Genomic DNA, 230,686 nt, shown 5'->3' with positions numbered 1-230,686 from the left:
ATGCCCTTAAAAAACTATAGGCGCATAGTACAAGAAAACTCCTCAATAACCAAGTTCCATATTGATGATGAGGGCGAGTTTACACTACAAAAACTGAATGCAAGGTAATCTTGATTTAACCACCTTAGGTAGCTTAGACATCTAAGAAGTTTGATCCGTTTCCACATCTTAGACATCTTAGCACTTTGCGGTTTTTGTGTAATACTTGGCGGTCTTTGCGTTATTTTATTAACCATATAAGACCTATAAGAAAATCAGTCTTTTTTCACCATCTTAGGCATCTTAGAAACATCTTAGTGCTTTGTGTTCTTTGCGTAATACATGGCGATCTCTGCGTTATTTAATTAGCCATATAAGACCTATAAGAGAAGCATAGTCTTTTTTCACCATCTTGGCATCTTAGAAACATCTTAGTGCTTTGTGTTCTTTGCGTAATACTTGGCGATCTCTGCGTTATTTAATTAGCCATATAAGACCTATAAGAGAAGCATAGTCTTTTTTCACCATCTTTGGCATCTTAGAAACATCTTAGTGCTTTGCGTTCTTTGCGTAATACTTGGCGATCTCTGCGTTATTTAATTGGCCATATAAGACCTATAAGAGAAGCATAGTCTTTTTTCACCATCTTGGCATCTTAGAAACATCTTAGTGCTTTGTGTTCTTTGCTTAATACTTGGCGATCTCTGCGTTATTTAATTGGCCATATAAGACCTATAAGAGAAGCATAGTCTTTTTTCACCATCTTGGCATCTTAGAAACATCTTAGTGCTTTGCGTTCTCTGCGTAATACTTGCGATCTCTGCGTTATTTTATCAACCAATAATAAGACATATTAGAGAATATAAGTCTTTGCGGTTATTTCCACCATTCGATATACATTTCACCACCTAACATTACATTTAAGGGATATGCTCACCGGCAAACCCTCTACTCCTAACCCTTTTCGCTATGCTCCAACCGCTTAACCCTATTCGCTCAAACGCCAAACGCTCTACGCTCTACGCTCTTTTTGGAGCAAATGCTAAAAACTTTTATCTTTAAATAACGTTATTGGATGGGATAATTAACCAATCTGCCATTTTAAACGCACCTTATCTCAATGTCTGAAAATAAAATGAAACATGATTCGGTACTGCCTTTTCTGGCTGGTGGTGGCGAAATGGGCCAATTAATCCGCGATATAGATTGGTCTAACAATCCCCTCGGAAACCCTTCTGAATGGCCTGTAGTGTTAAAAAATGCTGTTTCAATGATTCTCAACAATTCTTTTCCGATGTTGCTCTGTTGGGGAGAGAATTATATTCAATTATATAATGATGCTTTTAGACCCATTAATGGGAGGGACAAGCATCCTGCTGCTCTGGGCGGTAGCGCTAAAGATACCTATAAAGAAATTTGGGACCAGATAGGGGGGATGTTTGCCGGGGTAATGGCTGGAGAGAAATTTGGGTTTCCTGATTTTATGGTGCCGCTTGAGCGGAGCGGTGAGGCCGAGGAATGCTATTTTGATTTTTCATATAGCCCAATCAAAGACGAAAATGGAAATGTAGGCGGAATATTGGTTATCTGTATTGAGACCACGGATAAGGTTAAAGCAATCATGGCGCAGGAAATCCAAGAACAAAACCTTCGTAATACGGTTAAACAAGCCCCAGTTGGAATGTGTATCGTAAAGGGAAGCCCCTTGATGGTAGAAGAGATTAACGATCGGTTTTTGGAAATCATAGGGAAGGAGCGAGAACCATTTAATACTTTGCCTTATTGGGATGTTATTTCTGAAGCAAGACTCTATTACGAGCCTATCACTACACGGGTACTTACCACTGGAGAAACCTTTCATGCAGATGAGCATGAAATCTTATTGATCAGGAAGGGTATTCCCGAAGCCGTATATGTAGATTTTGTTTATCAACCAATCTTAGATTCAGAGGGCGTGCCCGAAGCGATTATGATTGTTGCTATTGAAGTTACGGATAAGGTAATAGCAAGACGTAAAGTTGAAGAAGCGGGCGAGGAAATCCATGCTATAAATGAAGAGATGACTGCCGCGAACGAAGATCTTGCTGCGGCAAATGAAGAATTGGCCACTATAAATGAAGAATTGGCACAAACCAACGACGAACTTATGGTTAGCGAAGTACGGTTCAAAAATTTGATTAGGCAAGCGCCTTTTGCGATTTGTGTTATTCGTGCACACGATCTGATGGTAACCGAAGTAAATGATGGCTATTTGGAACTTGTAGGAAAAGGAAGGGGCGAGCTTGAAAGGCAAACGATCTGGGATGCGGTGCCCGAAGCCGCAGAAAGTTATGCTCCAATTCTGCAAAAGGTGATAGATACTGGAGTGCCTTTTATTGCCGATGAACACGAATTGATATTGGTGCGAAATGGTGTTCCTGAGAATGTATTTTTGGATTTTGTTTATGAGCCTGTTAGGGAAATAAGTGGGCAGGTGAGCGCAATAATGGTGGTTGTTATAGACGTAACGGATAAAGTAAAGGCGAGGAGAAGTATTGAAGATGTAGAAGAACGGATCCGTTTAGCGGTTAATGCTGCAGAAATAGGTACTTATGATTATGACTACCTCACCAATACTACCATTGCATCTGAACGTTTCTACCAAATTTTTGGTTTTGATCGTGTAGTAAGCAGGGAAGAAATACTAGCCACTTTCCATCCATCAGACACCCATATCAGTGCCCAAGCACAAGAAAGTGCTAAAACTTCCGGAAAACTAATTTACGAGACTAGACTACTCCTTGCCGATGGAGAACATTGGATAAGGGTTCAGGGCAATGTATATTATGATAAAGATGGGAATAGGAAAAGATTGCTTGGAACTGTACTTGATATTACAGAGTATAAAAGACTGCAACAACAAAAAGACGATTTTATCTCCATTGCGAGCCACGAATTAAAGACGCCTATCACCAGCCTAAAAGCATCACTACAGCTTTTAGAAAGGATGAAAAGCACTCCCAACGATAAACTTCCTAAACTTATTGAACAATCTACACGGAGCATGGAAAAAATTTCAAGTTTGGTAGAGGATCTGTTAAATGTGAGCAAAATGAATCAAGGGCACGTAGCCTTGAACAAAACGAAGTTCAGTGTAGCCAAAATGCTTGCTGATTGTTGTACCCACATCCGTGAAGACGGGAGGTACGAGCTCATTTTTGAGGGCGATCATGAACTTGAGATTATGGCAGATGAACATAGAATTGAACAGGTGGTGGTTAATTTCGTGAACAATGCCGTTAAATATGCTCCTAATTCACGGCAAATTATTTTACGAGTAGAGCGGGAGGGGGAAAAAGCCAGAATCTCAGTGTCTGATAAAGGGCCCGGAATCCCTACTGATAAATTACCACATTTGTTTGATCGTTATTTTAGGGCCGATGATAGCGGAAGCCAGGTGTCGGGACTTGGCCTTGGACTGTATATCTGTGCAGAAATTGTAGAAAAACATGGTGGATTAATTGGGGTAGAGAGTGCCGAAGGCCGAGGAAGCACATTCTGGTTCGAAATACCAATCGGTATTTAATAACATGTATAAATGCTTCAAAATCGTGTAGACCCTTTCGGGAACCTGATCAGCACCGATGCCCGTGGCCAATGGTTGGGCAATCGAGGTCAATTACATGGTAATGGCAAAACTATTTTAAGACCATTTAAGCATAAAGCGTGGATCATCTGTCTATTAAAATTTAAAGATAGGCGAAGAACCATAATGGGACCTAATTTGTGGACAGAGCTTTTCTTTTTTGATGAAGCTACGGCATTGGCTGCTGGGCACAGGCCTTGTTTCGAATGTCGCAGGGCGGATGCTGTTCGTTTTAAGGAAGCGTGGATAAAGGGCAATCCCAACTACGGATTTGACATGAAAACTCCGATCGGGAAAATAGATGATGTGCTACAGCAAGAACGAATTGGGCTTAATCATGAGAAAATAACTTTTGAAGCTGAGTTGAAAACCTTGCCGGATGGGACTTTTATAACAATTGACAAGGAAGCTTACCTAGTTGCCCACAAGATGATTTCTCAATGGAGCCCCTTTGGATACAGATCCGATGCGAAAGTGGAATTACATAAAGTCCAGGTTTTAACCCCGAAATCAATGGTAAATGCATTCAGATGCGGATACGCCCCACAAACAGGCTTGCATTAGAAGTTTCATGTCCGTATTTTAGTGTATGGGTTCGATACGACAGGCTAAGGAAAATGATATTTCAATGCTCGTAGAAATGGCTGCGGATCTTTGGCCCGACTATGAGCGCAACGATTTGGCTAAAACTTTTAGCGAGCTTATTCCATCAGAAAAATTCAAGGTGCTTATCTATCAGCAAGCCAGGGAACTCCTTGGTTTCATTTATTTGGGTATACGTACAGAGTACGTAGAAGGTTCAGATTATACACCAACAGGGTATGTTGAGGGAATTTATGTGAAGCCGATATACCGCAAAACTGGCATTGCGGGCAGTCTCTTGAAAGAAGGTGAAGAATGGCTACGACAAGCTGGATGTAAACAAATCGGATCTGATATTTATCTCGAAAACCACATGAGCTATAGTTTTCATCTGCATAGCGGCTTTAAAGAAGCAGGAAGGCTAATTGCTTTTATAAAGGATTTATAGGTAATTTATGCAGCATTGTTTAGAACTACCATCCATCTTCAAAACACAATTAAGTAGGTGATTTTTTAATTTCATCCCAAAGGAAACCTAGTTGCAACTGCAAATTGGGCACCGCAAACTGAAAATCTTCCAAGCTGGCACAAATGTCGTAAAAAAGTCGTAAGCAAGACGCAAGTAAAGCAAGAATGACAAAATACCTTTGGAGATAATAAAATATAGAAACCATGATAAATTTAGAACTTGCGAAAAAAATTAAAGAACTCCGTACCAAAAAAGGACTTAGCCAGGAAGAACTAGCAAACGAAACAGGGCTTAGTCTAAGAACAGTGCAACGCATTGAGGGTGGCGAAACCGAGCCCAGAGGGGATACCTTAAAGAGATTGGCTAACGCATTAGACGTTACACCAAATGATTTAATTGATTGGACAGAACGTGAAGATAGAGGATATTTGGCATTATTAAATCTATCAGCACTTAGTTTTATTGCTTTCCCTTTGTTGGGTATAATTGTGCCGCTTGCACTTTGGGTACTTAAAAGGAATAAAGTTAAAAACCTTGAAGAAATTGGAAAGCGATTGATCAATTTCCAAATTACATGGTGTATTGCGCTTTTCTTGTTTTACACTTATATAGTATGTTCGCAATTTATCGGACTTTCCATGGAGAATATAGGTAGGTTGGGAATGCCAGAAACCTATTTATTGTGTTTTATGCTATCTTATGGTTACAACTTTGCATTTATAATGCTTAATGCCATCCGCTGTTATAATCAACAACGACCTTTATATCAACCAGCAATTCGGTTTTTGAAATAAGTTTTGATCGGTTAATTGCTGCAAATTGATAACTGAAAAACTAGCTTTCGGCCAGCTCCTTTATTTTATCCAGGGCCTTAGGCCAGGTTTTTTCGAAATAAGCAATCATCTTTTCATCATCAGACATGTCCATATCAATTACTAATGCGGTTTTGCCTCCTAAATCTGTCAAAGTGTAGTTTTCTTTAGCTCCTGCCCATTTTTTAACTTCTTCACTTTCTAGATCTTCCTTGCCATTATCGTACATGCCCAAGTGTTCTATAGACATGTATTCGTTTGGCACATTTTCAGCAATTTTAGAAACCATACCTTTTCCACTTCCATCTGTAAAAAATGCTTTGCTTCCTTTTTTCCAATCTGTTTCTGCTCTCGAACCTTCTGCAAATACCGCAGTCCACATCGGATAGGTTTTTTCGCCAAAAAGAATTTCCCAAACTCTTTCTCTCGATGCATTGATCTCAATTTTAAAATTCATCATAGCTATGTAGATTAGTTAATTTATTTCCTTTTTGCTCGTGGGAGCCATGTAAGGGCCAATAGCCTTGCAAATGAAAGTTGAAAATTTTTTAATGAAAGACAAAGGTGTTTTTAAGACAAAGTTAAGGTGCAGATAAGACAGTCTGAAGTGGGAGATAACATGCGAAATTGTATTTATTAGCCATTTAACATGTTGTCCGTACCTTCTTAGCCTCTATAAACCCTCCACCAACAAGCTGAAAGGTAAAGTGCCAATGTTCAGGTTTATCTTCAAACTTAATATCTTCTACTTCACCGAAAGTCCCAAGGCCGTTACTGATCGAATCGCCAACTTTTATTGCAGTGATTTCACTCGTGGATGTTTGATCGTTAATGATTTTCATAGGTTAAACAGACTAATGAGTATATATTTAAGATTAAATAGCATAGGGCCTGGGTATGGAGCTTCAAAACCCGATGCGATATGCCATGCGCTAACCAAGCGCATTATAACACGCCCTGCATCTCGGCTCATAGCTATCTTTTTCGCCTAATAGAATTTTATTTTCATTGGCTACCGTTCGGTAAGAGTACACCGCCGGGCTTCCGCATTGCATGCAAACTGCATTAACTTTGGTAACATGTTCGGCTATTGCCAAAAGAGCGGGCATCGGCCCAAATGGTTTGCCCAAAAAATCCATATCAAGTCCTGCAATAATTACCCTGATCCCTTTAAGTGCTAATTTATTACAAACGTCGGGTAAATTTTCATCAAAAAATTGGGCTTCATCAATGCCAACAACTTGAGTATTTGTGCCCAATAATAAGATAGAAGATGAGTTATCCACTGGGGTAGACTGGATTGAATTTAGATCGTGAGAAACTACAGCGGTCTCATCGTAGCGCGTATCAGTTTTGGGCTTAAAAATTTCCACGTTTAATTTTGCAATCTGTGCTCTTTTTAATCTCCTGATCAGCTCTTCGGTCTTACCAGAGAACATGGAACCACAAATTACTTCTATGCTTCCATAAAATTCTCCTCTTCTATAATTTTGCTCGCTAAATAACATCTTCAAACCTACCGAAAATTGCTATAATTTACAATCTCAGATTTGAGATAGAGAATGGGAAATAGGGAATGGACAAATCATAAAAGCATCCAATCTATTTCCTATTCCTATTCTATATTTCCCACTCCCAATTTCTTAATAAACACCATAACTAACAGATTTTTATCTTATTTTTGAATGCTCAATTAACATAAATAATATATTTTTTCGTTTGATTGCTATTATGAACCAAGAAGACCTTTTTAAGAAATTAGGATTGATATTAAGCGAGTTAAATGAACAATATCAGTTTCTGGCCCAAAACCCTCAGCAGCTCAGTCAACTAGAACTGGAGCTCTTTCAAGCAAATGCAAATTTCTTAGCAGATCATGTTCAGATCATCAAAAAAATCAATGCTAACCAATCTTGGCCATCTAATTCGGTAAATCCTGATGAAAAAGTAGAGTCGCCTGTAATCGATAGCAATTTTGTGGATGAAGACCTACAGGATGAAGCTCAGCTAGAAGAAATCACTTTTGCGGATCAAGCCGAGGAAGAAACCTTTCAAGATAATCCCAATCCGGCAGTTAAAGAATATAAAGAGCCAAATTCTCAAATGATTGAAGAAGAGGTTTTCAAATTGGATCAGTCGCCCTCAACATTCGAATTTATTTTAAATGATCACGCCGAACATGAAAATCCTAAAGCGATTCCTTCGGAACTTATCGGCCATGAAAATAAATTAAATACCGATGAAACCATCGAGGGCATGCCTCAATCAGATGATGATCAATATGCCCGAGATAGCTTCATTACCCATGAAGACAGCCAAAAACGCAATGAAAAATTTGAATTTGAAGGAAAAAGTGTGGACGAGCTTTTTAACAGAGCACTAAGCGAGGAGGAAGAACAGATTCTGGCGCAGAAAAGGAAACTTAGAGAACAACCATTAGTTGATTTGACCGATGCAGAAGCTGAAGAAGATGAAATAGGACCAGAACCCTTTTTGGTACAAATTCCTTCAGAATCACCTATAGAAAAGGATGACCTAGGCTTAAAAGAAGATCCCCAATCCGATCAAGTTATAAACACAGTGGAGCCTGTTGAAGACCCAACCTATAAGCCAACATTGAATGATCTATTGGCTAAAACAGCAAGTACTAATATTAACTCCAATGCCGGCGCAGGCATTACCGACCTAAAACAAGCCATTAACCTAAACGACAAATTACTGTATATCAAGGATCTATTTAATGGCTATAATCTAGCTTATTCTGAAGCAATTGACCTTGCCAATAAACTGCCCAACTTTGAAGCGGCAGATAATTTCTTTAAAAAGAATTACGCCGTTAAAAATAACTGGGCCAGCAAACAGGCTACCGTAGATAAGTTCTATCAGTTACTTAACGCAAGATTTAAATGATTCGGTTCATGTAAGATGTAAAAGGTAAAATGGAATATGTGTGCAGGATGCCTAGCCACATTGCCCATCTTCCATCTTCCGTCTTCCATCTTCCATCTTCCATCTTCCATCTTCCATCTTCCTTTATATAAATCCCATCCGGTTCGAATCGAGCTTCAGAAAAATAAACAGCAGGATGGTGAAGCTCCATAAAGACGAGCCTCCATAACTGATAAATGGCAACGGAATTCCTATTACCGGCATCAACCCAACGGCCATTCCGATATTGATGAATACGTGAAAGAAAATAATACAGGCAATGCAATACCCATAAACCCTAGAGAACGCGGATCGCTGGCGCTCTGCGATATTCACAACTCTTAACAGAAGAAAAATATATAGTCCGATTACTACGAAACAACCTACAAAACCCCATTCTTCACCTACGGTCGAGAAGATGAAGTCTGTACTTTTTGCAGGCACGTAGCCAAATTTAGCTTGTGTACCCTCTAAATACCCTCGGCCACTAAATTGCCCAGAACCAATCGCTATTTTAGATTGAATAACATTATATCCCACTCCTTTATTATCTGTTGTTAAGCCTAAAATCAGCTCGATCCGGGTACGTTGATGCTTTTCTAGCACATGGGTGAAAATGAATTTAGCTACAAAGAGATAACCAATAGCTAGTACCGTAATTAAAGCAGTGCGGATAATTTTTTGCTGTTTTTTCTGATTGCTGTAAATCACCAATGCTCCTACCGCTAAAATACAAGAGATTAACACTACAGGGCTTAAAAATAAGTTGAGGATAAATAAAACAACCATTCCCCAAAAAAGAATAAGCAGATTACCGGGCAGGCCCTCTCGATACAGAGGAAACATAAACGATAAAAAAACCAACATGGAGCCCGCATCAGGCTGGAGCATGATGAGGCACATTGGCAGTACAATAATTGCTCCGCAGATTAAAATGGGCTTAAGGGAATTAAGCTTAACATTAAAGGAACTGATGTACCTCGCCAGTAGCAAAGCGGTTCCAAATTTTGCAAATTCTGAGGGCTGAAGACGAAACGACCCGATTGCGATCCAAGCCTGGTTACCACCCACATTTCTTCCTATCACTAACACCAATAGTAAAAGAAAAATAGTTAACCCATAGATAATTGGAGCAAATACACTGAAAAATTTAGCTTCTAACAGCAAGATCAAAAGACCTAGACCTAAGCCGCTAAGTATGAAGATGAGTTGCTTACCATAATTGGCAGCAAAATTAAATGCAGCTTTTTTATCCGGATTAAACTCTGTAGAATAAATATTCAAAAAGCCAATTGCACATAAAGCCACATAAATTAATATGGTTATCCAGTCAACATTAAAGAAGAATCTATTGCTTTGCTGTTGCATTTGTTTGTGCGTTTGGCGTTTGGCGTTTGGCGTTTGGCGAAGTGGTATGACTTAAACTTACATTAGATAAGGTCGATTTTTTCTTCAGACTATCCGTCTTTTTTAAACTATCTGTTTTGGTTAAGGGTTTAGTCAAGGGTTTAGTTTTTAAGGCTGGTAATAAATTGGCAGCTTTATACAAGTCGATGGTTGCACCATTAATGGAGCGACCAGATAGCGAATCTGTGAGGTATTTTTCGGTTATGTAACTAGCGATCGGTGCAGCATAAGCACCACCATAACCCCCATTTTCTACAATTACGGCAATGGCAATTCTTGGATTATCCCGTGGAGCAAAGCCTATAAACACAGAGTGATTTTTACCGCGGTTGTTTTGTACTGTTCCTGTTTTACCGCACATAATGATATTGGGCAATCTCGATTCGATGGCAGTACCGATGCTGGTATTCACAGCGTCCTGCATCCCGTCAATTACTGGATCGAAATACCTAGCATCAATGCCAACGTCGTGTTTTACCTTATATTTTGGGTCTATTGCTTTGCCGTTTCCAATCGCTTTAACCACGTGTGGCTTGATGTAGTAACCCCGATTTGCAATGATGGCCATGATATTGGCCATTTGTAACGGCGTGGTATTAATTTCGCCCTGCCCAATGGCTACAGACATAATAGTAGTGTTGCCCCAGTATTTACTGTAAATTTTGTTGTAATCTGCCATTCTGAAAAGTTTGTAAGCTTTTTCTCCTGGAAAATCAATTCCCAACGTATCGCCTATTCCAAATTTTCTGACCATACTTTGCCAATCTTCATAGGTGCGTTGTTGCTTAGCATAGGCCCCGCCGTTTTTAGTCATCAGCCTTGCGAAGATATTATAAAAATAAGTATTGCAAGAACGGGCAATTCCTCTTCTCAAGGCAATGGTACCATCAACGTGCTCACATTTAAATTTTCGGTTTCCTGCAATGTAGTATCCAGGGCAATTAAATGTCGTATTTGGATCTATTACCCCTTGGCTCAAGGCAATTAGTGCATCTAATGGCTTAAAGGCCGAACCCGGACTATATCCGCCTTGAATTGGCCTAACCACAAATGGCCTATTTGGATTGGAAAATATCTCCTTATAGTTAGGACTAAAATTATTGCCCACCAATTTGTTTGGGTCATATCCTGGGCTGCTTACAAATGCTAAAACTTCTCCGGTGCTAGGTTCTATGGCTACAATGCTTCCTACTTTATTGGCAAGCAGTTCTTCTCCCAGCTTCTGGATTCTACTGTCTATAGTAGAGGTTAATTGCTCGCCAGCAATGGCTACCGAATCTAATTTTCCATTGGCATAGCTTCCCTGCGCCACATTTCGAGCATTATATAGCATGTGAATTACACCTTTTGTTCCCCTTAAATAAGGCTCATATTCCTTTTCGATCCCCGCCTTTCCGATGTAGTCTCCAGAACTGTAGTATCCCGCATGTTTTTCGAGATCTGTTGGCGTAACTTCTCGCATGTAACCTAAAAACTGTGCTGCCAAACTATCGGGATAATATCTGATCGTCCTTTTTCTTACACTAAAACCGCTGTAGTTATACATTCGTTCTTGAAGAGATGCATAGGTTTCTACAGAGATCAGTTTCTGAAAAATGGATTCTTGGTATCTGGATTGCGTTACGGCTTTGTTGAATTTTTTCCTAAACTCTACCATATCAATCCCTAAAATAGTGCAGAGCGATAGGGTATCAAATGGTTTTACAAGATTGGGGGTAACCAATAAATCATAAGTAGGCTGATTTTGGGCCAAAACCTTATTATTACGATCAAAAATAATCCCTCTGGCGGGGTAGATGGCAATCTTACGTAATGCATTATTGTTGGCACTCAGAAAATATTTTTCGCTAAGTACCTGCATGTAAAAAAGCTTGCCCAAAAGAATAAGGGCAATGAGAACGAATAAACCTTGGATAATATATTTTCTATTAAACAGTTGATCCATTAAGTAGATTTTCTATTGTGGAAGATTGCCTCAACCAATAATACAGTAAACATGGTAAACACTACACTTAACAAGGTCCTTCCCATGGTATAGGCAAACTCAACAAGCTTAAAGGCCTCTAGAAAGAAAACTACTAAGTGATGAACAAAAATACACAATACTGCATAGATAGAAAACCATTTAAAGCCCATATTGCCCAACGAGGGTTCAGGATCATCGATCGCATCGCGGTTTAAACTCACAGAAATAAATAGGATTCTCACAAATGCCACAGCTACACAGGCGGTAGTGTGGACACCCAGCGTATCATAAAAAGCATCTATTGTTAATCCGGTACCAAAAGCGATAAGAAAAAGTAACAGATTTGGGATCCTAAAAGGAAGAACTAGAATAAACAGGACATACACAAAAGGGGTGGAGAGGTTATAGAAGCTAAGATTTCGCAGTAAGAAGATCTGCACAAATAAAAGTACAATCCATCTAAATAAATTAATTAAAATGGTTTTGCTGTTCATTGTGAGATAGTTTCTAAAGCTTTTTGTTCTGTTGCCAATTTATCCTTAATTACATACACATATTGAAGCGTACTAAAATCATTAAAAAGAACAACCTCTATATCCCCATTGGCTTCTGGCTTTTTGCTCACTATACCAACAGCTATGCCCTTAGGGAAACCTCCTGAGCCAGAAGTGATGACCGTATCCCTTACGTTTATTTGAAAATGGTTCGGAATTTCTTTCACAAAAGCCTTTCTATAATCGAAATTCCCATCGCCCCACACCAATGAACCTAATGCGTTATTTTTTTTGATCCTCACACTTATTGGGGTATTTTCGTGCAATAAACTTCTAATGGTTGCTAAGTGGTCTGAAACGTTTAAAATAAATCCAACCACGCCCTTTTGAGGCGAGATCACAGCCATGTCTTTTTCAATCCCGTCAAGGCTTCCTCTATTTATCGTGATTACGTTATTCCGTTGACTGATCGAATTTTTAATCACTTTAGCAGACAGATAGGTGTATTGGATCTTGTTAACCGTGTCGGTTACCACCACTGTTTTACTGCTATCAATTTCTTTCAGCGCCAGCAGTTCGGTTTTTAATTTGGCATTTTCGTTTGCCAAACTATCATTAACCTGCCCAAGGTTTAAATATCTTTTTAGCACATTTAAACGTTCATACGCCGCTCCAACCACTTCATTGGTAGAGTTTAACGTAATGCTGTGTTGATAGGTATTGTTTTTGATGGTAAGCACAATACCGATAGAGAAGAAAATAATGAAAAGGAAAAATGCGTTATATCTACTGATGAAAATCCAAAGGTTACGCATATCTTGAGGTAAGATGGAAGATGGAAGATGTAAAATGGGTGGTTACATCTTCCATTTTACATCTTCCATTTTCCTTGTTAATTATTGCATAAGAAATTTAAAATTACCAATGTTTTTTAGGGCAATACCAGTTCCCCTTACAACGGCACGAAGTGGATCCTCTGCCACGTGTACAGGCAACTTTGTTTTGGCTGCCACACGTTTATCCAAACCACGCAACAGTGCACCACCTCCGGTTAAGTAAATTCCAGTCTGATAAATATCAGCTGAAAGTTCTGGTGGTGTAATTTCTAGGGCTTTTAAAATTGCCTCTTCAATTTTTGAGATTGATTTATCTAGGCAATGTGCAATTTCTGTATACGAAACGGTAATCTGTTTCGGAACTCCCGTCATCAAATCTCTTCCCTGTACAGCAAAATCTGCAGGTGGATCTGAAAGTTCGGGCAAAGCCGCACCTACTTCGATCTTTATTTTTTCGGCAGTACGATCTCCAATCATGATATTGTGCTGTCTACGGATATAATTTACAATATCCGAATCGAAATTATCTCCCGCAACTCGGATAGATTGATCGCAAACAATCCCAGATAAGGCGATTACTGCGATTTCGGTAGTACCTCCACCGATATCGATAATCATATTTCCCATCGGTTCTTCCACATCAATCCCTATCCCAACTGCAGCGGCCATTGGCTCGTGGATAAGGTAAACCTCTTTTGCACCGGCAATTTCGGCGCTATCCCTTACTGCACGTTTTTCTACTTCGGTAATGCCCGAAGGAATACAGATCACCATCCTTAACGACGGGAACATCCATCCTTTACCGCCATTTAACATGCGGATCATTCCCTTGATCATAGCTTCTGCGGCGTTAAAATCAGCAATTACCCCGTCCTTAAGCGGTCTAACCGTCCTAATGTTATCATGGGTTTTACCTTCCATCTGCATCGCCTGCCGGCCAATGGCGATGATTTTGTTCGTTTGTCTATCAAAGGCAACAATAGATGGTTCGTCTACTACTACTTTGTCGTTATGTATGATAAGGGTGTTCGCAGTACCTAAGTCAATAGCTACTTCTTGTGTAAACCAATTAAATAAACCCATTTATATTTTTTATTTTTTATTCCTGTAATGTATACTATTCAAATGTAAAAATAGTCTTTTTATTATATTTTCAGTATGATTTCACCGATTAAAGATGATTTCACGATCGTTAATATAACTGAACTGCACACTCCCAACTTAAAACTGGAAACTCTCTTAGTGCTTAAAATGCCTAACTCCTGTGGTAACCATTGCTATTCCTTTTTGGTTGGCCATATCGATAGAATCTTTATCCTTGATTGAGCCTCCAGGTTGGAGCACAGCAACAATCCCTGCATCCGCTGCCAATTCAACACAATCAGGGAAAGGGAAAAATGCATCAGATGCCATCACGGCCCCAATTAAGCTAAAATTAAAGGAATGAGCCTTTACGATCGCCTGTTTCAGCGCATCAACCCTTGATGTTTGTCCAACCCCACTTGCCAATAACACATTATCCTTTACAAAAACAATCGTGTTGGATTTGGTATGTTTTACAATTTTATTAGCAAAGATGAGGTCTTTAATCGATTCATCGTTAGGTTTTTTATCGGTAACCACTGTCATTTGATCAGCGGCCTCTAAACTAAGGTCTTTATCTTGTTCAATCACACCGTTCAACAACGTTTTAAACTGCTTATTGCTTAATGTTACCTCATTGCGTTGCAAGATTACCCTATTTTTCTTGCCTTTAAACAACTCTACTGCCTCGGGCTGGTAGGAAGGTGCGATTAACACTTCAAAAAATAGGTTGTTAATCTCTGTTGCAGTTGCAAGATCAACTTCCACGTTAGTAATTAAAACACCGCCAAATGCAGAAACTGGGTCACAGGCCAATGCTACTTTCCAAGCTTCGAGCACATTATCTCTGGATGCTATTCCACAAGCATTGGTATGTTTTAGGATAGCAAAAGTTGGTTCGGTAAACTCGTCAATTAAACTAACTGCAGCATCTACATCCACCAAATTATTATAGCTCAGTTCTTTGCCGTTTAATTTGGTAAACATCTCATCTAAGTTACCGTAAAATGTACCTTGCTGATGAGGATTTTCTCCATATCTTAACGCTTGCGACTGTGTTAAGCTCTGCTTAAAAATAGCCAAAGGTTCTTCTGTATTGAAATAGTTAAAAATGGCCGTATCGTAATGAGAAGAGGTGTGGAAAGCGTTTTTAGCAAAAGCTTTACGCTGAGATAAGGTAGTATTGCCGTTTTGTGTTTCTAATTGCTGTAATAAAGTACCATAATCGTTCTTAGAGGCAATAATAACCACGTCATTGAAATTTTTTGCGGCAGCGCGGATTAAAGAAATCCCACCGATGTCTATTTTCTCAATAATCTCTTCATCCGTTCCCCCAGCTTTTACAGTTTCTTCAAATGGGTAAAGGTCAACAATAACCAGATCAATTTCTGGAATTTGATATTCAGCGATCTGTTCTTTATCGCCTGCTAAATTTCTTCGGTTTAAAATACCTCCAAAAACTTTAGGATGGAGGGTTTTTACGCGCCCGCCTAAAATAGAAGGGTATCCCGTCAAATCCTCCACTGCCGTAACTGGGAGGCCTAAATCTTTGATAAATTGTTCCGTTCCGCCTGTAGAAAATAAGGTAACTCCCTGTTGGGCCAAATATTGAACCAGGGGCGCTAAACCATCTTTATAATAAACTGAAATTAAGGCATTTTTGATTTGAACGGACTGGCTCATGAAGGGCAATTATTTTAAGCCGCAAAGGTAGGAAATGAGATGGTTTTTTTATTACAAATATTTAAATAAATCTAAGAATTGCTCAATTGCTATATTGTTTGATTGTTGGCACAATGCAATAGCAATTCAACAATATAACAATTGGTATGATTTAATGGGTGTCCCCACCTAAAACCTCGCATACCCCAAACTTTTGATGTCGGCTATAGAATGGGTTAAATATGTTTTTCCGTCCTTTAAAAACATAGGTGTTATCACTAATATCAACGATGGCCTCATACATGTGGTCGGTAATAAAAAAACCTTTGTTTACCTTCTCTTTGGTAAGCAAAGTTTTTATTTTTTCGAGGTGTATGGGCATGAGGTGTGAAAATGGCTCATCCAAAATCGTAAATTTCGATCTGGTTTTTATCATTAGATAAACTTCTACCAATCTGCGCTCGCCTCCGATAAATTTTTGATTTTTGTAGCTATGCGGCCTTCAAATTCTGCAGAAATAGTTCGAAAGAGGAAAAGGGAAGGTCGAAATCTTTAAATATTCTTTTTAAACTGAGTGAGGGAGGAATAAAACTAAATTGCGGGAGAATTACTCCATCCTGGGATTGCGAAAAAAATAAGGGTTTACCTCATAGGTTCTATTAATTTTCGAAAAGATATAGGCTTCAAATCCGTAGCCGTCCAATACTAATCGTTGCGTACCATCTTTATTCAGCGTTCTTGATTTGATAAGATCTTCAACCCCACTTTTAGGTGTTTCTGAAATCATATTCATTACGTTCCCGATGTACTTCTTTCGGTATGGGTCTACCTGATTTAGGGTGGCGTATTCAATTTTATTGAGTGATTTAAAATCCGTCAAAAAACGATCGGCATTCTTCACATAAATGGTGTCTGTTTTAGTCCAAATCAAAGTACCGCCAGGCCTAATGGACAAAATGTACAGCATTTGAGCGGTGTCAAGATTTATGCGGTATTTTTTATTGTAATCCAAAAAGACCCTTTTTAAAAGTTTATATTCATTTTTTGCAGCAGACGCAATTAAGTTATTCCACCTAGTAGCACCCTCAATCTGCGATTTGGTGTTGTTTGGTGGAACAGTTTTTTTCTTAAGTGCTTTCCAATATTCTTGTCGATGTAGAAAATAGGTGTCGGAAATTTTTTGTGCATTAACAACTGAGACCTGTAGGATAAATAAAAGTATCAGCCCAACTCTGCTCACTTTTTTATCTTTTTTATAATGCTTTCAACAATCCTAGGATAATGCAAATGCTCTAACTGCTGACCTTTAAACTTAATCATTTCGAGATTGTCTCCTTTTTCGATCCGGTACTTAGCCTGATAGATCATTTCGCCCTCATCATAATTATCATTCACATAGTGGATAGTAATTCCTCCCTCAGGTTCTTTTGCGTCCAAAACGGCTTTGTGCACGAAATCTCCATACATGCCCTTACCGCCAAACTTGGGTAAGATTGCAGGGTGGATATTGATGATTCTGCCGGGATACTCCTTTAAGAGATTTTTCGGGATCAGCCATAGAAAACCCGCCAGAACGATCAGGTCTATATCGAGGTTTTTTAACAGATCGATAACGTTGTCTGTCTTGTAAAATTCGTGCTTGTCAAAAATGTGCGAAGGTATTTCGAAACTATCCGCCCGTTGCAAAACATAAGCATCTGGGTTATTGGTTAATACCAAAGCAACCTCTACTTCTATGTTGCGCTTAAAATGCTCCATTAATTTTTGGGCGTTTGATCCTGATCCTGAAGCAAAAATTGCGATGCGTTTTTTCAAAATATCGTTGTGAGGGGCTTTTTTTTCCAAAAATAACATTTTTAGACACTTAAAGGCAAAAAAATGAATTCAATAATGAACAATGTAAACTATTTTAGGTGTTCCTTTGTTAATGGAGAAAAATATAATGGTTAAAAACTACCCTTTCTACATCAAAGCTCCGGTTATATTGCTTGGATTAGTGGCTGCAATATTCATTTTGAGCGTTTTAAAAGATGTTCTTGTGCCTTTGGCATTTGCTGTGCTCATTTCTATTCTGTTAAACCCCCTAACCACTAGGCTTGAAAGAAAGATGCCTCAAATCCCCTCTATAATCTTGTCTATGCTGTTTGCCATAGCCGTATTAATTGGTCTTATGTATTTCCTCTCTTCACAAGTGGCACACTTTTTTGATGATTTAGATTCCATAAAACTTAAATTATCACAAATAGCAGACGAGATCCAGATTTGGGTAGAACGTTCGCTCGGAATGTCTACGCAAAAACAAACCCAAATTATTAAAGACGCCGAAAATAACAGCAAGGCTATAATTGGACAAACCCTAACGGGAATTTTAGGGGTCTTAAGTGTTGTTTTTCTAATTCCGGTATATACATTTTTGATGTTGCTCTATAAAAAGCTAATTCTAAATTTTTTATATGAAGTGTTTTCTGAAGAGAACCAAAAAAAAGTAGGAGAAATTTTAAGCGAGACCAAATCAGCCATCCAAAGCTATATTGTTGGACTTTTGATCGAAACAAGCATTGTAGCTGTACTTAATTCTGCGGCATTACTAATATTAGGAGTCCAGAATGCCATTTTAATAGGGGTAATTGGGGCTATTTTAAACCTACTACCCTACATAGGGGGTTTGGTTGCTATCGCTTTGCCCGTGCTTATGGTAACGCTTACAAAGGATGGGTTCTCTACACAATTGTTGGTTATTGGCGCCTATGCGTTTATTCAATTTATAGACAATAATATTTTGGTTCCGAGAATAGTTTCAAGTAAAGTTCAAATTAATGCGCTGATCTCTATTGTAATTGTTTTGCTAGGGGCAGCACTTTGGGGCATACCTGGAATGTTTCTTTCCATTCCCTTTATCGCCGTTCTTAAAATAATTTTCGATAGAATTGAAGGCCTAAAACCTTGGGGCAAACTGCTTGGAGATAACATTCCTACAGAACACATGGGACAATTAAAGAGATTTAGGCGAAAAAAACCCGCACTATCCGAAAAGATATAAAATATTTGTAAATCGTTTTGCATTTTAAAAACATAAACTCTATATTTGTGCCTCCAAAAGAAAAGGGTACTCCTCGCGGAGCAGTCCGAAATATAGTTAACAGAAGATAAAAAGGCTACACAAGAATGGCAAATCATAAATCGTCTTTAAAAAGAATTAGAGCAAACGCGACAAAACGTCTACGTAACAGATATCAAGCAAAAACTACTCGTACTTTCATTAAGAGATTACGTGCTGCTGAAGATAAGAAAACTGGTGCCGAACTATTACCGAAAATAATTTCGATGTTAGATCGTTTAGCTAAGAAAAACGTAATTCATAAAAACAAAGCAGCAAACAATAAATCTAAATTAACGAAATTCGTTAATGGTTTAAAGTAATCGCTTTTAAAATATAGGAAACGGTATAGTTCAGCACTATACCGTTTTTTTATGCCTATATTTTTTTAATTCTTAAATGATAATATTAGCCCTAAGTTGTTGTTTTATTTTTTATTAAGGCTTTTCCCGGCAAATTTTATACCATTACAATTAGATCATAAAGCTCAAAAATTGATCGCATACAAATGGATAAACTAGAGCCTAAATTAGAAATAAAAAACTGGGCAGAGGCCGATAGACCACGAGAGAAATTGCTCTTACAGGGCCGAAGGCAATTAACTAATGCCGAGTTGATCGCCATTTTAATTAGAACGGGTAACCTTACAGAGAATGTGGTTGAAGTAAGTAAACGCATTCTCAGTTTCTACAATAACGATTTAACGAAACTCTCTAAACTTGACGTTAAAGATCTCTCTAAATTTAAAGGGATCGGACTGGCAAAAGCCATTACCATCGTTGCGGCCCTTGAACTTGGTAGGAGGAGAAAGGAATCAATTCATGATAAGCTTCAAAAAATCAGTTCTTCCAAAGATGTAGACCTGGTGTTACGGCCCGAACTAGCAGATTTGCCCCATGAAGAATTTTGGATTCTATTGCTTAACCGGGCAAATTTTGTAATCGGCAAACAATTTATCAGTAAAGGCGGACAGTCAGCTACCGTAGTCGACCCTAAAATCATCTTTAAAATTGCCATAGATCAGCATGCCGCAGCGATCATCCTTGCACATAATCATCCCTCCGGTAATTTAAAACCCAGCAAAGCTGATTTAAACATTACCAAGAAACTGGTAGAATCCGGTCTTTTATTAGACCTTCCAGTGCTAGATCACCTTATTATTACCGACCAATCTTTTTTTAGCCTTGCTGATGAAGGATTGATGAAAGGCGGAGTAGGGTGTTGGGAGGGGGGAGTGTGAAGTTGGAGTTTGGAGTTTGGCGTCTTAAGTCGGAAAAACTTGAACCAGTAAGTTGTAATACAAATCGCTGTAATCCTAAAATCAGTGTAATCAACCGCGAAGCGAAAAGCAGGCGAAAAGTACGAAGTCGGAAAAACTTGAATCAGTAAGTCGTAATAGAAATCGGTGTAATCTTCTTCCTCGGTGTAATCATCTTAAATCTGTGTAATCATCTTAAATCAATTTTGTAGATTTGAGTATATGAAAAAATCTCTCTTACTTTTAATTGTATGCTTATCGATAGGGTCGATAGCTTTTGGTCAGAAAAACCAACCTATAAATGTAATTAGTTATAACATTAGATATTACAATAATACTGATGGCGTAAATATCTGGGAAAACAGACGGGAAAATGTGAAAGCATTGCTCAAGTTTTACGATGCTGATATTGTGGGGGTCCAAGAAGCGATGGCCAACCAGTTTGATTATATAAAAGAAAACTCAGACTATGATGCTGTTGGTGTTGGGCGCGAGGATGGGATCAGAAGAAATGAATTTTCTGGTATTTATTTTAATAAAAACAGATTTATTAAAAAAGAAACGGGCAATTTTTGGCTTTCAACAACTCCTGAAGTACCAAGCAAAGGTTGGGACGCCGCACTAAATCGCGTTTGTACATGGGTAAAACTATATGATAAAATAAATAAGAGAGAATTTATCTTTTTCAATACCCATTTTGATCATGTGGGTGTACAGGCACGAATCGAGTCAGCAAAATTAATCAAAGAGAAAATCCAACAGATTGCCCCCAAATTACCCGTTGTTTTTACTGGCGATTTAAATGTAACCCCAGAAACAGACGCCATCGCCACCATTAAATCTTTTTTAACTGACGCTAAAGAAATAACATTAGAGCCTCCTTATGGTCCGAATGGTACATTTAATGATTTTGATTTTAATAGTCCACTCAAAAGAAAAATCGATTACATTTTCGTAAATAAAGGCTTTAGAGTACAGAAATTCGCTGTTTTATCAGACAGTAAGGATTTACATTATTACTCGGATCACCTCCCCGTGTTTGCAAGGTTGTTTTTTAATTAAGGTTCAACTATCTTTAAACAACAAAAGTTGGTTATGAAAAAAATCTATTTCTTATTGCTCTTGGTCTTGCCGTTCATTTCATGTAAAAAGCCCTGTGGATGTGTAAACATTGATGCAGACTTTAGGCTTGCTTATACAAATGCAGCTGGTGCAGATCTTTTGAACGCTGCTACCTCCAATGCGATAAAAGCAGAGGATATTGAAGCTTTTATTTTAAAAAATGGAGTTAAAACCCGCCTTTATCAAGGCAACTTGGATGCGCCAAAGTTTTTTAAAATTGTAAAAGAAAATGCAGATGGCAAATACAAGATGATTGTTTATTTCGACGTTATTCCTGAAAATTTTAATGGCAATCGAATTACTCAGTACCTGAGATACAAGGATGGGACCGAAGATGAATTTATTGGTGAATTCTTAAATACGAAAAACAACAAGGCACTATTAAAACTATGGATCAACGGAGTATTGCAACAGGAGCCAAGTTCAACTCGCCAAAATCCAATAGTGATGGTTAAGTAAATTAATTAAAACCAAACCGTTTTTCGAATAATGCTAGGGCGTGCATGCTAAAATTTCCGGTCCAATTTGAGATTAATGGACATTTGTACCATTATCATTATATAATCGAAACCTTAGCGTTTATAATTGGCATACGTACCTATTATTTTTTAAGAAAAGGAGTTAAGGATCCTATTTCAGACGAGAATAGGTTATGGATTTTATTAGGGGCCATGCTTGGCGCTTTAGTGGGTTCACGGTTAATCGCTGTGTTAGAAGATCCCCAGGAATTAAAAAACCTTACCTTTTTAACCTTATATTCAAGTAAAACTATTGCTGGTGGTTTAATAGGCGGTTTAATAGGGGTAGAAAGCATAAAAAAAATTATCGGGGTAAAAATTGCTTCAGGAGACCTGTATGTGCTCCCTTTACTAATCGCGATATTTATCGGTAGAATTGGGTGCTTTTTGATGGGTATCGCCGAACCCACTTTTGGCATTCGCACAAGTTTTTTTATGGGGATGGATTTAGGTGACGGTACGCTCAGACATCCTATTGCCTTATACGAAATGTTCTACCTTTTATTGGTGATTTTTTTGTTCCGACTAATAAAGAACGTAGACTTAATCAATGGCGATCGATTTAAATTGTTTATGGTACTATACTTTCTTTATCGTTTTTTAGTCGAATTCATAAAGCCATATCATCCCATATTTTTGAATTTGAGCATTATTCATTTATGCTCCTTATGCATTTTTATGTATTATTACAAATTCTTTAACAGGATGATATCCTTAACTTTAAAACAATCAGATGGCAAACACACGTGATTATATCTACTATGATTATACCAAAAGTCTGTGCCCAGAATGCCTTCAGCTTTGCGATGCGAAGATTGTTTTTCAGGATGAGAAAGTTTTCATGCTTAAAAACTGCCATACCCATGGAGATAGCAAGGTAATGATCGCTGATGATGTAGAATATTATAAACAGATCAGAAACTATAATAAGCAATCTGAAATGCCCTTAAAATTCAACACTAAAGTGCATTTTGGTTGTCCATATGATTGTGGTCTTTGTACCGATCACGAACAGCATTCTTGTTTAACGGTAATCGAGGTAACCGATAGGTGTAATTTAAGTTGCCCAACGTGTTATGCAATGTCCTCTCCGCATTATGGAAGGCACCGAACATTGGATGAAATTGAAATGATGATGGATGTTGTTGTAGCCAATGAAGGGGAGCCCGATGTAGTACAGCTTTCTGGTGGCGAGCCAACGGTACACCCTGATTTTTTTAAAATTTTAGATTTAGCGAAAACAAAGCCCATTAAACATTTAATGGTTAATACCAATGGAATACGAATCGCAAAAGATATCCATTTTGTAGAAAAACTGGCTAATTATATGCCCGACTTCGAGATTTACCTACAATTTGATAGTTTTAGTGCCGATGTTTTAACGAAATTAAGGGGTGAAGACCTAACAGATACAAGAATGAAAGCAATTGAACACCTCAATCTTTTTAATGTATCAACCACCTTAGTGGTTACCTTACAAAACGGATTAAACGATCATGAAATTGGTTCAATTCTCGAATATGCCCTAAAACAAAAATGTGTACGTGGGGTTACTTTTCAGCCAACCCAGGTTGCTGGACGAAATGATAATTATAATGATCAAGCAGGAAGGATTACCCTTACTGAAGTGCGGAGAAAAATTTATGAGCAATGCCCAATTTTTACGCCACAGGATTTAATTCCCGTACCTTGTAATCCGGATGCCTTATGCATGGCATATGCCTTAAAAATCGATGGTGAAGTGATACCAATGACGAATCTCATTAATCCTGAAGACTTATTGAATAATTCTAAGAATACCATTGTTTTTGAACATGATGAAAAATTAAAAGAACATATGCTAAACTTATTTAGTACAGGTGTTTCGGTTGATTGTGCAGAAAATACCTTCGGCGAATTAATGTGTTGTTTACCACGAGTGCAATCTCAGAACCTTAGCTATAACAATCTCTTTCGCATCATCATCATGAATTTTATGGACGCATTAGACTTTGACGTAAGGGCAGTAAAAAAATCATGTGTGCATATTGTGAGCGATAAATACAAGATCATTCCTTTCGAAACCATGAATATATTTTATCGTGACCATAAAATTGATCTCATAAGAGAAAAACTGAACTTAAATTAACTGAAACGGAATGGGAGCATTAATTATTTTTTCGATTTTATATTGGATTGCCGTAGGGGTTCTTTTTGTGCTGGGCATAATTAGGATGGTCTCACTATCCAGTAAGGACCTACCAGTTAAGCCTGGGCTAAATTTGTTAATTATTTCTGTTGTGATGCTCGTTATTGGGGTGGGTGCCTGTGCAGCAATTTTAGGCGGATTATAACTGAGTAGAACAGCCCCGTTAGGCTCATCCTGCTAACGAATCTACCAACTACATCTTTTATTTATTCTTCGGCTTTTCTTTTTTCTTTACAAATGTTATGGTATTCCGTCGATTTTCTGGAAGCCAAATCGCTTGCTTATCATTTACACTCTGTATTTTTAACGTATCCGTGCCAACCAGTCGGATTAAGTGATAACTCATTTGGGTACGTGTACTGTTCCCGTTGTCCACAATCATTAATTTAAGCCGATCAAGTCCTCCCTTTTTATCGAATTCGTATGAACCATCAGTTTTCACCTCATTTTCATTACGTTCAGTTATGCTTGTAAATTTTTTGTCGACATCAAATCTATAGCTCAACTTACTTTTCTTTTTGGGGCTTTGATACTCCCAAGTGCCTAATACGGCTTCGTAATTCAGTTCTTGTGCATTGGCAATCGAACTTGCAATGCAAAGAAGGAAGGCAAATAAAATGCCAATGGATTTCATCATTTGAATTTATGCTTGATTATAGTACTATATACAAAACAAGGGCCACTTTGTTTGATTTGTGGCTTTGCCTTTCAGCTATAAATAATATCTTTGCCATTCAATAAACAAGCGCATGGCGTTTGGCGTCTCTCGATCGCCCAATGCTTAACGCCAAACGCAACACGCATAAGATGAAAATATCATATAGTTGGCTTAAACAATTTATACAAACCGACCCGTCTATCGGACAGGTTGGGAAATCACCTCAAGAAATATCCCTCATTTTAACAGATATCGGATTAGAAGTAGAAAGCTTAGAAAAAGTACAGCCCATTGTGGGGGGATTGGAAGGTTTGGTAATTGGGCATGTGGTATCCTGTACCCAACATCCAAATGCTGATCGTTTACGGGTAACAAAAGTTGATGTAGGAGCCGGAGAGTTATTGCAGATTGTATGTGGCGCTTCAAACGTAGCTGTGGGTCAGAAAGTAGTGGTTGCAACTGTAGGTACAACAGTGTTTCCGAATGAAGGCGAGCCCTTTACAATCAATAAATCTAAAATTAGGGGAGAAGTATCCGAAGGGATGATCTGTGCAGAAGATGAAATTGGATTAGGAACATCCCATGAAGGCATTATGGAACTGCCATCTGCAACTGAAATTGGTATAGCTGCAAAATCCCACTTCAAAATGGAGGACGATTTTGTATTTGAAATTGGCTTAACCCCAAATAGGGCCGACGCTGCTTCGCACCTGGGTGTGGCCAGAGATTTAGCCGCATATTTACGCACAAGCTATCAGATGCCGGATATTTCCGCCTTCAAAGTAGACAACGAAAATCTTAAGATTGATGTTCAGGTTGATGATACAGAAGCCTGCCCACGATACAGTAGTTTGACCCTTAGTGGCGTAACGGTTAAACCGTCTCCAGATTGGTTAAAAGATAAACTAAAGGTAATTGGCATTCGCCCGATTAATAATATCGTAGATGTAACCAATTATGTGCTGCACGAACTCGGTCAGCCATTACATGCTTTTGATGCCGACCAAATTAAAGGAAAAAAAGTAATAGTTAAAAAATGTGCCGAGGGAACGCCGTTTGTAACTCTCGATGATGTAGAGCGGAAACTTTCTTCGGCAGACCTTATGATCTGTAATGCGGAGGAACCCATGTGTATTGCAGGGGTCTTTGGTGGAAAAACCTCTGGTGTAAGTGATCAAACTACAACCATTTTCTTAGAGAGCGCCTATTTTAACGCAGTTTCGGTACGTAAAACGTCTAAAAGACATAATTTAAAAACGGATGCCTCTTTTAGGTTTGAACGTGGTACCGATCCAGAAATTACGGTTGTAGCCTTAAAAAGGGCCGCTCTGCTGATTAAAGAAGTTGCTGGGGGCGAAATTTCTTCATCCATATCTGATATCTACCCAGTAAAATCACAGCCTTTTGATGTAGAAGTAAGCTATGCTAACATTGTTAAGCTAATCGGACAAGATATCCCATCAGCAGAAATTAGGGAAATTATTTTGGCACTGGGCATTTCAATTGCTAATGAAACAGCCGATGGCCTAAGCTTAAAGGTGCCTGCTTACAAAGTTGATGTTACCCGCGAATGTGATATTGTTGAAGAAGTATTAAGGATTTATGGCTACAACAATATCCTTATCCCCACTAAAGTGAATGCTTCATTGGCCTATACGGCAAAGCCGAATAAGGAAAATGTTCAAAATCTAATTGCCGATATGCTTACAGCTAATGGCTTTCTAGAAATTTGGTGCAACTCATTAACGCGGGCCACCTTTTCGAAAAATCCAGGAGAAGCTGTACAAATTTTAAATCCGCTGAGTTCTGATCTAAATGTTATGCGTCAAAGCCTGTTGCAACCGGCGTTAGAAAGCGTGGCCTATAATCAGAACCGAAAAAATACCGATCTAAAATTCTATGAATTTGGTAAAACATACCACCTCATTGGAGATCAGTACATAGAACGTCCTCGTTTATTAGTGCTCTTAAGTGGTGCCAAACAAAGCGAACAATGGAACCATACTTCTACACCTTCAACATTCTATAACTTAAAAGCAACTGTTGACTCAGTTATTGGCAGATTGGGTTTGAGCAATTACCAGACCGAAGAGGTAAAGGATGAGAATTTTGCATTTGGTATAAAATATTTTAGGGGAGATAAAGTTTTGGTTTCTTTTGGCGCAGCAACAGCCGCAGATAAAAAGCAAACTGGAGTAGATAAAGAGGTGTACTATGCAGATTTTGACTGGGCGGCATTGTTGGATGCAGTTCGCAAAAATAAGATCATAAATAAAGAAGTGCCTAAATATCCAGCGGTGAGGAGAGACCTTTCTATGTTAGTTGATAAGGAGGTAACCTTTGACCAACTGAGAACAATTGCATTTAAAACGGAGAAAAAATTGGTTAAGCACGTACAGGTATTTGATGTTTACGAGGGAGATAAATTACCTGAGGGGAAAAAATCTTACGCACTTAATTTTACCTTACAGGATGAAGAGCAAACTTTAACTGATAAGCAAATTGATGCGATTATGCAAAAGATTATCGCTAACTTGGCCCAAACTGCGAAAGCAGAAATAAGAAAATAATTAACACGCCCGGCGCTTAGCGCTAAGCGAAAGAATAGAAATCATGTCTTCGGTTGCCGATCAATTAAATAGTGTATTACAAAAAACAGCTCGATTAATTGAGCTTTGTAATGCATTACAAGAAGAAAATGATTTACTTAAATTAGAAGCACAACAAACAAAAGCGGCCTTAGATGCTGCAAAAATAAAGCATACCGATCTCGATGAAAAGTTAAGGGTTCTTAAATTAGCAAAGAGTATTGAAGGAACAAGTGAGAAGTCACTTGATATAAAGCAAAAAATTAACGAATTTGTGCGGGAGATTGATAAGTGTGTAGTGTTGCTTAAAAAGTAAGCAGCATAAAATTGAAACAAAAGCTAGAAAATGGGAGAAATCTCGATTAAAATAACTATTTCTGACCGTATATATCCCTTAAAGGTAAATATGGAAGAGGAAGAGATTGTAAGACGGGCAGCTAAGATTATTAATGAGCGCATAAAAGACTACCAAGAAAATTATGCGGTTAGAGATAAACAGGATTTGCTTTCAATGGCGGTATTGCATTACGCAACGGCTGTATTGAGATCAGAAAATAAAGCACAAAACCAAGATACTGCAGTTGCCGAACAAGTTGAAGAATTAGATAGTTTATTAAACGGTTTTTTCGCTAAATAAAACGTTCTTTATAAGGGTTGATAAGTAATCTAACCTCATTAGCTAATAAAATTTGGCCGTTGCTGAGTTTTTATGTTTCAATATTTCTTGGTTTAGCCCATCATCAGCTTTGCTGGATTGGTTAAAAATCAAGTGCATACGACATAATAATTTAGTAACGGTTTTTTATTTAAACAAAGATGGACATAATAGATATTACGGGTATTATTGGAGGTGTACTTGCCAGTTTGGCACTCGGCATAGTTATAGGAAGATACCTATTGCGTAACCTGTTGAAACAACAAGAAGTTGCCGCACAGAATAAAGCAAAAAAGATATTAAGAGATGCAGAAAGTAATGCAGAAATCTTAAAAAAAGACAGACTGTTAGAAGCCAAAGAAAAGTTCTTGCAAATGAAAACTGAGCACGAACAACAGGTGAATAGCAGAAACAACGAAGTTAACCAACGTGAAAATAGCATTAAGCAAAAAGAACAGTCGCTTAATTCTAAGTTGGAAAACATGGATCGCAAGGAAAAAGAATTAGATACACATAAAGCTAACCTAGAGAAGCAAACCGCTTTGGCCCTTAAAAAGCAGGAAGAGGTAGATGTGTTAAAAAACCAACATGTGCAACAATTGGAAACCATTGCTGGCCTCAGTGCCGAAGAAGCAAAAAATCAATTGGTAGAGAACATGAAAAGCGAAGCGCGCTCTCAAGCTATGATGCAGGTTAAGGATATTGTAGACGAGGCCAAATTAACGGCTAGTAAAGAGGCAAAGAAAGTGGTGATCCAAACCATTCAACGTACAGCCGCAGAAGCTGCAATAGAAAATTCAGTATCTATCTTCCATATTGAGAACGACGAAATCAAAGGTCGGGTAATTGGTAGGGAAGGAAGAAATATCCGTGCCCTAGAAGCGGCAACGGGAATTGAGATCATTGTTGATGATACACCGGAAGCCATCATTTTATCTGGTTTCGACCCGGTAAGGAGAGAGATTGCCCGTTTGGCTTTACATCGTTTGGTAACAGATGGTCGGATCCACCCCGCTCGTATTGAAGAGGTAGTGGCCAAAACAAAAAAACAGATCGAAGATGAAATCGTAGAAATTGGGGAGCGTACGGTAATTGATTTAGGAATCCATGGCTTGCATCCAGAATTGATCAGAATGGTTGGTCGCATGCGATACCGCTCCTCTTACGGACAGAATTTGTTGCATCACTCTCGTGAAGTGGCCAATTTCTGTGCTACAATGGCTGCAGAGTTAGGCTTAAATGCAAAAATGGCTAAACGTGCAGGTTTATTACATGATATTGGTAAGGTACCAGACGACAATCCAGAATTGCCTCACGCAATTTTAGGAATGCAATTGGCCGAAAAATATAAGGAACATCCTGAAGTGTGTAATGCTATTGGTGCCCACCACGACGAGATCGAGATGACCTCAATGATCTCCCCAATTGTACAGGCTTGTGATTCGATCTCTGGTGCCAGACCAGGTGCCCGAAGAGAAGTGGTTGAAAGTTACATCAAGCGTTTAAAAGAACTTGAGGAATTGGCATTATCTTACCCAGGAGTAGAAAAAACCTTTGCGATCCAAGCGGGAAGAGAATTACGCGTAGTGGTAGAAAGCGAAAGAGTAACCGACCAACAAGCCGAATTACTCGCAGCAGATATTTCCAATCGTATCCAAACGGAAATGACCTATCCAGGCCAGATTAAGGTTACGGTAATTAGAGAAACCAGATCTGTAGCGTTTGCAAAATAAACAATGATTACACAGATTAGATAGATTACACAGATTTAAAAGTGATGGATAAAATTTTCATCACTTTTTTTATTTTTATGTAATTTAGTCTAACCTTAAATACCAACTACGTTGTGCCTTCGTGGTAAAAAGCTAACCAAATGGAAAAAATTGAAAAACGTCAGGTAGATATTTATTTCGATAAATATGCTGAGAGCCATCAAGATCATACCAATGAAACCATTCATTGGATTTGTGTACCATTAATTGTTTTTAGTCTATTGGGCCTGGTTTGGTCCATTCCATTTCCCCATTTGGATTTTTTAGGCAAATACAATGGCTTCGTTAATTGGGCATCCTTTTTAATCGCATTCTCTGTCTATTACTACTTCACACTCTCCCCAGTATTATCTTTCTTAATGCTTTGGGTGATAGGATTAATGGCATTCTGCATTGTTCAGTTAGAAGCATGGGCGGCAAACGGGGGACCAGCAGTTTGGATGTCATGTTTAGTTATTTTTGTTGTTGCCTGGATCGGACAGTTTATTGGTCATAAAATCGAAGGTAAAAAGCCCTCGTTTTTAGATGATGTTAAGTTTTTATTAATAGGACCCATTTGGCTGTTGCATTTTATCTGTAAGAAAGTAGGAATTCGGTATTGATAATTTAAAATGTGAGATGGAGGATGGAAGATGTTCAAAAGACATTCTCCCTTAGAGCGGTTAGTTTCACCACCTAAGAATGCTTAGAAACCTCAGTTGAAATTTGAATCCATCTTTGCGTTCTTTGCGAAATTCCCTGGGTTCTTTGTTTTTAAATTTCCACCATCTTAGACATCTAAGAACAGCTAAGTGTGTTTGCGCTCTGTTCTCTCAACCCCAAACGCTTATCCCCAAACGCTTATCGCCCAGCGCCCACCGCCACACGCCCAGCGCCCACCGCTTAACAATTTTTTAACCTTCGCATCATCGAATGGTAATTTACCTCTAACATCAACCTAACATTGAGTTAATAGGTTTGCTTAAACAAAATTATAAGCAAATTGAAATCACAATTAACTTTTAAGAAAGGAATTTTCACAATTGTATGTGTAATTGGTAGCCTCGCTGCTTTCGCCCAAGGAACAGGAAGAATTTCGGGTACGGTAGCAGATAAAAAAACAGGAGAGACGCTAATAGGGGTTTCTGTTAAACTTTCTGGCACGGCTAAAGCAGTAGGAACAGATGTTGATGGTAAGTATGCTATTGCAGGGTTAGCCGATGGAAAATATACATTGGAAATCTCCTATGTTGGCTATGCTCCAAAAAAGGTTACTGATATTGAGGTAAAAACCGGTGAAACTACTTCATTGAATATAATCTTAGAGGAATCAGGAACTTTATTAAACCAAGTAACCGTTACAGCTTCTTATAAGCAGGAATCGGTAAACTCTCTTTATGCAAAGCAAAAAAACAGTGCTGTAATCTCTGATGGTGTTTCAAGCGATCAAATTAAAAAATCACCAGACAAGAATACTTCAGATGTTTTAAAACGGATCAGTGGTGCCACCGTTCAGGACAATAAATTCGTAGTGATTAGAGGCTTAAGTGATAGATATAATACCGCTACGCTTGATGGGGCCGCCTTGCCAAGTACAGAACCAAACCGGAAAGCATTTTCATTCGATATCGTGCCCTCCAACCTTGTCGATAATATTATTGTAAGTAAAACTGCTACGCCAGATCTTCCAGCCGATTTTACGGGAGGTGCCATCCAGATCGTAACTAAGGACATACCAGACCATAATTTTTTTAGCCTTGGTCTCGGACAAGGTTATAACAGCGCTTCTACCTTCAACGATTTTAAAAGTGGGGTTCGAAATCCTACAGACTATGTTGGATTTGAAAACGGAGATAAAGCATTGTCGTCTAGTTTTCCCTCTACAAATAAAATCGTGAACAGATTGCTCGTGCCTGGCCAAAGTATTGCGGCAATGAAAAATTTGCCACAAAACTTTAACATCTACACCAACATGGCCCTGCCTGCGCAAAACTTGCTGTTTACCTTAGGAAGAGTTAAAAATTTTAAAGGGAGCAACAATAAACTAGGGGCATTATTTTCTGTAACCTATCGCAATTCTCAAAATATAAGCAATGATGTTATGCGTGATTATGTTGATGTGGACTATAGAGACAATGTTTATAAATTTTCTACTAACGTTGGTGCTATTGCCAATTTTGCCTATAGTTTTGGGAAAAGTAAGATCACTTTTAAAAACATCTATAATAGAGGATATGATGATGTTTTCTTGTCGCGATCAGGCCTGAATTCTAGTGTGGGCGGGGGAGCTGATGTTAAATTCTTCGCTTTCGATTTGATGGAAAAAGCCCTGCTTAAATCCACTCTCGAAGGTAGTCATCCCCTTGGGCAAAAAAATGCAAAGATCAATTGGTCGTTAAGTTATAGCAATACCTTAAATGATCAACCAGATCAGAAAAAAGTATCTTACTACAGAAACCAAGCCGATATAGGTACTCCAAATTATGCCTACTTTGCGAACGTAACCACACTAGGGAAAGAAAATACAAGATTATATTCAAAGCTAAACGAAGATGATTTCTCTGGGGGGGTTAACTATGTTTTGCCCATAAAAATGTTCGGACAAACTTCTTCCTTCAAAGCCGGCGCAAGTTCCTTGTACCGCGACCGTACATTTAATGCTCGATTTTTAGGACTTCAATTAAACACCGGTACACCAGATGCAAATTTGATTAGACAAAGGCCCCTAAATACTTTATTTGCCAATGATGTATTAAGTAATGGCACCTATACCCTTGATGAAATTCCTGGTGACGCAGACAGCTATACAGCCAATTCGATCACCAATGCGGGCTATTTGATGTTAGACAATAAGTTTGGCACAAAATCAAGACTTGTTTGGGGTGTAAGGGTTGAACAGTTTCATGTTGCCCTTGATGCGAAAGTGAAAACTCCCCAAACTTCGGTGGATGAAAACTATATAGATGTTCTCCCATCCGCAAATTATACCTATAGCTTAACACCAAAGATAAACTTAAGGGCTTCTTATTATCGTACGTTGGCCCGTCCAGAATTTAGAGAATTATCTTCAGGATCCTTTTACGATTATGAACTTTTGGCCATACAGCAAGGAGATCCTAATCTAAAGGAGGCGAGGATAGATAATGGTGATATTAGATTTGAGTTTTATCCGCAAGCAGGTCAGGTAATCTCTATATCTGCCTTTTATAAAAAATTCCATAATGCTATTGAGTCTTTCAATAGCGATGTGAACTCGTCTAGGACAATTACTTACCTCAATACTGATAATGTTAACGTATATGGAGTGGAGTTCGAGTTCAGAAAAACACTCGATTTTATAATGCAAACAGATTTTTTAAAGAAAACCACATTCTATACTAACCTCTCTTTCATGAAATCAAAGGTTGAAACGAATGATACGGGGATCGATCTGTTAGAACCAAATAGGCCAATGGTAGGCCAGGCCCCTTATGTCATAAATGCAGGGTTACAACATAGTTTCTTTAATGATAAGTTAAATTTCAATGCGCTGTACAATAGGGTAGGTCGTAAACTCAACATTGCCGGTGGTCGCCTATTTCACGGAGTGTGGGAAAATCCTCGAGATGTTATCGATCTACAATTGGCCTTAAAAGTGTTAAAAACTAAAGGAGAGTTGAAATTTAATGCAGGGGATATCTTAAACCAACGTAATACTTTTTATTTTGATAATGATCAGGATAAGAAATATAGCATAGCAAATGGAGATTATACGCTAAGTAGTTATAAACCTGGAAGCAATTACTCATTATCATTTACCTATTCATTCTAATGTTAACTAATCTACCTATCCAAAGGGAGAGATTTAACAATAATTTAAAATCCTTTTAATGAAGGAATTATATCTGAAGTCCATTTTTGTACAAATAAAAAATTTATAAAAAGATGAAAAAACAATTATTACTTTGTGCCCTTAGCATTGTGTTTCTTTTGGCAAGTTGTTCAAAAAATGAAGGTGATGACGGAGAGGTAAATCCACCAATAGATGGAAATACCGTTGAGATTTCAGGTGATGTAACTGCAAATGCTACTTGGTCTGCTAATAAAATCTATTTATTAAAAGGCAATGTTTTCGTAACTAAAAACGCCACATTAACCATTGAAGCGGGTACGATAATTAAAGGTGATAAAGGAACCAAAGGAGCCTTAATAATTACGAGAGGCGCTAAGATTATGGCCGTTGGTACTCAGGATAAACCAATCGTATTTACATCGAGCATCGCAGCCGGTGCACGTTCGCAAGGAGATTGGGGCGGAATCATTTTATTAGGTAAAGCTCAAAATAATCTAGGTACCTCGGTGCCTATCGAAGGTATTTCTGACGCCACGGATAAAGGAAAACATGGCGGTACCGATAATGCAGATAATTCTGGTACAATGAAATATGTGCGGATCGAATATGCAGGGATCCCACTTAGTCCAGATAATGAGATTAACGGTTTAACCTTTGGTTCAGTAGGCTCTGGTACTACAATTGATTATATCGAGGTTTACCGTTCTGGCGACGATGCCTTTGAATGGTTTGGTGGTGCAGTTAATTGCACCCACTTATTAGCAATCGATACTTGGGATGATGATTTCGATACAGACAATGGTTTCTCGGGTAAAGTTCAATTTGGGCTAGCTCAGCGCTTATCTGTAACTGCCGATGTATCTGGGTCTAATGGTTTTGAATCTGATAACAACGCAGCAGGTGATAATACCACTCCACAAACGGCTGCAGTATTCTCTAACATGACAATTTTAGGTCCCGTTGGACAAGGCACGGTGAATGCTAACTTTCAACATGGTGCACAAATCCGCCGAAATTCAGCAATAAGTATCTTCAACTCTGTGTTTGCGAACTATACCGAAGGGATCTTTATTGACGATGCACTTCCGGCTTCTCCTTCAACCGCTAATTCACAAGCTAACCTGGTTGCTGGTAGAACGGTAATTGCCAATAATTTAATTTACGGATCGAACAGTAAATCAAATCAGATCAAGGCATCAAATGCAACTGCGTTAGGTGTAATTACGCCATTGTTAACCGCATCTAATATATTTGACGGTTCGCTGAATACCACAACAATATTAACCGACCCTTACAAATATGCGGCTGATTTAACGGCAGCTTCTACAGGCAGAGTAGGCACGCCCAATTTCACTGTAATTGCAGGTTCGGCAGCAGCAAGCGGAGCCTCATTTACCAATGCTAAGGTTTCTACTGGTTTCACAACGGTAGCTTATAAAGGTGCTTTTGGAACCGATAACTGGACAACAGGTTGGGCTAGTTTCGACCCACAATCTCTTCCTTATACTACTCCTGGAGCCGTAAAATAGTTTGCAGCTTATCCCAAAGGGATGCCTTTGGCACAGTTCACAGTTTATAGTTAGTAAAACTAAGGCCATGCTGATTTTTCAGGATGGCTTTAGTTCTTCCGGGGATCGTACTGATATACTACTTCGAAAGGCTTGTCCTTTAAACTGGCAGAAAGTTCGCCTATCCTTAAGTTTTGCTTTTGAGGGGTAGGCTCGCAAACCGAATAGGATTTTCCATTATAAATTATGGCATTGCCGATGGGTTTATCAAATGCAACTGCCATTGTAATGTGTGTAGGGTAAAGCATGGCTATCATTGGTAAATTGTAGATTTCTTTTACCAAATAAAAGAATAGGGCAGCCCGGTCATCACAATCACTATATTTAGTTAATAAAGTTTGCTCTGGCGATAGCCTTTTTTCTCTTCCAAAATTATCCTCATCATTCTCATATAAGAAAGCATATCGCGTAAAACGCATCAAGTAATCTACACCATTCTTTTTAGTCATGTTTTTTATATTTTCCTTAAGCAATGGAATAAGCGATTGATACGTTTCGTGACTTAAAGGGATATTAAAATAAGTCTCGAAATCTACACCGGGATAATTGGCGAAAATAGCATCTACTTCTGTGTTTAGCTTTATTTGGAAGTGGTACTGCTTATGCTTATAGCTAAAATCAATGGTTCTTTCTGTATAATCCTGAGGCTTAAAATCTGGCATCCTGGTTACTTTATAACTAAATGGATGTTGAGCTTCTGGTATTAAAATATCAACAGGCACATAGGTGTTTTCACTTTGAAACAGTTTACCATAATCATGATAGTTTAAACACATGTATTTTTTTTGGTCCACTATAAAAAAGGGAATATCAGCTATATCTTCATCGTTATTTACATAAAAGATAAGCTGATTATTGCCGATCGCTATTTTGGCATTATAGCCCGATTTTGCAAGCAAAAACCATTTATACAGGGTATATCTGTTATAGTTCTCGTTTTTAGGACTCATCTGTTGTGCAGTTTTTCTTATCAGCTGATAATAGAGCCAATCATTTAGCTTATACCTCTCTTTATAACTAACTAGGGATTGAACAAGATTTTGATAATCTCCTGCAATTAATTTATCATAAAAAGTTCTAACGCTTTGTTGCGTCAGGGTGTCATTAAAATCAATCAATATCGATGGATTTACCTCGAAATTAAATGTGCCTTCGTAAAAATCAAGAGCATAATTTTGCGCTTTCGCTCCCTGAAAGGTGAAGCAAAACGCAACAACGAGAAGCGCTTTGCAGCAAAGTTTATGGACATTTTTCAAAGCCTAAGAATTTTTGGTATATTAAATCTAAGTACAATAAATCAAACTCTACTAGAAAATTGACTGATTTTTTCAATCTGCTGTAGCGAAATCCCGTGCATTAACGTATAAGATTAAAAATAACATGTCATGAAACCTAAAAATGTACTTTTCAGAACTAGCGTAATCGCTTATATTTTGGTATTATTCACTATCTCATCCTGTAAAAAGGATAACACAAGTGAGATAGAAGCCAGAGAAAGTGAATACCGACAAATTGCTTGGAATTACTTAACCCCAAATGGGCAAGCAACGGTAACTACTAAAGTAGAGGATGCACCAATTACATATTTGGTGTACAAAGATCAACAGGCAGTATCCGTTAGATTTAATACTACACAGGATTCTCTTTTGGGACCTATTGTTATTTACATTTCGGTAGAAACAAAAGCTGTGCTCGGAATTGCTCCCAGATTTTAAAAACGCTTTCCGCCTATCGCTTTCCGCCTATCGCTCAACGCTAATCGCCTATCGCCATGCGCAACCACAAAGGTTACCTTCATTTTATACATACTTAACCTTAGCTGCCTACTTTTGCAATGTTAAAAAGCTGGTTACTTTTTAATGAAAGTTTAGGTTAGTTAATTAAAAAAGCCTCGATGGATGTCGAGGCTTTTCTTTTGGTCATCTGATGACTGCAGTCATCGGATGACTACTAAAAGTTCTTCCCTATCTTCTCTAGCATTTCCGTAGGGATTTGCTGCGCATCTACTACTAAAAAACCATCTAAACAATCAGAGAATTTAGGATCGATGTTAAAACAGATAATTTTTGCATTCAAATTCATATACTGTCTCAACAAAACTGGAATTTTGATATGGGAGTTTTCAATATCGCCTATCAGGCCGTCCAGATCTTTTAAAGAATCACTGCTCTCTACAAGCAGGTCGGTATCAATAGGCGTTAAATCAGCTTTAAATTTATTCTTTGGCTTTACATACGAGGCAAGTTCATAATCAAAGTGGTTTTTAGTAATGTAATCAACAATCAAAGACTTGGATAATTTCGAAAAATTATTGCTTATACTTACTGGACCAAACATGTACCGGTAGTGAGGATTATCTACCAAATACTTTAAGATCCCTTTCCATAGTAAAAATAGGGGTAAGGGTTTTTGTTGGTATTCTTTTCTGATCCACGAGCGGCCAAGCTCAATACCTCTTCTTAAAATGGGATAAAAAGGCTCTTTAATTTTAAACAATTCGGATAAATAAAAGCCCCTTCTTCCCATGGTATCTAAAATTTCATCGCCCTTGCCAATTCTGTACGCGCCAACAATATTTTCAAGATCTTTATCCCAGATAAATAAATGGTTATAATAAATGTCGTAATTGTCTAGGTCAATTTTTTTATTGGTGCCTTCGCCTACTTCCCTAAATGTAATTTCCCTCAATCTTCCGATTTCTCTTAAAATATTGGGGATACTGGCAGTTGGAACAATATAAACGTCATAATTTTTTTCCTCCCATACACGATAGTCGCCCAGTTTAGCTACTTCTTTAACAATTAGGTTTCGGTCTGTCTCTTCAACAACTTTAGCTGGAATCTTCTTTCGTTTGAAAAGATTGATCGGATTAAACAATTTCTTTTCTTCGGCCAAACTAGTGCCCAATGCATACGTTCTAGCTCTTAAAAAATCAAGCAGCTTATTGGTATCTTTTTTATAAGAAACATCTTCAATCTTTATGGGCTTGCCAATTCTAACTTTAATCTTTAACCCTTGTTTATTTAAAAATTCTGAGGGTAATTTTGCAGTGCGGAGGGTAGGATGAATGAAACTTAAAATATTGAATAGTACCCCATTATTACCATGGAAATAAATGGGTACAACCGGTACCTTTGATCTGGCTATTAATTTGCCCACCACTGGATGCCAGATGCGATCGGTAACTTCTTGGGTTTCCAAATTAAATGTGGATACTTCCCCAGCAGGGAAAATACCGATGGGTGTTCCGCTCTGTAATAAATCGAATGTAGCTTTTAAACCGCTTATGCTCGATGAATGCTGTACATTCTCAAAAGGATTAACAGCAACAAAGAATTCGCTTAGATTAGGGATCTTCTTTAAAATAAAGTTAACCATTACCTTTGCTTCGGGCCTTACGGTACACAATAGCTTTACTAAAGCTAGACCTTCTACACCCCCATAGGGATGATTTGCGATCGCAATAAAGCCACCTGTTTTAGGGATGTTCTTTAGGTCATCTTCATCAAAATCTATGGTAACGCCTATCGTTTCTAAAATCTTATCAACAAACTCTAATCCGGCAAAATGCTCATTTTTAGAGAAGACTTTATTGATATCGTTCAGCTTCATCACCTCCATTAATAAAGCGGCTAAGCCCGGTACGCCTAACTTGTCTATTTTGGTGGCTTTGGCAAACTCTTGTTTGGTAATAATCTTCATTTAGAAAACGGTGTTTTTTTAGTAAAGCAATATCAAAAATAAGATTTATATTTAGAGTACCTACGCTATCTATGAAAACATCTTGATTTTACCATTTTTTTTGACACAACTCATATAAAATCCAGATGTATCATCGCCGTAAAAAAATTAAACAAGGAGATGAAAAATTGGTTAAATAAATACTTTGGCTTCTCAAAGCGAGAGTACAATGGATTATTGGTCTTGATGGCCATTTTGCTGCTATTAAGTGTGTTACCGCACTTTTATACTGCTTATGTTGAAAAACCGGATTTGCCCACTTCACCTGAATTGGCTGCGGTACAGAAACTGATTTTAGTAAGTCGTGAGCGACCTATATATTACACAGCGAGCCACAATGCGATTGAAGATGATGAAGTTCAGGCCCGAACCAGTCTATTTAAGTTTGATCCCAATAAAATTGAAGTCGCACGATGGCAAACCCTAGGGCTTTCAGTAAAGCAGGCACAGGCCATCGTAAACTATAGAAACAAAGGGGGTAAATTTTTTAAGCCCGAAGATTTACGGAAAATGTACACCATATCGCCACAAAAATACGAGCAGTTGGCACCCTATATTACCATTGAAGGCAAGGATTTGAAGAACAAATTTCCCCATCTGGGCTATCCCGATAAGATCCCTTTTGCAAAAAAAGAGTTGCTCACTGTAGAAATTAATAGCGCAGATACTCTACAATTAGATGAAATTAAAGGTATAGGAGCAGCCTTTGCTAGAAGGATAGTTAAATACCGCGAAAGACTAGGTGGGTTTTATAAAAAAGAACAGTTAATTGAAGTATTTGGATTGGATAGTGCAAAATTTGAAGAGATAAAAGATCAAATTAGTATAGATGTTGATCTTATAAAGAAAATAAACATCAACACTGCCGAATTTGAAGATCTTAAAAACCATCCTTATTTAAAGTACAAACAAATTAACGCCATTATTCAATTCAGAAAACAACATGGTAGATTTAATGGCGTGGATGATTTAAAGAAAGTAGCTATCTTAACGCCGCAAAATTTGCAGACATTAATCCCTTATCTCACATTTTAAAATGATCGAAGACAAAATTAAACAGACCCTGCGGGATGTAATCGACTTTCCAAAACCAGGTATTGTTTTTAAGGATATAACACCAATACTAAAAGACCCGGCACTGTGCGCCGAAATTACCCAAGCCTTAGCCAAACAGTTAAGCACAATTAAAATTGATGTGGTGGCTGGAATTGAAAGTAGAGGTTTTCTGTTCGGACTGGCGTTGGCTCAAGTACTAAATGTGCCTTTCGTGCCTATACGTAAAGCTGGGAAACTGCCCTATAAAACCATTCAGCAATCCTACGCCCTCGAATATGGCAATGCAACACTGGAAGTTCATGAAGATGCTTTTAGTGCTGGCCAGCAAGTACTGATACACGATGATCTGTTGGCTACGGGAGGAACGGTTGTAGCGGCTTCTAAATTAGTAAATCAGCTAGGCGCACATGTTTCAGCGTATTCCTTTTTGATTAGCTTGGATTTTTTAAACGGGAAAGACAGATTAGATGTGTTTAGCGGAAATACATTTTCGCTGGCGAAGTTTTAATTTTTATTGATATACTCGACCAATTGTCAGTCTGAGCGTAGTCGAAGACAAGTTAGGCCCTTCGACTACGCTTAGGTTGACAAGCAAAGATTATTAATTCTAACTTACTGCAAACTGTAATTGCTTAGCATAGCTTAGCTCTTTGTGTCTTTGTGGTCAACTTCTATTGAAAGTTTCAAAATGGAATAATTCTCTATTGAAATAAATATTTTTTCAAAAATTTTTAGTAAAAAATTAACATCATTTTCCTCCAAAGAATTTAATGCAATGGGTTATTGAACCAAATACCAAAACATACTACCAATTAGGATATAAAAAACCCTTGTTTGTATTATATTATTTGCTTATCATTGTTCCAAACCAAATATAAATCTTAGAAACTGTTTAAATCCGAAGGCTATTATTTAGCCGAGAGTTTAAACAGTTTCTTTTTTTAATCCCTACCTATATGCACGCAGGTTTCAACTTTGAAGTTGCCGAAAATCAAGAATTAGTAAAAAAAATGGTCAGCGTTTTCGCCGAAAAACACATTCGGCCAAACGTAATGGACTGGGATGAAACCCAATATTTTCCCGTAGACGTATTTAAACAACTTGGAGAGCTTGGCTTGATGGGTGTTTTAGTGCCCGAAATATATGGTGGTTCGGGCTTTGGCTATCAAGAATATGTGGATGTAATTGTGGAGATCTCAAAGGTTTGTGGTTCTATCGGACTTTCTGTAGCGGCCCACAACTCTTTATGTACCGGCCATATTTTGGCTTTTGGAAGTGAAGAGCAAAAACACAGATGGCTACCAAAATTGGCTTCTGCAGAGTGGATTGGCGCTTGGGGACTAACTGAAGCCAATACAGGCTCAGATGCCCTACGCATGACAACAACTGCCGTTTTGGAAGGTGATGAGTATGTAATTAATGGCGCAAAAAACTGGATTACTCACGGGAAATCGGGAGATATAGCAGTAGTAATGATACGTACAGGTGAGGCAGGAAGCTCAAAAGGAATTTCGGCCATAGTGGTTGAAAGAGGAACCCCAGGGTTTACAGCCGGCAAAAAAGAAAATAAACTTGGGATGAGAGCGTCGGAAACCACTGAAATGATTTTCGATAATTGCCGTGTTCCGAAAGAAAATTTACTAGGCGTTGAGGGAGAGGGCTTTAAACAAGCGATGAAGGTGCTTGATGGGGGCCGGATCTCTATTGCAGCATTATCTTTAGGGATTGCAAAAGGAGCGTACATTGCCGCTTTAGCGTATGCACAAGAACGTCAGCAGTTTGGTGTACCCATATCAAGCTTTCAGGCTATTAGCTTTAAATTGGCTGATATGGCTACGGAAATAGAAGCATCAGAATTATTGATCAGGCAAGCCGCAGACCTTAAGAACAGGCATCAGCCCGTTAGCAAGGAATCCGCAATGGCAAAATACTATGCATCAGAAGTTGCGGTAAGGTGTGCAACAGAAGCAGTCCAAATTTTTGGTGGCTATGGATATACCAAAGATTTTCCTGTAGAGAAATTTTATCGGGATAGTAAATTGTGCACCATAGGTGAAGGTACATCAGAGATCCAGAAGATTGTGATTGCTAGGGAGATTATGAAGTAGGAAAGTCATCGGATGACTTTAAGTCATCCGATGACTCGTTTACCCCACGCTCATCGCCTACCGCATCGTTACGATCGTATCCACTACATATACGCTAAACCCTCGCCAAGGCAGGGCTCCCTTATATTCTCGGTAATGCAGTTCGAAAGTTTTACCGCTATTTAGCATCATTTTTTTTGCGGTTTCCTCATTATCTACAGAAAATTCAAATTCGTTGGATTGAACGCTGCCCACTTGTTTGGATTTAATACCTGATTGGATAAGTTTCCCTTCGTAGGTTTTAAATAGGTAGCCCTTTTTAACAATGAAGTTAAGTTCGCCAGCTTTTACACCTTCACCGAAAACAAAATAATAATGGTAATAAATAATAAATCCTATTAGTAGGATCAGTACTGCTGAGATGATAGAGACTACTTTTTTCCCCTTTGTCATAGTGTTTTAGTTAAATTTATTTAATTAAATACCGCTTATTACTAAACTCCTTCCTGGATATAAATGTTTTAATATAAATTATTGATAGAGTAACTCATCTATCGCTTCACCCTCCACGCGCCCGCGCTCCCCGCTGTACTCATTTTTTTACGAAAAAACTTTCTCTGTTTCAATATTTTACCTACATTTGCATCCCCTAGTAAAACAAGGGATTAAAAACAACGAGAGGAGGTATTTCAACGTTATGATCATTATTAACATTAAAGACGGCGAATCATTAGATAAGGCGCTTAAACGTTTCAAGAAGAAATTTGAAAAAACTGGTGTATTGAGAGAACTACGTAGCCGTCAGGCCTATGAAAAGAAATCAGTAGCTCGTCGTACAGAGATTAAACACGCTGTCTACATTCAGAATATGAACCAAGAGGGAACTTTATAGTTTCTGATTGTTTAAATATAATTAAAACCTTGAAACTTTGTTTCAAGGTTTTTTTTTGCTTAATAAATTAGCTAATTTGTGCAATGTTATCACTTTCGAGATAAATTATTTTCCTGATACTGTGGGGAAGCTAATTATTTGTATATTCACAATCACGAACAACCATAAGGCCTATGCTTATCAGCAGTTTTTTAACCTATCTGCAACATGAGAAGCGCTATTCTCCCCACACTATCAAATCCTATCAAACAGATTTACTGCAGTTTGAAGATTTTGTGCAAAATGAAATAGATTTAAAGGTAATTGATGTCCAGGCTACGCACATCCGAAGTTTCATGGTTGCTCTTTTAGATCGCCAGGTTAAAGAGAATGCCATTGGGCGAAAGATTTCTACGCTTCGAAGCTTCTATAAGTTCTTACTTCGGGAGGGGGTGATAAAGATGAGCCCAACAACCTTGATCAGGGCACCAAAAGTCCCGAAGCGTTTGCCCAATTTTGTAGAAGATATAAAGATAGACCGATTGCTTGATGGTTTTACAGACGAAATGGGGAATAAAATAGACTATTTTGATGAGAGCTTTAACAGTCAGCGGGATAAAGTGGTGATCGAGCTCCTTTTTGGAACGGGGGTTCGTTTAGCAGAATTGTTACGCACCAAAGAAAGTGATATCAATTTTTACGAATGCACAATTAAAGTGCTGGGTAAGAGAAATAAAGAACGGATCATTCCGATTCATAAGCCATTGATAGAGCAATTAAATAAATATATCTTACTAAAATCACTTCAAAAATTTAACAACAAAAGCACTGCGTTAATCGTTACAGATAAAGGGGCTGATGCTTACGAAAAATTTATTTACAGGATTGTAACTAAATACTTAGGCTATATATCAACACAAGATAAAAAGAGTCCACATGTGTTAAGGCATTCGTTTGCGAGCAGCTTGCTAAATAGTGGTGCTGATCTCAATGCGATAAAGGAATTACTTGGACATTCCAGTTTGGCTGCTACCCAGGTTTATACACATAATTCAGTAGAACGCTTAAAATCTATATATAAACAAGCCCATCCAAAGGCATAAAAAAGGAGGAAAAATGAAAATTAGAGTACAGTCGATCCATTTCAATGCAGACCAGAAATTACTGGATTTCATACAAAAGAAAGTAGATAAGTTAGATTTATTCTTTGACCAAATTATAGGTGGCGAGGTGTATTTAAAGTTAGAAAACGTAGAAGACGAAGAAAATAAGATATCAGAAATAAAATTAATGGTTCCCGGAATTACGTTGTTTGCCAAAGAGCAATGTAAATCTTTCGAAGAAGCAACTGATTTGGCCATAGAATCCCTGAAAAAGCAAATTACCAAACATAAAGATAAAACCCGTGCGAAGCTAAGCGAGCACAAGGCCTTGTTAAATGCAGATGAAGTGTCTGATTACTAAGGAAATATTTTTTTATCGAATAAATTGAATTTGGCGGGTTTTCTTCCGCCAAATTTTTTTTTCAAATATATTTTTTTCAAAGATTAATTTTTGTAGATTTGCATTCCATTTCGGAAGGGGCATTAGCCTAAAAGAAATCGGAAGTTCTATGAAAGATTAATTTATTATCAAAAACGTTGATTTTAACGAATTAACGAAAGATAAAAGCCTCCCTAGCTCAGCTGGTAGAGTCCCGCAGGTGCGGGATAATCAGTAGGTCATTTGATCGACTACGGAGGTGATATCAAGATAAAAGCCTCCTTAGCTCAGCTGGTAGAGCAACTGACTTGTAATCAGTAGGTCATTGGTTCGATCCCGATAGGAGGCTCTTTTTATGTTAGTCCGGATTTAAAATCCGGATCGGCAAGTCCAGATTGCACATCTGGACAAACGGGGGGAGATTCCAGAGCGGCCAAATGGGACAGACTGTAACTCTGTTATCGCAAGATTTCGAAGGTTCGAATCCTTCTCTCCCCACTGTGGTCGACGAAGCTTAGCGAAGTTGACCCAATGAAAATCATCCTTCGCCACGGCTTCGGATGATGAAAGCGGAAGTAGCTCAGTTGGTAGAGCGATAGCCTTCCAAGCTATAGGTCGCGAGTTCGAACCTCGTCTTCCGCTCCAATGAAAGTTGAGTTAGCTCCCGATAGCTATCGGGATGACAGTTTGCGGTTAGTGAAAACTGGAAACTGAAAACTGAAAAAAGCCGACTTAGCTCAGCGGTAGAGCACTTCCTTGGTAAGGAAGAGGTCATGGGTTCAATTCCCATAGTTGGCTCAAAAAGAATAAACAAATGCTTTGTTAAATCTGCGGATGGGCAGAATGAGCAAGGTTTTTTGTATTGAATTGTATCAAACAATAAATAAATAAAAAAAGTTAACCTACTAATAAGTATAAAAACATGGCAAAAGAAAAGTTTGACCGCAGCAAGCCGCACTTAAATATCGGCACTATCGGTCACGTTGACCACGGTAAAACAACCTTAACAGCAGCTATCACTAAAGTGTTATCTGATGCTGGTTTATCTGAGGCGCGTTCATTTGAATCGATTGACTCTGCTCCAGAGGAAAAAGAAAGAGGTATCACTATCAATACAGCTCACGTTGAGTATTCAACAGCTAACCGTCACTATGCACACGTAGACTGTCCAGGTCACGCGGATTATGTAAAGAACATGGTTACTGGTGCTGCTCAAATGGATGGTGCAATTATTGTTGTTGCAGCTACAGATGGTCCAATGCCACAAACACGTGAACACATTCTATTGGCTCGCCAGGTAGGTGTACCAACACTTGTTGTGTTCATGAACAAAGTTGATATGGTGGATGATCCAGAATTGCTTGAATTAGTAGAAATGGAAATTCGTGAACTATTATCATTCTATGATTTCCCTGGTGATGATATTCCTGTAATTCAAGGTTCAGCACTTGGTGGTTTAAACGGCGATCCTAAATGGGTAGCAAAAATCATGGAATTAATGGATGCTGTAGATAGCTACATTCCAATTCCTCCACGTTTAACTGAACTTCCATTCTTAATGCCTGTTGAAGATGTATTCTCGATCACTGGTCGTGGTACTGTTGCAACTGGTCGTATCGAGCGTGGTGTAATCAACTCAGGAGATCCAGTTGAGATCTTGGGTATGGGTGCTGAAAATCTTAAATCAACTGTAACAGGTGTTGAGATGTTCCGTAAGATCCTTGATTATGGTGAAGCTGGTGATAACGTAGGTCTATTGTTACGTGGTATTGAGAAAACTGATATCCGTCGTGGTATGGTAATCTGTAAACCAGGTTCAGTAACTCCTCACACTGATTTCAAAGCTGAGATCTATGTATTGTCAAAAGCAGAGGGTGGTCGTCATACTCCATTCTTTAACAAATACCGTCCACAATTCTATTTCCGTACAACAGATGTTACAGGTGAAATCACTTTAGCTGAAGGTACTGAAATGGTAATGCCAGGTGATAACGTTACCATTACTGTGAAGTTAATTAACGCAATCGCAATGGAAAAAGGTCTACGTTTCGCTATCCGTGAAGGTGGTAGAACAGTAGGTGCTGGTCAGGTAACTGAGATTTTAAAATAAGGTATAATACCTAATTAATACCAATTAGCTAATTAGTGCAAATGCATCCCTCGCGGGACAGATTTGCTGATTAGCTAATTGCGCATACGGGAATAGTTCAATGGTAGAATAGAGGTCTCCAAAACCTTTGATCAGGGTTCGAATCCTTGTTCCCGTGCTAAAACAATGTGAGAATTAGCTTATTAGCTAATTAGCTAATTTTAATTTTATATCAATATGGCTGGTGTAGTTCAATTTATTAAAGAATCATACGAAGAAATGACCCAGAAGGTAACTTGGCCTACATGGGGAGAGTTGCAAAATTCTGCTGTATTGGTTCTGGTAGCATCGTTAATTATTGCACTTATTGTATTTGCAATGGATAAGGGTGCCAACTATATTTTAGAAACTTTTTATAATTCACTTTCATAATTAGACTAGATGAGCGATCAGTTAAAGTGGTACGTAGTTAGAGCGGTAAGTGGTAAAGAGAAAAAGGTAAAACAATATATTGATTCTGAAATCAGTCGTTTAGGCTTTTCTCATCTTGTACCTCAAGTATTAATTCCTATGGAAAAATACTACCAGATGAAAGAGGGTAAGAAGATTGCTAAAGAACGTAATTTTTATCCTGGTTATGTGCTAATCGAAGCTATTTTAGACGGAGAATTGGAACATATTATAAAAGGTGTGAACAGTGTGATCGGATTTTTGGGCGATAAAGCCGGCAATCCTATCCCAATGCGCCAAGCAGAAGTTAACCGTATTTTAGGTAAGGTTGACGAAATGAGCCAACAAACTGAAACTATGAATATCGCTTATTATGTGGGCGAAAACGTTAAAGTTATGGATGGTCCATTTAATGGCTTTACCGGAGTAATTGAAGAAGTTAACGAAGAAAAGAAAAAATTGAAAGTTATGGTTAAGATTTTTGGTCGTAAAACACCACTTGAACTTAACTATATGCAAGTAGAGAAAGAATAGCAGAGGGCATGGGGTAATGGGCTATTTAATGCCTAAGGCCATAACCGAACTAGAAAATATAAATAGCAAAAAGAGGGGAAGAGGTGGTTTTGTACTCACAAGCTCCAGGCCCCATTCTCTTAGCTAAAGACCTTAAATGTTACATGCTTCCAATATTTAACATTGAGTATTACAATTAACAAATCAGAAAATGGCAAAAGAAGTCGGTGCACTTGTTAAATTACAAATCAAAGGCGGAGCTGCAAACCCATCACCACCAGTAGGACCTGCATTAGGTGCTAAAGGTGTTAATATCATGGAATTTTGCAAACAATTTAATGCTCGTACCCAAGATAAGCCAGGTAAAGTATTACCCGTTGTAATTACTGTATATGTCGACAAGTCTTTCGAATTTATCATCAAAACCCCTCCAGTGGCTATTCAATTATTGGATGCTACAAAATTACAGAGTGGTTCTGCTGAGCCCAACCGTAAAAAAGTTGGTTCGGTGACTTGGGATCAAGTTAAGTCAATTGCTGAAGATAAGATGACTGATTTAAATGCTTTCACTATCGAATCTGCTATGAAAATGGTAGCAGGTACAGCACGCAGTATGGGAATTACCGTTAACGGTGATGCGCCCTGGACAAATTAATTAACAATAAACAGTTTACAACAGTGGCTAAATTAACAAAAAATCAAAAACAGGCACAAGCTAAACTAGAAATCGGTAAATCGTATTCTTTACAGGATGCGGCTGCGCTGGTAAAAGAGATCACTACAACTAAATTTGATGCATCGGTTGATATCGATGTGAGTTTAGGTGTAGATCCACGTAAAGCCAATCAAATGGTACGTGGTATTGCTACTTTACCTCACGGCACTGGTAAAACTGTTCGCGTTTTAGTTCTTTGTACTCCTGATAAGGAGGATGAAGCTAAAGCTGCTGGAGCAGATTTCGTAGGTTTAGACGAGTATGTGTCTAAGATTGAAGGTGGTTGGACAGATGTTGACATTATTATCACTACTCCTGCTTGTATGGCAAAAGTAGGTAAATTGGGCCGAGTTTTAGGACCAAGAAACCTAATGCCAAACCCAAAATCAGGTACAGTAACCAACGAAGTTGGTAAAGCTGTAACTGACGTAAAAGGCGGTAAAATTGATTTTAAAGTTGACAAAACTGGTATCATTCACGCTTCGATAGGAAAAGTATCATTCTCAGCAGAGAAAATATATGAGAACGCGTTAGAAGTACTTCAAACGATTTCAAAATTAAAACCTTCTGCTGCAAAAGGAACTTATTTTAAGAGCATTCATGTCTCTTCAACAATGAGTCCTGGAATTGCAATCGAAACTAAATCAGTAGCGGGGATCTAATTATGAACAGAGAAGAAAAACAAGAAGTAGTTTTAGCTCTTCAAGAGAAAATGCAAGAGTATGGCAATTTTTATATTGCTGATACCTCAGGCCTTTCTGTTGAGAAAGTAAATAACATCCGTCGCAAATGTTTCGAAAGCGGAATCGAAATGAAAGTTGCAAAAAATACGTTGATCAAAATTGCGATCGATGGATTAGAAGGCGACTCATCTGAGATATTCCCAGCGTTAAAAGGTCAATCGGCTTTATTATTTTCAAAAGTAGGTAATGGTCCAGCAAAGCTGATCAGAGCCCTTAGAAAAGGAAAAGAAGAGAAACCTGTGCTGAAAGCTGCTTATATCGATTCGGCAATATTTGTTGGTGATAACCACCTAGATTCATTAGTAAGTCTTAAATCAAGAGAAGAACTTATTGGCGACATCATTGGTCTATTACAATCACCAGCTAAAAATGTTGTTTCGGCATTACAGTCTAGCGGAGGAAAACTTGCAGGTATAGTTAAAACACTACAAGAGAGAGGTTAACGAACCCTAAGTTCGTATTAAATTAAATTATTTTACGTAAAAATTTTAAAATCTATAAAAATGGCAGATTTAAAAGCGTTTGCTGAGCAATTGGTAAACTTAACAGTTAAAGAAGTAAACGAATTAGCTCAAATCTTAAAAGACGAGTATGGTATCGAACCAGCTGCTGCGGCAGTTGCTGTTGCAGGTCCTGCTGCTGGTGGTGATGCTCCTGCAGCTGAAGAAAAAACAACTTTCGATGTAATCTTGAAAGAAGCTGGTGGTGCTAAACTAGCAGTTGTTAAATTGGTAAAAGACCTAACTGGCTTAGGTTTGAAAGAAGCTAAAGATCTAGTTGATGGTGCACCTAAAGAATTAAAAACTGGTGTTGCTAAAGACGAAGCAGAAGCTTTGAAAAAACAATTAGAAGAAGCTGGAGCTGTAGTTGAGATTAAGTAATCACTTAATTTTAACGAAACTTTAAGAATAAGACTCCGACTATTAAGTCGGAGTCTATTCCCGTTTATATACATTTCATCTTGTTTGGTTGATGATCTGTTTAAAGGCAAACCAAGCAAATAGTTTATTCTTAAACTAAATTAAATTTAGTCCCTTGGCAAATAAAGTCGTAGACCAAAGAGTAAATTTTGCACGTAGTAAGCATATCATAGATTATCCAGATTTTCTGGATGTGCAGTTGCAATCATTTAGAGAATTTTTTCAGATCGAAACCACTTCAGATAACCGTCATACCGAAGGTTTATTTAAAGTATTCGCTGAAAATTTCCCAATCACTGATTCAAGAAACATATTTGTTCTAGAATTTTTAGATTATTTTATTGACCCACCTCGTTATGACATTCCTGAATGTATAGATCGTGGGTTAACTTACAGTGTTCCATTAAAAGCAAAGCTGAAACTTTCTTGTAATGATGCAGAACACGAGGATTTTGAAACCATCATTCAAGATGTATACTTAGGAACCATACCTTATATGACTCCAAAAGGTACATTTGTGATCAACGGTGCAGAACGTGTAATTGTTTCTCAATTGCACAGGTCTCCAGGTGTATTCTTCGGCCAAAGCCGTCACACAAATGGAACCAAATTGTACTCTGCTCGTGTGATTCCTTTTAAAGGTTCTTGGATCGAATTTGCAACAGACGTTAATAACGTAATGTATGCCTATATCGACCGTAAGAAAAAATTCCCGGTAACCACCTTATTGCGTGCAATCGGTTACGATTCTGATAAAGATATCTTGGAACTGTTTGATCTTGCTGACGAAGTAAAGGTTAGCAAATCTGGGTTGAAGAAATTTATCGGCCGTAAACTGGCTGCCAGAGTTTTAAGAAAATGGGTTGAAGATTTTGTAGATGAAGATACAGGTGAAGTTGTTTCTATAGATCGTAACGAAGTTATCTTAGATAGGGATACCGTTCTAGAAGACGACCATATCGATATGATCATTGATGCTGGTGTGAAAACAATCATCCTTTCTAAAGATGATGGTGCATCGCAAGCTGATTATACCATTATATACAATACTTTACAAAAAGATACTTCAAACTCTGAAAAAGAGGCCGTTGAAAACATCTATCGCGCTTTGCGTAATGCAGAACCACCTGATGAAGAAACCGCAAGAGGTATTATCGAACGTTTGTTCTTCTCGGATAAACGTTACGACTTAGGAGATGTAGGTAGATACCGCATTAACCGTAAGTTAAAAATGGATACCCCTGATCATGTAAAAGTTTTAACGAAAGCTGATATTATCGCTATTGTTAAATACTTGATCAAATTGATCAACTCTAAAGAAGAAGTGGATGATATTGATCACTTGTCTAATCGTCGTGTACGTACAGTAGGTGAGCAATTATATGCGCAATTCGGTGTTGGTTTAGCCCGTATGGCTAGAACAATCCGTGAGCGTATGAATATCCGCGACAATGAGGTGTTTACACCAACAGATCTGATTAATGCCCGTACCTTATCGTCGGTTATTAACTCTTTCTTTGGTACCAACCAGTTGTCGCAGTTCATGGATCAAACCAATCCTTTGGCAGAGATCACACACAAACGCCGTTTATCGGCCCTAGGCCCAGGTGGTTTATCACGTGAGCGTGCAGGTTTCGAGGTTCGTGATGTTCACTACACCCACTATGGTCGTTTATGTACTATCGAGACACCTGAGGGACCAAACATCGGTTTGATTTCTTCACTTTGTGTACATGCTAAAATTAACAATTTAGGTTTCATCGAAACCCCTTATAAAATTGTTGAGAATGGTATCGTAGCCATGGATAAAGATGTTATCTATCTTTCTGCAGAAGATGAGGATGGTAAAACCATCGCTCAGGCAAATGCAGAGTACGATGATAAAGGTAACTTTACTACTCCTCGTGTTAAAGCACGTTACGAGGGTGACTTCCCGATTATTGAGCCTGAGAAATTAGACTTAATGGATATTGCTCCTAACCAGATTACATCAATCGCTGCATCTTTGATCCCTTTCTTAGAGCATGATGATGCGAACAGGGCATTGATGGGATCTAACATGCAACGTCAGGCTGTACCTTTGTTACGTCCCGAAGCTCCAATTGTTGGTACAGGTTTAGAAGGTCGCGTTGCTCGCGATTCAAGAACATTGATCAACGCAGAAGGTGATGGCGTAGTAGAATATGTTGATGCAAACGAAATTACCATCAAATATGTACGTAACGATGGAGATCGTTTAGTTTCATTTGAAGGTGATAGCAAAACTTACCAATTAATTAAGTTCAAAAAAACCAATCAAAATACCTGTATCAACTTAAAACCAATCGTTAAGAAAGGTCAAAAAGTGGTTAAAGGTCAGGTGCTTTGCGAAGGTTATGCAACTGAAAATGGTGAGTTGGCATTAGGAAGAAACCTAAAAGTGGCTTTCATGCCTTGGCAAGGATATAACTTTGAGGATGCGATCGTAATTAACGAACGTATTGTTAGAGAAGATATCTTTACCTCTTTGCATATCGAAGAATTTGAATTGGAAGTACGTGATACAAAACGTGGAGAAGAGGAATTAACACCAGATATCCCTAACGTTTCTGAAGAAGCTACTAAAGATTTGGACGAAAACGGTATCATCCGTATCGGTGCTGAAGTAAAAGAAGGCGATATCCTTATCGGTAAGATTACACCAAAAGGAGAGTCTGATCCTTCGCCAGAAGAGAAATTATTGCGTGCAATTTTCGGCGATAAAGCTGGTGATGTGAAAGATGCGTCATTAAAAACTCCACCTTCTATTAAAGGTGTGGTAATTGATACCAAATTATTCTCAAGAGCTAAGAAAACTACCAAAGCGGAAGAAAAATCAGCTATCGAGAAATTAGATAAAAGATATAATTTAGCTACAGAGAACCTTAAAAACGAATTGGTTGATAAGTTATTCACCATTGTAAACGGCAAAACATCTCAAGGTGTATTCAATGTTTACAAAGAATTATTGATCGCCAAAGGAGCTAAGTTTACACAGAAAATATTGGCAGACCTAGAGTATGCACATATTAACCCATACAAATGGACAACTGACGAGGACAAAAATGACCAGATCAAATTGTTATTGCATAACTATGGTATCCGTGTTAACGAAGAATTAGGTGCTTACAAACGCGATAAATTCGCAATTAGTGTTGGTGACGAGTTACCATCAGGGATTGTTCAAATGGCGAAAGTATATGTGGCCAAGAAACGTAAATTAAAAGTAGGGGATAAGATGGCTGGTCGTCACGGTAATAAGGGTATTGTTGCCCGTATCGTACGTGATGAAGATATGCCTTTCTTAGAAGATGGAACACCTGTTGATATTGTGTTGAACCCATTGGGTGTACCTTCACGTATGAACTTAGGTCAGATCTATGAAACTGTATTGGCATGGGCCGGAAAAGAATTGGGCGTTAAATTTGCAACTCCAATTTTTGATGGCGCTAGCTCTGATGAAGTAGAGGAATGGATTGCTAAGGCAGGAGTTCCGGCATCAGGCAGAACTTACTTACATAATGGTTTAACAGGCGAGAAATTTGATCAGCCAACTACAGTGGGTATTATTTATATGCTTAAACTGGGTCACATGGTTGATGATAAGATGCACGCCCGTTCTATCGGACCATACTCATTAATTACACAACAACCATTGGGCGGTAAAGCACAATTCGGTGGTCAGCGTTTTGGTGAGATGGAGGTTTGGGCATTAGAAGCATTTGGTGCTGCTAATATCCTTCAAGAAATATTAACCGTTAAATCGGATGATGTAATCGGAAGAGCCAAAACCTACGAAGCCATTGTTAAAGGCGAAAACCTACCAACTCCAGGTGTACCAGAATCATTTAATGTATTGGTACATGAGCTACGCGGTTTAGGTTTAGATATTACGTTAGACTAATAATGATGTAAAATGTAAGATGGAAAATGGCGTATATGTCCCTTCCATCTTCCATCTTACCTCTTACATTTTAACCTTAAAGAAGTATGTCTTACAAAAAGGATAATAAATTAAAAAGCAATTTCACCTCGATTACCATTAGCTTGGCATCGCCTGAGAATATCTTAGAGCGCTCGAGCGGTGAGGTGTTAAAACCTGAAACGATTAACTATCGTACCTATAAACCCGAACGTGATGGTTTATTCTGCGAGCGTATTTTCGGTCCGGTAAAAGATTACGAATGCCATTGCGGTAAATACAAACGTATCCGTTATAAAGGGATTGTTTGCGATCGCTGTGGTGTAGAGGTAACTGAGAAAAAAGTACGTAGAGAGCGCATGGGACACATTAACTTGGTGGTTCCGGTGGCGCACATCTGGTATTTCCGTTCATTACCAAACAAAATCGGTTACCTTTTAGGTTTACCTACCAAAAGATTAGATCTGATCATTTATTACGAACGTTATGTAGTAATCCAGTCTGGTTTAATGGCAGATCAAGGTATCAATTATATGGACTTCCTAACAGAAGAAGAATATTTAGATATCTTGGATAAATTACCTAAAGAAAACCAATATTTAGATGATAAAGACCCTAATAAATTCATCGCCAAAATGGGTGCTGAAGCATTAGAAGATTTATTGAAACGTATTGATTTAGATACTTTATCATACAATTTACGTCACCAAGCTGCGAATGAAACTTCTCAACAACGTAAAAACGAAGCATTAAAACGTCTTCAGGTTGTAGAAGCCTTCCGTGGTGCGAAAACACGTATCGAGAATAACCCTGAGTGGATGATCATCAAGATTGTTCCTGTTATTCCGCCAGAATTACGTCCGTTAGTGCCTTTAGAAGGTGGTCGTTTTGCAACTTCAGATCTGAACGATTTATATCGTCGTGTAATTATCCGTAACAACCGTTTAAAACGTTTGATCGAGATTAAAGCGCCAGAAGTTATTTTACGTAACGAAAAACGTATGTTACAGGAAGCTGTAGATTCGTTATTTGATAACTCACGTAAAGTAAACGCCGTTAAAACTGAAGGTAACCGTGCCCTAAAATCACTTTCAGATATTCTGAAAGGTAAACAAGGTCGTTTCCGTCAGAACTTACTAGGTAAACGTGTTGATTATTCAGCTCGTTCGGTAATTGTTGTAGGTCCAAACCTTAAATTACATGAATGCGGTTTACCTAAAGATATGGCTGCTGAGCTTTTCAAACCATTTATCATTCGCAAGATGATAGAAAGAGGAATTGTGAAAACGGTTAAATCTGCTAAGAAAATTGTAGATAGAAAAGATCCATTGGTATGGGATATCCTTGAAAACGTATTGAAAGGACACCCTGTATTGCTTAACCGTGCACCTACTTTGCACAGATTGGGTATCCAATCTTTCCAGCCTAAATTGGTTGAAGGTAAAGCAATCCAACTGCACCCCTTAGTATGTACCGCATTTAACGCGGATTTTGATGGTGACCAGATGGCGGTGCATTTACCGTTAGGTCATGCAGCAATATTGGAAGCTCAAGTGTTAATGCTTGCAGCCCACAACATTCTAAACCCTGCAAATGGTACTCCAATTACTGTTCCTTCTCAGGATATGGTTTTGGGCCTTTATTATATTACCAAAGGTCGTAGAACTGATGAAGGTCGTGTAGTTAAGGGACAAGATGCTTCATTCTATTCTCCAGAAGAGGTTATTATTGCTTACAACGAGAAGAAAATTGATTTGCATGCTTTTATTAAAGTAAAAGTTAATGTAAAACAAGAAGATGGAACTATTGTAAATAAATTAACCGATACTACTGTTGGTAGAGTATTGTTTAACCAAATGGTACCTGAAGAAGTAGGATATATCAATGAGCTATTAACCAAGAAATCTTTAAGAGATATTATCGGTGAAGTAGTAAAAATGACTGGTATGGCCCGTTCGGCAAGATTCTTGGATGATATCAAAGAATTGGGTTTCAGAATGGCTTTCCAAGGTGGATTATCGTTTAACTTACAGGATGTTAATATTCCTGTAGAGAAACATACGTTATTAGAGCAAGCTGCTGGTGAAGTTGAAGAGGTAAGAAACAACTATAACATGGGTTTCATTACCAACAACGAACGTTACAACCAAATTATCGATATCTGGACGCGTATCAACAACCGTTTAACCACGTTTGTAATGAACCAATTGTCTAGCGATAACCAAGGTTTCAACTCTGTTTACATGATGTTAGACTCTGGAGCCCGTGGTTCTAAAGAGCAAATCCGTCAGTTAGCAGGGATGCGTGGTTTGATGGCTAAGCCTCAAAAATCAGGTTCAGGTGGTGAGATTATCGAAAACCCGATTTTATCTAACTTTAAAGAAGGATTATCGGTATTAGAATACTTTATCTCAACCCACGGTGCTCGTAAAGGTTTAGCAGATACGGCGTTAAAAACAGCTGATGCGGGTTACTTAACCCGTCGTTTACATGACGTAGCACAAGATATGATCGTTAACGCGGTTGATTGTGGTACTTTAAGAGGAATGTACACTACTGCGTTAAAAGATAATGAAGATATTGTTGAACCATTATATGATAGAATTTTAGGTCGTATTTCCCTTCATGATGTATTTAATCCATTAGACGGCAAGTTATTAGTTGCTGCAGGTGATGATATAAATGAAGAAATTGCAAAAACGATCGAAGAATCTCCATTAGAAGGTATTGAAATTCGTTCGGTATTAACCTGCGAAAATAAGCGTGGTGTTTGTTCACTATGTTATGGTCGTAACTTAGCATCGGGTAAACGTGTTCAAAGAGGTGAGGCTGTGGGTGTAATTGCTGCACAGTCTATCGGAGAGCCGGGTACACAGTTAACCTTACGTACATTCCACGTGGGTGGTACTGCATCAAATATTGCTGCAGAATCTCAGATCAATGCTAAGTTTGACGGTGTTATCGAATTTGAAAATCTACGTACAGTAGAAACTAATACAGAAGATGGTAAAACTGAAATTGTATTGGGTCGTTCAGGCGAGTTTAAAATTACCGAACCAGGTACAGGAAAGATCATTGTAACCAACAATATCCCTTATGGGGCATTTTTATATGTTAAAGAAGGTGATAAAGTTGCTAAAGGTGATAAAATCTGTTCATGGGATCCATATAATGCGGTTATTATCTCAGAATTTGCAGGTAAAATCGAATTTGATGCCATCGTAGAAGGTGTTACTTTCCGTGAAGAATCAGATGAACAAACTGGTCACCGCGAAAAAGTAATTATCGATACACGTGATAAAACTAAAAACCCATCAATTAGAGTGGTTGATAAAAAAGGTGAGCTGATTAGAGGATATAACATCCCTGTTGGTGCCCACATTGCTATCGACGAGGGTGAAGCTGTACAAACTGGACAGATCTTAGTTAAAATACCTCGTGCTACAGGTAAGACCCGAGATATTACAGGTGGTTTACCACGTGTTACCGAGTTATTTGAAGCACGTAACCCGTCTAACCCTGCTGTAGTAACAGAGATTGATGGTGTGGTAACTTTAGGTGGTGTTAAACGTGGTAATCGCGAAATGACTATCGAATCTAAAGACGGAGAAGTTAAAAAATACCTTGTTCCATTGTCTAAACACATTTTGGTTCAGGATAACGACTTTGTGAAAGCTGGTATGCCATTATCAGATGGATCAATTTCTCCTGCTGATATTTTAGCAATCAAAGGTCCTGCGGCAGTACAAGAATATTTGGTAAACGGAATTCAAGAAGTTTATCGTTTGCAGGGTGTGAAAATTAATGATAAGCACTTTGAAGTTATTGTACACCAAATGATGCAGAAAGTTCATATCGAAGATCCAGGGGATACCCGTTTCCTAGAAAATGATTCTGTAGATCGTTGGGACTTTATGGTTGAGAACGACGAGATCTACGACAAAAAAGTAGTAGTAGAAGCAGGCGATTCGAATACGGTTAAACCTGGTCAGATTCTTTCATTGCGTAAATTAAGAGACGAAAATTCTCAGTTAAAACGTAAAGATTTAAAACAGATTGAAGTACGTGATGCACAACCTGCAACTGCGAGTTCAATTTTACAAGGGATTACCCGTGCTTCATTGGGAACTAAATCGTTTATCTCTGCAGCATCATTCCAGGAAACCACTAAAGTACTGAATGAAGCAGCAATTGCGGGTAAACGTGATAACATGTTAGGCTTAAAAGAAAACGTAATTGTTGGTCACTTGATCCCATCAGGTACTGGAGTTCGTGGATATGAGCGTATCATTGTAGGTTCACAAGAAGAATACGATAAATTATTAGCTTCAAAACAAGAAGAAGAAGAAGTTGAAGCATAATGATCAATAACAACTCCTTAAAAGGACTGTAAGGAATCCCCAGTGTTAAATCGCTGGGGATTTTTTTTAAACTGCTCATCGGATGACTCATCCGATGAGCTCCTTTTGGATTTTATTCCTATTTTTGTGTTATGGAAGAGCAACAGAACGAGAACCAACTCAATATAGAACTATCAGAAGAAATTGCTGAAGGTATTTTTTCTAACCTAGCTATCATCACACATTCTAATACCGAATTTGTTTTGGATTTTATCCGCATTATGCCAGGTGTGCCAAAGGCGAAAGTAAAGGCAAGAATTATTCTAACTCCAGAGCATGCAAAGCGATTATTAAATGCAATGCAAGATAATTTGGAGAAGTATGAAGCGATAAACGGTAGAATTAAAACCCAAGAAGAACCCCCAGGTTTCCCTATGAATTTTGGCGGACCTACGGCGCAAGCATAACTTACGAAGTTTTAAAACTTCGTAAGTTTGAGTTTATCAGTAAGATAATCAACTATCTCCTCAATCTGATCTGGTTCAAACCACGATGTGTTTTCATCCCTTCTAAACCAGGTGAGTTGACGTTTGGCAAATCGTCTTGTGTTTTGTTTTATCATCGCAACTGCAGAAGGAAGATCTGTTTTGCCATCTAAATAGTCAAACAATTCTGAGTACCCCACCGTATTTAGTGCGTTATATTCTCGATAAGCCCGAAGTTGGTTTACTTCATCCAACAGGCCTGCTTCCAACATTAAATCTACGCGCTCATTTATCCGATGGTATAGAACTTCGCGATCGGTATTGAGTCCGATTTTAATGATGTGAAAGGGCCTTTCTTTCGTACTAGCGGTTAAAAAAGAGCTTATTTTTTTCCCCGTAGAAAGTACAACCTCTAATCCTCTGATCATTCGTTGTGGATTTGAATTGTCTACTTTTGCATAATATTCTGCATCGAGTTCTTGCAATTGCGCTTTAATGGGTTCAATACCTTCTGTTTCAACTAACTTATTCAACTTGTCTCGAACAGCCAGATCAATTTCAGGAAGTTTATCTAATCCTTTACAAACGGCATCAATATATAAGCCAGATCCACCAACCATGATCAAGATGTCGTGTTTTTGAAAAAGCTCAGCTATTAATTGGAGAGCCTCAACTTCAAAATCACCAGTACTGAATAATGTTTTTACACTATGTGAATCGATAAAATGATGTGGTGCTGCAGCCAGTTCTTCTGTAGAGGGCTTAGCGGTACCAATATTCATTTCCTTGAAAAATTGACGGGAATCTGCCGAAATAATCTCGGTGTGAAAGTACTTAGCAAGCTCAATAGCCAAGGCGGTTTTGCCTATAGCCGTAGGCCCAACAATAACAATTAATGTTTTCAATATGATTTTAGGATTATCAGATTTTAAGACTCCTAGATTGTAAGTTACAAGATTATTTACCATTTAATCTGTGAAATCTTTAAATCTGTGTAATCAACCGCGAAGCGTAAGGCAGAGAATGCCCTTCAACAAGCTTAGGGTAATAATCTGGAGGTTCTACTACAGCTAAAGTTAATCTTAATCGGTGAAATCATTTCTTAATATTCTTCTTTTTCGCTACCAAAGTCTTCTTCGAAATCGTCGCTATCTGCAAATTCATCTTTTTCCTCTTCTTCTTCAGCTTCTTCATCCACTTCTTCGGCCATAATGCCCCTACCGCCCATCGCTTCTAATTCTTCGGTATCTTCTGGCACAAAATCCATTTCATTTAAGAAATCGAAATCTGTAGATACAGCATTACTGCTTACTGCAAATCCTCCAGCATTTTTATCGATAATTTTTGGTGCTTCTCCAGTACTTCTAACCAAAAACGGATATTCAATATTGGGATCGTTGTCTAAAATAATTTTGATCAGTTCTACATGAAAATCAAATGGACGTTCGAAATTATAGATGTAATAGAATTTTTGATGTGGATCTTCAATAAAGTTGCTCAATTTAGCCTTCTCCATTAAGGTTACCCCATTATTTACTTTTCGTTCGTTTGGCAAAAGCGCAATTTCGTCCCCTTTAATCCAGTTATCCGTGCTTACATAAAATGATGAAGATTTATCTGCTTGGTAACCTGTAGAGCGATGGATAGCCCGATGTAAGTCCTCAAAGGTCTGATTTGTTTTAATATCGATCTCTCTTACTACGTCGTCAAAATCTTCAAAAGAAATTTTAAATCTATAAATTGCCATTGCGCTTATACTGTTTCTATCTGTAAATTTAAGAAATAAATAATAATTTCGTTGGGTTTGATTAACTTCTAATGGGATTTAGACCTAATTCCTTAGCCTTTAAAAGCATAAAGTTAAAAGCCTCCTCATAATTGTTTTTAATTTCCCCTTCTAAAATTGCTTCTCTTATCATATTTTTTAATATCCCCACTTCTTTACCCGCTGTTATGCCAAAAGTTTCCATAATATCATTTCCCGAAATCGGAGGCTGCCAGTTTCTGAGCTGGTCTTTTTCTTCAACATCCTTTAACTTTTGCTTTACCAGCTCAAAGTTGTTTCGGTATTTTTTGATCTTATATTCATTTTTGGTAGTTACATCTGCATTGCAGAGCATCATTAGGCTATCAATTTCTTCGCCAGCTTCGAATAATAGTCTTCTAACTGCCGAATCCGTAACTTTTTCCTGAGCTAAAACAATTGGACGCAAATGAAGCTGTACTAATTTTTGCACAAATTTCATTTTTTCATTTAACGGTAATTTCAATTGGGCGAAGATCTGGGGAACCATTCTTGCTCCTTTATCTTCATGTCCATGGAAAGTCCAACCATGACCTTCCTCAAATCTTTTTGTGGGAGGTTTAGCAATGTCGTGCAAAATGGCGGCCCAACGCAACCAAAGATCATCGGTATGCTCACAAATATTATCTAAAACCTGTAAGGTATGATAAAAATTATCTTTGTGTCCTTTTCCTTTAATAATCTCCACGCCGTACAAAGCCGCCATTTGAGGAAATATCAAGTGAAGTAAACCCGTATCAAATAAATAGTTAAATCCAATTGACGGTGTTTTAGCTAAGATTATTTTATTTAATTCGTCTGTAATTCTTTCTTTAGAAACGATACTTATTCTCTGTTTCTGGTTTTTGATAGCTGTTATAGCACTTTCATGTATGGTAAAGTTTAGTTGGGCAGCAAAGCGGATAGCTCGCATCATGCGCAAGGGATCGTCTGAAAAGGTAACAACTGGATCTAAAGGTGTACGGATAGTTTTATCTTCTAAATCTCTTAGGCCATTAAAAGGGTCTATTAATTGCCCAAAATGTGGCGCATTAAGCGTAATAGCTAAGGCGTTGATGGTAAAATCCCTTCTTAGCTGATCATCTTCCAAGGTTCCATCCTCTACAATGGGTTTACGGGAGTTTGCGCGGTATGATTCTTTCCTAGCACCAACAAATTCAATTTCGAGATCGTTATATTTAAGCATGGCAGTGCCGAAATTCTTGAAAATAGCCACCTTAGTATTTAGGTGCCGACCAACTTTTTCGGCAAAATCTATCCCATTGCCAAGTACAACAATATCAATATCCTTTGAAATCCTTTCTAAAAATACATCGCGTACAAATCCACCGATTACATAAGCCTTTGTTTCGGTTTGATCGGCAATAGTTGCCAGAATTTTAAATATTGGATTTTGTAGGTGTTGTTGCATAAAATTAGATTGTCTCCAGCGCACAGATTCATTTATAGAAATCCTTCCATCATCAGGACAAAAACATGCGAAATTAGTAAAAACAATTGGGTTTCAGGTATAATGGTTGTAGGGAATGGGGAATAGAGATTAGGAATAGGAATAAGAAATAGGGAGTAGGGAATAAGGTGTGAGAAATAGGAACGGAAATATAGAATAGAAATTGCTCCCAATCTTTATTCCCAAAATACCTTACTTCTTACTCCTCATAATCTCGATACAGCCACTCTCCATCTCTTTCCCATTTCCTATTTCTAAAATGGGTCATACCTTGTTTATTTCCTTATAAACTCAAACTGCCCCGACGGACCTAATTTAATAATGGTTGATGGCTTTTTGGGATCGCGGCTTTCTTGCTCAAGATTAACCACATAATCAACTTTTCCTATAACTTCTTCATTTATTTCATCAAAAAACTTTGGTGTGGGTTGGCCGCTAATATTAGCTGAAGTAGATACAATTGGTTTACGGAATCGTTGTATAAGCTGCTCACAGAAATCGTGTTTAACCACACGAATACCAATTGTTCCATCGCTATTAATTACATTTTTCGCTAGATTTTTTGCTCCAGAAAAAACAATGGTTAAAGGATTCTCAGCATATTCGATAAGTTCGTAGGCCACATCCGGAATTTCGGTAACATAGCTTTGTAATTTATTGTCGGTATCCAACAGGATGATGAGGCTTTTATCAATTGCTCTGCCTTTAATCGCATTTACCTTAGCCACCGAAGCTTCATTTGTAGCATCGCATCCCAGTCCCCAAACAGTATCCGTAGGATAGAGGATTACCCCACCTTCTTTTAACACTTGTAACGCTTTTTCGATTTCGTTTCTCATATGCTTTGTAGATGATTCTTAGACTTACGAAGTCTTAAGACTTCGTAAGTCTGGAATAAATTTTCCCCAAAAATCAGGATTATGTTTCAATGGTGCATGGCAACCAAAAGGCAAATTTTGATTTAAATATTCAAAAGCAATTTCTGGATGGAACTCTACTGCAAACTTCAAGGCTTCTTGCCAATCCGGGATGTTAAAATCTATAATTTTAGGTGCTTCCAAAGACCAAAAAATATCTTCATTATATCCGTCACCCTCTAGGTTTAGGTATTTATTTAGCAAGGCTGGGTTAACTTTTTCGAGCACTTTTAATGCAGTGCTTATTTTTCTTAAAGATAAACCTCCGTTCCCTACTTTATTATGTCTGGTTCCATAAGTTTTATTCTTTTTATAGCTGAGCTTCAATTTTTGCCAAAATTCAAAAGATGCACTCCGATTTAACCTATCGGGCCTAAACCATGGAGCACCAATGTAATCGTAATCCTTTTCGCACCACTGGGTTAACTCGTCCTTAAACAAATAAACATCTGCCTGATGGGTGAGCAGATAATCGTATAAACCAAAGGCAGCATAAAATCCTTTGGCCAATAACAATTTGTTGTATCCATTTATACCTTCAAAATAATGTTTAGCAAAACGTTTAACTTCCAGTTGTTCCAATAAGCCATAGGTATGGTCTATTAACAATCCCTCTGGGGCAACAATAACCTGCTTAAATCCTTTGGTTTGCTGCAGTCCGTTTTCCATAAATGCAAGTTCAATGGGGCTAGGCTGTTGATAGAGCGGGAAAATAACTACACAGCTTTTCATCATGCCAGTGTTTTTAGATAACAATCCATTAATTGCTCTGTAACAATCCCAGTATTAAATTTTTGCACGTGTTGTAGTCCCTTTGTTTTCATTACATCCTGCAATTGCTTATTTGCTAATACTTTATTAACTGCATGGGCAAGATCTTCGCTACTATCGGGAGAAAAATACAGGCTATCTGGGCCTCCCGCTTCTTCCAAGCACGATCCTGTAGCCGCTATAACAGGTACATTTCCGTATAAAGCTTCGATAATTGGAATTCCAAAACCTTCGTAATAGGAAGGTAAAATAAAGGCTGTTGCCATTTGGTATACGGCGGGAAGAGTGCTGTAGGGAATGTTGTTAAAGAAAATCACCCTGTGCTGTAACCCATTTTTTTCTATTTCTTTTTTAACGAGGTCTAAATAACTGGTGGCCCTGCCAATAACCACCAACCGGTAGGAGGCGTCGATCTTTGGCAAAGCCTGGATCAATCTTACTAAATTCTTACGGGCTTCGATGGTGCCCACATATAGGAGATATTTTTTTGGCAGTTTGTACTGCTCCCGTACTTGTTCCTTTTCTGCTGTTGGTACTTCTTTTTTAAATGAATCATCGCAGCTTTGGTAAATCACATCGATTTTTGCGGGATCAGTTTGATAGAGCTCTACAATATCCTGCTTTGTCTTCTCGCTGATGGCAATAATTCTATCAGCGTTTTCGCAGGCATATCGACTTTTAAATTTATAGATGGTTCTGTCAATCCATTTATAATAGTTAGGCTCTTTTAGAAATATTAAATCGTGAATGGTTACGATACTTTTAATGCCTATTTTTTTTATTCCAAATGGGATTTCATGACTTAGTCCATGAAAAAGATCAATTTTATCATCGGCTAACTGATCTTTAATACCACTACTTCTCCAAAACAAACCTGATTTGTTTGGTAGAACTAATTTGACATTTTTCTTCGAAAAAAGAGCAAGATTAGCGGTATTTAGTTTAGCTTTTGGGGTATAAATTAAATATTGATTTTCAGGAAATTGAAGCGCCAAATGTTCAACCAACGATCGGCTATAGTTGCCTAATCCGGTTAAATTATTAGCTGCACGTTTACCATCGTATCCGATATTCATAAGGTGTTAAATGTTGTAATGTTGTAATGTTGGAAGGTTAGAACTTTATAACCTCCCAACTTTACAACCTTTAGCCTCTTTAAACAGCTACGTTATTTTCTCTCAATGCATCGTTAAGGGATGTCTTTTTGTCGGTAGATTCTTTCCTTTTACCGATAATTAATGCACAAGGTACTTGAAAATCCCCCGCTGGGAATTTTTTGGTATATGACCCAGGAATAACTACCGAGCGTGAGGGCACGATGCCTTTATATTCAACCGGAGTAGCACCAGTTACGTCGATGATCTTGGTTGATGCCGTTAATACCACATTTGCACCCAGAACCGCCTCTTTTTCTACACGTACACCTTCAACAACAATTGCCCTTGAACCTAAGAAACAATCGTCTTCGATAATTACTGGAGCAGCCTGGATCGGCTCTAATACGCCACCAATGCCCACACCACCACTTAAATGCACCCGTTTGCCGATTTGGGCACATGAGCCTACAGTAGCCCAAGTATCCACCATGGTACCTTCATCTACGTAGGCGCCAATGTTTACGTATGATGGCATCATAATAACACCTTTTGCCAAATAAGAACCATATCTGGCACTTGCCATTGGTACAACTCTTACACCGCTTGCTTTATAATCAGTTTTTAATGCCATTTTATCATGGTAAACGAAGGGCCCAACTTTGGTTTCTTTCATTTCGTTAATCGGAAAGTATAAAATAACCGCTTTTTTTACCCACTCATTTATACCCCATGTGTTTATTACAGGCTCTGCTACACGCAATTCGCCCTTATCTAATCTTGATATCACTTCTTCTATAGCTTCACAATATTCGGTATACTGAAGTAGTGATCTGTCGTCCCATGCGGCTTCCACTAACTTTTTTAAATCTGCAATCATTATATATTTTTAATTTTTTTACAAAATAAATCAATTTTATTTAAAATAGGGTTAATTGTTTGAATTGGTTGCAGATTTGGTTGACTGGTTAATCGGTTAAGTGTTTAGGCAAGCGTAATAAATGCAACTAGCCATATATAAAAGTTCAACAGTTAACCAGTTCAACAATTAACCAGTTTACCAATAAACGGTTACTGCCAAGGCATCCCTTTGTGACAGTTAACCAAATTAACTACTTTTGGCTTATGACAGAGAAAGAGAAATTACGGATTGATAAATACCTCTGGGCAATTAGACTCTTTAAAACCCGAAGCTTGGCTACTGATGCCTGTAAAGCCGGTAGGGTTAAATTAAATGGACAAAATCTTAAGCCTTCAGCCATTGTAAAAGTTGGCGAAGTGTACCAGGTTTCTAAAGGAATAGAAAAAAAGATAATTGAAGTGGTGGGGCTTTTATACAACAGGGTTGAAGCAAAGATAGCTGTTACCGCATACAAAGATCTTACCCCTGTTGAAGATACCCATGCTTATAAATCTGTATTTCATGCACCTAATCTTAAAAGAGACCGAGGCACTGGCAGACCGACCAAAAAAGATAGGCGCGAAACGGATGGCCTCATAGAAGGCATGTTCGATGAATAGCGTTATGCGATAAACGTGCCTTACGACAAACGCTCAGCGTTTAACATCCTCATTCTATACGCGTTCATCGCCGTCTTTCCTAATTTTTGAAGCAATTTATAGTTGGCCACAGCTCCAACTGCAGCGCCAACTACAGGAAGCAATTGAGCCATTTTTGCCAAATCAATGTAATCCCGATATTCTTGCTGAAACGTTTGCCAATCGAAACGATCAGCACTTTCCGGTAAAACAATTAATTTTTGGTCCCAATTCTGCATTTGATTGTATACATTCTGAGCTCCGATCTTGCTCGAAAATGCAAGCTGAAAAATATGAAGGATGTACAAACGTTCACGGTAATCTTTTACATCAAAGCCATACAATGCAGCAATTTCAAAAAGCAGTTTAATTTTTATACCAATTAGGATAGGAAAATCAGCCATGCTCATTAAAAACCCACCTGCCCCAGTTATTCCTCCCTCAGCAGCCCCTGTTTTGCTATAGCTTTCTATTTTTGATTTAACTAATGCTTCACGATGCATTAAGCTTATGTTTTCGTTAGGCATGGCCGATGTGGTGTATTTTGAACCAAATAAAACCAATTTTACCATCTGCTTAATGGTGGTTGTAATTGCCTTATGAACCTTTGTTGGAATATAACTATTGATTTTCTGTTGGACCTTTGAAGCCAGATTACCAAAGAGGGATGGTTTTTTCATGATATCCCTTTTCCAGAATTCTAATTCGTGTGTTACCTGTTCTTCGTATGTGGTCATTTGTTAAAATTTATTAGCTAATTAACTAATTGGTGTCCCGATAGCTATCGGGACTATCTAATTAATATTCCATTTTCATCGGTGATTCATCCCACAATCTAAAAGCCTGTAAGGCCTCATCTCTCAATAATTGCTTTATCGGCAATTGACGTTGATCCATCGGTTTGTCCAATTCGTCGTAGATAAATTTATCATCAAAGTTGATTTCGGCCGCATCTTTTTTAGTGTTACCGTAGTAAATGGTTTCAATTCTCGACCAGTAAATTGCTCCCAAACACATAGGGCAAGGTTCGCAACTGGTATAGATAATCGCGCCGCTTAAATCAAAAGTCTTTAATTTTTTACAGGCCAATCTAATTGTCGAAACTTCTGCATGTGCGGTTGGATCATTGGTTGTTGTTACTTTATTTGCACTTTTTGCAATGATCTTTCCATCTTTTACTATTACTGCGCCGAAAGGGCCGCCTAAATTTTGCAGCACATTTTGTTCCGACAAGCGGATGGCAATACGCATAAACTTTTCGTGTTGTTTGTTTTCCATATTTTTGGGCTAAGTCATCGGATGACTGTCAGTCATCCGATGACTAATAACAAAAAATGCCCCGATTGCTCGGAGCATATACACATATTCATCTGATGACAGTCAGTCATCGGATGAATAATCTATTTCTTTTCCTTAAAGTATAATTCGTTCAATCCCGTAATTACAGAGTTGGTTATGTCCAAGCTTTCATCAGCGAACAAGATGCTTGGGCTATCCTTAGAATAGGTTAAAACCATTTTATAGCCTTTTGTTTTGGCATATCCTTTTAGATAATCTGTAATTTTATTGCGAAGATTTTCATTTTCTTTAGCGCTTTCGTTTTGTAAAGCAGCTCCAGCATTTTGTTGATAAGCCTGTAATTCTTGCCCTTTGCGTTGCAATCTTTGTTCTGTTGCTGCTCGTTGGTCGGCAGGCATGGTATTAGCTTGTGCCTGATACTGTTGGTATTCTCTTTGAGCAGCTTGTTGTTTAGCAGCAAAATCGCTTTCAGCAGCTTTTTGTCTGGCTTCCATTTTTGCTTTAAGTGTTTTAAAGTATTCGTATTTGGTTAATAACGAATCGGAGTTTACAAAAACAATCTTCTCGTTTTCAGCTACGACGGCAGCTGGAGGTGTTGTTGCTGCTGCATCCGTTTTGCCGTCCTTATTTCCACAAGCAGCTAGTATCGAAACTAATGCTATTGCAGTTACGATACTGCTTACTTTTAATTTAGTTAATTTCATTTTGTTTAATTTGTGTTTAGCGCTAGGCGCAAGGCGATTATTTCTTCCTCTTTTTATTAGAATTTTAGCAAATATAAAAATCAAAACCGAGTATCCTAAATATAGGTGGATTTTATACTTAATCAGCATGTAATTTAAACGCTTAGCGCATGGCGCATAGCACTTAATCACTAGGATTTCAACACCTAATTAGTTATCCACAATATGCCTTATTAGCTAAAAAATGGTTATTTTTGATTCTTTAAGTATTAAACAAAATTATGAGCGAAGAAAAAGATCCAAAGTCAAATTATTCGGCCGATAACATACAGGTTTTAGAAGGTTTAGAAGCAGTTCGTAAGCGTCCTTCAATGTACATCGGAGATACTGGAGTTAAGGGATTGCACCATTTAGTATACGAGGTTGTAGACAACTCTATTGATGAGGCATTGGCTGGTCATGCAGATACCATTTTGGTAAACATTTTAGAAGGCAATTCAGTACGGGTTGAAGATAATGGTCGCGGTATCCCAACAGGTATCATGCAAAAGGAAAAAAAATCAGCATTGGAAATTGTAATGACGGTACTCCATGCTGGTGGTAAATTTGATAAAGACACGTATAAAGTTTCTGGTGGTTTGCACGGGGTAGGTGTGAGTTGCGTAAATGCATTGTCTACCCATTTAAAGGCAGAAGTACACCGCGAAGGAAAAATTTGGGAACAGGAATATAAAGAAGGTAAGCCCCAATATGATGTTAAAGTAGTAGGAGAAACCGAAAAACGCGGTACGGTAATCACTTTTACCCCTGATGCGAGCATCTTTACCCAAACCACAGAATATCGTTTTGATACCTTAGCCTCTCGTTTGCGTGAGCTCTCATTTTTAAATAAGGGCATCAGCTTAACCTTGGTTGACGAAAGAGAAGTAAATGAAGATGGTACTTTCTTAACCGAAGTATTTAAATCGGAAGGTGGTTTAAAAGAGTTTGTTCAGTTTCTTGATGGAACCCGTCCTTCATTAATTCCGGAGCCTATTTATGTAGAAGGGATTAAAAATGGAATTCCGGTTGAGTTAGCGATGCAGTACAATGATAGCTACTCAGAAAATGTACACTCTTACGTGAACAATATCAATACCCATGAAGGAGGTACGCACATAGCTGGTTTTAGACGTGGATTAACCCGCACGCTTAAAGCTTATGCTGAAAAGTCTGGTCTCTTAAAAAACGTAAAATTTGAAATCACAGGTGATGACTTTAGAGAAGGATTAACCGCCGTAATTTCTGTAAAAGTTCAGGAGCCTCAATTTGAAGGCCAAACAAAAACCAAGTTAGGGAACTCTGAGGTAATGGGTGCGGTTGACGTGGCCGTGGGCGAAGCATTAGGCATTTACTTGGAAGAATATCCAAAAGAAGCTAGGATGATCGTAAACAAGGTTATTTTAGCCGCTACGGCGAGGGCCGCCGCACGTAAAGCACGTGAGATGGTTCAACGTAAAAGTGTGATGGGCGGTTCAGGCCTTCCAGGTAAACTTGCAGATTGTTCGGATAGCGATCCTGAAAAATGCGAATTGTATCTGGTAGAGGGAGACTCGGCAGGGGGTACCGCTAAACAAGGACGCGATCGTAACTTCCAGGCCATTTTGCCATTGAAAGGAAAAATCCTGAACGTAGAAAAAGCCATGGAGCATAAAATCTACGAAAACGACGAGATTAAAAATATGTTTACTGCACTGGGAGTAAGTATTGGAACCCCAGATGACGATAAAGCATTAAATATCACCAAGCTTCGCTATCATAAAATTGTAATCATGACGGATGCTGATATTGACGGGTCGCACATTACCACGTTGATTTTAACTTTCTTTTTCCGTTACATGAAAAGCTTGATCGAGGCGGGTTATGTATATATTGCGGCACCTCCACTTTATTTGGTTAAAAAAGGAAAAGAGCAAGAATATTGCTGGAATGATCAACAACGTGATCTGGCCGTGCAACGCTTAAAAGGAGCTGGTAAAGAAGAGAGCGTTCATATCCAACGTTACAAAGGTTTAGGAGAGATGAATGCTGAGCAATTATGGGATACTACTTTGAATCCTGCCAACCGAACCTTATTAAAAGCAACCATAGAAAATGCAGCAGAATGCGATCATACTTTCTCTATGCTAATGGGCGATGAAGTTGCGCCACGTAGGGAATTTATCGAACGTAATGCAAAGTATGCGAAGATAGACGCTTAGTGGTCGATAGACCATAGTCTATAGTCCATTAGCATGGATACCAAGCATTCGCACATAAAAAAGCCCTTCAATCTGTTGAGGGGCTTTTTTAGTACGGTTGACTATGGACTATCGACTATTGTCCTTTTTCAGATTTTTCTTTCAGGTTTTTCAATCCAGCTTCAAAGTCTTTACCAATCATCCCGTCCATACAGAGCCCAAACCATTTGTTTAATGTGCCCTTATTGTCGCCACTCATTGTCCATGTTACTTTCTGACCTGTCCCTTCTGCCGCAACATCAAAACGGGTATCCGCTAAACTTTCGAAAGGCTTTATAAATTTAAGTTCAATATCTACCATTTTATTCATCCCAACACTTTTAATTTTCATGTAACCTTCGCCGGTTTCTTTGCCTACCCAGGTATATAGGTGTTCTGGTTGTGCAACCGGACCGCTAACTGTAATTTTGGCTGTTGGTTCCATTTTGGCCCAAGGATTCCATTTTGCGAATTCATTAAAATCAGCAATGTTTTTATAGATTACACTATCGGGGGCATTAATTACGGCACTTCTACTCACCGAATAGCTTTTAGGCAAGAATAACCCGCCTACAAAAAAGATAACCAGCAATATGCCGACAATCCATAGTAAAACTTTTAAGAATTTCATGTTTTTTTGTTTTGGTTCACTTAAAGGTAATCATATCTTTTTTTAAAATCAAAATTAGCAAGGTGAATAGAATTGCTATATGGCTTGATTGTTAAATTGCTGAATAACAGTGAGTATAGATATCTTTATTTTGAAAAGCAGGGACATTGGCTTTTGGGAAGGGATAGTCCCGCTTTCCATTACAATCTTTTTCAAAATCTATAATGTATTGAAAAGAATTTTCATTTCAATCGGGTTTAGAAAGCTTGGGACAGTGCTATTAACAAAAGTTGGAAAATCTTTCAAAACTAATTCCCCAATCCTAAAAATCCTAGTCTACTTTAGAGGGTGCCCCTCTCAATCCAGTGTCCTGAAGTTCTTCCCGTATATTCTTCATAAAAATCTTTCCGGGATCACTTTTGTCTGAATGGTAGTAGGGATTTGTTTCTCTCCAAAGAGCCGTATTTTTAAATAAAGTGTGCTCATAATGTCCAATCAGATATTGAATGGGATATTTTTTGCTTAAGTATCGGATCAATTTTTCGTTGGCAAGAAGCTGCTCTTTTGTTAACGGAAAATCGATGCTTCCCACATTTTCGATACCGATGGCACAATAATTTAGGCCGATTACGTGTCTAGCAAAAGCCGTATCTGGTAGGAGCTGATAAATTGTACCATCTCTATCCACCAAATAGTGCGACGAAACATTTAAGCTACTTGCACCTGCTATGGCTTTTCTGTCGCTTGGCAAAATAGATTTATTAAATGCATTGTAGGTTCCCATTAAGTTTCGAGAGGCAGTCCAGTGCAGCACAATCATGGTTGGTGTTATTGTTGCCGTTTTTTGGACCAGGTCATGGCGCCTTTTTAAATAGTCGATAGAAAGTTTGGTACGTGTAGCATCAAAAATGATAGGTTTTTCTATAATCTTAATTCGTTGGGCAAGGGCCGAAGAAGAGCCAAGCAGGAATATTAACAATAGCGCAGGCCGAAAGGCATTGGTGGGTCTAAGCCAACAATTTAGCAATAAAACAATCCAACAATTTAACCTTATTTTCATTTATAAAACCTCATCACTCTCTGTTTGTAATCAATTTTGGATTGAAATTTCATAAAGATATCTCCGCCAATTATAGCAGCAATGTTGGGATGTCCTAGTTGTAGATAGGTATCATTTACACTCTGTAGATCCAAACCCACAGCATTGTAGTTTTTTAAGGTAAGTTTGCCGATTTTAAGTTTTGGGATTATTCCTTCCAACGTGGTCGAACTACTAAAAATAGTTGCGGCCTGGGTTTCTTCGTGCAAGGAAAGATCAGTAATGTGCTTTTCCATCAGACTTTTATCAAAAACAGATCTGGAAGCACCGGTATCTACCACTGCATATAATTTTTCTCCAAAAACAACGATTTCCACCAAAAGATGGAAACCGTCGTCTTGTAGACTAATTAAGATTAAAGGAACAGTAATAGTTCGCATTTTATTTTTTAGAAGCTTTGTCAATTTTTTTAACAAGTGTGCTAGAAAATTGACAAAGCTAATACCGATTAGATTAATTTCATTTCAGCAAGTACATTATTCATGTTGCGAACTGCATCAGCACTTTTATTAAATGCTGATTGTTCATCTTCATTTAATTTATAATCGATAATCTTTTCCCATCCATTGCGCCCAATGATTACAGGAACACCTAAACAGATATCTTTTTGACCATATTCGCCATCAAGGCTAACGCAGCAGGTAAATAATTTTTTCTCATCGCGTACAATTGCCTCTACCAATGCTGCACCGGCAGCTCCTGGAGCATACCATGCAGAAGTGCCTAGTAGTCCGGTCAATGTTGCGCCACCTACCATTGTATCTGCTGCAACTTTTGCTAGCGTAGCTTCATCCAATAAATTGCTTACAGGTAAGCTTTGATACGTTGCATAGCGGGTTAATGGGATCATAGTGGTATCGCCATGGCCTCCAATTACAAATCCTTGAAGATCATTTGAATTACAATTTAGAGCAACGCTTAAATAATATTTAAAACGAGCGCTATCTAAAGTTCCACCCATTCCAATAATGCGGTTTTTTGGTAGGCCCAACGATTTCAATGCCAAATAAGTCATGGTATCCATCGGATTGCTAATTACCACAATAATGGCATCCGGAGAATATTTAAGGATATTTTCGGCCACACCTTTTACGATACCAGCATTGATGCCGATTAATTCTTCACGGGTCATCCCTGGTTTCCGCGGTAATCCCGAAGTAATTACCGCAACAGCTGAACCTGAGGTTTGGCTATAATCATTGGTTACACCTTTTATTTTGGTGTCAAAGCCCAATAATGTAGCAGTTTGCATCATGTCAATAGCTTTACCTTCTGCAAAACCTTCTTTAATGTCTAGTAATACTAACTCTTCAGCTAATTCTTTTCTTGCAATATTATCTGCACAGGTGGCTCCAACTGCGCCAGCACCTACTACCGTTATCTTCATTTTATATAGATTTTTAAGATAGAAATTGATTTAAGGCCGAAGTTATAGAATTGGATGGGTTAAAAAAAGTGGTTTATGATTTTTTTTAGCACGGAGCATGGGGCATGGATCAGAGCGCTTAGCACTATGCTCCATACTATGATTATAACTTAGATAAAACATTATTCCACACAAAAGGTTAACTAATAAAAGCTCATTGCCATGGAAGATACAACAGAAAACCAGCCCGTTAAGATTATTGATTATTCGGCATATGCCGGAAAGTGGTACTCTTTATATTCGATCCCGACACTTTTTGATAAAAATTGGAAACAGACTATAGAAACGTACACCTTGGTTGAAGATGATCATTTTGATGTACTAACAACCTATCACAAAAATGGACAACCTGAAGAAAAATCGGTCAGGTCTAAGCTCTTTTTCGATGAGCATAAGCCTGATGGCGATATGAAAGCCCAATTTATATGGCCATTTAAAGCGGGCTATTGGGTAATAGAACTGGCCGACGATTATAGTTATGTGGTAGTAGGTCACCCCGCACAAAAATTCTTGTTTATCATGGCTCGTGAGCCAAAAATGGATCCCATATTATTAAAGGAAATCATCGAACGTTGTAGGCAAATGGGCTATGATACAGGGAGCTTGGTAAGCCAGGAGCATGATTAGTTGACAGTTGATAGTTGGGAGTTAGTTTAATTTAAAACCCACGCTTCCTAACTCGCCCCCGTTTGACGCAAAGTGCCTCTTGTGAAGCAACGAGGATGCATGAAACCCACATTTTAATGGGAAAGCTACAATCATCAAAACCCGTCTTCCCAATTACATTTTCTCTGCCCGTCCGTTAGGCATCTTCCCGTTTTGTTGGCGATACAATCGTCATTCTCAGTTATCCTCGTTACAAACGAGGACAAGAAGGGGTCCAAAGTTAACTCTAATGAAAAATAAAATTGTAAACGGAAACTAGCCAACTCGTCCTCGTTTGAAAACGAGGATGCTCGAGCACAACATTTTTAATGTTGACGATATAATCGTCGTTCTCTATTATCCTCGTTGCAAACTTGAATAAGTGAGAGTTCAAAGTTAACCCAACCGAAAATTGTAAACTGAAATTGTAAACTGAAACTTGTTTGAAACCCACATTTCTAATGTTGACGATACAATCTTCATTCTCAGTTATCCTCGTTGCAAACGAGGACAAGAAGGGGGTCCAAAGTTAACTCTACTGAAAACTAAAACTTGTAAACGGAAACTAGCCAACTCGTCCTCGTTTGAAACGAGGATGCTCGAGCACAACATTTTTAATGTTGACGATATAATCGTCGTTCTCTATTATCCTCGTTGCAAACTTGAATAAGTGAGAGTTCAAAGTTAACCCAACCGAAAATTGTAAACTGAAATTGTAAACTGAAACTAGTTTGAAACCCACATTTCTGATGTGGACGATACAATCGTCATTCTCAGTTATCCTCGTTGCAAACTTGAATAAGTGAGAGTTCAAAGTTAACCCAACCGAAAATTGTAAACTGAAATTGTAAACTGAAACTAGTTTGAAACCCACATTTCTGATGTGGACGATACAATCGTCATTCTCAGTTATCCTCGTTGCAAACTTGAATAAGTGAGAGTTCAAAGTTAACCCAACCGAAAATTGTAAACTGAAATTGTAAACTGAAACTAGTTTGAAACCCACATTTCTGATGTGGACGATACAATCGTCATTCTCAGTTATCCTCGTTGCAAACGAGGACAAGTATCGGTTGCCAACCGAAAACTGTAAACTCATCTGCCACCCTAAATAGTAGTAGTTTATAAACACGTCCCGATAGCTCGCGGGAGTAGCGAGCACGAAGTAAAGCGGAAAGCGGGGCTATCCTTTCCAAAAAGCTTCTGTCCCTGCTTTACTCTTAATTAATTATTCGATCTCACCGCAATTATCCTAACCATATAATAATCAAACAATTTAAAATCCATCTTCCATCTTCCATTTTACATCTTCCATCTTCCATTTTACATCGTCCATTTTTCTCAGATTGTTGATAAATTACTGACACAGCGCTCCTCAAAATTCTCTATTTTTGGTGTCCAACATTTCCCTGTTATGTACCTGATTTTTGATACCGAAACCACCGGGTTACCACGTAATTATAATGCCCCTATTACCGATACGGATAATTGGCCGCGTTGTATCCAAATTGCATGGCAGCTACATGATGATATGGGAAATTTGATAGAGAACCAAGACTATCTGGTTAAGCCTACCGGATTTAATATTCCTTATGACGCAGAAAGAATTCATGGTATTTCTACGGATCTGGCTTCATCAAATGGCGTTGAACTTGCCGAAGTCTTAGAAAAGTTTAATATCGCTCTCAGCAAGGCGAAATTTATAGTTGGGCAGAATGTAGGTTTCGATGTCAATATTATGGGATGCGAGTTTCATCGCTTGGGCATCGAAAGCAAGATGGCTGATATGCCGGTTTTAGATACTTGTACTGAGATCACTGCCGAATTATTGAAAATTCCGGGCGGAAGAGGTGGTAAATTTAAATTGCCAACATTAACCGAACTACATCACTATCTTTTCGGCACCCCCTTTTCTGAAGCACATAATGCAACTGCCGATGTGGAAGCTACTACACGCTGTTTCTTAGAGCTGATCAAAAAAGAAATCTTTAAAAAAGAGGAATTATTGGTAGATACCGATTACTTCTTGCGTTTTAAAGAGGCTAACCCTATACCAATTGTCCCCGTAGGCTTACAGCACATTAATCTAAAGCAGGCATCAGATGAAATTAGAAAACGCCTACAGCAAACTGAGCCGGGGGGCATTTCTAAACAAACGTTGGAGGGGAATAGACAAGAGCTGGCAACTGCGAATTTTATACATCTCCATAATCATACACAATTTTCTGTATTACAATCCACAATTAGTGTCCCGGATTTGGTTAAAGCTGCGGCGGCCCAGCATATGCCAGCAGTTGCACTAACCGATCACGCCAATATGATGGGCGCCTTTCATTTTGTGAGCGCAGCTTCGAAGCATAATAAAGAAGCTAAAGCAAAAAATGAAGAGACAATAAAAATGGGAGAAATTCCGACAGCCCAACTGGTAAAACCCATTGTTGGGGTAGAGTTTTATGTTTGTGATAACCATACCGATAAAACCAGAAAAGACGATGGCTACCAAGTGGTACTTTTGGCAAAAAACAAACAGGGCTACCATAATTTGGCAAAAATGTCGTCTATTGCTTATACAAAAGGCTTTTATTATGTACCGCGGATTGATAGGAAAGTAATCGAGCAATATAAAAGTGATATCATCGTACTGTCTGGGAACCTGTATGGGGAAGTACCCAGTAAATTGTTAAACCTAGGCGAGAAACAGGCCGAAGAAGCACTTATCTATTGGAAAGAATTGGTTGGCGATGATTTCTATATTGAAATTATGCGCCACAATCAAGAAAATGAAGATCGTGTAAATGCTGATCTGATCGCGCTAGCTAGTAAACATGGAGTTAAATTAGTTGCTACAAACAATACCTATTACGTTAATAAAAAAGATGCCAATGCCCACGATATTTTATTGTGTGTAAAAGATGCCGAAAAACAGGCTACACCAATTGGGCGGGGAAGGGGTTATCGTTACGGATTGCCAAATCAGGAGTATTATTTTAAATCTACTGAGGAGATGAAAGCACTCTTTGCAGATCTTCCAGAAGCGATTTTAACAACTCAAGAAATTTCGGATAAAATTGAGGCCTATGAACTTGCTCGGGAGGTATTGTTGCCTAAATTTGATATTCCTGAAGAGTTTTTGGTTGCTGAAGATTTGGCCGATAAAGGCAAACGTGGGGAGAACAACTACTTAAGGCATCTCACCTACGAAGGGGCTAAAAAGCGCTATGGAGAACTTACCGAAGAACTTATCGAACGGTTGGATTTCGAATTGGCAACAATTGAAAACACGGGTTATCCTGGATATTTCTTAATTGTACAGGATTTTATAGCAGAAGCCCGGAGAAGGGATGTATCTGTAGGCCCAGGAAGGGGATCGGCAGCAGGATCCGTAGTTGCTTATTGCTTGTGGATTACCAATATTGATCCCTTAAAATACGACCTGCTTTTTGAGCGTTTCTTGAACCCAGATCGTGTATCCCTGCCGGATATCGATATCGACTTCGATGATGAGGGACGTGGCAGGGTGATGGATTACGTAATCAACAAATATGGCTCTAGCCAAGTTGCACAGATTATCACCTATGGTACAATGGCAGCCAAATCTTCGATCCGGGATACGGCACGTGTGCTAGACCTGCCCTTATTTGAAGCTGATAAAATTGCAAAGCTCATACCAAACATGAAATTGGCGAAAATTTTTAATCTAGACGAAAAGGCTCTAAAAGCCGCTATGCGTCCTGATGAATATGAGCGGGTTACTGAACTTAAGAACCTGGCCTTGGCCAAAAACCTCAGTGCCGAAACCATAGAACAGGCGATTATTTTAGAAGGTTCGTTACGTAATACCGGAGTTCATGCCTGTGGAGTAATTATCACACCCGATGATATCACTAATTTCGTTCCCGTAGCAACAGCTAAAGATTCAGATCTATATGTGACCCAATTTGATAACTCTGTTGTTGAAAGTGCAGGCCTATTAAAAATGGACTTCCTAGGGTTAAAAACATTAACCCTGATTAAGGATACAGTTAAACTTGTTAAAAAGAGACATAATATCGACCTGGATCCGGATGCCTTCCCCATAGATGATGTAAAAACATACGAACTCTTTCAACGTGGCGAAACGGTGGGAATTTTTCAATATGAGAGCCCGGGAATGCAAAAGTACATGAAAGAGCTAAAGCCTACGGTTTTTGGCGATCTAATTGCCATGAATGCACTATACAGACCAGGGCCGATTGCCTATATTCCAAGCTTTGTTAAAAGAAAAAATGGGGAGGAAGAGATTAAATATGACCTGGAAGCCTGTGAAGAACTATTAAAGGAAACGTATGGGATTACCGTTTATCAGGAACAGGTGATGCTTTTGTCACAAAAATTAGCTGATTTTACCAAAGGTGAGGCTGATGTGCTCCGTAAGGCAATGGGTAAGAAGCAACGCGATGTGCTGGATAAGATGAAACCTAAATTTGTTAAACAAGCAGCAGAAAAAGGACACGATGCGGTGATTTTAGAGAAGATTTGGAAAGATTGGGAAGCCTTTGCAGAATATGCCTTTAACAAATCACACTCTACATGTTATGCATGGATTGCGTATCAAACCGCTTATCTTAAAGCCAACTATCCGGCAGAATACATGGCGGCCGTTCTTTCTAACAACATGAGCGATATAAAGCAGGTAGCGTTTTTTATGGAAGAATGCAGGCAGATGGGTGTTACCGTTTTAGGACCAGATGTAAACGAATCAGATCTAAAATTCTCTGTAAATGCCAAGGGCGAAGTCCGTTTTGGTATGTCGGCAGTAAAGGGTGTAGGAGAGAAGGCTGTTGAAAGTATTATCGAAGAACGCGTGTTGAACGGAGCTTACCAAACAGTATTCGATTTTTCTAAGCGCTCAAATACCCGAATAGTAAATAAAAAAGCATACGAAAGTTTTGTATATAGCGGCGCCTTTGATGCTTTTGGTTTCCACAGGGCCCAATATTTTTATATCGGTGCCAACGATAAAATGAACGGCATAGAAAAGCTGATCAAATATGCGAACGATTTTCAGAACAACGAAAATTCGTCTCAAGCTTCACTTTTTGGAGGGTCAAAGGCCGATCTCATTTTAGAACCCAGTTTTCCGGTTTCACCAGAATGGGGATTGATAGACCGGCTTAAATATGAAAAGGATGCGATAGGGATTTTCTTATCCGGCCACCCACTGGATGATTACCGTTTTGAACTTAAAAACTTTTGCCAACATGCAGTAAGGCATTTGGCGGTGGTAAATAAAATCCGTAGCGGCGACACTACTGAAGAAATCTTGGCAGAATTTGAAGGGATTAAAAATAAGGACCTGGTTGTTGGCGGACTGGTAGTAATCGCCTCTCAGCGGATTACCAAAACGGGGAAACCTTTTGGTACTTTTATTTTTGAAGATTACGATGATAGTTGTGAAATAGCCCTATTTGGGGATGATTTTTTAAAATTCAAACAGTTTCTAACGGAAGGTTATTTCTTGCAGATAAGAGGTCGGGTAGGGGAAAGGTTTAGGAAAGAGGGCGATTGGGAGTTCAAGGTAACAGCGGTAGATCTTTTATCCGAGCTGCGGGATAAGCTCACTAAATGCATCACGATCCAAGTGCCTATTGATGAGATTAACGATGAACTGATGGAAAAAATTGAACTGATTGTGCAGGAAAATAAAGAAAATAGCGAGAGACATAACTGTAAGTTGAATTTTGAAGTGTATGACCGAGATCAAAACCTGAAATTGGAACTGCCTTCCAAATCGTTGAAAATTAATCCCAACAATCAATTTTTAGAACAATTAACGAAGTTGAATGTTGTGAATTATAAGTTGAACTAATAGCAGAGGGCATAGGGCTTCAACACATTACGCCATACCCCGTGCCCTAAGTTCCATGCTCACCATAATGTCATATTGACAGCCTGCTATTGATGGCACTACAATTGATAATATATTTGTATATAAATTAAATTATAAGTTATGGCTTTAGAAATAACAGATGCGAACTTCGAAGAAGTTGTATTAAAATCAGATAAACCGGTATTGGTAGATTTTTGGGCAGAATGGTGTGGACCATGTCGTATGGTTGGTCCAATTGTTGATGAAATAGGAAAAGAATACGAAGGAAAAGCATTGGTAGGTAAGGTAAATGTTGATAATAATCCTCAGATTTCAACTCAGTTTGGAATCCGTAATATTCCTGCTTTATTATTCTTTAAAAATGGTGAAGTTGTAGACAAACAGGTTGGGGCAGTACCTAAGTCGGTATTAGCTGGAAAACTGGATAAACAATTATAATAAGCTGAAAGCAAAAAGCTTAAAGCTAGCATTAAACATAGGCTTTATGCTTTACCTTTTTAGCTTTAAGCTCAGGAAATATAACCCTAAATCTTAACTGGTTTAGGGTTTTTCTTTAACCACTCATCGGATGGATATATGCCTGATGCCAATATCCATTCGATGAGTTTTATAAACTTGATAGATAGAATTTATAAACACCAGAATTATTTGTTATTTTTCCTACTCTAATTAGCGTTTTCATAAAATCCTTTAGAAATATTAATACTTTTACCATGAAACTTAAATCAAATACCCTTTTAGCCATTTTATCGCTCTGCATAACAACGTCGATTTTTGCTCAAAATCCTGTCGAAACTAATAGGCCAACTGCAGATTACAAGCCCGCATTCGTTGGACAAACGCGGATTGCTGGGGTAAAAACAGTTGCTGCCTTGAACATTGCTGTTGTAAATAAACAATTAGAAAATCCTTGGAGTATTTCTCAAATGCCTGATGGCAGGTTTTTAATAACCCAAAAAGAAGGAAATATGGTTATTTTAAATGCGGATGGGAAGTTATCAAAAAAGATTACGGGATTACCCAAAGTAGATGATTCGGGACAAGGTGGATTGTTAGATGCTACCTTATCACCTGATTTTGATAAAAATAGGATGATTTTTTGGGCATATGCCGAACCACAAGACAATGGGGCAGTACTGGTTATCGCAAAAGGAAAATTATCGGCTAATGAAACTTCAATTGAGAACCAGGTTATAATTTATCGTGCCAATCCGGTTTATAGCGGTAAACTTCAATATGGATCTCGAATAGTTTTTGATAAAGATGATAACTTATTTGTTAGCACCGGCGAGCGTTCTGGCAAAGATATAAGGATGCAGGCCCAATATCTCAATTCGTCGTTGGGTAAAATACTGCACATCACACAAAGTGGAAAGGCAGTTGCTGGCGGGCCATTTGCCAATACCACAGGGGCAAGGCCTGAAATTTATGCGTATGGACTTCGTAATCCTGACGGTTTGGCCATAAATCCACAAACTGGTGAGTTATGGGAAGCAGAATTTGGTCCACGAGGAGGCGATGAAATTAATATCATTAAACCAGGTAAAAATTATGGGTGGCCAGTAATCACCTATGGTACCGAATATAGTGGTGCGAAAGTAGGAGATGGTATTCAACAAAAAGCTGGGATGGAACAACCGCTTTACTATTGGAATCCGGTTATTTCTCCGGGGAGTATCGCATTTTATAATGGTAATCAGATTGCCGAGTGGAAAGGTAATCTATTTGTGGGCGCTTTAAGTGGTTCACACATCATCCGCTTGGTAATTAAGGGCAATAAAATTGTTGGCGAAGAAAGATTGCTAGAAGATAAAGGAGAACGGTTCCGCGACCTTGTTGAAGGTAAGGACGGTGCATTGTACGCAGTTACCGATGGAGGTAATCTATATCGAATATCCAAAAAATAGAAGATGATTACACTGTCTTTCGACTACGCTCAGGATGACATCTTAAGAGATAACTCTACTGCATCTGTCACCCTGAGCGTAGTCGAAGGGCTTAATTAGCGCAAAAACTCGATACAGCCTACAGAATGGATAACCTCTACGATAACCTCCATCTTTCTACTAACCTCGAGCTACTGGCCAAACAAGTAGTTGAAGGGTTTATTACGGGCTTACATAAAAGCCCGTTTCATGGTTTCTCTGTTGAATTTGCAGAACATCGTTTGTACAATACGGGTGATAGTGTAAAAAATATTGATTGGAAACTGTTCGCCAAAACGGATAAGTTATTTAGCAAGCGTTACGAAGAAGAAACAAATTTGCGTTGTCAGTTTGTAATAGATGCTTCGTCATCTATGTATTTCCCTGATGATAAGTATAATAAATTAACGTTTTCTGTCCAAAGTACAGCTGCATTAATTTATTTGTTAAAAAAACAACGTGATGCATTTGGTTTAAGTTTGTTTACAGATCAGCTTAACTTAAGTACACAAGCTAAATCTACTAATGCGCATCAGAAATATCTCTTTGCACAGTTAGAGCAAGTGCTTCAAACTCCTAAACTAAATATTCAGACCAACCTATCATTGGCATTGCACCAGGTTGCAGAACTTATCCATAAACGGTCTCTTGTAATTATATTTAGCGATTTATTGCAGACTGCTCAGGATGAAGATAAAATTTCGACCTTGTTCTCATCTCTGCAGCACTTGAAATTTAACAAGCATGAAGTAGTAATTTTTAATGTTACCGATAAGAGTAAAGAGGTTGATTTCAATTTTGCAAATCGTCCGTATCAATTTATCGATATGGAGACCGGTGCAGAACTTAAAGTGCATACCTCTAAAGTAGCAGCCTCTTATTTGGCTCAAATGAGTGAATATAGACAGAAAATAGCACTGAAATGTGCGCAATATAAAATTGATATGATTGATGCAGATATTAATGCAGGATTTGATCAGATTTTACAGGGATATTTGATTAAAAGGCAGAAGATGAATTAGCTAATTAACAAATTAGCTGATTAGCTAATGATGTTGCTCTATATTTTTAAGAATTACTGAACAGGCTTCCTTAATCTCTTCTTCAGTAATAATTAAAGGTGGTGCAATGCGCATGGAGTTACTGCAATGCAAAAACCAATCGGTAATAATGCCATCGGCGATACACCCATCAATTATTCTTTTATTGATTTGGTAGCTTTCAAATTCAACTGCAAGCATCAACCCCATTCCTCTCACTTCCTTAATTGCATTGTGTTTTAATAGGGTTTTAAATAACTTGCCTTTTGCATTAACTTCCTCAATTAGGTTTTCGGATAAAATTGCATTTAAAGTAGCTAATCCGGCTGCACAACTCACGGGATGGCCTCCAAACGTGGTTATGTGCCCTAAGATAGGATTATCGGTAAAGACTGCCATTAACGTGGTTGAAGCGATAAATGCCCCAATAGGCATGCCACCGCCCATACCTTTAGCCAATAATAAAATATCCGGAACAACATTAAAATGCTCAAACCCGAAAAGTTTTCCTGTTCTGCCAAAACCACATTGTATCTCATCCAAAACCAATAATGTTCCTGTTGATGTACATTTTTCGCGAAGTGCTGTCATATAGCTTGAATCCGGAATTCTAACTCCTGCTTCGCCCTGCATAGTTTCTATAAAAACTGCAGCAGTTTGTTCGGTAATTAATTCTATATCAGGTAAGTGGTTAAAATCAATGAACTTTATTGAAGGTAAAAGTGGACGATATGCCCGCTTAAATTCTTCATTTCCCATTAAACTTAGTGCACCCTGAGTACTCCCGTGATAGCTATCTCTATAGGCGATAATCTCGCTCCTGTTCGTATATCGCTTTGCTAGTTTCATAGCGCCCTCAACCGCCTCTGCTCCAGAATTTACAAAGTAGGTGCAGTTTAAATTTTCTGGTAAAACAGACGCTAGAGCCCTGGCAAAATTAACCTGTGGACTTTGGACAAATTCGCCATATACCATTAAGTGCATATAGGTTTCAGCTTGTTTTTTAACAGCATCAACAACCGATTCATGGCAATGGCCAACATTACTTACACCGATTCCTGCAATCAGGTCCATATATTTTTTGCCAGCAGAATCATACATATACAATCCCTTTGCCTTCACAAATTCTAATAAAAGTGGACTAGATGAGGTTTGGGCATTGTGTTTAAGAAATAATTCACGTTGTGTAAGCATGTGGCAAAGTTAACCTTTATCGGCTCAACAAATGAAAATAAAAAATCCTGCACGGTTTAACATACAGGATTCTTTAAAAAAAATTAATTATTATTTAGTCAGTTTTTCTTTGAGCATTGCCACCTCTAAACTGATTGAGGATTTCTTTCTTAAACGATTCTTGGGCCCTATAAAACTTTCCAACAATTTTTATGGGAAGGCTGGATTTAAGTTTATTGTAATATTTTTTTTCGATATTTAAATCTCTCTGTTTAAAAGCAAAATCATTTAAGATCAAGGTTTGTATCTCTGTATCAGAAAGATCATCAATTTCTTTTAATTTTCTAAAGCTGATCATTTTTTGAAAACGTTCTTTCCTTAATGCGCTTTGCTCCTTTGTATATTCATTGTAAATAGGCCAAAAAATCTTAGCATCCGCAGGGCTTAGATCTAGCTTGGTAGTTAAAAAAGCTACTTTTCTAGATTCCCATTTTTCATCATCCATTCTTGGTCCCGGCCCTTGAGCGAAGATAAAACTGGGTAATGAAATAAATAATAGGGCAATTAATAGGTTTTTCATTGGTATATACTGTTTTTGATAGATGTCTTTTCAAATGTCAAGCTTGCCTGGCTTATCATTTATAAATTATTTGCTAAATCACTCGATGAGAAATTATCTAAAATATAGTTTTCCATTTCTGTTGGAGTTGCACTACTAGCGGCTTGACTTTCTTCAATGTGTTCGAAAATTACACTTTCGTCAATATCATATAATACCTGTTCGTTGGCGAGTTCGAGGCTAGCAATTTCCTTCACCTCATTTTGTTGTTTTAAATAAAGCCCAGAGGCGATGACAACGAAAAAACAAGCTGCCGAAACATATTTCATGGCTTCTCTATGCCATAATTTAATAACTTTAGGCTGTGATACTGCACCTGAAGTTTTGCTTATAATCTGGTTTTGGAGCTGATCAAAATAATTTGCTGGAGTTATAAAACCCTCATGCTTAACTAAGCTCTTAAGTTCTTCAACAGCAATCCTACTTTCGATCTGATTACCCAGTTCTTCGAAATAATTTTGCGGCACTTTAAAGCCCGAATTTTCGGTTGTCTTTAGGCCATCCAAAAATATCGCATGGTTAATGTTAGCTTGCAAATCATCAAAATACCCATCCGGCACACGATAAGGCGTAGATACAGGTAAGCCAGCTAACAGCGGCGCTTCCTTTTTCTCCCCATGGGACCCCTTTGGGGCATTCGCCATATTTTCATCTTTATTACTCATCACAATAGTATTGATAGATTTTAGCATAAAAGGTTTAATACTTAATCTTCATTTAGTAAAATACTTTCTATTTTCTTAACCGCAATATGAAAAGAAGCTTTTAGGGCACCTACGCTGGTACCCAGAACTTCAGAGATTTCATCATATTTCATATCATCGAAATATTTCATGTTAAAAATTATTCGTTGTTTTTCGGGCAGGGTTAGCACAGCTTCCTGGAGTTTTCGTTGAATTTTATCGCCATCAAAGTAGGCTGATTCTACTAGGCTTTCAGCCAATTCGCCACTCACATCGTCTAAAGAGATGTTATTTTTTATTTTCTTTTTATTCAGAAAGGTAATTGATTCGTTGGTGGCAATTCTATAGATCCAAGTATATAATTGGGAATCGCTCCTAAAATTGGCCAGGTTTTTCCAAACTTTAACAAAAGTTTCCTGCACCAGATCGTCAGTATCATCATGGTCGATAACCAATCTGCGGACGTGCCAGTATATTTTTTGCTGGTATTTAGTTAAAAGCAGGTTGAAGGCCTCATTTCGTGTTTTTTCTACACTAAATTTTTGCAAAATCTCTGCGTCTTCAACTTGTTTCATTCTTGATCAGATTTGAGATGTGAGATGTGAGATTGGGTTAGACTTGATGTCTCGAATCTCATATCTCAAATCTATTTATTTTGCTTTCCTTTTCATTACTTTTTGGGCTGCAGCAACAATATCAGCAGGATCCAATTTATACTTGGTCATTAACTGATCAGGGGTTGCGCTTTCGCCAAAACTGTCATTTACCGCTACAAATTCTTGTGGAGCTAAATATTCTGTGGTTAATAAACGTGCAATACTCTCACCTAATCCACCAAACTTATTATGTTCTTCACAGGTAACGATACATCCAGTTTTCTTCACTGATTTTAAGATGGCTTTTTCATCCAGAGGTTTAATGGTGTGGATATTTATAATTTCAGCGTCAATGCCCAGTTCGGCTAATTTTTCTCCGGCTTCTATCGCTCTCCATACCATATGTCCAGTTGCCACAATAGTTACGTCGGTACCCTCATTTACCATCCAAGCCTTACCTATTTCAAACTTTTGATCTTCGGCTGTAAACACAGGGATAACAGGACGTCCAAAACGTAAGTAAACCGGACCTTCATAATCCATAATGGCTAAAGTGGCAGCTTTGGTCTGGTTAAAATCGCAAGGATTAATAACAACCATGCCAGGTAACATCTTCATTAAACCGATATCTTCCAGGATCTGGTGTGTTGCACCATCCTCACCAAGGGTTAAACCGGCATGTGATGCGCAGATTTTAACATTTTTGTTAGAATAAGCTATTGATTGTCTGATCTGATCATAAACCCTTCCTGTAGAAAAATTGGCAAAGGTTCCTGTAAAAGGGATTTTACCACCTATAGTCATCCCAGCAGCAATACCCATCATATTTGCTTCGGCAATACCGACCTGAACAAAACGTTCAGGAAAATCTTTAATAAAAGCATCCATTTTTAGTGAACCCACTAAATCGGCACATAGTGCTACTACATTTGGATTACGTTTTCCAGCTTCATGTAAACCTACTCCAAAGCCCGACCGTGTATCTTTTTTTTCTGTATATGTATATTTTTTCATTATAAAATCTTTTAAGTTAAGCGCAAAGCGCTAAGCGTTGGTAATCGCTTAGCGCCCATCGCGTAACGCTAGTAGTCTCCAGCTGTTTGTTTAATTTGATCCAGCGCTGTTTTAAGCTGTTCATCACTTGGTGCAGAACCATGCCATTTGTGAGAGCCTACCATAAAATCAACACCATAACCCATTTGGGTACTCATCAGGTTTAAAATAGGCTTGCCCTTACCCGTTAATGATTTAGCATAGTGCAATGCTTTGGTAATTTCTGCCATGTCGTTTCCATCTGAAGTAATTACATGCCAGCCAAAAGCTTGGAATTTGGCTTCAAGGTTTTCTAAAGAGAGTACCTTTTCTGTTGGGCCATCTATTTGTTGACCATTATAATCTATACTAGCTATTAAATTGTCCACTTTGTGGAAAGGAGCGAACATAAATGCTTCCCAGTTTTGGCCTTCCTGTAGCTCTCCATCACCTTGAAGGGTATAAATTAACGATTTATCACCATTTAATTTTTTAGTGAGGGCCGCGCCAATTGCAACTGACAGACCTTGGCCCAAAGACCCCGATGCCACCCTAATTCCAGGTAAGCCCTCGTGTGTGGTAGGATGACCTTGTAATCTAGAATCCAACTTTCTAAATGTAGCCAATTCGCTAACTTTAAAATAGCCTGATCTGGCCAGTACACTATACCAAACGGGCGAGATGTGACCATTAGAAAGAAAAAATAGATCTTCTCCTTCACCATCCATGTTAAATTTTGGATTATGGTTAAGCACTTCAAAGTATAATGCAGTAAAAAAATCTGCACAGCCCAATGAAGCACCTGGGTGACCAGATTGCACGCCATGAACCATTCTTAAACAGTCTCTTCTTACTTGCGAGGCAATATCTTCTAATTCACTAATTGTATGTTTCATTTGTTAAAATATTTTTTTGGTTCATGGTTCATGGTTCGCGAAGGATGCCTAAGCTCCCAGACTATTAACCATTTGCTATGAACTATGATCTAGTTTTACTCCAGCGCAAGTTAATAAAATTTCTATGTGCAAGAATACTTATCCTTTAATTAAATCTAAGACTTGGGCTGTCGGGCTTTTAGTGTCTACCTTGGTAATAATGTGGGCAATGTTACCTTCTTCATCAATAACGAAAGTAGTACGATTGATGCCCATGTATTTTTTGCCATACATGTTTTTTTCGCCCCAGACGCCATAAGAATTAACAATTTTTTGATCTGTATCTGCCAAAAGGGTAAATGGAAGGCTATGTTTGGTGATAAATTTTTGATGCGACCTTTCATCATCAACACTTACGCCCAGCACTTCAATTCCTTGAGCTTTTAATCCCTGATAATTGTCTCTAAAATCGCAGGCTTCTGCTGTACAACCGGGGGTGTCATCCTTTGGGTAAAAATACAGCACTACTTTTTTTCCTTTAAACTGGTCTAAGGAAACCTCATTTCCATCTTGATCCTTAGCGTTAAATTTTGGGGCTTGAGTCCCTTCTGTAAGTGGAATCATATTTGTATTGTTATATTGTTTGATTGCTATATTGTTTTCTGGCATCAAGCTAAATGGATTGTTATATTGTTCGATTGCTATATTGTTCCCGATATCAAGCTAAATGGATTGTTATTATTTGATTGCTCTTTAGCATCATGCAAACAATTCAACAATATAACAATTCAACAATTTTTATTCTTCAGTTTATCGATAAAACTCAATCTCATACTTCTTCACATTATCTTTCATATCGGTAACAATCAATTGGAAAGTGTGGTTGCCAGCATGAGTTCTCTCATCAAAGTTATGCCATAAATTTGCTGTTTTAGAATCAAATTCCATCAAAATCCATTTTCCATCAATATAGCCATTAAAACTCTTGATTCCAGAGAGATTATCACTAATTCTGAAGCTTATTTTAGATTGGGTGGCCATGTTTTTGCCGTCGGCTATGTTAACCGGGACGATAATGGGTGCCACGGTATCTATGGCGATAAAGAAACTACCAAAGCTTCTGGGCATTGCTTTAACATAGCCATTTTCATAAAATCCACCTTGTGATATGCGATTTGCATTTACAATTAATGCTTTTTGTTGATATTTTACTAAGTTACTATCGGCCTTTATCCATAGTTCGAAACCTACATGCAAAGGCGTTAGGTTATTGTGGATTTGATGCATGGCCGAAAATGCATTTTGTTGAGGCTTCGTACCCTTTTTATAAATAAAATTGAGGTCGTTATACAATGTGCCCTTAGGTAATATCACCTTAATTTCATCAGTGTTGTACTCGTTTATTTTATTATAGAGGAATGTATTTCCTGTGGTAGGACTTGGATTATCGATAACAGCATTAGCATTAGCTTGAACATTAAACTGCAAAATACTTTTGTTGCCTTTAGAATCGGTGATCTGATATTTAACCCGATGTAGTTTCCCATCGTTAAATACGATCCGACCATTGTTAAGCAAATTGCTGTAGATCTGTAAAGGATTTCCGGGATCTACGAAACTTTTCTGGATATTTCGTTTCAGGTTTAATAATGCAGGGTAGTCGAGATGTGAATTGATTGCTTTGCTATTGTCAAAACTAAATCGCTCTAATGCTGAGGTAAATACAGCCGAGTCATCTACAAATAATTCGATCGAATATACCCCATTTAGTCCAGATAGCCCATTATGTTTGTCTGTTGTGGTAATGCCAAAACCAACTTCTCCATTTAGATTAATAGTGGTAACCTTATTTAAGCTATAATTTCCTCCAGAGCCAACCACCTGAAAGTACTGTTTAGGGGTAAATTCATTGAAAGGTTTACCATTAAGGCGATAAACATACATCGCATAAATTACAGGCGGAATGTTATCGGGAATTTGAATACCAAAGAACTGCGGATTGATGGTAGCCTCTGTTTTTGTGTCGCGTATTTCGAAGTGAAGGTGCGGCCCTCCCGAACTTCCGGTATTGCCAGAATAGGCAATGATATCTCCTCTTCTCACCGGGATTTGATCTACTGCAGGAAATTCATCAATTTCATAAGATTTTTTCTGGTACTGAATATTTTTAACCAATGGAGCAATTTTTGGGCTATAACGTGATAAATGCCCATATACTGAAGTATAACCATTAGGGTGATTTATGTATACTGACAAGCCAAAGCCGCTGTTTTGGACCCTGAGTCTTGATATATAGCCATCAGCGGTTGCATAAACCGGATAACCTGTTCGCTGGTTAGTCTTAAAATCAACTCCCGAATGGAAGTGATTGCTTCTTAATTCTCCAAATGATCCTGCCAATGCTGGTGGAACAATATCGAGCGGCGGTCTAAAATCCGTTAGTGGATAAGTATTTTTGCTAAAAATTTGTTGAGCATCAGCCTTGATGGCGAAGATAAAAATAAGACTGAAAAAAATGGGAAGCTTAGCTATTACGTTGGTAGAGTTTTTAAACATCCTTATTTAACACTAAAATTAAGCAGTTGTTTGCCTTCTAGCCAAGCTTCTAACTGATCGCCTTGATTTATTCTACCTACACCTTCTGGAGTTCCAGTAAAAATTAGGTCGCCTTTTTTAAGTGTGATGTATTGAGAAACAAAAGAGATAATTTTTTCGAATGAGAACAAAAGGTTAGCTGTATGACCATTTTGACGGATTTCTTTATTGATCTGCAATTCAAACTTAAGATCGTACATTCCTTTAAATTCTGTTTTCGGTAAAAAATTGCTGATCGCGGCAGAATTGTCGAACGCTTTTGCTAATTCCCAGGGCAAGCCTTTCTCCTTGTGTTCGTTTTGGATATCCCTAGCTGTAAAATCAATTCCTAATCCAATTTCATCATAATAATTGGCCGCAAATTTTTCTGATATATGTTTTCCTTCTTTGCAAACCTTCAGCACAATTTCAAGTTCGTAGTGGATATCAGAAGAAAAATCGGGAATATAAAAAGGCTTATTGTCTTTTAAAACCGCAGTATCGGGTTTTAAAAAAATAATTGGCTTGGTTGGGATGGCATTATTTAGTTCTTTAGCATGCGCAGCATAGTTGCGGCCTATAGCAATTACTTTCATGGGCAGAATGGGTTTGGCGTTTGGCGATTAGCGTTAAGCGATGGTTGCAAAACTAAAAACAATTGGTAGATTACGGTACAAAAATCTTCATCACCTTTGGCTCGCCACCAGCTTCGATTTTAAGAAAATACATTCCTTTATTTAATTTGTTGGGGATGGTAAAAGTTTTCGTTTGCTCGCCAGCGGAGGATCTTTCGTTGAGTAACACCACCACATCATTAAGCAAAAGGTCAGTAATTTTGATCGAAAGCATTACCTCTCTTTCTAAGCGGAAACTGATATTGATTTGGTCAGATACAGGATTAGGATAAACTTTTAAAACCGTAAGGATTTTACCTGATTTAGGCATTGAAGTGCTTACAATAGCATTATTTGATGGGTTATATCCTAATATGCTCGGCCTATAGGGTTGGATATTAGCCTTAATCTGTGGAACTTTGCTTACGATTTTAGCTTTAGGTTTGATTGATATTTTTGAACTATCTACCTTCTGGGAGAAAACAACTGAACTACATAACATTACTATGCAAATTGTGCACAATAAACCCCATGAGAACGCTATTTTTGACTTAAAATCCATCTTTACCCATCACAAAAATATAAATTATTAAACAAAGAAATCAAAGATTTTGTTTAATGAAACAATATTTAACACTATTTAACACGACAATTTGCTTAACGAGATTTCAATTTTTTTGAAACTATTTTTCATTAAAATTTTAATTGAGTTTAATCCTAATTATTTAATTATTTTTGCATCCAAATTTTATAGCAGTGTCAAATCATAAAAATGTTAGCGCACTTACCGCAGGTGGGGTTTTAGTAAGTTTAGGGATTGTTTTTGGAGATATTGGAACTTCTCCATTATATACGCTGAATGCTATCTTTACTACTATTTTAGGAGGCAACCAAAATGTAAGTCCAGAAGTTGTGTTGGGCGTGCTTTCTTGTATAATTTGGACGTTAACTTTACAGACCACCATAAAATACGTAATTATCACTTTAAGGGCTGATAATAAAGGTGAAGGTGGTATTTTTTCCTTATTTTCATTGGTGCGTAAAAAAGCCAAATGGTTGGTAATTCCAGCAACCATAGGCGGATGTGCGCTCCTTGCTGATGGTATAATTACTCCAAGTATAACGGTAACATCAGCTATTGAAGGGTTAACGAACAAGTTTGATCATGTTCCAGTTATCCCCATCGTTATCGGCATTTTAACACTATTGTTTATCATCCAACAGTTTGGTACAAATTTAGTTGGAAAGTTATTCGGGCCTGTAATGTTTATTTGGTTTGGCGTACTAGGCGTTATTGGCGTATCATTTATAATAAAAGATTATAGCATTCTAAGGGCGCTTAATCCGTATTGGGCAATTCATTTGTTGGCAAACAATAGTTTAGCCTTTATTATACTTGGTGGAGTATTCCTATGTACAACGGGTGCGGAAGCGTTATATAGTGATTTAGGACATTGTGGAAGAAATAATATTAGGATTAGCTGGATTTTTGTTAAGCTCACCTTAATATTAAATTATCTAGGTCAAGGAGTATGGATATTACAAAATGGTAGTGCTTATATTCCCAGTGCTAAAATGAATCCATTTTTCGAGATTGTTCCAGATCAATACCAAATTCCAATGGTTTTTTTGGCTACAATGGCAGCTATTATTGCCAGTCAGGCCTTAATAAGTGGGTCATTTACCTTGATTGCTGAAGCAGTAAGACTTAACCTTTGGCCTAAAATAAGAATAGTTTATCCTACCGTGTCTAAAGGTCAATTGTATGTGCCCTCAATTAATTGGATGTTATGGATTGGTTGTTGTGGAATAGTCTTTCTTTTCCAAAAAGCAGAAAAAATGGATGCGGCATATGGTTTATCCATTACCATTGCCATGCTTATGACCACGATTTTAGTGACCTACTATTTGAGGAGTAAGCGCTTTCCAAAATATTTGATTGCGACATTTTTGATTACATATTTAATAATTGAAGGAACATTTTTGGTAAGTAATTTAACCAAATTTTTGCATGGTGGATGGGTAACTGTTTTAATTGGTTCTGTACTTTTCTCAATAATGTGGAGTTGGTATGTGGCTAGAAAAATAAAGAATAGGTTTGTTAAATACGTAGAAATAGAAGATTATTACAATATCATTGGCGAACTTAGTGGGGATATTTCTGTGCCGAAATACTCATCTCAATTGGTTTATTTAACCAGTGCGAATTTTAAAACTGAAATCGAATCCAAGATTATTTATTCAATTATTCAAAAAGAGCCCAAACGTGCTGATGTATATTGGTTGGTTCATGTTGACGTTGTAGATGAGCCCTATACAATGGATTATAAAGTGGAATTTCTCATCCCAGGCAAACTGATACGGATTGATTTCAAATTAGGATTTAGGATAGAGCAAAGGATAAATCTATTGTATCGTAAAGTGGTTGAAGAATTGGTTAGAAATGGTGAGATAGATATCACTAGCCAATACACTTCATTAAACAAGCATAAAATAACTGGCGATTTTAGATTTGTTCTCCTCGAAAAACACTTGTCAAAATTTACTAATTTGAGCTTTTTCGAACGATCGATAATGGATTACTACTTTATCCTAAAACATTTTAGTATGTCGGAAATGAGTAGTTTTGGATTGGATTCAAGCTATGTAGAGGTGGAGAAAGTACCGTTAATTTTCGTAACACCTGATGATATAGAATTAAAAAGGTTGGCGATTTAATTGTTTCTATCGCAGTTGTTTCCATAGACCGAAGGCTGAACTTAGATATAATGGATATCTACAAGGTCTGACGTAACCGGTTTGATTAGTTGGTCTGTGGAGACACCCTTCCATAAAAAGTAGTCAAATCCCGTAGGGATTATATCCTATTAGAAGAGTTTAGGAAAGTGTGCGACCCCCATCGGGGTCGTATATTCTGATTTGGTGTTTTAAGAGATATGGCCTCTACGAGGTCTGACGCAACCCTGGATACACCTTATGATAAACATTTTAAAAGTCTAATATTGATCTATCAGCTGGTGTCTTCACCGTCCGAGACAGCTGAACCGTAGCTATAGCTAACTAATCGCATAGATTTGAGGGTTGATTCGTTGGTCTGTGGAGACACCTTCCATAAAAAGTGGTTAAATCCCGTAGGGATTAAATCTTATTAGAAGAATTTCGGAAAGTGTGCGACCCCCATAGGGGTCGTATATCCTGATTTGGTGTTTTAAGAGATATGGCCTCTACGAGGTCTGAACGTAACCTAGGAGACACCTTATGATAAACATTGTAAAAGTCTGATATTGATCTATCATCTGGTGTCTTCACCGTCCGAGACAGCTGAACCGTAGCTAGAACTAACTAATCGCATAGATTTGAGGGTTGATTCGTTGGTCTGTGGAGACACCTTCCATAAAAACTGGTTAAATCCCGTAGGTATTATATCTTATTAGAAGAATTTCGGAAAGTGTGCGGGTCGTATATCCTGATTGGTGTTTTAAGAGATATGGCCTCTACGAGGTCTGACGCAACCCTGGATACACCTTATGATAAACATTTTAAAAGTCTAATATTGATCTATCAGCTGGTGTCTTCACCGTCCGAGACAGCTGAACCGTAGCTATAGCTAACTAATCGCATAGATTTGAGGGTTGATTCGTTGGTCTGTGGAGACACCTTCCATAAAAACTGGTTAAATCCCGTAGGGATTATATCTTATTAGAAGAATTTCGGAAAGTGTGCGACCCCCATCGGGGTCGTATATCCTGATTTGGTGTTTTAGGAGATATGACCTCTACGAGGTCTGACGCAACCCTGGATACACCTAATGATAAACATTGTAAAAGTCTAATATTGATCTATCGGTTGGTGTCCACCTACCGAAAAGCCGACCTTTAATTGCGTCATTCGAGGTTTGATTCGTTGATCGGTGGAGACACCGACCAATAAAATAGTGTACTACTCGATGAGGGTTGTATTTTCGTTTCGGTTTTTAGAGATTTGGCCCCCTAGATTAAGCACTATGCTTTTACATTAAATTACGATACAATTCTTGCTCTCATAGTAAAAACCTTTTGATTCCATACTTACCTCACCGTTAAATCCAATGGTAAGTTTAATAGATTCCTTCTTTTCTGGGCAGAGATAATATTTCATTAACATTAATTCGAACCCTTTCGAAGTTTTTTTATAAGCGCCGCCTCTTGGATTTTCATCATCAATATAGAGGTAATAGGTTCGGCTCAGGAGTAATGCTTCCTCCACATTGTCAACTCGACCTATAAATCTCCTAAAATCCGCTTCAGTGATGATGTAATTTATAGTATCACCTTCAACAGTAGCGATATAAGAGTAGCAATAACCTGGTAAACATTCGCCAAAGAATCCGCCTCTAGGCGTCTTAATATTGTAAGAGGCATTATTTCCTTCCTTCCTGAGTAGGCTGTTGTTACTTACAAACTCCCAATAGCGGTATTTTTTATCAGGAATAATTTTTTGAACCTGAAACCTTCTTTCTGATAGTTCTTTGCTAATTTTGATAAAGCCGTATTCTTGCAACATATCCCCATTATTATTCCCAAAGATTGTAAGCAGGAGAAATGTCATGAGCAGTTTCATGGGCGATTAGGCTTCTTTTACTTCCAATTGGTTACCTAACTTACTATTCTTAAATCCATACGCAAAGTAGACCACCAAACCAACTACCAACCAAATTCCAAAGCCAATCCAATTGCTAATACTTAACTCACACATCATATACAAACAGCTCAGTAAGCCTAGAACCGGTATCAATGATAGGTTTTTAGTTACGCAGTAGTAAATAATAATGAGGCAAATAATCAAAAAGATCCACATTGGGATTTTATGCTGAAACAAGTTCCAACCACTCTGATATTTTTTATCTGGAGAAATACTGGATTTAGCAATAAAAGCCTCGTACTGTTGAGTAGACAAATTACTTAAATAAGCCTCTGCATCAATTTGTTTGCCTTGCAAGACTACAGGATTGATGCTTATCTCATTCTTAACGGTTTCTATTTCACTCTTATCTAAAGATTTAATAAAAGTTACGGGTTCATTAGTCTTAGTTTGATTGGTGATAAAGGCAGTTGTTTCCTGTTTAAACTTTGTAAACCCGATTACAACCAGCACTATAAATGCCAATGGAATAATATATTTTGAATTAGCGTAAGGAATTTTAAACTTTCCCCTTACCACACCGGGCCTATTTTGTAAAACTAAAACTCCCGCACACACAAGAACAAAAGCGAATAGGGTACCTATAGAACATAAATCGGTTACCATGGTCAGGTCCATAAACAGTGCAGGCACCGCTACCACAAAACCAACGACTATGGTGGCAAATGATGGTGTTTTATACTTCGGATGTATCCTTGAAAATGCTTTTGGCAATAAACCGTCTCGGCTCATGCTCATCCAAATACGTGGTTGACCTAGTTGAAATACCAATAAAACACTTGCCATTGCAAACACTGCACTAACAGCAATGATACCACTCATTAATTTAAGGTCGATGGCATCAAATACAAAAGCTAAAGGATCTCCTACGGCTAAGGTATCTGATTTTACGATCCCTGTTAGGACTAAAGCGATAGCTACATATAAAACAGTGCATATAATAATAGCCCACATCATACCTTTAGGTAAATCTCTTTGTGGATTCTTACATTCTTCTGCGGTTGTAGAAATGGCATCGAAACCTATATAGGCAAAGAAAACCGCTGATACTCCTTTTAATATGCCCGATACACCGTTTGGAGCAAAAGGATTCCAGTTTTTCGTATCAATATAAAATACTCCGACTGATAAGACTAATAAAATAACTGCCAATTTTACCACCACCATTGCATTGCTCGCGTTTCTAGACTCTTTCATTCCACGATACACCAGCCAAGTAATGAAAATAATAATACCCAACGCTGGTAAATCTGCTATAAGATGAAAACTCCCAACTTTTGGTGATGTTAGCCATGCATTATTTGCTACTCTGGTTGCTTCATCTAAGTTGGCCATGCTTTTACCTGCACTTAATAGTGCTTCGGCATGCCTATGACCTTCAAGTGCCTTAGGATAAGCCATAGATGCCCAATCTGGAATATTTATTCCGTCGATACCTAAAGCGGGGATTTTTATGGATGACATCAATCCTGTAAAATAGTCAGACCATGAGATGGCTACAGCAATATTACCGATGGCATATTCCATAATTAACGACCATCCAATAATCCAGGCCACTAATTCTCCGAATGCAACATAAGAATAGGTATAAGCGCTCCCAGAAACAGGTACCATCGACGCAAATTCTGCATACGCAAAGGCTGCAAAACTACAGGCGACAGCGGTAAAAATAAACAGAAATATTACAGCTGGCCCTCCATCGGCACTTGCCTGACCAATGGTGCTAAAAATACCGGCCCCTATAATTGCAGCGATCCCAAAAGCAGTTAAATCTCTTACTCCTAGTGTTTTATGGAGCGAATCTCCGTGATCTCCGTATCCCTTCGCAGCATCTTCTAAAATTTTGCTGATCGATTTTTTTCTAAATAGCTTGTCGAACATAGTTTGGTTATAGTTTGTTCAAACTTAATAAAAAGTTTGGAGTTTCTAGTTTTGAATAGACTCCCAACACTAACTCAGATCAACTAACCTAATTTATCCAATTCTTCTTTTACAAAAACCGCTAATTCATTAATATAGCTGGCGCTAAAATCAAATTTGATTCCTGCTGTTTCATAGATTTCGTTCATAGGCTTGGTATAACCTAAGGCCAAAGCAGCTAAATATTGATCCAATGCTTTAGCGGGATTTTCTTTATAGTTTTTCCAAACCGCGATTGCCCCTAATTGTGCAATGGCATATTCTATATAATAAAAAGGAACCTCGAAAAGGTGCAATTGCTTTTGCCATAAATTGCCAAACTGTTGTTCGAAATCTGTCCAATCTGCAAAGCCAGCGCCAAAACGGGTATAAATTTGTTTAAATGCAGTTTCTCTGTCCGCCGCATTATGGTATGGATTGGTATAAACCCAATGCTGAAACTGATCAATAACTGCAACCCAAGGCAAAGTTTTAAGCACATCGGCCAACTGCTCTTTCTTAGCACGGTTTAATTCCTCTTCATTATCAAAATATACATGCCAATAATCCATGGAAATTAATTCCATGCTCATTGAAGCTAGTTCAGCAACTTCTGAGGGACAATGTTTGAAATCGTTCAGGTCTAAATCAGCGGTTAAAAAAGTATGGATGGCATGACCACCCTCATGAACCATCGTGGTTAAATCTCTCAAAGAATTGGCCGAGTTCATGAAAATAAAAGGCGCTCCTGTTTCTGCTAGGGGATAGTTGTAACCACCTGGCGCTTTGCCCATTCTACTTTCCACATCAAAAAGTTGGTTAGCTTTCATGATCTGCAACTTTTCTCCTAATGAAGGGTTAATGGCGTTAAAACAAGCAATGCTTTTGTCAATTAATTCTTGACCGTTATTAAATGGTTTTAGTGCTGCTTTGCCTGTTGTACTTACTTCCATGTCCCAAGGCTTAAGCTCAGTTAAACCTAAAGCTTCTTTTCTTTTTTCGGCCTGTTCTCTTAAAATCGGAACCACTTCCTTTTCAATCGCCTCCGCAAAGTCATAGCAATCTTTTGGAGTATAGTCAAATCGTCCTAAAGCTTGGAACATATAATCACGGTAATTTTCGAACCCTGCATTTAATGCCACTTTATGGCGCATAGCGATCAATTCATCGTATAAAATGTTAAGTTCGTCCTTATCTGCCAATCTGCGCTGCTGAATGGTTTCCCAAGCAGTTTGACGAACAGTACGGTCGGTATCTTTCAAAAAGTTGGATGCCTGTTCTAACGTATATTCCTGATCGTTGATTTTTACGCTCATTGCACCCGTAATACCTTGGTACTTTTGCTGGGCAACCTGCAATAACGTAAATAGCTCTACATTTTCTTCTCTGTACAATTCTAGCGCCTTTTTAACCGCGCGGATGTAAACAAAGTACTTTTCTTGATCCAATTGATCTATATAAGGACTATCATTTAGCTTTTTGTTCAGCTCATTACCGATGGGAGAGATCTTTGGCTCTATTTCGGTTGCGAAATATTGGAAGGCTTTAACAAGATCCTCATTCCCCGTGTCGCAGCTCATTTTGATATAACGCCACGCAAAGTCTTCTTCAAGCGCAGCTTCGAGCTCGCTCTTATCCTTTAACCATTTTTCTAGCTCTTCAACACTGTTGATTGGTCTTTTTAGCAATTCGTCTAATAGGGGAGATAAGCTATCCCATTCCATTTTTAAAACCTGTGGAATATAAACTCTTTGTTTTTTAGTTATAATTAAATCGTTCATTTTATCTTAATAGTTGAAGGTTAAAAAGTTTTATGTTTGGGGCAATCCATTAACTTTCTCATCCCCTAATCCCCTTATTCTAATTCAAATTATCCATGTGGTTAAATGGTAGGTCCTCATAAAAGCATCTGCCAAAAAGCAAATAGCAAATATAACGGAAGCGTAGCCATTGGTGGTAGCAAAAGCCCGGTCAACCTTGCTGATATCATTTGGCTTAACTAACAAATGCTGATAGGTAAGCATCGAACAGAAAAATACAATTCCGATTAAATAAACCCAACTAAAGGAAGCAAAAAATAGGGGCATAATTACGCATATTGCAGAAAAAACATGTAACACCACCGATAAGCGCAGTGCATTTTTAATGCCCAATGCTGCGGGGATGGAGTGTAGGTTTTCTGTTCTATCAAAATTTTCGTCCTGTAGGGCATAAATAATATCAAAACCACTTACCCAGAATAGAACTGCAAAGGAATAAAATAGGGGCACCATATTAAATTGCCCTGTAACAGCAATATAAGCACCAATTGGAGCCAATGAAAGACCTAATCCCAAAATTAAATGGCATAAAGCGGTAAAGCGTTTGGTATAACTGTAGAAAAGCACAACAAAAAGAGCAATTGGTGATAGATACAGGCACAACCTATTTATAAACGCAGTGGCCACTATAAACAGCACACAGTTCACAATTACAAAGGTTAGTGCTTCCGTTGCCGAAACTTTCCCTGCGGGGATGTCGCGCATTACGGTACGTGGATTTTTAGCGTCGATATTTCGATCTAAATAGCGATTAAAGGCCATGGCTGCATTTCGGGCAAAAACCATGCATAAAATAACCAATAACAATATATACCAATTGAAGGGATGAGAAGTGGTGGTTACTCCTAAAAAGAAACCGATTAATGCAAAGGGCATTGCAAAAACCGAGTGAGCAAATAAAACCAGTGAGAAGTACTTCTTCATTTAGTATTGAATAGTGCGTATAGCGTATTGAGATATGAGACTTGAGACATGAGATCTGAGACTACTAACGATTTAATCTAAACTGTTGAGCTCATTTTCATTGTCATGAACTTCATTCGTGCCTGAAAACTGGGAACTGCCATCCCGATAGCTATCGGAAGCCAACTGAGAACTGTAAATTGGTGAATCTGAACTGATAATAGGCATAACAAAATCTTCATTTACTTCGTGTATAAACTGTAGCACTTTATCCCGTCCCTGCCCTTTTTCGGCCGAAGTAACAAAAAATGGAGGAACTTCTTCAAACCAACCAAGTAATGACTTGTTAAATTTAGCTACATTTTGGTCGGTTTTTGGTGCAGATTGCTTATCAGCTTTGGTATAGACCAGTGCAAATGGAATTTGACATTCGCCTAACCACGAACAAAATTCAAGATCTATTTTCTGAGGCTCCAACCTACTATCGATCAATACAAATACGCATTGTAGATTTTCTCTCTTTGTTAAATAGTTTCTGATGAATTTTTCCCATTTCTCGCGGCTACTTTTAGAAACTTTGGCATACCCATACCCAGGTAAATCTACAATATACCATTTTTCGTTTATTAAAAAATGATTAATCAACTGTGTTTTTCCCGGGCGTTGTGATGTTTTTGCCAATCCCTGCTGGGAAACCAACATATTGATCAATGACGATTTTCCCACATTTGAGCGTCCAATAAAGGCATATTCTGGCATATCTGGCAAAGGCAAAGCCGAAACTTTGGTATTACTTACCACAAACGTTGCTGATTTTATAATCATGGTGCAAAGATAAGGAATAAGTTTGGAGTTGAGAGTTTAGCGTTAGGCGATAAGCGTTTAGTCACCATAAAAGCACATCTTCCCTTTTCCATCTAACATCTTACATAACATTTAGCTATCTTTGGCTTATCATATGAATCAACACGTAACTCCATATTCTGGCACTGAGAGTAAAAAAGAACAGGTGGCTACCATGTTCAATAACATTTCAGGAACATACGATTTTCTCAATCATTTTTTATCATTAGGTATCGATATCATTTGGCGTAAAAAGGCGATAAGGGAACTATCTTCAATTAAACCTAGGATTATTTTAGATGTAGCTACAGGAACGGGAGACTTTGCTTTCGAATCCATAAAGATCCTGCAGCCCGAGAAAGTAATAGGAGTAGATATTTCTGAAGGAATGCTGGAAGTGGCAAAGAAAAAAATCAAGGAGCGAAACCTTGGGCATATTTTTTCAGTTCAGTTAGGCGATTCAGAAGGTCTTCAATTTGAGGATAATACATTTGATGCTATAACCGTTGCTTTTGGGGTTCGAAACTACGAAAATCTTCAAAAAGGATTAGAAGATATGTTAAGGGTGCTTAAGCCTTCTGGTAAAATCGTGATTTTAGAATTTTCAAAACCAAGTGTTTTTCCCGTTAAACAAGGGTATCATTTCTATTTTAAATACTTGACACCTTTTTTTGGTAAGTTATTTTCAAAAGACGATAGGGCCTATACCTATTTGCCAGAATCTGTTGCCGCTTTTCCAGATGGGAAATCATTTACCACGCTAATGCAAAATGTAGGCTATAAAAATACCAAACATCGTTCTTTAACGTTTGGAATTAGTGCTATTTATACCGGTACCAAATGATGAAAAAATTAGCTCTCTTTATCCTACTGTTTCTACTTGCCGCTAATTTTACAAAGGCGCAAAATTGGGGCGGGGGTATAGATGATGATAGAATTAATTTTGGATTTAGCTTTCAGTATATCTCCTCAGAATTTAAGATCACGAAAAAGAGAGATTGGCGACAGCCCTATTTTGATAGTAGTACAGGCACCTATGCAACGGATAACCTATCTGCTATTTCTTCGCCACCTTCAGTTGGATTCGGAATCGGTTTTGTAGTAAATGGTCAGATTACCCCCAATCTAGATCTCCGGTTTACACCCACCTTGGTATTTAACGATCGGAATATCAATTATAATTATGTAATTCCTGGTACATATAATCCTGGAAGCCCACTTATCCAGAAAAAGGTTAACGCCACTATTGTTGATTTTCCAATGGGCATAAAATTGAAATCAGATCGTTTAATGAATTTTAGAGCCTACATGCTGGGGGGGCTTAAATATTCGATAGACTTGGCATCAGGTAAAAAGAACAACGACGCTAATGCTGCACCAAAGGAAAAGCTATTAAAAAATAAAGGCAACTTTCTATCTTATGAGGCCGGTTTAGGATTTGATTTCTACTTCGAATATTTTAAAATGTCGCCAGAAATTAAACTTTCCTATTCTTTGGGAGATGTATTAAAACATGATGATACCCCTTTTGCAAATCCTATCGATAAGGCCAAATTACGGCATTTTACTTTTAGTTTGTTTTTTGAATAGAAGAGCACAGAGCGAGGAGCAGAGCGCATTAACTCCAAGATTAACTATTTCCCCATGCCCTATGCTCCATGCCCTATGCTCATTTGAATCTTTATCCCCATTCGTTATCCAAAAGTTATACCTTTGCTAACTTAATAATTGAAGCGCGAGGTTCCGCATCAATATTGGAACATTTAGACTTTAAACATTTCCCCAAAGGAATGCCTTTGGCACAATTTACTTACACATGGCAAAAATTGCATTAATTACCGGTGCAAGCTCGGGCATTGGCGAGGCTTGCGCACATCTCTTGGCCCAACAAGGCTACCACCTTATTTTGGTGGGAAGGAGGGAAGACCGCCTAGAAAAAATCGCCCATCATTTAGCGGATAAATATGCCATTGAGGTTAAAAAGATCCAGGCAGATGTTCGGGATAAAGAAAATATAAGCTACGTGCTAGAAACCCTTCCTTCACATTGGAAAAATGTGGATGTTTTAATTAATAATGCAGGCTTGAGCCAAGGGTTAGAACCAATTGATAAAGGAAATACCGACGATTGGGACACCATGATCGATACGAACGTTAAAGGCTTGCTCTATGTTAGCAAAATTGTTTCCAATTGGATGGTCGGACAAAAGAAGGGACATATCATCAACATTGGGTCCATTGCGGGAAAAGAAGTTTATGGTAATGGAACTGTTTATTGTGCTACTAAACATGCTGTTGATGCCTTAAATAAGGGCATGCGGATAGATCTTTTGCCCCACGGAATTAAAGTTACAGCAATACACCCCGGAATGGTTGAAACCGAGTTTTCTATTGTTCGTTTTAAGGGAGATGAGGCTAGGGCAAAAAAAGTATACGACGGATTTGAACCATTAATTGCCCAGGATATTGCCGAGGCCATTTGGTTCGCGGTAAGCCGCCCGCCACATGTAAACATAAACGATATGCTCATTATGCCCACTGCGCAGGCTACGGCAACGATGGTGAAGAGAAATTAAACTAATGTTAAATTGTTATATGTATATATTGTTGGTATAGTCAGTAGGCAAGCAAAGGAATTAATTATTGTTTTATTGCTAAATTGTTGGCATAGTGGACTAGTAATTCGACAATATAACAAAGCAACAATCAAGATTGATTGGGGTGGTGGTTAGCAATACAACAATAGAACAATCTAACAATTAAGAAGAATTCGATTACAAATAAAACCTAAGTCATGATATCACTAACCATAGATCAAGAAATAAAACAAGCCATGTTAGCTAAAGATCAAGCTAAATTACGTGGATTAAGGGCGATAAAAGCAGCTTTATTATTAGCCAAAACCGAAAAAGGACAGGCTGAAGAATTAACCGAAGATGCGGAGATGAAAATTCTACAGAAACTGGTTAAGCAGCGAAAAGAATCTGCAACTATATATAAGGAACAGGGGAGAGATGATCTGTTCCAAGTAGAACAGGAAGAAATAGATGTAATTAGTGCATTTTTGCCAAAGCAATTGGAAAAAGCTGACATCGAAAAAGTTATTGCCAAAATTATTGCCGAATCTGGCGCAACATCCATTAAAGAAATGGGTAAAGTTATGGGCGTAGCCAATAAAGAATTAGCGGGCAAGGCCGATGGGAAATTGATTGGGGAAATTGTAAAAGCGCAGTTGGGATAAGATGTAAGATGGAAGATGGGCATGGAACACTCCAGTTTTCATCTTACATCTTCCATTTTACCTTTTACATGATATGACCTCATGGGAGATGTAAGACGGAAGATGGGCATGGAACACTCCATTTTCCATCTTCCATTTTACCTTTTACATGATATGACCTCATGGGAGATGTAAGATGGAACATGGGCATGGAACACTCCATTTTCCATCTTCCATCTTACCTTTTACATGATATGACCTCAGGGGAGATGTAAGATGGAACATGGGCATGGAACACTCCATTTTCCATCTTCCATTTTACCTTTTACATGATATGACCTGATGGGAAACGTAAGATGGAACATGGGCATGGAACACTCCATTTTCCATCTTCCATTTTACCTTTTACATGATATGACCTCCTTTTTCTAAAAAATATCTCATAATTTGCCATAATTTAATTTTACTCTATTAACTTAGTAGCACATACCAAAACAGCACTAATAATATATGGAATACGAAGTGATAGAAGATGATGGGTTTAGATACATTGAAGCTGGCGAGGGTGAACCGCTGGTATTACTTCATGGGCTGATGGGGGAACTGAGTAATTGGGGTCCTGCAATAGATCATTTTAAGCAAAATTATCGCGTTATTGTACCAATTTTGCCAATCTATGATTTGCCGCTCCTTACCTTAGGAGTTAAAAGTCTCTCCAAATATGTTCATCGCTTTCTGAAATTTAAAAAATTAAACCAGGTTGTTTTAATCGGTAACTCTTTGGGAGGGCATGTTGGTCTGGTATTTACAGCAGCTCATCAGGAATTTGTAAAAGCATTGGTGTTAACTGGCAGTTCGGGCCTTTACGAAAATGCTTTTGGGGGATCTTTCCCCAGAAGAGAAAGCTATGATTATGTTCGTGAAAAGGTAGAATTTACTTTTTTTGACCCTAAAACCGCAACCAAAGAACTTGTTGATGAGGTGTTTAAGTCTATCAACGATCGCTCTAGGGTAATTCGGATTTTAGCATTAGCCAAATCGGCTATTCGCCATAACATGTCTAAAGAATTATCGAGAATAACCATCCCGGTATCGTTGATATGGGGCAGGCAGGATAAAATTACCCCTCCAGAAGTAGCAGTTGAATTTCATGAACTGTTGCCCAATTCTGAGTTAAATTGGGTAGATGAGTGTGGACATGCCCCCATGATGGAAAGACCCGAAGTCTTTAATGAATATTTAGATAAATTTTTAAATCGAATCTTGCTCAAATAATGCTAGCAGCTACACTCATATCAAATGTTATACCCCCTCTAAAAACTTCAGATACCGTTCAGAAGGCTTTAGAAAGGATGAGTGAGTTTAAACTATATCATCTACCCATCGTTAACGAATCGCAATTTCTAGGTTTGGTAGCTGAGGATGAACTTATAGAGATAAGAGATCAACAGGCACCAATTGGAAGCTTGTCTTTATCTATTTTAAACCCATTTGTGTTCGAAGATGCGCATATTTATGACGTAGTTAGGTTGTTTAATCAACTACAGCTCTCTTTAGTTCCCGTACTTGATGTTAATAAAAATTATTTAGGCGTGGTTTCTATCAATAGCCTATTGGAATATACTGCCGAAACCTATGCGGTTAAAGAACCGGGGGGGATTGTGGTGCTTTCCATCACTAGTAGAAACAATTCTTTGGCGCATATGGCACAGATAGTTGAGGCAGATAATGCACAGATTTTATCATCCTATGTAAGCTCTTTTCCTGATTCAACAAAATTGGAAGTTACGCTTAAAATAAATAAAACCGAATTATCGGGCATTATCGCTTCTTTCGAACGCTATAATTATGAAGTGAAAGCGGTTTTTAACAATACGCAAAACGATGATGGCTCAGCAGATAGATTCAATTCTTTTATGAACTATTTAAACGTTTAATCCTGCATGAGAATAGCAATTTACGGTAGAGAGTTTAATGATAGCGTTCTGCCATTTGTGCAGCAGGTATTTAATGCCCTCGCCTTATATAAAATTGAGGTCGTTGTATTTGATAAGTTCAACAACTTTATTAAGGAAAAAATAAGGTTACCTAAAAATACTTCCACTTTTACCACTCATTCCGATTTATTAAACCATGCCGATGTGCTCCTCAGCCTTGGTGGCGACGGTACCTTACTGGATACCTTATCCTTGGTAAAAGATTCGCAAATCCCTATTATAGGTATCAATTTTGGCCGTTTAGGCTTTCTGGCCAGTATCAATAAAAATGAGATAGATACGGCAATTAATGCGATGGTAAATGGAGATTATACCCTGGATAAAAGAGGGATCCTAAATCTTGAATCCAAGAATGATCTATTTAAGGGTGAAAATTTTGCTTTAAATGATATTACTATTCATCGTAGGGATAATTCGGCGATGATGATCATTCATGCCTATATGAACGGTGAATTTGTAAATTCCTATTGGGCTGATGGGTTAATCATTGCTACACCAACTGGGTCTACCGCGTATTCTTTAAGCTGCGGTGGTCCGATTATCCTACCCAATGCGCAAAACTTCGTTATTACCCCAATCGCGCCACATAATCTAAATGTACGACCTATTATTGTTCCAGATGATGTGGAGTTGGCTTTTGAAATAGAAGCAAGAAGTACAAAATTCTTGCTTTCATGCGATTCGCGAACAGAAACCGTAGATCGCTCGGTTAAAATTACTATTAGCAAAGCTAAATTTAACGTAAATTTAGTTAGACTTAACAATGAAAGCTATTTAACCACGTTAAGAAATAAATTACTTTGGGGCATAGACACCCGTAATTACTAATAATGCGGCCAACTAGATTTATTTTCTCCTTGCTCCTCCCGCTTTGCTGTTTGGTCTTTACTCCATGCACCATGCTCTTTGCCCAACAAGTAGAATTGGGGGCAAGGTTGGGAGGATCGTCATATCTTGGAGACCTTAACCCATATAACCCCGTAAAAATTAGCGGAATAGCAGGAGGTGCTTTTGCCAAGCTTAATTTCAATCCACATTGGGGACTTGGATTTCATTACAACTATGGAAAGATCAAAGCCGATGATGCTAAATCAAAAAATCTTCAGTATAACGATCGTAATCTTAGTTTTTCTACCACGTTAAATGAATTTAGTGTATTGGTAGATTTTAATTTGTTTGATCTCATGTCTTATAGTCGCAAAGGCCGTATAACCCCCTATATCTTTACAGGATTTGGTTTGTTGATATTTAACCCTAAAACGATCTATAATGGAAATGAGCTCGAATTACAGCGTTTAACCACAGAAGGTCAAGCAAAACCATATAAGGGATATGCACCTACTTTCCCCTATGGGGTAGGATTGAGATATAGATTGAAGGAAAACCTCACCTTTTTCTCTGAGATTGGCTACCGAACACCATTAACAGATTATGTAGATGATGTTAGCGGTGTCTATGCAGATCCTTCAGCATTTGCTAACAGTAGTAATGCAACACTAAGTAGGGCATTAAGTGATAGATCTGGAGAAATAACTGGAGTTTATTTAGGTGATCCTGGTACACAACGAGGTGATTTTAGAAAAAGAGATAATTACATGTTTGTAGGTATAGGGATATCTTATACCTTTGTGAGCCAAAAATGTTTTTCTTTTTAGGGCACTATAAAGCAGAAATGGGATTTAAAGAACAAATAGATATCAATCGATTGCCAGAACACATCGCTATTATTATGGATGGTAATGGAAGATGGGCAAAAAATCAAGGTAAATTCCGGGTGTTTGGCCACGAAAGTGGAGTGCTTTCTGTAAAAGACATTGTAGAAGGTTGTGTAGATATAGGAGTTAAATACTTAACCGTATATGCTTTTTCTACCGAAAACTGGAATCGTCCCATTGAGGAAGTAAATGCATTAATGGAGCTGTTGATTTCTACTATTAACCAGGAGGCCGAAACGCTTAATAAAAATAACGTGAAGTTAAATGCCATTGGCGACCTGAATTCATTGCCCCAAAAATGCATTGATGATTTAGCGAACGTAATGGAAATCACCAATAAAAATTCTAGGTGTACCTTAACCTTGGCATTAAGTTATAGTGCAAAATGGGAGATCGTTGCAGCAGCTAAGAAATTGGTAAAGCTTGCCGAAGAACAAAAACTAACCTCAGAACAAGTTAACGAAGAATTATTTGCAGCCCAATTAACCACAACAAGTATTCCAGATCCCGAATTAATGATCCGCACCAGCGGTGAACATAGGATCAGTAATTTCTTGCTATGGCAGATGGCTTACACAGAATTATATTTTACCGAAACCCTATGGCCAGACTTTAGAAGAGAACATCTTTTTGAGGCTATTGTAGATTACCAGAAACGCGAACGACGCTTCGGAAAAATTAGCGAACAATTGAACTAATTTTACTTTTAACACTTTTTAACATGTGTTTAAATTAACTTAGCAACGTTTTTTAGATTTAAATGAAAAGAATATACCAACTCATATTTTTGTTGTTGATCGGCTTGCCATCAATTGCTCAGATCCGTACACAACCTGCTCCGGCAGCACAAACATTAAAAGTTAATGGCCTAAACCTCGACTATTTTAGTCCGAAAGAATATGTAATTGGCGGTACCACACTAACTGGTGCAAAATATTTGGATAACGATGTAATTATTAAACTTTCAAAGCTTATTCCCGGCGAAACTGTAATATTACCGGGGGAAGCCACCACTAATGCGATCAAGAACTTGTGGATCCAAGGTTTATTTGATGATATTAAGCTATCGGTTACTAAAATGAGTATCGATACTGTTTATTTTGATATCGAAGTTGTAGAACGTCCGCGGTTAACCTCATTTGAACTGATCGGTGTGTCTAAATCCCAAAAAACAGACCTGAATGAGAAGCTCGCTGATAAAGCCGGTAAGACCATCATTAACGACAACTTGTACAATACCACAAAATCTATCATCAATAAATACCTGTTAGACAAAGGGTATTTTTATACGACTATAGATTTTAAATCTAAACCTGATCCCAATCAGGAAAACAGTGTGGTTTTGCAAGTACTTATCAATAAAGGAAAACGTGTAAAGGTTCATAATATTGATTTTACCGGAAATTCTGACTTCAAATCTGCAAAACTGAGAAAGTATCTTAAAAAGACAAAACAACAGGCGTTTTATAAAATCTTTGGTAGTGGTAAATTTAACAAAGAGAAATACGAAGAGGATAAAATAAAAATGATAGCCAAGATGCAGGAAAAAGGGTACAGGGATGCGGCTATTCTAAAAGATAGTATTTATAAGTATAATAATAAATCGGTTAGCATTAAAATAGATCTAAACGAAGGCCCGAAATATTATTTTGGAAACATTACCTGGATAGGAAATGCAAAATACACCACTGATTATCTAGAAAAGGTATTTGGTATCGAAAAAGGAGAAGTGTTTAGTGAAGAAAAATTAGAGAAGAAATTGCGTGGAAGTGCCAATAGCGATGATGTTTCTAGTGTTTATCTAAACGATGGTTATTTAACTTTTAATATCGACCCGGTGCAAACGAGAATATACAAAGATACTGTCGATGTAGAAATGCGTATTTATGAAGGCCCACAATACGTAAACAACAAAATAACAGTTGAAGGTAATACCATAACAAATGACAGGGTAGTTTTAAGAGAAATTCGTACCAAGCCGGGAGAGAAATTTAACAAAGAACTGTTAGTAAGAAGTGTACGTGAGATTGGAGCATTGGGTAACTTCGACGAAGCTAAAACCAATCCTGTTCCTAGGCCAAATCCAGATGGTACGGTAGATATTGTTTACCATGTAGAAGAAAAACCATCTGATCAGATCGAATTATCTGGAGGTTTTGGTGGCGGCCGTGTAATTGGTACTTTAGGTTTAACATTTAATAATTTCTCATTAAGAAACCTATTTAAAGGCGAAGCCTATAAGCCACTGCCAAAAGGCGATGGACAAAAATTAAGCCTACGTGGTCAAACCAATGGTAAATATTATCAATCATACAGCTTCTCTTTCTCTGAACCATGGTTTGGAGGAAAAAAACCTGTGAGTTTTGGATTGAGTGCCTTTACTTCCTTACAATCAAATGGTTTGGCGGAAGGAGAAACTACTTTTCAAAAAATTCGGTTAAACGGTATCTCTGTAAGCTTAGGAAGAAGATTAAATTTCCCAGACAACTTTTTCGCCCTATCACACGCTGTTAACTTAAACCAATATATCTTAAATAACTACCCGGGCTATTTGTTTAGTACAGGTACTTCTTACAACCTGAACTTAACGCAAGAACTTTCCCGCGATTCGAGATCTGGAAGTCAGATTTTCCCAACCGGAGGTTCGTATATTAAGCTTACCATTCAGGCTACTCCACCTTACTCATTGCTAAATAATGTGAACTATGCAATAGCATCTGATAAACAACGTTATAAATTTACCGAATACCACAAAGAGAAATTTGAGGCTCAATGGTTTGAAACTGTAGTTGGTAAATTAGTGTTTAAAGGTCAGGCGCAATTTGGTTTCTTAGGCTCATACAACAAAGCTGTTGGCGAGTCGGCATTTGAACGTTTCAAATTGGGTGGCGATGGTATGCAGGGCTTTGATTTCTTGCAAGGATCTGAATTGATCGCAATGCGTGGATATTCAAATAACTCGGTTATCCCTGTAGGAGCTAACGCAACCATTGCACAAAGCTCAGGTAGCCCTATCTTTAGTAAATACGTGATGGAATTAAGATACCCTGTTATTGCTTCGCAGCAAGCAACAGCGTTTATGACAGTTTTTGCTGAGGGTGGTAATACTTGGAACAAGTTTAGCGATTTTAATCCATTTAATATTAGGCGTTCTGTTGGAGTAGGAGCAAAAATATTTTTACCAATTTTTGGTCTGCTTGGTATTGATTATGGATATGGATTTGATAAAATCCCAGGTATTCCAGATGCAAATAAAGGTCAGTTCCATTTTAGCATTGCCCAACAACTTGGAGGATTTAACTAGTAAAAACTCTTAAAATAATACCAATGAAAAAAATAATAATTGCCAGTCTTTTGCTCTTCATGGGATTTGGAGCTTCAGCACAAAAATTTGCGTACGTAGATACAGAATATATCCTTAAACATCTACCAGATTATAAATCAGCGCAAAATCAAATTGAGGGATTATCTACGCAGTACCAAAAGCAAATAGATGATAGTTATGCCGAGATAGACAAAATGTATAAAGCCTATCAGGATAATCAGGTATTGTTAACTGATGATATGCGGAAAAGAAAAGAAAATGAAATCATCGAAAAAGAAAAAAGAGCAAAAGAGCTTCAAAGACAAAAATTTGGCCCTGAAGGAGAGCTGTTTCAAATAAGGGTTAAGTTGATAAAACCTATTCAGGATAAAGTAGCCACCGTGGTTGCCGAAACTGCAAAAAACAAATTCATTGATTTTGTTTTTGATAAAAGTAGCGAATCAACCATGATGATTTATGCCAGTGCCAATTACGATATCAGTAATGATGTAATCGTTAGATTAGGATACAAGCCAGGCACACTGGTAAAATAGAAAAACACACAAATCAATTATAAAACAAATATTAAGTAAATAGAAAAATGAGAAAGTTAATTAACGTATTTTTTATTGCAGCCGGATTATTGCTTACTGCAAACGTTGCAAGCGCACAACAGAAATTAGGTCACCTAAACTCTGATGAAATTTATGCAAGTATGCCGGAAGCTAAAACTGCACAAACTACCTTAGAAAACTTGGCTAAAACCAAACAGGCCGAGATTGATAAAATGATTACAGAATATCAAGCAAAACTGAAAGCTGCTCAAGATAAAGAGAGAACAAGAAGTGTAGCAAACCAAGAAGTGATTGATAAAGAGTTATTGGTTGCGCAAAATGAATTGCAAGACCTTGGTAAAAGAATTGAGGATGCCCGTACCAAAGCAACCAAAGATGTCCAAGATGAACAAGGGAGATTATTTCCGCCAATCAACACCAAATTAGCTAACGCTATGCAGGCAGTTGCCAAAGAAAAAGGCTTGGCCTATGTATTTGATGTGTCGGTTTCTCAAGGTTTCAACAGCTTGGTTTATTTTGATGGTGGAGAAGATATTACTTCTGCAGTTAAATCTAAACTAGGAATTACTGGAACAGCAGCGGCACCAGCTAAAACACCAGCAGGTACTAAACCTAAACAGTAAAAATCGGTGAATCGTCTTCATCTGTGTAATCACATTTTAAGATATCTTGCGGAATTGAGTTATAAGCTCAATTCCGCTTTTTTATTTAGTAGCTTTAATGTTGTAATATTGTAAGGTTGTGCCAAAGGCATCCCTATGGAAAAATGTTTGGGGAGCATAACCTTAGCACCCCTTCAACTTTTTAACCTTCCAGCTTTCAAATAACACATGAATAGTTCTTTATCAATAGGTGTATTCGATTCGGGTTTCGGTGGCTTAACCGTATTTAAATCCATTGCCCAAAAATTACCGCAGTACAATTATATTTACCTTGGCGATAATGATCGTTCGCCCTATGGCGATCATTCTTTCGAAACAGTTTATCAGTTTACTTTAGAATGCGTAGAATGGTTGTTTGCACAGGGTTGCGAACTGGTAATATTAGCTTGTAACACCGCTTCTGCAAAGGCATTGCGCAACATCCAACAACTGGATCTTCCGAAAAAATACCCAAACCACCGCGTTCTTGGAGTAATTAGGCCCACAGCCGAGGTGATAGGAAATTTTACCACAACACAACACATTGGTGTGATGGGAACTCGGGGCACCGTTAATTCGGGTTCCTATCCCATAGAGATCAATCACTTTTTTCCAACATTAAAAGTGCATCAACAAAGCTGCCCCATGTGGGTGCCACTAATCGAAAACGGCGAGTACCTTAGCGAAGGAGCTGATTTTTTTGTGATTAAATACCTAGACGGGTTAATGCAACAATCAGCGGATGTAGATTGTATATTATTGGCCTGCACCCATTATCCTCTATTGATCCCAAAGATAGAAGCCTACCTTCCTACTAATATTCAACTCCTTACACAGGGCGAAATTGTTGCAACTAGTTTAGTATCCTATTTACAACGCCATCCAGAGATCGAAAGTAAACTGGCCAAAAAAGCTAAACAAACTTTTTATACATCAGGCGATGCTTCAACATTTGATGCCCATGCCTCAGTGTTTTTAGGGGAAAAGATTCAATCTAAAAAAGTTAGTGTAAAGTAATTTCTGACCGGATTTATTATCTCCACTAGTTGCATCCAATCCCCCAACTGCTTAGCGGCCAAGCCGGTACATTTTGTTGTTAATAATTGACAGTTAATTTACTTTATTGTGGGAAACAGAAGGATTTCTTGTTAGGTTTTAAAATTTTAAAAGGGTAAATTTGCAGCTCAATCATCAAACATGAGTGATCAGATCAAGCACGAATGCGGGATAGCCTTTATCCGCCTGTTAAAACCTCTCTCATACTACCAAGAAAAATACGGTACTGCACTTTATGGCCTCAACAAATTGTATTTGTTGATGGAAAAACAACATAACCGCGGACAGGATGGAGCTGGAATTGCAACCATTAAATTAGACATGAAACCCGGTAGCCGATATATCAGTCGCTACAGGTCGATGGCGCAAAATGCAGTGGCCGACATTTTTGGATACGTACAAAGTAAGTTTGTAGATATCCAGAATGAAACGCCAGAACTGATGAAAGATACTGAATACCTTAAACAAAACGTGAGCTTTTTGGGAGAAGTACTCTTAGGTCATTTGCGATATGGTACCCACGGAAAAAACAGTATTGAAAGTTGCCACCCTTTCTTGCGCCAAAATAACTGGATGACGAGAAATTTGGTTATCGCAGGTAATTTTAACATGACCAACGTTGACGAATTGTTAGCTCAGCTCTATGAATTGGGGCAGCACCCCAAAGAGAAAGCCGATACGGTTACGGTACTCGAAAAAATTGGACACTTTTTAGATGACGAAAACCAAGAACTGTTTAACGCGTATAAAAAAGACGGTTTAAATAACGTTGATATTACCCATAAAATTTCTGATAACCTGAACATGACCAATATCCTTCGTCGCTCTGCGAAAGATTGGGACGGAGGTTATACCATATCCGGGATTGTAGGAAATGGAGATGCCTTTGTATTACGGGATCCATCAGGAATAAGACCTGCATTCTATTATGCAGATGATGAGGTTGTAGTTGCTGCTTCAGAACGCCCAGCCATTCAAACCGCCTTTAACGTACAGATTAAGCAGGTAAAAGAAATCGAGCCAGGTTACGCACTAATTGTTAAAAAAGACGGCACGGTAACCCAGGAAATGTTTAGGGAACCAGAAGAAAAAAGAGCATGTTCTTTCGAAAGGATCTATTTTTCTAGAGGTAGCGATGCTGATATTTATAAAGAACGTAAAAAGTTAGGTCACCTTTTAATTCCACAGGTTTTAAATGCGGTAAATAAAGACTTAAAAAATACCGTTTTCTCTTTTATACCCAATACCGCCGAAGTTTCTTTCTACGGAATGGTAGAAGGTTTGCATGAGCATGTACGCGAAGTTCAAAAAGAGGCCCTGATTGGCAGCAAAGAAAAACTTAGCGACCAGCAACTTAACGAACTACTCTCAATGGCACCTCGCGTAGAGAAGCTGGCTATAAAAGATGTAAAGCTGCGTACCTTTATTACGCAAGATGCAGATAGGGGCGAAATGGTTGCCCACGTTTATGATACCACATACGGAGTAATCAAAAACCATGAGGACACCTTGATTGCGGTAGATGATTCGATTGTTAGGGGAACAACCCTGAAACAAAGCATTATCAAAATCATCGATAGACTACACCCTAAAAAAATCATCATTGTATCTTCAGCACCGCAAATTCGTTATCCAGATTGCTATGGGATTGATATGTCTAAAATGGGACAATTTGTTGCTTTCGATGCCGCTATTCAACTCCTAAAACAAAGAGGAATGGATCAGATAATCGAAGATGTTTACCGAAAATGCAAAGCATCATTGTTATTGCCAAAAGAGCAGATCATTAACCACGTTAAAGAAATATATCGCCCCTTTAAGCAGCAGGAGATTTCAGACCAGATTGCCAAAATTATTACTCCCGCCGGTACAGTTGCCGAAGTAGAGGTAATTTATCAAACTTTAGATAATCTGCATTTAGCCTGCCCAGATCATAGGGGCGATTGGTATTTCTCTGGAAACTATCCAACTCCCGGTGGTAATAGAGTCGTAAATAAAGCTTTTGTAAACTGGAAAGAAGGGAATAATCAGCGTGCTTACTAGGTAAGGCCGTGCATCTGTATAATGGCACCATTTCAAGTGGCAACGGAAGGCGGCATAATTCATTAACTTAAATTTTTTTTTTCTTGAAACAAAATCGTATTTTCATATTGTTGTTAACAGCTAGTTAGCAATCGTTTTATGTTTTTACGTTGTAAAAAAACACTAACCAATCATTAATCTATAGGCAAATGTTAAAATTAAGCAAGGTAAATGGTAAACCTCAAGTTTTAAGCAGAGAAGAACTAAAGAAAATTAAGGGTGGTGGCGAGGGAGAAAATCCAGGCGAAAGCTGTCCGGCAGGAATGGACCGATGTTTCTGCAACGGAATATTTTTCGGATGCGTTTTTGGCCCAACGCAATGTTTCTATACTTGTCATCCGTAATTTTTTAAACAGACTATGATTAACAGGGGCGATTGCAAGACTTCATCGCCAGCGTAAATCAAGAACTAAAGTTCGATAAAGGAATTTGTCGGGCTTTTTTGTTTTGGATCCTAGGCGTCAGTTAATGTGATCAATTTTTTCAACCACAGACGATTTGCCATCCCATAGTTAAGAAAAATCGAAGCTAATCTTGCTCACTTATAGCTATTTTCCACAGCGCTAAAACAATGGCCACCGAAGAGTCCCGCTTTTAAAAGGCCTAGTAAAATTGATGGTAAGTCTTATAAATTAGCCAGACTGCGAAGAGGATAATGATTACCCCAGCAACTTTATTCAGTCTTCGAAGGGTTGCCTCTTTTATTTTATACCTTAATTTGCTCGAATAATAGCTTTTTAAACCATCAATGGTTAATTGTGTAGCCATGGCTATAAAAAAGCAGAATAATTGCTCCCCAAGCCTATTGTTTAATTTAACCGAAATAATTCCGCTTACAATAACCCAGAACATCAAGGTTGAAGGGGTTAAAATGCACATTAGAAAACCTTTGAGCACAAATCCCCTTTTACTCACTTTGATTAGGGTGTTGTTTTCATCGTATTTGATCGAAACCTTACTAAAGAGATAATATATTCCAACGGCCAACAAAAAGATGCCGCCTATAATACCTACATATTTATCAAAACTTTCCTGATAAGATAGAAATTGGCTGCCGAAAAGAACTAGGCCAATTAAAAGAACATCACTAATAATTACGCCTACCGCCAATGAAAACCCAGCTTTAAATCCTCGCTCAATACTGGTCTTTATCATAGCGAAAAAAACAGGACCAGTTAAGAATGAGGAAATTAACCCAGCACCAATACCCAATAATATCGCTTCAAACATTAGTCTTTCATAATATATATGCTAATATGCGATTTTTAAAGCTAAAATGTCTCCATTTTTCTTGATAGTTGTTTGATTTTTTTCCCTTTCAAAAAACGAAATGGCCGTTAACATAACGCTTATAAAAAAATGTAGGGTGTGTAAAAATTACACTTTACATTCCTAAATTTTATTTATGTTTAACAAACTAAATTTATTAGAACTAACCAATAACCTCATCACATGGAACAAAACACTTCAAAAACCAATTGGTCGCAATTCTCCACTCTGATCATTGTATTCTTTTTCTGGGGGTTTGTAGCTGCGAGTAATGACATCCTTATTCCGGTATTCAAAAAGACATTTACCTTATCCCAAGTACAATCACAATTGGTTGCTTGGGCCTTTTATGCTGCCTATTTTGTTGGATCGATCATTTTCTTCTTGATATCGCTCAAAAGTGATATTCTACAAAAATTAGGCTATAAAAAAGCGTTGGCACTTGGTTTAGTAATTTCGGCCATCGGTGCATTTTTGTTTATTCCAGCAGCGAATTATTCTTCATTTCCATTTTTTCTTGCGGCTTTATTTATCGTAGGATTAGGTTTCTCTTTACAGCAAATCGTGGCTAATCCACTAGCAATTGCCATGGGCGATCCATCTACAGGGGCCCACAGATTAATGCTGGCGGGAGGTTTAAATTCATTGGGCACAACAATAGGCCCGATTATAGTTGGCTTAGCATTGTTTGGCACCGAAGCAGCTTCCACGACATTATCGTTAGACGATGTAAAGATGCCTTTCATCGTTTTAGGTGTTGCATTTCTTTTAGCTGGAGCTTTCCTCTATAAATCAAAACTAGAAGATCCTAAACCATTAGAAGCAAAAGTTGAAGAAAAATCTAATTTTTGGTGGTTTACAGCATATCCACAATTAACATTAGGTATGCTTGCCATCTTCGTGTATGTTGGTGTAGAGGTTACCATTGTAAGTAATCTTCCAGCATTATTGCATACCAGCGAATTTGGCAATGTGCTCGAAAATCAGATCGCTCCCTTCATATCATTGTATTGGGGTAGTTTAATGATTGGACGATGGAATGGTGGACTAAACGTATTCAATGTTTCAAAAAGTACGTTAAATATCCTAAAGGTTATTGTTCCTTTTATTGCATTTGCAATAATTATAGGTGCAAATATGTGGAGCGGAAAAGATGTTTCTTCATTCTATATCTACCCAATCTGGATTGTGATTTTTATAATAATGAGCTTTGCAGGTGGTAAAAGTGCCGGTAAGACACTAATGATTTTTGGCATGGCGGGTGTATTAATGATGATTCTTGGTTTAATTATGCCAGATAAGCAAATAGCACAGTACTTTATCATTAGCGGGGGTTTATTCTGTTCTATTATGTGGCCAGCTATATTCGATTTGGCAATTACCGGGCTTGGCAAACATACGGGCCAGGGTTCTTCTTTTTTAATTATGATGATTTTGGGAGGAGGCATTATTCCGCTTATCCAGGGTGCAATTTGCGATATTGATAAAACAAATCCAGAAGGTATTTTTGGAATTACCTATACCCACTTTTCGTATGTTATCCCAGTAGTTTGCTTTGCCTATCTGGCATTCTATGGTTATATCACACCAAAGATTTTGAAAAAGCAAGGCGTACTTGTGGGTGAAATGGAAGTTGCTGTACATTAAAAATAAAAGAAAAGAAAGCTTCCCGATGCATAGTCGGGAAGCTTTTTGATTTAATAAATATGGCTAAACAAGCATTTAACGAAATATTCATGAATTTGGCGGGAGATTTAGCTACCCGTTCGCACTGCGTAAGGGCGCATGTAGGAGCAGTACTTACCAAAGAAACCAGGATCATTTCTATTGGCTACAATGGACCGCCAGCAGGTACCCACAACTGTGACGAAGAATGGCCAGAAACGGGTTGTGCTAGAGATAGCAAAGGGAGTTGCTCTTTGGCCCTACATGCCGAAGAGAATGCCATTTTATATGCGATCAAGAATGGATCTAAAATAGAAGGGGCTACTTTATATACAACACTATCCCCTTGTATTGCTTGCGCAAGGCTGATCTTGTCGTCAGGTATAAAAAAGGTATATTATAGAGATTCTTATGCCGCATATAAAGGCCTAGCAAGTGATGAAGGCGTTGATTTTTTAAAGCGGTTTGGAGTGATTACTGAAGCTTTTATAAAATCGGTTTAATTTTTGTTTTCCTATCCTGTAATCACTAATTTACGGCATAATCATTAATGTTATCCTCTTGAAACATAGATCAATCTGTTTTCTCGTATTTTTGCTATTATTCGCGCTTTTTTCATGTAAACAAAAAGTAGAATTGCCTCGGGAATCAAATAAGATCGACTCGTTGGTTGCTGCATTTAGTTGGAATCCCGAAGACAAGCCAGATACTACTGTAGCTTTTCTTAATAAACTCCTTGCTAGTAATGATATCAGTAACCTATCTAAATTCAAAATTTATAGTCAGTTATGCGGCTATTATTACATAAAGAAGATCGACTTATCAAAATCATTGCTTTACGCGGATAGCATGATTTCGGTAATGGAAGCTTCAGACCCCTTAATCTATTCTAGTGAACTAGCTCAAGGGTATTATTCAAAAGGAGATGTCTTGTTTGCATTGGGAAAGTATGAAGAATCCTTCGACAATTATCATCATGCAAAGCAACTCATGTCTTACAAAAAAGATAACTGTACCAGCAGCGATTACAGTTATCGCATTGGGATGGTGCTCTACAGACAAGGTAAATATGCCAATGCTAATTATTTTTTTAACCAAGCATTTGAAGCCTCAGCAGATTGTAAGCAAGATTTCGTTATTATTTTTAGAAGACAGGAACTTTTAAATAACCAAGCCTTGTGTTATTCGAACCTGGGTCAAACAGATAGTGCCCTGTTTATGTATAACAAAGCCCTCCAATATATTAATGCAAATGATACCATTGCCCAGAAAAAACCAATGTTCGAAGTAGCAAGAGGGGTGGTATTTGGAAATATTGGTGGCGAATATGTGATAAAGAAGTCCTATGCCGCCGCCGAAGAATTCCTAAAGAAAAGCATTGACATTAATGTTAAACCTGGATATGAAAATAACGACGCTGCACTTACTCAGGCAAAGCTGGTTAAATTATATTTAGAATTAAATGATTTAACTAATGCTTACAAAGTTCTCTTAGCCCTTAAAAATAGCATTGATAAGCTTAATTCATCAGAAGCTAAAACCGCATACCACTTCCTGTATGCCCGGTACTTAGAAAAAACAGGCGATAAGGCAAAAGCCTATCAACATTTGTTATTGTATACGGCGATGACCGATTCTGCGCAAAAACAACTCACTAAAATCAAGGCTACAGATATCAATGAGAGGTTTAGGAATCTCGACAGTCAGAGTGAGATCGATTATTTAAAACGCGAGAAACACATTCAAAAGATGTATCTCTACGCTACAATTCTGTTCTCTTTTATGGCAATTGCCTTAATTTCGATGATTTATTTCTTTTGGAAAAGATCAAAAAAGAATGTTAAACTTTTAACCCAGTTGAATGATCAAATTAACCTGCAAAAACTGCAGTTAGAAGAAACATTAGTACATTTAGAAAGCAGCGATAAAGAGAAAGATAGCCTATTACGTGCCGTTGCCCACGATTTGCGGAACCCAATTGGAGGGATCTCTTCTTTGGTAGGATTGATGATCGAGGAAGATACGAATGAAGAAGCGAGGCATCAACATCAGCTCATTAAAGATACCTGCTTAAATGCCCTTGCTTTGATCAACGAGTTAATTGAGGCCTCAGAATCAAATAACAAACTTAATGTTGTAGATAAGGAAATCACGATCGACCTCGTTAGTCTAGTGGCAAATGCTATCGAACTCCTTAAGTTTAAAGCACAGGAAAAGCAACAAGAGCTATTGTTTAGCGCTGAAGGGGGTTTGATTTTAGTGAAAGGGAACCCAGAAAAAATCTTGAGAGTTGTAAGTAATCTCATTAGTAATTCTATAAAGTTTAGTCACGAGCACACCACTATTAAGGTTACAGTAACTATGGTTAACCAACGGGCGCAAGTTGCAGTTGCAGATCAAGGTATAGGAATCCCCGCTAAACTTAAAGATAGTATTTTTCAAATGTTTACAACGTCTAAACGAGACGGTACGAAAGGCGAGAAGTCGTATGGGTTAGGATTAGCGATCTCCAAGCAAATTATCAACGCCCACCATGGCGAAATTTGGTTCGAATTCAATGAACCGAAAGGAACAAGCTTTTATTTTTCGCTGCCGATTGTAAAATAAGGTAAGATGTGAAAGGCAAATGTTGGCCTATCCATCTTTCATCTTACTTTTTCCATCTTCCATCCCTCAATCTTTCAGCTTAAAAAGCTATCTTTGCCCATGCTAGAAAAAATCATCATTCTCGATTTTGGTTCTCAGTTTACACAGCTTATTGCACGTCGTGTTCGCGAACTTAATGTTTACTGCGAAATCCACCCATTTAATCATATTCCTGCCTTAGATTCTACCGTTAAAGGAATTATTTTGTCTGGAAGTCCATATTCCGTTCGTCAGGAAGATGCGCCTTTTATTGATCTGGAATTATTTAAATCCTATCCTTTATTAGCGGTGTGTTATGGCGCACAATTTATTGCACAACAACAGGGCGGTGATGTACAGGCATCATCAACCAGAGAATATGGTAGAGCAAATCTTAATTTTGTAAATCAGGCCAACAAATTGTTTAAAGGAATCAATATCGATTCTCAGGTATGGATGAGCCATGGGGATAGCATCAAAGAGGTGCCAACAAATTTCGAAATTATAGCAAGTACTGCCGAAGTAAAAGTAGCAGGATACCAAATAAAAGATACCAATACCTATGCCATTCAGTTCCATCCCGAAGTAACGCATACTACCGACGGTAAAATTTTATTGGAAAATTTCTTGGTAGATATTTGTGGATGTGTACAAGATTGGACAGCAGATGCTTTTGTTGAAACAACGATCTCATCCCTCAGAGAAAAATTAGGCAATGATAAAGTGGTGTTAGGCCTTTCGGGAGGAGTTGATTCCAGCGTAGCTGCTATCTTGCTCCACAAAGCGATTGGTAAAAATCTGCACTGCATTTTTGTAGATAACGGCTTATTGCGAAAAGATGAATACGAAAGTGTACTGGAGCAGTATAAACATATGGGTCTAAATATCAAAGGAATTGATGCAAAAGACCGTTTTTTAAGTCAGCTTAAAGATGTTAAAGACCCAGAACTAAAACGTAAGGCGATCGGTAGAGTTTTCATAGAAGTGTTTGATGATGCTGCCCACGAGGTAAAAGATGTGGTTTGGCTAGCCCAAGGCACCATTTATCCTGATATTATCGAATCTGTTTCTGTGAAAGGACCATCGGCTACCATCAAATCTCACCATAATGTTGGGGGACTGCCCGATTTTATGAAATTGAAAGTAGTTGAGCCCTTAAATACACTGTTTAAGGATGAAGTGAGGAGAGTGGGAAGAACTTTAGGGATCGAAAGCTTTATTTTAGGCCGCCACCCTTTTCCCGGCCCAGGTTTGGCCATCCGTATTTTAGGTGATGTAACCGCCGAAAAAGTTGCGATTTTGCAAGAAGCCGATGCTATTTATATCAATAACCTAAAAGAAGCAGGCCTATATGATAAAGTATGGCAAGCTGGCGCTATTTTTCTTCCCGTACAATCTGTTGGTGTTATGGGGGATGAAAGAACTTATGAGAATGTTATTTGTTTAAGAGCTGTAGAGTCTGTTGATGGGATGACTGCCGATTGGTGCCATTTACCTTATCAGGTACTCGCAAAGATCTCTAATGAAATTATCAACAAGGTAAAAGGAATAAATAGAGTTGTTTACGACATTAGTTCAAAACCCCCCGCAACCATTGAATGGGAATAGGCTGGGTGTGAGTTAGGAGTTGGGAGTATAGAATTGAGAGTTAGATTTAATTTGGGGTAATTTGTATTCCGTAGGTTGGAGTTGTAGAAGGATAGATTTAGTTATGAAAAAATGCAAAGGTATATTACTGTTAACCTCAATGGCGCTGTTGTTAAGCTGCTCTCCCAAAATAGTAACCACAACTATCCCCGTTAAAACAAGCCCGATTGAGCCAAAAGTTGAAAAACCTGTAAAACGGTTTACCGAAGCATCTATATCTTTACTCATTCCCTTTAAGCTTAATCAGCTTAACTTAAAAACTGCCACAAAAGCCCAAATAGAAAAATCAGATATGGCAATTGATTTTTATCAGGGTGTGCTGTTGGGAATGGATTCTGCCGCTGCCTTAGGACTTAACTTTAAAATTAACGTATTCGATACCCGTGATGACGTTAGTCAGTTGGTAACCCTCTTTAAAAAGGAAACTCTAAAATCAAGTAACCTCATTATTGGCCCTGTTTTTCCAGAGGGGGTTAATTATATTACCAATTTTGCGATTACTAATGATGTTCCCATAGTTTCGCCTTTGGCCGCATCGAAACCTACCGATTTCAATAACCCTAAGTTAATCTCGATTGTGAATAATATAGATCAGCATGGGTTTAAACTCGCTGATTATATTGCCCATCATTACCAAAGTGCCAATTCTATTGTAGTATTAATTAACCCTAAAAAAACTGCAGACGATCAGTTTGCTATTCCGATAAAGGACCGTTTTCAGCAAAAATACCCTGCTTTTACGGTACAGGAATTTACATCAGCCTATGCTTTTGAAACCAGGATGATTAAAGTAAAGCAATATGTAGTAATCATCTGTTCTTCCGACATGCCCTTTGTAGCTCCAAGCATCGATAAGTTGTTTAAACTAAAGAATCTAAAAACTGGCGGATATGACATTAATCTTATTGGGCATCCAAATTGGACAAAACAGAACTATAATGTTGATCAATTGCAAGATCTAAAAACAGTAGTGAGCACATCTTACAGAGTTGATTATAAAAATCAGTCGGTAATTAATTTCATTAAAAGATACCGAGCAAAGTATAATTTCGAACCCAGTGAATATAGTTTTAAAGGTTTTGATATCGGCTTTTATTTTGCAAAATTAATCACCAAACATGGTCCAGATTATTTAGATTACCTCACCAAAGAAAACTATAAAGGACTTCATAATTCTTTCGAATTTGAATTTAATCCAAAGTATGGCTACTTTAATACACAATTAATGCTATTGCAGTATAAAAATTTAACTTTAACCATTGTCGAATAAAAAAGCTTTAATTAGAGGCGCGGATTATGAAGGTAGAACATCAGGTTAGGGCATTTGAGCAGCTTTTTAAGAGTTACGATGGAGTGTTACCGTTGCATCGTTATTTGTTTGCTTATTTTAAGCAGAACAAACAAATGGGTTCATCAGATAGAAGGTGGGTAACCAGGTATATTTATAGCTTTTTTAGGCTAGGCAAAGCACTGCCAGATTTAGATTTATTAGAAAGATTAGCGGTTGCTGATTTTTTATGCAACGATAGCGTGAGCCTCATTACTAGCCATTACCTAAACGGTTGGGAAGAATCAGTTACGCTTTCGATCGACAAAAAAATAGCTCTAGTAAAAAAACGATACGCCAATTTTAAAATCGACCAGATTTTCCCTTTTGAGGTGCCTCTTTCTGGAGGAATAGATAAAGCAAAATTCTTGACTTCTTTTTTTACGCAGCCAGATTTGTTTATCAGGGTAAAGTCTACGCATATTCAGGCCATTATAAACCAACTTAAAGCAAATAATGTGTTGGCCGAAGAAATTTCAGATACTACTTTAGCCCTGCCAAACGGCACAAAGTTAGAGCAGGTATTGAGCGATCCTAGGCTTTATCAGATCCAAGACCTTTCTTCTCAACAAACAGGTGATTATTTTAACCCAAGCAAATACGATTATTGGTGGGACTGCTGTGCCGCATCAGGCGGAAAATCGCTTTTATTGCATGATATAGAACCTCACATTGAACTCTTGGTAAGTGATGTTAGAGAAAATAGCTTAAACAATCTACAAGAGCGGTTTCAATTGGCCGGCATTAAAAAGTTCCAGTTAAAGGTTATGGATCTTTTGCAGAATAACGATCAGATCTTACATCATTACCAATTTGACGGGATTTTGTTGGATGCACCTTGTTCTGGTTCCGGAACTTGGGGCCGAACACCAGAAATGCTGTATCATTTCGAGAAGTATAAGATAGAGAACTATGTAAAGTTGCAAAAAGCAATAGGTGCACAGGTAGTTAAGTATCTAAAGACTGGCAAGCCACTAATCTACATGACCTGCTCTGTGTTTAAAGCTGAAAATGAAGATGTAGTAAAATACTTAACGGAAAATTTCGATCTGAAAGTAGAAAAGATGGAGCTGATTAAAGGCTATGAACGCAAAGCGGATAGTATGTTTGTGGCCCGACTTACAAAGTCTTAAAGACCGTCACAAGTCTTACAGATTAAGACACCTAAGCCTTTAATGATGGCTCTGCCAAGTCCTAATTTTCTCTTTGATATGCTTTAAAGCTTCAAAAAGAACGGCTAGAACGCCGATAATTACCGTAAACTGCTCAAAACTGTTCATAACTGTGGCTCTTTACTATGACTAAGTTACACAAAATTTGTTACAAATTCTTAGTTATTAAACGATTAGAATTGTGTTTTAGTATAAAGCATCAGACTTACTCGAGGTTAAAGACAACGTAAGCATATGCGATATACCACATAAAAAAAAGCTCCCGATAGTTAAATCGGGAGCTTTTTGGTGTCAGTTAAAAAAATTATTTAGGTTGTACCTTATTAGCGGTAGCGATTCGATACCCATAAAGTATGAGGTGGAATACTGCGAATATTAAAGAGAAATAATATAAACCTGAATCTGCGGTTAAGGTTGCATCTGTTGCCATATCCTGCATTGAAAGATGATGATGTAACATGGCTACAACTACCAATAGAGCTGCCAAAACCAGTCCTACATAAGAAACAGTTTTGTTGCTTTTGATTAAGGTTACAACTTTATTGTCTGATAGCGCACTATTTTTAATACCATAGAATAGATATACATTGATACCAATAATCATCCATACCAATAAACGAACCCAGGTATCAAGTGGCAAGAATACCATCATTCCTAAACATACGGCTACCCCTAAGATTGGAATAAGTGGAACCAATGGCACTTTAAATGCTCTAGGCAAATCTGGCATACGTTTTCTTAAAATGATAATACCGATACATACCAAGATAAATGCAAATAACGTTCCTATGCTGGTCATTTCGCCTACTACACGTGCCGGAACAAATGCTGCAAACAAACTCACAAATACCATGAATAATAAATTGCTTTTAGAAGGAGTGCCAAATTTTGAATGCACATTTGAGAATATTTTCGGAATTAATCCGTCCTTACTCATAGAGAAGAACACTCTTGATTGACCCATTAACATTACCATGATTACAGAAGCATAACCTCCTAAAATTGCAAGGATAATAGCTTTATTTAACCAAGGATACGCAGGAGTAACAACGCCAGCGGCATTTTTAGCACCCATATTATCAATGGCAACTGCAACAGGAGCAATACCATCTTGACCTTTAAACAAATCATAATTTGCAACACCCGTCATTACGTGTGCAAACAAAATATATAATACTGTACAAATCAATAAAGAAACTAAAATACCAATAGGCATATCTTTCTTAGGATTTTTTGCCTCTTGCGCCGCTGTAGAAACTGCATCGAAACCAATATAGGCGAAGAATACAATAGCAGCCGCCCTAATTACACCACCCCATCCATTTGTGAAGAAACTTTCATGGCCTGCTTTATCTGCAGGAATAAAATATGGAGAATAGTTATCGGCATTGATGTATTTCCAGCCCAAGAAGATGAAGATTAATACAATCACCACTTTAACGGCAACAATAACTCCGTTAATCATAGCGGATTCTTTTGTTCCTTTAATTAGGATTAAAGACATGATCACTACGATGAAAACTGCTGGTAGATTAAACATCCCCGAAACCGTAGTGCCGTCGGCCAAAACTGCAGTGTCAAACGGCGACATCACTACCTGTGCGGGTAAGTGTATATCAAAATATCCCAGAAACTTGACCAGATACCTGCTCCAACTAATAGAAACCGTAGCAGCACCTACAGCGTATTCTAAAACTAGATCCCAGCCAATAATCCATGCTACAAATTCGCCCATGGTGGCATAAGAATAAGTATAGGCACTACCGGCAACAGGGATCATTGATGCAAATTCTGCATAACATAATCCTGCAAAGGCACAACCTACAGCGGCAATAATAAATGAAATAGTAATAGCAGGACCAGCATTATTTGCCGCTGCTGAACCTGTTATAGAGAATAAACCGGCACCAATAATAGCACCAATTCCCAAAGCAACGAGATTCACAGGGCCGAGAGTCCTTTTTAGTGTCCCTTCTCCACTTGCCATTGCTTCTTTTGTAAGTAAGTCAATCGACTTTCTAAAATTCATAGTTTAAGGTTTAGTTAAAGTGTTTCAATAAGTTTTCAGTTTATTAATATAATCCCAAACATAATTAAAATTATGTAAAATAAAAGGGGATTTTTATTCAAAATCCCCTTTAGTTAGTAACATTTATGATTTAACTAACGATGTGTTAATGTGTCTACAACGTTTTTAACGGTATCTATTTGTACATTCCCCAAAGAATCAACAGTTTTTCTAACTTCTATCTCTTTTCTTACCTCTTTAATAGTTGACATATCACCTGCACTAATCGCAATATATGGAGCAATTACTAGAGAAACGATAGACATCAACTTAATCAAAATATTCATGGATGGGCCAGAAGTATCTTTAAATGGATCTCCCACAGTATCACCAGTTACCGAAGCCTTATGTGGTTCTGATTTTTTATAGAACATTTCACCATTGATTTTTACTCCTTTTTCGAATGATTTTTTTGCATTATCCCAGGCTCCACCAGCGTTTGATTGGAAAATACCCATCAATACCCCAGAAACGGTAACACCTGCTAATAAACCACCCAATATTTCGGCAGAGCTAACCGTTGGAAAAACACCTTTAAATCCAAACCCTACAATAATTGGAACCAACAAGGCAATCGCCCCTGGCAACATCATTTCACGGATCGAGGCTTTGGTTGAGATCGCAACGCACTTCTCGTATTCTGGCTTTGCTTTATATTCCATAATTCCAGGAATTTCCCGGAACTGACGGCGCACTTCTTGTACCATATCCATTGCTGCTTTACCTACTGCTGCAATACATAATGCCGAGAATATGAAAGGGATCATTGCGCCAACAAATAAGCCGGCTAAAACTGGTGCTTTGTAAATATCAATTGCACTAATACCTGCAACACCAACAAATGCTGCAAATAAAGCCAATGAAGTTAAGGCAGCTGATGCAATTGCAAATCCTTTACCCGTTGCAGCTGTAGTGTTACCTACGGCATCCAAATTATCTGTACGCTCACGTACTTCTGGAGGTAATTGGCTCATTTCTGCGATACCACCTGCGTTATCTGCAATCGGACCGAAAGCATCGATAGCAAGTTGCATGGCTGTTGTAGCCATCATACCCGCTGCAGCAATAGCAACTCCATATAAGCCCGCAAATGAATAAGAACAAATAATACCCCCAGCTAAAACTAAGATTGGAGCCACTGTAGATTTCATCCCTACGGATAATCCACCAATAATATTTGTAGCATGGCCAGTACCTGATTGTTGTATGATCGAATTAACAGGACCTTTTCCCATTGCAGTATAGTACTCGGTAATAATACTCATTAGTGTACCTACCACTAAACCAACCAAAATGGCATAAAATACATCCATGCTGTTAAAATCAACTCCTCTTAAATGCAAGGTTGCGGGCAACATTGCTTTAACTATAAAGTAAGAAGCAACCGCCGTTAATACAATCGAGCTCCAGTTACCTAAGTTCAATGCGTTTTGTACATTCGAATCTTCGCCTTTGATGCGTACAAACCAAGTACCAACGATTGAGAAAATAATTCCTAAACCACAAATCACCATTGGTAATAAGACTGGAGAAAACCCACCTAAACCATCTGTATAAATTCCATTAAGTTGTGTAACCACAATTTCTTGTCCCAACACCATGGTTGCCAAGATAGTTGCAACGTAAGATCCAAATAGATCGGCACCCATACCAGCCACATCACCCACATTGTCGCCAACGTTATCCGCGATGGTAGCAGGGTTACGTACATCATCTTCAGGAATTCCGGCTTCAACTTTACCTACTAAATCGGCACCAACGTCGGCAGCTTTGGTATAAATACCTCCACCAACACGGGCAAATAGAGCAATTGATTCTGCACCCAATGAAAATCCGGTAAGTACTTCGATAGCTGTTCTCATTTCAACACTGTTCGGAGCAATTACATGGAATATTTGGAGAAACACGATAAATAAGCCACCTAAACCTAACACCGCTAAGCCTGCAACACCTAATCCCATAACTGTTCCACCAGTGAAACTAACTCTCAAGGCTTGTTTTAAACTTGTTCTAGCTGCTTGTGTAGTACGAACATTGGCTTTTGTGGCAGCTCTCATTCCGATATATCCTGCAAATGCAGAAAAAACGGCGCCGATGATAAAGGCAACTGCAATAATCCAGCTAGAATGCATTTGTACGCCATTAATTTCGGGGATTGTTCCAGAATAAGCTAAAATAGCTGCGGTAATTACAACGAAAATACTTAGAACTCTCCATTCGGCCTTTAAAAAGGCCATTGCACCATCGGCAATATAACCTGCCAGTTCTTGCATGTTAGCATCACCAGCATCTTGTTTGTTTACCCAGGCACTTTTCACGGCCATAACCAGAATACCGATCAGACCTAATAGAGGGATGGAATAGATTAAATTGTTTTGTAGAAAATCCATACTTTAAATTTATATTTTAGTTGTTTAGTTAATGAAAATAAAATTAATACAGGGGTTGCAAAAATAAGCGTGTTTCGCTAATAATCAAATTTTTATACAAATGATTGTTAACATTTTTTTGCTTCGCGTAATATTGTTGCCCTAACAGCGTTGAGGGCTATTTGTTTTAACTCGTTTTTAAATATATATTAGCCAATATAAACCATCCCGATAGATCCAAAGCGTTATCATTGGCTTTAATGGGACCAAACCAACAAACTAAAACATGAAAAACCTAAAAGAAGAAGGTGCTTTTAAAAGAGAGCTAGGCTTATTTGATGGCACAATGCTCGTGGTAGGCTCGATGATCGGATCGGGTATTTTTATCGTGAGTGCCGATATGACTAGACAAGTTGGTTCTGCCGGCTGGCTGATTTTAATTTGGGTATTAACGGCAGTTATTACCATGATCGCTGCGGTAAGCTATGGAGAACTGAGTGCAATGTTCCCAAAAGCTGGCGGGCAATATGTGTACCTAAAAGAATCGTACAACAAACTGATCGCCTTTTTATATGGATGGAGCTTTTTTGCAGTTATCCAAACGGGAACCATTGCTGCTGTTGGAGTAGCATTTTCTAAGTTTGCTGCTTATCTAGTTCCTACGCTTAGTGAAAAAAATATTTTATACGAAATCGGTTCCTTTAAATTAAGTGCGGCGCAAATAGTATCCATCGTTACAATTGTATTGTTAACCTTTATCAATAGTAGAGGGGTAAAAAATGGTAAGATGCTCCAAACCTTTTTAACGATCATAAAAATCCTTTCTTTATTTGGCCTTATTATTTTTGGATTAACATTGGCTGCAAAGGCTGAAATTTGGAATGCCAATTGGACCAATGCCTGGGATTCGAAAATGTTTGATAGCAGTTCTAATTCATGGATCGGGATAAGTGGAACCGCATTAATGTCGGGTATTGTTGCTTCGATGGTTGGTTCATTATTTAGTAGCGATGCTTGGAATGGCGTTACTTTTATTGCCGGCGAAATTAAAAATCCACAACGTAACGTTGGTTTAAGTTTGTTTTTAGGTACTTTGATTGTAAGCGTAATTTATATACTTGCCAATGTGATGTATGTAGCTGCAATGCCAATGGCAGAAATTGCTAGCGCTCCCGAAGATCGGGTTGCAGTGGTGGCAGCACAGCATATCTTTGGCGAAACGGGTACATGGATAATTGCAGTTATGATCATGATCTCCACTTTTGCATGTAACAACGGATTGATCATGGCGGGTGCAAGAGTATATTATACCATGGCAAAAGATGGATTGTTCTTTAAAAAAGCAAGTCATTTAAATAAGTTTAATGTACCGGCCTGGGCATTATGGGCGCAAGGAATATGGGCCTCTTTATTGTGTCTCACAGGTAGATACGGAGATTTGCTGGATTTCGTAATCATCATTGTTTTAATTTTCTATATTCTTACGATATTGGGCATCTTTATCTTGAGAGCTAAAATGCCAAACGCTGAGCGTCCTTACAAAGCATTCGGTTATCCTTTTTTACCAGCATTATACATTATTGCAGCCTCGGCCATCTCTGTAGGATTGCTGATCACTAAACCCGATACCTGTGGATGGGGTGTAGCGATTATGCTTATAGGAATACCAGTTTACTATATTACAAAACCAAAAAACGACTAAGATTAACAAGATTTTAGGATTACAAGATTATACCCGTCCTGGAAGAAGACTAGAATTTATAGGATTTTAGGATTACAAGATTACAAATATCTGCTGTAGCCGTTTATAAACGTATATATCGTTTAATATACGGCTACAGTTTTATGAAGCCATCATTTGTGTTTACATTACAAGTATGGAGCATGATGTTATAACAGGTAATATTATTGGTTGTGCCATGAAAGTGCACGCGGTGCTTGGATCCGGATTTCCTGAGGTGATTTATCAACGGGCTTTAGCGATAGAATTTAGGAAGCAAAATATAGGTTTTATAAAGGAAATGGATATGCCTATCTTTTATGATGGTATTAAAATTGGTAGTAGAAGAGTGGATTTTTTTGTTGAGAATAACATTATGCTTGAATTGAAGGCAGTCGTTCAACTAGATGATCGCCACCTAGCTCAGGCAATTAATTATTTGGAAGCGTATAATCTTCCAACAGAGTTGCTTATTATTTTGGAAGTAGAAGCCTCACATTCAAAAGAATTTACAATACAAAACACATTGAAAATATTAATTACAAATCGCTTAAAGAATGATCTTTTTTTCATATGTAAACCAATTCCGGTGTAACTAAATTGTAATCCTATAATCTTTTAATCCTATAAATCGTAGTTACAATCTTTTAATCCTGTAAATCTTAGTACTTTTGTCTTAGTATGGGAACTGCACTGGATTCAGGAATAAAAGGGTATAATGGCTACGGCGTGCATTTGCGTGAGAAATACAATGGTAAACGTGTATTTAAAGTAATTGTGGACGGTGGTTTCACCTGTCCTAATCGCGATGGTAGCAAAGGATACGGTGGATGTACCTATTGTAACGTAGATTCCTTTACGCCAGAACCTTCCCGCAAAAACCCCAATATTAAGGATCAGCTTATTGAAGGGATGACCCGGGCAAAGAATTCGTACAAGGCCGATAAGTTTATCGTTTATTTCCAACCCAATACCAATACCTACGCCCCGGTACATTATTTAAAGATGATGTATGATGAGGCATTAGCTGTAAACACTGAGGATGTAGTAGGTTTCGCGGTGGGCACGAGGCCCGATTGTATTGATGCAGAAAAAGTAGCGCTATTAGAAAGCTATACCGATCGATTTGATGTTGATCTAGAAATGGGCATGGAATCAATCTATGATGAAACCCTAAATCAGATTAATAGAGGATGTAGTCATGGCGAGTTTATTGAGGCGGTTAAGTTATTGGAAAACACCAAATTAGAACTATGCGTGCATACTATTTTTGGCTTTCCGTGGGAAACTAGAGAGATGATGTACGGTTATATCCACGAAATCAACCGTTTCCCGCAGATCAAATTTGTAAAATTTCATCACCTTCACATTGTGGAAGGATCTATAATGGGCGCTAAATACAAGAAAAATCCATTTAAACTATTTACGCTCGAAGAATATACAGATTTATTGTGCGAGCTTATTCCTTTGTTAAGGCCCGATATTGTAATCCAACGCTTATTTGGAATCTCAGATTGGGATTTACTGATCGCCCCCAACTGGGGATTAAATAAATCGGCAATCCAAACCTATATAGATAAAGAGATCGAAAGAAGGGGAGTGATGCAGGGATCGGCGTATGGTGGATAGCGGTTGGCGTTAAGCCTCAGTTTATCCTAGTATAACAATCCAACAATATAACAATCCAACAATCTCTAGATTTTTCCAAATAAGGCAATTGTTTTTTCCCTTCGAAACTCAAAAATCTCTTCTAATTTCTTTCCTACAAAAACTTCGTGTGCAAAATCGCCGATAAAGCCAAATGGTAAACCATACGTTAAAATATCTGTCATCTCTACTCCGCCTTCAATTTCCTTAAAATGATGTTGGTGATGCCAGAACTTAAAAGGGCCAAAGCGCTGCTCGTCAATAAAGTAAGTTTCGTGCACAATTTGGGTGATTTCTGTCAGCCAATTTAATTTTATTCCGAAAAAGGGACTCACTTCATAAGTAATAATCATCCCGGGATACATTTTTTGTGTTTTCGAAAGCTCAGAAGTAACATCGAAAGCCATTTCAGTTGGGGTAATTGCCTCCAAATTATAGGGCGATGAAAAGAAATTCCAGATTTCTGGTAGGGATAATGGAAACCTTTGTTGTAAAGTTAAGTGATATGCTTTCATCCAATAAAGGTACGATTTCCTTTTTTATTAATAATTTAATAAAAACCACCTTTATTTACCATATAAAATTGTAAAATTCATTAAAATTTGTAATTTTTTGTGAAAAATATACAAAAATTGCTGTTTTTAGGTAAAAATATGTTTCATTTCGCTGTTTTTTAGATGATTTTGTGTTTCAAATTACATTTTTTGAGTTATTTTTTGTTAAAAATGATAAATTGTTCATTTTTTACTCCCAATTAGTGTGAATATTTGAAAATTTATAGGTAGTTTTAACTAATTAATTAAAAAATCAAACGCTTAACACAAAAATTTATGGCAAAAGTTTATTTTAAACAGTTCGCTCCATTTCTAATTCTAATGGCAGTCGCAATTCTAGCGCTATTCATTCCTTTACTTCCTAATTTTGACGAGGGAAAGTATAGCGGACCGGATATTGCGTTCGTTTTAATTGCATCAGCCCTAGTATTTATTATGACACCGGGCCTTGCTTTCTTTTATGGTGGAATGGTTCATCGTAAAAATGTATTATCAACCATGATTAAAAGTGTGGTTGCCGCGGGTATTATTACTGTGCTGTGGACCGTAGTTGGTTTCAGCCTTGCATTTGGCGATACCGTTCATGGTTTTATCGGCAATCCTTCAACTTTCTTGTTCTTTAAAGGTGTAAACTCAGGTTTACCAAAACTAGAAGGCGGTACTGCCTTAACTATCCCTCTATCATTATTTGCAGTATTCCAGTTGATGTTTGCTATTATCACCCCTGGTTTAGTAGTGGGGGCGGTAGCAGAGCGGATCCGATTTACATCGTACATTTTGTTTATCGTATTGTTTGCTCTATTTGTTTATTCGCCTTTAGCGCACATGACCTGGCATCCTCTTGGATATCTATATCAGTTAGGTGTACTCGATTTTGCAGGAGGTACAGTAGTACACATTTCGGCTGGTATGGCCGCTTTGGCAGGTGCATTGGTTTTGAAACGCAGAAAATCTCACTTAGAACATAAAGAGGTTCCACCTGCCAATATCCCTTATGTATTAATAGGCACCGGTTTGTTATGGTTCGGATGGTTTGGCTTTAACGCAGGATCATCCTTGGGAGCCAATACCTTAGCAGTTTCTGCATTCTTAACCACAAACACCGCCGCTGGTGCCGCTGGTTTATCGTGGATGTTCTTTGATGTTGCTAGAGGTAAAAAACCATCTGTGCTCGGTTTCTGTATCGGCGCTGTAGTTGGTTTGGTAGCCATCACCCCTGGTGCCGGTTTCGTGAGTATTCCTTCGAGCATATTTATTGGCGCCATTGCTGCGGTTATTTCTAACCTTGTGGTTGCTTGGAAACAAAAAACTAGCCTTGACGATACTTTAGACGTTTTCCCATGCCACGGGGTTGGTGGTATTGTAGGAATGTTGTTGACTGGCGTTTTTGCCACCACAACTGTTAATAGTGCGGGTAAGATGGGATTGCTTTATGGCGGTACAGATTTCTTCCTTGTTCAATGTGCTGGTGCAGGCATTGTTGTCGTATTCAGTTTTGTAATGTCATTCATCATTTTCAAGGTAATCAACCTCGTACAACCGATCCGTGTTACCTCTGAAGAAGAAGAAGAAGGTTTGGACGCATCTCAACACGACGAAAAATATTCTCAAGGTACACTTATCGTGGCCGGACAAGAAGTTCCAAACATATAAAATTTAGCTGTTCTTGTCTTTTAGGCTTGAACAGCTTTTTAAAATCCCTTCAAAAAAACAATCGATTTTAGATTCACGCTATAATTATTTAACATGAAAATTAAATTTACTCTCCCAATCCTTGCTTTAGGCTTCAGCTCAGCTGTATCAGCCCAAGAAACGGCAAGCGCCCCATTACAAATCTCAGGTTCTGTTGATACATATTACAAGTATGATTTTGCTAAAACGGCAAATATCAATACCTATTTTGCTAACGAACAAAATTCTATCTCTTTAGGAATGATAGATGTTGCTTTAAAGAAAACTACCGGGAAAGCTTCATTTGTTGGCGAATTGTCTTTCGGTCCACGCGGACAATCACAGTCGATCCCTAATGCCGCTGGAGCTTATGATGAAACTACGAATAGTTTCCATATTCAAAACTTGTACGTGAGCTATGCATTTTCGGATAAGTTTAATATGACAGCAGGATACATGGGTACATTTATCGGATATGAGGTTATTTCTCCGGCCGCCAATTTCAATTACTCTACTTCTTATTTGTTCGGTTCAGGCCCATTTCAAAATGCCGGTATCAAAGCAAGCTATACTTTTTCTGATAAAGTAAGTTTAATGGCTGGATTGTTTAACGATTGGAATGTTTATCAAGACTTAAATGGCGTATCACACGTTGGTGCACAATTAACCGTTAGTCCGGTAAAAGGATGGACGGCTTATTTAAATGTGCTCTCTGGTCGCTCAGCTGGTGCCGCTGGTACAGGAACAATTTTCGACATTACCACTGCCTATCAGATTACCGAAGGGTTTAAATTGGGCTTAAACGCTGCCGATTATAGCGTTTCTAACGATAATGGTGGTTATAGCGGCATTGCACTTTACCCTCAATATGCATTTTCTCCTGCGGTATCCTTAGGTTTAAGGGGCGAATATTTTAACTTTAAAGGAGTTGGTACGGCAGCTGATGCCGCAGTTACTTCCATTACTTTATCTGCTAATATCAAATCTGGTGGATTAACATTTATCCCAGAGGTACGTTTTGATAACGACAAAGATTCTTCACAGGGATTTGTGAAATCAAACTTAACTACTCCTACAAAATCCGCTTCTCAATTCTCTTTAGCGGCAGTGTATTCTTTTTAAGCAATTTTGATCTCGTTAGGCGCCCCAATCTCGGGGCGTTTTTATTGTTATACCATGAAGTTAATCTTAAACTTTTTTATTCTCCTTTTCTGTTTTAGTTATGCCAATGCACAGAGTGATAACAGTTTGCCGGTTGACGATCGTGGTAAATTGATTTACTATGAAGTGGTTGATCTTAAAAAAGCATCCAAAGACTCGCTTAGACTAAAAATGCTCGCCTACGCTAAGAAGAATCCCACACTGCTAAGGTTTAACAAAATAAATGGCGATACTGCATTTTTAGCAAACGGGAGATTGATCATCAACAAAACCCTTTTGGTAATGTCACATCCTTCAGGAGAGATAATGTACAATTTCCAAGTGGAGATCAAAGAAGGTAAATACAGATTTTGGTTAACTGATTTCAGTTTTATTCCCTATCATAGAGACCGATACGGAAACTTTGTTCCCTCTACTACCACAGGAATTCCATTAGAAAATGAATCAGAGAAATTAAATGCAGCCCAATGGAAAGAGTATAAAAGCCAAGTGGCATCCTTTGCCAACGATTTTGCGAGCAAGTTTAAAGCCTATATGGCAAGTAAAGCACCCATAGTTGCTCCGATCCAAGAAAAGAAAGTGGTAAGTAAGAACTGGTAATCTTTTATTCCGATAATAATCGCGACATCAGTTCCAAACTTAGCTAATACAATTATTTTGTGGTTTTTGAACTTAGTCTTTTATCAAGCAGCTTTAAGAGGGCTTTGAATTCATTTTCCTCATATCCCATTGACTGATATATGATTTTCCCGTCTTGATCGATCAATATATTTCTTGGAATAGATTGTTTAGCAAAAAGATTAAAAATAGATCTATCCAAATCTGGTAAGATAGGAAATGTAAACCCCTTTTGCGATTTATAGGGAGTTAGCTTTTCCCATCCTTCCTCTCTGCCAAAAATAAAAAGCGCAAAATTTTTATTGTCTTTATATTTATCCCAAATCTTACTTTGGACTTCTGGCAATTCCATATTGCAAGGAGGGCACCAAGTTGCAAAAAGATTGATCAAAATCAGTTTTCCCTTATAATCGGCAAGACTAACTTTCTTTCCCTTCTCAATTTCGAAAGTAAAAATAGGAGCAGAATCACCAATTTTGGTTTTGGCATTTGGATCTTCGTCCTGCGCATAAACATTGGCCGAAAAGGCTAACAAAAAAACAAATAGAAATATTTTTTTCATAAAAAAGATTTACGAACTAATATACATGATTTTTGTAAACTTCCCAAAAAGCTTCGAGGCGATTACCCCCGCCTTTCCTCCATAGGAATCGATGTGGGACTGAAGGAGGAGATGATTATCGTAATAATTTGATCCTAAAACTCAGACCCCAACTCCCAACTCCCATCCCGATAGCCCCACAGGGACTCCTTTGGAGCTATCGGGACCCAACTCAGTGCACCATCTTATCCGCACAGGTAGAACTTGCAAATGCTTCGGGTTTTGCCTTAAAAATAAAGCCCATGCTTAGAATATAGCCCATGGCCTCATTTAATGCCTTGTTTGATTTAAACATAGGATTGGTATTGATATCTGCATGAACTTCGAGATCAACATCATAAAGATCTAACAGATCACAAATTGAATAGGCTGTTTCGATAGATTTTTGTACCTCCACCAACATACGTTCCTTAATTCCCATTTGCTGCGTGGTTTTGTCTTGGGCGATATACATAAAACCACCATGGTGCTCACGCAGTAAAACTATCACCGTCGCAAAATCTGTAAATGGGCCTTTTACTTGAGAATCTGTACCGATACAGACTTTCAGTTTAAATCCATTTTCGGTTTCCCTAATAATTGCTTGTTCTACCTCGTCAATAATAGAAGCGTGAATAATCTCACCGCTAAATTTTTTCCAAATCATACGTAACTGGTGTTAAGGTTATACTTCCATAAGCAACCCGTAATCAGGTTTCCTAAAAATAAGTGGTAAATGTGAATACTGCATGAAGTTTGTGGTGTTTATTTGTTAACATTTTGTTGGTTGTCAACAGGTTATGGGGATAGGGCTTCGCGATTAGCCCTAAGCGATGCCAACCGCCAACACCATGTGCCAACGCTATACTCGGTGTATTTGTGGCAGGTCGCCGCCAAACGCCAAACGCCTATCGCTATTCGCTCAACTTATGCTTACCTTTGCTCCATGATCCTACAGCCTATACTTGATAACCTAAAAATTACAGCGCTAAACCAGATGCAGGCGCAGGCCATTTCTGCTACAAAAAAGGGAAATGATATCCTCGTATTGGCACCAACAGGTTCAGGAAAGACACTAGCATTCTTAATCCCAGTTTTAAACAATCTCATTAAGGATAAAAAAGGTGTTCAGTGCCTTATTTTAGTCCCCTCCAGAGAATTGGCGCTTCAAATAGAACAGGTTTTTAAGCAAATGGGAACCGGGTTTAAAGTAAATTGTTGTTATGGAGGTCACCCGATCAAAACAGAACGCAATAACTTAGAGCAGCCACCTGCAGTTTTAATTGGCACACCGGGAAGAATTGCCTATCATTTGCGCCATCAAAATTTCGACGAATCAACTATTACCACGTTGGTATTGGATGAGTTTGATAAGGCTTTGGAATTTGGTTTCCAAGAAGACATGTCGACCATTATTACTGCATTATTGTCATTAAAACAAAGAATTTTAACATCGGCTACTGCCATGCAAGAAATCCCAGCCTTTGCTGGATTAAAAAACCCGATTGAAATCGATTTTTTAAAAGATGTACAAATTGCGCCAGATCTTAAGCTCAAAAAGGTTGAAACTACGGCCGAAGATAAATTAGATACCTTATTTGAACTGATCTGTAAAATTGGAACTAAAACCACATTGATCTTCTGTAACCATCGCGAAACGGTTGATCGGATCAGCGATCTGTTGATTGATAAAGATTTAGCCCATGATATCTTTCATGGGGGAATGGAGCAAGACGAAAGAGAGCGGGCACTGCTAAAATTTAGAAATGGAAGTATCAAGATCCTAATTACAACCGACCTTGCCGCTAGAGGGTTGGATATTCCAGAAGTAGAGTACATCATTCACTATCAATTGCCCTATACCGAAGATGCGTTCTTGCATCGCAACGGACGCACCGCGCGGATGAATGCAAAAGGTACAGCCTATCTTATTTTGGCAGACGATGAAAAATATCCGTTTCTAAAAACTGATATTGAAATTGAAAAATTAAAAGGGCCATACAAACTACCACAAGATAGTGTTTGGCAAACCTTGTATATTAGCGCAGGTAAAAAAGATAAAGTGAATAAAATAGATATTGTAGGATTGTTGCTAAAAAAGGGCGGCCTGCAAAAGGAAGATGTAGGTTTGATCGAAGTAAAAGACCAGGCATCTTATGTGGCCATAAAGAGAAAAATGGTTCACAGCGTAATTGGAAAATTAGCCAACGAACGCATAAAAAACAAGAAAGTTAAAATTGAAACAGCAATGTAGAGAGTTCGAAAGTCGGAGAGTCTGGAGTCCGAAGTTTGCATAATCTCACTACGCAATACTCACTACGCAATACAAAAAAAAAAATGAGCAACAACGATATCATGAAAAAATTAAGGGTAGCTTTATCCTTAAATAGCGATCAGATTATAGAAATCTGTAAACTGGTAAACTTTACCGTAACAAAAGCCGAATTAGGGGATATTTTCAGAAATGATGAGCATCCTAATTTTAAAAAATGTGGCGATCAGATTTTACGTAATTTTTTAAATGGGCTGGTTATTTATAAACGTGGTCCACGCGAAGAGAAAAACAGCTAATTATCATATTAGTTAATTAGCTAATTGATGTCGTAACGTGAGGTAGAACTCTGACTTTTTCTGTTCACTAATTTTTCGATCTTCTCCAACAGTACGTCCATTTTAAAGGGTTTAGACATAAAATCATCTGGTGCGCATTCCATATCCTGTACCTCCTTTAGATCATAGAGGCCAGACATCATTAATATGGGAATTCTACTTGTGTCCGAATGGCATTTTATTTGACTGCAGATTACCCTGCCGTCAATTTTGCCTAGTACTACATCCAACAAGATGAGATCGGGTTTAAACTCCTCAATACGTTCAAAAATCACCTCTGCATCATTTAAAGGCTCAACTTCATACCCGCCAATTTCTAAGATCAGTTGGATGGTTTCTAATACATCATCATCATCGTCAACTACAAGTATTTTCTTCATAATGGCAAATATATAAGTTTGTTAGATTAGTTATATAACAACGGAATACGAATACGGTTTTTTAAGTTCAATCTAATTTCTATATATTTAAAACATGGAAAGGGAATTAATTAAAAAACAAAGAATAATCGAGTTTGCCATATGGATGGCTGGAGTTTTGGGAATTTTATTGGTTATATTGTATCAACGTAATTTGATAAGCGGAGGATATAGGATCAAACCTTATTTTCCCTACATCTTATTGGCAAGTGTAATTCTGCTTTGTACAAGCCTTATCTTAAAAATCAGGAGAGAGAAAAAAAAGAGGCGTTTTTCCATTTTTAATTACACAAGAGAAATCCTTAGAACCTTAGCTGGAGTTGGATTTGCAATTTATGCGCTAATAGCATGGTAATATAATAAAGAGTTCTTTATATCGATTCGCTTATAAATGATTAGTTTAAATAAATGGAATAAAACAAGGATAGAGACCAATACTAGAATAGTCGGTTTTGTTTGCTTGTTCGTTGCTGTCATTAGCCAGTCTACACATTCACACAGACATCTCCCCCAGGAATTTATCTTTTGGATTGCACTAGTTGGCATAATTCTCTTTTCAATTAGTTTTAGTTTGAAAGTACAAAATAAAACCGACGGTCATTTAAGTTTCGTTAAACGAAATAGTCCCTTAATGTTAGGATTGGCCGCAGCTCTCCTTATCTGTGTTTGGAAACTGGTTTCGGTTTGGTAAGTCCCTTCTTTGGCATAAAACCACTGACCATAAAAATGCCGCAGATGAGCAGATTATAAATACGATTATTAATCTACGCATCTGCGGCTAAATATATTTGTTAACCTACGCTAACTTCTTATACCTAATTCGATGTGGTGTTACATCACCCAATCTTTTCTTGCGGTTTTCTTCATAGTCAGAATAATTTCCTTCAAAGAAATAAACCTCAGAATTGCCTTCGAAAGCAAGGATGTGTGTACAAATCCGATCTAAGAACCATCTATCGTGACTAATCACTACTGCGCAACCACCAAAATTTTCTAGTGCTTCTTCAAGAGCACGTAAGGTATTTACATCAATATCATTTGTTGGTTCATCCAGCAATAATACATTTGCCCCTTTTTTAAGAGTAATTGCCAAATGCACCCTATTTCTTTCTCCTCCTGATAAAATTCCAACTTTTTTCTGCTGATCACCACCATTAAAGTTAAACTTCGAAACATATGCTCGCCCATTTACTGCTTTATTTCCTAATTGGATATTATCTAATCCATCAGTTATGTTTTCGTAAACCGTTTTTTCTGCATCCAGATCATTGTGCATCTGATCAACATAACCCAAGGCTACGGTATCGCCAACCCTAAAGGTTCCTTTATCTGGTTGTTCCTGTCCGGTGATTAAACGGAAGAGCGTAGTCTTACCGGCACCATTCGGACCGATAATCCCAACAATTCCTGCAGGAGGAAGCGAAAAATTAAGGTTTTCGAATAGAATTTTATCACCATAGGCCTTCGTTACATCGGTTGCTTCAATTACTACATTTCCTAAGCGAGGTCCGGCGGGGATAAACAATTCCAATTTATCTTCCCTTTCCTTGCCATCTTCGGAGGCAAGTTTATCGTAATTTGCTAAACGTGCTTTAGATTTGGCATGACGTGCTTTTGGTGCCATTCTTACCCATTCAAGCTCTCGCTCAAGTGCCTTCTGACGTTTACTTTCTGTTTTGTCTTCTTGTGCTAAGCGTTTTGCTTTTTGCTCTAACCACGATGAGTAGTTACCTTTCCATGGAATCCCTTCTCCGCGATCTAATTCTAAGATCCAGCCCGCAACATTATCCAAGAAATACCTATCGTGGGTTACAGCGATAACCGTCCCCTTATAATTTTTGAGAAACTGCTCTAACCAATCGATACTTTCCGCATCCAAGTGATTGGTGGGCTCATCGAGCAACAAAACATCAGGTTCTTGCAATAACAAACGGCACATGGCCACGCGACGGCGCTCGCCTCCAGAAAGCACGCCAATTTTGGTTTCAGGTTCTGGACACCGTAAGGCGTCCATCGCCCGTTCTAGTTTTGTATCCAATTCCCAAGCGTTAACCGCATCAATCTTATCTTGCAATTCCCCTTGTCGGGCCATTAATTTATCCATCTTATCGGCATCAGAATAATTTTCTTCTAAGCCAAATGCTTCATTAACTTCTTCATATTCCTTTAAGATGGACGTTATTTCTGATACTCCTTCTTCAACAACCTCACGAACGGTTTTGCTTTCATCTAAAATAGGCTCTTGCGCCAAATACCCAACACTATAGCCCGCATTAAAAACTACTTCGCCCTGAAAAGATTTATCGAGACCAGCAATAATTTTTAATAGAGATGATTTACCCGAACCATTTAAACCAACAACACCGATTTTAGCGCCGTAAAAAAAGGATAAATAAATATTTTTTAAAACCTGTTTTTGTGGCGGGTAAATCTTGTTTACGCCGGCCATTGAAAAGATTATTTTTTCGTCTGACATAATTTGAACTCTTATTTCTGCAAAGATAGACGATAATATGGAAGATGGAAGATGGAAGATGAAATGATGGAAGACGGAAAGATGGAAGATGGAAGATGGAAGAATGCTTTGGAGAAGGAATTATCCGTGTTCATCCGTTTAATCTGTGGTAATAAAATAACGGTCTTTAGATTGAGCGATACAATCGCTCGGCTCCTTCATCCTCGTTACAAACGCGGACGAGTTGGGCAATTATCGGTGTTTAATCCGTTTAATCTGTGGCAAAAATAGAGTAACCGTGGATGTTTGAGCGATATCATGGCTCGGCTCATTCATCCTCGTTACAAACGAGTTGGGGAAGCTAATTAGCTAATTAAATTAACAAATTCGTAAATTGTATTTTCATTCCAATCAAATTAAAATGATAAATAAAGTTGAACTTAGCAAAGCAGTTGATCTATTAACTAATTCTGATGAAGAGTTTACTGTATTGTTTGAAACCGGGAGTTTAACCGTAGAGCTTTACAAACCCAATGAAATGGATAATCAGCAGCCACATGATCGAGATGAGATCTATGTTATTGCAGCAGGAAAAGGTAAGTTTTGCTTAGAAGAAAAAATAACGCAGGTGAGCAAAGGCGATTTTTTATTTGTCCCAGCTGGGGCAGCGCACCATTTTGTTGATTTTACAATGGATTTTGTTACCTGGGTATTCTTTTATGGGCCAAAAGGAGGCGAAAACGGGGCGGTTGTTAATTCTTGCCACTAAATCGATGAGGAGATATAAGCGTTGGAATATGAGTAATTATATAACGAAGACTAAGGTGTGAGACTTTTGTTGTATATTAGAAAAAAGTAATTTAATGAAAATGAATGTATTAGCTGGCTTCAAGAAAGGTTTATTTTTTGTTTTGGTATTTATGGTTTCCTTTGCACACGCACAAATCAGGGAACTGGATAAAATTAATAAAACAGTTGAAGTAGGGAGCGTAGGTAAAATAGGAAAAGGATCGGCGCCATTTATAGCCTCACTATCTGTGGTACAAACGCCTAAAGGAAAGCCAAATAATTATTTTTTAGTTTATAATAACATACAGAGCGCCTCAAATTCTGACGTCAAGTCTGTGCCATTTATGGCCACAGAAAAAGAGCTTGCTGGTTTATACACCATTATGAAAAAGCAATTGAGCGCAGCCAATGGAAGTGAAAAAAGCGGTTGAACTGGGAAAATCACTTATGAACTTAAAAACCACAAAGGATCATGGCGTGATTTCGCTAAATGTTTCTCTAACTCAAGATGGAGCGACAGGTTCATTTTTAATAACAGCTAAACAGCTAGCCAAACTATTCGGCAAATCTGCGTAGAAATCAGGCTTGAAGCGCACAAAATAGGAATTATTGGAACAACTATTTTTTTATAAATCTTAAGGATAAATCCATTTTACACCTCAATACGTTAGTACCGTAGTCTGCAGATTTAAACATGGCAAAAGCTAGCGATAAATTTTATAACAACTTGCCAATCAATAGGCTACAGTTAAGTGAGCTTTTGGTGAAAGGTAATTTGTTTGCAGCAGTTCCAGCAGAGTGGCATGTAATCATCACTGATATTAAGGGTTCTACCCAGGCGGTAAGGGGAGGTTTAAACGAATCTGTTAATTTTATTGCAACGGGTAGCATAGTAGCAGTTTTAAATTTAGCGTTTAAAGCAGATATTACGATTCCCTTTTTCTTTGGGGGCGATGGGGCAACATTTATTGTTCCTGCTTCATTGTTGGAAATGGCCATGAAAAGTTTGCTGCAATTTAAGGCAAATACTATTCAAAACTTCCAACTTGATCTGCGTGTGGGAACGGTACCTGTTGCCCAGATATACGAGGCAGGCCATCAGATTACCCTCAGCAAGTTTGCGATAAGCGATTTTTTCTCCATCCCAGTAGTGTTGGGTAATGGATTACATTATGCCGAAAGTTTAATCAAAGCAGAAGATTATTTGCTTAATGCGAAACCAGACGATTTGCTCCATGAGCTAGATCTGAACGGAATGCAGTGCAGATGGGATAAAATACCTCCGCCAGAAAATATAAACGAAATTGTAACCCTCTTGGTTGTGGCACCCCAAATTGAGAAACAGGCAGCAGCCTACAGCAACGTAATCTCACTTATTGACGAAATTTATGGCAGCATTAAAAAAAGACAGCCGATTTCTATCGATAAACTTAAACTTAAAACCACATTTAATAGGTTAGGTACTGAAATGCGGGCGAGGATAGGGAAAATTAAATTTTTAGAACTGGTGAGAAATTGGTTTGTAAATTCATTTGGCAAGATCTATTTCCTTACTACACACGGCAAAAAATACCTAAACCGTTTAATAGAAATGTCGGATACACTTGTAATGGATGGTAAAATTAATACCGTAATCTGCGGCAATGAACAACAACGTTTAAGATTAACCCAGGCTTTAGACAATTTGGAAAGGGACGGAGAAATTGTTTACGGCTTATATGTAAGTCAAGAATCCATAATGTCTTGTTACGTAAGAGATTTAAAAGATGCCCATATCCATTTTGTTGATGGAGGCGATGGTGGATATACGCAGGCTGCGAGGCTTTTGAAAGGCAAATTAGCTTGATGGATTAATTAGTTGATGGATTGGGCATAACGGGCTATGGTTTAAACATTACCCAGTGCTTTTGAAAGCACTCCAATAGTTGATGCGATTCTTCAGCGTTTAATTCCCTTCTATCAATTATAATACTTGGAAGACTTGGGTTAAACCGTTCTATCAAATAAATATAATTTTTATATACTTTATAATGCGAAAAACAGTCCCATTTGTAGGTCACCTTCATTTTTGGTCCTTCGGTAATTATGTTTTCGCTTGTGAGCACAGTTAGGTAAACATCGCTTTTTCCTTGGGCAATTTTAAATTTAATCTCCTTGAATAATTGATTTTTTTGATCTTAATACCAGTACAATATTTGCAATCGCGAAACCTACTATGAGTGCGCCAATTGCAATAGAGAATTTATCCCTTTCTAAAGGACTCCCATTAATCGAAGATTTTGAAAATGCAATTTCAATCCCTATCACTGATAAAACAGCTGCAAAAATCCAATATCTTTGCTCTAGCTTGCTCCATGCAATTTTTCTTAATACATATTCTTGTTGTATAGTCCTCTCTATTTTAATGCCTTGGTCCAAATTAACTAAATATCACATTGTCGCCCCATCAAATTAATGCCCTGCCAAAATTTCTTTTTTCTAAGAAAATCAACCGAATTTGTCAGTATTTTTGTAACGATCAAAACCTTACAATTAACCGACAAAACCCTTTTTACGATAGATTTTATAGAACATTTAGTGGTAAAAACCTATTATCTATTTAATTACGTAAATTAGAAAAATAACAATATCTTTTTTTAAGGTGTTAAATTTTGTTAATTAGTAGTAGAAACAACAACCTTATCCACCAAAATGGCGTAATTGTTGATAAATTATAAAAAATCAGGGACCGTATTTATAAAACAAATTTATAGTTTAGAGTCATCTGGTTTACACACATATTATGGAAGCTAAATTTTCTCCACAAGTAAAAGACGTGATTTCTTTTAGCAGGGAAGAAGCCCTGAGATTAGGACACGATTATATAGGCGCAGAACATTTGTTATTGGGTCTTATTCGCGAAGGTGATGGTATGGCCATAAAGATTTTAAAATCGTTAGGGGTTGATACATCTAAACTTCGCCGCTCTATTGAAGAGGCCGTTCGCGGTACTTCAAGTGTAACCGTTAATTTAGGAAATATTCCGTTAACCAAACAAGCAGAAAAAGTATTAAAAATTACTTATTTAGAGGCTAAGATATTTAAGAGCGATCTGATTGGAACGGAGCACCTGTTGTTATCTATTTTAAGGGATGATGATAATATTGCATCCCAAATTTTATTGCAGTATAGTATTACCTACGAAATATTTAAGCAAGAAGTAGAAGTGAATAAAAATGGTTTTAGGGATGAAGCCCAGGGTGGAGGTACGAGCAGTGGAGGTGATGACGATTTTCAGGAAGAAGAAAGTTTTAGCGCTCCGAAGAAAGTATCCGATATTAAATCTAAAACGCCAGTACTTGACAATTTCGGTCGCGATTTAACCCGGGCTGCAGAAGAAGGTCGTTTGGATCCCATCGTTGGTAGAGAAAAAGAAATCGAACGCGTTTCCCAGATTTTATCCCGCAGGAAAAAAAACAATCCAATTTTGATTGGAGAGCCAGGTGTGGGTAAATCGGCCATTGCCGAAGGTTTAGCGCTAAGAATTGTTCAACGTAAAGTATCTCGCGTGTTGTTTAATAAGCGTGTAGTTACGTTAGACCTTGCTTCATTGGTTGCTGGTACAAAATACCGTGGTCAGTTTGAAGAACGCATGAAAGCGGTAATGAACGAATTAGAGAAATCTACAGATGTAATCCTATTTATTGATGAAATCCACACCATAGTTGGGGCAGGGGGTGCATCTGGTTCATTAGATGCTTCGAATATGTTCAAGCCTGCTTTGGCAAGGGGAGAAATTCAATGTATTGGTGCCACTACTTTAGACGAATATCGCCAGTATATCGAAAAAGATGGTGCTTTAGATCGTCGTTTTCAAAAAGTGATGATCGAGCCTGCAACTCCAGACGAGACTATTGAAATTTTAAATCGTATTAAAGAAAAGTATGAAGAACATCATGGTGTTACTTATACTGATGAAGCGATAAAAGCTTGCGTTGCCTTAACTGCGAGGTATATAACTGATCGTTTCTTGCCTGATAAAGCCATTGATGCTTTGGATGAGGCCGGTTCTAGAGTTCACTTAACGAATATCCATGTGCCCGAAAATATCATTTCTATCGAAAATAAGATAGAAGATATCAAAGTTGAAAAGAATAAGGTAGTTAAGAGTCAAAAATATGAGGAAGCTGCCAAATTACGTGATACAGAGAAAAATCTGTTAGAAGAACTAGATCGTGCAAAAGCAGAATGGGAAGCCGATACAAAAACCAAACGCTATGAGGTAACCGAGGATAATGTTGCCGAAGTAGTGTCGATGATGACTGGGATCCCATTACAACGTGTTGGTCAAACCGATAGCGTTAAGCTGTTGAATATGTATGAAACCGTTGCCGAGAAAATCATTGGACAAGAAGATGCAATTAAAAAATTAACCAAAGCGATACAGCGTACCAGAGCGGGATTAAAAGATCCTAAAAAACCTATTGGATCGTTTATTTTCTTAGGTCCAACCGGTGTTGGTAAAACAGAATTAGCCAAAGAATTAGCTCGTTTTATGTTTGATAGCGATGATTCGCTTATTCAAATTGACATGAGTGAGTACATGGAAAAATTTGCTGTTTCACGTTTAGTTGGAGCGCCTCCGGGATATGTGGGATACGAGGAAGGTGGTCAGTTAACGGAGAAAGTACGTAGAAAACCATATGCAGTAATCTTGCTCGATGAAATTGAAAAAGCACATCCTGATGTATTTAACATCTTATTGCAAGTACTTGATGAAGGACAGTTAACCGATAGTTTAGGCAGAAAGGTAGATTTTAGAAATACGATCATTATCATGACTTCCAATATTGGTGCCCGTCAGTTAAAAGATTTTGGAGCGGGGGTTGGTTTCTCTACATCAGCTAAGATTAGTCAGAATGATGCACACAGCCGGGGGGTGATAGAAAATGCATTGAAACGTGCATTTGCGCCAGAATTTTTAAACAGAGTTGATGATGTGGTAGTGTTTAACAGCTTGGGCAAAGAAGAAATCTTTAAAATTATAGATATCGAGTTAAAATCATTGTTTGGTAGGGTGCATAACCTAGGTTACGAAGTTAAGTTAACTGAAACAGCCAAAGAGTTTATTGCAGATAAAGGTTTTGATAGTAATTTTGGTGCGCGTCCGTTAAAACGTGCCATTCAGAAATATTTAGAGGATCCAATTGCCGAAGAGATCTTAAAAGGAGAAATCCACGATGGTGATACCTTGGAAATTGATTACGATAAAGAAAAAGAAGAGATAACGGTTGCCCACAAAAGTAACGGCAAGAAAAAGAAAAAAGAAGAAGGTGCTTAATTAATTTAAGCCAATAGTTATAACCCTGTAGCGTGATGTTACGGGGTTTTTTTTGCCACAGCTGCACAGATTTTAATCGGTTACGATTTTTTTCCTTATTCCAAAACTGCGTATCTGTGGCTATACTAATCATAAAAGCCAGTCGTTATTACAATAATCGAATCAATTATGCTTAAGACCTTATCGCTTACTTTATTAATCTCTTGGCTTTTCTTACCTAACCCAAGGGAATCTAAAAATGGGGCAAACTTTACCAATCTTAACAATGAACTAATCTTAAAATTGGTCAATGAAAAGAGGGCCGCCGGATGTAAGTGTGGGAATAAAATTATGCCACCGGCACCTGCACTGGTGTGGAATGATGATATTGCTCTTGCTTCATCAACGCATAGCAAGGATATGTATAAAAAGAATTTTTTTAGCCATACTTCATCCAACGGCAAAATGCTTAGCGACCGCTTTAATGCAGTAGGGTATAAATGGATGCTAATTGGAGAAAATATTGCTATGGGGCAACGGGATGAATATGAGGTGATGAACTCTTGGATAAAAAGCCCTTTACACTGCATGAATTTGATGAATGCAGATTTCAAAGAAATGGGCGCTGCAAGGGAAGGAAACTACTGGACACAAGATTTCGGAAAGAAGCGAACGTGGTAAAAATAATTAGCTAATCAGTTTATTAGCTAAGCTAATAAATTTGCTAATGCCTGATAATAATTCTCCAAAGCATCCTCATTTGTATCCAAAAATAAAAATGGTTCTATCAATTCCAGCTCCATTAATGTAAATTCTCCATTTATTATCGCCCCATCTACCCGAGCATACAAACAACCTTTTGCAAATTGATCTACATATTGCTGCGCATTTTCTAATATAGAAGCTGAAGGATTTTGCAGATGAACCGTGCCTCCAAACATGGATTGAACCCTGAAATCACCTGTTTTTGCTTTTTTAAGTAGGGCATGACTAAATTTACCTCCAAAATAAATAAAAGACCACTCTCCATTTTTCTCTATTTCGTTTAGAAAGGGTTGAATGATAAAATCTTCTTTTTTAAGCAAGGGTTTTATCTTCTCATTAATCTCTTCGGCATTTGCTGCGGTAACTTTAAATGTATTTTTAGAACCACCACTTACCGCGGGTTTTACGATAAACTTTTCGGATTTAAATTGAGAGAAGTAGTTGCTTAAATCTACAAACTCATCTCTGACCAAAAAAATGCTCTCTGTTACTTTCAATCCTGCATTTGCGATATCATGAAGGTAGTGCTTATCGGCATTCCACTTAATAATATCGATGGGATTTAATAATTTTATGTTTTTGCTTTTTAATTTCGCTAACCAAGCGTAAAAATCTTCAATAAGGTTAAAATAATCCCAAGGAGATTTTACGATTGCTAAATCATAATCTTGCCAATTAACCTGCTCATTGTTCCAGATCTCTTTTCTGATTTTTAATCCTTTATCGCTTAAAAATGTGATCAATAAATCATCTTCATTTTGTACAGAAGCATTGTGATATGCTCCATCATCCTGATAAGTTACAAGTGCAATGTTCATTTGGAGTGGTTTGAGGAGCGAAATTAAAAAAATACCACATAGAAACATAATTCACAGAGGCATTATGTCTTAATTTAATTTCTAATTTATAGCACTATCCTATGTTGCCCTATTTCTATGTGGTTAAGAATCGAAAAGACCAAGTTGTGTTTTAGGTACTTTAAACAAACTTCTATTTAAAATGATGTCTTCTGTATTTAATCCATTTAACCTGCAATGGAGCTTAAAGGTATCCCTAATTACTTCCGAAAAATTTCCTTCTCCCCGCATTCTGGTGCCAAATCTACTGTCGTTAACATTTCCATTATGGCAATCTTGGATCATGTGCCATACTTTTTCAAATCGATCGGGGAAATTTTTCCTTAGCCAATCTTCAAAGATTTTATGGATAACCCCATTTAAACGTACAACGGTATAGCCCGCTCTTTTTGCTCCAATGTTTGCACAGGCTTTTAAAATAGCGGGCATTTCATGATTATTCAGTCCTGGGATCATGGGAGCGGCCATTACGCCCGTGGGCAAACCCACCTTGCTTAGTTCCTCAATAATTTTTAGTCGCTGTTTAGCCGTAGTAGTTCGGGGTTCTAATTTTAGCCGTAATTTTTCATCCAAGCTGGTAATTGAAACATATACCGCTACAAGGTTTAACTTTGCCATCTCCTGTAAGATGTCCAGATCACGCAAGATCAATGCGTTTTTTGTAATCATAGAGATCGGTTGTTTGTAATCAAGCGCAATTTCTAGAAGCTGCCTGGTTAATTTAAACTTTCGCTCTGCTGGTTGGTAACAATCTGTATTTCCAGATAAGGAAATGGGGGTAACATCCCAAGCTTTTCTTTCGAGAAATTTCTTGAATAACAAGGGTGCATCTTTTTTAACGATAATTTTTCTTTCAAAGTCTAATCCCGCACTAAAGCCCCAATACTCATGCGAATTACGGGCATAACAATAAATGCATCCATGCTCGCAACCCTGATAGGGGTTAAGGGAATATGCCATGCCAACATCGGGACTAACCACCTTATTTACTACTGATTTTGAGGTGCCGATGATGAACGTTGTTTTTGAATTCGGCTCTTCCCAATCGTCAATCCCCTCTGGATGCTCCTTCGCAAACGAATGTTGCAAAAATTTATTAGAAGTATTAATTTGCGCACCACGTCCATTAAGGTATTCCTGATTTTCTTCAGCATTGATCATAAACTAAAATTACTAAAAATATTAGCAATTTTAGTTTTGATTTTTCAACTTAATGTTAATAATACCAGGTTAATAGGATTTAAAGATTGTGGGATGCTCGGCAAGTGCCAACTGAAAAATCTAAACTGCCAACTCCCAACTGAAGTTTAACGTATAACATAATCCAACGGCAATAGATCTGCTACTTTTTCATAGGCCCAATACCCACTATACAATACGCTTCTTGTGTCGAGAATGGCGCCGATGCCATTAAATTTTATGGGGGCCCTCAAGAGTGTAATCACTGTAATCTGCGCATCCCCAAGATCGGGAGGTCTACTTAGCCTCAATTTGCTAGAACTAAAACTAGGATTTTCTTTTTCTTTGGCGTAAATAATATAAAGTTCATCTTTAAAGTTCATCATCTTGAAATCTTGGTCGAAATTTTTAACCAACGTATCCGTCAAAATGGGCGCCCTGCTTAAAAGAGTAAATGTTTTTGGTTCTGAACGTTGTTTTATCCAATACGAGAGCGAATCATCTCCTCCATTATATTTCACAAGATTAACTATGCCTTGATTGCCACTAATAAGTCTTTTAATGTTGGCATTGATTAAGCTATCGGGTTTTCTTTTCGTGTTTTGAACCGAGTACTGTCTGTTAATGATAAAGCCTTCTTCTGTTGTTTTATTTAGATATAAGGATTTATAGAAGTGCTGAATGGATCCGTTGTATGCAGTAATCCTATTTCTTTTCCACTTTTTTTGTTTGGATGAATTTCCTTTAAGTTCCTCAAACGTGGAGTGGCCGGCATAATAAATGATTTTTGTGTTATAATCGTACTCGAAATTATCTAGCAGGTATTTAATTCGATACCCCAATGCCTGATTATCGAGGATTAAAAAATCACTTGCCCTTGCAGTTAGGACACGGTTTTTGGTGTCGTCATCAAAAGTTAGCACTTGCGGATTTACGATTTTACATTGTTCGGCATTTGGGCTTTTACCGATGAAGTAATCCTTAAAAAGGTTTAGGTAATAGGTTCTATTGGGATCGGGCTTAATTATTATTTCTTTAAGAGAGGTTACATTTTCTTTCAGAACTATTTCCAAATTAACCGATCTATCAACAATTGTAACGTTTTTTGATACAGGAAAATAGCCGATCATTTGTACCAAGATGTTGTAATTACCAGGTTGTAAGCTGGGCAGTACAAAATTCCCCTCATTATTGGTGGTGGTGGCCATCTTGTAGCCGCTTACATATACAGCAGCACCCGGTAAGGTTTCTTTGTTATCCCTAACCACGCCACTTATGTTAAATGTACGCTGAGGAAAAACAGATATTGAAGCTAATAATAAGACAGATAGAAAGAAATTAATCTTCAACATGTGATTTGTATTTATCGCAATAATTCTTGCGCATTTTGCATGGCCGAGGAACCTGGATTTTTACCGCTTAGCATCTCAGCAATTGCCGTAACCCGATCTTCTTCATTTAATTTACGTATCCCAGTGGTGGTTTTATCGTTGGTTTCATTTTTATACACAAAGTAATGAGAATTACCTTTCGCTGCAATCTGAGGTAAATGCGTAATCGATATGATCTGCATATCTTTACCCAATCCGGCGATCACATTGCCCACTTTCAAGGCGGTTTCGCCCGAAATCCCCGTGTCGATTTCATCAAAGATTAAGGTGGGGAGGGAAGTGTGCTTGGCCAATAAGGCCTTTATAGCCAACATTAATCTCGATAATTCACCACCAGATGCCACTTTGCCAACTGGTGCAGGCTCTTGCCCGGCATTAGCCGAAAATAACAGCGAAACCTGATCAATCCCATCCTTGTTAATATCACCCATAACCTGATGCGCAATCGTTAACCTGGCATTGGGCATATTCACCTGCTGTAACGTTTTGATAATGGTTTCAGTAACCATGATCATAGCCTTCTTACGGTTTGTACTTAGCTTATTGGCCTGGCTCATCAATTGCGTATGGAGCAAATCGATTTCTTTTTTTAATTCTTCGATATGTATATCCGACGAGAGTAATTGACTTAAATTATCTTCCAGCCCTTGCTTAATGGTTAAAAGCTCGGTATTGCTAGTTACGCGATGTTTTTGTTGTAATGTGTAAATAACATTCAATCGCTGTTGTATAAAAGATAGCCGATCAGCACTGTGTTCCGTTTTCTCACCAAGGATTGAGGTTTCTTCAGCAATATCTTTAAGCTCAATCATACTTGAGCGTAATCTTTCGTGTAGGCTTTGAATTGCTGGATCCAATTTTTCTACTTGCTGCAATTGCAACAGCGCTTCTTTTAAGATGGATAGGGCAGAGGGATCCGATTCATCCAGTAATGACGAGGTGACGGTTAAATTTCGTTTAATTCCTTCGGCATGTGTTAACCGTTCCAGATCTAATTCAAGCTCAGCTTGCTCATCGGCTTTTAGACTGGCCTGTTCAAGCTCATTAAATAGAAACTGTTCATAATCCTGCTTGCTGCGGGCTTCTTCAGCCTTGCTGGTCATTTCCGTTAAGCGTTGCTGATTTTCTTTCCATTGCTTAAAATTTGATCTATAGCTAGTGAGTAGCTCTCCATGGCCTGAAAGCGAATCAACAATTAGCAACTGAAAATCATTATTGTTAAGCTCTTGTGTTGCATGTTGCGAATGGATCGCAATTAACTGCTCGCCAATCTGTTTCAGAACGGCAAGATTCACGGGGGTATCATTGATGAATGCCCTTGATTTACCATCGCTAGAAATTTCCCGTCTTAAATTGGTTTCTTCTAAAAAATCAACCTCATTAGCATCAAAAAAAACTTTTAGTTTATCTTCCGAAAGAAGAAAGGTACCTTCGATGATACACTTTTTGGCTTGGTTAAAAAAGTATTTACTTTCAGCACGTTGTCCTAAAATAAGAGATAGTGCACCTAAAATAATTGATTTACCTGCTCCAGTTTCGCCGGTTATTATATTTAAACCTTGGTCAAATTCAATATCAAGGCTATCTATTAAAGCGTAATTTCGAATGGAAAGTTTTTGTAGCATATCTCGATGCTAAATTAACAAATTAGTAACAAGAATAAAGTAGAAAGTATCAAGACTTCAGTTGTGGATTGTTAGTAGCATGTCTGGATGGCCAACAAATCTGTGTAATCATTTAAATCCCTGCCTGCCGGCAGGTGTGTAATCCCAAATAAAAAAAAGGCAGGAAAACCATTTCCTACCTTTCGACTTCATTTGTTTGGGTGTATTAAAGGAACCTCTTTGGGCTATTAACTAATTTTTACTTGGTTGTAACTCATATAAAGTTGCAGGTAATGCATCAAATTGTTTAAATGAATTGTCAAGTTTAAAACTTGGCAACGCATCAAACTTAAGCGTTGATCCCTCGAACTTAACGCTTGGTAATGCACTAAAAAGTGCTTTAAAACCTTCTGTTGCTGGTAGGAAAAGTTTGCCTACACTTTCATTGGTATCAAATAACAGAAATGCTTTATCGGTTTTAATGCCTTTCTTTTTCTTCAATTCTTCGAGGTCTTTCTCATATTTCTCTCTCAATTGTTTGTATTCTGGAGATTCCTGCAATTTTTTGTACTCTTCGATTTTATCCTTCCATTCTTTAGAGTTGTACTTTTTGCTCATTTCTTCTGCATTTTTCTGCATGGCTTCAATTTGCGCTTTCCATTCTGGGGATTGGAATTTTCTAACCATCGCTGCGCTGTTTTCCTGAACTTTTGCCATTTGGTCTTTCCATTCCTTCGAGTTAAATTTTTTGGTCATCTCTTCTGCATTTTTCTGAATAGCATCAATCTGAGCTTTCCACTCGGGCGAATTAACCTTTTTTTGGTACACTTCTGCATTTTTGTGCATGGCTTCAACTTGAGCTTTCCATTCGGGAGAAGTAAATTTCTTTGCCATAGCTACGCTTTGTTCCTGTACTTTGGCCATTTGGTCTTTCCATTCTTTGGATTGGAATTTCTTAACCATTTCAGCACTATTTTTTTGTATGTCGGCCATTTTTGTACTCCATTCTGGCGACTTAAAATAAGCGAACAGCGAATCTTTTTTTGCTTCTTGAATAAGTACCTCTCTTCTTAAGCTATCAGGCATTTCATTTAATGATTGATAAGATTTTACATTACCCTTTTCATCGGTAACCACTACCTTATATTTGCGTTTAGCTTTTGTAGTATCGGTATCGGCTTTAGTAAACAGGTGTGCTTTTAATGATTTAACTTCAATAGGAGATGTTTTAATAGTTAATAACGAATGTGCTCTTTTAGCTGGAATGATCGGTTTTTTGCTTGGGTTAATCCAAGCCAATGATAAAACAGTGGCAATGGTTAAGGTTAAGATAAAAAATTGCTGTTTGGCATTCATGTAGTTGGTTTTCATGTCTGTGATTCTTTTAATACGTTGATACAAGTGTTGATTAGTGCCTGTTGCCGCAAGTGAAAATGCAGGCGTTTGCTTGTCTTTTAATAATTCTAATTTCAATAGTGCGTGCGCATAGGTTAACGGTGTACCTGTAAAATTAACCACCAAGTCGTCACAGGCATGTTCTCTCTCTATATGTATGAATTTGGTGGTAAGCCATACAAATGGATTGAAAAATAACAATGTTTCTACGCAGGTTTTAACAAGATTAACCAGGTAATCATTTCTTCGAATGTGAGATAATTCGTGGATTAAGATGGCTTCTACTTGTTTAAGATCCAATTGCGTAGCTAAGGCAACCGGAAATAACACAACAGGTTTAAAAAAGCCGATCACCAAAGGCACGTTAACTTTAGATGAAAGGTGAAATTTAACTGTCTTATTAAGTTTTAATTGAGCAAGGATCAATTCGAAAATTTCATTCCACTCTTTGGGAACAGCCAATGTACTTGCCTGTTTTAATCTCTTTAATTTGAAATAGCCGGATATCAATACAATGAGTTGGAATGCTATGCCTACACTATAAACTATCGCTAATACAGGGAAATAGGCTTCTGCTTTAAGATTACTGCTTAATTTTGTTAGATCCTGATAGGTAAACTGGCTTATCGAGATATTTTTGATGGCTACGTTATTAACGGATGGCATCTCAAATACCGAGCAAAAAGTAAAGCAAAAGCTGGCAAATATTAAAAATAATGAGCCAAATGCTAAATTATGCTTTAACCGTGCATTCATTTTTGGCCACGCCATTAAGGCGATAAAAAGTACTCCATAAATAAGAGCCCCCTGCCATAACGAGTGGAGAATGCTCCATCCAATAGCTTTGATAAGATTGTTTACTATAGCTTCCATGTTTGCTGTTATTAGTTGTCAGGTTTGGCGTTTGGCGATAGACGTATTGGACGCTCAACGCTCAACGCAAGGTGCTTGTCTATTTCAGTTTATCTAAATATTCTTTAATCAAATCAATCTCCTCCTTGCTTGCGGTTTTGTTGCCCAGAGCCTGCATTACCAATCGGGCTGCCGAGCCGTTAAATACATTGGCAATCATTTTATTTAGTAATTGCTGCTGCGTTTGCTCTTGGTTAACCACTGCATGATAAATGTGGGTCTTAGCGTTGGTATCGCGATCTACTAAGCCTTTTTCATGCATGATCTGCATCAATTTTAAAGTTGTGGTATAGCCCGCATCTTTCTTGTTCAATGCTTCGTGAACCTCGCGAACGGTACAGTTGCCTTTTTGCCAAAGCACCTGTAAAATTTCCATTTCGCCTTCTGTTGGTTTGATGTTTTTATTGGTCATTTTGTTACACTACGAATTTTTTCGTATTCAAATGTACGAATGTATTCGTATAATCAAAATTATTTAACAAAAATTTAACAATTTTTCTTCAAAACGCTGAAATAGCGTGGGATACAGCCAAATTATACGTCTTAAGTTAGCGAGTCTTTTTTAAGCCTTCGTATTTATTGATATTCGCTGGATCGATATCACTTAAGAGATTATATGCTTTAATTCGATCGCCAGGATCAATGATATTACTTAAAACATTGGTTATTTCATCAGCTTTGCTTGAAAAATAAACATTGGGGAAAATGGAACCAAGTTTCTGTCTATCCAGTTGTTGTAAGGAGGGCAGAAAAAACAGTATGTTTTTTGCACCGTTATTTACATTATCGACGAGCTTATCCAGCCCGTTCATATGATAGTCATAGATAAAAAGTCTTAAATTTTTAAACGTAGGGTTTAAAAGATTTTCATTTAGCCAATATCTGTTTCTAAGTCCATCAATTGCTTTCCAACCCTTACTTCCGCCGGTTTGTGCGATATTAATTACGTTTTGGGCTTTTGTATAATACGGAGTTCCGCCTAGCGTGCTAAAAGTATCTTTGTCAAGTCCGATAATGGTATAGGCATAGAAGCCCAGTAGTGAGCTAAGATTAGAGATGTAATTCTGATCCGAAAAATCTAAAGACTGCCCATCGTTAAAGATAAAATCAAAATCTTTATCGCTCATATTTAAAATGGTGCTGTAATATGAACTTCCATACACGGGTCTGTTCGATTGGATCTGCGCCTCAGCGGCATAGCCAGAGCTGCCATCAAAAGCAGTAACGGTGATTATAATACTGCATTCGATCCGCTCTTGCGGTAAATAAGTCTCATTTGTCCATTTGTTATTGTTCAAGAAATCCCGGATGGTAGTTTGAAGCAGTTCAAGGTTTTTCTTATTGATATTTGAAATATTGGGCGCCAAAACCTGCACACGACTATTCAGTTCCTGGGCTTTAACTACACCAAAGACCAGCAATAACACTAATAATCCTATAAATTTCTTCATTTGATAATCAAGTTGAGTATCGCAGAGCAGATATCTTTAGCCACTTCTTTTTTGGCTTTAACTTCAAAAGTAGTCTTTACTAATGATCTATTAAAGATAGTTATTTTATTGGTTTCTGTTTTGAAGCCGGCACCTTTGTCGTTTAACGAATTGAGAACGATAAGATCGAGGTTCTTCTTTTGCAATTTAGCTTTGGCATATTCTTCTTCATTCTCTGTTTCTAAGGCAAAGCCGATAAGCAATTGGTCCTGCTTTTTAACCGTTCCCAGGCTTGCTAAGATATCGGTCGTTTTTTTAAGTTCAACAGTAAGCGAATGTTCCTGTTTTTTGATTTTTTGATCGGCTACAGTGATAGGGGTATAATCGGCCACCGCTGCGCTCATTATCAATATATCGCAATGCGGAAAGTTTGCCGTACAAGCTTCCAACATATCTTGGGCGCTAATTACATCGATCCTATTTATTTCATTTACTGTTTTTTCGCTTGTCGGACCTGTAATCAAAGTCACATCTGCTCCTAAGGCATGCATTTCTTGCGCTAATGCAAAGCCCATCTTGCCCGAAGAATGGTTTCCTATAAACCTTACGGGATCAATGGCCTCATACGTGGGGCCTGCGGTTACCACAACTTTTTTATTTAATAGAGGTAGGCCTTTTTTGATTTCCAGAATTATAAATGCAACGATCTCTTCAGGTTCTGCCATTCGACCTTCTCCAACTAATCCGCTTGCCAGTTCTCCTTTATTAGGGGAAATGATCACATTCCCAAAGCTTTTTAAACGCTCTATATTTTCTTGCGTGCTTTCATGCTTCCACATATCCAAATCCATCGCAGGTGCAATAAACACTGGGCACTTGGCCGATAAGTAAACCGCGGAGAGCAGGTTATCACATAGCCCGTTGGCCATTTTGCCTATTGTATTTGCCGATGCCGGAGCGATTATCATTAGATCGGCCCAAAGACCAAGCTCTACATGGTTGCTCCAAACGCCAGTTTCGGCCTCGAAATATTGCGTATAAACGGGATTTTTTGAAAGTGTAGCTAGGGTTAAGGGAGTGATGAAGTTACTTGCATCAGCGGTAAGGACAACCTTAACATTTGCACCAGCTTTAATCAATGCCCGTACCAATAGGGCAGATTTGTAGGCTGCAATGCTGCCGCAAACCCCAAGAATAATATTTTTGTTGTGAAGCATCGTGCATGGGGCATGGGGCTGGGTGAAAAAACGCTATGCGCCAAGCGCCATGCCCCAGGCTAATTATTTCTGTTGCTCTTTAGCAGGATTTCTGTGGTATACTTTCCCATTCAAAAACTCATCGATTGCAATTAAGCTAGGCTTAGGCATACGCTCATAGTGTTTGCTAATCTCAATCTGCTCTCTGTTTTCAAAAATCTCTTCCAAGTTATCGTTTGAAGAAGCAAACTCGGCCAATTTGCCATGTAATTCTTCTTTCATGTTATTAGAAATCTGATTAGCCCTTTTTGAAATGATCACTAAAGATTCATAAATGTTATCAGTAGTCTGATCCAAATCATGTACATTTCTCGTTACCGTAGTATTTGGTATAGCGGGTTTTGGTGTATTCATTATATTATGGGTTTTTAATCTCTATTTTTTTCTCTGTACTGTCTTTTTGCTTCTTATCTTTATTCAGTGCATTGTATTTAGCTATTAAGGCGGCATCTTCTGCGAGAACTTGTTTTGCAGCAGCAATACCTGCAATGCTATCGTCTTTCAATTGCTTAGCCTCTTTGGCATATTTACTATTGGGATAAGCTTCTGTAAATTCATTATAATAACCTATAGCTTCATTATAGCGATCTTCCTGTCTATTTGCATAACTGTTTTTCGCATACATGTATTGTGATTTTACAATCAACAAATTCATTTCTTCGGCATATTTAATATCAGGAAATTCTATCTGTGCGTTTTTTAAAGCAACAACAGCTGATTTATAATAGGTAATATCGTAACCCCCAAGATCGTAGTATAATTTAGCGTTTTCAAAGGCTTTGCTTTCCAGTTTCCCACGTAAAACAGCAATATATTGGGCCGCTTGTGTTGCACGATCGCTTTTCGGATATAGGTTGATAAACAATTGCAATGCATCAATAGCTTTATACGTATTTTCTTGATCCAACGAAGATTTGGGAGAATCCAAAAAGTAGCAATAGGCTCCCATATATCTACACTCTTCTGCATTTTTACTTGCTGGGTAAGTGTCAGCAAATTCTTTAAATTTGTAACGAGCTGTTGTATAATCTTTTAAGTGGTAAAGTGTAAAGGCATAATAATAGTTAAGGTCTTCAGCTTCGGCAGTTCCCCTGTATTTTTGGGCAAGGCCTTCAAATAAGATCAATGCCTTTGCATAGTCCTTCTTGTTATAGAGTCTAATACCTTCTGCATACTTTTTACCTACATCATTACTAAGGCGTAATTTTTCAAAACGGCTTTTACAGCCAGTTGTGCCTAATAAAATGAATATAAAACTTAAAATAAGGAGGTGTTTAATTTTAAACATTGTGCAAAGATAAGGTAATAATACGATAACGTCAATTAATTTGTGCCTAGCGTTTGGAGTTTGGCGTATGGCGATTCAATACGCTTATCGCAAAACGCTAATAGTTCGCTAAGCTAAATAAAGCCTTTGAACCCGTCAAACACTTAACAATTTTTAACATAAACCTGATCATCTTGTTTAGCAAGATAAACCGACGAATCGCTATTTATCGCTAAAAATCATTTTATTAACCATTTTCATAGGAATTACCATGCCTTCTGGGAGTTGGTCGGATGCTTTGAACGTTGTAGACCCATTAAGGGTTTGCTCGTAATTACTGTTGATCACCCAACCTGTTTTTTTGTCGATTTTTATTTCTGCATTCATCGTTCCATTTAGATTATACATCATCTCCATCCCGTTAGCTTGTACATAGCCTGCTTTTGGGTCGGGGGTAAGAATAGAGGAACAGGTGATAAGATAATAGGTATCAGTAATTTCTTTTAGGGTGAATGTATTTTCGATATCCATTGCCATCTTTGATCTCAGTGCTGTTTTAGTATTCCAGCTTTCTCCTTTAGTTACTGGCGCGGTTGGGAATATGGCCAAACTCATTTCCAAGTTCCCTTTAAAAGCTTTTTCTCCATAGCTTTCTGCGAGCTGATCCTTTAATTGCTTTTTCTGTGCATCAGGTATTTCGGTAAACTGATCAAAAACAGAATCAAATAGATTATCTGCATTTTGAACCTCAACAACATTTCCTTTCCTATCCATTTTGATCAAGAATTTCTTTTTGGTTATTGCATTAAAGATTTTCCCGAATAAGTCAGTGGTGTTTTCTGAGGTATAAGACATTACATTACCTTGGACATCCATTTTGAGGCTTAAACTTTCATATCCTACCTCTATGGTATATATATTATTTATGATGTCTAAAATCTTGTAGGTCATTTTGCCGCCTATTCCCATTTTAATTACCATGGTTTGTCCACTAACTTCTTGGGTAATTACAAGGTCGGAAGACATACGTTGGGGATAGGTTACGTCTTTTGCCAGTCTTAGTTCTATTTTTTCTTTTTGAGCCAGGCAAACACTTGACGTTAGTAAGGTAAGGGCGATGAGGAATAGTTTTTTCATGTAGGTGAATTTGTTTAGTTAAACTAGTTTTAATTTACTGCTAAGAAACATATTTTAATGGATAATGTAAAATGGCCTATCTATTAATATACATATATATATATATAAGTTAACTTTTAAACCTCTCCCAACTCCCAACTCTCTGCTCTTTCCTCTGCTCTATGCTACCTGCTCTATGCTCTATGCTCCCAAGTCGAGAAAACAAATCACCTTATTCTAAGCCACTTATAAAAGACAGCTAAAAAATTCGCAGATTATTTTTAGGGGATAGAGAATTTTGTTACCTTTGCATCCCGCTTCGGAAGGAGAGGGGGCGAAGAAAAGTGAGGGAGATTGAAATTATGTAAGGCGAAAAAGGCAAACTAATAAGAGATTAAAAATCTTCTAAATTTTTTTCAAAAAAAGTTTGCTGGATTAAAAAAGTTTTCTACCTTTGCAGTCCCAAACAAAACGGGAGTTCGCCAACGGATGTTGGCAGGACATAAAGACAAGATTGAAACGAGGGGCAACCGAAGGGAAACGGTGGACTAAAAAGGACCACCGGACAACGGAAAACAGCCAATCGCAACATATACAGATCGCCGCGAGGTAAGATCGGAAAGTTCATTAAAGAGATATCATTTTAAAAAAGCGCAGCGGGGCAAGCAACAGTATTGCAAAGTACATGCGACCGCTGGAGTTTCTTAAGTCTGTTCTATCAGACAACATAATACAGAATACAAGAAGACTATTAATAATTCGTTAGAATAAGAATGGTCAGTGTTCGAACTACAACATTTTACAATGGAGAGTTTGATCCTGGCTCAGGATGAACGCTAGCGGCAGGCCTAATACATGCAAGTCGAGGGGTAGAGCTAGCTTGCTAGCTTGAGACCGGCGCACGGGTGCGTAACGCGTATGCAACCTACCTTTATCTGGGGGATAGCCCGAAGAAATTCGGATTAACACCGCATAACACCTTTCGGCCGCATGGCCGGATGGTCAAACATTCATGGGATAGAGATGGGCATGCGTGACATTAGCTGGTTGGCGGGGTAACGGCCCACCAAGGCGACGATGTCTAGGGGATCTGAGAGGATGGCCCCCCACACTGGTACTGAGACACGGACCAGACTCCTACGGGAGGCAGCAGTAAGGAATATTGGTCAATGGAGGCAACTCTGAACCAGCCATGCCGCGTGCAGGAAGACGGCCCTCTGGGTTGTAAACTGCTTTTATTCGGGAATAAACCCCGCTACGTGTAGCGGGCTGAATGTACCGAAGGAATAAGGATCGGCTAACTCCGTGCCAGCAGCCGCGGTAATACGGAGGATCCAAGCGTTATCCGGATTTATTGGGTTTAAAGGGTGCGTAGGCGGCCTGTTAAGTCAGGGGTGAAAGACGGTAGCTCAACTATCGCAGTGCCCTTGATACTGATGGGCTTGAATTGACTAGAGGTAGGCGGAATGTGACAAGTAGCGGTGAAATGCATAGATATGTCACAGAACACCGATTGCGAAGGCAGCTTACTATGGTCTTATTGACGCTGAGGCACGAAAGCGTGGGGATCAAACAGGATTAGATACCCTGGTAGTCCACGCCCTAAACGATGAACACTCGCTGTTGGCGATACACAGTCAGCGGCTAAGCGAAAGCGTTAAGTGTTCCACCTGGGGAGTACGCCCGCAAGGGTGAAACTCAAAGGAATTGACGGGGGCCCGCACAAGCGGAGGAGCATGTGGTTTAATTCGATGATACGCGAGGAACCTTACCCGGGCTTGAAAGTTAGTGAATGTCCCAGAGATGGGACAGTCCGCAAGGACACGAAACTAGGTGCTGCATGGCTGTCGTCAGCTCGTGCCGTGAGGTGTTGGGTTAAGTCCCGCAACGAGCGCAACCCCTATGTCTAGTTGCCAGCACGTCATGGTGGGGACTCTAGACAGACTGCCTGTGCAAACAGAGAGGAAGGAGGGGACGACGTCAAGTCATCATGGCCCTTACGTCCGGGGCTACACACGTGCTACAATGGACGGTACAGAGGGCAGCCAGCCAGCGATGGTGCGCAAATCTCAAAAAGCCGTTCACAGTTCGGATCGGGGTCTGCAACTCGACCCCGTGAAGTTGGATTCGCTAGTAATCGCATATCAGCAATGATGCGGTGAATACGTTCCCGGGCCTTGTACACACCGCCCGTCAAGCCATGGAAGTTGGGGGTACCTAAAGTACGTAACCGCAAGGAGCGTCCTAGGGTAAAACCGATAACTGGGGCTAAGTCGTAACAAGGTAGCCGTACCGGAAGGTGCGGCTGGAATACCTCCTTTCTGGAGTAGGAAAGACTACCCACTGCGCTAAAAAATGATACATATCTCTTAAGGAAAAACCAAGAAGACAAGCCATCAGTGGCTCTGCGGGAAAAGCAGGGACGGATAGGTTTCCAGTTGACGGTTAACAGTTCAGCAGTTCAAATCTGGCAACTGCTAATTGTGCGCTGTGAACTGAATTTTAGTCCCGTAGCTCAGCCTGGTTAGAGCACTACACTGATAATGTAGGGGTCTCCAGTTCAAATCTGGACGGGACTACAGCTAGCGTTTTTTTGGGGGATTAGCTCAGCTGGCTAGAGCGCCTGCCTTGCACGCAGGAGGTCAACGGTTCGACTCCGTTATTCTCCACCCTCACCGGGCACTGTTACAGAAGTGCCGAGCAAATAGCCCCCCGGGGCCGGGACAGAAAAGTTCTTTGACATATTGGAAGAAGTTAATAAGAAGAGCAAACAACAATAGAGACGATTTGATCTGTTGGGGTCTGACGGTAGGGGAGCGATCCCATATCTCACATCTCAATGTTCATATCATATCAAAAAAGCACACGGTGCGGCGCAAAAGGCGCACCAGTGGAAGAAAGTAAGAAAGAGTATACGGGGGATGCCTTGGCTCTCGGAGGCGATGAAGGACGTGATAAGCTGCGATAAGCCGCGGGGATCAGCAAATATGACTTGATCCGCGGATTTCCGAATGGGGAAACCTGGCATGTTGAAGACATGTCGCACACAGTGCGCAAACCTGCCGAACTGAAACATCTAAGTAAGCAGAGGAAGAGAAAATAACAATGATTTCCTGAGTAGTGGCGAGCGAAAGGGAAAGAGCCCAAACCGTTCATGTTACGGCATGGACGGGGTTGTAGGACTGAGATACGGTTACAATGCAGCGAAGTGGAACGGGATGGGAATCCCGGCGGTACAGAGTGATAGCCTCGTACACGTATGCACCATTGGCCCATCAGTATCCTGAGTACCGCGAGGTCGGAGACGCCTTGTGGGAATCTGCCGGCACCATCCGGTAAGGCTAAATACTCCCGAGAGACCGATAGTGAACCAGTACCGTGAGGGAAAGGTGAAAAGAACCCCGAACAGGGGAGTGAAATAGAACCTGAAACCGTATACTTACAAGCGGTCGGAGCGTCCAGGTGGCGTGACGGCGTGCCTTTTGCATAATGAGCCTACGAGTTACTCTTCCCTGGCAAGGTTAAGCGCTGAAGGCGCGGATCCGAAGCGAAAGCGAGTCTGAACAGGGCGCACAGTCAGGGGAGGTAGACGCGAAACCTTGTGATCTACCCATGGACAGGTTGAAGGTGCGGTAACACGTACTGGAGGACCGAACCGATAAACGTTGAAAAGTTTCCGGATGATCTGTGGGTAGGGGTGAAAGGCTAATCAAACTGGGAAATAGCTCGTACTCCCCGAAATGTTTTTAGGAACAGCGTCGGCATAGAGTTATACAGAGGTAGAGCTACTGATTGGGTGCGGGGGAGTCAAATCCTACCAAATCCAGACAAACTCCGAATGCTGTATAATATGGCCGGCAGTGAGGCGCGGGGTGCTAAGGTCACGCGCCGAGAGGGAAAGAACCCAGACCATCAGCTAAGGTCCCTAAATTACCGCTAAGTTGAACTAACGAGGTGCGATTGCACAGACAGCTAGGATGTTGGCTTGGAAGCAGCCATTCATTTAAAGAGTGCGTAACAGCTCACTAGTCGAGCGATCGTGCATGGATAATAAACGGGCATTAAGTGGTATACCGAAGCTATGGGTAATATTTATATTACGGTAGGGGAGCATTCCAGCGGCGGCGAAGTCGCAGCGCGAGCTGCGGTGGAGCTTCTGGAAAAGCAAATGTAGGCATAAGTAACGATAAGGCGGGAGAGAAACCCGCCCACCGAAAGGATAAGGTTTCCTGATCAACGCTAATCGGATCAGGGTTAGTCGGGGCCTAAGGGGAACCCGAAGGGGATACTCGATGGACAACGGTTTAATATTACCGTACTCTTTATAGATGCGATGTGGGGACGGAGTAGTGGAACTGCCGCGAACTGACGGAATAGTTCGTTGAAGGCCGTAGGTATAGGGACTGTAGGCAAATCCGCAGTCCTTGCTTAAAGCCGATAGTACCGTGGACCTTCGGGCGAACGGATAGCGCAGGTAATCAGACTTCCAAGAAAAACCGCTAAGCTCCAGTCTATAAGGACCCGTACCGCAAACCGACACAGGTATCCGGGAAGAGAATTCTAAGGTGCTCGAGTGAATCATGGCTAAGGAACTCGGCAAAATGGCCCTGTAACTTCGGGAGAAGGGGCGCTCCGCGCAAGCGGAGCCGCAGTGAAAAGGCCCAGGCGACTGTTTAACAAAAACACATGGCTTTGCAAAATCGAAAGATGAGGTATAAGGCCTGACACCTGCCCGGTGCTGGAAGGTTAAGAGGGGATGTCATCCGCAAGGAGAAGCATTGAATCGAAGCCCCAGTAAACGGCGGCCGTAACTATAACGGTCCTAAGGTAGCGAAATTCCTTGTCGGGTAAGTTCCGACCTGCACGAATGGTGTAACGATCTGGGCGCTGTCTCAGCCATGAGCTCGGTGAAATTGTGGTCCCGGTGAAGACGCCGGGTACCCGCAACGGGACGGAAAGACCCCATGCACCTTCACTACAGTTTAACATTGACATTGGGTACAGGATGTGTAGGATAGGTGGGAGGCTTTGAAGCGGTGTCGCCAGGCATCGTGGAGCCGACGTTGAAATACCACCCTTTCTGTATTCGGTGTCTAACCCCGCCAAGCGGGGGACATTGTTTGATGGGTAGTTTGACTGGGGTGGTCGCCTCCAAAAAGGTAACGGAGGCTTTCAAAGGTAAGCTCAGTACGCTTGGTAACCGTACGCGGAGTGCAATAGCATAAGCTTGCTTGACTGTGAGGCAGACAAGCCGAGCAGGGTCGAAAGACGGATATAGTGATCCGGTGGTTCTGCATGGAAGGGCCATCGCTCAAAGGATAAAAGGTACGCTGGGGATAACAGGCTGATCTCCCCCAAGAGCTCATATCGACGGGGAGGTTTGGCACCTCGATGTCGGCTCGTCACATCCTGGGGCTGGAGAAGGTCCCAAGGGTTCGGCTGTTCGCCGATTAAAGTGGCACGCGAGCTGGGTTCAGAACGTCGCGAGACAGTTCGGTCCCTATCTGTTGTGGGCGTAGGAATTTTGAGTGGGGCTGACCTTAGTACGAGAGGACCGGGTTGGACCAGCCTCTAGTGAATCTGTTGTTCCGCCAGGGGCATTGCAGAGTAGCTACGCTGGGAACAGATAAGCGCTGAAAGCATCTAAGTGCGAAACTGGCCACGAGATGAGAATTCCTTATAGGGCCGTAGAAGACTACTACGTCGATAGGATACAGATGTAAAGGTGGCGACACCACAGTCGAGTATTACTAATAGCCCGAAGCTTTCATCAAGGCAAATGCTGTTTGCTCTTCTGAAAAGACTTCTTTCAATAATATGTCATCATATGCCCCCTTGGGGCATAAGGAAATTCAGGTGCCTATATCGGCGGTGTCCACCTCTTCCCATTCCGAACAGAGAAGTTAAGCCCGCCAGAGCCGATGGTACTGCAGTAACATGTGGGAGAGTAGGTCGGTGCCAGATCTTAAACGCCCCATCACGAAAGTGGTGGGGCTTTTTTCATGCCCTTTTTTTGCGCCGACCAGTTCTTGAACTAATCGTTCTCTATTTCGATTATAAGTTTCCCTTTCTTCCCAGAAATAACAACATATTGCTCGCTTTCAAAACCAGTGCTTCTATGCCATTGGCCTACTAATCGCATTTGCGGCACGTAATCATAACACTTTCTTCCTTGATCCACAATCGGAATTTATCCCTCATACCATTATGGAAATTTCAATTGATGTACATCTAATTATTAAATCTATTTTAATCACTACCTTCTCCACGCCTCAAAACGTTATAGCAAATGATAAATGCAATGAAACATACAATCATAACTTTAGCCATATTTTTTTCGTTAATAAAAGCTGAGGCTAAAAAATTTGAATTTCCAATAGAGGTTATTGCTGGAAGCGCAGACTTAATAGTAATTGGAGAAATTGATGTGATTATCGATAATTCTTACACTTTTAAAATTTCTGAAACACTAAAAGGCCAATCTTATGGGTCGATTTCTGTAAATATGTTTAAAGAATGGACATGTGATGTAAGATTTGATAAACCTAAAAAGGGGCAGAAACTATGTCTTTTTTTAAGAAAGGAATTATCTACTTGGGAAATCATTAACGGAAGCAACGGTGAACTACCTATCTTAAACAATTCAATCACCCTAATGCACGAAGAATACGAGCACATAAAGGACAAATTTACACCGTATACCATTTCTTTAATTGATTTTAAAATTGGGATTAGAACATTTTGTAATTGCTATAAGTTTGTAGGCACGTACGCTTCCATAGAGAAATGGTACTTTTTGCAAATAGGCGATGATGATAAGATTAACAAGTTCAAACGCATTAATAATTTTTCTGCCTGGCTAAGTAAAAAAATGATCAGGTATCAATTAACTTAAAGAATAGAGTCTAGAAAAACCAATAAATTAATAGTTGGAAACATTACCTATAGCAACTGCCACTAACAAAGGTTTGCCAACCTGAGGCTGCAAGCCGAAAGCTACGCAGTAAAATTGGTAGGAAATTTAATCTCCACCTGTTATATTGCATAGAAATTTATCGTAATCGCCAGCTGTCGCCAAGTCCCGGAACGTTAGCGGTCATTGTAAATCGACACCAATAAAAATTAATAGACAATGAATATGGCAGACAATAATTTGAAAAGTGGGTATTCAGAAGTCAACGGGCTTAAAATGTACTATGAAATATATGGAAAAGGTAAACCACTTGTACTAATACACGGAGGAGGTTCTAATATTCAAGTTACCTTTGAACGAATCATACCACAACTCGCAAAGCACAGACGAATTATTGCCATGGACTTGCAAGCACATGGAAGAACAGGGGACAGAGAGACTTATTTGACCTTTGAACAAGACGCAAACGATGTTGCACAACTTTTAAAAAGTCTTGAAATAAACAAAGCAGATTTTTTAGGTTTTAGCAACGGTGGACACACCCTAATTGAAATTGCTTTACGATACCCTAGCATAATTAACAAGTTAATTTTTTGTTCAGCATTTTATAAACGCAGTGGGACATTTCCTCAATTTTGGTCAGGTTTTGATGGTGTTACATTTGACCATATGCCACAACAATTTAAAGACGAGTTTTTAAAAGTGAATAATGACCAAACTGCATTACTTAATATGTTTGACAAAGATGTGCAGAGAATGGTAGTGTTTAAAGATTGGACAGACGACCAAATAAAATCTATACAAGCACCTACATTCATCATGAACGGCACACAAGATGTTGGCAACCCTGAACATGCTGTTGAAATGTATAGACTTATTCCAAATTGCGAGTTAGCAATTTTGCCCAGTGGACACGGAGAATATATTGGCGAAAAAAACCCTCCAATTGGACACAGTACATTGCCAGACACAACTGTTGCATTAATAGAAAAGTTTCTTAACAAATAAATCAACTGCTTGATGAGGATAACAACGACCGCTAACAAGCGTGTGGCAAAAAAGCGCGTTCGGTCTCTGCAACGTTCAGATTTTCTAGTAATTTTAAATGAGCCGCCAACTTTGCCCATCCCCTGACCATTATATGCAAGCTAAGCGCATACCCTCATTGCATATTAGATTTTGTTGCACATTTGTTAAACCTTTAGTCTTCCGTGATGTTTTAATTACAAATAAACTAAAACTAAACGGCGCATTATGCGTATCTTTGTGCCTTAAATAAAAAACGATGAACCGACCATGTTAAAATAGTCGTTTAATTGGAATTGGATGGATTATTTTAACATGGCGAGCTCCATCCGACCATTATAAATATAAACCGAGTTTACGAGCTCATTAATACAGCTGAAAAACAGTAAATTAACATTAATAAAACTAACGGATGAAAATCAATTTTGGATCAAGAAAGGAAGTATTGTTGCATGTAGAAAAATACATGTTAAAAATGATGCCTACCTATTTGAAACCTATAGATACCAATTGGCAACCATCTGATTTTTTGCCTGATTCTACTTCGGATTCATTTTATCAAGACATTAAGGTTTTAAGAGAAAATGCGAAAGATCTTTCCTATGATCTAGTAGCCGTACTTATAGGCGATACCATTACCGAAGAAGCTTTACCCACTTACGAATCCTGGTTAATGACTATGGATGATATTTCTCTTGATGAAGAGGGAGGTTGGGTAAGATGGAACAGAGCTTGGACAGCTGAAGAAAATCGCCATGGGGATTTATTAAATAAATACTTATACTTATCTGGTCGCGTAGATATGCGCCAAATGGAAATTTCAACACAATACTTAATTGCTGATGGATTTGATATTGGTACTGGCCACGATCCATATCGTAATTTTGTATATACCAGTTTTCAGGAATTGGCAACCAATATATCCCACAGAAGAGTAGCTTCTTTGGCTAAAAGGGATGGTGATACCCTATTGTCTAAAATGTGCGGTGTGATTGCATCTGATGAGGCTCGCCATGCAAAGGCATATAAAGATTTTATGTCTAAAATATTTGAAGTGGATCCAAGTGAAGCGATGATCGCATTTGAAGATATGATGCGTAAAAAAATCGTAATGCCTGCTCACTTCTTACGTGAGATGGGACTTAAAATCGGACAAACGTTTGGTCATTTTACCGATGCAGCACAACGTTTAGGCGTTTATACCGCGATAGATTATGTTGAAATTATGCAACAGCTTATCGAAGAGTGGAAAATAGAAAGTATGCAGGAATTAAACGAAGCTGGCGAAAAAGCAAGAGATTATATCATGGCTCTGCCAAACCGTTTGCTAAGAGTGGCAGATCGAATGAAAAACCCAACCATGGATTATAAGTTTAGTTGGATAAACGCATAAAAAAAGCCTTCGAAAGAAGGCTTTTCTTATGTAAAATGGAAGATGGAAGAGGGAAGATGGGGTTGTAACCTTACAAACTATGCTCCATATTCCATTTGCCATTTCACCTCTTACCTTAACTACATGTTTCTACGGTATTGCCCTCCAACCTCATAGAGCGCTTTACTGATCTGACCCAAGGAACAGATCTTACACACTTCCATCAAATTTTCAAAGATATTATCGCCCATGATGGCTGCTTTTTGAAGTTTCTTAAGTACTTCTTCAGTATGAGCTTCATTTCGATCCTGAAAAGATTTAAGCGCCGTAATCTGATATTGTTTTTCTTCTTCGGTAGCTCTGATAACCTCACCGGGAACAATGGTTGGAGATCCATTTTTATTTAAAAAGGTATTTACACCTACAATTGGATATTCTCCTGTATGCTTTAAGGTTTCGTAATAGAGGCTCTCTTCCTGGATCTTACCTCTTTGGTACATGGTTTCCATTGCTCCAAGCACCCCGCCACGATCATTGATACGCTTAAATTCTGATAATACGGCTTCTTCTACCAAGTCTGTTAAATCTTCGATGATAAACGCACCTTGTAATGGGTTTTCATTTTTTGCTAAACCTAACTCGCGATTGATAATAAGTTGAATGGCCATCGCTCTGCGTACCGATTCTTCCGTAGGAGTGGTGATTGCTTCATCGTATGCATTGGTATGAAGTGAATTACAATTGTCATATATGGCATACAACGCTTGCAAAGTGGTTCGGATGTCATTAAAATCTATTTCTTGCGCATGCAAAGAGCGGCCCGAGGTTTGGATGTGGTATTTTAATTTTTGTGAACGATCATTACCTTTATATTTATTCTTAATCGCTTTAGCCCAAATCCTTCTTGCTACGCGACCGATTACCGAGTATTCTGGATCAATACCATTGCTAAAGAAAAAGGAAAGATTGGGGGCAAAATCATCGATATTCATCCCTCTGCTTAGGTAATATTCTACGAAAGTGAAGCCATTACTTAAGGTGAATGCCAATTGTGAAATTGGATTTGCGCCCGCTTCAGCAATATGATACCCTGAAATGGATACCGAATAAAAATTACGTACTTTTTCCTCAATAAAATATTTTTGGATGTCGCCCATCATCCTTAAGGCAAACTCTGTAGAAAAAATGCAGGTATTTTGTGCCTGATCTTCTTTTAATATATCCGCCTGAACTGTACCTCTAACTGAACTTATTGCTTTCGCTTTAATTTTTGCATAGATATCCGCGGGTAAAACTTCATCTCCGGTTAATCCAAGCAACATTAGGCCCAATCCGTTATTGCCCTGAGGCAAATCACCTTGGTAAGTAGGTCTTTCTATGCCTTTAGCAGCATATATCGTCTTTATTTTGGCTTCAATTTCTTCTTCTAATCCATTTTCTAAAATATATCTTTCGCATTGCTGATCAATGGCAGCATTCATAAAAAAGCCTAACAGCATTGGCGCCGGACCGTTTATGGTCATAGAAACCGAGGTTGATGGCGCACAAAGATCAAAACCAGAATACAATTTCTTTGCGTCATCCAATGTAGCAATGCTCACGCCAGAGTTGCCAATTTTACCATAAATATCGGGCCTAATGTGTGGGTCTTCGCCGTAAAGGGTCACCGAATCAAACGCAGTTGATAAGCGATGGGCTGGTTGACCTAATGAAACATAATGAAAGCGCTTATTCGTTCTTTCTGGTCCACCTTCACCAGCAAACATCCGGGTTGGATCTTCACCCTCGCGTTTTAGTGGAAATACTCCTGCAGCATACGGGAATTCTCCGGGCACATTTTCGGTAAGTAACCATTTTAAGATGTCGCCCCAATCTTCGTATCGTGGTAAGGATACTTTAGGAATCTGCAGCTTAGAAAGCGACTCGTAGTAAAGAGGCAGTTTAATTTCTTTATCTCTTACCTGATAAACAAAAAATTCGGCTTTATACTTTTCTTTGGTTGCTGGCCATTGGCGAAGAAGGCGTTTACATTCGCCATCTAATTGTTCTTCAAGGAAAGCATAAGCCTCCTCTAATCCGATAGCTATCGGATCTCCCTTGGGATTGGAAGCTTTAATATCACCCCCTTTGATTAAATCGATGACCCCTCGCAATTGATAAAGCTTCCTAGCAATTTTAGATTGTTTTTCTACCCAATCAGCGTAGGATTCGCTAGCTTCGGCAATTTCTGAAAGGTAACGGATCCGCTCAGGTGGGATAATGTATATTTTTTCTGATTGATTTGCTGTTGTTACCATAGCAGCTTTAAAATCCACACCGGTTTTCTCTTTAATGCCGCTTAATAGCGCAACAAAAAGATTGTTCATTCCGGGATCGTTAAATTGGGATGCCATGGTTCCGTAAACTGGGATTTCATCGTCTTTGGCTTCGAAAAGATTATGGTTACGTTTATATTGTTTGCGCACATCCCGAAGCGCATCTAAAGCACCTCGCTTGTCGAATTTGTTAATCGCTACCAGATCGGCGAAATCCAACATATCAATTTTCTCCAACTGCGTAGCGGCACCAAATTCGGGTGTCATTACATATAATGAAACATCGCAATGCTCAGTAATTTCGGTATCTGATTGTCCTATTCCGGATGTTTCTACAATAATTAGATCATATCCAGCGGCCTTACAGATATCGATACTTTCTTGAACATTTTTAGAAAGTGCCAAATTTGCTTGTCTTGTTGCCAACGAGCGCATGTAGATCCTTGGATTATTGATTGCATTCATTCTAATCCGATCTCCCAATAGCGCTCCCCCAGTTTTGCGTTTGGAAGGGTCTACAGAGATGATGGCCAAGGTTTTATCCTTAACCTCTACAAGAAATCTTCTTACCAATTCATCCACAAGAGACGATTTCCCTGCACCGCCAGTTCCTGTAATTCCTATAACTGGCGCTTGATTGTTGAGGGTTATTTTTTTAAGCTCATCAACAAAATGTTGCGCGCCCTCTGGGTCATTTTCTGCCACAGTAATAGCTGAGGCGATACTTTTTACGTTTTTTTGAGGGATGGTAACCAGCTCGTTCGTAATTTTTGCCGTGGTAATGAAATCTGTTTGTTCGAGCATGTTATTGATCATGCCCTGTAAACCCATTTTACGTCCATCATCTGGAGAGTATATTCTGGTAATTCCATAAGCTTGAAGCTCCTCAATTTCAGACGGTAAAATTACGCCCCCACCACCACCAAATATCTTGATATGGGTTGCGCCTCTCTCCTGAAGCAGATCATGCATATATTTAAAATACTCGATATGCCCACCTTGGTAGGATGTCATTGCAATGCCCTGAACATCTTCTTGTATGGCACAGTTTACTACTTCATCTACCGAACGGTTGTGGCCCAAATGGATAACCTCTGCGCCAGACGACTGTAATATGCGGCGCATGATGTTTATAGTAGCGTCGTGCCCATCGAAAAGTGCGGCAGCTGTAACAAAACGGATCTTATTTTTTGGTCGGTAGATTTCGATGTTCTCCATAATAGATGAGAATTTCCTAGGTAGGAAATTGGATAGGATTGATGTAAATTGGTTAGAAACTAACGATAAAGGTACGTTAATTATAAGGTTTTATCAAAGGTGAATACCGAAATGGTATGATATTGATAGTTAGGGTTGCTCTAAAATAAAAATCTTCGATTTCTTTTAAAAAACCGAAGATTAAATTATCATTTTGGAAATTTTCTTACTTTATCAATTCAGTAATTACTTGCCCAATTGATCCGCTGGGCTCCTGGATATGCAAAAGCGCAGAAATGGTGGGAGCAATATCCGTCATGTAATGTTGTTTATTGGATTTGCCGGGCTTCACTCCCCATCCCATAAATACAGCCGGAATATGGCTATCATATGGATTCCAAGCCCCATGACCGGTACCCGGACTGGTGGATGAATACCAGCCCGGATTTATGACATAATAAATGTCGCCACTTCTCCGTGCGTTATAACCATTGGTGATTTTCATTTTAAGTTCGGCGGGGAGGCTGGCCTCACTTAGATTTTTAAGATCTACAGCGTTTAAAATGCCGTCTTGCTTCAAAAGATAATCAATACATAACTTTTTGATCTGATCGTAATCACCTTTCGCGGTTTCAATAGCATCTCTATCAAAAACTATTTGGTTGTTGATCAGCGTAAAGATGGTTTTCCTTACTTTAAATTTCGAAAAAATGAGACTATCCAGATCTGTTTTGAATTTTCGTGTAGCTAAGCCTTCGCCCGGTAATTTATTTTCCTTAGAAAATGCAGGAGTATGGGTTGAACCATGATCTGCAGTTAAGAAAAGTAAATAATTTCCTTTCCCTACAGTTTGATCCAAATAGGTGAAGAAAGTTTCTAGATCTTTATCCAAGCGTAAATAGGTATCTTCTGCTTCAATAGAGTTAGGACCAAATTGATGCCCAACATAATCTGTTGACGATAGACTTACGGCTAAAAAATCTGTATTGCCCATCTGACCAAGTTTTTCGCCAGAAATTGCAGATTTCGCCAATTCGAGCAAAAGTGTATTCCCATACGGCATGCTGGCCATCATCGAATAATTTTTATTGATATACTGTTTAAATAGATGCGGGAAGGTAGAAGTTTTTTCGTCCTTAAATAAACGCTCATAGGGTTTATCATCAGCTGTGCTATTGGTGTAGGTTGCTATGGGATATAGGGTATTCCAATCTTTGGCGAAAAATTTGTCTGGCCATTTTTGATCATTAAATTGTTTTACCCATGTAGGGAGTTCGTTCATATAATGTGTGCTCGAGATAAATGTCCCAGAGGCATCATCATACCAGTATGATCCGTTAGACGAATGTCCACCGGGTAAAATTGCACCGCGATCCTTAACCGAAACACTGATTACTTTACTTTTGAAGTTAGTGGCTAACCTAAGTTCGTCTGTCATGGTGGTTACCAACAGATTTTTTGGAGACATTAATCCCTCTACACTGTTGTTGCCCACTGTTTTTACGTCTTTATCTTCAACGCAATACACATCACGGCGTAACTGCGGATCGTACCAATTATTGCCAATTATGCCATTTAAGGCCGGAACACTTCCAGTATAGATTGACGCATGTCCACACGCAGTTAAGGTAGGAACATAAGGAATTATTGTATTTTCTGCAGAAAATCCTTCGTTAACCAAGCGTTTGAAACCTCCATTGCCATATCTGCTGTAATAACGATATAAAAAATCCCAACGCATTTGATCTACTACAATTCCAACCACTAATTTTGGCCTATCAATTGAGGTGGGATAAGTTGTTGTTCTCGGAGTTGCTTTCGTTTTTTGCTGTGCGTTGGCACTAAGGCTAATAATTAGGATAACTAAGGGTAGGAAGTGTCTGAATTTCATTTTTTAAGTTTAGCGTCGTAAAAATAACAATGCATAGTGAAGAAACTGTGAATTAATTATAATATTTCTGCTACAACAAAGGTACTTCCACCAATGAAAATAAGATCATTTATTGTTGCCTTTGCTTTTGCAGCTTCGAAGGCTTGGGCAATGCTGGCATAAGCGCGCCCCTTTAATCCAAAGTTGGATGCCTCTTTAGCCAGGTCCTGTGCTGCTAATGCCCTTTCAAGGTTTGGCTCACAAAAATAATAGACCGCATTTTTTGGGAGCAAAGCAAGGACGCCATTAATGTCTTTGTCTTTAACCATACCTATAACCATATGAAGTTTATCATGACTAGTGGTATTGATATTTTGTAACACTTCGGTGATGCCCGCTTTGTTGTGTCCTGTATCACAAATTACCAAAGGCCTTTTACTGAGCGTTTGCCATCTGCCCTGGAGACCAGTAAGTTTTTTAACTTTTTTTAAGGCCTGATAGACTGCTTTATCGCTAATAGCAAATTGTTTTTGCTGTAGGATAAGAACGGCTTCTATTACTGTGAGTATATTTTTTAGTTGATAGGTCCCGGTTAAATCTAGGGAAAGCTTAGGGTAAATCAACTGATGGTTTTGATAAATATCCACCTGTAGTTGGTTGTTTATTATTTTTTGATTTTTTCCCTGTAATTCTGTTTGTGCAAAGTAAATAGGGGCATTTTCTTTTTTTGCTTTTTGAATAAACAGATTGGCAACTTCATCCTGTTCCTCTCCAATTACTACTGGTATATTTTTTTTGATGATCCCCGCTTTTTCGAAAGCGATCTCTGGTAAGGTATTTCCAAGAATAGCGGTATGGTCAAAACTGATGTTTGTAATTACTGATAATTCTGGAATTATAACATTGGTTGAATCTAATCGGCCACCTAAACCTACTTCTATAATAGCAATATCAACTTTCTCTTGCGCAAAATAATCAAAAGCCATGGCTACGGTAACTTCAAAAAAAGAAGGCTCTAGATGCTGTATAAGTTGTTGCTGGTTTTTAACAAAATTAGTAACAACAGATTTAGGAATCATTTTCCCATTGATACGGATCCGCTCCCTAAAGTCTTTTAGATGCGGCGAAGTATAAAGGCCAGTTTTAAAACCTGCTTCTTGCAAAATGGCAGCCAACATATGCGAAGTTGAACCCTTTCCGTTAGTACCACCTACATGAATGCTCTTAAACTGATGCTGTGGATTGCCCAATGCGCCACACATAGCCAAGGTATTGTGTAGATCTTTTTTTAGGGCTACAGCACCCACTCGGGTAAACATCGGGAGTTTCGCGTATAAAAAGTCTATAGTTTCGGCATAGGTCATGCGTCAAAGATAATAAGGAGAAGCTTATTTTACTATTATTTAGAAACATGTGCCAAATACACAATGGCATAACTTGCTACAAGTGCAATGGTTTTTTTATTTATAGGCTTCAGGGGATGTTGCATTGGATTTCCTTCTTCCACTAAAAAATACCCTACCATCCACGATAAAAGTGCGGTTAAGATGTCTGCTGGATCAAAGGTGCCATTGGTAAAATGAAATAACTGAAGAATTTCTAGCCCTATCACAAAGAAAAGTGGAAGGATAGCAAAATGAATAGTTAACCTACCTAATTTTAGATAGAAATCTTTAGATGTTAAAGTAATACAAAATACCCAAAGCCCTTCGGGCAGAGAAAAAATGATAAACTCATTTAATGGAAAATAAGAATGGATGGTTGCTCTTAGCAAATGATAGTTACTTTGGCCAAAAACCATATTGAATAGCCAGTTAACCACGGTATGTTCGGTTCGATAGAACAGGTAAATGAATAAGCTGATCAATAAGGCAATACACAAAAGTAAAGTAGAGCGTTTCAATTCTTGTGATAGATTAAAAGTTTGAAGTAGTTAAAGCTCCCAAAATAAATTTCCTTTTCCAAAGTAAATCGTTCCATTTTTAAATCTTTAAGTTGAAAAAATGACTTAAAGTGAAATAATTTCGAAAAAATCTGAAAAAATTGATCGACATATTTAAAATAATTATTGGGGGTAAAGTGATTTAAAATGAAGAGCTTACCACCATTCTTTAAAACGCGGGATGCTTCACTAATCAATTGGTTTGGATTTTCTGCAACGGCAATAACATGTGACATCACCACGTAATCAAATTTATGATCCTCAAATAACAAATGTTCCCCATTCATTTCCATTAACTCTACATGAGCGTTTTTTTGCTTCTCGGCCTGTTTTAGCATAGCTGATGAAACATCAATCCCCGTAATATGATGACTCTGGTAAAGTTTAAGATGAGAACCATTTCCAACCCCAATTTCTAATATATTTCCAATTGGCATCTGATTAATTTCCGAAACTAGCACAGCTTTCTGAGGTTTCAGAAAATAGTCGACCAGTGGATAGAAAAAGGAAAAGGCGTTGTAAAAATTGCTGGTCTGTTTGTTCATCAGCTAAGAGGAAGTAAGTAACCAAATTGATATTTAGCCCAATATAAACAGAAATAGGCAAAAGATCTTTGAAAAATGGGAAGCGTATATCAGCTTACTTTACTTTGAAATTGAAAATTACAATGAACGAACGTGTTTCTATGCCATTGTAGACATTCTCTATCGAAGCATCCATAATGGCGTTTTCGCAAAGGCGAAAAAGATTTTGATCGGAAAAAGTGGTTCCTTTCGCTCCAGCAGTGGCTGAAACTACACGTCCCTCTCTGTTTACACGTACTTTAACAGCAATTTTACCGGTCTGCTGCCCATTATCGTTAATTGCCTTAACGTTACTAAACTTACTTAATGCGATAGCAGTGGTTCCGTTTCCAGAGCCACCTTCACCATAATTGGGGGCATTCGGATCTCCGTTAACACTTCCTTGATTTCCTGGCGTTGTACCCGTTCCATCACCCTGGCCTTTGCCATTATTTTTATTGCCTTTATAAAGTGCATTAGGGTTAATGGTGGGTTGGGCTGTTTTGTTTTCAGTTGCGCTGGTCGGGGCAGTTGTGCTTTTAACAGTTTTGGTATTTACGGCCACGGCATCTTCATTATTTTGTGTCAGCACATCTTTAGCATCAACTGCGGTTGAACTATTCGGTGTAACTTTTTGTTCAGGAGTTACTTTATCGGGTACTTTTCCGTTGGCATTTGGATCCATGGAAGGCTCATCGATGCTTGTATAATCACTGCCCATCCCAGTAGCCGAAGTGCCATAGTTAACAATGATGCCTCCCATACCTGGAGGTTCAACAGGTTCGAAAGATCCAATTACCCAAATCACGCTAAGTGCAATGAACAGCCCCATTATTACTGCAGAAATTGCAATAGCCTTTGGATAATTATTTTCTTCCTGATAAGTCATTATTTTTTGGGCTCAACAGTAAACACCAGTTTTAACTTTAATTTATTGGCGATATCAACAACCTGGAATCCATCCTGAAAGGTTACATTTCTAGCAGCATATAAAATAACCGTTAAATCCGGATCAAGGTTTTTATAGCCTTCTAAAGCTGTTTCTAATTGCGCTAGGGTTACAGGTTTTTTGGCAATGGTATAGTTTAATTGTTCATCAATGGTAACGGTTACTGCTTTTTTTGCAGTTGATTGTTGTCCGCTTGATGATTGCGGCACAAGCAGTTTCACTACCGTTGGATTTACTACCGCCGAAGCCAATAGAAAAAACAAAAGCAGGAAGAACATAATATCGTTCAACGCAGAAGTATGAACTTCGACACTACCTTTTTTTCTTTTGCGTAAATTCATTATTTGCCTGGTTCTTCTAACAAGTCAATAAAGTCAATGGCATCGGTTTCCATTCTAAGGATAATTTTTTCAACCATCATATTTAGAATGTGATATAAAACATAGGCCACGATCCCGATAATCAATCCTGTGGCAGAGGTAATCATTTTAGTGTACAATCCCCCAGAAATGGTACCAATTTCAATTGATCCCTTGATGGATACATCATGGAAAATAGTGATTACTCCGATAATTGTTCCAACAAACCCTAGCATAGGGGCAATTCCAGCTATAATACCTAAGATGCCTATATTTTTTTCGAGTTTTGAAACCTCCAATTTGCCTGTATTTTCGATAGCACCCTCAATATCTTTAATAGGTCGGCCAATTCTCTTCAATCCTTTTTCTAACATTCGGGCCAAGGGCGATTTGGTATTTTTACATAATGCAATGGCACTATCCAATCTACCATCGTGAATGTTCTGTTTGATTTGGAACATGAGGTTTGTTTCGTCTTTAGACGATTTACGGATAGTTAAATATCTTTCGATAAAAATCACCAATCCTAAAAATGCAAGTAATGCCAAGGGAACCATTACCCATCCACCCTTAAATAACAAATCTATAAAATGCAGTTCTGGTTGAGCTGGAGTTACTGGCGATGTAGTTGCATTAACTGAATCTACTACTTGTTTCGCTGTATCTACAGCCGTCATTAACAATATGGTCATACTTATTTTTTAGTTTTTTTGGGTTTAAAAGGTTGTGGATAGATACCTGGATTTTTTAATACAGTTTTTAAGCTATCAGTGTACTTTAATGCTTCTTTTTGAGTTTGAAATGTTCCTATACTTACATCAAATCGTCTTTTAGAAATTTTAACGTGTTTGGCAATTATTCCTTTTTTCGCTACTCTCGCTATATAGGCATCAGCTGCTGCTAGCGAACTTTCAGATGTGCCAATTACTTCATAGTAAGTCCTAGTGGTATCTATTGCTGTCGAATCTTTTACCAGGGTAACCAGATCATTATTTTTAGCTAGACTATCCACTTGTGGGGAATCAATTTTATTGTTTAACGTGTCTTTTGATACTATTGGTACATTCTTAGCTGGTTTGCTTTCGAAATTCTGTTGAATGTAGTTGTCGAAAAAACGAGGATTAATGAAATATGCAATGGCTCCAGCTGCAACAATGATCAATAGAACAATCAAAAATTTAATGAAAAATGGCGTGCCTTTTTCTTCCTCCACTTCTTCTGGAAAATATTCTTCGCTAGGGTCTTCCTCCACTTTTTCTACCTCTTCTTTTTCCGAAGTCTCAATATTTGGCGGAACGATAAACTGATTTTCAATCACAGGATGATGCTGTACTTCGGCAATTTCATCATAGGTGAGCTGTTCATCACTTAGGTAAATTTCGGGAGTACTAGTTTCGTAACCTGGGTTTTCTTCTTCAAATTTGTTTTCTTCTTCAATCTCTTCCAGCACCTCATCCTTAACGGGAGGGATATCCAACTTACCTTCATCAACTTTAAGTTCTGGTAGAGTTGGCAGTCCAAAAAATTCGAAGCCGAAATTATTTTCTTGATCTGAAATCAGCGTAACTTCATCGTTAACAAGTTTAAGTTTACCGATTTCACCTAAATCCGCTTCTTGGTAATCTGCCAGTTGGCTTTGGATCCGCTCTGCGAACTCGCCAATATAATAATTAGCAGATTCAAGTGTGATATTTCGCTTTGCACTAATGTAATTCGCGAGCTCAGAATCTTCGTTAACTACGTTAGTAAAAGACAATTGGTAGCTTGGTGGAACAAACGCATGTATAGCTGCATCGTATTTACCGGGTGTTTTTTTCTTATAAAACGTTCCAAGCCCCACAATGCCAATGGCTGTGCGGGTTTGCAGGCGTTCTATTAGGTATGCTAGGATATCCATTTCGGTAAAAATAAATTTTAATTTGGTATCAACCAATTATATTATCAAACCTATTAAAATGAATAGCTTAAACCGCCAAACACATTGAGTCCATTTGTGCGATAATACAAGTACTTACTATAATTACTGTTAAGCAAGTTATTGGTTTTTAAAAACACGCCAAATTTATCATTGATCTTATAATCTGCACCTATACCTAAGTCAACAAAACCCTTAACTGTAACTATTGATTCTTTGGTAGGGTCTGAAACTGGGGGGTATTTTCCATCAGGTGTTAACGTATTTGATAGGTAGATTTTCGCTTTGCTATCATCCTGTACCACCACATTTGCATTGAAACTTAATTTTTTATTGTAGCTGTATACAAAATTAGAATTGATACGCAATTGAGGTTTGTAATAGCTCTCTTGCTCAACTGATGGTTTATAGCTTTCGATATTTAATTTCCCGTTCCATTTCAGATTGTCACTCACCTGAACTGAAATTTCGCCTTCAAGTCCTAACAGTTTCATGGTGCCAAAATCATAGATTACGTCAAATTTATTGAAACTGGCAAAGCTATTTACGAACAATGGCATATCCGTAATGCGTTTGCTATAAAACCTAGCCTTGTAGCCAAAACCTGGGCCTCCCGTACCTTTTATGCCCCCGCTGATGCTTATTTTTTCTACGGTATTCTGGATTTCAATATTGCTATTTAAGAAAGGATTTTCGTCGGTAAAATTTTTAAGGCTATTTCGGTTAACATCTCCTTTTACTTCTCCAAAAACGGATAAGAAATCAGGGATCAACGTAAAGTCGGCAGTTACTGCCGGGAAGAAACGTGTGGTAGAGTATTCACCAAATTCCTGAACGAAATTTAATCCTGCTGTGATTTTAACCCCGTTTGTTTGAAGTTTGATGTAAGGATTTACTCTCAGTAAATGATTGGAAAAACTGGTGTTCACGTCTTCGGTTCCTCCAAGTTCGAGGGAAGCGGCCAAACCAAGGTTAAACTTGCTGATCCTCTTATTCATGTACCCGGTTAATGTAAGCACTTTTTCTTTTGCTGAAAACTTATCATTTAACATATAGGCATTAATTTTTGCCGCGTAGCTGATTGCATTTTCATCGCCAGTAAACTTATTAATTGCCTCACCTTCAAGTTCGAAAAAATTAAATACCTGCTTTTCCGGATTTGGATTTACGGTAGGGTTAAGATCATTTATTCCATAGAAATAAAGGCCATGCCTGTTGTAATTTACACTACCGTTTAACGTGGTCTTATCTCCAATACTTCTTCCAAAAGCACTTAGCTGTTGCCAGTTTTCATTTTGTTTATATAATTTTCCCTCTTGACTAAAATGCCTGAAGAACGCTCCGGCTTGAAGCGCTTCGTCAGAACCAATGTTAGCATATGCCTCGGCAAATAGAGTGCTAAGCGTGCCCACACCTCCTTTAACATAATTATTAACCAGGACGGCGGCGCGTTCATCAGCTATTTGTTGGGCTTGTAATTTTTGGATATCACTGTTAAGCTCTAACTTATGATCGGTTAAGATGTAGTTAAATTTAGCTTTATAAGTTCCAACATTATTTAAATCCGGACTCCTCCTTAATTTAACGGCTTCGGCTAAAACGGGTTTATAAGGTCTTATTACCTCAATTTCTTCACTAACTGTTTTCTCCGTTTGCTTTGTCGGATCTTGCGCTTTAACCGCAAAAGAACCGATGGCTAAAATGAATAGGGTGGTATATATGTTTTTATAGAATCTCATTTCTGTCTAGTTAATTTTTGCTAATTTCTCTTTTGCGGTAGGAATAATGTCATCGTTACCTTCATAGTTGTCTATGATACTTAACAACGTACTTTTTGCCTGCAATTTGTCTTTTAAGGCCAAATAATTGTCGGATAGGAGAATGAATGACTTGGCCACCCAATAATCATACGATGGCATATTGTTAATTAAATCGAAACAAGTTTTTTGGGATGTTTTATAATCGCCTTTGGCATATTGTAAGGCTGCCAAATTGTATTTTGCTTCGGCCGCCGCCAAAGTTTTAGTTTTAGCCACTACACTAGTAAATGATTTGATGGCCTGCACGGTATCTGCTTTAATCAGGTAAGCTTTACCGATGTACAGATCTGAACTGTTTTTCTCTTCTTCTGATGCTTTATCAGAATTTTTGATCAGATCAGCATATCTCATCATGTCATCGGCCATGTTTAGCGCATTGTAGGCTTTTAATAAATTATTGATTGCATAGGTATAATGGACCTTGTAATCGGCAGTAGTCTCTAATCTCTTTAAGTAAACAATGGCTTCGTTGTACTTCTTTTCGTCCATTAAAACCTTTGAAACACTAATCAGGGCTCGTTCAGTATAATCACTTGTCCAATCGTTAAGGATATAATCGTAATCAGGAATTGCTTCTGCAGACCGACCTAATTTAACCAACGATTCAGCTCTGATAAACTTTGCTTCTTTGTCATGGATAGCTTTAGGGAATTTATCGAAATATGCATTAACAGCTTCAAATGCCCCTTTTGCGTCCCCGTTTAAGTACCGATTCTTTGCAGCTTGGAAAACGATATTATCCTGTTCGCTCATGGAATAATTGCCCAATGGGGTAGTGGCAGCGTAGGCTATAAAACCATTTGCATCACCACGCTCAACGTAGATATTCTTGATTGATTCTAAAGCCTGTTTTGCCTCTGGGGCACTCGCATAGTCTCTAATCACTTTCTTGAACGATTCTAAAGCTGCATCATCTTGGTCTTGATTAAATTGAACCAGACCAATGGTTACCAAGGCTCGTGGAACATAGCTGCTTCTAGGGTATTTGGCAACAAGATCAACCAAATCTGATTTAGACTTGTCAAAGTCTCCCTTGTTAAAATAGGTGTAAGCGGTTTCGAACCCAGCATCATCGGCATAATTTGAGGATGGAAACTTGCTCAACAGGCTTTGCATAGTGCCGATCTTTGCATTATCATCTTTTTGCAATCCCTGGATCATTCCACGTTGAAATAAGGCATAGTCTTCTCCTGTAACCTTATTGCTAATAATTTTGTTATAGTAAGACATGGCTTCACTATAGTCTTTGTTTACAAAATAAGAATCGGCTAATCTTAGGGTGGCGTCATTAACTGTTTTATCATCTTTATCATCGCCTTTTAAAAAGCGTTCGAAATAGGATGCCGCCTTAGCATATTTCTCATCTTCAAAAGCAGCATAACCCAAGGCATAATTTGCAAAATTGTAGACGTCTGTTTTTTGTGCCGCTGGGATAGCTAAGAATTTTTCGAAAGTCTTAACCGACTCTCCAAATTTTCGGAGTTCGTACATCGATTCTGCCATCCAATAAACACTTAGGGCATTGATCTCTTTATCTTCAGGAAAATTTCCGGAACGCAAAAACATAGACAGCGCATTTGGAAAGGCCCTTTCATTGTAGTACTGCAATCCTCTAAAATAGGTCGCTTTTTGATAAGCCTCTTTTGCTTCTGTTGTTTTGTTCTGTAAAGGCTCGAGGATATCGATAGCTGTTTGATAGTTCTTGCTAGTTAATAAAATTTCTCCTAACAGGACTTTAGCCTCGTTAATCCGTTTTGAGTTTGGAAACTGTTTGATAAAGGTTTGGGTAGATTCTAGTGCTTGCGAATTAAATTCAAGCTCATAGCTTAATTTTGCATAATTAATCCAGGCTTCTTCTTGTATGTTTTTATCAAATTCTAACCGTGATGATCTGAAGAATGCGCTTCTCGCTTTCTCCTTATTGTTTAGTTTTAGGGATGATTTACCTAAAATGAACATTCCGTTCTGAAGGTAGATATCGTCTGAGTTTAATTTTTCTAAAACTGGGATAGATTCCCTAAATTTTCCATTTTGGAATAAGGAATAACCGTATTGATAGATGAATAGGTTGTTTTTTGTTGAATTTTTATCTTTTGAATAAAATTCGGCAAAGTATTTCTCCGAATTCTTAAATTCTGATTTTGCGAAATAAGAAGCCGCTACTAAGCTGAGCATTTCGGGCTCAAATTGCTGCTTGGTTCTGGCCATTACTGGAATTGCATATTCGATAACATCGTCGTAACGCTCGTCCAAATAATACATTGAAGTAATATAATAGGGATAACTGGCTTCATAAGTTGGCGATCCTTTCAGTTTTTCGAAATTGGCCAATGCAGTTTTATATTCTTTATTGAGGTAGTTGATATAAGCGAAATAGTAGGTAGCACTTTCTTTAAACGGAGATTCCTCTTTCTTAACCACTTCAAATAAGGGTTCGGCTTTTTCATAATTTTTAAGTTCAAAATAAGAATAGCCTTGTTTAAACTGATATTCAACACGTTGCTTTTGTGATAGTGATCCTGGTTCTGTTTTTTCAAACCATTCTAAAGCCTTTCCATAGTTCTTTTGTGCGAAATACGATTTTCCGACATGAAAATAGGCGAGTTTGGTATTTGGATTTAAAGGGTAATCCCGGATAAATTCTAAAAACAACGATTCGGCATCCTCATTTTTTAGTTCTAGGGCGCAAACTGCAGCGTAGAACTTTGCATTTTCTTTTAATAAGGAAAGTTCAGCATTGCTTTGCTGTTGGGTACTTACCTTGTTTCTGGTTTGTTCTACCAATCTAAATTGCTGTGCAGCGGCTACATATTTTTCATTTTGGAGTAATTCTAACCCAGATTGATAATTTTTATTAAGGTTTACTAGTGGACTTACTTGGGCAACACTGGCGCTTATACCGCCGACTAAAAATAGGGGAATCAGGAGAAATTTTTTCTGCATAGGTTTCAAATATGGTTGGTACGAAATTAGAAATACGATCCAATGATATCAACATAAGTAATTAACATCTGTTAATAACACATAACGGCAAGCTGATAGAATTGGTATTCGATACAGGAATAAAATTGGCTCATTAACGATAGCGAATAATCGGTGTGAGGATGGTTAAAAAGATAATCTTAAGGGTGTGTGGCATTTAGGAACAAAACCTCTTAATATATTTAAATTTTGTTGTAGCGTTCTGAACTACTCTTACGTACTAATTAAAAAACCTAAATTAATTTACTAGATATGAAAAATGTTCTACTTTCACCTTCTTACATTAAACTCTTAGCATTAGGGTTTATCGCGTTTATTAGTTTCGATGCATCAGCTCAAAAAACTGAAGTCGGGCTCTCTTTTAATTCGGGTTTGTTTTCTTATAAAGGGAAAACAGCTGATAATTACAGTTTTATAAATAGTATAAGTGCTAATCAAGGCTATACCAATAATCCCTATGGCTCAAATTCTGGATTCAGCTACGGCGCTTCAGCCAATTTAAAACATATTGGAAAAAAGAATTTAATTTTAGGCTTAGATTTGGGCTTCGAAACCCTAAAGAGCAAGATTATCTTACACTCTACTAGCAACGAGGCAATTGGTCAGACCTATTTAGTCCAGCATTCTATCAATACCTTTCCCTTTATTGGCCATAGATTTATTAATCAAAATTTAGCCTTAGATCTGATAGGCGGTGTAGATTTGGGCTATTGTTTAAATTTAAAGGATAAGGGCAGTGCTGAGGGTTTTTCGATCGCGTCAATTGATAGAAAAAATATTGATTTTGATATTAGGCCCAGAATACAGCTCGTTGCCAATTATCAAAAGATAAATTTATATGGGGGCTATTCTTATGGCATTACAAATTATTTGGGTAAGAGACTAGGCGGAACCAATGATGCGTCGTCGAGCATGATTAGATTTGGGATAGGATATCGGATTTTTTAATGGAAGATGGAAGATGGAAGATGTAAGATGGAAGATGGAAGATGGATGGGAGAGGATGTAGGTTACATCTTCCATCTTACATTCTACCTTTTCCATTTAATCATTTTGACTTGCCAATAAATACAAAACGGCCATCCGCACGGCAACCCCATTTTCTACCTGTTCTAAGATAATAGATTGTTTGCTATCGGCAACATCACTAGTAATCTCTACACCTCTATTAATGGGCCCTGGGTGCATTACAACAATTTCTTTGTCAAGATTGTCTAAGATCTCCTTATTTAGGCCATACATCATTGCATATTCGCGTTGCGAAGGGAAGTATTTGATATCTTGTCTTTCAAGTTGGATACGCAACATGTTAGCTACATCGCACCAATTTAATGCTTTTATCAGATTGTGTTCTACTTTTACCCCCAGTGCGCCAATATGTTTGGGGATTAAGGTGGTTGGACCGCAAACCATTACTTCGGCGCCTAATTTTTGAAGGCAAAGAATGTTTGAAATAGCCACCCTAGAATGAAGAATATCTCCTACAATTACTACTTTTTTCCCCTGTACATCGCCTAATTTCTGGCGGATACTGTAGGCATCCAATAAAGCTTGGGTAGGATGTTCGTGTGCCCCATCACCAGCATTTACAATCTGCGCTTTAATGTGCTTGCTCAGAAAAACTCCCGCTCCTGCATAAGGATGACGCATTACAACCATATCAACCTTCATGGCCAAGATATTGTTAACTGTATCTATCAAGGTTTCGCCCTTGCTTACCGACGATGAAGAAGCAGCAAAGTTTACCACATCTGCAGAAAGCCTTTTTTCGGCTAGCTCAAAAGATAGTTTGGTTCGGGTAGAATTTTCGAAGAAGATATTGGCAATAGTGATATCCCTTAATGATGGCACTTTTTTGATAGGCCGATTAATAACACCCTTAAAGTTATCAGCAGTTTTGAAAATCAATTCAATATCGTTTAGGTTAATGTCTTTAATTCCTAGAAGATGTCGGGTTGATAATTTTTCTGCTGCCATTTTAAATTATTGCTTTTTATCTGTTTAATATGTTGTTTTCAATGTCAGATAGAGCTTTCATGCCAAAATAATCATTCTCTAATTTGACGTTATCCTTTTGGTAAGGAGGGCTCTGATAATAAAATTACTTTGTCTTCACCTTCCTCTTCCTTCCAACTTACTTTAACCTTCTGCGAATCTACACAATCAACCTGTTGGCCGATGTAATTAGGTTCGATGGGAAGGTGTCTCGAAAACCGACGATCAATTAATACCATTAATTCTACTTTTTCTGGTCGTCCATAGGCCAACAAAGCATCCATAGCGGCTCTAATTGTACGGCCAGTCCATAACACATCATCAATTAAAATAACCTGCTTGCCTTCTATAATAAAGTCTATCGTATTGCTATTGGCTGTAACGAGTCCGTCTTTGCGCCTAAAATCATCTCTAAAAAAAGTGATATCTAGATGTCCCTTTTGGATTGAACTTGTGTTTAAAATGGTAGTAAGTTCTTGATGAACGCGGTCTGCGAAGTAAATGCCTCTTGGTTGGATCCCTATTAAAACTGTATTTGTAAAATCGTTGTGATTCTCAATTAATTGATGACAGAGTCGTTTAATTGTGATCTGAAATTTCTGACCGTCTAGCAGTGTTCTCTTTTGCATTTAAAAAGGATTGGGCAAATATAAAGCTAATTAGCTAATTATCCAATTCGCTAATTAGCTAATTTGTATCTTAGTATATGGAACGGATTATTTTCTTTGATGGCTTTTGTAACCTATGCAATAGCTCGGTTCAGTTTGTGATTAAAAGGGATTCAAAAAATAATTTCCGTTTCGCATCTTTACAGAGTGATTATGCCCGAGAGGTGATTTCTCCATTTCATATTTCTCCCAAAGACCTTGAAAGCTTTATTTTATTGGAGAATGGTAAGGTTTACCAACGTTCAACTGCTGCCTTAAGGGTTGCCAGAAAATTAAATGGTCTTTGGCCTTTAGCCTATGCCTTTATTATTGTTCCTCCTTTTATTAGAAATGCGGTTTATGATTACATTGGCAGAAACCGATACAAATGGTTTGGTAAGAAAGAGAGCTGTTGGGTACCAAGCCCAGATTTAAAGGATAAATTTTTAGGGTAAGCGTTAACTAATTAGTTTTAGGGATAGTGAAAGATAAACCCTTTTGCTCTTAAGGGCGATCAAATGTCTGATTTACGCGAAGGTTTCCATAACCATAAAGAAAATAGAACCAAAGGAACGGTTACACTTAGCGCAATTAGAATCAACTGTTTTCTATGATTAACAATTTCTGTTTCACCGGAAATAAAAATGTAGACTGTTTCTTTAAGCGCATAGAGGGTAATTAAGGATACAACAATAGTGAAGATTTTGCGAATCATAGGTTGAATTTATCTGGCAAAGATCATTTAAAAATTGAAACCATCAAAATTATAGATTTCAACCAAGCAGGCAGTTAAATTAAAGAAAAAATGGAGCACTACTCCGTACCACAGCGTATTACTTTTTATCCTTACATAACCCAATAATAGCGCAAATGGCAGCATCCAAAAAAAGGAAATCATGCTAAAGTGGATAAAAAAGAAGAGTATTGAACTAATGTATATCGCCTCTTTTTCATCCACTATGTGTAATAAACGTTGTATGAGAAAGCCTCTGTAGGCAAGTTCTTCAAAAAGTGCCGGGAACAGCGCCACTGAAGCGATCATGATATAATTGCCGTGGGGAATGAATGCATAAGCATAATAAAAGGTAAAATCCTTGTTAAATATGAGCTCGTTAATAAAAGGCGACAGGAATTGGACGGTCGCAGAAGCGATTATCGCTATTGAAATTAAACCAATCAATTTTATTATAGAAAAATTTGGCCATTTTAATAAGAACTTGTTCTCGTTCCAATGGTAACAAAAGAACGAAACTGCTGTAATGGCCATAATGAGATCAAGAAACAAAGAGATTGCAATCGTCTGCTCTTCAATTAACAATGAAATAACACAAACAGTAATTTCAATCGCAAAGAATAAAGCGATTACCTGTAAATTTTTCTTTGTTTCTGTATGAAACTGGACTTCTTTATAGTTTTGTGCCTCACCACAACAGCTACAGTAATTTGATTCGGCAGACATCTCCGCTTCACATTTCGAACAAAGCTTTGGTGCTACATTTCTAATTTCCAATTACTTGATGTTTAGCTCCTTTTTGATTTTGTCTACTTCCAGAACTGCAATTATGCCTTTAATAAGATAGCCGATAATTAAAACCTTAAAGATTATGCCCGAAAGCAATGTAGTAGGTTCAGCCACAGCATTGAGAATAATAAGAATGGCATAAAGGGCTAAGCCCGAAATTAGTGCGGCAGTAGGCTTTGTTTTGCTCCAAACGGCAAAGGCAAAAAATGCGATAATCAATATTACATTGGTAATTAGTACGCCAAATAGGTTAGGACTGTCCTGCATCATAAAAAACGTGATGATAGTCCAAAAAGCTAAAAAACCTCCGATAAAGTACAGCGAATTAGTAGCATTCGTTACCTTCTTATTCAGATCTACTAAATCTATTTCCTTTACTGTGCGATTGGCAATATAAGCGTTTTGCTGCTCTTTATTTCCTTGAAAGGGATACCCACAGGTATTACAGAATGATTCGTCTAATTGATAAGTGCTTGCGCAGCAAGCGCAGTAATGTGGTTCCTGATTTTCCATGATGAGCGTTATTTACAATAAATATATAATTGTAAAGCTTAAACTCAAAATTTTAATGAAAAACGATGTTACAACAAGCAAAAATGCAGCGTTATCCTGCCTGTTTAATCACATCCTGAAGTTTTATTTTGTCGTACTTATAAGCTTCTATTTGCCCAATATTAGCTAATGTATAAGATAATAACGTGTCGTTAAGATCGTTAAGTCTATTTTGCTTCTTTGATTGATAGTTTTTATGGATGTACTGGGGAGTTTTAATCAGGCCCGGTACTGCCCACCACCCTAACAAGGCAGTTGAAAGAATGGCCTCGCCAATCTTTTTGTCTAAACAATTTGGGCAGGCAATTAATATAGCGCTTGAAGATATAGTAAAGAAAATAATACTTTTAACAGTATGGGTAATCGTTCCATTTAATTTTTCTTCACTGCTGCCACAAATTGGACATGGAAGCCCCGCTAATAAGGTAGCATATGCTTTGATTTCTTCAATAGAATAATCTTTATTTTGAGCTTCTGCTGCATTCAATATGTTAACATCAAGATTTCTATTCTTTAATTCAAGTTTAATAATCTCAAATACCTCTGGCCGTAAACCATATGCATCTTTTGTTGCTATCCTAATCAGTTCAAAATCAGGCATTCTTTCATAATTTTTGGCGATATCTTTTAATTCCCTGCTTTTATTAGCTTTATACGCTAGAGATTATATACCATTCGTACTTGGGCTGTAGCTGATTATTTTAAATAGCGTTTACTATAGTTTACCCCCATCAAATCATAACGCTCAAACTGGGATTTGAGTCGCTTTAAAAAGTCGGGATAATCCCGGATTTCTTTAGGGCTCCATAACATCTCACTCAATGCATCCAATCTTGGGAAGAGCATGTATTCTGCTTTGGACGGATTACTAATATATTCCGACCATAAATTTCCCTGGGCTCCCCAAATATAGGCACTTTCTGCTTTCGTTAATTCTGAGGGAACCGGATCATATTTGTAGACCACTTCCAAGGGGGAATATTTATTTGCTGCTAAACTGTCTTCCTGTAGAAATTGTTTATGGTTAAAATACATCATGTTTTCTGGTGTCATTATTACTTTATGTTGCTCTTTTACGGCATCAATTCCCCCTTTTTCTCCTCGCCAGCTCATTACAATTGCATTAGGAGCGAGGCCGCCATCTAAAATCTCATCCCAACCAATTATTGTTTTTCCTTTGCTATTTACAAATTTCTCTATCCGATGGATGAAATAGCTCTGCAATGCACTTTCATCCTTTAGGTTATTCTTTTTCATAATCCCTTGCGCAACAGAAGAACTTTTCCACCATACCTTTGAGCCCTCATCTCCACCTATGTGGATGTATGGAGAAGGAAATAATGCCATTACTTCAGTTAATACATTTTCTAAGAACTGGAATGTTTTTTCTGTAGGCTGTAAAACATTGTTGTATTTGTTCATCATACCCCAGGTTTGGGCAACTTCGTATTTTTTATTAGGTTCTGTTCCCAATTCTGGATAAGCCGCTAAAACGGCCATGCTATGTGCCGGCATCTCAATTTCTGGAATAATGGTGATGTATCTTTTTGCTGCGTAAGCGATCACATCCTTAATTTCATCTTGTGTATAATACCCACCGTAGCGAATACCATCGGTTTTGATTACCGCATCTTTGGGGGTAATCTTGATCTCGGTTGGTAAAACCTCGTACTTAATACCTTCATTCCCCTTTCCTGGCCATAAGCCAATAATGCTCCCATCACGCCAAGCGCCAATTTCTGTTAATTTGGGGTATTTCTTAATTTCTATCCTCCAACCATGGTCGTCTGTTAAATGCCAATGGAAGTAATTCATTTTATGCAGTGCGAGGTAATCAATGTATTTTTTAACGAAGGCAACATCAAAAAAATGTCGACTTACATCAAGGTGCATGCCGCGGTATTCGAAACGGGGATAGTCTAATATCGTTGCCGACGGTATTTTAAGGAATGCTGTTTTTTTTGTAGGCAAAAGTTGTATTAGTGATTGAACGCCGTAGAAAACGCCGGCGCTAGAATTCCCATTTATCGTTATTCCATTTCCTCTCACATTAAGGTTGTAGGTATCCTTGAATTTGTCGAAAGTGGTTTGCGAAAGGAGATTGATTACATTTTGGGTTTGTATAACAGTGGTGATTTTAAGAGTGCGATTATAATTTTTTTGAACGTAGTCGATAAAGAAATTTGCTGAATTTATTAAAGAATCACTTTGGATATAGATTTTTGTATTTGCATTAATGGTAAAGTCGTTTTTGGGGTCTCCTGTTTGAGAAATTACAGGTTTTGGTAGAATATTAACAGACAATTTATTAGTTAAAACATTTATCTGCCCATTGGCAAGGTATACTATAGCTGTAAGTAAGATGGTAAATACAAATTTTTTCATTGAAAGGATTTTGCTAAAAGTAAATAAAAGAGTCCGAAAGTAGGAGGCGAATACTTAAAAACCAAGATGATCTAAGATGTCTAACCTGCCTAGCGGCAGGCAGGGCTGGTGAAAAAAGATTCCGAAAGTCACCATAGGTACATAGTACACATAGCTATTAGCCAAGTATTAGTTCCATTTATATGTGCCCTATATTTCAATGTGGTTTAAAAAACAGCGGCACAAAAAAAAGTCCCTAATTTTCATCAGGGACTTAAAATTTATTGGCTAGTTAAAAAGCACTATTTTCCTTTTTTCTTGCTTTCTTCGCCTTCCATTTGCTCTTTTAATTGAGCTAGAACACTAAGATCACCAAGAGTAGATTTCTCTACAGAGTCTTTTACTTTTTTAACAGCTGTGTTAGAGGCTTTCGCTTCTTTCTTTTTAGCATTTCTCTCTTCAGCAACTGCTTCGGCTTTAGCCTCTTCCCAAATACGGGCGTGAGATACAACGATACGTTTAGCATCTTTGTTAAATTCAATGATTTTGAAATCATTGGTTTCTTCAGCTTTGATAGTTGAACCATCTTCCTTAGCCATGTGCTTAGTAGGCACGAAACCTTCTACACCGTATGGTAAAGCAATAACAGCACCTTTATCAGTTACTTTAACTACTGTACCTTGATGAACTGAATCAAGAGTAAAGATAGTTTCGAAAGTATCCCAAGGGTTTTCCTCCAGTTGTTTGTGACCTAAGCTTAGTTTGCGGTTTTCAACATCAAGTTCTAAAACTACAACATCTAAAGTATCACCTACTTTGGTAAACTCATTAGGATGGTTAATTTTTTTGCTCCAAGAAAGGTCAGAAATGTGGATCAATCCATCAATTCCTTCTTCAATCTCAACAAATACACCAAAATTAGTCATGTTTTTAACAACAGCTGTGTGTTTGCTTCCAATTGGATATCTTTCGGCAACATTACCCCATGGATCTTGAGTTAATTGTTTGATACCTAAGCTCATTTTGCGCTCGTCTCTATCTAAAGTTAGAACTTCAGCTTCGATCTCATCGCTAACTTTCAAGAATTCTTGAGGCGAACGTAGGTTTTGTGACCAGCTCATTTCTGAAACGTGGATCAAACCTTCAACACCTGGTATGATTTCTAAGAAAGCACCGTAATCAGCTACAGTAACAATTTTACCTTTAACTTTCGAGCCAACAGCAAGGGTTGGATCTAGGTTTTCCCAAGGGTGAGGAGTTAATTGTTTTAAGCCTAAAGCAATACGTTTTTTCTCATCATCAAAGTCCAAAACAACCACGTTGATTTTTTCATCTAATGATAATACTTCTTTTGGATGCTCTATGCGGCCCCAAGAGATATCAGTAATGTGCAATAAACCGTCAACACCACCTAAATCGATGAATACACCAAAATCAGTGATATTTTTAACAGTACCTTCTAATACTTGTCCTTTTTCTAATTTAGAAACGATTTCAACTTTTTGGCTTTCTAAATCGTCCTCAATTAAGATTTTATGAGAAACAACCACGTTTTTAAACTCATGGTTAATTTTAACAACTTTGAATTCCATTGTTTTACCCACGTATACATCGTAATCGCGGATAGGCTTAATGTCAATCTGAGAACCAGGTAAGAACGCTTCTACACCCATAATGTCAACAATCAAACCACCTTTAGTACGGCTTTTCACAAAACCATTAATAATCGTGTCGTTGTCTAAGGCAGCGTTAATAGTTTCCCATGAACGTTGTGTTTTTGCTCTCTTACGAGATAAAATCAATTGACCATTCGCATCTTCCGGAGCTTCTACGAATACATCCACTGAATCGCCAATTTTCAAATCAGGGGTGTCCCTAAACTCGGAAGTAGAAACTAAACCGTCAGATTTAAACCCAACATTTAATACTACGTCTTTGTTGTTGATAGACACAACGATACCGCTAATGATCTCGCCTTGTGTAATTTGATTGAAAGTATCTGTGTACATATCTTCAAACTTCTTACGGTCTGAATCACTGTAATTTCCAAATACTTTATCATCTGCATCCCAATCAAAATCTTGATCTGGTGTTGCTAATGATGATTTGATTTGTTCGATCGATACTGAATCAGCTTCTGATTCTATCGTCTCTTTCTCGGTTAGACGAGCGTCTGCACCTTGTAGTTCGGCTGTTTTAGCCTCTAGTTCTTTTTCTGCTACTTGTTTTTTAGCCATTAATTAATTATCTCCTTTGTTCCCTATTTAGGGACTGCAAAGGTAGAAATTTCCTTTTAAATAAAAAAGAAATTTTTAATTAATGTTGCTGATTGATAGAGATATACGAAAGGTGTTTGGTGATAGGTGTTGACGCTAGCCGATTAGCTATACTTAACTGCGAAGGGTTAAACTAAACATTTTACTGATAAGTTGCGAAGCCACAAAGTTTCTACGCTGAAAAATTGTATGCCCAGACCACAAAGGTTTTTGGCGCTATACACTTAGCTGTTCTAAGATGTCTAAGATGGTGAAAAAAGAGTTTAGGTCGGTCTTCGAAATCCTCAGACTGACCACTTGGGTAATATTCTGCGGCGTCTAAGGCGTCTGAGGTGGTGAAAAAAGATATTTAGGTCGGTCTTCGAAATCCTCAGACTGACTACTTGCGGTAATACTCTAAGGTGTCTAAGGCGTCTTAGGTGGTGAAATACCTTACGGAGATTTTCTAATGGTAACAGCACACAAGCTATTTGCCGGACTACAATTCTTGTCTACTTTAGAAAATTTATAAGTAGATACTGCTCGGCCTAATAAGTTAAAGGTTTGAAGTACACCAGGAGTACTATTAGGCCCGTCGACGGTAAGCAGATACCTGCCTGTGTAATGCTCTGCATTGGTTAAATCATCAAATATTTTAACACCTGCGCCATTTTTGACCGTTTGTTTTACTATCGTGTAAACATTAAACTTTCTTTTAAGTGAATCCATGATGCTTTGTTGCGTTATATAACGATTAATGCATAAGGAAAGTAGGGTTGATTCTATTGCTTTATTTGAAGTAACTAAATAAACGTCTCCATAGCTGTTCGGGGCTGTTGAAACATCCCTTTTATAACCCTCATTTAAAGAAATAATGGCGCTAAACTTATTTTTATCTACGTTTTGTGCATTGCAATAATTTAATGTGCCTAATACAAGCAAGATAATGATGTAAGATCCTTTGGTCATAATAATGGTTTAACTGCCAATAGTCTGGTTGTCAAAGGTAAGGATTATTTTTTATCCAATTGGTGACACCGAAATACCTTGATTATTATCTGGGAGATTTCTTAATGGTGGCAGCACAATAGCTTTTTGCAGGATTACACTTTTTATCAACTTTCGAAAATCTAAATCCAGAAGATGATCGTTGCCACATGATATAGGTTGTAATAGACTGGGGTGGTCTAACTCTTTCGTCGAGCTGAAATGAATATGGGGTACTGTAATTTTTCGTCTCTACCAAATCATCGAACAACTCATCTTCCTTATCGTTTTTTACAATGGTATACACATTAAATTGGCTTTTAAGCGTATCAAAGATACCCTTCTGCGAAACATATTGATTTTTGCTCATGGCCAGTAGGGTAGAATCGATAGATTTATTTGAAGTGAGTAGATACACCTCACCATAACTGTGCAAATAAGTGGTTGAAACATCCATTTTGTAGCTTTCATTTAACGAAATGAGGGCGCTAAATTTATTTTTATCAATGTTTTGTGCGTTGCAATAGTTAAAAGAACCTAATAGCGCAAATGAGATAAGGAGATAAGATGCTTTATTCATTGTATATTTTAGTTTAAGTTTACATTGTACCTTTTTTTTGCCTGCTATTTAATACATCGTGGTGAAACCTCGCAAAATCCATGAGATCACATGAACAACGGTAGGGATAAACACAATAATTAAAGTAAAGTATAATCCAGCCCTAAACATTTTAGGGCCATACGTACTGCTTTTTCCTATAAATATTTCGGTTAACCATCCTAATGTGTAGGACAAGTTGCACACCACAGCAAATGCAATCACCGCTAGGGGTTCAACAACATCCTCTCCAGGGGGGACATTAATGAGAGGTGATATAATTGCTAAACTTAAAAGTCCAGATAAAAGTACTACGAAATTGTAAAGTAATCTCCGTAATTCCCACCAATAGATAATCTCCGAGGTGCTTCTATTCCTATCAGCTATAATCAATAACTTATTTAAATAGTTCATATGCTATGCCCACTCTAATAAATTAGACTCAACTTTTATTTTTATTCTTCAGGCAACTTCCAAAGTTTTCAACTCCCATCTCCAAACTATTTTTCCATGAACTTAGTTAACACCTTTTCAAGCTTAACCTTGTCATTGGAATAAGGCGCCAAATCAACCAATTCTACTTTTCTAAAATCGATGGGATGACTTTCACTTTGTAAAGAAATATACCCTCCAGTTAAGGCTTTCCCATCAATTTTAACTTTGGGATCATAGTTGGTTACACTCCCTCCACCAATTTGAGGTTTCGTATAGGTTAATACCAATTCATTATTTACATAGTGTTTGATCACCGAATCGCCCAAGACTACAAAAGTAGCGGTTACCCATTGTTCGCCATGAAAAGTTTTGCTATTCGATTCCAGGCAGTGGGCCATCGTTAACTTATCGTTCATATAAATAGTTGTCCCAGGCGTACAAACATTGCTTGTATGCCTTTCATGTGTACCATCGCCACCTAAAAGCTGCCCTTCAATAGAAATCGGAAAATCTTGGTCTTTGAGCATTGTTTTTGGATCTTGGCCATGAAGCATTGCGCCACTATTTCTTAGCGCCCACCCTTCGCCTCCCGGCGCCTGTTCGCCAACAAATCGATATTCTACTTTTAAAATGTAATAGGAGAATGGGGTTTTATAGAAAATATGTCCATACTGTTTGTCGAAATTCGTGTAGCCATCATATCTAACTTTCATCTGGCCATTCTCCACTCGAAAAGTATTGGCATAATTTTCACCCACATCATGTTTGGCGATCTTAATGGTCCAGCCTTTAAGATCTTTTCCATTAAAGAGTTCAATCCAGCCTTTTTTCTGGGCCATGGCATCACTGTTATCCAGCAAGATCAAAGCTAGGAAGCTTGTTTTTAGTAGTGTGGTAAATCTCATATGAGCAATTATATGAACCTAAAATACCAAATTATTTAATAAGGTGTGTATCTAGTGCTTAATGCTATCCAAAAATGGACTGATCTTGGCCAAAGCAAAATCAAGCTGCTCCAATTCTGTTAAGTCTGTATTGTCTAAAATAATAGCATCTTCGGCCCGTACCAGCGGACTTTCTTTTCGGGTAGTGTCGGCATAATCACGGTGAGCTAAATTTTCGAAAACATCTTCCAAACTGGTTGTTCTGTCTCCTTTTGCAATTAACTCCTTATACCTGCGTTCGGCTCTTATTTTAGGATCGGCTGTCATAAAAAACTTAATCTGCGCATCTTCAAATACCGCAGTGCCGATATCACGCCCGTCCATTACGATATTTTTTGATTTTCCCATGCGTTGTTGCTGCTTAACCATGTCATAACGAACCAATTTATTGGCAGATACTTCACTTACGCTTTCAGAAACGGGCATTTGTCTAATTTCATCAGAAACTTCTTCGCCATTTAAAAGGATATGGGATTCGTAGTCCCTAGAGTGAAAATTGAGATCGATATGATTAAGGGCTCCCTTCACATCTTCTGGATTGGTTACATCAACCTGATTACGAATAAAAAATAAGGTTACTGCCCGGTACATGGCACCGCTATCAACATATATAAAACCTAATTTTTTGGCCAAAGCTTTAGCCAAAGTGCTTTTACCGCAAGAGGAATAACCATCTATTGCTATAACCAGATTTTTTCTCATCTTCAACAAAGGTAATATTTTGAAATTGTTTTTTTTGGTCTAGTTTGCATTTACTTAATGGCTTTTAGCCTAGTTCAAAACCAAAATAAATAGAACAATTTGATGCTTATAAGGGTTTAATAGGATATAAATCAAAATTTATGCTATTATCAGCCACAATGCTAAATGCTTTAAACGAGCAAGTTAAAATAGAAGCAGAATCCTCTCAAATTTATTTGGCCGTAGCTTCATGGCTCGAAACCCAACCTGGATTAGAGGGCTATACCGAATTTTTTTACAAGCAGAGCGATGAAGAACGTCATCATATGCTCAAATTTATACATTATATCAACGATAGGGACGGTCATGCCATCATTCCAGCACTCGCTATGCCTCAAAACAACTATTTGCAGGTAATCGACGTTTTTAGGGATTTTCTGAAAAATGAACTGGAGGTGTCACAATCTATCAATAATCTTGTAGATCTTGCTTTACAGGAAAAAGATTATATCACCTTTAAATTTTTGCAATGGTACCTTGACGAACAATTGGAAGAAGAGAAAATGGCCAAAACGATGTTAGAAAAACTGGAACTAGTGGGTAATGACAGAGGTGGGGTGTACCAACTTGATAAAGATATTATCACTCTTAGAGAAAAAGTGAGCGGGAGTAAGGAAGAGGAGTAGGATGTCAAATGGAAGATGGAAGATGGAAGTCCGAAGTCCGAGAGTCCAAAAGTCCAAAAGTCCAAAAGTCCAAAAGTCCAAAAGTCCAAAAGTCCGGAAAATTGAACAAGCAAGATAGTAATACAAATCGGTGTAATCTGTTTATCAGTGTAATCATCCGCGAAGCGAAAGAAGTCGGGAGTCGGAGTTGGGAGTTAGGAGATGGAAGATGGAAGATGGAAGATGGAAGATGGAACCAGTAAAGTTAGTAATACAAATCGGTGTAATCTCTTTCCCGATAGCTATCGGGACGGTGTAATCACCCGCGTAGCGAATCAGTGTAATCATCCGCTACGCGAAAAATTGTACATTAATCAGGATTTAATATTTTTGTGCAATGGTACCCCTTAAAGAAGAATTAATAAAAGAAGTAACCTTTAAAACCTCACGAAGTGGAGGCAAGGGCGGTCAAAATGTAAACAAGGTTTCGAGTAAAGTTGAGCTCGTCTTCAATGTGCAAGAAACTGTTTTATTTACCGAGGAGGAAAAAGCGTTATTACTGGAAAGATTAAAAAATAAAATAGATTCTGAGGGGAATCTCCACCTTGTATCTCAAGTAGACAGAAGCCAACTGGCCAATAAAGAAATCGTTATTATCAAATTTATCGATTTGCTAGCCAAATCCTTAAAAATCCAAAAAAAACGAAAGCCAACCAAAATTCCTAAATCCGTTATCGAAAAGAGACTTAATAATAAGTTAGCCAAGGCCACCAAAAAAGAGCACAGAAAAAAGCCAATTATTTGAGAGCATGAAGCATGGGAGCATAGGGGATGCTAGTGTATTCGCCTCAGCTATCACCCATGAACTATAAACTATCAACCACCCATTCTAACTCCGCTATTTAAGCCGATAATTTAACGAAATCATACCATATTGGTCGGCTAGCGCAACACTCTTTACTTCTCGAGATTTAAAAAGTAGGCTAAAATCAACCGTAAATCTAGCGCTACTATAATCAAATCCAACTTGTTGAGCAAATACAAACCTCTTCACTTCAAATGTTACAGGGCTGTTATGGTTAAACATACCTCCTTGGATTGAAGCATCGTAAGCCACAAAATTTAATTGGGGTTTAGCATAAAAGAAAAATTCTCTTTTGGTTAATTTTTCTGTCGTCGCCTTGTTACTAATCACCGAATTGGTAGAGCCAGAATTAAATAATTGATTTATTCTTCCAGTTCTGAATACTACTCCTGCGCCAGCTCCGCTAAATGTTGTACCTGCGTTGATATAGGTTTCTAATGAGAAATCGAGGTCCTTTGCTTCAGATCGATGTAAAAGCTTGGTATATTGAGCAGAAACGTTGGCGGCCAATTCATTGGTGATCTGATATTGCCAACCATCAATTTCGTAAAAGCCAAATGTGCTGTGCAGAAGTTTTTGGGCATCCTCAGCCAAGGCATCAGGCCCGATGGTGCCCAGCTCTGCACTGATCTTTAGCACACTTTCCTTTTTGTAGAAAAAATTAAAATCTCCGCCTGCAAATAAATAGCCGGCAAATGGGCGATCTTGTTTTGATTTAATTGGCCGGTTCCCCGAAATTGGATTGTACATTTTCTGACCTATAGTAAACCCATAGATAAATTTCTCTAAATTTTTCCCTAATTTCTCTTGATCTGTAGCATGGCGAAAATTTAAAAATAGCCCATTGGTGTAATAACGGTCTTGTGAAATAAAAAGATAAGCATCATTATCACTTTTTAGTCCGATCTCATTTTTATAATTCTGGGCAAAGGTATTACTGCAGTAGCCTATTATTGCTGCAATAAGTAAAGCTTTTAAACGCATCAATTAGTATTTGGAACTGAAACGGATTTAATGCTCAAATCTTGCGCATCCTTAACTTTATCTTTGGTGAGCGCCAAATCAATTACTTCCTTCATTTCTGTCACATAGTGAAATTTAAGGTCTTTAATGTAATTCTCTTTGATTTCAAGAATATCTTTCCGATTAGATTTACATAGGATTATGTCCTTTATATTCGCCCTTTTAGCCGCAAGAATTTTCTCTTTGATTCCACCTACTGGCAATACTTTACCCCTCAAGGTAATCTCGCCCGTCATTGCTAAATTAGATTTAACCTTACGTTGTGTAAATGCTGATGTAAGGGCCGTTAGCATAGTTATACCTGCCGAAGGACCGTCTTTTGGAGTGGCTCCTGCCGGAACATGTACGTGCACATCAAAATGATCAAATAACTGATTGTCTATACCGAATAATGTAGCATGTGCGCGAATATAGGCCAAGGCAATGATCGCAGATTCTTTCATTACATCACCTAAATTGCCGGTTAGTGTGAGTTTTCCTTTTCCTGGACTTAAGCTTGCTTCAATAAATAGGATATCCCCACCAACCTGGGTCCATGCCAATCCGGTAACTACACCTGCAACTTCATTTCCTTCATATAAATCTTTGTCATAGGTTGGGGCACCAAGAATACGTTCGATGTCGTGCTGTGTTAAAAGGGATTCGTACTTCTCATCCATCGCAATTTTTGTAGCCACGCCACGAACTAAGGAGCCTATTTTCTTTTCTAATCCACGTACGCCGCTTTCACGCGTATAATCTTCGATTACTCTTTCTATTAATGAACTTTTGAGGGTGATATCCTTAAGTTTAAGGCCATGTTGCTCCTTTTGTTTGGGCAAGAGGTATTTTTTTGCTATTTCAATCTTTTCTTCGATGGTATAGCCATTTACCTCTATAATTTCCATTCTATCCAGTAATGCTGGCTGTATAGAACTCAACGAATTAGCCGTTGCGATGAAGAGCACATTAGATAAGTCGTAATCAGCCTCAACATAATGGTCGTTAAAAGCACTATTTTGCTCAGGATCTAATACCTCAAGCAGAGCTGATGAAGGATCGCCCCTAAAATCAGAGCCAACCTTATCTATCTCATCCAAAACAAAAACAGGATTTGAGGCACCTGCTTTTTTGATGGACTGGATAATACGTCCTGGCATTGCGCCGATGTAAGTTTTTCGATGTCCACGGATTTCGGCTTCATCTCTAATTCCACCTAAGGCCATGCGTACATACTTACGATTAATTGCTTTTGCAATAGATTTTCCTAACGATGTTTTTCCAACACCCGGAGGGCCCACTAAGCAAATGATAGGGGCCTTCATGTTTCTTTTTAATTTAAGCACAGCCAGGTATTCGATAATCCTTTGCTTTACTTTTTCCAGTCCAAAATGATCCTTATCTAAAATACGTTGGGCACGTTTTAGGTCAAAATTATCTTTTGTGAAATCGTTCCAAGGTAAGTCTAGCAACAACTCCAAGTAGTTCATTTGGATAGAATAATCGGGCGCTGCCGGATTCATCCTGCCCAGCTTTTCTAGCTCTTTTCCAAAATGATCACCTACTGGTTTTGCCCACTTTTTCTTTTTGGCGCGGATTGCCAAAGCCTCATATTCTAAATCTGAAGAATTTCCACCAAGCTCTTCCTGAATAGTTTTTAATTGGGCGTTTAAAAAATAATCACGTTGTTGCTTGTCTAAATCTGTTCTTACCTTAGATTGGATCTGATTTTTAAGCTCTAACATCTGTAGCTCTGATGTTAAGAGTTCCATTACCATCTCCGCACGTTTGCGCAAATTACCCATTTCAAGCATTTTCTGCTTGTCGGCAACATCCGCATTCATATTAGAAGAGATAAAATTGATCAAGAACGAGGTGCTTTCAATATTTTTTAATGCAATACCAGCTTCGCTCGGAATATTCGGAGAAAGTTGGATAATTTGAGATGACATTTCCTTAATTGCCGCAACCAAACTTTTAAATTCTTTATCAGATTTATGTTTTGATTCGGCAAATTTGGCAATAATAACTTTGATATAGGGTTCAGACTGTACTTCTTCAACCAATTGGAAACGTTGTTTCCCCTGGATAATTACCGTCGTATTCCCATCGGGCATTTGCAGCATTTTAATAATTTGCGCAACCGTTCCAACACTGTTAAGCTGGTCAAAAGTAGGGTCTTCCACTGCTACATCACGTTGTGAAACTACTCCGATAATTTTATCGCCTTTGTACGCTTCCCGTATTAATTTTATAGATTTATCTCTACCTACAGTGATGGGAATTACTACACCCGGAAATAAAACGGTGTTTCTAAGTGGTAATATGGCTAATATCTCGGGTGTTTCTTCATTGTTCATTTCATCTTCGTCCTGTTGAGACATCAATGGAAAGAACTCTGTATCTTCATTTATCATGGGTAGTGCTTGACTAAAATCAAAGTGATCTTGTTTGCTCATTTAAATAGGCCTTTTTAAATAGTATTAACGACAATCTGACAGCATGCCGTTATATAATTAATAATTGTGTAGTGATGGTTGTAATTTCAACTCTTGTGCCAAAAATCTAAAAAGCTGATTTGACTGTTAAAACGTCAGCCTCAAAAAAATTAGTAGTTGATAACATATTTAGCACTTTTTAACGTTTACCTTAATATTTGTATCAAACTAGAATTTGTATATTAGGAGAAAATATTACAAAATACAATAATTGTTTATCCCCTTAACGGAGATTTGTAATTTAAACAAAATAAAAACGCTGAATGAATTATTCAAAAACGTCATTTTTAGTACTATTTTTAATTTCCACTGCACTCACTACTTTCGCCCAGGTTAATTATGAGCGATTGGGCATGCAAGCTTTCATGAAAAGCGATTATAAAGCTGCTGTTGGTCAGCTGGAGAAGGCCGACCAAAATGATCCAAACAATGCCAGTGTATTAAAAATGCTGGGCTACTCTTATTTTCAATGCGGTGATTTTGAAAATGCAATTACGGCCTATAGTCGCTTGATTGCATTAAAACCAAACGACTACTCTGCCTATTATTATCGCGGAAAAGCAAGGCTTAACATTGCCAATGCGCCAAAAGAATCATTAAATCAGCTGAGAGAAAATTTTTATGTTTCGGCCATAAAAGATTTTACTAAAGCTATAGAAATTGATGGAGAAGAAGACACCCAAATTCTCCAAAATAGGGGTATTGCCTATAAAGATTATGCTATTTTTAAATCGTATAAAATTAAAAAAGCACCAGAAAAGTTAGCCTGCATCTCCATCTTTAACAATTCAATTGCGGATTTTCAGAAGGTGCTTACCATGCAGCCACTCAGAAATGATATTGTTAAGCTCATTGATTATGTGAAGGCTCAGATTGCTAGCCTTAAGTAGAGGTTTGGAGGTTGGCGTTAGGCGTTGGCGATGTCCCGAAGAAGCAACTAAGTTGAATGAATTCATTTGAAAAACTTAGGTTTCTGAGGTGTCTTACCTGCCTGCCGGCAGGCAGGGGTGGTGAAAGAAATAATATCAGTGCCCAAAGCGCCCTTCGATCAAATACCTTTTTTCTTCCATCAATTTAATGTGCTGTAACTTTTTAATCTGGTATGCGCTATCGGGAAAATAGCTCAAGCTATCTGTTGAGGTATATAAGGCGTTGTTGTTGTGAATAAAAACCTTAATGAAATTTATTTTATCCTCCTTCTTGCTGATTAAGATCTGTTTAACAGCAATTTTCTCATTTGTTGAAGTATAGATCGTTACTTCATAATTCAAAGTAGATGCTTGGGCATTGTTTGAATATGGAGTAAGATGTATTGACTTTTTAAATGATCCCCTCCAAGAACTTTTATTGATATCAGCATCTATAAAAACGCTAAACTCCTTTTCCCAATTTTTGATGATTATTTTTTTCTGCTCCGACTTGCCGTTAATCCATACCGTTTTAACAATTGGTTCATTTTTGTTCTTCAACCGTGATGCTTCCTTTTTAAAATAGCCTTCCAGATCGAAATAGGTTTTCACTTTCGATTTTTCCTCCTTTTTAAAATTGCATGAAGTAAATAGGATAATTAACAGAAAAAAGAAGGATATTCTCATTACACTAAGCAATTACCCGTCATGATCGGCGGTATGGCAATTCCCATAATTTTTAAAATTGTGGTCGAAATATCACCCAATTTCCCATCAGCTATGCTTTTATAATCATCGTCGATTAAAATGCAGGGCACCAAATTAGTGGTATGCGCCGTGTTTACTGAACCATCATTATTAATCATAAACTCAGAATTTCCATGATCTGCAAGGATGATAAAGGAATAACCATTTTCGATCCCCGTTTTAACCACTTGCGATGCACAATAATCAGCTGTTTCTACTGCTTTTACTACGGCCTCAAAAACTCCTGTATGACCTACCATATCGGGGTTAGCGAAGTTTAGGCATACAAAATCAGGCCATCCGCTTTTTAGCTCCTTATTTATTGCTTCCGTAATTCCGGCAGCGCTCATCTCTGGTTGCAGATCGTATGTAGCTACCTTGGGCGAGGGTATTAAAATCCTTTTTTCATTTTCGAATTCTTTTTCCCTTCCTCCGCTAAAGAAAAAGGTTACATGCGGGTATTTTTCTGTCTCCGCAATGCGGATCTGGTTTTTATGATTGGCCTCTAGCACTTCACCTAAAGTATTGGATAGGTCATCTTTGGTAAAAATTACTTTAACTCCTTCAAAATTATCGTCATAACTGGTCATGGTTACATAATACAGTGGCAATTTTTGCATTCCGAAATCAGGGTAATCGTTCTGACTTAACGCTGCGGTAATTTCCCTTCCTCTATCCGTTCTATAATTAAAACATAGCACTACATCGCCGGGCTTAATGGTTGCAGTTGGGTTGCCAACACCATCAGTTATTACAATGGGCTTGGTAAATTCGTCTGTTATCCCTTCCTGATAAGATTTCTGAACGGCAGTTGCGGCATCGGTTGCTTTATCGCCAATCCCGTTTACCATTACATCATAGGCCAGCTTTACGCGTTCCCAACGGCTATCCCTATCCATGGCGTAATACCTGCCTATCAAACTTGCGATTTTACCGGTAGAGGTCTTTAAATGATTGTTTAAACTATTGATATACCCTGCTCCGGCATTCGGGTCTGTATCCCTTCCGTCTAAAAAAGCGTGAATAAATACTTTTTCCAAGCCATTTTCCTGTGCTGCATCACATAGCGCTTTAAGGTGATTGATGTGGGCATGTACGCCTCCATCAGATAATAATCCTATAAAATGAACTGCTTTATCGTTGTTTTTGGCATAGTTAAAAGCATCAACAAGAACTTGATTACTATGGAGCGTTCGATCTGAAATGGCTTTGTTTATTCTTCCTAATTCCTGATAAACCACTCTACCTGCGCCGAGGTTCATGTGCCCAACTTCCGAATTTCCCATTTGTCCGGCAGGTAAGCCCACTGCTTCTCCAGAAGCTTCCAATTTAGAGTTAGGATACTGCTTCAACATCGAATCAAAAAATGGAGTATTAGCAGCGAAAGCGGCATCCGATTTATCCTGCTTTCCGTATCCCCAGCCATCAAGTATTAACAGTACCAATTTTTTAGCTTTCATTATATTATAGTTTTTAGAACAAATTAAGACTGTGGATTGTTGTTGAATTTTATTGTAGTATTCTAGCGCAAATATAAACCTATTGAACCTTTAACAGAAAGTTTTTGGGCATTAAGATTTATTAATGGCATAATTTTGGCTTTAAATTATTTGTTTTTTAACACAAATGATGAAACCATTACTTGCATTAATGCTTTTGCTCTTGCATTTTCCATCAACTAACGCGTCTCAGGCTGATATAATAGATGATTTGCTTGTGCAATTTAAGGCCGGAAATTCAAAAGAAATTGCCAAAAATTTTGCCCCTTCTATAGAATTAATCATAATTGATCAGGAAGATGTATACAGTAAAGCACAATCTGAACAGATTTTGAGAGATTTTTTTCTTAAAAATACGCCTAATAAAGTAACCCTCATCCACCGTCTAAATAATAACCAAAATTTTAGGTTTGCCGCGTTTTCTTTAGGTACAAAAAATGGGAAGTACAGGGTTACCGTTACTTTAAATTTAAAGAAATTAACCAATACTTTCGTAATCACAGAACTACGGATTGAACAGGATAAAGAGTAGTTCAGTTACCTTAGCCCCGCCTCCTGGAGGAGAGGAAAGGTTTAATTTAGAAGATGACATCCGTAGCCAAATTGATAAGAAGGATAATGTTCTGTTCTTATACCGACAAGGATTCCCTTATTTTTCAACTCTGCTATCCCGAGGATAACCAGCCTCCGCGTTCTTTGCGAAAACTCTGCGCTCTTTGCGTTTAAATTACTAGTTTTGCAAATAAATTTAAGTTTTGGATAAAAAATTAGTAGATCTCTTTATTAAGAATGCCATTGCCGAAGATATTGGCGATGGAGATCATACCTCCTTATCAACTATTCCTGAAAATACACAAGGTAAAGCCAAATTAATTGTTAAAGAAGATGGCATATTAGCAGGGGTAGAGCTTGCGCTTGAAATATTTGATCAGGTTAATTCCCAATTAAAGATTACTGTTTTAATTGATGATGGTGCTGCTGTTAAAGTAGGCGATATTGTTTTGACAGTTGAGGGGAGCACACACGCTATATTATTGGCCGAAAGATTGGTTTTAAATTGTATGCAGCGCATGAGCGGGATTGCCACCAAAACCAACCGAATTGTTGGGCTATTAAAGCCTTATCATACCCAAATTTTAGATACGCGTAAAACTACCCCCGGATTCAGATACCTCGAAAAATGGGCCGTAAAAATTGGCGGAGGAGTTAACCATCGGATTGGTTTGTACGATATGATCTTAATTAAGGATAACCATGTTGATTATGCGGGTGGAATTGCCAATGCAATTAAAGCCGCAAACCAATACCTCAAACATCATCATCTAGATTTGGCCATTGAAATAGAAGTTAGAAATCTCGCAGAATTAGCCCAAGTACTTGCCGAAGGAAACGTTGATCGAATTATGCTCGATAACTTTGAACCATCCTTATTAAAAGAGGCAGTTGCCCTGGTTAACGGTAAATTCATTACAGAAGCGTCTGGTGGCATAACCGAAGAAAATGTGGCAGAATATGCCGCATGTGGGGTTGACTACATTTCTATGGGCGCATTGACCCATTCTGTTAAAAGTTTAGACCTAAGTTTAAAAGCATACTAATTCAACAAAATACTAGGTTTTGAATCTGATTTTTTTAGTATAATTGTAGGTCATGATTTCGATCTATTCCATTTCAGCCCTAATTGCTGCCTATCTTCTTGGTTCTATACCCACGGCAGTGTGGTTAGGTCAGGCATTTTATGGTGTTGATGTTAGGGAATATGGGAGTGGCAATGCCGGAGCTACAAATACTTTTAGGGTATTAGGCAAAAAAGCCGGTATTGCGGTTATGGTTATCGATATTTCCAAAGGCTATACCGCAACAAAGTTGGCCGCATTTATTGGCCTTTCTATCACCGGTCCTCATTTTTCGGCAGAATTTGTAAACTACGAGCTGGCATTGGGCGTAATCGCGGTAATGGGACACCTCTTTCCTGTATTTGCGGGTTTCAGGGGTGGGAAAGGTGTAGCTACACTTTTCGGAATGGTGTTGGCTGTTAATCCGATGGCCGCTTTACTATGTGTAATTGTTTTTGTGGTCGTGTTGCTCACCACCAAATACGTCTCTCTCAGCTCAATCTGCGCGGGCTTTACCTTTCCCATAGGAATCGTATTTGTATTGCAATCATCTGTCAAATCTGAAGCACTTTACGGCATCTGCGTATGCGTGCTGATATTGGTTACCCATCAAAAAAACCTAGAAAGATTGCTGAAAGGCAAAGAGTCGAAGGTATATCTCTTTAAAAAGAAACAGAGCCAATAGCTTCTTTTTTCAAACTATCGGGCATACTATTTGTTAAGCTAATTAACGTGATTATTTTTTTAACGTTCATTTAAAAATAGTATGAAAAAATTAATGATTATAGGATTTGTCGCAAGTATGGTGACAATCTCTTCATGTACAACATCTGTTGTACCTTTAACAGGACGTAAAGTTTCTACCTTTGGGGTAAGTGCTGCAGACCTAGAACAGCAGGCTGCCATAGGATATTCTCAATTACTAAGTGATCCTAGTACCAAAGTGGTTTCAACCAATTCTACACAAACCCAAATGGTTAAAAGGGTAGGGGGAAAGATTGCTGCCGCAGTAACTCAATACATGAATGCAAATGGATACGGGGAACAGATCAAAAACTACAAATGGGAATTTAATTTAATAGAAAGTAAAGAAATCAATGCATGGTGCATGCCGGGAGGGAAAGTTGCAGTTTATACTGGTATCCTACCAATTACGATGGATGAAGCCGGATTGGCAACGGTAATGGGGCATGAAATTGCACATGCTATTGCTCAGCATTCTGTAGAACGTGCTTCAAGTATGTTAAAAGCACAATTGGGAGGCGCAATCGTAGGCGTAGCGGCAAGCGGTAGATCTGAGGAAACTCAAAATGCAGTTAATCAATTGTATGGAATTGGCGCCCAGGCAGGCTACGTATTACCTAATTCACGTGCCCAAGAGCTAGAAGCTGATAAAATGGGTCTTTCATTTATGGCAATGGCTGGTTACAATCCTACTAGTGCGGTAAGCTTTTGGCAAAGAATGTCACAAGCTAGCGCAAGTACCGCTAAACCACCAGTATTTTTAAGTACCCACCCTACAGATCAATCACGGATCGCGCAAATTCAAAAAGATTTGCCAGAGGCCATGAAGTACTACAAGAAATAATTAGCTAATTAAAAGTATTAGCTAATTAGCTAATACTTTTAATATTGCCGATGCTTTTAACAAACATTCCTCATATTCTTCTTCAGCATTTGCTGCATAAGTAATAGCGCCCCCAACCTGAAAGGACAGGTAATTTTTTTTAGCGTTGTATAAAATGCTTCGTATAACCACATTAAAATCAAAATCTCCCGAGGGAGTAATACACCCAAATGAACCCGAAAAGACACCTCTTTTAGACTTTTCGTAGGTATCTATCAATTTCATGGCCTTTATTTTGGGCGCTCCTGTCATCGAGCCCATTGGGAAGGTGTTCTTAATGGCATCGATAAAGTGAATATTTGGATCTAGTTTGCAGCTAATGGTAGAAATCATTTGATGCACCTGTGGGAAAGTGTAGATCCCAAATAGCTCGTCAACACTTACGCTTCCCTTAACCGCACTTTTGGTTAAATCATTCCTCACTAAATCTACAATCATTACATTCTCTGCCTGTTCTTTGATGCTTGACTTTAAAGCGGTTTTAATTTGTTGATCTTCAACCGGATCTAAACTTTTTTTAGCGGTGCCCTTAATTGGCTGAGAAATGAGCTGGTTGCCACGTTTACAAAGGAACCTTTCAGGCGTAGCCGATAAAATGTAACGATCATCAATTTTAAAGAAACCTGAAAATGGGGTAGGCGAGATGTGGTTTAATTCTTTATAAACTGCCAAAGGATTGATTTTGGCATGCCTCGCAAAAAACTCCTGACAAAAGTTAATCTCGTAGCTATCGCCTCTTTTAATATGGGATTGAAGCATTTCTACAGTAGAAATATAACTTTTTCTGTCAAATTTAGCCTCAATAGTTAAGTTACATGTGTTGGTAGGTTCTGTTAAGATTATTTTTTCAATAGTAGCAATAAGATCATCACCGCCCTTAATCACTTTTACATCGGTATTAGTAAAAGCAATTAAATATTTAGGAACAAAAAAGTAAAGGTCAGGGAAATCAAGTTCATCTTGATGCGAGCTGCTTAGCTCTTCTATTTCATTTTTAAGTTCGTAGCTCAATAGGCCGAACATCCAATCCTGATGCAACTCATAAAATGAATGTAATTGATCAAAGGCATTCCCAATGTGCGCGTTAAGTGTATGAACCTGACCTGCGGCAATTAAACAATCGTATTGACTGTAAGGATCGGTATACTGATTGGAATCCAAGCAACAACATACATCAAAAGACGCTGCCCATTGCATTGCTTTCTGCTTTATGGTATTAATTTCCATGCTTTAAGTCTCAAACTTACGAAGTTTTTTAAACTTCGTAAGTTTAGAGCATCAAAGTCTGTTTACGGTCTGGACCAACCGAAAGATATTTGATTGGAACTTGTAATTCTGTTTCTAGAAATGCGATATAGTCTGCAAGTTCTGATGGCACCTGATCAAGCTGCGTTATTTGGGTAAGATCAGTTTTCCATCCCTTAATTGCCTTTAATACGGGTTTTGGTTGGATAGAAATGATATCATACGGCATATAATCAATGGTTTCTCCATTGTACTCGTAATGCGTACAGGCGTAAATGGTATCAAAACCATCAAGCACATCTGCTTTCATCATGATCAGTTCTGTAACACCATTAAGCATAATGGCATATTTCAATGCGGGCAAATCAATCCAGCCACATCTACGGGCCCGTCCTGTTGTTGCACCAAATTCATGTCCAATCTGACGCAGATTTTCTCCAACTTCATTATCCAGCTCTGTAGGAAAAGGACCCCCACCAACACGGGTACAGTAGGCTTTAAAAATCCCAAAAACATCGCCCACTTTATTTGGAGCAATACCTAAGCCCGTACAGGCACCTGCTGTTGTAGTATTTGAGGAGGTTACAAATGGATAAGAACCGAAATCTACATCCAATAATGTTCCTTGGGCACCCTCGGCCATAACTTTTTTCCCTGCCTTAAGATAGTCATTTACAAAATGTTCGCTATCCACATGAGGGATGGTTTTTATAAATTCGATGGCTTCAAAAAAGGCGGCTTCTTTCTCTTCAAGATCATATTCAAATTGGTAATGCGACAAAATTTCTTTGTGTTTCTCCACTAATTTGGCATATCTAGCCTTAAAATCTGGCAAAGTGGTATCTCCAACACGTAAGCCATTCCGTCCGGTTTTATCCATATAAGTAGGGCCGATACCTTTAAGCGTAGAGCCGATTTTGCCAGCTCCCATCTTTTGTTCATTCGCTGCATCCAATAATTGATGGGTGGGCAAGATTAAATGTGCCTTACGGGCGATAACTAACTTTCCGGCTGCTACGGGATCATGGCCAGCTTTTTTAAGATTATCCAGCTCTCTTTTTAAAATAATGGGGTCTATTACCACACCGTTTCCAATGAGATTCATGATGCCCTCATTAAAAATACCTGAGGGAATGGTGTTTAGTACAAATTTTTTACCGTCGAACTCTAACGTGTGACCAGCATTTGGACCACCTTGAAAGCGGGCAATCATATCATATTGCGGACTTAAAACATCAACAATTTTTCCTTTGCCTTCATCGCCCCATTGCAGGCCTAGCAGTACGTCTACTTGCGTCATTATGTTAAATTAGAAGAGATTATAAAATGATTATTAGTTTGTTGCTTGTTGTTTTAGGGCGGTTGCCGATTTAATAGTTGCGGCTGCGCTACAATCAAAACATACGCCATACATGTTTAAAGAATGGTGTTTGATATCAAATTTTAAGAGATCGCCAACCATACTTTGAATTTGATGGATGCGTGGATCGCAGAATTCTACCACTTTACCACAATCTATGCATATCACATGGTCATGCTGGTGGTATCCGTATGATTTTTCGAACTGGGCCATGTTCTTACCAAACTGATGCTTGGTAACCAGATCACATGAAACTAATAGTTCGAGGGTGTTATAAACCGTAGCCCTGCTTACGCGGTACTTTTGGTTTTTCATGTGGATGTAAAGCGTTTCTACATCGAAATGGTCATTTCTAGAATAGATTTCTTCTAAAATGGCAAAACGCTCAGGGGTTTTTCTTAAGTTTTTATTCTCGAGATAGGCTTCGAATATTTTTCTAACCAACTCATTCGTATTCTGTCCAGACATAATTTTAAACTCCTCTCCAAAGGTAGATAAATGATTACACAGATAAAAGGGATTACAGCGATTAGTAATCAACACTGCGTAAAGATTGTTGAAAGTATCGCGTTTGGCATTTTGCGAACAGCGGTTCAGGACTTTCGACTCCCAACTGAAAACTCCCATCCCGATAGTTATCGGGAGAAAACTCCTTTGCGTTCTTTGCGAAATCTTTGCGTCCTTTGCGTTTTAAATATTAGCTCAAAAGTGTGCAGGCTACTTGACTAAGAAAACACGCTAATGGCTTAGATTTTACCATTAAATTTAACCCGCCCTTCGACAAGCTCAGGATGCCTTCCTGTAGGCATTTCTTTGAGATTTCTTCTGAAAACGTCTTTGCGTCCTTTGCGTAAACTCTACCAAGTTGTACCTGTCCTTCTACAAGCTCAGCCTGCCTGCCGGTAGGCAGGGATGACATTTTTATGGGTTCTAGCTGAAAACTCCCAACTCCCAACTGCCCTACTGTGCGTCAAACCTAGTTACCCCAGTAACCCCTTTTACTTCTAATAAATTCTTGATTAGATTATCCAAATGGTCTTTATCGTTTACAAAGATCATGATTGATCCGTCAAAAATTCCATCGTTTGTATCCACGGTAATTGAACGCATGTTTACTTTAAAATCATTGGAGATTACTTTGGTGATATTGTTAATCAATCCTACATCATCGATTCCGATAATATGAAGACCGGTTAAAAAAGTAAGCTCCTGTTGCCCGTTCCATTTCGCCTTTACTATTCTATAGCCATAGTTAGCCATCAGCTGTGCTGCATTAGGACAATTGGTTCGGTGAATTTTGATGCCCTCATTTACGGTTACGAAACCAAATACATCATCCCCCGGGATGGGATTACAACAAGCAGCAAGTGTATAATCTATTTTTTGAAGATCCTCGCCAATCAACAGGGTATCCGACTCAGGCCCTTTCACTTTATTTAGAAGTGCCTCAACATGTTTCCCATCGTTTTTAAAATCATTACCCCGATTCTCGATTTCCTTTTCACTGTTCAGGTAGTCTCTTAGGTCTTTAAGCTCAATTTTCCCATTGGCCACCGCAATAAAAAGATCCTGGTTAGACTGTAGTTTGAAGAAATAGGAGAGTTTATTTAAATTATCGGTGTTATAGGTTATTTTTAACGATTTAAGTTTTCTTTCTAAGGTTTCTTTACCTGTTTCGGCTATTTTTCGTTTCGCTTCTTTTAATGAAGATTTGATTTTTGATTTGGCCTTGGCGGTAACCACAATATTTAACCAATCTTCTTTTGGAACCTGTTTGCCTGAGGTGATGATCTCTACCTGATCGCCATTTTGTAGTTTGTGCGAAATAGGAACAAGTTTATGGTTTACTTTAGCGCCAATGCATTTTGCCCCAACATCGGTATGGATTTCAAATGCAAAATCTAAGGCTGTAGCGCCTAAAGGCAATTGAAGTAGCGCTCCTTTGGGTGTGAAAATGAAGATTTCATCAGAAAAGAGATTCATCTTAAAATCATCCAAGAAGTCTAGTGCATTGGCTTCTGGATTGCTGAGCATTTCACGTACTTTTTGGATCCATTGGTCAAGTCCGTTATCATTGCTTGATTCTTTGTATTTCCAGTGCGCTGCAAACCCTTTTTCGGCAATTTCATTCATTCGTTGGGTACGGATCTGAACTTCTACCCATTGCCCTTTTGGCCCCATTACCGTAGTGTGCAATGATTCGTATCCGTTTCCCTTTGGTGATGAAACCCAATCGCGTAAACGGTCGGGGTTAGGTCTATATAAATCGGTTACTATGGAATAGGCCTTCCAACAATCTGCTTTTTCGTGTTCTGGCAAGCTGTCTAAAATTATACGGATAGCAAAAAGATCATATACCTCCTCAAAAGGGATGTTCTTTTTCTTCATTTTATTCCATATCGAGTGGATAGATTTTGGTCGGCCATAGATATTGGCCACCAGGCCTTGTTCTGCTAAAATCTCATTTACTGGCTCTACAAATGTTTTGATAAACGAATTTCGCTCAGCTTTTTTCTCATTTAACTGGTTGGCGATATATTTGTAAGTATCCGGTTCCAGATATTTCATAGAAAGATCTTCCAGCTCTGATTTTATGGCATATAAGCCTAAACGATGTGCAAGCGGAGCATATAAATAGATCGTTTCTGAAGCAATTTTAAGCTGCTTTTGCCGCGGCATAAAATCCATGGTGCGCATGTTATGCAGGCGATCGGCAAGTTTGATCAGAATTACGCGAACATCATCAGCAAGCGTAAGTAGCATTTTCCGGAAATTTTCGGCCTGCAACGAACTGTTATAGTCGAAAACTCCTGATATTTTGGTTAATCCATCAATAATCTTGGCTGTTTTTTTCCCAAATTCCCGTTCGATATCATCCAACGTGATGTCTGTATCTTCTACCACATCGTGCAATAGAGCACATACAATGGAGGTAGTTCCTAATCCGATCTCTTCGGCAGCAATCTGGGCAACGGCGATAGGGTGATAAATGTAAGGCTCTCCAGATTTTCTTCGCATGTTCTGATGGCTTTCTAGGGCCATTTCAAATGCTTTTCTGATTTCTTTCTTATCTCCTTTTTGTAATGTAGACTTTGAAGCTCTTAAAAGTGCACGGTATCTTTTTAGGATTTCCTGCTTCTCAGCTTCAATATCAATTACTAAAGTATTTTTCATCAAGTGTGTGTATTTGTTTTTTCTAGGTAAAATTGTTGTATTTTAAGCTATTAATACTTAAATTCGATTGTAGAGGAAGCGAAAATATAAAATTAGCTTTAACTTTGTACAGGCATAAATTTATGAAAAAATATCATCTCTTTATTCTGTTTATTGTCATGATTGCTGCTACTTCGGTAAAAGCACAGGAAAGTACTGCGCCACCGATTTATCCAGAAAAAGGCAAAAATGATACCATTCGCGTAGCTGCTACAAACGACAATGGCTTTATGATCCCTTGGATCGGTCTTAATGAAGTAGTGATTTACGGGAAACGTATTTGGAAGTCTGCAGAAGAACAAGCAGCTTACAATCGTTTAAGGTACAATGTATTAAAAGTAATGCCTTATGCGCTATATGCCAAAAGGAGATACGAAAAGTTAGAGCAAGACTTGGCCAAGGAAGCTGATAAAAAGATACAGAAGAAATTGGTTAAAGAATGTGATGAAGAAATAAAGAACATGTTCAATACCGAGATAAAGGAACTAACTATCACACAAGGTCAAATCTTGACTAAGCTTATAGATAGAGAAGTAGGACGAACTACATACGATATCGTAAAACAGACCAAAGGTGGTTTTGCTGCATTTTCTTATCAATTAATTGCAAGAGTTGTTGGGCATAATCTTAAAACAACCTACAGTGTAACCGAAGACAGGGATATAGAGTCTATCATTGTCAATTCTGGTTATTACCAGCAGTAAATATGAATGATACTCAAACGATATATCCATTTAAGGTTAAACTTTTAAATGGAAAAGAAAAGCACTTGTCTGATTATAAAGGCAAAGTACTGATGATCGTGAATACGGCTACTGGCTGTGGTTTTACCCCTCAATTGCAAGAACTGCAAGATTTAAGGAATGAATTTTTGGACAAAGGATTTGAGGTTTTAGGCTTTCCATCCAATGATTTTGGCGGACAGGAGCCTTTACATGGTACTGCCATCAACGAATTTTGTGAAATAAATTACGGCGTTCAATTTCCGATGTTCGAAAAGATTATGGTTCGGGGCGAGGCGGCGCATCCCCTGTTTAAGTTTTTAGGCGAAAAGAAATTAAACGGCAACATCAACTCTAGACCCAAATGGAATTTCCATAAATACCTCATCAATACGGAAGGTGAGGTTGTTGATTATTTTTATCCTTTTACCAAGCCAAGCTCATCAAAAGTTAAAAAAAAGCTTCAGCAGTTGCTCAATACCAAACTAAAATAAATAAATGAAATTAGATATTCTTGTTTTTGCCGTTCACCCAGATGATGCCGAATTAGGTTGCTCAGGAACCATCTTAAAACATATAGCCCTCGGAAAAAAAGTAGGTATAGTTGATTTTACCAGAGGTGAGCTCGGTACACGTGGCACAGCCGAAACCAGAGATATTGAAGCCGCAGATTCGGCCAAAATACTTGGCTTGCATGCCCGTGAAAATCTAAAATTTAAAGATGGATTTTTTAAGAACGACGAAGAGCATCAACTTGAGGTGATAAAAATGGTGAGGAAGTACCAACCTGAAATTATTTTAACCAATGCCTTGCACGATCGTCATCCTGATCACGGAAGGGCAGGAGATCTGGCTAATGATGCGATTTTTTTATCAGGATTAATAAAAATCGAAACTAGAATGGAAGGTGTAAGTCAGGAGGCGTGGCGGCCTCGATTAGTATTACAATATATCCAAGATCGTTACCTTAAACCTGATATTATTATTGATATTAGCGAATTTATGGACAAAAAAATAGAGGCCATACGAGCCTTCAAAACCCAATTTGATAATCCGGATTCAAAAGAACCACAAACCTATATTTCATCTCCAGAATTTTTCGAATCTGTTATTGGTAGAGCAAGAGAGTTAGGCAAAAGCATAGGGGGCGAATATGGCGAAGGCTTTACCACGCGAAAACTGCTTGGAGTGGATAATTTGTTTAACCTTAAGTAGGGCGTGTGGCGTAAGCGTTTAGCGTTTTGGATGTCCACCTGCAATCCAACAATATATCAATTTTTTTATTCAATGGTATAATAGCCGCAGATACGCAGATTAGAGTAAATCAATCTACGGATCTGCGGATTAAAATTATAGGGTCGGCAAAATCTTTTCCATTGCTTCTAATCCTAAGTCGATATGCTGTTTTTCGATGCATAAAGCAGGGCGAAAACGGATGGTCTGATTACCACAGCCTAGAAACATCACGTTATTTTCCATCCCTTTTTGGATAAAAATATTACGCATTTCTTTAGTAGGGAAGTCGAACGCACAAAGTAAGCCCCTTCCGCGAACATTGCTTATTTTATCATATTTAGTAGCCAATTGTGCTAAATTCTCTTTTAAATAATTCCCTACAACTGTAGCATTTTCACAGAGTTGATCTTCTTGAACAATGTTTAAAATTTGGGTAGAACGAACCATATCAACCAGATTGCCTCCCCAAGTAGAATTGATACGGGATGGTACGTTGAACACATTATTTTCAATTTCTTCCACTTTTTTTCCTACAAGGATACCGCAGATCTGCATTTTCTTGCCAAAAGCAACAATATCTGGCCTGGCTTGTTCGCTAAAGTGTTGATGGCACCAAAACTTTCCTGTCAATCCCACTCCAGTTTGCACTTCATCGTAGATCAAAAAAGCTTCATTTTCATCCGCCAGTTGGCGAAGTTGGATTAAGAATTCTTCACGTAAATGATTGTCGCCACCCTCTGATTGGATAGGCTCGATGATGATTGCACAAATATCATCTTTGTGGTCTGCAAATGCCTGTTTAACCTGCGAAATGGATAAAGCTTCAGTTTCTTCGGCAGTCACTAAATTTGCATCAACAAGCGGAAATTTGACCTGTGGAACACTCACTCTCGGCCAGTCAAATTTCGCAAACCACTTTGTTTTATCGGGCAAGGTATTGGTTAAGCTCAAGGTATATCCCGTACGACCGTGGAATGCTTTTTCAAAATGCAAAACCTTGAAGCCTTTTTCTTCTTTATAACCCTTAGCAAAGTTTTTTTGCACCTTCCAATCCATAGCAACTTTGATCGCATTTTCTACGGCAAGTGCTCCTCCAGCAATAAAGAAGGCATGGGGAAGGTATTCAGGAATCCCAACTTTCGAGAACGTTGACACAAACTCTGCATATTGTTGGGTATATACATCAGAGTTTGATGGATTAGCCATGGCGGCCAACAATAAATTATGTTTAAATGCCTCATCATTTATCATCTTTGGATGATTGTAGCCCAATGGCACCGAAGCAAAACAGGTAAAAAAATCTAAAAGTCGACGGTTATACTTCGAATCGTAAATATAAGCTCCCTTGCTTTTTTCCATATCATAGATGAGGTCGAAACCGTCGGCTAAAATATGTTGTTGCAAGGTTTCACTTACCTGATCTGGCGCTATACTAAGTTGGTACATGATGAATGTTTTTGATATCTTCAAAAGTAGTAAAATGAGCCAAACAATCAAATTTAAGCACTATTTTGCCCTTCCAGCCAAAATCTAGGTTTAAATGAACTAAAGTTAGTTTTTACCTTAATGTTGCTAATGATTTTAAAAATGTGGAAAAATAATAAGGTAAAAAACTGCAGTTTTTCCAGAATTCCCACAAAAAAAAACCTGATTTCCTTAGCTAATTATGTTTACCTTACCAAAAGAGTCTGGAGTCCGGAAGTCCGAAGTCGGTATTGACGCAATTAAACAAAAACCAGTTTCAACAATTAAGCATTAATAGCATGAAATACGGAGTGGTAATTAGTTTCAATTCTCTTAAAGGGATTGGTAAAATAAAAGATAACAGGACAAACGAGGAGTATACTTTTTTAAAAAGTGATTGCCCTCATGAAGTAGAAATTTTGGATGAAGTGGGCTATGAAATTGCTTCAGAAAACAATAAAATCACTGCAATAAAAGTGAGGTTAGCTTAGTGTTTCCTTAAATTTTTCCTTCATACCGAACATACCCAGTAAGCCTCCAGTATGAATGGCTAAGATTTTGTCTTCTTTTTTAAAATAACCTTTGCTATTTAGATCATCGATGGCAAAAAAGAGCTTGCCAGTATACACCGGATCAATTAACATACCTGTAGATTGGGTAAATGTTCGGATAAAATTAATCAGTTCGGGAGTGGTTTTGGCATACCCGCCGAAATGATAGTTGGTATGTAGGTTAAGCATACTGAGATCAGTTTCGTGTTTGGCTATTTCTGCTTTTATAAATTCGCCTCCTTTTAATACAGGGATAATATGAAGTTGAGCATGATGATTGTGCCTAATCAGTCCTTTTAATAACCCAGCTGCGGTTGTGCCCGTTCCAGCAGCGCAGAAGAGATGGTTAATGTCTTTGGGTAGTTCATCGATAATTTCTTCACATCCCATAACAGCTTCTGCGCAAGCTCCTCCCTCGTCTATAAAATAAGTGTTATTATCTTCGCCGAAATACTGATGATATAGATATGCTTTGTTTTTATAGCTTTCGCGATCTACGAAAATCAAGTTCATGCCAAAAAGCTTGCAAATAAGGAGCATTTCGTTTGTTATTTCTTCCCCACGTACAAAGCCGGTTGATTTAAAATTATGGCGTGCTGCAGCCGCTGCCGTTGCAACCAGATGGTTTGAAAACGCGCCGCCAAAAGTTACTAAATGGTTTTTTTGCTGGTCGGCCGCTGCCTTAATGATGTATTTAAGTTTACGCCATTTATTTCCAGAAATAAAAGGATCGATCAAATCATCTCGCTTAACCCAGATCTGGATTTTGGAAGGCAATTGGATTTGGTGTATCGGGCTTAAAATTTCCATATATTAAAAAAGCTTCCCAAAGAGAAGCTTTTTTAAAGAAAAATACTATTTTTTATTTACCAATCCCAACACCTATACCTCCATTAAAGTAACCGTATTCAGATTGGGTATAAGATGCATAAACCCTGAAGAAAGCCAAGTTTAACTGAAAACCCAATGAGGCTTTTAACGCACTTAAATCCTTGTGTTTAATGGAAACTGGGTCTGTAAAGGTAGCGGTGCCACCTGCAGTCTGAAAGTCATAGGTACCATAACCATTTAAACTAGAATTAGAGGAGTTATAACCCACACTAGCGAAGGGGGTGAAGAATAATATTTTTTTAGAAATGATGGCTTCTGTACTAAATCCTTTAAACTTTACTTCAACTTCTTGATTGCTATATTTTCCATTATTAACATCTAGTGGCAATAGGTAGGTAGTATTTGTAAAACCTAATGCTACCGCTAAATCAAATGGCAGCAATTTATCACTTTTGCCCATCAGTAATGGAAGTAATTCTACTTTGGCGCCTAAGCCAAATTGGCTTAACTTGCCAATATCATCACCTAATTTTACATCTGGTACAAAACGTAAGCTAACGTCTATGTTCTTTGGTAAACCAACGGTTAATTGGACTTGAGGTGAGGGAACAAAATTAAGGCCCAAACCTTGAGGTAAATTAAAAGTTTGCCCTGTAGGGGTTCCACTTGTGGTATAAATTTCCATTTTTGACCCTACGTTATCGTCGCCAAAGGCAGTGGGGCCAACACCCGTAGATCCTGCAGCAGGCCTGATTGTTGCTAAATTTAAAGCTCCTGCATTGTAACTGCGGTCCTTATCTGGCACAAAGGCTGCAGTTGCAGTAATTCGTAAATCAAAGCGTAGGGTACTCTTTGCTTTCGCGGTGTTTGTCCAGCCAGAATTTAATCCAATTCCCATACCTTTAAAGAGAGGGGTCATGTAGGCATCAACAAGTTTTGTAGCATCTTGAGGGGACGATTTAAATAAATCTCCAACATCATTTTGTGCTAATAAATTTAAGGGCATTAAAAAAGCACCTATAATCACCAAAGATTTAAGTGCAAAAGATTTTGTTTTCATTTTTTTATCTGATTGGTTCTCAGGAACGAAAGTATATCTTTCTGAGCAGATAAGGAAAAAAGTTGGCAATAATTTTAACGTTTTCAGTAAAATTTTTCATAAAAAAAGACCACTATAATAAATAGTTAAATCACCTCTACTAAAAACATGCCAAAAAGGTTTTAAAAATAATCTAATTGATAATCCTATTTTTGTGCCATGGAAAACAATAGTATTGATCAGGAAGAAGAGCAGGATTTATTTGAACATTTTAATATTGTAGTGGATAAGGGACAGTCGTTATTGCGTGTTGATAAATTTTTAATGCATCGGATCGAGAATGCATCACGTAACAGAATCCAGAATGCAATTGATGCGGGGAATGTTTTAGTAAATAAAGCCACGATAAAATCGAGTTATAAGGTTAAGCCATTTGACGAGATTTCTATTGTTTTCGCTCATCCGCCACGCGATACAGAAGTTTATCCTGAAAATATTCCAATTGATATTGTATATGAAGATGCTGATCTTTTGGTAGTTAACAAGCCCGCTGGAATGGTAGTTCACCCAGGATTTAATAATTATACCGGAACGTTGGTAAACGCTTTGGCCTATCACTTTGAACAATTACCCACGTTGCCTGGAAATGATGGTAGGCCGGGCTTGGTCCACCGCATTGATAAGGATACATCAGGGCTACTGTTGATTAGTAAAAACGAGATTACAATGACCAAGCTGGCAAAACAGTTTTTTGATCATACCATTACCCGTAAATACCTAGCTTTGGCTTGGGGTGATGTAGAAAAAGATGGACGTGTGGAAGGGTATATTGGCAGAAGCTTAAAAAATCGGATCATAATGGATGTTTATGACGATGAGGAAAAAGGAAAGTGGTCTGTAACCAACTATTCGGTTATAGAGCGGTTAGGCTATGTGACTTTAATTAGCTGCCAATTGGAAACAGGCAGGACTCATCAGATTAGGGCCCATATGCAGCACATCGGACATCCTTTGTTTAGCGATGCCAATTATGGAGGTGATAAAATTTTAAAGGGAACTACCTTTACTAAATATAAACAGTTTGTAGGTAATTGCTTCGAATTAATGCCCAGACAAGCATTACATGCGCAGATTTTGGGATTTATCCATCCTACTACAAAAAAATATATGGAATTTGAAGCACCTTTGCCTTCAGATTTTGATGCGGTTTTAACCAAGTGGCGAAATTATGCCAATCAATCAAATTAACTTATGTCGCAATTTATTTTATTTAACGACGAGTTTTTTGCAGCGGATCAAGGTATCATAAAAGCTAATAATAGGAGTTTTAAATTTGGGGATGGACTCTTCGAATCAATGCGGATGTGTAACGGTAAATTACAGTTCGCCATACAACATGCCGATCGATTGAAAGCTGGAATGAAAGCCCTAAAAATGGAAGGCTCTTCCTTATTTGACGAATATTTTTTAAGACAAAAAACTACAGAACTCCTTAAAAAGAACAAATTTAAAGGTAATGTTCGTTTCAGATTAACTATTTATCGCGAAGGTGAAGGTTTATATGCTCCTCAAGTTAATAAGGCTGGATATCTGTTAGAATGTACTCCCTTAGAACAATCCAATTATGAACTTAATCAAAAAGGTTTGATTATTGATGTGTTCGACGAGATTGCAAAACCGATAAATAAATTGTCAAATTTTAAGACCAACAATGCATTAGTATACGTGATGGCGGGCTTGTTTCAAAAGCAACAACGGGTTGATGAAGCGTTGATCTTAAATCAGGATGGATTTTTGTGCGAAAGTACTACCGCAAACGTATTTGTAGTGTATCAGAAAGTAATTTATACTCCGGCACTTTCAGAAGGTTGCGTGGCAGGTGTAATGCGTACTGTAATTCTCCAATTGGCAAAAACGCACAATTTCCCATTGGTAGAGGCCCAGTTAAGCCCTGAGATATTAAATGAAGCCGAAGAAGTTTTCATAAGCAATGCCAGTGGGGGTATCAAATGGATAATGGGATATGGGAGAAAACGGTATTTTAACGAAGTTGCAAAGGCGATGAGTGCTAAGTTGAACGAACTTTTAATTTAGGCTTACGAAGTCTTAAGACTTCGTAAGCCTAAAGACGCATTCCCCTTAAAAGCTCATCTATAGGCATTCTTTTTTTACCTTCAAACTGAACATCTAATAATTTGATAAAACCATCTCTTGTTGCAAATTTAAGATAGGTTTTGTGATCTGTTAAAAAGGCACCTGTAGAAATGCCCGGTTCTTTATCTTCTCTCTCAGCTTTAAAAATTTTTAAATTTTTATCGTTTAACACAGTAAATGCCGTAGGGTACGGACTTAAGCCCCTAATCAGGTTATAAACGGTTTGATTGGTTTGGTTCCAATCAACCTTGCAAAAGTCTTTAAATATTTTCGGGGCACTTTTTAGTTCCTCGCTTTCTGGCTGCGGCACTTCGTTATAATCATCATTGGCAATTGCGGTAACGGTCTTAACTATCAGTTGAGCCCCTACCACCATCAATTGATCATGGAGATCCCCTGCAGTGTCGTGATCATTAATTTCTACAGAATCAGAGAAAATTATATCTCCTGTATCAATTTCTTGTTTTAAAAAAAATGTAGTTACACCCGTTTCTTTTTCTCCGTTTATTATTACATGATTAATTGGTGCTGCTCCTCGATACTGCGGTAGTAATGAACCGTGAAGGTTGATTGTTCCTCTTGGTGGCATTTGCCAAACGATTTCGGGCAGCATTCTAAACGCAACTACTACAAAAAGATCGGCTTTTAGCGCACTTAATGTTTCAATAAATGAGGGATCCTTAAGCTTTAATGGCTGGAAAACGGATAATCCATTTTCAACAGCGTATTTTTTTACAGCGCTTTCATTTAATTTTTGTCCACGACCAGCAGGTTTATCTGCCGCGGTTACAACGCCCACAATATCAAAACCTGCTTGCTGTAAGGCACTTAACGAGGCGACCGCAAAATCAGGCGTGCCCATAAAAACTATTTTCATCCTATTTTGTTGTTTGCAGCGTGATGAAGCTACTTATAAAGTTGTAGTTTCATCTTACTATGTTGTTTTCATCTGTAATGAGACTATCAATAAATTGAGGGTTTCATCTGCGTTAAGCCAACAAAATAACTAAAAATTAACTGATATTTCTTAAAATTCTATGGTTCCTACTTCTGAAGTAATTAATTCGAGCAGTTTGGTTTTTGTTAATCCAACGCAACCTGGCATTTACAGAAAGGGAAAGCCGGGCAATTTTTATTATGTAAACAGAAAAGACGAACGCATAACCAATGAGAACGATTTAGATAGAATTAAGAAATTGGTATTACCTCCAGCATGGTCTGATGTGTGGATTTCGCCAAAGAAAAACGGTTATCTACAAGCAATCGGAATAGATGTTGCTGGCAGAAAACAATATCGTTATCACCCAGATTGGACGGCAAGAAGATCTGACCATAAGTATTTCAGGTTATTGGATTTTGGGAAAGCATTGCCTGATGCCCGTAAACAAATTGCGAAAGATTTAAGGAGAAAAGAGTTCGACGAAAGAAAGGTGTTGGCAATCTGCATGCAGGTAATGCAGAAAACCCTGATCAGAATTGGGAATGAAAGTTATAAAAAAACTTACGGCAGTTATGGCCTGAGTACGTTAAACGATAAGCATTTTAAACAAAAGGGGGATAAATATGTACTCAATTTCATTGGTAAAAAAGGGGTAAGCCATGATGTTGAATTAACGGATAAAAACCTAGCAAAACTGGTTAAAAAATGCAAGGATATTCCTGGGCAGGATTTATTTCAATTTTACACTTCCGGAAAAGAACACAAGGGAGTGGATTCGGGAATGATCAATAATTACATTAAAGAGATTACAGGAAGCGATTTCACAGCCAAAGATTTTAGAACGTGGGGCGGTACATTAGAAGCATTTAGACAACTGGCCTGTTTTACGGAGAAGTATCCAGAAATGTCTAAAAAGAAGATCATTGTTGAGGTATTAGATTGTGTGGCGAGCAAACTAGGGAATACCAGAACAGTTTGCAAAAGCTCGTATGTATATCCCCAATTACTTGTGAGTTACGAAAATGATGAATTGAAGAAATATTTCAAAAAGATAAATACGGTAAAACCTAATAGCGTTACTGCGATGCAAAATGATGAAAAAGTATTGTTGGAGTTTTTGAAGAAGGTGAAGAGTAAGGGATAGGGAGCTAGGCGTATGGCGGTAAGCGGTAAGCGTATGGCGGTAAGCGTAAAGCATTAAGCATATAGTGTATGCTCGAATTACTTCATTTTGTTTTTGATAAGGAGCAGAAATAATACCACCTCCAATTAAACCGATTGGGAGAATGACTTGGCTAGGGTTAATCAAATAAAAAATCGTTGCAAAGGCCACTCCGAGGCCAATTCGTACTAAAGCCACATTATAAAAGGGAGTCAATTCTTTTACATGATCTGTTTTCTGCTGTATAAACAGATTTTTGATTACGTGTTGAATAATATCTTCTGGGATTCCCTGTTTTTCTAATCTGGCGTAAATAACCTCCCGATCCATCCCAGCCTTCATCAACTTCATACCTTCGAGGAAAGCTTTTCTTTTCTGTTCTTCGTATGATGGCAATAAATCTTCGCTCATTTTATATGGTTATGGGATGGCTCATCGAATGGCTCATCCGATGAGTTATGCTTTTTGAATAGGATGAACGGGTTGCTCACTCCGTTCTTTTGCTTCGGCAGGATTTTTGGTTTTTGCCATTGCTGGTTCTTTCGTATATGCTTTATCAGCCTCTTTTTTAACCACCTTGTTACCCTCATCAACCTTTCCTTTTGGTTGTGGCTCTAAAAAATTGCTAGAGGCTTTCTCATTTTTCTTTTTTGCTTCGTTGTTCATGGTATGAAATATTATGGATAGAGTAAGTACTTTTTACGCATTAATCTGTATTGGCTAAGCCCAGGCTCCCAGCTGGCTCGGATTTCTTTCTCCGATTTTCCGTCTATAATTTGCTGTCTGAAATTGCCCACGCCTATTAATTTTTCAATCGTACCCATTTCCTTGCTTAACTTAGAGTTAAAGAAGTTTTCTTTTTCGGGAGATGCTTTGTACAATTCAATCAACCAGCTTAGGTTTAACATTTTAGTTTCCCTAAAGTTTGAAGTATCGTATTTTCTTAGGTCCAATCCATAACAAACCTTATCCATAAATAGAGGTGTCTCAGCCATACCTTTGATACTTGTAGGGGTATAAGAAAAACTATATTTTCCTTTTAGGTAAGGCGCTCCTATTACGGTGAAAGGAAATTGTGTTCCGCGCCCGTGATTTAAATAGGTACCTTCAAACAAACAGGTTGAAGGGTACAAGAGGATAGATTGTGCGGTATTCAAATTGGGCGAGGGTTTGATTGGCAATATATACGGCATATCGTGGTTGTAGTGGGCGTTCTTGATTACGGTAATCTTACATTTAACTTTGTTTTTTAACCATCCCTCGCCATTTAACATCTGGGCATATTCGCCAAGCGTTAAGCCGTGCACCACAGGAATAGGTTGTAAACCAATGCCTGATGCATATTGTGGATCTAAAATTGGCCCATCTATGTAAAAACCATTCGGGTTGGGGCGGTCAAATATCATCACTTCCTTATTGTTTACAGCGCAGGCCTCCATTAAGCGCTGAAGGGAATTCATGTAGGTATAAAAACGAACACCCACATCCTGTACGTCAAAAATTACAATATCCACATCCTCCAGATCTTCTTTGGTAGGGGTATTGTGCTTTCCATATAATGAAATTGCCTTGATACCGGTTTTAGCATCTACATCATCATCAACATGCACCCCTGCACTTGCGTTTCCTCTAAAACCGTGTTCAGGACCAAATATTTTAACAAAATTAACCCCACGCTTTAACAAGCTATCTACGGTAGTTTGATTACCGATAACAGAAGTCTGGTTGGCTAAAATAGCTACCCGTTTGCCTTTAAGGAGGGGCAGGTATTTTTCTGTTTGTTCTGCTCCGGTCTGAAATTTGGTCTTTGTTTTAGGTCTATCTATATTTTCGGCCCTAACTTTGTAAGGATTTGGAACATTAGGATTGAGTTTGATATTAGGGTTTTGCCCACATGCAGTTAATACAATAATTGTAAATAGAAATGTTAAAGTACTTGCAATTTTGTTCATCATTTAGGTTTTTTAAAGTATTATACTTGATTTCGAAATCGAATCAGCATTTTTGCTAAGTTACAATTTATTACAAATTTTGAATATAGAATATTTCATAGCAAGGCGGATTGCCATAAAATCTGAGCGCACATTTTCAAAGCTCATCGTACGCATTGCTATTGCAGGCGTAATGCTCAGTCTTGCGGTAATGATTCTTTCTATCGCCATAATTAAAGGATTTAAAACAGAAATCCAGGATAAGGTACGAGGGTTTATTGGTGATGTACAGATTTACCGTTATGATTTGAACGGCTCCTTTGAGAAATCGCCTTTTGTACCTAATGATTCGACCATTAACTACCTCAAGAATAATAAATCTGTTCAATTTTACTACCCATTTGCTACCAAACCCGCTATTATTAGTGCCAATGGCGAAGTAGAAGGAATTAATTTTAAAGGTATAGACCAAACATACAATTGGAGTTTTATTAAAAAACACCTCATAAGTGGTCGAATAATTAATTTTAAG

Annotated in this window: 205 protein-coding genes, 7 tRNA genes, 3 rRNA genes and 1 pseudogene (2 of these 216 only partly in view); 112 read left to right on the top strand and 104 right to left on the bottom strand. The window is 38.2% G+C overall.

Annotated features, from left to right (window positions below; translation table 11 throughout):
* The 5 genes from AC6H0V_RS10465 to AC6H0V_RS10445 form a co-directional block, all read left to right on the top strand.
* Window positions 1–108 carry the end of a histidine phosphatase family protein gene (locus AC6H0V_RS10465; RefSeq protein ID WP_497560129.1) on the top strand. Its footprint begins 486 nt before the window's first position, so 108 of the gene's 594 nt are visible here — the last part of the coding sequence; the start codon falls outside the window, past its left edge; it ends in the stop codon at window positions 106–108.
* Between the two features lie 991 nt (window positions 109–1,099).
* Window positions 1,100–3,544 (top strand): ATP-binding protein, encoded by a 2,445-nt coding sequence (locus AC6H0V_RS10460; protein WP_497560128.1) that lies wholly within the window; start codon window positions 1,100–1,102, stop codon window positions 3,542–3,544.
* Between the two features lie 12 nt (window positions 3,545–3,556).
* Window positions 3,557–4,168 carry a hypothetical protein gene (locus AC6H0V_RS10455; RefSeq protein ID WP_497560127.1) on the top strand — a complete coding sequence of 204 codons (612 nt, stop codon included), beginning with the start codon at window positions 3,557–3,559 and terminating at the stop codon, window positions 4,166–4,168.
* A 25-nt stretch (window positions 4,169–4,193) separates the two neighbouring features.
* A complete protein-coding gene (aac(6'), locus tag AC6H0V_RS10450) occupies window positions 4,194–4,634 on the top strand; it encodes an aminoglycoside 6'-N-acetyltransferase (RefSeq protein WP_497560126.1) in 441 nt (146 codons plus the stop codon).
* A gap of 224 nt (window positions 4,635–4,858) precedes the next feature.
* On the top strand, window positions 4,859–5,449 hold the full coding sequence (locus tag AC6H0V_RS10445; protein WP_497560125.1) for a magnetosome magnetite crystal formation protein family: 591 nt from the start codon (window positions 4,859–4,861) through the stop codon (window positions 5,447–5,449).
* Between the two features lie 40 nt (window positions 5,450–5,489).
* On the opposite strand, the gene AC6H0V_RS10440 is transcribed toward AC6H0V_RS10445, so the two are convergent.
* The 3 genes from AC6H0V_RS10440 to AC6H0V_RS10430 form a co-directional block, all read right to left on the bottom strand.
* Window positions 5,490–5,927, bottom strand: a complete 438-nt coding sequence (locus AC6H0V_RS10440; RefSeq protein ID WP_497560124.1) for an SRPBCC domain-containing protein — start codon at window positions 5,925–5,927, stop codon at window positions 5,490–5,492.
* Window positions 5,928–6,111: 184 nt separating this feature from the next.
* The gene (locus AC6H0V_RS10435) at window positions 6,112–6,309 is read right to left on the bottom strand and encodes a hypothetical protein (RefSeq protein ID WP_497560123.1); all 198 of its coding nucleotides are present in this window, start codon (window positions 6,307–6,309) and stop codon (window positions 6,112–6,114) included.
* 90 nt (window positions 6,310–6,399) lie between these two features.
* Window positions 6,400–6,975 carry a thymidine kinase gene (locus AC6H0V_RS10430; RefSeq protein WP_497563376.1) on the bottom strand — a complete coding sequence of 192 codons (576 nt, stop codon included), beginning with the start codon at window positions 6,973–6,975 and terminating at the stop codon, window positions 6,400–6,402.
* A 223-nt stretch (window positions 6,976–7,198) separates the two neighbouring features.
* Here AC6H0V_RS10430 and AC6H0V_RS10425 point away from each other — a divergent pair, with 223 nt between their 5' ends.
* Window positions 7,199–8,377: a DUF8457 domain-containing protein gene (locus AC6H0V_RS10425; protein WP_497560122.1), complete on the top strand. Its 1,179-nt coding sequence runs from the start codon at window positions 7,199–7,201 to the stop codon at window positions 8,375–8,377.
* A gap of 123 nt (window positions 8,378–8,500) precedes the next feature.
* On the opposite strand, the gene rodA is transcribed toward AC6H0V_RS10425, so the two are convergent.
* From rodA to purN, 9 genes are all read right to left on the bottom strand, one after another.
* Window positions 8,501–9,763, bottom strand: a complete 1,263-nt coding sequence (gene rodA / locus AC6H0V_RS10420; RefSeq protein WP_497560121.1) for a rod shape-determining protein RodA — start codon at window positions 9,761–9,763, stop codon at window positions 8,501–8,503.
* Window positions 9,744–11,747 (bottom strand): penicillin-binding protein 2, encoded by a 2,004-nt coding sequence (gene mrdA / locus AC6H0V_RS10415; protein ID WP_497560120.1) that lies wholly within the window; start codon window positions 11,745–11,747, stop codon window positions 9,744–9,746. Before mrdA ends, rodA begins: the two co-directional genes overlap by 20 nt.
* The gene (locus AC6H0V_RS10410; protein WP_497560119.1) at window positions 11,747–12,262 is read right to left on the bottom strand and encodes a rod shape-determining protein MreD; all 516 of its coding nucleotides are present in this window, start codon (window positions 12,260–12,262) and stop codon (window positions 11,747–11,749) included. Before AC6H0V_RS10410 ends, mrdA begins: the two co-directional genes overlap by 1 nt.
* On the bottom strand, window positions 12,259–13,077 hold the full coding sequence (gene mreC, locus AC6H0V_RS10405) for a rod shape-determining protein MreC (RefSeq protein WP_497560118.1): 819 nt from the start codon (window positions 13,075–13,077) through the stop codon (window positions 12,259–12,261). The genes AC6H0V_RS10410 and mreC overlap by 4 nt, the downstream gene beginning before the upstream one ends.
* Before the next feature lie 81 nt (window positions 13,078–13,158).
* Window positions 13,159–14,181 carry a rod shape-determining protein gene (locus AC6H0V_RS10400; RefSeq protein ID WP_055132282.1) on the bottom strand — a complete coding sequence of 341 codons (1,023 nt, stop codon included), beginning with the start codon at window positions 14,179–14,181 and terminating at the stop codon, window positions 13,159–13,161.
* Window positions 14,182–14,337: 156 nt separating this feature from the next.
* The gene (gene purH / locus AC6H0V_RS10395) at window positions 14,338–15,864 is read right to left on the bottom strand and encodes a bifunctional phosphoribosylaminoimidazolecarboxamide formyltransferase/IMP cyclohydrolase (RefSeq protein ID WP_497560117.1); all 1,527 of its coding nucleotides are present in this window, start codon (window positions 15,862–15,864) and stop codon (window positions 14,338–14,340) included.
* 151 nt (window positions 15,865–16,015) lie between these two features.
* The gene (locus AC6H0V_RS10390) at window positions 16,016–16,279 is read right to left on the bottom strand and encodes a hypothetical protein (RefSeq protein WP_497560116.1); all 264 of its coding nucleotides are present in this window, start codon (window positions 16,277–16,279) and stop codon (window positions 16,016–16,018) included.
* 171 nt (window positions 16,280–16,450) lie between these two features.
* Window positions 16,451–17,083 carry a hypothetical protein gene (locus AC6H0V_RS10385; RefSeq protein ID WP_497560115.1) on the bottom strand — a complete coding sequence of 211 codons (633 nt, stop codon included), beginning with the start codon at window positions 17,081–17,083 and terminating at the stop codon, window positions 16,451–16,453.
* On the bottom strand, window positions 17,080–17,658 hold the full coding sequence (purN, locus tag AC6H0V_RS10380) for a phosphoribosylglycinamide formyltransferase (RefSeq protein ID WP_497563375.1): 579 nt from the start codon (window positions 17,656–17,658) through the stop codon (window positions 17,080–17,082). The genes AC6H0V_RS10385 and purN overlap by 4 nt, the downstream gene beginning before the upstream one ends.
* A 112-nt stretch (window positions 17,659–17,770) precedes the next feature.
* Here purN and AC6H0V_RS10375 point away from each other — a divergent pair, with 112 nt between their 5' ends.
* The 8 genes from AC6H0V_RS10375 to AC6H0V_RS10340 all read left to right on the top strand — a co-directional run bounded on the left by AC6H0V_RS10375 (window position 17,771) and on the right by AC6H0V_RS10340 (window position 24,171).
* On the top strand, window positions 17,771–18,883 hold the full coding sequence (locus AC6H0V_RS10375) for an AI-2E family transporter (protein ID WP_497560114.1): 1,113 nt from the start codon (window positions 17,771–17,773) through the stop codon (window positions 18,881–18,883).
* Between the two features lie 125 nt (window positions 18,884–19,008).
* A complete protein-coding gene (gene rpsT, locus AC6H0V_RS10370; RefSeq protein WP_497560113.1) occupies window positions 19,009–19,263 on the top strand; it encodes a 30S ribosomal protein S20 in 255 nt (84 codons plus the stop codon).
* Window positions 19,264–19,448: 185 nt separating this feature from the next.
* Entirely contained in the window at window positions 19,449–20,180 is a 732-nt protein-coding gene (radC, locus tag AC6H0V_RS10365; RefSeq protein WP_497560112.1) for a RadC family protein, read from the top strand.
* 240 nt (window positions 20,181–20,420) lie between these two features.
* Window positions 20,421–21,260, top strand: a complete 840-nt coding sequence (locus AC6H0V_RS10360; protein ID WP_497560111.1) for an endonuclease/exonuclease/phosphatase family protein — start codon at window positions 20,421–20,423, stop codon at window positions 21,258–21,260.
* A 33-nt stretch (window positions 21,261–21,293) separates the two neighbouring features.
* A complete protein-coding gene (locus AC6H0V_RS10355; protein ID WP_497560110.1) occupies window positions 21,294–21,779 on the top strand; it encodes a hypothetical protein in 486 nt (161 codons plus the stop codon).
* Window positions 21,780–21,823: 44 nt separating this feature from the next.
* Window positions 21,824–22,588: a prolipoprotein diacylglyceryl transferase gene (locus tag AC6H0V_RS10350; RefSeq protein WP_497560109.1), complete on the top strand. Its 765-nt coding sequence runs from the start codon at window positions 21,824–21,826 to the stop codon at window positions 22,586–22,588.
* Window positions 22,572–23,966 (top strand): radical SAM protein, encoded by a 1,395-nt coding sequence (locus AC6H0V_RS10345; protein ID WP_497560108.1) that lies wholly within the window; start codon window positions 22,572–22,574, stop codon window positions 23,964–23,966. The genes AC6H0V_RS10350 and AC6H0V_RS10345 overlap by 17 nt, the downstream gene beginning before the upstream one ends.
* A 10-nt stretch (window positions 23,967–23,976) precedes the next feature.
* Window positions 23,977–24,171, top strand: coding sequence for a hypothetical protein (locus AC6H0V_RS10340; RefSeq protein ID WP_497560107.1), 195 nt, complete (start codon window positions 23,977–23,979; stop codon window positions 24,169–24,171).
* A gap of 57 nt (window positions 24,172–24,228) precedes the next feature.
* On the opposite strand, the gene AC6H0V_RS10335 is transcribed toward AC6H0V_RS10340, so the two are convergent.
* A complete protein-coding gene (locus AC6H0V_RS10335) occupies window positions 24,229–24,663 on the bottom strand; it encodes a hypothetical protein (RefSeq protein ID WP_497560106.1) in 435 nt (144 codons plus the stop codon).
* A 170-nt stretch (window positions 24,664–24,833) separates the two neighbouring features.
* Here AC6H0V_RS10335 and pheT point away from each other — a divergent pair, with 170 nt between their 5' ends.
* The 7 genes from pheT (at window position 24,834) to AC6H0V_RS10300 (ending at window position 35,039) form a co-directional block, all read left to right on the top strand.
* Complete coding sequence (pheT, locus tag AC6H0V_RS10330; RefSeq protein ID WP_497560105.1) at window positions 24,834–27,254, top strand: phenylalanine--tRNA ligase subunit beta; 2,421 nt, start codon at window positions 24,834–24,836, stop codon at window positions 27,252–27,254.
* Window positions 27,255–27,297: 43 nt separating this feature from the next.
* Window positions 27,298–27,588: a hypothetical protein gene (locus AC6H0V_RS10325; protein WP_497560104.1), complete on the top strand. Its 291-nt coding sequence runs from the start codon at window positions 27,298–27,300 to the stop codon at window positions 27,586–27,588.
* A 30-nt stretch (window positions 27,589–27,618) separates the two neighbouring features.
* Entirely contained in the window at window positions 27,619–27,909 is a 291-nt protein-coding gene (locus tag AC6H0V_RS10320) for a cell division protein ZapA (RefSeq protein ID WP_497560103.1), read from the top strand.
* Window positions 27,910–28,088: 179 nt separating this feature from the next.
* Window positions 28,089–29,660, top strand: a complete 1,572-nt coding sequence (rny, locus tag AC6H0V_RS10315) for a ribonuclease Y (protein ID WP_497560102.1) — start codon at window positions 28,089–28,091, stop codon at window positions 29,658–29,660.
* A gap of 140 nt (window positions 29,661–29,800) precedes the next feature.
* A complete protein-coding gene (locus AC6H0V_RS10310) occupies window positions 29,801–30,301 on the top strand; it encodes an Mpo1 family 2-hydroxy fatty acid dioxygenase (protein ID WP_497560101.1) in 501 nt (166 codons plus the stop codon).
* A gap of 380 nt (window positions 30,302–30,681) precedes the next feature.
* A complete protein-coding gene (locus tag AC6H0V_RS10305; protein ID WP_497560100.1) occupies window positions 30,682–33,489 on the top strand; it encodes a TonB-dependent receptor in 2,808 nt (935 codons plus the stop codon).
* Between the two features lie 113 nt (window positions 33,490–33,602).
* On the top strand, window positions 33,603–35,039 hold the full coding sequence (locus AC6H0V_RS10300; protein ID WP_497560099.1) for a beta-helix domain-containing protein: 1,437 nt from the start codon (window positions 33,603–33,605) through the stop codon (window positions 35,037–35,039).
* Window positions 35,040–35,128: 89 nt separating this feature from the next.
* Here AC6H0V_RS10300 and AC6H0V_RS10295 read toward each other — a convergent pair whose 3' ends face one another.
* A complete protein-coding gene (locus AC6H0V_RS10295; protein WP_497560098.1) occupies window positions 35,129–36,334 on the bottom strand; it encodes a hypothetical protein in 1,206 nt (401 codons plus the stop codon).
* Window positions 36,335–36,463: 129 nt separating this feature from the next.
* Here AC6H0V_RS10295 and AC6H0V_RS10290 point away from each other — a divergent pair, with 129 nt between their 5' ends.
* Entirely contained in the window at window positions 36,464–36,793 is a 330-nt protein-coding gene (locus tag AC6H0V_RS10290; RefSeq protein ID WP_497560097.1) for a hypothetical protein, read from the top strand.
* Between the two features lie 235 nt (window positions 36,794–37,028).
* On the opposite strand, the gene AC6H0V_RS10285 is transcribed toward AC6H0V_RS10290, so the two are convergent.
* On the bottom strand, window positions 37,029–38,780 hold the full coding sequence (locus AC6H0V_RS10285) for a bifunctional lysophospholipid acyltransferase family protein/GNAT family N-acetyltransferase (RefSeq protein WP_497560096.1): 1,752 nt from the start codon (window positions 38,778–38,780) through the stop codon (window positions 37,029–37,031).
* Window positions 38,781–38,939: 159 nt separating this feature from the next.
* On the opposite strand from AC6H0V_RS10285, the gene AC6H0V_RS10280 reads away from it, so the two are divergent.
* The 3 genes from AC6H0V_RS10280 (at window position 38,940) to AC6H0V_RS10270 (ending at window position 41,983) form a co-directional block, all read left to right on the top strand.
* The gene (locus AC6H0V_RS10280; RefSeq protein WP_497560095.1) at window positions 38,940–39,854 is read left to right on the top strand and encodes a ComEA family DNA-binding protein; all 915 of its coding nucleotides are present in this window, start codon (window positions 38,940–38,942) and stop codon (window positions 39,852–39,854) included.
* A gap of 1 nt (window position 39,855) precedes the next feature.
* A complete protein-coding gene (locus tag AC6H0V_RS10275; protein WP_497560094.1) occupies window positions 39,856–40,383 on the top strand; it encodes an adenine phosphoribosyltransferase in 528 nt (175 codons plus the stop codon).
* A 448-nt stretch (window positions 40,384–40,831) separates the two neighbouring features.
* Window positions 40,832–41,983: an acyl-CoA dehydrogenase family protein gene (locus tag AC6H0V_RS10270; protein WP_497560093.1), complete on the top strand. Its 1,152-nt coding sequence runs from the start codon at window positions 40,832–40,834 to the stop codon at window positions 41,981–41,983.
* A gap of 57 nt (window positions 41,984–42,040) precedes the next feature.
* Here the strand turns inward: AC6H0V_RS10270 and AC6H0V_RS10265 are convergent, their stop codons facing one another.
* Window positions 42,041–42,415: a hypothetical protein gene (locus AC6H0V_RS10265; protein ID WP_497560092.1), complete on the bottom strand. Its 375-nt coding sequence runs from the start codon at window positions 42,413–42,415 to the stop codon at window positions 42,041–42,043.
* Between the two features lie 244 nt (window positions 42,416–42,659).
* Here AC6H0V_RS10265 and rpsU point away from each other — a divergent pair, with 244 nt between their 5' ends.
* The 18 genes from rpsU to AC6H0V_RS10175 all read left to right on the top strand — a co-directional run bounded on the left by rpsU (window position 42,660) and on the right by AC6H0V_RS10175 (window position 58,492).
* Complete coding sequence (gene rpsU / locus AC6H0V_RS10260; RefSeq protein WP_055132547.1) at window positions 42,660–42,854, top strand: 30S ribosomal protein S21; 195 nt, start codon at window positions 42,660–42,662, stop codon at window positions 42,852–42,854.
* Between the two features lie 173 nt (window positions 42,855–43,027).
* A complete protein-coding gene (locus AC6H0V_RS10255; protein ID WP_497560091.1) occupies window positions 43,028–43,936 on the top strand; it encodes a phage lytic cycle repressor MrpR family protein in 909 nt (302 codons plus the stop codon).
* A gap of 13 nt (window positions 43,937–43,949) precedes the next feature.
* On the top strand, window positions 43,950–44,297 hold the full coding sequence (hpf, locus tag AC6H0V_RS10250; protein WP_497560090.1) for a ribosome hibernation-promoting factor, HPF/YfiA family: 348 nt from the start codon (window positions 43,950–43,952) through the stop codon (window positions 44,295–44,297).
* A gap of 294 nt (window positions 44,298–44,591) precedes the next feature.
* Window positions 44,592–44,664 (top strand) — tRNA-Thr (locus tag AC6H0V_RS10245).
* Between the two features lie 66 nt (window positions 44,665–44,730).
* A tRNA-Tyr gene (locus tag AC6H0V_RS10240) sits at window positions 44,731–44,813 on the top strand.
* A gap of 71 nt (window positions 44,814–44,884) precedes the next feature.
* Window positions 44,885–44,960, top strand: a tRNA-Gly gene (locus AC6H0V_RS10235).
* Window positions 44,961–45,041: 81 nt separating this feature from the next.
* Window positions 45,042–45,113: transfer RNA gene (locus tag AC6H0V_RS10230), tRNA-Thr, on the top strand.
* A gap of 124 nt (window positions 45,114–45,237) precedes the next feature.
* A complete protein-coding gene (tuf, locus tag AC6H0V_RS10225) occupies window positions 45,238–46,425 on the top strand; it encodes an elongation factor Tu (RefSeq protein WP_497560089.1) in 1,188 nt (395 codons plus the stop codon).
* A gap of 86 nt (window positions 46,426–46,511) precedes the next feature.
* A tRNA-Trp gene (locus AC6H0V_RS10220) sits at window positions 46,512–46,582 on the top strand.
* A 59-nt stretch (window positions 46,583–46,641) separates the two neighbouring features.
* The gene (gene secE / locus AC6H0V_RS10215) at window positions 46,642–46,836 is read left to right on the top strand and encodes a preprotein translocase subunit SecE (RefSeq protein ID WP_497560088.1); all 195 of its coding nucleotides are present in this window, start codon (window positions 46,642–46,644) and stop codon (window positions 46,834–46,836) included.
* Window positions 46,837–46,845: 9 nt separating this feature from the next.
* Window positions 46,846–47,388, top strand: a complete 543-nt coding sequence (nusG, locus tag AC6H0V_RS10210) for a transcription termination/antitermination protein NusG (protein ID WP_497560087.1) — start codon at window positions 46,846–46,848, stop codon at window positions 47,386–47,388.
* A gap of 190 nt (window positions 47,389–47,578) precedes the next feature.
* The gene (gene rplK, locus AC6H0V_RS10205; protein ID WP_497560086.1) at window positions 47,579–48,022 is read left to right on the top strand and encodes a 50S ribosomal protein L11; all 444 of its coding nucleotides are present in this window, start codon (window positions 47,579–47,581) and stop codon (window positions 48,020–48,022) included.
* 23 nt (window positions 48,023–48,045) lie between these two features.
* Window positions 48,046–48,744 carry a 50S ribosomal protein L1 gene (rplA, locus tag AC6H0V_RS10200; RefSeq protein ID WP_497560085.1) on the top strand — a complete coding sequence of 233 codons (699 nt, stop codon included), beginning with the start codon at window positions 48,046–48,048 and terminating at the stop codon, window positions 48,742–48,744.
* A gap of 2 nt (window positions 48,745–48,746) precedes the next feature.
* Window positions 48,747–49,268, top strand: a complete 522-nt coding sequence (gene rplJ, locus AC6H0V_RS10195) for a 50S ribosomal protein L10 (protein ID WP_497560084.1) — start codon at window positions 48,747–48,749, stop codon at window positions 49,266–49,268.
* Between the two features lie 60 nt (window positions 49,269–49,328).
* Complete coding sequence (rplL, locus tag AC6H0V_RS10190; RefSeq protein WP_497560083.1) at window positions 49,329–49,706, top strand: 50S ribosomal protein L7/L12; 378 nt, start codon at window positions 49,329–49,331, stop codon at window positions 49,704–49,706.
* Window positions 49,707–49,860: 154 nt separating this feature from the next.
* Entirely contained in the window at window positions 49,861–53,667 is a 3,807-nt protein-coding gene (rpoB, locus tag AC6H0V_RS10185; protein ID WP_497560082.1) for a DNA-directed RNA polymerase subunit beta, read from the top strand.
* 86 nt (window positions 53,668–53,753) lie between these two features.
* Entirely contained in the window at window positions 53,754–58,046 is a 4,293-nt protein-coding gene (gene rpoC, locus AC6H0V_RS10180) for a DNA-directed RNA polymerase subunit beta' (RefSeq protein WP_497560081.1), read from the top strand.
* A 131-nt stretch (window positions 58,047–58,177) separates the two neighbouring features.
* A complete protein-coding gene (locus AC6H0V_RS10175; protein WP_497560080.1) occupies window positions 58,178–58,492 on the top strand; it encodes a DUF3467 domain-containing protein in 315 nt (104 codons plus the stop codon).
* A gap of 11 nt (window positions 58,493–58,503) precedes the next feature.
* Here AC6H0V_RS10175 and miaA read toward each other — a convergent pair whose 3' ends face one another.
* The 7 genes from miaA to AC6H0V_RS10140 form a co-directional block, all read right to left on the bottom strand.
* Window positions 58,504–59,415: a tRNA (adenosine(37)-N6)-dimethylallyltransferase MiaA gene (gene miaA, locus AC6H0V_RS10170; RefSeq protein WP_497560079.1), complete on the bottom strand. Its 912-nt coding sequence runs from the start codon at window positions 59,413–59,415 to the stop codon at window positions 58,504–58,506.
* Between the two features lie 197 nt (window positions 59,416–59,612).
* The gene (locus AC6H0V_RS10165; protein WP_497560078.1) at window positions 59,613–60,257 is read right to left on the bottom strand and encodes an IS1096 element passenger TnpR family protein; all 645 of its coding nucleotides are present in this window, start codon (window positions 60,255–60,257) and stop codon (window positions 59,613–59,615) included.
* Between the two features lie 61 nt (window positions 60,258–60,318).
* Entirely contained in the window at window positions 60,319–61,725 is a 1,407-nt protein-coding gene (locus tag AC6H0V_RS10160) for a CCA tRNA nucleotidyltransferase (RefSeq protein WP_497560077.1), read from the bottom strand.
* Window positions 61,726–62,039: 314 nt separating this feature from the next.
* Window positions 62,040–62,603 (bottom strand): L-threonylcarbamoyladenylate synthase, encoded by a 564-nt coding sequence (locus tag AC6H0V_RS10155; protein ID WP_497560076.1) that lies wholly within the window; start codon window positions 62,601–62,603, stop codon window positions 62,040–62,042.
* A gap of 24 nt (window positions 62,604–62,627) precedes the next feature.
* Window positions 62,628–63,416: a DUF5672 family protein gene (locus AC6H0V_RS10150; protein WP_497560075.1), complete on the bottom strand. Its 789-nt coding sequence runs from the start codon at window positions 63,414–63,416 to the stop codon at window positions 62,628–62,630.
* On the bottom strand, window positions 63,413–64,528 hold the full coding sequence (locus AC6H0V_RS10145; protein ID WP_497560074.1) for a glycosyltransferase family 4 protein: 1,116 nt from the start codon (window positions 64,526–64,528) through the stop codon (window positions 63,413–63,415). Before AC6H0V_RS10145 ends, AC6H0V_RS10150 begins: the two co-directional genes overlap by 4 nt.
* Before the next feature lie 79 nt (window positions 64,529–64,607).
* Window positions 64,608–65,426, bottom strand: coding sequence for a 2,3,4,5-tetrahydropyridine-2,6-dicarboxylate N-succinyltransferase (locus tag AC6H0V_RS10140; protein WP_497560073.1), 819 nt, complete (start codon window positions 65,424–65,426; stop codon window positions 64,608–64,610).
* A 245-nt stretch (window positions 65,427–65,671) separates the two neighbouring features.
* Here AC6H0V_RS10140 and AC6H0V_RS10135 point away from each other — a divergent pair, with 245 nt between their 5' ends.
* On the top strand, window positions 65,672–66,067 hold the full coding sequence (locus tag AC6H0V_RS10135) for an RNA-binding S4 domain-containing protein (RefSeq protein ID WP_497560072.1): 396 nt from the start codon (window positions 65,672–65,674) through the stop codon (window positions 66,065–66,067).
* A gap of 20 nt (window positions 66,068–66,087) precedes the next feature.
* Here AC6H0V_RS10135 and AC6H0V_RS10130 read toward each other — a convergent pair whose 3' ends face one another.
* The 3 genes from AC6H0V_RS10130 to AC6H0V_RS10120 form a co-directional block, all read right to left on the bottom strand.
* Window positions 66,088–66,822: an EcsC family protein gene (locus tag AC6H0V_RS10130; RefSeq protein ID WP_497560071.1), complete on the bottom strand. Its 735-nt coding sequence runs from the start codon at window positions 66,820–66,822 to the stop codon at window positions 66,088–66,090.
* A gap of 61 nt (window positions 66,823–66,883) precedes the next feature.
* Window positions 66,884–67,363, bottom strand: coding sequence for a nucleoside deaminase (locus AC6H0V_RS10125; RefSeq protein WP_497560070.1), 480 nt, complete (start codon window positions 67,361–67,363; stop codon window positions 66,884–66,886).
* Window positions 67,364–67,485: 122 nt separating this feature from the next.
* A complete protein-coding gene (locus AC6H0V_RS10120; protein ID WP_497560069.1) occupies window positions 67,486–68,088 on the bottom strand; it encodes an OmpH/Skp family outer membrane protein in 603 nt (200 codons plus the stop codon).
* 260 nt (window positions 68,089–68,348) lie between these two features.
* On the opposite strand from AC6H0V_RS10120, the gene gyrB reads away from it, so the two are divergent.
* Window positions 68,349–70,307 carry a DNA topoisomerase (ATP-hydrolyzing) subunit B gene (gyrB, locus tag AC6H0V_RS10115; protein WP_497560068.1) on the top strand — a complete coding sequence of 653 codons (1,959 nt, stop codon included), beginning with the start codon at window positions 68,349–68,351 and terminating at the stop codon, window positions 70,305–70,307.
* Window positions 70,308–70,422: 115 nt separating this feature from the next.
* Here the strand turns inward: gyrB and AC6H0V_RS10110 are convergent, their stop codons facing one another.
* The 4 genes from AC6H0V_RS10110 to mdh form a co-directional block, all read right to left on the bottom strand.
* Window positions 70,423–70,956, bottom strand: coding sequence for an SRPBCC family protein (locus AC6H0V_RS10110; RefSeq protein WP_497560067.1), 534 nt, complete (start codon window positions 70,954–70,956; stop codon window positions 70,423–70,425).
* Window positions 70,957–71,266: 310 nt separating this feature from the next.
* The gene (locus tag AC6H0V_RS10105; protein WP_497560066.1) at window positions 71,267–71,995 is read right to left on the bottom strand and encodes a peptidoglycan recognition protein family protein; all 729 of its coding nucleotides are present in this window, start codon (window positions 71,993–71,995) and stop codon (window positions 71,267–71,269) included.
* Window positions 71,992–72,414, bottom strand: a complete 423-nt coding sequence (locus tag AC6H0V_RS10100) for a retropepsin-like aspartic protease (protein ID WP_497560065.1) — start codon at window positions 72,412–72,414, stop codon at window positions 71,992–71,994. Before AC6H0V_RS10100 ends, AC6H0V_RS10105 begins: the two co-directional genes overlap by 4 nt.
* A gap of 68 nt (window positions 72,415–72,482) precedes the next feature.
* The gene (mdh, locus tag AC6H0V_RS10095; RefSeq protein ID WP_497560064.1) at window positions 72,483–73,421 is read right to left on the bottom strand and encodes a malate dehydrogenase; all 939 of its coding nucleotides are present in this window, start codon (window positions 73,419–73,421) and stop codon (window positions 72,483–72,485) included.
* A gap of 201 nt (window positions 73,422–73,622) precedes the next feature.
* On the opposite strand from mdh, the gene AC6H0V_RS10090 reads away from it, so the two are divergent.
* From AC6H0V_RS10090 to AC6H0V_RS10070, 5 genes are all read left to right on the top strand, one after another.
* A complete protein-coding gene (locus AC6H0V_RS10090) occupies window positions 73,623–74,087 on the top strand; it encodes a lipocalin family protein (RefSeq protein WP_497560063.1) in 465 nt (154 codons plus the stop codon).
* Between the two features lie 1,432 nt (window positions 74,088–75,519).
* Entirely contained in the window at window positions 75,520–79,953 is a 4,434-nt protein-coding gene (gene dnaE / locus AC6H0V_RS10085) for a DNA polymerase III subunit alpha (RefSeq protein WP_497560062.1), read from the top strand.
* Between the two features lie 141 nt (window positions 79,954–80,094).
* Entirely contained in the window at window positions 80,095–80,412 is a 318-nt protein-coding gene (gene trxA, locus AC6H0V_RS10080; RefSeq protein ID WP_173272305.1) for a thioredoxin, read from the top strand.
* 275 nt (window positions 80,413–80,687) lie between these two features.
* Entirely contained in the window at window positions 80,688–81,881 is a 1,194-nt protein-coding gene (locus AC6H0V_RS10075) for a PQQ-dependent sugar dehydrogenase (RefSeq protein ID WP_497560061.1), read from the top strand.
* A 125-nt stretch (window positions 81,882–82,006) separates the two neighbouring features.
* The gene (locus AC6H0V_RS10070; RefSeq protein WP_497560060.1) at window positions 82,007–82,921 is read left to right on the top strand and encodes a DUF58 domain-containing protein; all 915 of its coding nucleotides are present in this window, start codon (window positions 82,007–82,009) and stop codon (window positions 82,919–82,921) included.
* Window positions 82,922–82,945: 24 nt separating this feature from the next.
* Here the strand turns inward: AC6H0V_RS10070 and AC6H0V_RS10065 are convergent, their stop codons facing one another.
* The 10 genes from AC6H0V_RS10065 to AC6H0V_RS10020 all read right to left on the bottom strand — a co-directional run bounded on the left by AC6H0V_RS10065 (window position 82,946) and on the right by AC6H0V_RS10020 (window position 91,607).
* Window positions 82,946–84,133 carry an aspartate aminotransferase family protein gene (locus AC6H0V_RS10065; protein WP_497560059.1) on the bottom strand — a complete coding sequence of 396 codons (1,188 nt, stop codon included), beginning with the start codon at window positions 84,131–84,133 and terminating at the stop codon, window positions 82,946–82,948.
* A gap of 94 nt (window positions 84,134–84,227) precedes the next feature.
* Window positions 84,228–84,692 (bottom strand): hypothetical protein, encoded by a 465-nt coding sequence (locus AC6H0V_RS10060; RefSeq protein WP_497560058.1) that lies wholly within the window; start codon window positions 84,690–84,692, stop codon window positions 84,228–84,230.
* A gap of 59 nt (window positions 84,693–84,751) precedes the next feature.
* Window positions 84,752–85,423: a hypothetical protein gene (locus AC6H0V_RS10055; protein ID WP_497560057.1), complete on the bottom strand. Its 672-nt coding sequence runs from the start codon at window positions 85,421–85,423 to the stop codon at window positions 84,752–84,754.
* 14 nt (window positions 85,424–85,437) lie between these two features.
* Window positions 85,438–85,989, bottom strand: coding sequence for an RNA polymerase sigma factor (locus AC6H0V_RS10050; RefSeq protein WP_497560056.1), 552 nt, complete (start codon window positions 85,987–85,989; stop codon window positions 85,438–85,440).
* 75 nt (window positions 85,990–86,064) lie between these two features.
* Window positions 86,065–87,024: a transketolase family protein gene (locus AC6H0V_RS10045; RefSeq protein WP_497560055.1), complete on the bottom strand. Its 960-nt coding sequence runs from the start codon at window positions 87,022–87,024 to the stop codon at window positions 86,065–86,067.
* Between the two features lie 68 nt (window positions 87,025–87,092).
* Window positions 87,093–87,938, bottom strand: coding sequence for a transketolase (locus AC6H0V_RS10040; protein WP_497560054.1), 846 nt, complete (start codon window positions 87,936–87,938; stop codon window positions 87,093–87,095).
* Window positions 87,939–88,076: 138 nt separating this feature from the next.
* Window positions 88,077–88,541 (bottom strand): thioredoxin-dependent thiol peroxidase, encoded by a 465-nt coding sequence (gene bcp / locus AC6H0V_RS10035; protein WP_497560053.1) that lies wholly within the window; start codon window positions 88,539–88,541, stop codon window positions 88,077–88,079.
* A 186-nt stretch (window positions 88,542–88,727) separates the two neighbouring features.
* Complete coding sequence (locus AC6H0V_RS10030) at window positions 88,728–90,473, bottom strand: M23 family metallopeptidase (RefSeq protein ID WP_497560052.1); 1,746 nt, start codon at window positions 90,471–90,473, stop codon at window positions 88,728–88,730.
* Between the two features lie 2 nt (window positions 90,474–90,475).
* Entirely contained in the window at window positions 90,476–91,087 is a 612-nt protein-coding gene (locus AC6H0V_RS10025) for a fumarylacetoacetate hydrolase family protein (RefSeq protein ID WP_497560051.1), read from the bottom strand.
* A gap of 70 nt (window positions 91,088–91,157) precedes the next feature.
* Window positions 91,158–91,607 carry a T9SS type A sorting domain-containing protein gene (locus AC6H0V_RS10020; RefSeq protein ID WP_497560050.1) on the bottom strand — a complete coding sequence of 150 codons (450 nt, stop codon included), beginning with the start codon at window positions 91,605–91,607 and terminating at the stop codon, window positions 91,158–91,160.
* 254 nt (window positions 91,608–91,861) lie between these two features.
* On the opposite strand from AC6H0V_RS10020, the gene AC6H0V_RS10015 reads away from it, so the two are divergent.
* Entirely contained in the window at window positions 91,862–93,823 is a 1,962-nt protein-coding gene (locus AC6H0V_RS10015; protein WP_497560049.1) for a KUP/HAK/KT family potassium transporter, read from the top strand.
* A 1,296-nt stretch (window positions 93,824–95,119) separates the two neighbouring features.
* Here AC6H0V_RS10015 and AC6H0V_RS10010 read toward each other — a convergent pair.
* The 5 genes and pseudogenes from AC6H0V_RS10010 to yihA all read right to left on the bottom strand — a co-directional run.
* Window positions 95,120–95,704, bottom strand: a complete 585-nt coding sequence (locus AC6H0V_RS10010) for a hypothetical protein (RefSeq protein WP_497560048.1) — start codon at window positions 95,702–95,704, stop codon at window positions 95,120–95,122.
* Window positions 95,705–95,710: 6 nt separating this feature from the next.
* A complete protein-coding gene (locus AC6H0V_RS10005) occupies window positions 95,711–97,666 on the bottom strand; it encodes an amino acid permease (protein WP_497560047.1) in 1,956 nt (651 codons plus the stop codon).
* A gap of 83 nt (window positions 97,667–97,749) precedes the next feature.
* Window positions 97,750–99,465 (bottom strand): M3 family oligoendopeptidase, encoded by a 1,716-nt coding sequence (locus AC6H0V_RS10000; RefSeq protein ID WP_497560046.1) that lies wholly within the window; start codon window positions 99,463–99,465, stop codon window positions 97,750–97,752.
* A gap of 84 nt (window positions 99,466–99,549) precedes the next feature.
* Window positions 99,550–100,428, bottom strand: a complete 879-nt coding sequence (locus AC6H0V_RS09995) for a UbiA-like polyprenyltransferase (protein ID WP_497560045.1) — start codon at window positions 100,426–100,428, stop codon at window positions 99,550–99,552.
* A gap of 201 nt (window positions 100,429–100,629) precedes the next feature.
* Window positions 100,630–101,232: pseudogene (yihA, locus tag AC6H0V_RS09990) on the bottom strand (ribosome biogenesis GTP-binding protein YihA/YsxC); the annotation flags it as partial.
* A 133-nt stretch (window positions 101,233–101,365) separates the two neighbouring features.
* Here yihA and ubiE point away from each other — a divergent pair.
* The 15 genes from ubiE to AC6H0V_RS09915 all read left to right on the top strand — a co-directional run bounded on the left by ubiE (window position 101,366) and on the right by AC6H0V_RS09915 (window position 116,183).
* Window positions 101,366–102,094 carry a bifunctional demethylmenaquinone methyltransferase/2-methoxy-6-polyprenyl-1,4-benzoquinol methylase UbiE gene (gene ubiE / locus AC6H0V_RS09985; protein ID WP_497560044.1) on the top strand — a complete coding sequence of 243 codons (729 nt, stop codon included), beginning with the start codon at window positions 101,366–101,368 and terminating at the stop codon, window positions 102,092–102,094.
* A complete protein-coding gene (gene porT, locus AC6H0V_RS09980; RefSeq protein ID WP_497560043.1) occupies window positions 102,091–102,840 on the top strand; it encodes a type IX secretion/gliding motility protein PorT/SprT in 750 nt (249 codons plus the stop codon). The genes ubiE and porT overlap by 4 nt, the downstream gene beginning before the upstream one ends.
* Window positions 102,841–103,066: 226 nt before the next feature.
* A complete protein-coding gene (locus AC6H0V_RS09975) occupies window positions 103,067–103,825 on the top strand; it encodes an SDR family NAD(P)-dependent oxidoreductase (protein ID WP_497560042.1) in 759 nt (252 codons plus the stop codon).
* Window positions 103,826–104,043: 218 nt separating this feature from the next.
* On the top strand, window positions 104,044–104,490 hold the full coding sequence (locus AC6H0V_RS09970; RefSeq protein ID WP_497560041.1) for a GatB/YqeY domain-containing protein: 447 nt from the start codon (window positions 104,044–104,046) through the stop codon (window positions 104,488–104,490).
* Window positions 104,491–104,979: 489 nt separating this feature from the next.
* A complete protein-coding gene (locus tag AC6H0V_RS09965; RefSeq protein WP_497560040.1) occupies window positions 104,980–105,744 on the top strand; it encodes an alpha/beta fold hydrolase in 765 nt (254 codons plus the stop codon).
* On the top strand, window positions 105,744–106,406 hold the full coding sequence (locus AC6H0V_RS09960) for a CBS domain-containing protein (protein WP_497560039.1): 663 nt from the start codon (window positions 105,744–105,746) through the stop codon (window positions 106,404–106,406). Before AC6H0V_RS09965 ends, AC6H0V_RS09960 begins: the two co-directional genes overlap by 1 nt.
* 6 nt (window positions 106,407–106,412) lie before the next feature.
* Entirely contained in the window at window positions 106,413–107,294 is an 882-nt protein-coding gene (locus tag AC6H0V_RS09955; protein ID WP_497560038.1) for an NAD kinase, read from the top strand.
* Between the two features lie 2 nt (window positions 107,295–107,296).
* On the top strand, window positions 107,297–108,121 hold the full coding sequence (gene porG / locus AC6H0V_RS09950; protein WP_497560037.1) for a type IX secretion system protein PorG: 825 nt from the start codon (window positions 107,297–107,299) through the stop codon (window positions 108,119–108,121).
* Window positions 108,122–108,138: 17 nt separating this feature from the next.
* Window positions 108,139–108,879, top strand: a complete 741-nt coding sequence (gene uppS, locus AC6H0V_RS09945) for an undecaprenyl pyrophosphate synthase (protein WP_497563374.1) — start codon at window positions 108,139–108,141, stop codon at window positions 108,877–108,879.
* 62 nt (window positions 108,880–108,941) lie between these two features.
* Window positions 108,942–111,485: a BamA/OMP85 family outer membrane protein gene (locus tag AC6H0V_RS09940; protein WP_497560036.1), complete on the top strand. Its 2,544-nt coding sequence runs from the start codon at window positions 108,942–108,944 to the stop codon at window positions 111,483–111,485.
* A gap of 23 nt (window positions 111,486–111,508) precedes the next feature.
* Window positions 111,509–112,039, top strand: coding sequence for an OmpH/Skp family outer membrane protein (locus tag AC6H0V_RS09935; protein ID WP_497560035.1), 531 nt, complete (start codon window positions 111,509–111,511; stop codon window positions 112,037–112,039).
* A gap of 47 nt (window positions 112,040–112,086) precedes the next feature.
* The gene (locus AC6H0V_RS09930; protein ID WP_497560034.1) at window positions 112,087–112,683 is read left to right on the top strand and encodes an OmpH/Skp family outer membrane protein; all 597 of its coding nucleotides are present in this window, start codon (window positions 112,087–112,089) and stop codon (window positions 112,681–112,683) included.
* Window positions 112,684–112,890: 207 nt separating this feature from the next.
* The gene (gene murI, locus AC6H0V_RS09925) at window positions 112,891–113,718 is read left to right on the top strand and encodes a glutamate racemase (protein ID WP_497560033.1); all 828 of its coding nucleotides are present in this window, start codon (window positions 112,891–112,893) and stop codon (window positions 113,716–113,718) included.
* 180 nt (window positions 113,719–113,898) lie between these two features.
* Window positions 113,899–115,800, top strand: a complete 1,902-nt coding sequence (locus AC6H0V_RS09920; protein WP_497560032.1) for an amidophosphoribosyltransferase — start codon at window positions 113,899–113,901, stop codon at window positions 115,798–115,800.
* A gap of 188 nt (window positions 115,801–115,988) precedes the next feature.
* The gene (locus AC6H0V_RS09915) at window positions 115,989–116,183 is read left to right on the top strand and encodes a hypothetical protein (protein WP_497560031.1); all 195 of its coding nucleotides are present in this window, start codon (window positions 115,989–115,991) and stop codon (window positions 116,181–116,183) included.
* A 259-nt stretch (window positions 116,184–116,442) separates the two neighbouring features.
* Here AC6H0V_RS09915 and AC6H0V_RS09910 read toward each other — a convergent pair whose 3' ends face one another.
* Window positions 116,443–117,069 (bottom strand): LysE family translocator, encoded by a 627-nt coding sequence (locus AC6H0V_RS09910; protein ID WP_497560030.1) that lies wholly within the window; start codon window positions 117,067–117,069, stop codon window positions 116,443–116,445.
* 222 nt (window positions 117,070–117,291) lie between these two features.
* Between AC6H0V_RS09910 and AC6H0V_RS09905 the strand changes: the two genes are divergently transcribed.
* From AC6H0V_RS09905 to AC6H0V_RS09880, 6 genes are all read left to right on the top strand, one after another.
* Window positions 117,292–118,755, top strand: coding sequence for an MFS transporter (locus AC6H0V_RS09905; RefSeq protein ID WP_497560029.1), 1,464 nt, complete (start codon window positions 117,292–117,294; stop codon window positions 118,753–118,755).
* 59 nt (window positions 118,756–118,814) lie between these two features.
* The gene (locus tag AC6H0V_RS09900) at window positions 118,815–119,276 is read left to right on the top strand and encodes a deoxycytidylate deaminase (protein WP_497560028.1); all 462 of its coding nucleotides are present in this window, start codon (window positions 118,815–118,817) and stop codon (window positions 119,274–119,276) included.
* A gap of 133 nt (window positions 119,277–119,409) precedes the next feature.
* Window positions 119,410–121,380, top strand: a complete 1,971-nt coding sequence (locus AC6H0V_RS09895) for a tetratricopeptide repeat-containing sensor histidine kinase (protein ID WP_497560027.1) — start codon at window positions 119,410–119,412, stop codon at window positions 121,378–121,380.
* Window positions 121,381–121,479: 99 nt separating this feature from the next.
* Window positions 121,480–123,006 (top strand): glutamine-hydrolyzing GMP synthase, encoded by a 1,527-nt coding sequence (gene guaA / locus AC6H0V_RS09890; protein ID WP_497560026.1) that lies wholly within the window; start codon window positions 121,480–121,482, stop codon window positions 123,004–123,006.
* Window positions 123,007–123,109: 103 nt separating this feature from the next.
* Window positions 123,110–124,315 carry an ABC transporter substrate-binding protein gene (locus tag AC6H0V_RS09885; RefSeq protein WP_497560025.1) on the top strand — a complete coding sequence of 402 codons (1,206 nt, stop codon included), beginning with the start codon at window positions 123,110–123,112 and terminating at the stop codon, window positions 124,313–124,315.
* A gap of 26 nt (window positions 124,316–124,341) precedes the next feature.
* A complete protein-coding gene (locus AC6H0V_RS09880) occupies window positions 124,342–125,505 on the top strand; it encodes an RsmB/NOP family class I SAM-dependent RNA methyltransferase (protein ID WP_497560024.1) in 1,164 nt (387 codons plus the stop codon).
* Window positions 125,506–125,848: 343 nt separating this feature from the next.
* Here AC6H0V_RS09880 and AC6H0V_RS09875 read toward each other — a convergent pair whose 3' ends face one another.
* Window positions 125,849–127,573 (bottom strand): amino acid permease, encoded by a 1,725-nt coding sequence (locus tag AC6H0V_RS09875; RefSeq protein ID WP_497560023.1) that lies wholly within the window; start codon window positions 127,571–127,573, stop codon window positions 125,849–125,851.
* Window positions 127,574–127,707: 134 nt separating this feature from the next.
* The gene (locus AC6H0V_RS09870; protein ID WP_497560022.1) at window positions 127,708–130,002 is read right to left on the bottom strand and encodes a sodium-translocating pyrophosphatase; all 2,295 of its coding nucleotides are present in this window, start codon (window positions 130,000–130,002) and stop codon (window positions 127,708–127,710) included.
* A 265-nt stretch (window positions 130,003–130,267) separates the two neighbouring features.
* On the opposite strand from AC6H0V_RS09870, the gene AC6H0V_RS09865 reads away from it, so the two are divergent.
* From AC6H0V_RS09865 to mnmL, 3 genes are all read left to right on the top strand, one after another.
* Window positions 130,268–131,683 (top strand): APC family permease, encoded by a 1,416-nt coding sequence (locus AC6H0V_RS09865; protein ID WP_497560021.1) that lies wholly within the window; start codon window positions 130,268–130,270, stop codon window positions 131,681–131,683.
* A 175-nt stretch (window positions 131,684–131,858) separates the two neighbouring features.
* Complete coding sequence (locus tag AC6H0V_RS09860; RefSeq protein WP_497560020.1) at window positions 131,859–132,296, top strand: GxxExxY protein; 438 nt, start codon at window positions 131,859–131,861, stop codon at window positions 132,294–132,296.
* A gap of 86 nt (window positions 132,297–132,382) precedes the next feature.
* Complete coding sequence (mnmL, locus tag AC6H0V_RS09855; protein WP_497560019.1) at window positions 132,383–133,330, top strand: tRNA modification radical SAM protein MnmL/YtqA; 948 nt, start codon at window positions 132,383–132,385, stop codon at window positions 133,328–133,330.
* Window positions 133,331–133,395: 65 nt separating this feature from the next.
* Here the strand turns inward: mnmL and AC6H0V_RS09850 are convergent, their stop codons facing one another.
* The gene (locus AC6H0V_RS09850) at window positions 133,396–133,863 is read right to left on the bottom strand and encodes an SRPBCC family protein (RefSeq protein ID WP_497560018.1); all 468 of its coding nucleotides are present in this window, start codon (window positions 133,861–133,863) and stop codon (window positions 133,396–133,398) included.
* A gap of 315 nt (window positions 133,864–134,178) precedes the next feature.
* Here AC6H0V_RS09850 and AC6H0V_RS09845 point away from each other — a divergent pair, with 315 nt between their 5' ends.
* The 3 genes from AC6H0V_RS09845 (at window position 134,179) to AC6H0V_RS09835 (ending at window position 137,334) form a co-directional block, all read left to right on the top strand.
* Window positions 134,179–135,555 (top strand): ammonium transporter, encoded by a 1,377-nt coding sequence (locus AC6H0V_RS09845; protein ID WP_497560017.1) that lies wholly within the window; start codon window positions 134,179–134,181, stop codon window positions 135,553–135,555.
* 93 nt (window positions 135,556–135,648) lie between these two features.
* Window positions 135,649–136,695 carry a porin gene (locus AC6H0V_RS09840; RefSeq protein ID WP_497560016.1) on the top strand — a complete coding sequence of 349 codons (1,047 nt, stop codon included), beginning with the start codon at window positions 135,649–135,651 and terminating at the stop codon, window positions 136,693–136,695.
* A gap of 54 nt (window positions 136,696–136,749) precedes the next feature.
* The gene (locus AC6H0V_RS09835; protein ID WP_497560015.1) at window positions 136,750–137,334 is read left to right on the top strand and encodes a DUF4468 domain-containing protein; all 585 of its coding nucleotides are present in this window, start codon (window positions 136,750–136,752) and stop codon (window positions 137,332–137,334) included.
* A gap of 52 nt (window positions 137,335–137,386) precedes the next feature.
* Here the strand turns inward: AC6H0V_RS09835 and AC6H0V_RS09830 are convergent, their stop codons facing one another.
* Window positions 137,387–137,914 carry a TlpA family protein disulfide reductase gene (locus AC6H0V_RS09830; protein WP_497560014.1) on the bottom strand — a complete coding sequence of 176 codons (528 nt, stop codon included), beginning with the start codon at window positions 137,912–137,914 and terminating at the stop codon, window positions 137,387–137,389.
* A gap of 211 nt (window positions 137,915–138,125) precedes the next feature.
* Complete coding sequence (locus AC6H0V_RS09825) at window positions 138,126–138,599, bottom strand: ribonuclease H-like YkuK family protein (RefSeq protein ID WP_497560013.1); 474 nt, start codon at window positions 138,597–138,599, stop codon at window positions 138,126–138,128.
* 279 nt (window positions 138,600–138,878) lie between these two features.
* On the opposite strand from AC6H0V_RS09825, the gene AC6H0V_RS09820 reads away from it, so the two are divergent.
* Entirely contained in the window at window positions 138,879–140,186 is a 1,308-nt protein-coding gene (locus tag AC6H0V_RS09820) for a DEAD/DEAH box helicase (protein WP_497560012.1), read from the top strand.
* 83 nt (window positions 140,187–140,269) lie between these two features.
* A complete protein-coding gene (locus AC6H0V_RS09815) occupies window positions 140,270–140,503 on the top strand; it encodes a DUF1456 family protein (protein WP_497560011.1) in 234 nt (77 codons plus the stop codon).
* A 20-nt stretch (window positions 140,504–140,523) separates the two neighbouring features.
* Here the strand turns inward: AC6H0V_RS09815 and AC6H0V_RS09810 are convergent, their stop codons facing one another.
* Window positions 140,524–140,922, bottom strand: coding sequence for a response regulator (locus AC6H0V_RS09810; RefSeq protein WP_497560010.1), 399 nt, complete (start codon window positions 140,920–140,922; stop codon window positions 140,524–140,526).
* Between the two features lie 94 nt (window positions 140,923–141,016).
* On the opposite strand from AC6H0V_RS09810, the gene AC6H0V_RS09805 reads away from it, so the two are divergent.
* Entirely contained in the window at window positions 141,017–141,316 is a 300-nt protein-coding gene (locus AC6H0V_RS09805) for a hypothetical protein (RefSeq protein WP_497560009.1), read from the top strand.
* Window positions 141,317–141,757: 441 nt separating this feature from the next.
* Here the strand turns inward: AC6H0V_RS09805 and ettA are convergent, their stop codons facing one another.
* On the bottom strand, window positions 141,758–143,437 hold the full coding sequence (gene ettA / locus AC6H0V_RS09800) for an energy-dependent translational throttle protein EttA (RefSeq protein WP_497560008.1): 1,680 nt from the start codon (window positions 143,435–143,437) through the stop codon (window positions 141,758–141,760).
* A 51-nt stretch (window positions 143,438–143,488) separates the two neighbouring features.
* On the opposite strand from ettA, the gene AC6H0V_RS09795 reads away from it, so the two are divergent.
* The 4 genes from AC6H0V_RS09795 to AC6H0V_RS09780 all read left to right on the top strand — a co-directional run bounded on the left by AC6H0V_RS09795 (window position 143,489) and on the right by AC6H0V_RS09780 (window position 146,051).
* Complete coding sequence (locus AC6H0V_RS09795; protein ID WP_497560007.1) at window positions 143,489–143,707, top strand: hypothetical protein; 219 nt, start codon at window positions 143,489–143,491, stop codon at window positions 143,705–143,707.
* A gap of 130 nt (window positions 143,708–143,837) precedes the next feature.
* The gene (locus AC6H0V_RS09790) at window positions 143,838–144,185 is read left to right on the top strand and encodes a cupin domain-containing protein (RefSeq protein ID WP_497560006.1); all 348 of its coding nucleotides are present in this window, start codon (window positions 143,838–143,840) and stop codon (window positions 144,183–144,185) included.
* 94 nt (window positions 144,186–144,279) lie between these two features.
* Window positions 144,280–144,636, top strand: coding sequence for a hypothetical protein (locus tag AC6H0V_RS09785; RefSeq protein WP_497560005.1), 357 nt, complete (start codon window positions 144,280–144,282; stop codon window positions 144,634–144,636).
* A gap of 263 nt (window positions 144,637–144,899) precedes the next feature.
* A complete protein-coding gene (locus AC6H0V_RS09780; protein ID WP_497560004.1) occupies window positions 144,900–146,051 on the top strand; it encodes a DUF3095 domain-containing protein in 1,152 nt (383 codons plus the stop codon).
* Between the two features lie 299 nt (window positions 146,052–146,350).
* Here the strand turns inward: AC6H0V_RS09780 and AC6H0V_RS09775 are convergent, their stop codons facing one another.
* Window positions 146,351–146,623: a hypothetical protein gene (locus AC6H0V_RS09775; protein WP_497560003.1), complete on the bottom strand. Its 273-nt coding sequence runs from the start codon at window positions 146,621–146,623 to the stop codon at window positions 146,351–146,353.
* Between the two features lie 364 nt (window positions 146,624–146,987).
* On the opposite strand from AC6H0V_RS09775, the gene AC6H0V_RS09770 reads away from it, so the two are divergent.
* Entirely contained in the window at window positions 146,988–149,525 is a 2,538-nt protein-coding gene (locus AC6H0V_RS09770) for an ATP-dependent Clp protease ATP-binding subunit (protein ID WP_497560002.1), read from the top strand.
* Window positions 149,526–149,693: 168 nt separating this feature from the next.
* On the top strand, window positions 149,694–150,185 hold the full coding sequence (locus AC6H0V_RS09765; protein WP_497560001.1) for a CAP domain-containing protein: 492 nt from the start codon (window positions 149,694–149,696) through the stop codon (window positions 150,183–150,185).
* Window positions 150,186–150,211: 26 nt separating this feature from the next.
* On the opposite strand, the gene AC6H0V_RS09760 is transcribed toward AC6H0V_RS09765, so the two are convergent.
* The 11 genes from AC6H0V_RS09760 to AC6H0V_RS09710 all read right to left on the bottom strand — a co-directional run bounded on the left by AC6H0V_RS09760 (window position 150,212) and on the right by AC6H0V_RS09710 (window position 162,697).
* The gene (locus tag AC6H0V_RS09760) at window positions 150,212–151,087 is read right to left on the bottom strand and encodes an ATP-grasp domain-containing protein (protein ID WP_497560000.1); all 876 of its coding nucleotides are present in this window, start codon (window positions 151,085–151,087) and stop codon (window positions 150,212–150,214) included.
* A gap of 123 nt (window positions 151,088–151,210) precedes the next feature.
* Window positions 151,211–152,287: a PA0069 family radical SAM protein gene (locus AC6H0V_RS09755; protein WP_497559999.1), complete on the bottom strand. Its 1,077-nt coding sequence runs from the start codon at window positions 152,285–152,287 to the stop codon at window positions 151,211–151,213.
* Window positions 152,288–152,433: 146 nt separating this feature from the next.
* Window positions 152,434–153,657 (bottom strand): carboxypeptidase-like regulatory domain-containing protein, encoded by a 1,224-nt coding sequence (locus AC6H0V_RS09750; RefSeq protein WP_497559998.1) that lies wholly within the window; start codon window positions 153,655–153,657, stop codon window positions 152,434–152,436.
* Window positions 153,658–153,668: 11 nt separating this feature from the next.
* A complete protein-coding gene (recN, locus tag AC6H0V_RS09745) occupies window positions 153,669–155,321 on the bottom strand; it encodes a DNA repair protein RecN (protein WP_497559997.1) in 1,653 nt (550 codons plus the stop codon).
* A 231-nt stretch (window positions 155,322–155,552) separates the two neighbouring features.
* On the bottom strand, window positions 155,553–157,568 hold the full coding sequence (locus AC6H0V_RS09740; RefSeq protein ID WP_497559996.1) for a M56 family metallopeptidase: 2,016 nt from the start codon (window positions 157,566–157,568) through the stop codon (window positions 155,553–155,555).
* A 79-nt stretch (window positions 157,569–157,647) separates the two neighbouring features.
* On the bottom strand, window positions 157,648–158,019 hold the full coding sequence (locus tag AC6H0V_RS09735; RefSeq protein ID WP_497559995.1) for a BlaI/MecI/CopY family transcriptional regulator: 372 nt from the start codon (window positions 158,017–158,019) through the stop codon (window positions 157,648–157,650).
* A gap of 136 nt (window positions 158,020–158,155) precedes the next feature.
* Complete coding sequence (porD, locus tag AC6H0V_RS09730; protein ID WP_497559994.1) at window positions 158,156–159,058, bottom strand: type IX secretion system protein PorD; 903 nt, start codon at window positions 159,056–159,058, stop codon at window positions 158,156–158,158.
* Entirely contained in the window at window positions 159,055–160,254 is a 1,200-nt protein-coding gene (gene coaBC, locus AC6H0V_RS09725; protein ID WP_497559993.1) for a bifunctional phosphopantothenoylcysteine decarboxylase/phosphopantothenate--cysteine ligase CoaBC, read from the bottom strand. Before coaBC ends, porD begins: the two co-directional genes overlap by 4 nt.
* 63 nt (window positions 160,255–160,317) lie before the next feature.
* Window positions 160,318–160,647, bottom strand: a complete 330-nt coding sequence (locus AC6H0V_RS09720) for a DNA-directed RNA polymerase subunit omega (RefSeq protein WP_497559992.1) — start codon at window positions 160,645–160,647, stop codon at window positions 160,318–160,320.
* Window positions 160,648–160,651: 4 nt separating this feature from the next.
* Entirely contained in the window at window positions 160,652–161,581 is a 930-nt protein-coding gene (locus tag AC6H0V_RS09715; protein ID WP_497559991.1) for an outer membrane protein assembly factor BamD, read from the bottom strand.
* Between the two features lie 201 nt (window positions 161,582–161,782).
* Window positions 161,783–162,697 carry a DUF6263 family protein gene (locus AC6H0V_RS09710; RefSeq protein ID WP_497559990.1) on the bottom strand — a complete coding sequence of 305 codons (915 nt, stop codon included), beginning with the start codon at window positions 162,695–162,697 and terminating at the stop codon, window positions 161,783–161,785.
* A 780-nt stretch (window positions 162,698–163,477) separates the two neighbouring features.
* Here AC6H0V_RS09710 and AC6H0V_RS09705 point away from each other — a divergent pair.
* The 5 genes from AC6H0V_RS09705 (at window position 163,478) to rrf (ending at window position 168,640) form a co-directional block, all read left to right on the top strand.
* Window positions 163,478–164,997, top strand: a 16S ribosomal RNA gene (locus tag AC6H0V_RS09705).
* Window positions 164,998–165,180: 183 nt separating this feature from the next.
* Window positions 165,181–165,255: transfer RNA gene (locus AC6H0V_RS09700), tRNA-Ile, on the top strand.
* Between the two features lie 16 nt (window positions 165,256–165,271).
* Window positions 165,272–165,345: transfer RNA gene (locus AC6H0V_RS09695), tRNA-Ala, on the top strand.
* 224 nt (window positions 165,346–165,569) lie between these two features.
* Window positions 165,570–168,450, top strand: a 23S ribosomal RNA gene (locus tag AC6H0V_RS09690).
* A gap of 78 nt (window positions 168,451–168,528) precedes the next feature.
* Window positions 168,529–168,640 (top strand): 5S ribosomal RNA (gene rrf, locus AC6H0V_RS09685).
* The 16S, 23S and 5S rRNA genes sit together here with 2 tRNA genes alongside, the layout of an rRNA operon.
* A 70-nt stretch (window positions 168,641–168,710) precedes the next feature.
* Here the strand turns inward: rrf and AC6H0V_RS09680 are convergent.
* A complete protein-coding gene (locus tag AC6H0V_RS09680; protein ID WP_497563373.1) occupies window positions 168,711–168,827 on the bottom strand; it encodes a SymE family type I addiction module toxin in 117 nt (38 codons plus the stop codon).
* 150 nt (window positions 168,828–168,977) lie between these two features.
* Here AC6H0V_RS09680 and AC6H0V_RS09675 point away from each other — a divergent pair, with 150 nt between their 5' ends.
* The 3 genes from AC6H0V_RS09675 (at window position 168,978) to AC6H0V_RS09665 (ending at window position 172,008) form a co-directional block, all read left to right on the top strand.
* On the top strand, window positions 168,978–169,571 hold the full coding sequence (locus tag AC6H0V_RS09675) for a hypothetical protein (RefSeq protein WP_497559989.1): 594 nt from the start codon (window positions 168,978–168,980) through the stop codon (window positions 169,569–169,571).
* A 243-nt stretch (window positions 169,572–169,814) separates the two neighbouring features.
* Window positions 169,815–170,597 carry an alpha/beta fold hydrolase gene (locus tag AC6H0V_RS09670; protein ID WP_497559988.1) on the top strand — a complete coding sequence of 261 codons (783 nt, stop codon included), beginning with the start codon at window positions 169,815–169,817 and terminating at the stop codon, window positions 170,595–170,597.
* A 430-nt stretch (window positions 170,598–171,027) separates the two neighbouring features.
* On the top strand, window positions 171,028–172,008 hold the full coding sequence (locus tag AC6H0V_RS09665; protein ID WP_497559987.1) for an acyl-ACP desaturase: 981 nt from the start codon (window positions 171,028–171,030) through the stop codon (window positions 172,006–172,008).
* A gap of 119 nt (window positions 172,009–172,127) precedes the next feature.
* Here the strand turns inward: AC6H0V_RS09665 and AC6H0V_RS09660 are convergent, their stop codons facing one another.
* From AC6H0V_RS09660 to AC6H0V_RS09610, 11 genes are all read right to left on the bottom strand, one after another.
* A complete protein-coding gene (locus AC6H0V_RS09660; protein WP_497559986.1) occupies window positions 172,128–175,520 on the bottom strand; it encodes a methylmalonyl-CoA mutase family protein in 3,393 nt (1,130 codons plus the stop codon).
* A 205-nt stretch (window positions 175,521–175,725) separates the two neighbouring features.
* Window positions 175,726–177,390: an alkaline phosphatase PafA gene (gene pafA, locus AC6H0V_RS09655; RefSeq protein WP_497559985.1), complete on the bottom strand. Its 1,665-nt coding sequence runs from the start codon at window positions 177,388–177,390 to the stop codon at window positions 175,726–175,728.
* Window positions 177,391–177,446: 56 nt separating this feature from the next.
* Window positions 177,447–178,733 carry a bifunctional folylpolyglutamate synthase/dihydrofolate synthase gene (locus AC6H0V_RS09650; RefSeq protein WP_497559984.1) on the bottom strand — a complete coding sequence of 429 codons (1,287 nt, stop codon included), beginning with the start codon at window positions 178,731–178,733 and terminating at the stop codon, window positions 177,447–177,449.
* Window positions 178,734–178,768: 35 nt separating this feature from the next.
* On the bottom strand, window positions 178,769–179,272 hold the full coding sequence (locus tag AC6H0V_RS09645; protein WP_497559983.1) for a hypothetical protein: 504 nt from the start codon (window positions 179,270–179,272) through the stop codon (window positions 178,769–178,771).
* A complete protein-coding gene (locus AC6H0V_RS09640) occupies window positions 179,269–179,856 on the bottom strand; it encodes a class I SAM-dependent methyltransferase (protein ID WP_497559982.1) in 588 nt (195 codons plus the stop codon). Before AC6H0V_RS09640 ends, AC6H0V_RS09645 begins: the two co-directional genes overlap by 4 nt.
* A 94-nt stretch (window positions 179,857–179,950) precedes the next feature.
* A complete protein-coding gene (locus tag AC6H0V_RS09635) occupies window positions 179,951–180,763 on the bottom strand; it encodes an energy transducer TonB (protein ID WP_497559981.1) in 813 nt (270 codons plus the stop codon).
* On the bottom strand, window positions 180,763–181,164 hold the full coding sequence (locus AC6H0V_RS09630) for an ExbD/TolR family protein (RefSeq protein ID WP_497559980.1): 402 nt from the start codon (window positions 181,162–181,164) through the stop codon (window positions 180,763–180,765). Before AC6H0V_RS09630 ends, AC6H0V_RS09635 begins: the two co-directional genes overlap by 1 nt.
* Window positions 181,164–181,874 (bottom strand): MotA/TolQ/ExbB proton channel family protein, encoded by a 711-nt coding sequence (locus AC6H0V_RS09625; protein WP_497559979.1) that lies wholly within the window; start codon window positions 181,872–181,874, stop codon window positions 181,164–181,166. The genes AC6H0V_RS09630 and AC6H0V_RS09625 overlap by 1 nt, the downstream gene beginning before the upstream one ends.
* Before the next feature lie 2 nt (window positions 181,875–181,876).
* Complete coding sequence (locus tag AC6H0V_RS09620) at window positions 181,877–183,079, bottom strand: SPOR domain-containing protein (RefSeq protein WP_497559978.1); 1,203 nt, start codon at window positions 183,077–183,079, stop codon at window positions 181,877–181,879.
* Between the two features lie 53 nt (window positions 183,080–183,132).
* Window positions 183,133–184,836 carry a TonB-dependent receptor gene (locus AC6H0V_RS09615; protein WP_497559977.1) on the bottom strand — a complete coding sequence of 568 codons (1,704 nt, stop codon included), beginning with the start codon at window positions 184,834–184,836 and terminating at the stop codon, window positions 183,133–183,135.
* 6 nt (window positions 184,837–184,842) lie between these two features.
* Window positions 184,843–187,860, bottom strand: a complete 3,018-nt coding sequence (locus AC6H0V_RS09610) for a tetratricopeptide repeat protein (RefSeq protein WP_497559976.1) — start codon at window positions 187,858–187,860, stop codon at window positions 184,843–184,845.
* Between the two features lie 291 nt (window positions 187,861–188,151).
* On the opposite strand from AC6H0V_RS09610, the gene AC6H0V_RS09605 reads away from it, so the two are divergent.
* Window positions 188,152–188,847: a hypothetical protein gene (locus tag AC6H0V_RS09605; RefSeq protein ID WP_497559975.1), complete on the top strand. Its 696-nt coding sequence runs from the start codon at window positions 188,152–188,154 to the stop codon at window positions 188,845–188,847.
* A gap of 96 nt (window positions 188,848–188,943) precedes the next feature.
* Here the strand turns inward: AC6H0V_RS09605 and AC6H0V_RS09600 are convergent, their stop codons facing one another.
* Both AC6H0V_RS09600 and pyrR read right to left on the bottom strand, forming a co-directional pair.
* On the bottom strand, window positions 188,944–189,876 hold the full coding sequence (locus AC6H0V_RS09600) for an aspartate carbamoyltransferase catalytic subunit (RefSeq protein WP_497559974.1): 933 nt from the start codon (window positions 189,874–189,876) through the stop codon (window positions 188,944–188,946).
* A gap of 89 nt (window positions 189,877–189,965) precedes the next feature.
* Window positions 189,966–190,523, bottom strand: coding sequence for a bifunctional pyr operon transcriptional regulator/uracil phosphoribosyltransferase PyrR (gene pyrR / locus AC6H0V_RS09595; protein WP_497559973.1), 558 nt, complete (start codon window positions 190,521–190,523; stop codon window positions 189,966–189,968).
* Between the two features lie 77 nt (window positions 190,524–190,600).
* Here pyrR and AC6H0V_RS09590 point away from each other — a divergent pair, with 77 nt between their 5' ends.
* Window positions 190,601–190,996, top strand: a complete 396-nt coding sequence (locus tag AC6H0V_RS09590) for a thiol-disulfide oxidoreductase DCC family protein (protein WP_497559972.1) — start codon at window positions 190,601–190,603, stop codon at window positions 190,994–190,996.
* A gap of 287 nt (window positions 190,997–191,283) precedes the next feature.
* Here the strand turns inward: AC6H0V_RS09590 and AC6H0V_RS09585 are convergent, their stop codons facing one another.
* The 10 genes from AC6H0V_RS09585 to cmk form a co-directional block, all read right to left on the bottom strand.
* Entirely contained in the window at window positions 191,284–192,051 is a 768-nt protein-coding gene (locus AC6H0V_RS09585; RefSeq protein WP_497559971.1) for a CPBP family intramembrane glutamic endopeptidase, read from the bottom strand.
* A complete protein-coding gene (locus tag AC6H0V_RS09580) occupies window positions 192,052–192,576 on the bottom strand; it encodes a hypothetical protein (RefSeq protein WP_497559970.1) in 525 nt (174 codons plus the stop codon).
* Between the two features lie 91 nt (window positions 192,577–192,667).
* On the bottom strand, window positions 192,668–193,216 hold the full coding sequence (locus tag AC6H0V_RS09575) for a hypothetical protein (RefSeq protein ID WP_497559969.1): 549 nt from the start codon (window positions 193,214–193,216) through the stop codon (window positions 192,668–192,670).
* Between the two features lie 95 nt (window positions 193,217–193,311).
* On the bottom strand, window positions 193,312–195,000 hold the full coding sequence (locus AC6H0V_RS09570; protein WP_497559968.1) for a beta-N-acetylhexosaminidase: 1,689 nt from the start codon (window positions 194,998–195,000) through the stop codon (window positions 193,312–193,314).
* 281 nt (window positions 195,001–195,281) lie between these two features.
* Window positions 195,282–197,216, bottom strand: a complete 1,935-nt coding sequence (gene rpsA / locus AC6H0V_RS09565) for a 30S ribosomal protein S1 (protein WP_497559967.1) — start codon at window positions 197,214–197,216, stop codon at window positions 195,282–195,284.
* Between the two features lie 471 nt (window positions 197,217–197,687).
* The gene (locus tag AC6H0V_RS09560; RefSeq protein WP_497559966.1) at window positions 197,688–198,203 is read right to left on the bottom strand and encodes a hypothetical protein; all 516 of its coding nucleotides are present in this window, start codon (window positions 198,201–198,203) and stop codon (window positions 197,688–197,690) included.
* 85 nt (window positions 198,204–198,288) lie between these two features.
* The gene (locus tag AC6H0V_RS09555) at window positions 198,289–198,801 is read right to left on the bottom strand and encodes a hypothetical protein (protein WP_497559965.1); all 513 of its coding nucleotides are present in this window, start codon (window positions 198,799–198,801) and stop codon (window positions 198,289–198,291) included.
* A gap of 48 nt (window positions 198,802–198,849) precedes the next feature.
* Window positions 198,850–199,233: a hypothetical protein gene (locus tag AC6H0V_RS09550; protein WP_497559964.1), complete on the bottom strand. Its 384-nt coding sequence runs from the start codon at window positions 199,231–199,233 to the stop codon at window positions 198,850–198,852.
* Between the two features lie 86 nt (window positions 199,234–199,319).
* Entirely contained in the window at window positions 199,320–200,159 is an 840-nt protein-coding gene (locus AC6H0V_RS09545; protein ID WP_497559963.1) for a 3-keto-disaccharide hydrolase, read from the bottom strand.
* Between the two features lie 51 nt (window positions 200,160–200,210).
* Window positions 200,211–200,900 carry a (d)CMP kinase gene (cmk, locus tag AC6H0V_RS09540; RefSeq protein WP_497559962.1) on the bottom strand — a complete coding sequence of 230 codons (690 nt, stop codon included), beginning with the start codon at window positions 200,898–200,900 and terminating at the stop codon, window positions 200,211–200,213.
* 140 nt (window positions 200,901–201,040) lie between these two features.
* On the opposite strand from cmk, the gene AC6H0V_RS09535 reads away from it, so the two are divergent.
* The gene (locus AC6H0V_RS09535) at window positions 201,041–201,565 is read left to right on the top strand and encodes a ferritin (protein WP_497559961.1); all 525 of its coding nucleotides are present in this window, start codon (window positions 201,041–201,043) and stop codon (window positions 201,563–201,565) included.
* A 376-nt stretch (window positions 201,566–201,941) separates the two neighbouring features.
* Window positions 201,942–202,349 (top strand): alternative ribosome rescue aminoacyl-tRNA hydrolase ArfB, encoded by a 408-nt coding sequence (arfB, locus tag AC6H0V_RS09530; protein WP_497559960.1) that lies wholly within the window; start codon window positions 201,942–201,944, stop codon window positions 202,347–202,349.
* A 93-nt stretch (window positions 202,350–202,442) separates the two neighbouring features.
* Here the strand turns inward: arfB and AC6H0V_RS09525 are convergent, their stop codons facing one another.
* Together AC6H0V_RS09525 and lon are read right to left on the bottom strand one after the other, a co-directional pair.
* Complete coding sequence (locus AC6H0V_RS09525; protein ID WP_497559959.1) at window positions 202,443–203,393, bottom strand: lipid A deacylase LpxR family protein; 951 nt, start codon at window positions 203,391–203,393, stop codon at window positions 202,443–202,445.
* Window positions 203,393–205,870, bottom strand: coding sequence for an endopeptidase La (gene lon, locus AC6H0V_RS09520; protein WP_497559958.1), 2,478 nt, complete (start codon window positions 205,868–205,870; stop codon window positions 203,393–203,395). The genes AC6H0V_RS09525 and lon overlap by 1 nt, the downstream gene beginning before the upstream one ends.
* A gap of 302 nt (window positions 205,871–206,172) precedes the next feature.
* On the opposite strand from lon, the gene AC6H0V_RS09515 reads away from it, so the two are divergent.
* A complete protein-coding gene (locus AC6H0V_RS09515; RefSeq protein ID WP_497559957.1) occupies window positions 206,173–206,799 on the top strand; it encodes a tetratricopeptide repeat protein in 627 nt (208 codons plus the stop codon).
* A 135-nt stretch (window positions 206,800–206,934) separates the two neighbouring features.
* Here AC6H0V_RS09515 and AC6H0V_RS09510 read toward each other — a convergent pair whose 3' ends face one another.
* Both AC6H0V_RS09510 and gpmI read right to left on the bottom strand, forming a co-directional pair.
* Window positions 206,935–207,504: a hypothetical protein gene (locus tag AC6H0V_RS09510; RefSeq protein ID WP_497559956.1), complete on the bottom strand. Its 570-nt coding sequence runs from the start codon at window positions 207,502–207,504 to the stop codon at window positions 206,935–206,937.
* The gene (gpmI, locus tag AC6H0V_RS09505) at window positions 207,504–209,024 is read right to left on the bottom strand and encodes a 2,3-bisphosphoglycerate-independent phosphoglycerate mutase (protein WP_497559955.1); all 1,521 of its coding nucleotides are present in this window, start codon (window positions 209,022–209,024) and stop codon (window positions 207,504–207,506) included. The genes AC6H0V_RS09510 and gpmI overlap by 1 nt, the downstream gene beginning before the upstream one ends.
* Before the next feature lie 166 nt (window positions 209,025–209,190).
* Here gpmI and AC6H0V_RS09500 point away from each other — a divergent pair, with 166 nt between their 5' ends.
* The 4 genes from AC6H0V_RS09500 (at window position 209,191) to AC6H0V_RS09485 (ending at window position 212,267) form a co-directional block, all read left to right on the top strand.
* Window positions 209,191–209,595 (top strand): DUF4783 domain-containing protein, encoded by a 405-nt coding sequence (locus tag AC6H0V_RS09500; RefSeq protein ID WP_497559954.1) that lies wholly within the window; start codon window positions 209,191–209,193, stop codon window positions 209,593–209,595.
* Between the two features lie 223 nt (window positions 209,596–209,818).
* The gene (gene nadC, locus AC6H0V_RS09495) at window positions 209,819–210,661 is read left to right on the top strand and encodes a carboxylating nicotinate-nucleotide diphosphorylase (protein ID WP_497559953.1); all 843 of its coding nucleotides are present in this window, start codon (window positions 209,819–209,821) and stop codon (window positions 210,659–210,661) included.
* 52 nt (window positions 210,662–210,713) lie between these two features.
* Window positions 210,714–211,364 carry a glycerol-3-phosphate 1-O-acyltransferase PlsY gene (gene plsY, locus AC6H0V_RS09490; RefSeq protein WP_497559952.1) on the top strand — a complete coding sequence of 217 codons (651 nt, stop codon included), beginning with the start codon at window positions 210,714–210,716 and terminating at the stop codon, window positions 211,362–211,364.
* An 81-nt stretch (window positions 211,365–211,445) separates the two neighbouring features.
* A complete protein-coding gene (locus AC6H0V_RS09485; protein WP_497559951.1) occupies window positions 211,446–212,267 on the top strand; it encodes a M48 family metallopeptidase in 822 nt (273 codons plus the stop codon).
* Window positions 212,268–212,288: 21 nt separating this feature from the next.
* On the opposite strand, the gene AC6H0V_RS09480 is transcribed toward AC6H0V_RS09485, so the two are convergent.
* The 5 genes from AC6H0V_RS09480 to AC6H0V_RS09460 form a co-directional block, all read right to left on the bottom strand.
* On the bottom strand, window positions 212,289–213,533 hold the full coding sequence (locus AC6H0V_RS09480) for an anthranilate synthase component I family protein (RefSeq protein ID WP_497559950.1): 1,245 nt from the start codon (window positions 213,531–213,533) through the stop codon (window positions 212,289–212,291).
* 43 nt (window positions 213,534–213,576) lie between these two features.
* Window positions 213,577–214,851 carry an adenylosuccinate synthase gene (locus AC6H0V_RS09475; protein ID WP_497559949.1) on the bottom strand — a complete coding sequence of 425 codons (1,275 nt, stop codon included), beginning with the start codon at window positions 214,849–214,851 and terminating at the stop codon, window positions 213,577–213,579.
* A 33-nt stretch (window positions 214,852–214,884) separates the two neighbouring features.
* Window positions 214,885–215,379 carry a Fur family transcriptional regulator gene (locus AC6H0V_RS09470; RefSeq protein ID WP_497559948.1) on the bottom strand — a complete coding sequence of 165 codons (495 nt, stop codon included), beginning with the start codon at window positions 215,377–215,379 and terminating at the stop codon, window positions 214,885–214,887.
* Between the two features lie 229 nt (window positions 215,380–215,608).
* Window positions 215,609–215,830, bottom strand: a complete 222-nt coding sequence (locus AC6H0V_RS09465) for a hypothetical protein (protein ID WP_497559947.1) — start codon at window positions 215,828–215,830, stop codon at window positions 215,609–215,611.
* 41 nt (window positions 215,831–215,871) lie between these two features.
* Complete coding sequence (locus tag AC6H0V_RS09460) at window positions 215,872–218,085, bottom strand: RelA/SpoT family protein (protein WP_497559946.1); 2,214 nt, start codon at window positions 218,083–218,085, stop codon at window positions 215,872–215,874.
* Between the two features lie 122 nt (window positions 218,086–218,207).
* Between AC6H0V_RS09460 and AC6H0V_RS09455 the strand changes: the two genes are divergently transcribed.
* The 3 genes from AC6H0V_RS09455 to bshB1 are packed head-to-tail and all read left to right on the top strand — an operon-like array spanning window position 218,208 to window position 220,061.
* Window positions 218,208–218,828, top strand: coding sequence for a DUF4294 domain-containing protein (locus tag AC6H0V_RS09455; protein WP_497559945.1), 621 nt, complete (start codon window positions 218,208–218,210; stop codon window positions 218,826–218,828).
* A gap of 2 nt (window positions 218,829–218,830) precedes the next feature.
* Window positions 218,831–219,340: a glutathione peroxidase gene (locus AC6H0V_RS09450; RefSeq protein WP_497559944.1), complete on the top strand. Its 510-nt coding sequence runs from the start codon at window positions 218,831–218,833 to the stop codon at window positions 219,338–219,340.
* A gap of 4 nt (window positions 219,341–219,344) precedes the next feature.
* Complete coding sequence (gene bshB1, locus AC6H0V_RS09445; RefSeq protein ID WP_497559943.1) at window positions 219,345–220,061, top strand: bacillithiol biosynthesis deacetylase BshB1; 717 nt, start codon at window positions 219,345–219,347, stop codon at window positions 220,059–220,061.
* A 135-nt stretch (window positions 220,062–220,196) separates the two neighbouring features.
* On the opposite strand, the gene lat is transcribed toward bshB1, so the two are convergent.
* Complete coding sequence (gene lat / locus AC6H0V_RS09440; RefSeq protein ID WP_497559942.1) at window positions 220,197–221,528, bottom strand: L-lysine 6-transaminase; 1,332 nt, start codon at window positions 221,526–221,528, stop codon at window positions 220,197–220,199.
* Window positions 221,529–221,845: 317 nt separating this feature from the next.
* Here lat and AC6H0V_RS09435 point away from each other — a divergent pair, with 317 nt between their 5' ends.
* On the top strand, window positions 221,846–222,037 hold the full coding sequence (locus AC6H0V_RS09435; RefSeq protein WP_497559941.1) for a hypothetical protein: 192 nt from the start codon (window positions 221,846–221,848) through the stop codon (window positions 222,035–222,037).
* On the opposite strand, the gene AC6H0V_RS09430 is transcribed toward AC6H0V_RS09435, so the two are convergent.
* Window positions 222,029–222,907 (bottom strand): 1-aminocyclopropane-1-carboxylate deaminase/D-cysteine desulfhydrase, encoded by an 879-nt coding sequence (locus AC6H0V_RS09430; RefSeq protein WP_497559940.1) that lies wholly within the window; start codon window positions 222,905–222,907, stop codon window positions 222,029–222,031. The two genes, AC6H0V_RS09435 and AC6H0V_RS09430, sit on opposite strands and share 9 nt — an antisense overlap.
* A gap of 52 nt (window positions 222,908–222,959) precedes the next feature.
* On the bottom strand, window positions 222,960–223,988 hold the full coding sequence (locus AC6H0V_RS09425) for a DUF6588 family protein (RefSeq protein WP_497559939.1): 1,029 nt from the start codon (window positions 223,986–223,988) through the stop codon (window positions 222,960–222,962).
* A 198-nt stretch (window positions 223,989–224,186) separates the two neighbouring features.
* Between AC6H0V_RS09425 and AC6H0V_RS09420 the strand changes: the two genes are divergently transcribed.
* A complete protein-coding gene (locus AC6H0V_RS09420) occupies window positions 224,187–225,215 on the top strand; it encodes an RluA family pseudouridine synthase (RefSeq protein WP_497559938.1) in 1,029 nt (342 codons plus the stop codon).
* 3 nt (window positions 225,216–225,218) lie between these two features.
* On the top strand, window positions 225,219–226,061 hold the full coding sequence (locus tag AC6H0V_RS09415) for an aminotransferase class IV (RefSeq protein ID WP_497559937.1): 843 nt from the start codon (window positions 225,219–225,221) through the stop codon (window positions 226,059–226,061).
* Between the two features lie 28 nt (window positions 226,062–226,089).
* Here the strand turns inward: AC6H0V_RS09415 and fmt are convergent, their stop codons facing one another.
* The gene (gene fmt, locus AC6H0V_RS09410) at window positions 226,090–226,998 is read right to left on the bottom strand and encodes a methionyl-tRNA formyltransferase (protein ID WP_497559936.1); all 909 of its coding nucleotides are present in this window, start codon (window positions 226,996–226,998) and stop codon (window positions 226,090–226,092) included.
* A 160-nt stretch (window positions 226,999–227,158) separates the two neighbouring features.
* Here fmt and AC6H0V_RS09405 point away from each other — a divergent pair, with 160 nt between their 5' ends.
* Window positions 227,159–228,205 carry a DNA topoisomerase IB gene (locus AC6H0V_RS09405; RefSeq protein WP_497559935.1) on the top strand — a complete coding sequence of 349 codons (1,047 nt, stop codon included), beginning with the start codon at window positions 227,159–227,161 and terminating at the stop codon, window positions 228,203–228,205.
* Between the two features lie 474 nt (window positions 228,206–228,679).
* On the opposite strand, the gene AC6H0V_RS09400 is transcribed toward AC6H0V_RS09405, so the two are convergent.
* Window positions 228,680–228,889, bottom strand: coding sequence for a hypothetical protein (locus AC6H0V_RS09400; RefSeq protein WP_497559934.1), 210 nt, complete (start codon window positions 228,887–228,889; stop codon window positions 228,680–228,682).
* A gap of 11 nt (window positions 228,890–228,900) precedes the next feature.
* Complete coding sequence (locus tag AC6H0V_RS09395) at window positions 228,901–230,178, bottom strand: exo-beta-N-acetylmuramidase NamZ family protein (RefSeq protein WP_497559933.1); 1,278 nt, start codon at window positions 230,176–230,178, stop codon at window positions 228,901–228,903.
* A 76-nt stretch (window positions 230,179–230,254) separates the two neighbouring features.
* Between AC6H0V_RS09395 and AC6H0V_RS09390 the strand changes: the two genes are divergently transcribed.
* Window positions 230,255–230,686, top strand: partial view of an ABC transporter permease gene (locus AC6H0V_RS09390; protein ID WP_497559932.1) — the 5' portion only. The gene runs 783 nt beyond the window's last position; 432 of the gene's 1,215 nt are visible here — the first part of the coding sequence; the start codon lies at window positions 230,255–230,257; its stop codon lies beyond the right edge, outside the window.

This window comes from Pedobacter sp. NO84 (genome assembly GCF_059703915.1).
The sequence above is the reverse complement of the archived record's forward strand: the minus strand, read 5'-3'. Positions and strand labels throughout refer to the sequence as shown.

What these genes read in the sequence shown, in the direction of transcription:
- AC6H0V_RS10460 (WP_497560128.1), top strand. Translation starts at nt 1,100, where the DNA reads ATGTCTGAAAATAAAATGAAACATGATTCGGTACTGCCTTTTCTGGCT.
- AC6H0V_RS10455 (WP_497560127.1), top strand. Translation starts at nt 3,557, where the DNA reads ATGCTTCAAAATCGTGTAGACCCTTTCGGGAACCTGATCAGCACCGAT.
- AC6H0V_RS10445 (WP_497560125.1), top strand. Translation starts at nt 4,859, where the DNA reads ATGATAAATTTAGAACTTGCGAAAAAAATTAAAGAACTCCGTACCAAA.
- AC6H0V_RS10440 (WP_497560124.1), bottom strand. Translation starts at nt 5,927, where the DNA reads ATGATGAATTTTAAAATTGAGATCAATGCATCGAGAGAAAGAGTTTGG.
- AC6H0V_RS10435 (WP_497560123.1), bottom strand. Translation starts at nt 6,309, where the DNA reads ATGAAAATCATTAACGATCAAACATCCACGAGTGAAATCACTGCAATA.
- AC6H0V_RS10430 (WP_497563376.1), bottom strand. Translation starts at nt 6,975, where the DNA reads ATGTTATTTAGCGAGCAAAATTATAGAAGAGGAGAATTTTATGGAAGC.
- AC6H0V_RS10425 (WP_497560122.1), top strand. Translation starts at nt 7,199, where the DNA reads ATGAACCAAGAAGACCTTTTTAAGAAATTAGGATTGATATTAAGCGAG.
- rodA (WP_497560121.1), bottom strand. Translation starts at nt 9,763, where the DNA reads ATGCAACAGCAAAGCAATAGATTCTTCTTTAATGTTGACTGGATAACC.
- mrdA (WP_497560120.1), bottom strand. Translation starts at nt 11,747, where the DNA reads ATGGATCAACTGTTTAATAGAAAATATATTATCCAAGGTTTATTCGTT.
- AC6H0V_RS10410 (WP_497560119.1), bottom strand. Translation starts at nt 12,262, where the DNA reads ATGAACAGCAAAACCATTTTAATTAATTTATTTAGATGGATTGTACTT.
- mreC (WP_497560118.1), bottom strand. Translation starts at nt 13,077, where the DNA reads ATGCGTAACCTTTGGATTTTCATCAGTAGATATAACGCATTTTTCCTT.
- AC6H0V_RS10400 (WP_055132282.1), bottom strand. Translation starts at nt 14,181, where the DNA reads ATGGGTTTATTTAATTGGTTTACACAAGAAGTAGCTATTGACTTAGGT.
- purH (WP_497560117.1), bottom strand. Translation starts at nt 15,864, where the DNA reads ATGAGCCAGTCCGTTCAAATCAAAAATGCCTTAATTTCAGTTTATTAT.
- AC6H0V_RS10390 (WP_497560116.1), bottom strand. Translation starts at nt 16,279, where the DNA reads ATGATAAAAACCAGATCGAAATTTACGATTTTGGATGAGCCATTTTCA.
- AC6H0V_RS10375 (WP_497560114.1), top strand. Translation starts at nt 17,771, where the DNA reads ATGGAGAAAAATATAATGGTTAAAAACTACCCTTTCTACATCAAAGCT.
- rpsT (WP_497560113.1), top strand. Translation starts at nt 19,009, where the DNA reads ATGGCAAATCATAAATCGTCTTTAAAAAGAATTAGAGCAAACGCGACA.
- radC (WP_497560112.1), top strand. Translation starts at nt 19,449, where the DNA reads ATGGATAAACTAGAGCCTAAATTAGAAATAAAAAACTGGGCAGAGGCC.
- AC6H0V_RS10360 (WP_497560111.1), top strand. Translation starts at nt 20,421, where the DNA reads ATGAAAAAATCTCTCTTACTTTTAATTGTATGCTTATCGATAGGGTCG.
- AC6H0V_RS10355 (WP_497560110.1), top strand. Translation starts at nt 21,294, where the DNA reads ATGAAAAAAATCTATTTCTTATTGCTCTTGGTCTTGCCGTTCATTTCA.
- AC6H0V_RS10350 (WP_497560109.1), top strand. Translation starts at nt 21,824, where the DNA reads ATGCTAAAATTTCCGGTCCAATTTGAGATTAATGGACATTTGTACCAT.
- AC6H0V_RS10345 (WP_497560108.1), top strand. Translation starts at nt 22,572, where the DNA reads ATGGCAAACACACGTGATTATATCTACTATGATTATACCAAAAGTCTG.
- AC6H0V_RS10340 (WP_497560107.1), top strand. Translation starts at nt 23,977, where the DNA reads ATGGGAGCATTAATTATTTTTTCGATTTTATATTGGATTGCCGTAGGG.
- AC6H0V_RS10335 (WP_497560106.1), bottom strand. Translation starts at nt 24,663, where the DNA reads ATGATGAAATCCATTGGCATTTTATTTGCCTTCCTTCTTTGCATTGCA.
- pheT (WP_497560105.1), top strand. Translation starts at nt 24,834, where the DNA reads ATGAAAATATCATATAGTTGGCTTAAACAATTTATACAAACCGACCCG.
- AC6H0V_RS10325 (WP_497560104.1), top strand. Translation starts at nt 27,298, where the DNA reads ATGTCTTCGGTTGCCGATCAATTAAATAGTGTATTACAAAAAACAGCT.
- AC6H0V_RS10320 (WP_497560103.1), top strand. Translation starts at nt 27,619, where the DNA reads ATGGGAGAAATCTCGATTAAAATAACTATTTCTGACCGTATATATCCC.
- rny (WP_497560102.1), top strand. Translation starts at nt 28,089, where the DNA reads ATGGACATAATAGATATTACGGGTATTATTGGAGGTGTACTTGCCAGT.
- AC6H0V_RS10310 (WP_497560101.1), top strand. Translation starts at nt 29,801, where the DNA reads ATGGAAAAAATTGAAAAACGTCAGGTAGATATTTATTTCGATAAATAT.
- AC6H0V_RS10300 (WP_497560099.1), top strand. Translation starts at nt 33,603, where the DNA reads ATGAAAAAACAATTATTACTTTGTGCCCTTAGCATTGTGTTTCTTTTG.
- AC6H0V_RS10290 (WP_497560097.1), top strand. Translation starts at nt 36,464, where the DNA reads ATGAAACCTAAAAATGTACTTTTCAGAACTAGCGTAATCGCTTATATT.
- AC6H0V_RS10285 (WP_497560096.1), bottom strand. Translation starts at nt 38,780, where the DNA reads ATGAAGATTATTACCAAACAAGAGTTTGCCAAAGCCACCAAAATAGAC.
- AC6H0V_RS10280 (WP_497560095.1), top strand. Translation starts at nt 38,940, where the DNA reads ATGAAAAATTGGTTAAATAAATACTTTGGCTTCTCAAAGCGAGAGTAC.
- AC6H0V_RS10275 (WP_497560094.1), top strand. Translation starts at nt 39,856, where the DNA reads ATGATCGAAGACAAAATTAAACAGACCCTGCGGGATGTAATCGACTTT.
- AC6H0V_RS10270 (WP_497560093.1), top strand. Translation starts at nt 40,832, where the DNA reads ATGCACGCAGGTTTCAACTTTGAAGTTGCCGAAAATCAAGAATTAGTA.
- AC6H0V_RS10265 (WP_497560092.1), bottom strand. Translation starts at nt 42,415, where the DNA reads ATGACAAAGGGGAAAAAAGTAGTCTCTATCATCTCAGCAGTACTGATC.
- rpsU (WP_055132547.1), top strand. Translation starts at nt 42,660, where the DNA reads ATGATCATTATTAACATTAAAGACGGCGAATCATTAGATAAGGCGCTT.
- AC6H0V_RS10255 (WP_497560091.1), top strand. Translation starts at nt 43,028, where the DNA reads ATGCTTATCAGCAGTTTTTTAACCTATCTGCAACATGAGAAGCGCTAT.
- hpf (WP_497560090.1), top strand. Translation starts at nt 43,950, where the DNA reads ATGAAAATTAGAGTACAGTCGATCCATTTCAATGCAGACCAGAAATTA.
- tuf (WP_497560089.1), top strand. Translation starts at nt 45,238, where the DNA reads ATGGCAAAAGAAAAGTTTGACCGCAGCAAGCCGCACTTAAATATCGGC.
- secE (WP_497560088.1), top strand. Translation starts at nt 46,642, where the DNA reads ATGGCTGGTGTAGTTCAATTTATTAAAGAATCATACGAAGAAATGACC.
- nusG (WP_497560087.1), top strand. Translation starts at nt 46,846, where the DNA reads ATGAGCGATCAGTTAAAGTGGTACGTAGTTAGAGCGGTAAGTGGTAAA.
- rplK (WP_497560086.1), top strand. Translation starts at nt 47,579, where the DNA reads ATGGCAAAAGAAGTCGGTGCACTTGTTAAATTACAAATCAAAGGCGGA.
- rplJ (WP_497560084.1), top strand. Translation starts at nt 48,747, where the DNA reads ATGAACAGAGAAGAAAAACAAGAAGTAGTTTTAGCTCTTCAAGAGAAA.
- rplL (WP_497560083.1), top strand. Translation starts at nt 49,329, where the DNA reads ATGGCAGATTTAAAAGCGTTTGCTGAGCAATTGGTAAACTTAACAGTT.
- rpoC (WP_497560081.1), top strand. Translation starts at nt 53,754, where the DNA reads ATGTCTTACAAAAAGGATAATAAATTAAAAAGCAATTTCACCTCGATT.
- AC6H0V_RS10175 (WP_497560080.1), top strand. Translation starts at nt 58,178, where the DNA reads ATGGAAGAGCAACAGAACGAGAACCAACTCAATATAGAACTATCAGAA.
- AC6H0V_RS10165 (WP_497560078.1), bottom strand. Translation starts at nt 60,257, where the DNA reads ATGGCAATTTATAGATTTAAAATTTCTTTTGAAGATTTTGACGACGTA.
- AC6H0V_RS10160 (WP_497560077.1), bottom strand. Translation starts at nt 61,725, where the DNA reads ATGCAACAACACCTACAAAATCCAATATTTAAAATTCTGGCAACTATT.
- AC6H0V_RS10155 (WP_497560076.1), bottom strand. Translation starts at nt 62,603, where the DNA reads ATGAGAAACGAAATCGAAAAAGCGTTACAAGTGTTAAAAGAAGGTGGG.
- AC6H0V_RS10150 (WP_497560075.1), bottom strand. Translation starts at nt 63,416, where the DNA reads ATGATGAAAAGCTGTGTAGTTATTTTCCCGCTCTATCAACAGCCTAGC.
- AC6H0V_RS10145 (WP_497560074.1), bottom strand. Translation starts at nt 64,528, where the DNA reads ATGAATATCGGATACGATGGTAAACGTGCAGCTAATAATTTAACCGGA.
- AC6H0V_RS10140 (WP_497560073.1), bottom strand. Translation starts at nt 65,426, where the DNA reads ATGATTGCAGATTTAAAAAAGTTAGTGGAAGCCGCATGGGACGACAGA.
- AC6H0V_RS10135 (WP_497560072.1), top strand. Translation starts at nt 65,672, where the DNA reads ATGACAGAGAAAGAGAAATTACGGATTGATAAATACCTCTGGGCAATT.
- AC6H0V_RS10130 (WP_497560071.1), bottom strand. Translation starts at nt 66,822, where the DNA reads ATGACCACATACGAAGAACAGGTAACACACGAATTAGAATTCTGGAAA.
- AC6H0V_RS10125 (WP_497560070.1), bottom strand. Translation starts at nt 67,363, where the DNA reads ATGGAAAACAAACAACACGAAAAGTTTATGCGTATTGCCATCCGCTTG.
- AC6H0V_RS10120 (WP_497560069.1), bottom strand. Translation starts at nt 68,088, where the DNA reads ATGAAATTAACTAAATTAAAAGTAAGCAGTATCGTAACTGCAATAGCA.
- gyrB (WP_497560068.1), top strand. Translation starts at nt 68,349, where the DNA reads ATGAGCGAAGAAAAAGATCCAAAGTCAAATTATTCGGCCGATAACATA.
- AC6H0V_RS10110 (WP_497560067.1), bottom strand. Translation starts at nt 70,956, where the DNA reads ATGAAATTCTTAAAAGTTTTACTATGGATTGTCGGCATATTGCTGGTT.
- AC6H0V_RS10105 (WP_497560066.1), bottom strand. Translation starts at nt 71,995, where the DNA reads ATGAAAATAAGGTTAAATTGTTGGATTGTTTTATTGCTAAATTGTTGG.
- AC6H0V_RS10100 (WP_497560065.1), bottom strand. Translation starts at nt 72,414, where the DNA reads ATGCGAACTATTACTGTTCCTTTAATCTTAATTAGTCTACAAGACGAC.
- mdh (WP_497560064.1), bottom strand. Translation starts at nt 73,421, where the DNA reads ATGAAGATAACGGTAGTAGGTGCTGGCGCAGTTGGAGCCACCTGTGCA.
- AC6H0V_RS10090 (WP_497560063.1), top strand. Translation starts at nt 73,623, where the DNA reads ATGGAAGATACAACAGAAAACCAGCCCGTTAAGATTATTGATTATTCG.
- dnaE (WP_497560062.1), top strand. Translation starts at nt 75,520, where the DNA reads ATGTACCTGATTTTTGATACCGAAACCACCGGGTTACCACGTAATTAT.
- trxA (WP_173272305.1), top strand. Translation starts at nt 80,095, where the DNA reads ATGGCTTTAGAAATAACAGATGCGAACTTCGAAGAAGTTGTATTAAAA.
- AC6H0V_RS10075 (WP_497560061.1), top strand. Translation starts at nt 80,688, where the DNA reads ATGAAACTTAAATCAAATACCCTTTTAGCCATTTTATCGCTCTGCATA.
- AC6H0V_RS10070 (WP_497560060.1), top strand. Translation starts at nt 82,007, where the DNA reads ATGGATAACCTCTACGATAACCTCCATCTTTCTACTAACCTCGAGCTA.
- AC6H0V_RS10065 (WP_497560059.1), bottom strand. Translation starts at nt 84,133, where the DNA reads ATGCTTACACAACGTGAATTATTTCTTAAACACAATGCCCAAACCTCA.
- AC6H0V_RS10060 (WP_497560058.1), bottom strand. Translation starts at nt 84,692, where the DNA reads ATGAAAAACCTATTAATTGCCCTATTATTTATTTCATTACCCAGTTTT.
- AC6H0V_RS10055 (WP_497560057.1), bottom strand. Translation starts at nt 85,423, where the DNA reads ATGCTAAAATCTATCAATACTATTGTGATGAGTAATAAAGATGAAAAT.
- AC6H0V_RS10050 (WP_497560056.1), bottom strand. Translation starts at nt 85,989, where the DNA reads ATGAAACAAGTTGAAGACGCAGAGATTTTGCAAAAATTTAGTGTAGAA.
- AC6H0V_RS10045 (WP_497560055.1), bottom strand. Translation starts at nt 87,024, where the DNA reads ATGAAAAAATATACATATACAGAAAAAAAAGATACACGGTCGGGCTTT.
- AC6H0V_RS10040 (WP_497560054.1), bottom strand. Translation starts at nt 87,938, where the DNA reads ATGAAACATACAATTAGTGAATTAGAAGATATTGCCTCGCAAGTAAGA.
- bcp (WP_497560053.1), bottom strand. Translation starts at nt 88,541, where the DNA reads ATGATTCCACTTACAGAAGGGACTCAAGCCCCAAAATTTAACGCTAAG.
- AC6H0V_RS10030 (WP_497560052.1), bottom strand. Translation starts at nt 90,473, where the DNA reads ATGTTTAAAAACTCTACCAACGTAATAGCTAAGCTTCCCATTTTTTTC.
- AC6H0V_RS10025 (WP_497560051.1), bottom strand. Translation starts at nt 91,087, where the DNA reads ATGAAAGTAATTGCTATAGGCCGCAACTATGCTGCGCATGCTAAAGAA.
- AC6H0V_RS10020 (WP_497560050.1), bottom strand. Translation starts at nt 91,607, where the DNA reads ATGTTATGTAGTTCAGTTGTTTTCTCCCAGAAGGTAGATAGTTCAAAA.
- AC6H0V_RS10010 (WP_497560048.1), bottom strand. Translation starts at nt 95,704, where the DNA reads ATGAAACTGCTCATGACATTTCTCCTGCTTACAATCTTTGGGAATAAT.
- AC6H0V_RS10005 (WP_497560047.1), bottom strand. Translation starts at nt 97,666, where the DNA reads ATGTTCGACAAGCTATTTAGAAAAAAATCGATCAGCAAAATTTTAGAA.
- AC6H0V_RS10000 (WP_497560046.1), bottom strand. Translation starts at nt 99,465, where the DNA reads ATGAACGATTTAATTATAACTAAAAAACAAAGAGTTTATATTCCACAG.
- AC6H0V_RS09995 (WP_497560045.1), bottom strand. Translation starts at nt 100,428, where the DNA reads ATGAAGAAGTACTTCTCACTGGTTTTATTTGCTCACTCGGTTTTTGCA.
- ubiE (WP_497560044.1), top strand. Translation starts at nt 101,366, where the DNA reads ATGAATCAACACGTAACTCCATATTCTGGCACTGAGAGTAAAAAAGAA.
- porT (WP_497560043.1), top strand. Translation starts at nt 102,091, where the DNA reads ATGATGAAAAAATTAGCTCTCTTTATCCTACTGTTTCTACTTGCCGCT.
- AC6H0V_RS09975 (WP_497560042.1), top strand. Translation starts at nt 103,067, where the DNA reads ATGGCAAAAATTGCATTAATTACCGGTGCAAGCTCGGGCATTGGCGAG.
- AC6H0V_RS09970 (WP_497560041.1), top strand. Translation starts at nt 104,044, where the DNA reads ATGATATCACTAACCATAGATCAAGAAATAAAACAAGCCATGTTAGCT.
- AC6H0V_RS09965 (WP_497560040.1), top strand. Translation starts at nt 104,980, where the DNA reads ATGGAATACGAAGTGATAGAAGATGATGGGTTTAGATACATTGAAGCT.
- AC6H0V_RS09960 (WP_497560039.1), top strand. Translation starts at nt 105,744, where the DNA reads ATGCTAGCAGCTACACTCATATCAAATGTTATACCCCCTCTAAAAACT.
- AC6H0V_RS09955 (WP_497560038.1), top strand. Translation starts at nt 106,413, where the DNA reads ATGAGAATAGCAATTTACGGTAGAGAGTTTAATGATAGCGTTCTGCCA.
- porG (WP_497560037.1), top strand. Translation starts at nt 107,297, where the DNA reads ATGCGGCCAACTAGATTTATTTTCTCCTTGCTCCTCCCGCTTTGCTGT.
- uppS (WP_497563374.1), top strand. Translation starts at nt 108,139, where the DNA reads ATGGGATTTAAAGAACAAATAGATATCAATCGATTGCCAGAACACATC.
- AC6H0V_RS09940 (WP_497560036.1), top strand. Translation starts at nt 108,942, where the DNA reads ATGAAAAGAATATACCAACTCATATTTTTGTTGTTGATCGGCTTGCCA.
- AC6H0V_RS09935 (WP_497560035.1), top strand. Translation starts at nt 111,509, where the DNA reads ATGAAAAAAATAATAATTGCCAGTCTTTTGCTCTTCATGGGATTTGGA.
- AC6H0V_RS09930 (WP_497560034.1), top strand. Translation starts at nt 112,087, where the DNA reads ATGAGAAAGTTAATTAACGTATTTTTTATTGCAGCCGGATTATTGCTT.
- murI (WP_497560033.1), top strand. Translation starts at nt 112,891, where the DNA reads ATGAATAGTTCTTTATCAATAGGTGTATTCGATTCGGGTTTCGGTGGC.
- AC6H0V_RS09920 (WP_497560032.1), top strand. Translation starts at nt 113,899, where the DNA reads ATGAGTGATCAGATCAAGCACGAATGCGGGATAGCCTTTATCCGCCTG.
- AC6H0V_RS09915 (WP_497560031.1), top strand. Translation starts at nt 115,989, where the DNA reads ATGTTAAAATTAAGCAAGGTAAATGGTAAACCTCAAGTTTTAAGCAGA.
- AC6H0V_RS09910 (WP_497560030.1), bottom strand. Translation starts at nt 117,069, where the DNA reads ATGTTTGAAGCGATATTATTGGGTATTGGTGCTGGGTTAATTTCCTCA.
- AC6H0V_RS09905 (WP_497560029.1), top strand. Translation starts at nt 117,292, where the DNA reads ATGGAACAAAACACTTCAAAAACCAATTGGTCGCAATTCTCCACTCTG.
- AC6H0V_RS09900 (WP_497560028.1), top strand. Translation starts at nt 118,815, where the DNA reads ATGGCTAAACAAGCATTTAACGAAATATTCATGAATTTGGCGGGAGAT.
- guaA (WP_497560026.1), top strand. Translation starts at nt 121,480, where the DNA reads ATGCTAGAAAAAATCATCATTCTCGATTTTGGTTCTCAGTTTACACAG.
- AC6H0V_RS09885 (WP_497560025.1), top strand. Translation starts at nt 123,110, where the DNA reads ATGAAAAAATGCAAAGGTATATTACTGTTAACCTCAATGGCGCTGTTG.
- AC6H0V_RS09880 (WP_497560024.1), top strand. Translation starts at nt 124,342, where the DNA reads ATGAAGGTAGAACATCAGGTTAGGGCATTTGAGCAGCTTTTTAAGAGT.
- AC6H0V_RS09875 (WP_497560023.1), bottom strand. Translation starts at nt 127,573, where the DNA reads ATGAATTTTAGAAAGTCGATTGACTTACTTACAAAAGAAGCAATGGCA.
- AC6H0V_RS09870 (WP_497560022.1), bottom strand. Translation starts at nt 130,002, where the DNA reads ATGGATTTTCTACAAAACAATTTAATCTATTCCATCCCTCTATTAGGT.
- AC6H0V_RS09865 (WP_497560021.1), top strand. Translation starts at nt 130,268, where the DNA reads ATGAAAAACCTAAAAGAAGAAGGTGCTTTTAAAAGAGAGCTAGGCTTA.
- AC6H0V_RS09860 (WP_497560020.1), top strand. Translation starts at nt 131,859, where the DNA reads ATGGAGCATGATGTTATAACAGGTAATATTATTGGTTGTGCCATGAAA.
- mnmL (WP_497560019.1), top strand. Translation starts at nt 132,383, where the DNA reads ATGGGAACTGCACTGGATTCAGGAATAAAAGGGTATAATGGCTACGGC.
- AC6H0V_RS09850 (WP_497560018.1), bottom strand. Translation starts at nt 133,863, where the DNA reads ATGAAAGCATATCACTTAACTTTACAACAAAGGTTTCCATTATCCCTA.
- AC6H0V_RS09845 (WP_497560017.1), top strand. Translation starts at nt 134,179, where the DNA reads ATGGCAAAAGTTTATTTTAAACAGTTCGCTCCATTTCTAATTCTAATG.
- AC6H0V_RS09840 (WP_497560016.1), top strand. Translation starts at nt 135,649, where the DNA reads ATGAAAATTAAATTTACTCTCCCAATCCTTGCTTTAGGCTTCAGCTCA.
- AC6H0V_RS09835 (WP_497560015.1), top strand. Translation starts at nt 136,750, where the DNA reads ATGAAGTTAATCTTAAACTTTTTTATTCTCCTTTTCTGTTTTAGTTAT.
- AC6H0V_RS09830 (WP_497560014.1), bottom strand. Translation starts at nt 137,914, where the DNA reads ATGAAAAAAATATTTCTATTTGTTTTTTTGTTAGCCTTTTCGGCCAAT.
- AC6H0V_RS09825 (WP_497560013.1), bottom strand. Translation starts at nt 138,599, where the DNA reads ATGATTTGGAAAAAATTTAGCGGTGAGATTATTCACGCTTCTATTATT.
- AC6H0V_RS09820 (WP_497560012.1), top strand. Translation starts at nt 138,879, where the DNA reads ATGATCCTACAGCCTATACTTGATAACCTAAAAATTACAGCGCTAAAC.
- AC6H0V_RS09815 (WP_497560011.1), top strand. Translation starts at nt 140,270, where the DNA reads ATGAGCAACAACGATATCATGAAAAAATTAAGGGTAGCTTTATCCTTA.
- AC6H0V_RS09810 (WP_497560010.1), bottom strand. Translation starts at nt 140,922, where the DNA reads ATGAAGAAAATACTTGTAGTTGACGATGATGATGATGTATTAGAAACC.
- AC6H0V_RS09805 (WP_497560009.1), top strand. Translation starts at nt 141,017, where the DNA reads ATGGAAAGGGAATTAATTAAAAAACAAAGAATAATCGAGTTTGCCATA.
- ettA (WP_497560008.1), bottom strand. Translation starts at nt 143,437, where the DNA reads ATGTCAGACGAAAAAATAATCTTTTCAATGGCCGGCGTAAACAAGATT.
- AC6H0V_RS09795 (WP_497560007.1), top strand. Translation starts at nt 143,489, where the DNA reads ATGGAAGATGAAATGATGGAAGACGGAAAGATGGAAGATGGAAGATGG.
- AC6H0V_RS09790 (WP_497560006.1), top strand. Translation starts at nt 143,838, where the DNA reads ATGATAAATAAAGTTGAACTTAGCAAAGCAGTTGATCTATTAACTAAT.
- AC6H0V_RS09785 (WP_497560005.1), top strand. Translation starts at nt 144,280, where the DNA reads ATGAAAATGAATGTATTAGCTGGCTTCAAGAAAGGTTTATTTTTTGTT.
- AC6H0V_RS09780 (WP_497560004.1), top strand. Translation starts at nt 144,900, where the DNA reads ATGGCAAAAGCTAGCGATAAATTTTATAACAACTTGCCAATCAATAGG.
- AC6H0V_RS09770 (WP_497560002.1), top strand. Translation starts at nt 146,988, where the DNA reads ATGGAAGCTAAATTTTCTCCACAAGTAAAAGACGTGATTTCTTTTAGC.
- AC6H0V_RS09765 (WP_497560001.1), top strand. Translation starts at nt 149,694, where the DNA reads ATGCTTAAGACCTTATCGCTTACTTTATTAATCTCTTGGCTTTTCTTA.
- AC6H0V_RS09760 (WP_497560000.1), bottom strand. Translation starts at nt 151,087, where the DNA reads ATGAACATTGCACTTGTAACTTATCAGGATGATGGAGCATATCACAAT.
- AC6H0V_RS09755 (WP_497559999.1), bottom strand. Translation starts at nt 152,287, where the DNA reads ATGATCAATGCTGAAGAAAATCAGGAATACCTTAATGGACGTGGTGCG.
- AC6H0V_RS09750 (WP_497559998.1), bottom strand. Translation starts at nt 153,657, where the DNA reads ATGTTGAAGATTAATTTCTTTCTATCTGTCTTATTATTAGCTTCAATA.
- recN (WP_497559997.1), bottom strand. Translation starts at nt 155,321, where the DNA reads ATGCTACAAAAACTTTCCATTCGAAATTACGCTTTAATAGATAGCCTT.
- AC6H0V_RS09740 (WP_497559996.1), bottom strand. Translation starts at nt 157,568, where the DNA reads ATGGAAGCTATAGTAAACAATCTTATCAAAGCTATTGGATGGAGCATT.
- AC6H0V_RS09735 (WP_497559995.1), bottom strand. Translation starts at nt 158,019, where the DNA reads ATGACCAATAAAAACATCAAACCAACAGAAGGCGAAATGGAAATTTTA.
- porD (WP_497559994.1), bottom strand. Translation starts at nt 159,058, where the DNA reads ATGAAGAAATTTATAGGATTATTAGTGTTATTGCTGGTCTTTGGTGTA.
- coaBC (WP_497559993.1), bottom strand. Translation starts at nt 160,254, where the DNA reads ATGCTTCACAACAAAAATATTATTCTTGGGGTTTGCGGCAGCATTGCA.
- AC6H0V_RS09720 (WP_497559992.1), bottom strand. Translation starts at nt 160,647, where the DNA reads ATGAATACACCAAAACCCGCTATACCAAATACTACGGTAACGAGAAAT.
- AC6H0V_RS09715 (WP_497559991.1), bottom strand. Translation starts at nt 161,581, where the DNA reads ATGTTTAAAATTAAACACCTCCTTATTTTAAGTTTTATATTCATTTTA.
- AC6H0V_RS09710 (WP_497559990.1), bottom strand. Translation starts at nt 162,697, where the DNA reads ATGAAAAAACTATTCCTCATCGCCCTTACCTTACTAACGTCAAGTGTT.
- AC6H0V_RS09675 (WP_497559989.1), top strand. Translation starts at nt 168,978, where the DNA reads ATGAAACATACAATCATAACTTTAGCCATATTTTTTTCGTTAATAAAA.
- AC6H0V_RS09670 (WP_497559988.1), top strand. Translation starts at nt 169,815, where the DNA reads ATGGCAGACAATAATTTGAAAAGTGGGTATTCAGAAGTCAACGGGCTT.
- AC6H0V_RS09665 (WP_497559987.1), top strand. Translation starts at nt 171,028, where the DNA reads ATGAAAATCAATTTTGGATCAAGAAAGGAAGTATTGTTGCATGTAGAA.
- AC6H0V_RS09660 (WP_497559986.1), bottom strand. Translation starts at nt 175,520, where the DNA reads ATGGAGAACATCGAAATCTACCGACCAAAAAATAAGATCCGTTTTGTT.
- pafA (WP_497559985.1), bottom strand. Translation starts at nt 177,390, where the DNA reads ATGAAATTCAGACACTTCCTACCCTTAGTTATCCTAATTATTAGCCTT.
- AC6H0V_RS09650 (WP_497559984.1), bottom strand. Translation starts at nt 178,733, where the DNA reads ATGACCTATGCCGAAACTATAGACTTTTTATACGCGAAACTCCCGATG.
- AC6H0V_RS09640 (WP_497559982.1), bottom strand. Translation starts at nt 179,856, where the DNA reads ATGAACAAACAGACCAGCAATTTTTACAACGCCTTTTCCTTTTTCTAT.
- AC6H0V_RS09635 (WP_497559981.1), bottom strand. Translation starts at nt 180,763, where the DNA reads ATGACTTATCAGGAAGAAAATAATTATCCAAAGGCTATTGCAATTTCT.
- AC6H0V_RS09630 (WP_497559980.1), bottom strand. Translation starts at nt 181,164, where the DNA reads ATGAATTTACGCAAAAGAAAAAAAGGTAGTGTCGAAGTTCATACTTCT.
- AC6H0V_RS09625 (WP_497559979.1), bottom strand. Translation starts at nt 181,874, where the DNA reads ATGACCATATTGTTAATGACGGCTGTAGATACAGCGAAACAAGTAGTA.
- AC6H0V_RS09620 (WP_497559978.1), bottom strand. Translation starts at nt 183,079, where the DNA reads ATGGATATCCTAGCATACCTAATAGAACGCCTGCAAACCCGCACAGCC.
- AC6H0V_RS09615 (WP_497559977.1), bottom strand. Translation starts at nt 184,836, where the DNA reads ATGAGATTCTATAAAAACATATATACCACCCTATTCATTTTAGCCATC.
- AC6H0V_RS09610 (WP_497559976.1), bottom strand. Translation starts at nt 187,860, where the DNA reads ATGCAGAAAAAATTTCTCCTGATTCCCCTATTTTTAGTCGGCGGTATA.
- AC6H0V_RS09605 (WP_497559975.1), top strand. Translation starts at nt 188,152, where the DNA reads ATGAAAAATGTTCTACTTTCACCTTCTTACATTAAACTCTTAGCATTA.
- AC6H0V_RS09600 (WP_497559974.1), bottom strand. Translation starts at nt 189,876, where the DNA reads ATGGCAGCAGAAAAATTATCAACCCGACATCTTCTAGGAATTAAAGAC.
- pyrR (WP_497559973.1), bottom strand. Translation starts at nt 190,523, where the DNA reads ATGCAAAAGAGAACACTGCTAGACGGTCAGAAATTTCAGATCACAATT.
- AC6H0V_RS09590 (WP_497559972.1), top strand. Translation starts at nt 190,601, where the DNA reads ATGGAACGGATTATTTTCTTTGATGGCTTTTGTAACCTATGCAATAGC.
- AC6H0V_RS09580 (WP_497559970.1), bottom strand. Translation starts at nt 192,576, where the DNA reads ATGGAAAATCAGGAACCACATTACTGCGCTTGCTGCGCAAGCACTTAT.
- AC6H0V_RS09575 (WP_497559969.1), bottom strand. Translation starts at nt 193,216, where the DNA reads ATGCCTGATTTTGAACTGATTAGGATAGCAACAAAAGATGCATATGGT.
- AC6H0V_RS09570 (WP_497559968.1), bottom strand. Translation starts at nt 195,000, where the DNA reads ATGAAAAAATTTGTATTTACCATCTTACTTACAGCTATAGTATACCTT.
- rpsA (WP_497559967.1), bottom strand. Translation starts at nt 197,216, where the DNA reads ATGGCTAAAAAACAAGTAGCAGAAAAAGAACTAGAGGCTAAAACAGCC.
- AC6H0V_RS09560 (WP_497559966.1), bottom strand. Translation starts at nt 198,203, where the DNA reads ATGACCAAAGGATCTTACATCATTATCTTGCTTGTATTAGGCACATTA.
- AC6H0V_RS09555 (WP_497559965.1), bottom strand. Translation starts at nt 198,801, where the DNA reads ATGAATAAAGCATCTTATCTCCTTATCTCATTTGCGCTATTAGGTTCT.
- AC6H0V_RS09550 (WP_497559964.1), bottom strand. Translation starts at nt 199,233, where the DNA reads ATGAACTATTTAAATAAGTTATTGATTATAGCTGATAGGAATAGAAGC.
- AC6H0V_RS09545 (WP_497559963.1), bottom strand. Translation starts at nt 200,159, where the DNA reads ATGAGATTTACCACACTACTAAAAACAAGCTTCCTAGCTTTGATCTTG.
- cmk (WP_497559962.1), bottom strand. Translation starts at nt 200,900, where the DNA reads ATGAGAAAAAATCTGGTTATAGCAATAGATGGTTATTCCTCTTGCGGT.
- AC6H0V_RS09535 (WP_497559961.1), top strand. Translation starts at nt 201,041, where the DNA reads ATGCTATTATCAGCCACAATGCTAAATGCTTTAAACGAGCAAGTTAAA.
- arfB (WP_497559960.1), top strand. Translation starts at nt 201,942, where the DNA reads ATGGTACCCCTTAAAGAAGAATTAATAAAAGAAGTAACCTTTAAAACC.
- AC6H0V_RS09525 (WP_497559959.1), bottom strand. Translation starts at nt 203,393, where the DNA reads ATGCGTTTAAAAGCTTTACTTATTGCAGCAATAATAGGCTACTGCAGT.
- lon (WP_497559958.1), bottom strand. Translation starts at nt 205,870, where the DNA reads ATGAGCAAACAAGATCACTTTGATTTTAGTCAAGCACTACCCATGATA.
- AC6H0V_RS09515 (WP_497559957.1), top strand. Translation starts at nt 206,173, where the DNA reads ATGAATTATTCAAAAACGTCATTTTTAGTACTATTTTTAATTTCCACT.
- AC6H0V_RS09510 (WP_497559956.1), bottom strand. Translation starts at nt 207,504, where the DNA reads ATGAGAATATCCTTCTTTTTTCTGTTAATTATCCTATTTACTTCATGC.
- gpmI (WP_497559955.1), bottom strand. Translation starts at nt 209,024, where the DNA reads ATGAAAGCTAAAAAATTGGTACTGTTAATACTTGATGGCTGGGGATAC.
- AC6H0V_RS09500 (WP_497559954.1), top strand. Translation starts at nt 209,191, where the DNA reads ATGATGAAACCATTACTTGCATTAATGCTTTTGCTCTTGCATTTTCCA.
- plsY (WP_497559952.1), top strand. Translation starts at nt 210,714, where the DNA reads ATGATTTCGATCTATTCCATTTCAGCCCTAATTGCTGCCTATCTTCTT.
- AC6H0V_RS09485 (WP_497559951.1), top strand. Translation starts at nt 211,446, where the DNA reads ATGAAAAAATTAATGATTATAGGATTTGTCGCAAGTATGGTGACAATC.
- AC6H0V_RS09480 (WP_497559950.1), bottom strand. Translation starts at nt 213,533, where the DNA reads ATGGAAATTAATACCATAAAGCAGAAAGCAATGCAATGGGCAGCGTCT.
- AC6H0V_RS09475 (WP_497559949.1), bottom strand. Translation starts at nt 214,851, where the DNA reads ATGACGCAAGTAGACGTACTGCTAGGCCTGCAATGGGGCGATGAAGGC.
- AC6H0V_RS09470 (WP_497559948.1), bottom strand. Translation starts at nt 215,379, where the DNA reads ATGTCTGGACAGAATACGAATGAGTTGGTTAGAAAAATATTCGAAGCC.
- AC6H0V_RS09465 (WP_497559947.1), bottom strand. Translation starts at nt 215,830, where the DNA reads ATGTCATCCCTGCCTACCGGCAGGCAGGCTGAGCTTGTAGAAGGACAG.
- AC6H0V_RS09460 (WP_497559946.1), bottom strand. Translation starts at nt 218,085, where the DNA reads ATGAAAAATACTTTAGTAATTGATATTGAAGCTGAGAAGCAGGAAATC.
- AC6H0V_RS09455 (WP_497559945.1), top strand. Translation starts at nt 218,208, where the DNA reads ATGAAAAAATATCATCTCTTTATTCTGTTTATTGTCATGATTGCTGCT.
- AC6H0V_RS09450 (WP_497559944.1), top strand. Translation starts at nt 218,831, where the DNA reads ATGAATGATACTCAAACGATATATCCATTTAAGGTTAAACTTTTAAAT.
- bshB1 (WP_497559943.1), top strand. Translation starts at nt 219,345, where the DNA reads ATGAAATTAGATATTCTTGTTTTTGCCGTTCACCCAGATGATGCCGAA.
- lat (WP_497559942.1), bottom strand. Translation starts at nt 221,528, where the DNA reads ATGTACCAACTTAGTATAGCGCCAGATCAGGTAAGTGAAACCTTGCAA.
- AC6H0V_RS09435 (WP_497559941.1), top strand. Translation starts at nt 221,846, where the DNA reads ATGAAATACGGAGTGGTAATTAGTTTCAATTCTCTTAAAGGGATTGGT.
- AC6H0V_RS09430 (WP_497559940.1), bottom strand. Translation starts at nt 222,907, where the DNA reads ATGGAAATTTTAAGCCCGATACACCAAATCCAATTGCCTTCCAAAATC.
- AC6H0V_RS09425 (WP_497559939.1), bottom strand. Translation starts at nt 223,988, where the DNA reads ATGAAAACAAAATCTTTTGCACTTAAATCTTTGGTGATTATAGGTGCT.
- AC6H0V_RS09420 (WP_497559938.1), top strand. Translation starts at nt 224,187, where the DNA reads ATGGAAAACAATAGTATTGATCAGGAAGAAGAGCAGGATTTATTTGAA.
- AC6H0V_RS09415 (WP_497559937.1), top strand. Translation starts at nt 225,219, where the DNA reads ATGTCGCAATTTATTTTATTTAACGACGAGTTTTTTGCAGCGGATCAA.
- fmt (WP_497559936.1), bottom strand. Translation starts at nt 226,998, where the DNA reads ATGAAAATAGTTTTTATGGGCACGCCTGATTTTGCGGTCGCCTCGTTA.
- AC6H0V_RS09405 (WP_497559935.1), top strand. Translation starts at nt 227,159, where the DNA reads ATGGTTCCTACTTCTGAAGTAATTAATTCGAGCAGTTTGGTTTTTGTT.
- AC6H0V_RS09400 (WP_497559934.1), bottom strand. Translation starts at nt 228,889, where the DNA reads ATGAACAACGAAGCAAAAAAGAAAAATGAGAAAGCCTCTAGCAATTTT.
- AC6H0V_RS09395 (WP_497559933.1), bottom strand. Translation starts at nt 230,178, where the DNA reads ATGATGAACAAAATTGCAAGTACTTTAACATTTCTATTTACAATTATT.